Source organism: Candidatus Binatia bacterium (assembly GCA_026415395.1).
GTDB lineage: Bacteria > Desulfobacterota > Binatia > HRBIN30 > HRBIN30 > HRBIN30.
Genome location: JAOAHD010000007.1, coordinates 1 through 230,686, shown reverse-complemented (window position 1 = coordinate 230,686; position 230,686 = coordinate 1). Strand labels below are relative to the sequence as shown.

The 230,686-nt window shown below is 62.5% G+C and carries 214 protein-coding genes and 4 pseudogenes; 138 read left to right on the top strand and 80 right to left on the bottom strand.

Annotated features, from left to right (window positions below):
• Positions 1-127 precede the first annotated feature (127 nt).
• Together N3C12_05650 and N3C12_05645 are read right to left on the bottom strand one after the other, a co-directional pair.
• Entirely contained in the window at positions 128-1,555 is a 1,428-nt protein-coding gene (locus tag N3C12_05650) for a hypothetical protein (protein ID MCX8071918.1), read from the bottom strand.
• A gap of 429 nt (positions 1,556-1,984) precedes the next feature.
• Positions 1,985-2,572 carry a hypothetical protein gene (locus tag N3C12_05645; protein ID MCX8071917.1) on the bottom strand — a complete coding sequence of 196 codons (588 nt, stop codon included), beginning with the start codon at positions 2,570-2,572 and terminating at the stop codon, positions 1,985-1,987.
• 267 nt (positions 2,573-2,839) lie between these two features.
• Here N3C12_05645 and N3C12_05640 point away from each other — a divergent pair, with 267 nt between their 5' ends.
• Complete coding sequence (locus tag N3C12_05640) at positions 2,840-4,123, top strand: HD domain-containing protein (protein MCX8071916.1); 1,284 nt, start codon at positions 2,840-2,842, stop codon at positions 4,121-4,123.
• Positions 4,124-4,141: 18 nt separating this feature from the next.
• Here N3C12_05640 and N3C12_05635 read toward each other — a convergent pair whose 3' ends face one another.
• The 17 genes and pseudogenes from N3C12_05635 to N3C12_05555 form a co-directional block, all read right to left on the bottom strand.
• On the bottom strand, positions 4,142-4,966 hold the full coding sequence (locus N3C12_05635) for a chlorite dismutase family protein (GenBank protein MCX8071915.1): 825 nt from the start codon (positions 4,964-4,966) through the stop codon (positions 4,142-4,144).
• A gap of 239 nt (positions 4,967-5,205) precedes the next feature.
• Positions 5,206-5,373 (bottom strand): hypothetical protein, encoded by a 168-nt coding sequence (locus N3C12_05630; protein MCX8071914.1) that lies wholly within the window; start codon positions 5,371-5,373, stop codon positions 5,206-5,208.
• Positions 5,370-5,723, bottom strand: a complete 354-nt coding sequence (locus N3C12_05625) for a DUF4143 domain-containing protein (protein ID MCX8071913.1) — start codon at positions 5,721-5,723, stop codon at positions 5,370-5,372. Before N3C12_05625 ends, N3C12_05630 begins: the two co-directional genes overlap by 4 nt.
• Positions 5,724-5,754: 31 nt before the next feature.
• Positions 5,755-6,105, bottom strand: a pseudogene (locus tag N3C12_05620) (hypothetical protein).
• Complete coding sequence (locus N3C12_05615) at positions 6,029-6,307, bottom strand: hypothetical protein (GenBank protein MCX8071912.1); 279 nt, start codon at positions 6,305-6,307, stop codon at positions 6,029-6,031. Before N3C12_05615 ends, N3C12_05620 begins: the two are co-directional and overlap by 77 nt.
• A gap of 288 nt (positions 6,308-6,595) precedes the next feature.
• Complete coding sequence (locus N3C12_05610; GenBank protein ID MCX8071911.1) at positions 6,596-6,739, bottom strand: hypothetical protein; 144 nt, start codon at positions 6,737-6,739, stop codon at positions 6,596-6,598.
• Between the two features lie 849 nt (positions 6,740-7,588).
• Entirely contained in the window at positions 7,589-7,948 is a 360-nt protein-coding gene (locus tag N3C12_05605; GenBank protein ID MCX8071910.1) for a hypothetical protein, read from the bottom strand.
• 205 nt (positions 7,949-8,153) lie between these two features.
• A pseudogene (cmr4, locus tag N3C12_05600) lies at positions 8,154-8,990 on the bottom strand (type III-B CRISPR module RAMP protein Cmr4).
• Between the two features lie 197 nt (positions 8,991-9,187).
• On the bottom strand, positions 9,188-10,486 hold the full coding sequence (locus N3C12_05595; GenBank protein MCX8071909.1) for a hypothetical protein: 1,299 nt from the start codon (positions 10,484-10,486) through the stop codon (positions 9,188-9,190).
• 66 nt (positions 10,487-10,552) lie between these two features.
• On the bottom strand, positions 10,553-11,263 hold the full coding sequence (locus tag N3C12_05590) for a hypothetical protein (protein MCX8071908.1): 711 nt from the start codon (positions 11,261-11,263) through the stop codon (positions 10,553-10,555).
• Between the two features lie 12 nt (positions 11,264-11,275).
• On the bottom strand, positions 11,276-11,725 hold the full coding sequence (locus N3C12_05585) for a hypothetical protein (GenBank protein ID MCX8071907.1): 450 nt from the start codon (positions 11,723-11,725) through the stop codon (positions 11,276-11,278).
• Between the two features lie 136 nt (positions 11,726-11,861).
• On the bottom strand, positions 11,862-12,038 hold the full coding sequence (locus N3C12_05580; protein MCX8071906.1) for a hypothetical protein: 177 nt from the start codon (positions 12,036-12,038) through the stop codon (positions 11,862-11,864).
• Between the two features lie 74 nt (positions 12,039-12,112).
• Complete coding sequence (locus N3C12_05575; protein ID MCX8071905.1) at positions 12,113-12,340, bottom strand: hypothetical protein; 228 nt, start codon at positions 12,338-12,340, stop codon at positions 12,113-12,115.
• Complete coding sequence (locus tag N3C12_05570; protein MCX8071904.1) at positions 12,321-12,965, bottom strand: RAMP superfamily CRISPR-associated protein; 645 nt, start codon at positions 12,963-12,965, stop codon at positions 12,321-12,323. The genes N3C12_05575 and N3C12_05570 overlap by 20 nt, the downstream gene beginning before the upstream one ends.
• Positions 12,966-13,316: 351 nt before the next feature.
• Positions 13,317-13,910 (bottom strand): type III-B CRISPR module RAMP protein Cmr1, encoded by a 594-nt coding sequence (gene cmr1 / locus N3C12_05565; GenBank protein ID MCX8071903.1) that lies wholly within the window; start codon positions 13,908-13,910, stop codon positions 13,317-13,319.
• 115 nt (positions 13,911-14,025) lie between these two features.
• Positions 14,026-14,577: pseudogene (locus N3C12_05560) on the bottom strand (transposase).
• A gap of 77 nt (positions 14,578-14,654) precedes the next feature.
• A complete protein-coding gene (locus N3C12_05555; protein MCX8071902.1) occupies positions 14,655-15,998 on the bottom strand; it encodes an NnrS family protein in 1,344 nt (447 codons plus the stop codon).
• 126 nt (positions 15,999-16,124) lie between these two features.
• On the opposite strand from N3C12_05555, the gene N3C12_05550 reads away from it, so the two are divergent.
• Positions 16,125-16,766: a type I 3-dehydroquinate dehydratase gene (locus N3C12_05550; GenBank protein MCX8071901.1), complete on the top strand. Its 642-nt coding sequence runs from the start codon at positions 16,125-16,127 to the stop codon at positions 16,764-16,766.
• 24 nt (positions 16,767-16,790) lie between these two features.
• On the top strand, positions 16,791-17,093 hold the full coding sequence (locus tag N3C12_05545; protein MCX8071900.1) for a hypothetical protein: 303 nt from the start codon (positions 16,791-16,793) through the stop codon (positions 17,091-17,093).
• 312 nt (positions 17,094-17,405) lie between these two features.
• On the opposite strand, the gene pdxA is transcribed toward N3C12_05545, so the two are convergent.
• The 3 genes from pdxA to mfd are packed head-to-tail and all read right to left on the bottom strand — an operon-like array spanning position 17,406 to position 22,980.
• Entirely contained in the window at positions 17,406-18,425 is a 1,020-nt protein-coding gene (gene pdxA / locus N3C12_05540; GenBank protein MCX8071899.1) for a 4-hydroxythreonine-4-phosphate dehydrogenase PdxA, read from the bottom strand.
• A gap of 6 nt (positions 18,426-18,431) precedes the next feature.
• Positions 18,432-19,430, bottom strand: a complete 999-nt coding sequence (locus N3C12_05535; GenBank protein MCX8071898.1) for a peptidylprolyl isomerase — start codon at positions 19,428-19,430, stop codon at positions 18,432-18,434.
• Entirely contained in the window at positions 19,423-22,980 is a 3,558-nt protein-coding gene (gene mfd / locus N3C12_05530) for a transcription-repair coupling factor (GenBank protein MCX8071897.1), read from the bottom strand. Before mfd ends, N3C12_05535 begins: the two co-directional genes overlap by 8 nt.
• 220 nt (positions 22,981-23,200) lie before the next feature.
• Between mfd and N3C12_05525 the strand changes: the two genes are divergently transcribed.
• From N3C12_05525 to N3C12_05510, 4 genes are all read left to right on the top strand, one after another.
• On the top strand, positions 23,201-23,539 hold the full coding sequence (locus N3C12_05525) for a tetratricopeptide repeat protein (GenBank protein ID MCX8071896.1): 339 nt from the start codon (positions 23,201-23,203) through the stop codon (positions 23,537-23,539).
• Positions 23,532-24,479 carry a cation diffusion facilitator family transporter gene (locus N3C12_05520; protein ID MCX8071895.1) on the top strand — a complete coding sequence of 316 codons (948 nt, stop codon included), beginning with the start codon at positions 23,532-23,534 and terminating at the stop codon, positions 24,477-24,479. Before N3C12_05525 ends, N3C12_05520 begins: the two co-directional genes overlap by 8 nt.
• A gap of 317 nt (positions 24,480-24,796) precedes the next feature.
• Positions 24,797-25,651 (top strand): methyltransferase domain-containing protein, encoded by an 855-nt coding sequence (locus N3C12_05515; GenBank protein MCX8071894.1) that lies wholly within the window; start codon positions 24,797-24,799, stop codon positions 25,649-25,651.
• A gap of 76 nt (positions 25,652-25,727) precedes the next feature.
• Positions 25,728-26,291 (top strand): DUF99 family protein, encoded by a 564-nt coding sequence (locus N3C12_05510; protein ID MCX8071893.1) that lies wholly within the window; start codon positions 25,728-25,730, stop codon positions 26,289-26,291.
• Positions 26,292-26,670: 379 nt separating this feature from the next.
• Here the strand turns inward: N3C12_05510 and N3C12_05505 are convergent, their stop codons facing one another.
• On the bottom strand, positions 26,671-29,241 hold the full coding sequence (locus N3C12_05505; protein ID MCX8071892.1) for a M1 family metallopeptidase: 2,571 nt from the start codon (positions 29,239-29,241) through the stop codon (positions 26,671-26,673).
• A 97-nt stretch (positions 29,242-29,338) separates the two neighbouring features.
• Here N3C12_05505 and N3C12_05500 point away from each other — a divergent pair, with 97 nt between their 5' ends.
• Entirely contained in the window at positions 29,339-29,752 is a 414-nt protein-coding gene (locus N3C12_05500) for a DoxX family protein (protein MCX8071891.1), read from the top strand.
• A 69-nt stretch (positions 29,753-29,821) separates the two neighbouring features.
• On the opposite strand, the gene N3C12_05495 is transcribed toward N3C12_05500, so the two are convergent.
• On the bottom strand, positions 29,822-30,286 hold the full coding sequence (locus N3C12_05495; protein ID MCX8071890.1) for a hypothetical protein: 465 nt from the start codon (positions 30,284-30,286) through the stop codon (positions 29,822-29,824).
• 106 nt (positions 30,287-30,392) lie between these two features.
• On the opposite strand from N3C12_05495, the gene N3C12_05490 reads away from it, so the two are divergent.
• Positions 30,393-31,244 (top strand): DUF4326 domain-containing protein, encoded by an 852-nt coding sequence (locus N3C12_05490; GenBank protein ID MCX8071889.1) that lies wholly within the window; start codon positions 30,393-30,395, stop codon positions 31,242-31,244.
• 49 nt (positions 31,245-31,293) lie between these two features.
• Here the strand turns inward: N3C12_05490 and N3C12_05485 are convergent, their stop codons facing one another.
• From N3C12_05485 to N3C12_05475, 3 genes are all read right to left on the bottom strand, one after another.
• A complete protein-coding gene (locus N3C12_05485) occupies positions 31,294-34,317 on the bottom strand; it encodes a VWA domain-containing protein (protein MCX8071888.1) in 3,024 nt (1,007 codons plus the stop codon).
• A 132-nt stretch (positions 34,318-34,449) separates the two neighbouring features.
• The gene (locus N3C12_05480) at positions 34,450-35,250 is read right to left on the bottom strand and encodes a CbbQ/NirQ/NorQ/GpvN family protein (protein ID MCX8071887.1); all 801 of its coding nucleotides are present in this window, start codon (positions 35,248-35,250) and stop codon (positions 34,450-34,452) included.
• A gap of 483 nt (positions 35,251-35,733) precedes the next feature.
• Positions 35,734-35,961, bottom strand: a complete 228-nt coding sequence (locus tag N3C12_05475; protein MCX8071886.1) for a hypothetical protein — start codon at positions 35,959-35,961, stop codon at positions 35,734-35,736.
• A gap of 393 nt (positions 35,962-36,354) precedes the next feature.
• On the opposite strand from N3C12_05475, the gene N3C12_05470 reads away from it, so the two are divergent.
• From N3C12_05470 to N3C12_05455, 4 genes are read left to right on the top strand one after another with little or no spacing between them, the layout of a single operon-like run.
• The gene (locus tag N3C12_05470; protein MCX8071885.1) at positions 36,355-36,678 is read left to right on the top strand and encodes an HPF/RaiA family ribosome-associated protein; all 324 of its coding nucleotides are present in this window, start codon (positions 36,355-36,357) and stop codon (positions 36,676-36,678) included.
• Positions 36,679-36,694: 16 nt separating this feature from the next.
• Positions 36,695-37,762: an AIR synthase family protein gene (locus N3C12_05465; protein MCX8071884.1), complete on the top strand. Its 1,068-nt coding sequence runs from the start codon at positions 36,695-36,697 to the stop codon at positions 37,760-37,762.
• A gap of 15 nt (positions 37,763-37,777) precedes the next feature.
• Positions 37,778-37,933 carry a hypothetical protein gene (locus N3C12_05460; GenBank protein ID MCX8071883.1) on the top strand — a complete coding sequence of 52 codons (156 nt, stop codon included), beginning with the start codon at positions 37,778-37,780 and terminating at the stop codon, positions 37,931-37,933.
• A 14-nt stretch (positions 37,934-37,947) separates the two neighbouring features.
• Entirely contained in the window at positions 37,948-38,853 is a 906-nt protein-coding gene (locus N3C12_05455; GenBank protein ID MCX8071882.1) for an LLM class flavin-dependent oxidoreductase, read from the top strand.
• Between the two features lie 15 nt (positions 38,854-38,868).
• Here the strand turns inward: N3C12_05455 and N3C12_05450 are convergent, their stop codons facing one another.
• Positions 38,869-40,485 carry a fumarate hydratase gene (locus tag N3C12_05450; protein MCX8071881.1) on the bottom strand — a complete coding sequence of 539 codons (1,617 nt, stop codon included), beginning with the start codon at positions 40,483-40,485 and terminating at the stop codon, positions 38,869-38,871.
• A gap of 146 nt (positions 40,486-40,631) precedes the next feature.
• On the opposite strand from N3C12_05450, the gene N3C12_05445 reads away from it, so the two are divergent.
• The 10 genes from N3C12_05445 (at position 40,632) to N3C12_05400 (ending at position 48,522) form a co-directional block, all read left to right on the top strand.
• A complete protein-coding gene (locus N3C12_05445; GenBank protein ID MCX8071880.1) occupies positions 40,632-41,627 on the top strand; it encodes a LamG domain-containing protein in 996 nt (331 codons plus the stop codon).
• Between the two features lie 91 nt (positions 41,628-41,718).
• Positions 41,719-42,933: a hypothetical protein gene (locus N3C12_05440; GenBank protein MCX8071879.1), complete on the top strand. Its 1,215-nt coding sequence runs from the start codon at positions 41,719-41,721 to the stop codon at positions 42,931-42,933.
• Between the two features lie 3 nt (positions 42,934-42,936).
• A complete protein-coding gene (locus N3C12_05435; protein MCX8071878.1) occupies positions 42,937-43,476 on the top strand; it encodes a hypothetical protein in 540 nt (179 codons plus the stop codon).
• 12 nt (positions 43,477-43,488) lie between these two features.
• Complete coding sequence (mauD, locus tag N3C12_05430) at positions 43,489-44,091, top strand: methylamine dehydrogenase accessory protein MauD (protein MCX8071877.1); 603 nt, start codon at positions 43,489-43,491, stop codon at positions 44,089-44,091.
• Positions 44,092-44,104: 13 nt separating this feature from the next.
• Positions 44,105-44,659 carry a methylamine dehydrogenase (amicyanin) light chain gene (locus tag N3C12_05425; GenBank protein MCX8071876.1) on the top strand — a complete coding sequence of 185 codons (555 nt, stop codon included), beginning with the start codon at positions 44,105-44,107 and terminating at the stop codon, positions 44,657-44,659.
• Positions 44,656-45,063: a cytochrome c gene (locus tag N3C12_05420; GenBank protein MCX8071875.1), complete on the top strand. Its 408-nt coding sequence runs from the start codon at positions 44,656-44,658 to the stop codon at positions 45,061-45,063. The genes N3C12_05425 and N3C12_05420 overlap by 4 nt, the downstream gene beginning before the upstream one ends.
• A 69-nt stretch (positions 45,064-45,132) precedes the next feature.
• Positions 45,133-46,773 (top strand): apolipoprotein N-acyltransferase, encoded by a 1,641-nt coding sequence (gene lnt / locus N3C12_05415; GenBank protein MCX8071874.1) that lies wholly within the window; start codon positions 45,133-45,135, stop codon positions 46,771-46,773.
• A gap of 11 nt (positions 46,774-46,784) precedes the next feature.
• A complete protein-coding gene (locus tag N3C12_05410) occupies positions 46,785-47,270 on the top strand; it encodes an archaeosortase/exosortase family protein (GenBank protein ID MCX8071873.1) in 486 nt (161 codons plus the stop codon).
• Complete coding sequence (locus N3C12_05405; GenBank protein MCX8071872.1) at positions 47,267-47,815, top strand: hypothetical protein; 549 nt, start codon at positions 47,267-47,269, stop codon at positions 47,813-47,815. The genes N3C12_05410 and N3C12_05405 overlap by 4 nt, the downstream gene beginning before the upstream one ends.
• Positions 47,812-48,522: an HAD family hydrolase gene (locus N3C12_05400; GenBank protein MCX8071871.1), complete on the top strand. Its 711-nt coding sequence runs from the start codon at positions 47,812-47,814 to the stop codon at positions 48,520-48,522. The genes N3C12_05405 and N3C12_05400 overlap by 4 nt, the downstream gene beginning before the upstream one ends.
• Here the strand turns inward: N3C12_05400 and N3C12_05395 are convergent, their stop codons facing one another.
• Complete coding sequence (locus N3C12_05395) at positions 48,523-49,722, bottom strand: MFS transporter (GenBank protein ID MCX8071870.1); 1,200 nt, start codon at positions 49,720-49,722, stop codon at positions 48,523-48,525.
• Positions 49,723-49,812: 90 nt separating this feature from the next.
• Positions 49,813-51,852, bottom strand: a complete 2,040-nt coding sequence (locus N3C12_05390) for a sialate O-acetylesterase (protein MCX8071869.1) — start codon at positions 51,850-51,852, stop codon at positions 49,813-49,815.
• 428 nt (positions 51,853-52,280) lie between these two features.
• Between N3C12_05390 and N3C12_05385 the strand changes: the two genes are divergently transcribed.
• Positions 52,281-53,795 (top strand): hypothetical protein, encoded by a 1,515-nt coding sequence (locus N3C12_05385; GenBank protein ID MCX8071868.1) that lies wholly within the window; start codon positions 52,281-52,283, stop codon positions 53,793-53,795.
• A 124-nt stretch (positions 53,796-53,919) separates the two neighbouring features.
• Here N3C12_05385 and N3C12_05380 read toward each other — a convergent pair whose 3' ends face one another.
• The 3 genes from N3C12_05380 to N3C12_05370 form a co-directional block, all read right to left on the bottom strand.
• Positions 53,920-54,330: a heavy metal-responsive transcriptional regulator gene (locus N3C12_05380; protein ID MCX8071867.1), complete on the bottom strand. Its 411-nt coding sequence runs from the start codon at positions 54,328-54,330 to the stop codon at positions 53,920-53,922.
• A gap of 109 nt (positions 54,331-54,439) precedes the next feature.
• Positions 54,440-55,462, bottom strand: coding sequence for a 23S rRNA (adenine(2503)-C(2))-methyltransferase RlmN (locus N3C12_05375; GenBank protein MCX8071866.1), 1,023 nt, complete (start codon positions 55,460-55,462; stop codon positions 54,440-54,442).
• Positions 55,463-55,529: 67 nt separating this feature from the next.
• Positions 55,530-56,693, bottom strand: a complete 1,164-nt coding sequence (locus N3C12_05370) for a steroid 3-ketoacyl-CoA thiolase (GenBank protein MCX8071865.1) — start codon at positions 56,691-56,693, stop codon at positions 55,530-55,532.
• Between the two features lie 338 nt (positions 56,694-57,031).
• On the opposite strand from N3C12_05370, the gene N3C12_05365 reads away from it, so the two are divergent.
• From N3C12_05365 to lptE, 15 genes are all read left to right on the top strand, one after another.
• Positions 57,032-57,853 (top strand): SDR family NAD(P)-dependent oxidoreductase, encoded by an 822-nt coding sequence (locus N3C12_05365; GenBank protein ID MCX8071864.1) that lies wholly within the window; start codon positions 57,032-57,034, stop codon positions 57,851-57,853.
• 13 nt (positions 57,854-57,866) lie between these two features.
• A complete protein-coding gene (locus N3C12_05360) occupies positions 57,867-58,634 on the top strand; it encodes an SDR family oxidoreductase (GenBank protein ID MCX8071863.1) in 768 nt (255 codons plus the stop codon).
• Between the two features lie 27 nt (positions 58,635-58,661).
• Positions 58,662-59,174: a dUTP diphosphatase gene (gene dut, locus N3C12_05355; GenBank protein MCX8071862.1), complete on the top strand. Its 513-nt coding sequence runs from the start codon at positions 58,662-58,664 to the stop codon at positions 59,172-59,174.
• A gap of 129 nt (positions 59,175-59,303) precedes the next feature.
• The gene (locus N3C12_05350) at positions 59,304-60,011 is read left to right on the top strand and encodes a phosphoribosylaminoimidazolesuccinocarboxamide synthase (protein MCX8071861.1); all 708 of its coding nucleotides are present in this window, start codon (positions 59,304-59,306) and stop codon (positions 60,009-60,011) included.
• 11 nt (positions 60,012-60,022) lie between these two features.
• On the top strand, positions 60,023-60,265 hold the full coding sequence (purS, locus tag N3C12_05345) for a phosphoribosylformylglycinamidine synthase subunit PurS (protein ID MCX8071860.1): 243 nt from the start codon (positions 60,023-60,025) through the stop codon (positions 60,263-60,265).
• Positions 60,266-60,276: 11 nt separating this feature from the next.
• Positions 60,277-61,008, top strand: coding sequence for a phosphoribosylformylglycinamidine synthase subunit PurQ (gene purQ, locus N3C12_05340; protein ID MCX8071859.1), 732 nt, complete (start codon positions 60,277-60,279; stop codon positions 61,006-61,008).
• Entirely contained in the window at positions 61,008-63,266 is a 2,259-nt protein-coding gene (purL, locus tag N3C12_05335; GenBank protein ID MCX8071858.1) for a phosphoribosylformylglycinamidine synthase subunit PurL, read from the top strand. Before purQ ends, purL begins: the two co-directional genes overlap by 1 nt.
• Entirely contained in the window at positions 63,263-64,714 is a 1,452-nt protein-coding gene (gene purF, locus N3C12_05330; GenBank protein ID MCX8071857.1) for an amidophosphoribosyltransferase, read from the top strand. Before purL ends, purF begins: the two co-directional genes overlap by 4 nt.
• 79 nt (positions 64,715-64,793) lie before the next feature.
• Positions 64,794-65,273 carry a transcriptional regulator NrdR gene (nrdR, locus tag N3C12_05325; protein ID MCX8071856.1) on the top strand — a complete coding sequence of 160 codons (480 nt, stop codon included), beginning with the start codon at positions 64,794-64,796 and terminating at the stop codon, positions 65,271-65,273.
• A 1-nt stretch (position 65,274) separates the two neighbouring features.
• Complete coding sequence (gene ribD, locus N3C12_05320) at positions 65,275-66,381, top strand: bifunctional diaminohydroxyphosphoribosylaminopyrimidine deaminase/5-amino-6-(5-phosphoribosylamino)uracil reductase RibD (protein ID MCX8071855.1); 1,107 nt, start codon at positions 65,275-65,277, stop codon at positions 66,379-66,381.
• A complete protein-coding gene (gene ribA / locus N3C12_05315; GenBank protein MCX8071854.1) occupies positions 66,378-67,592 on the top strand; it encodes a GTP cyclohydrolase II in 1,215 nt (404 codons plus the stop codon). Before ribD ends, ribA begins: the two co-directional genes overlap by 4 nt.
• 4 nt (positions 67,593-67,596) lie before the next feature.
• The gene (gene ribH, locus N3C12_05310; GenBank protein MCX8071853.1) at positions 67,597-68,064 is read left to right on the top strand and encodes a 6,7-dimethyl-8-ribityllumazine synthase; all 468 of its coding nucleotides are present in this window, start codon (positions 67,597-67,599) and stop codon (positions 68,062-68,064) included.
• A 12-nt stretch (positions 68,065-68,076) separates the two neighbouring features.
• A complete protein-coding gene (nusB, locus tag N3C12_05305) occupies positions 68,077-68,523 on the top strand; it encodes a transcription antitermination factor NusB (protein ID MCX8071852.1) in 447 nt (148 codons plus the stop codon).
• Positions 68,516-70,927: a leucine--tRNA ligase gene (gene leuS / locus N3C12_05300; GenBank protein ID MCX8071851.1), complete on the top strand. Its 2,412-nt coding sequence runs from the start codon at positions 68,516-68,518 to the stop codon at positions 70,925-70,927. The genes nusB and leuS overlap by 8 nt, the downstream gene beginning before the upstream one ends.
• Positions 70,924-71,562: an LPS assembly lipoprotein LptE gene (gene lptE, locus N3C12_05295; protein MCX8071850.1), complete on the top strand. Its 639-nt coding sequence runs from the start codon at positions 70,924-70,926 to the stop codon at positions 71,560-71,562. The genes leuS and lptE overlap by 4 nt, the downstream gene beginning before the upstream one ends.
• Before the next feature lie 42 nt (positions 71,563-71,604).
• On the opposite strand, the gene rpsT is transcribed toward lptE, so the two are convergent.
• On the bottom strand, positions 71,605-71,886 hold the full coding sequence (rpsT, locus tag N3C12_05290) for a 30S ribosomal protein S20 (GenBank protein ID MCX8071849.1): 282 nt from the start codon (positions 71,884-71,886) through the stop codon (positions 71,605-71,607).
• Between the two features lie 113 nt (positions 71,887-71,999).
• Here rpsT and murJ point away from each other — a divergent pair, with 113 nt between their 5' ends.
• Positions 72,000-73,646: a murein biosynthesis integral membrane protein MurJ gene (gene murJ / locus N3C12_05285; protein ID MCX8071848.1), complete on the top strand. Its 1,647-nt coding sequence runs from the start codon at positions 72,000-72,002 to the stop codon at positions 73,644-73,646.
• A gap of 99 nt (positions 73,647-73,745) precedes the next feature.
• On the opposite strand, the gene mazG is transcribed toward murJ, so the two are convergent.
• A complete protein-coding gene (mazG, locus tag N3C12_05280; protein ID MCX8071847.1) occupies positions 73,746-74,543 on the bottom strand; it encodes a nucleoside triphosphate pyrophosphohydrolase in 798 nt (265 codons plus the stop codon).
• Positions 74,544-74,630: 87 nt separating this feature from the next.
• Between mazG and grxC the strand changes: the two genes are divergently transcribed.
• The 6 genes from grxC (at position 74,631) to rmuC (ending at position 82,392) form a co-directional block, all read left to right on the top strand.
• A complete protein-coding gene (grxC, locus tag N3C12_05275) occupies positions 74,631-74,867 on the top strand; it encodes a glutaredoxin 3 (GenBank protein MCX8071846.1) in 237 nt (78 codons plus the stop codon).
• 184 nt (positions 74,868-75,051) lie between these two features.
• Complete coding sequence (locus tag N3C12_05270) at positions 75,052-76,146, top strand: zinc-binding dehydrogenase (protein ID MCX8071845.1); 1,095 nt, start codon at positions 75,052-75,054, stop codon at positions 76,144-76,146.
• 9 nt (positions 76,147-76,155) lie between these two features.
• Positions 76,156-77,646 carry an NAD(P)/FAD-dependent oxidoreductase gene (locus N3C12_05265; protein ID MCX8071844.1) on the top strand — a complete coding sequence of 497 codons (1,491 nt, stop codon included), beginning with the start codon at positions 76,156-76,158 and terminating at the stop codon, positions 77,644-77,646.
• A gap of 103 nt (positions 77,647-77,749) precedes the next feature.
• Positions 77,750-77,962 (top strand): hypothetical protein, encoded by a 213-nt coding sequence (locus N3C12_05260; GenBank protein MCX8071843.1) that lies wholly within the window; start codon positions 77,750-77,752, stop codon positions 77,960-77,962.
• A gap of 330 nt (positions 77,963-78,292) precedes the next feature.
• Entirely contained in the window at positions 78,293-80,077 is a 1,785-nt protein-coding gene (locus N3C12_05255; GenBank protein MCX8071842.1) for a DUF5060 domain-containing protein, read from the top strand.
• A gap of 359 nt (positions 80,078-80,436) precedes the next feature.
• Complete coding sequence (rmuC, locus tag N3C12_05250; protein ID MCX8071841.1) at positions 80,437-82,392, top strand: DNA recombination protein RmuC; 1,956 nt, start codon at positions 80,437-80,439, stop codon at positions 82,390-82,392.
• Positions 82,393-82,547: 155 nt separating this feature from the next.
• On the opposite strand, the gene N3C12_05245 is transcribed toward rmuC, so the two are convergent.
• From N3C12_05245 to N3C12_05235, 3 genes are all read right to left on the bottom strand, one after another.
• Positions 82,548-82,937 carry a hypothetical protein gene (locus N3C12_05245; protein MCX8071840.1) on the bottom strand — a complete coding sequence of 130 codons (390 nt, stop codon included), beginning with the start codon at positions 82,935-82,937 and terminating at the stop codon, positions 82,548-82,550.
• A 104-nt stretch (positions 82,938-83,041) separates the two neighbouring features.
• Complete coding sequence (locus N3C12_05240) at positions 83,042-83,926, bottom strand: aminotransferase class IV (GenBank protein ID MCX8071839.1); 885 nt, start codon at positions 83,924-83,926, stop codon at positions 83,042-83,044.
• Positions 83,923-85,176, bottom strand: coding sequence for an anthranilate synthase component I family protein (locus N3C12_05235; GenBank protein MCX8071838.1), 1,254 nt, complete (start codon positions 85,174-85,176; stop codon positions 83,923-83,925). The genes N3C12_05240 and N3C12_05235 overlap by 4 nt, the downstream gene beginning before the upstream one ends.
• Before the next feature lie 110 nt (positions 85,177-85,286).
• Between N3C12_05235 and N3C12_05230 the strand changes: the two genes are divergently transcribed.
• From N3C12_05230 to tadA, 10 genes are all read left to right on the top strand, one after another.
• Positions 85,287-86,189 (top strand): S1C family serine protease, encoded by a 903-nt coding sequence (locus N3C12_05230; GenBank protein ID MCX8071837.1) that lies wholly within the window; start codon positions 85,287-85,289, stop codon positions 86,187-86,189.
• Positions 86,190-86,272: 83 nt separating this feature from the next.
• The gene (locus tag N3C12_05225; GenBank protein ID MCX8071836.1) at positions 86,273-87,307 is read left to right on the top strand and encodes a hypothetical protein; all 1,035 of its coding nucleotides are present in this window, start codon (positions 86,273-86,275) and stop codon (positions 87,305-87,307) included.
• Between the two features lie 207 nt (positions 87,308-87,514).
• Positions 87,515-88,150, top strand: a complete 636-nt coding sequence (locus N3C12_05220) for a site-2 protease family protein (protein ID MCX8071835.1) — start codon at positions 87,515-87,517, stop codon at positions 88,148-88,150.
• Positions 88,147-89,175 (top strand): tryptophan--tRNA ligase, encoded by a 1,029-nt coding sequence (gene trpS, locus N3C12_05215; protein MCX8071834.1) that lies wholly within the window; start codon positions 88,147-88,149, stop codon positions 89,173-89,175. The genes N3C12_05220 and trpS overlap by 4 nt, the downstream gene beginning before the upstream one ends.
• Positions 89,172-89,999: a segregation/condensation protein A gene (locus N3C12_05210; GenBank protein MCX8071833.1), complete on the top strand. Its 828-nt coding sequence runs from the start codon at positions 89,172-89,174 to the stop codon at positions 89,997-89,999. Before trpS ends, N3C12_05210 begins: the two co-directional genes overlap by 4 nt.
• 4 nt (positions 90,000-90,003) lie before the next feature.
• A complete protein-coding gene (scpB, locus tag N3C12_05205; protein MCX8071832.1) occupies positions 90,004-90,873 on the top strand; it encodes an SMC-Scp complex subunit ScpB in 870 nt (289 codons plus the stop codon).
• On the top strand, positions 90,755-91,471 hold the full coding sequence (locus tag N3C12_05200; GenBank protein MCX8071831.1) for an rRNA pseudouridine synthase: 717 nt from the start codon (positions 90,755-90,757) through the stop codon (positions 91,469-91,471). Before scpB ends, N3C12_05200 begins: the two co-directional genes overlap by 119 nt.
• Positions 91,472-91,576: 105 nt before the next feature.
• Complete coding sequence (locus tag N3C12_05195) at positions 91,577-93,124, top strand: NAD(P)/FAD-dependent oxidoreductase (GenBank protein ID MCX8071830.1); 1,548 nt, start codon at positions 91,577-91,579, stop codon at positions 93,122-93,124.
• A 36-nt stretch (positions 93,125-93,160) separates the two neighbouring features.
• Complete coding sequence (locus tag N3C12_05190; GenBank protein MCX8071829.1) at positions 93,161-94,816, top strand: hypothetical protein; 1,656 nt, start codon at positions 93,161-93,163, stop codon at positions 94,814-94,816.
• A 32-nt stretch (positions 94,817-94,848) separates the two neighbouring features.
• Positions 94,849-95,346, top strand: coding sequence for a tRNA adenosine(34) deaminase TadA (gene tadA / locus N3C12_05185; protein MCX8071828.1), 498 nt, complete (start codon positions 94,849-94,851; stop codon positions 95,344-95,346).
• A 183-nt stretch (positions 95,347-95,529) separates the two neighbouring features.
• On the opposite strand, the gene N3C12_05180 is transcribed toward tadA, so the two are convergent.
• Positions 95,530-96,207, bottom strand: a complete 678-nt coding sequence (locus N3C12_05180) for an NnrU family protein (GenBank protein ID MCX8071827.1) — start codon at positions 96,205-96,207, stop codon at positions 95,530-95,532.
• A 153-nt stretch (positions 96,208-96,360) separates the two neighbouring features.
• On the opposite strand from N3C12_05180, the gene N3C12_05175 reads away from it, so the two are divergent.
• The 3 genes from N3C12_05175 to N3C12_05165 all read left to right on the top strand — a co-directional run bounded on the left by N3C12_05175 (position 96,361) and on the right by N3C12_05165 (position 100,165).
• Complete coding sequence (locus N3C12_05175) at positions 96,361-97,935, top strand: hypothetical protein (GenBank protein ID MCX8071826.1); 1,575 nt, start codon at positions 96,361-96,363, stop codon at positions 97,933-97,935.
• A gap of 840 nt (positions 97,936-98,775) precedes the next feature.
• On the top strand, positions 98,776-99,312 hold the full coding sequence (locus N3C12_05170) for a delta-60 repeat domain-containing protein (GenBank protein ID MCX8071825.1): 537 nt from the start codon (positions 98,776-98,778) through the stop codon (positions 99,310-99,312).
• Positions 99,251-100,165, top strand: coding sequence for a hypothetical protein (locus tag N3C12_05165; protein ID MCX8071824.1), 915 nt, complete (start codon positions 99,251-99,253; stop codon positions 100,163-100,165). Before N3C12_05170 ends, N3C12_05165 begins: the two co-directional genes overlap by 62 nt.
• A 36-nt stretch (positions 100,166-100,201) precedes the next feature.
• On the opposite strand, the gene N3C12_05160 is transcribed toward N3C12_05165, so the two are convergent.
• Entirely contained in the window at positions 100,202-100,474 is a 273-nt protein-coding gene (locus tag N3C12_05160) for a hypothetical protein (GenBank protein ID MCX8071823.1), read from the bottom strand.
• Between the two features lie 35 nt (positions 100,475-100,509).
• Complete coding sequence (locus N3C12_05155) at positions 100,510-100,938, bottom strand: DUF1330 domain-containing protein (protein MCX8071822.1); 429 nt, start codon at positions 100,936-100,938, stop codon at positions 100,510-100,512.
• A 386-nt stretch (positions 100,939-101,324) separates the two neighbouring features.
• On the opposite strand from N3C12_05155, the gene N3C12_05150 reads away from it, so the two are divergent.
• The 10 genes from N3C12_05150 (at position 101,325) to N3C12_05105 (ending at position 112,331) form a co-directional block, all read left to right on the top strand.
• Positions 101,325-101,828, top strand: a complete 504-nt coding sequence (locus N3C12_05150) for a flavin reductase family protein (protein MCX8071821.1) — start codon at positions 101,325-101,327, stop codon at positions 101,826-101,828.
• A gap of 103 nt (positions 101,829-101,931) precedes the next feature.
• Positions 101,932-102,939 carry a hypothetical protein gene (locus N3C12_05145; GenBank protein MCX8071820.1) on the top strand — a complete coding sequence of 336 codons (1,008 nt, stop codon included), beginning with the start codon at positions 101,932-101,934 and terminating at the stop codon, positions 102,937-102,939.
• Positions 102,940-103,133: 194 nt separating this feature from the next.
• Entirely contained in the window at positions 103,134-103,541 is a 408-nt protein-coding gene (locus N3C12_05140; GenBank protein ID MCX8071819.1) for an RNA-binding protein, read from the top strand.
• A gap of 215 nt (positions 103,542-103,756) precedes the next feature.
• The gene (locus N3C12_05135) at positions 103,757-104,446 is read left to right on the top strand and encodes a glutathione S-transferase N-terminal domain-containing protein (protein ID MCX8071818.1); all 690 of its coding nucleotides are present in this window, start codon (positions 103,757-103,759) and stop codon (positions 104,444-104,446) included.
• 382 nt (positions 104,447-104,828) lie between these two features.
• Positions 104,829-107,324 (top strand): magnesium-translocating P-type ATPase, encoded by a 2,496-nt coding sequence (mgtA, locus tag N3C12_05130; protein MCX8071817.1) that lies wholly within the window; start codon positions 104,829-104,831, stop codon positions 107,322-107,324.
• A gap of 154 nt (positions 107,325-107,478) precedes the next feature.
• A complete protein-coding gene (locus tag N3C12_05125; GenBank protein ID MCX8071816.1) occupies positions 107,479-108,852 on the top strand; it encodes a glutamate--cysteine ligase in 1,374 nt (457 codons plus the stop codon).
• 12 nt (positions 108,853-108,864) lie between these two features.
• Entirely contained in the window at positions 108,865-109,677 is an 813-nt protein-coding gene (locus N3C12_05120; GenBank protein MCX8071815.1) for an SAM-dependent chlorinase/fluorinase, read from the top strand.
• The gene (locus tag N3C12_05115; protein ID MCX8071814.1) at positions 109,631-110,671 is read left to right on the top strand and encodes a site-2 protease family protein; all 1,041 of its coding nucleotides are present in this window, start codon (positions 109,631-109,633) and stop codon (positions 110,669-110,671) included. The genes N3C12_05120 and N3C12_05115 overlap by 47 nt, the downstream gene beginning before the upstream one ends.
• A 2-nt stretch (positions 110,672-110,673) precedes the next feature.
• Entirely contained in the window at positions 110,674-111,135 is a 462-nt protein-coding gene (locus N3C12_05110) for a dCMP deaminase family protein (protein ID MCX8071813.1), read from the top strand.
• Positions 111,136-111,329: 194 nt separating this feature from the next.
• Positions 111,330-112,331: a zinc-dependent alcohol dehydrogenase family protein gene (locus N3C12_05105; protein ID MCX8071812.1), complete on the top strand. Its 1,002-nt coding sequence runs from the start codon at positions 111,330-111,332 to the stop codon at positions 112,329-112,331.
• Positions 112,332-112,483: 152 nt separating this feature from the next.
• Here the strand turns inward: N3C12_05105 and argC are convergent, their stop codons facing one another.
• The 4 genes from argC to N3C12_05085 all read right to left on the bottom strand — a co-directional run bounded on the left by argC (position 112,484) and on the right by N3C12_05085 (position 118,020).
• On the bottom strand, positions 112,484-113,434 hold the full coding sequence (gene argC / locus N3C12_05100; protein MCX8071811.1) for an N-acetyl-gamma-glutamyl-phosphate reductase: 951 nt from the start codon (positions 113,432-113,434) through the stop codon (positions 112,484-112,486).
• 33 nt (positions 113,435-113,467) lie between these two features.
• Positions 113,468-114,844 (bottom strand): aspartate aminotransferase family protein, encoded by a 1,377-nt coding sequence (locus tag N3C12_05095; protein MCX8071810.1) that lies wholly within the window; start codon positions 114,842-114,844, stop codon positions 113,468-113,470.
• A gap of 295 nt (positions 114,845-115,139) precedes the next feature.
• Complete coding sequence (locus N3C12_05090; GenBank protein ID MCX8071809.1) at positions 115,140-116,216, bottom strand: diacylglycerol kinase; 1,077 nt, start codon at positions 116,214-116,216, stop codon at positions 115,140-115,142.
• Between the two features lie 652 nt (positions 116,217-116,868).
• Positions 116,869-118,020: an A/G-specific adenine glycosylase gene (locus N3C12_05085; GenBank protein ID MCX8071808.1), complete on the bottom strand. Its 1,152-nt coding sequence runs from the start codon at positions 118,018-118,020 to the stop codon at positions 116,869-116,871.
• 232 nt (positions 118,021-118,252) lie between these two features.
• Between N3C12_05085 and N3C12_05080 the strand changes: the two genes are divergently transcribed.
• From N3C12_05080 to N3C12_05060, 5 genes are all read left to right on the top strand, one after another.
• Positions 118,253-119,602: a hypothetical protein gene (locus tag N3C12_05080; GenBank protein MCX8071807.1), complete on the top strand. Its 1,350-nt coding sequence runs from the start codon at positions 118,253-118,255 to the stop codon at positions 119,600-119,602.
• A complete protein-coding gene (locus tag N3C12_05075; GenBank protein MCX8071806.1) occupies positions 119,599-120,630 on the top strand; it encodes a MoxR family ATPase in 1,032 nt (343 codons plus the stop codon). The genes N3C12_05080 and N3C12_05075 overlap by 4 nt, the downstream gene beginning before the upstream one ends.
• Positions 120,631-120,700: 70 nt before the next feature.
• On the top strand, positions 120,701-121,591 hold the full coding sequence (locus N3C12_05070; protein MCX8071805.1) for a DUF58 domain-containing protein: 891 nt from the start codon (positions 120,701-120,703) through the stop codon (positions 121,589-121,591).
• 22 nt (positions 121,592-121,613) lie between these two features.
• Positions 121,614-123,422, top strand: a complete 1,809-nt coding sequence (locus N3C12_05065) for a VWA domain-containing protein (GenBank protein MCX8071804.1) — start codon at positions 121,614-121,616, stop codon at positions 123,420-123,422.
• Complete coding sequence (locus tag N3C12_05060) at positions 123,419-126,052, top strand: VWA domain-containing protein (protein ID MCX8071803.1); 2,634 nt, start codon at positions 123,419-123,421, stop codon at positions 126,050-126,052. The genes N3C12_05065 and N3C12_05060 overlap by 4 nt, the downstream gene beginning before the upstream one ends.
• Positions 126,053-126,337: 285 nt before the next feature.
• Here the strand turns inward: N3C12_05060 and N3C12_05055 are convergent.
• Positions 126,338-126,466: pseudogene (locus N3C12_05055) on the bottom strand (DUF3494 domain-containing protein).
• Between the two features lie 646 nt (positions 126,467-127,112).
• Between N3C12_05055 and ispG the strand changes: the two are divergent.
• The 6 genes from ispG to N3C12_05025 all read left to right on the top strand — a co-directional run bounded on the left by ispG (position 127,113) and on the right by N3C12_05025 (position 133,973).
• Entirely contained in the window at positions 127,113-128,282 is a 1,170-nt protein-coding gene (gene ispG / locus N3C12_05050; GenBank protein ID MCX8071802.1) for a (E)-4-hydroxy-3-methylbut-2-enyl-diphosphate synthase, read from the top strand.
• Positions 128,283-128,354: 72 nt separating this feature from the next.
• Positions 128,355-128,660: a hypothetical protein gene (locus tag N3C12_05045; GenBank protein ID MCX8071801.1), complete on the top strand. Its 306-nt coding sequence runs from the start codon at positions 128,355-128,357 to the stop codon at positions 128,658-128,660.
• Positions 128,661-128,667: 7 nt separating this feature from the next.
• A complete protein-coding gene (locus N3C12_05040) occupies positions 128,668-131,004 on the top strand; it encodes an endonuclease MutS2 (protein ID MCX8071800.1) in 2,337 nt (778 codons plus the stop codon).
• Between the two features lie 73 nt (positions 131,005-131,077).
• Positions 131,078-132,109 carry a zinc-binding dehydrogenase gene (locus N3C12_05035; protein MCX8071799.1) on the top strand — a complete coding sequence of 344 codons (1,032 nt, stop codon included), beginning with the start codon at positions 131,078-131,080 and terminating at the stop codon, positions 132,107-132,109.
• A gap of 631 nt (positions 132,110-132,740) precedes the next feature.
• Positions 132,741-133,661: an alpha/beta hydrolase gene (locus N3C12_05030; GenBank protein MCX8071798.1), complete on the top strand. Its 921-nt coding sequence runs from the start codon at positions 132,741-132,743 to the stop codon at positions 133,659-133,661.
• Between the two features lie 33 nt (positions 133,662-133,694).
• Positions 133,695-133,973 carry a TMEM165/GDT1 family protein gene (locus N3C12_05025; protein MCX8071797.1) on the top strand — a complete coding sequence of 93 codons (279 nt, stop codon included), beginning with the start codon at positions 133,695-133,697 and terminating at the stop codon, positions 133,971-133,973.
• 125 nt (positions 133,974-134,098) lie between these two features.
• Here N3C12_05025 and N3C12_05020 read toward each other — a convergent pair whose 3' ends face one another.
• Positions 134,099-134,425, bottom strand: a complete 327-nt coding sequence (locus N3C12_05020; protein ID MCX8071796.1) for a cupin domain-containing protein — start codon at positions 134,423-134,425, stop codon at positions 134,099-134,101.
• A 26-nt stretch (positions 134,426-134,451) separates the two neighbouring features.
• Entirely contained in the window at positions 134,452-135,630 is a 1,179-nt protein-coding gene (locus tag N3C12_05015) for an acetate/propionate family kinase (GenBank protein ID MCX8071795.1), read from the bottom strand.
• 122 nt (positions 135,631-135,752) lie between these two features.
• Between N3C12_05015 and N3C12_05010 the strand changes: the two genes are divergently transcribed.
• Positions 135,753-136,955 carry a 2-oxo acid dehydrogenase subunit E2 gene (locus tag N3C12_05010; GenBank protein ID MCX8071794.1) on the top strand — a complete coding sequence of 401 codons (1,203 nt, stop codon included), beginning with the start codon at positions 135,753-135,755 and terminating at the stop codon, positions 136,953-136,955.
• A 115-nt stretch (positions 136,956-137,070) separates the two neighbouring features.
• On the opposite strand, the gene N3C12_05005 is transcribed toward N3C12_05010, so the two are convergent.
• The 7 genes from N3C12_05005 to def all read right to left on the bottom strand — a co-directional run bounded on the left by N3C12_05005 (position 137,071) and on the right by def (position 142,534).
• Positions 137,071-138,438 carry a hypothetical protein gene (locus N3C12_05005; GenBank protein ID MCX8071793.1) on the bottom strand — a complete coding sequence of 456 codons (1,368 nt, stop codon included), beginning with the start codon at positions 138,436-138,438 and terminating at the stop codon, positions 137,071-137,073.
• Between the two features lie 291 nt (positions 138,439-138,729).
• Entirely contained in the window at positions 138,730-139,014 is a 285-nt protein-coding gene (locus N3C12_05000) for a hypothetical protein (protein MCX8071792.1), read from the bottom strand.
• Positions 139,014-140,177, bottom strand: a complete 1,164-nt coding sequence (locus N3C12_04995; GenBank protein ID MCX8071791.1) for a hypothetical protein — start codon at positions 140,175-140,177, stop codon at positions 139,014-139,016. The genes N3C12_05000 and N3C12_04995 overlap by 1 nt, the downstream gene beginning before the upstream one ends.
• Positions 140,174-140,836, bottom strand: a complete 663-nt coding sequence (locus N3C12_04990) for a hypothetical protein (protein ID MCX8071790.1) — start codon at positions 140,834-140,836, stop codon at positions 140,174-140,176. The genes N3C12_04995 and N3C12_04990 overlap by 4 nt, the downstream gene beginning before the upstream one ends.
• A complete protein-coding gene (locus tag N3C12_04985) occupies positions 140,812-141,231 on the bottom strand; it encodes a type II secretion system GspH family protein (GenBank protein MCX8071789.1) in 420 nt (139 codons plus the stop codon). The genes N3C12_04990 and N3C12_04985 overlap by 25 nt, the downstream gene beginning before the upstream one ends.
• Entirely contained in the window at positions 141,228-141,734 is a 507-nt protein-coding gene (locus N3C12_04980; protein MCX8071788.1) for a prepilin-type N-terminal cleavage/methylation domain-containing protein, read from the bottom strand. Before N3C12_04980 ends, N3C12_04985 begins: the two co-directional genes overlap by 4 nt.
• A 251-nt stretch (positions 141,735-141,985) precedes the next feature.
• The gene (gene def / locus N3C12_04975) at positions 141,986-142,534 is read right to left on the bottom strand and encodes a peptide deformylase (protein ID MCX8071787.1); all 549 of its coding nucleotides are present in this window, start codon (positions 142,532-142,534) and stop codon (positions 141,986-141,988) included.
• Between the two features lie 198 nt (positions 142,535-142,732).
• Between def and N3C12_04970 the strand changes: the two genes are divergently transcribed.
• The gene (locus N3C12_04970; protein ID MCX8071786.1) at positions 142,733-144,511 is read left to right on the top strand and encodes a long-chain-acyl-CoA synthetase; all 1,779 of its coding nucleotides are present in this window, start codon (positions 142,733-142,735) and stop codon (positions 144,509-144,511) included.
• A 392-nt stretch (positions 144,512-144,903) separates the two neighbouring features.
• Here N3C12_04970 and N3C12_04965 read toward each other — a convergent pair whose 3' ends face one another.
• The 9 genes from N3C12_04965 to N3C12_04925 all read right to left on the bottom strand — a co-directional run bounded on the left by N3C12_04965 (position 144,904) and on the right by N3C12_04925 (position 154,885).
• On the bottom strand, positions 144,904-145,206 hold the full coding sequence (locus N3C12_04965) for a hypothetical protein (protein MCX8071785.1): 303 nt from the start codon (positions 145,204-145,206) through the stop codon (positions 144,904-144,906).
• A 738-nt stretch (positions 145,207-145,944) separates the two neighbouring features.
• Complete coding sequence (locus N3C12_04960; protein MCX8071784.1) at positions 145,945-146,586, bottom strand: TetR/AcrR family transcriptional regulator; 642 nt, start codon at positions 146,584-146,586, stop codon at positions 145,945-145,947.
• A gap of 250 nt (positions 146,587-146,836) precedes the next feature.
• Positions 146,837-147,853, bottom strand: a complete 1,017-nt coding sequence (locus N3C12_04955) for a hypothetical protein (protein MCX8071783.1) — start codon at positions 147,851-147,853, stop codon at positions 146,837-146,839.
• Between the two features lie 23 nt (positions 147,854-147,876).
• Positions 147,877-148,878 carry a flippase-like domain-containing protein gene (locus N3C12_04950; protein MCX8071782.1) on the bottom strand — a complete coding sequence of 334 codons (1,002 nt, stop codon included), beginning with the start codon at positions 148,876-148,878 and terminating at the stop codon, positions 147,877-147,879.
• 2 nt (positions 148,879-148,880) lie between these two features.
• The gene (ggt, locus tag N3C12_04945) at positions 148,881-150,569 is read right to left on the bottom strand and encodes a gamma-glutamyltransferase (GenBank protein ID MCX8071781.1); all 1,689 of its coding nucleotides are present in this window, start codon (positions 150,567-150,569) and stop codon (positions 148,881-148,883) included.
• 203 nt (positions 150,570-150,772) lie between these two features.
• Positions 150,773-151,015 (bottom strand): hypothetical protein, encoded by a 243-nt coding sequence (locus N3C12_04940; GenBank protein MCX8071780.1) that lies wholly within the window; start codon positions 151,013-151,015, stop codon positions 150,773-150,775.
• A 112-nt stretch (positions 151,016-151,127) separates the two neighbouring features.
• A complete protein-coding gene (locus N3C12_04935) occupies positions 151,128-152,387 on the bottom strand; it encodes a class I SAM-dependent RNA methyltransferase (protein ID MCX8071779.1) in 1,260 nt (419 codons plus the stop codon).
• Positions 152,388-152,816: 429 nt separating this feature from the next.
• A complete protein-coding gene (locus tag N3C12_04930; GenBank protein ID MCX8071778.1) occupies positions 152,817-153,245 on the bottom strand; it encodes an arsenate reductase ArsC in 429 nt (142 codons plus the stop codon).
• A gap of 725 nt (positions 153,246-153,970) precedes the next feature.
• A complete protein-coding gene (locus N3C12_04925) occupies positions 153,971-154,885 on the bottom strand; it encodes a DNA-processing protein DprA (protein ID MCX8071777.1) in 915 nt (304 codons plus the stop codon).
• Between the two features lie 29 nt (positions 154,886-154,914).
• On the opposite strand from N3C12_04925, the gene N3C12_04920 reads away from it, so the two are divergent.
• Positions 154,915-155,757 (top strand): alpha/beta hydrolase, encoded by an 843-nt coding sequence (locus N3C12_04920; protein ID MCX8071776.1) that lies wholly within the window; start codon positions 154,915-154,917, stop codon positions 155,755-155,757.
• Positions 155,758-155,810: 53 nt separating this feature from the next.
• Here N3C12_04920 and radC read toward each other — a convergent pair whose 3' ends face one another.
• Both radC and N3C12_04910 read right to left on the bottom strand, forming a co-directional pair.
• Complete coding sequence (radC, locus tag N3C12_04915; protein MCX8071775.1) at positions 155,811-156,491, bottom strand: DNA repair protein RadC; 681 nt, start codon at positions 156,489-156,491, stop codon at positions 155,811-155,813.
• 979 nt (positions 156,492-157,470) lie between these two features.
• Complete coding sequence (locus N3C12_04910; protein ID MCX8071774.1) at positions 157,471-158,601, bottom strand: hypothetical protein; 1,131 nt, start codon at positions 158,599-158,601, stop codon at positions 157,471-157,473.
• Between the two features lie 82 nt (positions 158,602-158,683).
• On the opposite strand from N3C12_04910, the gene N3C12_04905 reads away from it, so the two are divergent.
• The 5 genes from N3C12_04905 (at position 158,684) to N3C12_04885 (ending at position 163,978) form a co-directional block, all read left to right on the top strand.
• Positions 158,684-159,382: a helix-turn-helix domain-containing protein gene (locus N3C12_04905; protein MCX8071773.1), complete on the top strand. Its 699-nt coding sequence runs from the start codon at positions 158,684-158,686 to the stop codon at positions 159,380-159,382.
• A 140-nt stretch (positions 159,383-159,522) separates the two neighbouring features.
• Entirely contained in the window at positions 159,523-161,400 is a 1,878-nt protein-coding gene (mnmG, locus tag N3C12_04900) for a tRNA uridine-5-carboxymethylaminomethyl(34) synthesis enzyme MnmG (protein MCX8071772.1), read from the top strand.
• Positions 161,393-162,106, top strand: coding sequence for a 16S rRNA (guanine(527)-N(7))-methyltransferase RsmG (gene rsmG / locus N3C12_04895; protein MCX8071771.1), 714 nt, complete (start codon positions 161,393-161,395; stop codon positions 162,104-162,106). Before mnmG ends, rsmG begins: the two co-directional genes overlap by 8 nt.
• A 201-nt stretch (positions 162,107-162,307) precedes the next feature.
• A complete protein-coding gene (locus N3C12_04890; protein MCX8071770.1) occupies positions 162,308-163,114 on the top strand; it encodes a ParA family protein in 807 nt (268 codons plus the stop codon).
• Positions 163,115-163,117: 3 nt separating this feature from the next.
• Positions 163,118-163,978 (top strand): ParB/RepB/Spo0J family partition protein, encoded by an 861-nt coding sequence (locus N3C12_04885; GenBank protein ID MCX8071769.1) that lies wholly within the window; start codon positions 163,118-163,120, stop codon positions 163,976-163,978.
• A 61-nt stretch (positions 163,979-164,039) separates the two neighbouring features.
• Here the strand turns inward: N3C12_04885 and N3C12_04880 are convergent, their stop codons facing one another.
• Positions 164,040-165,611: a tetratricopeptide repeat protein gene (locus N3C12_04880; GenBank protein ID MCX8071768.1), complete on the bottom strand. Its 1,572-nt coding sequence runs from the start codon at positions 165,609-165,611 to the stop codon at positions 164,040-164,042.
• A 792-nt stretch (positions 165,612-166,403) separates the two neighbouring features.
• Between N3C12_04880 and cmr1 (N3C12_04875) the strand changes: the two genes are divergently transcribed.
• The 13 genes from cmr1 (N3C12_04875) to N3C12_04815 all read left to right on the top strand — a co-directional run bounded on the left by cmr1 (N3C12_04875) (position 166,404) and on the right by N3C12_04815 (position 179,362).
• The gene (gene cmr1, locus N3C12_04875) at positions 166,404-166,931 is read left to right on the top strand and encodes a type III-B CRISPR module RAMP protein Cmr1 (GenBank protein ID MCX8071767.1); all 528 of its coding nucleotides are present in this window, start codon (positions 166,404-166,406) and stop codon (positions 166,929-166,931) included.
• Between the two features lie 234 nt (positions 166,932-167,165).
• A complete protein-coding gene (locus N3C12_04870) occupies positions 167,166-167,354 on the top strand; it encodes a hypothetical protein (GenBank protein ID MCX8071766.1) in 189 nt (62 codons plus the stop codon).
• A gap of 302 nt (positions 167,355-167,656) precedes the next feature.
• On the top strand, positions 167,657-168,019 hold the full coding sequence (locus tag N3C12_04865; protein ID MCX8071765.1) for an RAMP superfamily CRISPR-associated protein: 363 nt from the start codon (positions 167,657-167,659) through the stop codon (positions 168,017-168,019).
• 268 nt (positions 168,020-168,287) lie between these two features.
• Positions 168,288-168,512 carry a hypothetical protein gene (locus tag N3C12_04860; GenBank protein MCX8071764.1) on the top strand — a complete coding sequence of 75 codons (225 nt, stop codon included), beginning with the start codon at positions 168,288-168,290 and terminating at the stop codon, positions 168,510-168,512.
• 105 nt (positions 168,513-168,617) lie between these two features.
• Entirely contained in the window at positions 168,618-169,193 is a 576-nt protein-coding gene (locus N3C12_04855) for a hypothetical protein (protein MCX8071763.1), read from the top strand.
• Between the two features lie 439 nt (positions 169,194-169,632).
• A complete protein-coding gene (locus tag N3C12_04850; protein MCX8071762.1) occupies positions 169,633-170,193 on the top strand; it encodes a hypothetical protein in 561 nt (186 codons plus the stop codon).
• A gap of 712 nt (positions 170,194-170,905) precedes the next feature.
• On the top strand, positions 170,906-171,283 hold the full coding sequence (locus N3C12_04845; GenBank protein ID MCX8071761.1) for a hypothetical protein: 378 nt from the start codon (positions 170,906-170,908) through the stop codon (positions 171,281-171,283).
• A gap of 35 nt (positions 171,284-171,318) precedes the next feature.
• A complete protein-coding gene (locus tag N3C12_04840; protein ID MCX8071760.1) occupies positions 171,319-171,513 on the top strand; it encodes a hypothetical protein in 195 nt (64 codons plus the stop codon).
• Positions 171,514-171,642: 129 nt separating this feature from the next.
• Positions 171,643-172,065 carry a hypothetical protein gene (locus tag N3C12_04835; protein MCX8071759.1) on the top strand — a complete coding sequence of 141 codons (423 nt, stop codon included), beginning with the start codon at positions 171,643-171,645 and terminating at the stop codon, positions 172,063-172,065.
• A gap of 319 nt (positions 172,066-172,384) precedes the next feature.
• A complete protein-coding gene (locus tag N3C12_04830) occupies positions 172,385-172,588 on the top strand; it encodes a hypothetical protein (protein ID MCX8071758.1) in 204 nt (67 codons plus the stop codon).
• A gap of 1,923 nt (positions 172,589-174,511) precedes the next feature.
• A complete protein-coding gene (locus N3C12_04825) occupies positions 174,512-177,019 on the top strand; it encodes a DNA internalization-related competence protein ComEC/Rec2 (GenBank protein MCX8071757.1) in 2,508 nt (835 codons plus the stop codon).
• Between the two features lie 18 nt (positions 177,020-177,037).
• Positions 177,038-178,231 (top strand): Coenzyme F420 hydrogenase/dehydrogenase, beta subunit C-terminal domain, encoded by a 1,194-nt coding sequence (locus N3C12_04820; GenBank protein ID MCX8071756.1) that lies wholly within the window; start codon positions 177,038-177,040, stop codon positions 178,229-178,231.
• Between the two features lie 15 nt (positions 178,232-178,246).
• Entirely contained in the window at positions 178,247-179,362 is a 1,116-nt protein-coding gene (locus tag N3C12_04815; protein MCX8071755.1) for a response regulator, read from the top strand.
• Here N3C12_04815 and N3C12_04810 read toward each other — a convergent pair.
• Positions 179,268-179,786 carry a hypothetical protein gene (locus tag N3C12_04810; GenBank protein MCX8071754.1) on the bottom strand — a complete coding sequence of 173 codons (519 nt, stop codon included), beginning with the start codon at positions 179,784-179,786 and terminating at the stop codon, positions 179,268-179,270. The genes N3C12_04815 and N3C12_04810 overlap by 95 nt on opposite strands.
• Before the next feature lie 34 nt (positions 179,787-179,820).
• Between N3C12_04810 and N3C12_04805 the strand changes: the two genes are divergently transcribed.
• The 4 genes from N3C12_04805 (at position 179,821) to N3C12_04790 (ending at position 182,256) form a co-directional block, all read left to right on the top strand.
• Positions 179,821-180,348, top strand: coding sequence for a VanZ family protein (locus N3C12_04805; GenBank protein MCX8071753.1), 528 nt, complete (start codon positions 179,821-179,823; stop codon positions 180,346-180,348).
• A 12-nt stretch (positions 180,349-180,360) separates the two neighbouring features.
• Positions 180,361-181,008 (top strand): ribonuclease HII, encoded by a 648-nt coding sequence (locus tag N3C12_04800; protein ID MCX8071752.1) that lies wholly within the window; start codon positions 180,361-180,363, stop codon positions 181,006-181,008.
• A gap of 111 nt (positions 181,009-181,119) precedes the next feature.
• Complete coding sequence (locus N3C12_04795) at positions 181,120-181,740, top strand: HAD family phosphatase (protein MCX8071751.1); 621 nt, start codon at positions 181,120-181,122, stop codon at positions 181,738-181,740.
• Positions 181,741-181,800: 60 nt separating this feature from the next.
• A complete protein-coding gene (locus N3C12_04790; protein MCX8071750.1) occupies positions 181,801-182,256 on the top strand; it encodes a hypothetical protein in 456 nt (151 codons plus the stop codon).
• A gap of 234 nt (positions 182,257-182,490) precedes the next feature.
• Here the strand turns inward: N3C12_04790 and N3C12_04785 are convergent, their stop codons facing one another.
• Together N3C12_04785 and N3C12_04780 are read right to left on the bottom strand one after the other, a co-directional pair.
• The gene (locus N3C12_04785; protein MCX8071749.1) at positions 182,491-183,051 is read right to left on the bottom strand and encodes a DUF429 domain-containing protein; all 561 of its coding nucleotides are present in this window, start codon (positions 183,049-183,051) and stop codon (positions 182,491-182,493) included.
• A gap of 10 nt (positions 183,052-183,061) precedes the next feature.
• Positions 183,062-184,039, bottom strand: coding sequence for a lytic murein transglycosylase (locus tag N3C12_04780; GenBank protein MCX8071748.1), 978 nt, complete (start codon positions 184,037-184,039; stop codon positions 183,062-183,064).
• Positions 184,040-184,154: 115 nt separating this feature from the next.
• Between N3C12_04780 and N3C12_04775 the strand changes: the two genes are divergently transcribed.
• From N3C12_04775 to N3C12_04750, 6 genes are all read left to right on the top strand, one after another.
• A complete protein-coding gene (locus N3C12_04775; GenBank protein ID MCX8071747.1) occupies positions 184,155-185,513 on the top strand; it encodes a trypsin-like serine protease in 1,359 nt (452 codons plus the stop codon).
• Positions 185,514-186,016: 503 nt separating this feature from the next.
• Positions 186,017-186,691 (top strand): DedA family protein, encoded by a 675-nt coding sequence (locus N3C12_04770; protein ID MCX8071746.1) that lies wholly within the window; start codon positions 186,017-186,019, stop codon positions 186,689-186,691.
• Between the two features lie 33 nt (positions 186,692-186,724).
• Entirely contained in the window at positions 186,725-188,140 is a 1,416-nt protein-coding gene (locus N3C12_04765; GenBank protein ID MCX8071745.1) for an amidase, read from the top strand.
• Between the two features lie 32 nt (positions 188,141-188,172).
• Positions 188,173-189,348 carry an NADH:flavin oxidoreductase gene (locus N3C12_04760; GenBank protein ID MCX8071744.1) on the top strand — a complete coding sequence of 392 codons (1,176 nt, stop codon included), beginning with the start codon at positions 188,173-188,175 and terminating at the stop codon, positions 189,346-189,348.
• A gap of 12 nt (positions 189,349-189,360) precedes the next feature.
• A complete protein-coding gene (locus N3C12_04755) occupies positions 189,361-190,023 on the top strand; it encodes an HAD hydrolase-like protein (GenBank protein MCX8071743.1) in 663 nt (220 codons plus the stop codon).
• A gap of 267 nt (positions 190,024-190,290) precedes the next feature.
• The gene (locus N3C12_04750) at positions 190,291-191,073 is read left to right on the top strand and encodes an MBL fold metallo-hydrolase (GenBank protein ID MCX8071742.1); all 783 of its coding nucleotides are present in this window, start codon (positions 190,291-190,293) and stop codon (positions 191,071-191,073) included.
• A 16-nt stretch (positions 191,074-191,089) separates the two neighbouring features.
• Here N3C12_04750 and N3C12_04745 read toward each other — a convergent pair whose 3' ends face one another.
• Positions 191,090-192,196 (bottom strand): FAD-binding oxidoreductase, encoded by a 1,107-nt coding sequence (locus N3C12_04745; GenBank protein ID MCX8071741.1) that lies wholly within the window; start codon positions 192,194-192,196, stop codon positions 191,090-191,092.
• 473 nt (positions 192,197-192,669) lie between these two features.
• Between N3C12_04745 and N3C12_04740 the strand changes: the two genes are divergently transcribed.
• On the top strand, positions 192,670-193,092 hold the full coding sequence (locus N3C12_04740; protein ID MCX8071740.1) for an FKBP-type peptidyl-prolyl cis-trans isomerase: 423 nt from the start codon (positions 192,670-192,672) through the stop codon (positions 193,090-193,092).
• Between the two features lie 249 nt (positions 193,093-193,341).
• On the opposite strand, the gene N3C12_04735 is transcribed toward N3C12_04740, so the two are convergent.
• Complete coding sequence (locus N3C12_04735; protein ID MCX8071739.1) at positions 193,342-193,827, bottom strand: PaaI family thioesterase; 486 nt, start codon at positions 193,825-193,827, stop codon at positions 193,342-193,344.
• Positions 193,828-193,970: 143 nt separating this feature from the next.
• Between N3C12_04735 and N3C12_04730 the strand changes: the two genes are divergently transcribed.
• From N3C12_04730 to N3C12_04720, 3 genes are all read left to right on the top strand, one after another.
• The gene (locus N3C12_04730; GenBank protein MCX8071738.1) at positions 193,971-194,243 is read left to right on the top strand and encodes a hypothetical protein; all 273 of its coding nucleotides are present in this window, start codon (positions 193,971-193,973) and stop codon (positions 194,241-194,243) included.
• A gap of 161 nt (positions 194,244-194,404) precedes the next feature.
• Positions 194,405-195,682 carry a replication-associated recombination protein A gene (locus N3C12_04725; protein ID MCX8071737.1) on the top strand — a complete coding sequence of 426 codons (1,278 nt, stop codon included), beginning with the start codon at positions 194,405-194,407 and terminating at the stop codon, positions 195,680-195,682.
• Entirely contained in the window at positions 195,672-196,583 is a 912-nt protein-coding gene (locus N3C12_04720) for a DUF2333 family protein (protein ID MCX8071736.1), read from the top strand. The genes N3C12_04725 and N3C12_04720 overlap by 11 nt, the downstream gene beginning before the upstream one ends.
• Before the next feature lie 586 nt (positions 196,584-197,169).
• Here N3C12_04720 and N3C12_04715 read toward each other — a convergent pair.
• From N3C12_04715 to N3C12_04685, 7 genes are all read right to left on the bottom strand, one after another.
• Positions 197,170-198,543, bottom strand: a complete 1,374-nt coding sequence (locus N3C12_04715) for an AarF/ABC1/UbiB kinase family protein (protein ID MCX8071735.1) — start codon at positions 198,541-198,543, stop codon at positions 197,170-197,172.
• Positions 198,544-198,669: 126 nt separating this feature from the next.
• Entirely contained in the window at positions 198,670-199,353 is a 684-nt protein-coding gene (locus N3C12_04710) for a DUF1614 domain-containing protein (GenBank protein MCX8071734.1), read from the bottom strand.
• 7 nt (positions 199,354-199,360) lie between these two features.
• Positions 199,361-199,966, bottom strand: coding sequence for a glutathione S-transferase family protein (locus N3C12_04705; GenBank protein ID MCX8071733.1), 606 nt, complete (start codon positions 199,964-199,966; stop codon positions 199,361-199,363).
• 166 nt (positions 199,967-200,132) lie between these two features.
• Positions 200,133-200,702, bottom strand: coding sequence for a hypothetical protein (locus tag N3C12_04700; GenBank protein ID MCX8071732.1), 570 nt, complete (start codon positions 200,700-200,702; stop codon positions 200,133-200,135).
• A 2-nt stretch (positions 200,703-200,704) separates the two neighbouring features.
• The gene (locus tag N3C12_04695) at positions 200,705-201,376 is read right to left on the bottom strand and encodes a hypothetical protein (GenBank protein MCX8071731.1); all 672 of its coding nucleotides are present in this window, start codon (positions 201,374-201,376) and stop codon (positions 200,705-200,707) included.
• 48 nt (positions 201,377-201,424) lie between these two features.
• On the bottom strand, positions 201,425-202,405 hold the full coding sequence (locus N3C12_04690) for a hypothetical protein (protein ID MCX8071730.1): 981 nt from the start codon (positions 202,403-202,405) through the stop codon (positions 201,425-201,427).
• A 14-nt stretch (positions 202,406-202,419) separates the two neighbouring features.
• Positions 202,420-205,248, bottom strand: coding sequence for a TonB-dependent receptor (locus tag N3C12_04685; GenBank protein ID MCX8071729.1), 2,829 nt, complete (start codon positions 205,246-205,248; stop codon positions 202,420-202,422).
• A 329-nt stretch (positions 205,249-205,577) separates the two neighbouring features.
• On the opposite strand from N3C12_04685, the gene N3C12_04680 reads away from it, so the two are divergent.
• The 16 genes from N3C12_04680 (at position 205,578) to N3C12_04605 (ending at position 222,607) form a co-directional block, all read left to right on the top strand.
• A complete protein-coding gene (locus N3C12_04680) occupies positions 205,578-206,987 on the top strand; it encodes a hypothetical protein (GenBank protein MCX8071728.1) in 1,410 nt (469 codons plus the stop codon).
• A 2-nt stretch (positions 206,988-206,989) separates the two neighbouring features.
• Positions 206,990-208,777 carry a hypothetical protein gene (locus tag N3C12_04675; GenBank protein MCX8071727.1) on the top strand — a complete coding sequence of 596 codons (1,788 nt, stop codon included), beginning with the start codon at positions 206,990-206,992 and terminating at the stop codon, positions 208,775-208,777.
• Positions 208,778-208,861: 84 nt separating this feature from the next.
• Positions 208,862-209,431, top strand: a complete 570-nt coding sequence (locus N3C12_04670; protein ID MCX8071726.1) for a hypothetical protein — start codon at positions 208,862-208,864, stop codon at positions 209,429-209,431.
• 135 nt (positions 209,432-209,566) lie between these two features.
• Positions 209,567-210,316, top strand: a complete 750-nt coding sequence (locus N3C12_04665; GenBank protein MCX8071725.1) for a TonB family protein — start codon at positions 209,567-209,569, stop codon at positions 210,314-210,316.
• 13 nt (positions 210,317-210,329) lie between these two features.
• Positions 210,330-211,109: a MotA/TolQ/ExbB proton channel family protein gene (locus tag N3C12_04660; protein MCX8071724.1), complete on the top strand. Its 780-nt coding sequence runs from the start codon at positions 210,330-210,332 to the stop codon at positions 211,107-211,109.
• On the top strand, positions 211,106-211,552 hold the full coding sequence (locus N3C12_04655) for a biopolymer transporter ExbD (GenBank protein MCX8071723.1): 447 nt from the start codon (positions 211,106-211,108) through the stop codon (positions 211,550-211,552). The genes N3C12_04660 and N3C12_04655 overlap by 4 nt, the downstream gene beginning before the upstream one ends.
• Before the next feature lie 6 nt (positions 211,553-211,558).
• Complete coding sequence (locus N3C12_04650; GenBank protein ID MCX8071722.1) at positions 211,559-211,993, top strand: biopolymer transporter ExbD; 435 nt, start codon at positions 211,559-211,561, stop codon at positions 211,991-211,993.
• A 37-nt stretch (positions 211,994-212,030) separates the two neighbouring features.
• Positions 212,031-212,402 carry a winged helix-turn-helix domain-containing protein gene (locus N3C12_04645; protein MCX8071721.1) on the top strand — a complete coding sequence of 124 codons (372 nt, stop codon included), beginning with the start codon at positions 212,031-212,033 and terminating at the stop codon, positions 212,400-212,402.
• 116 nt (positions 212,403-212,518) lie between these two features.
• Complete coding sequence (locus N3C12_04640; protein ID MCX8071720.1) at positions 212,519-213,964, top strand: OprO/OprP family phosphate-selective porin; 1,446 nt, start codon at positions 212,519-212,521, stop codon at positions 213,962-213,964.
• Between the two features lie 28 nt (positions 213,965-213,992).
• Positions 213,993-214,958 (top strand): phosphate ABC transporter substrate-binding protein, encoded by a 966-nt coding sequence (locus N3C12_04635; protein ID MCX8071719.1) that lies wholly within the window; start codon positions 213,993-213,995, stop codon positions 214,956-214,958.
• Between the two features lie 34 nt (positions 214,959-214,992).
• On the top strand, positions 214,993-217,221 hold the full coding sequence (locus N3C12_04630) for an ABC transporter permease subunit (protein ID MCX8071718.1): 2,229 nt from the start codon (positions 214,993-214,995) through the stop codon (positions 217,219-217,221).
• A 3-nt stretch (positions 217,222-217,224) separates the two neighbouring features.
• Positions 217,225-218,850, top strand: a complete 1,626-nt coding sequence (pstA, locus tag N3C12_04625) for a phosphate ABC transporter permease PstA (GenBank protein MCX8071717.1) — start codon at positions 217,225-217,227, stop codon at positions 218,848-218,850.
• Positions 218,851-218,859: 9 nt separating this feature from the next.
• The gene (pstB, locus tag N3C12_04620) at positions 218,860-219,732 is read left to right on the top strand and encodes a phosphate ABC transporter ATP-binding protein PstB (GenBank protein ID MCX8071716.1); all 873 of its coding nucleotides are present in this window, start codon (positions 218,860-218,862) and stop codon (positions 219,730-219,732) included.
• A 19-nt stretch (positions 219,733-219,751) separates the two neighbouring features.
• A complete protein-coding gene (phoU, locus tag N3C12_04615; GenBank protein MCX8071715.1) occupies positions 219,752-220,441 on the top strand; it encodes a phosphate signaling complex protein PhoU in 690 nt (229 codons plus the stop codon).
• Between the two features lie 38 nt (positions 220,442-220,479).
• Positions 220,480-221,214 (top strand): response regulator transcription factor, encoded by a 735-nt coding sequence (locus N3C12_04610; protein ID MCX8071714.1) that lies wholly within the window; start codon positions 220,480-220,482, stop codon positions 221,212-221,214.
• 55 nt (positions 221,215-221,269) lie between these two features.
• On the top strand, positions 221,270-222,607 hold the full coding sequence (locus N3C12_04605; GenBank protein ID MCX8071713.1) for an ATP-binding protein: 1,338 nt from the start codon (positions 221,270-221,272) through the stop codon (positions 222,605-222,607).
• Here the strand turns inward: N3C12_04605 and N3C12_04600 are convergent.
• On the bottom strand, positions 222,599-225,877 hold the full coding sequence (locus N3C12_04600; GenBank protein ID MCX8071712.1) for a hypothetical protein: 3,279 nt from the start codon (positions 225,875-225,877) through the stop codon (positions 222,599-222,601). The genes N3C12_04605 and N3C12_04600 overlap by 9 nt on opposite strands.
• Positions 225,878-226,108: 231 nt before the next feature.
• On the opposite strand from N3C12_04600, the gene N3C12_04595 reads away from it, so the two are divergent.
• From N3C12_04595 to N3C12_04565, 7 genes are all read left to right on the top strand, one after another.
• Entirely contained in the window at positions 226,109-226,564 is a 456-nt protein-coding gene (locus tag N3C12_04595) for an Hsp20/alpha crystallin family protein (GenBank protein ID MCX8071711.1), read from the top strand.
• A gap of 34 nt (positions 226,565-226,598) precedes the next feature.
• Positions 226,599-227,000 (top strand): Hsp20/alpha crystallin family protein, encoded by a 402-nt coding sequence (locus tag N3C12_04590; protein MCX8071710.1) that lies wholly within the window; start codon positions 226,599-226,601, stop codon positions 226,998-227,000.
• Positions 227,001-227,078: 78 nt separating this feature from the next.
• Positions 227,079-227,549, top strand: a complete 471-nt coding sequence (locus N3C12_04585) for an Hsp20/alpha crystallin family protein (protein ID MCX8071709.1) — start codon at positions 227,079-227,081, stop codon at positions 227,547-227,549.
• 117 nt (positions 227,550-227,666) lie between these two features.
• Positions 227,667-228,509, top strand: coding sequence for an ATP-dependent Clp protease proteolytic subunit (locus N3C12_04580; GenBank protein MCX8071708.1), 843 nt, complete (start codon positions 227,667-227,669; stop codon positions 228,507-228,509).
• Positions 228,510-228,551: 42 nt separating this feature from the next.
• Positions 228,552-229,184: a MarC family protein gene (locus tag N3C12_04575; protein MCX8071707.1), complete on the top strand. Its 633-nt coding sequence runs from the start codon at positions 228,552-228,554 to the stop codon at positions 229,182-229,184.
• Positions 229,185-229,223: 39 nt separating this feature from the next.
• Positions 229,224-230,303, top strand: coding sequence for an HPF/RaiA family ribosome-associated protein (locus N3C12_04570; protein MCX8071706.1), 1,080 nt, complete (start codon positions 229,224-229,226; stop codon positions 230,301-230,303).
• 145 nt (positions 230,304-230,448) lie between these two features.
• The coding region (locus tag N3C12_04565; protein ID MCX8071705.1) for a phosphate-starvation-inducible PsiE family protein at positions 230,449-230,686 on the top strand (238 nt) is incomplete at its 3' end.

Here is a 230,686-nt window from a genome sequence, read left to right as displayed (position 1 = left end):
CCCCTACGATGCCGGTGGCGCGCGACCGCACGATACAAAGCACACGTTCCCCATTCGCGATTCGCGAATTCCCACCACTCGCTACTCGCCGCTCCCCACTCGCTGCTCGCGTCCCCCTCACCTGCGGCTAACGCCGCACCCTCTCCCCAGAAGCGCGGGAAACAGGGTGAGCTACTGCGCCACCAAACGACCCCGTCACTTCAAAATCCCATATGGCCTCCTGATCCAGAACCGGAAAGCCAGTTACCAGGGTTAGTCCTGGAAGCGCACCGTGAGCCAGGTTGGCGCAGGCAACGGCCATCCCGGTCTCGCAATGTGCTTGGGCCGGGGCAGCAGGATCGTCGTTTTTATTTAATACCACCCCACAGGCTTGGCCTGTGGTCCACCAAAAGGCCAGGGGTGTGCCCCGTTCGCTCGGCGGGTCGCTCGGCGAGCAAAAGCTCCCATCGCACGCACCGATTCTGGTGCCGATGGCCACAGCGTAACCCATGAGCCAACTTCCCGGACCTCCGAGGCCGCTCAAAAACAGCCGCAACCGGCCGCCGGAAAAGCCTTCCAAACTATCTTGTGCCGCAACCAACTGCACACCGCCCAAGCCGTTGCAACCGACGTCCCCAGCAGCAGCATTCCCTGGCCCAAAAACATCGGCGCACGGTCGCGCAGGAGGGCACGCGGCTGGCGGCGCACGGAACCCGGCCGTGCAACTTTCCACCAGATGTCCCGAGGGATAAAAGAGCGCTCCTCCACAAGTTCGGTAGGCCACACCCCGCGCGCACGCACAAGCCAGCGTGGAAATTGGGATGGGGTCGTACTGGACGCTGTCGGCGCGAATAACCACAGGAATTTGCCCGCTTCGCTCTTTGCCGAGACCAAGTCGATGACTTCCCTCCAAGGGCAGTGCAAACTCGACAGGGTCACCCCACAACGCAAACCCGCTGCTTCCTGGCGCGACTAGTCGATCGGTGAACGACGTTGCTACCCCGGGAACCAACTGGAAAGTGATCGGCGAAGCAAACTCAGATGTGCAATCGGCCCCGCATCCATCGCCACCGATCGTGCGGCAAGCCACACAGCGCCCCGGCGCACAGTCACTGTCAAGCTGGCACAGGGTGCCCAGCTTTGGGCCGCCTACGCATACGCCACGGAACTCATCTACGCTGGTCAAGCAGTCCGCGTCGGCTTGACATGCCTGCCCAGCGCGGGCAGTGCCGATACAGACTTCCCCGTCATCGCAGTCCTCTCCTGCATCCACCGTTCCGTTGCCACAGTTCGTAGGTTGCGGATCGAACAGGTGGGGGGAATTGGGGTCAGGAGTGGGTGTACGCCACGGGGTTGGCGTGTACACGACACCCGGCGTGGCCGTGGGCACTGCGCTCGGTGTCGCCGTCGGAGGCTGTTCGATTCTGCAACCGCGATCGCAACCGTCGCCATCGATGCGGTTGCCGTCATCACAGCCCTCATGGTCCCACTCCACCCTGCCATTCCCACAGGTGCTCGGACGGCATTCGATCTTGACGCTGTCGTGGTCAATGTGACCGGAGGAACTCAGTGCCATACTGCGAAACGTTTTCGCCGTGCGCCGCCACTGCCCTGGGGCGGATCGCCGTAGCGAAATGCGCAGCAACGTGGTGTCGCTGCAGTGATTGCGCAGTCTGCGGCTGGCCGGCAAACACTAGTGTGCCAAAGCTGGTGACCCGCACACCTAAACCCCCGGGACAGCCAGTACCAACAGCGCTTCTAAGTTCTGCCGATCCTTAGCGGCGAGTTGCGCGGACGCGCCCGAGTGCAATTCCACCTACCGCACATCCGTGGGTTGACAATGCGGCAGGCGTCCATCCGTCACGTTGGCACACAACCCCACTGGCACAAGGCACACCCCATCGCTCAGGTTGGGATCGACATCGCACCCCGGATCGCCCTCGTAGCACACGAACCTGTGGACCCTGCGACGCCTCACTTCCCGTTGCCCTAGCTCGGCGAAGCGCTATTCCAACAAGCAGTTGGCGCGTGCCGACCCACCTTCCGGCAGACAACGGTAACCCTGGGCGTCCACGTCGCGGGGCGACTCCGGAACCACCGTGGGCATGGGTCCTCCGCCCACAGCGGGAAAGATCGTAAACGCTGCAGCCAGCGTTGGCCCCATGCGGTTGGAGTCACCAATCAAAACGGACAACACGATTACCCGCGCACCCGCGCCCCACGTGTTGCGGATGTCGCGCAAGGCGATACTGACCGACGAGCCGGGCGGGAGCACCAGCGGCGAAAGAAACGCGAGGCGGTCATGCTCACGCGCGATCCAAGCGCTGACGGGCACGCCATTCACCCACCCCTGCGTGGTCGCGGAGACCTCTGTACCGAGCGGCAAAACGACGGCGATTTCGGTGGACGTCGAGAGGCGACAACCAGCAAAGCCAGGTAAACGCGCACTGATCGAATATTGGGCAAGGTTGCCCACGTATGGGAAATCTACAAAGACGCGGACCTCGCTAAACGGCCGCCCAGCGCAGGAGTAAGCCAGCGCCGCCGCAGGCAACAACCCTGCGAAAACAATGGCGACAACGAGCGCGTGCATCCGACCGGGATTGCGGCTTCTGCCTTCGCACGGACAAGACCGCGTGGTTTCACCTCTTCACAAACGCTGACCGCTACGATGCGAGAATCGAGACGAAACGACGCCGACGCTACGCCGGCCAGCAGTAGGTGTCGAGCAATAGACCCAGGCGATAGGCCCTGGCGCTGTATTTTTGCTCGCTCGGCTTCAACAGCGTCGAGGATGGAAACTCCCTCGAGGAAGGGCTGAGCATTGCTCTTCCAGCACCGGTCACGGTACCCTGCGGTTATGGTGGTGCGCGATGCAGTTCACGGCGACGTGGAGCTCGACAAGCTGCAAGCAGCCGTTCTCGATTTCCCGGAAGTGCAGCGCCTGCGAGGCATCAAGCAACTGGGAACGGCGTCTTTCGTGTACCCGGGAGCCGTGCATACCCGCTTCGACCACTCCCTCGGCACCTGCGCAACGGCGCAACGCTTGCTGGCAGCGCTGCAAACGCGCCACGCCCGCGAAGTCTCCCCCGCGCTGGCCAGTTTGATCGGTGCCGCCGCGCTGCTGCACGACGTAACCCATGTGCCCTTCGGGCACACGTTCGAGGACGAGCGCCGGCTCTTTCCTCGGCACGACAAGGGCCAGCGCCTGGCTCTGTTGTTCAGCGGGCATTTGGGCGAGGAGCTCCACCGCCTCGGGATTGCCGAGCCCATGGAGGAGTTGCTCGGGCTGCGCGAGTATCGCCACGTGCCGCCGTGGGCGCGGCAGATCGTGGCCAGCACGATCGACGCCGATCTCCTCGACTACCTCAGGCGCGACGCGTATTTCACCGGCCTCGCCCAGCGATACGACGAGCGCGTATTTCGCTCGTTCGAGATTGCCGGCAATCAACTCGCACTCGCCCTGACACGCCACGGAATGGTACGACCCGACACGTTTTCCGAAACCGTGCAGTTGTTGCGCCTGCGTTACTTCCTCACCGAGCGCGTGTATTACCACCACACGAAAGTGGCCGCGGGCGCGATGATCTCCAAGGCAGTGGAGCTCGCACAGCAGCACGGGCACCTCAGCGAGGCGGAGCTACTGCAACTCCACGATGCCTCCCTGTTCGAACGACTCAAGGAAATTCCCTCGCGCCAGCAACCCGATCCAAACATTGTCCGCCTCGTCCAGCGATTGGAGCGGCGCCAGCTTTTAAAGCGCGGCTACGTGCTCTCGGCTGCGCGCCTCACCCGTGCCCAGCGCTCCGCACTGGTGCGCCGCTACCACGAATCCGCCGAAGAGCGTCGCATTGCCGAGGGCCACATTGCCAGCGAACTCCGTTGCAACCCGGGCGAAGTCATCGTCTACTGCCCGGCGTTGACTTCCATGAAAGAAGCGAGCGCCTTGGCAATTACACCCACAGGGGTCGAGCCGCTCGATCGTTATGACCAAAGTGGCGAGATCCATGCGTTACAGCGGCGCTACGAGGAGCTCTGGCGGTTCTACGTGTTCGTACCCGCAGAATTCCAAGCGGTCGCCGCCGAGGTTGCCGCAGAGTACTTCGGCTATCCGAGCGAGCACCAGCCACGGCGCGGAAACTAAAGCCTGCGGTGCCCCCTGTTACAAAAGGTGCAGCACCCCGGCGAGACGCTCGGGGGCAAAGCGAATGCCCACAAAGAACGAACCGAACAGGCCGTACACCGCGCTCGCTTCGTCGTAGCGGAGCTCGTACACAATGTCGCGGATGGCCTTGAGGTCGCGCGAGAACAACGTCACCCCCCATTCCCAGTCGTCGATTCCCGTGCACGTGGTGATGAGCTGGGTGACGCGATCGGCAAAGCGGCGTCCTGCCTCGCCGTGCTGGAGCATGAGTTTCTTCCGCTCCTCGAAGCTCAAGCGGTACCAGTTGTCTTGATCGCGCCGCGCCTTGCTCATCGGGTAAAAGCACACGATCGGGTAGTCTTCTGGCAGCTTCGGATGAATGCGCGACTCGGCGTAAATCGCCGTGCGTTTGCGCAGCGCCGCGAAGCGCTGGGCGAACTCAGGCGAGGTCGGATCGAGCTTTTGCTCTTCGAGGAGCAGCCGGGCCCAGTCGAGTTCGCTGGTGATGTACTCGCTCGCCTCGGTGAGCGACAAAAACTGATACACTGGCAGCAAGCAGGCACCGAAGCCGGTGCTGGCAATTTGCTGCCCGAGCTGTTGGATGCGCCACAAGTCCGGGTGAATGGCCATGATGCCGAAGTCGAACTTCGTCACCCCCGCTTGCGGAACGAGTTGCAACTCCGGCTCGCGTTGCACCTCCACAAGCCAGTTCTGGAACTCCTCGACTGCCGCCTCACGCGCCTCCGCACTTTGGCCGCGCCAACGGGGCCGATCCACGCGGTAAAATAAGTGCACCACTGGCCACCCGGCTGAGGGACGAAGACCCTGCAACTGCTCCGACATCGGCATGTTCTCCTCGCCCGTTTGCTACCGAACCTGCCCCTTAGCCGCAACGCGGCGAGCGGCCTGTGGGGGCAGGCCTTGTGCCTGCCCGACGGACGGTCCGCGCGGTTCCGCGCCTTCTGCCCTCTTAATCCCAGCTTGCGCAGCGCGCACCCAACGCCGGGCCGCCCGCTATCTCGTGGTCGTCCCCCGCAGCAGCAGCACAGCGGTGTCAAGCCCTCACAGTCTGACTTTCTGCCTCAGCCCGCAGTGATCCGCAAAACCAGTTGCTCGGGCCAGAGGTGTTGCTCTTCCTCGATCGCCCGATCCACGAACCCCCGCGCCCGCTCGTCGGGGATCGTGAAGAACGAGCGCACGAAATCGCGGTAGTCCGTGATCACGAAGGAGTGCAGATCGAAGATGTTCATGACTTTTTCCTCAAGGCGGTGAGTTCCCGGGCGAGTTCCGGCAGCGGCACCGCCTCCACCCGCTCGGCAAGGGGAAAGCGCTCCGCGCCCTGGTAGACGACAAAGCTGCGCCGGGGCCGCACGTCGGCCCGAGCCTGGTGAAAGCCCCGCGTCGCCGCCGGCGCCGTGCTGCGCTTGATTTCCACAGCCCAGCGCTCCCCGCGCGGCAGCTCGAGCAGCAGAACAGTTTCGGCGCCACCGCTCGTGCGGCAATAGTAGGCACTCGTTCCCTCGGGCGCGGCGGCGATGAGATTCTCGATCGCGAAGCCCTCCCAGCTCGCCCCCAGCCACCGGGTGCGCGAGCAGGGCATCGAGCATCTCGATACCGAGCAGCGCATGCGCGATGCCGCTGGAACGCACGTACAGCCGGGGCGACTTCACGAGCCGCTTGCCCACGTTGGCATGCCACGACTGCAGCCGCCGCAGGAGAAAAAGGTCAACCAACAGCCCACACAGCGGTTGACGGTGCGCGTATCGAGTCCGAGGCTGCGCGCCAGTTCCGCGGCGTTGTGAGGGCTCCCGTGCCGGTGAGCGAGCATCACCCAGAGCCGACGCAGGGTCTCGGCGGAAAGCCGCGGCCCGAACTGCGGAATATCGCGCTCCAGGTACGTGCGGATCAAATCCTCGCGCCAGCGCAGGCTGCGCTCGTCGTTTGGGGCGAGCACGCTCTCGGGGAATCCGCCGCGCAGCCAAAGCCGATCGAGCGGAATCGAGCGCGCCTCCAGCGCGTCGAAGGCGCAAGCTCCAGGAATCGCACCCGACCGGCGAGCGACTCCCCCGCCTGGCGCAACAATGAAAGGGCCGCCGAACCGAGCAGCAGATAGCGCCCGGTGCGCAAGCCCCGCCGCCGCGCCCCGTCGATGAGACCGCGCAGCGGCGCGAACAGTCCGGGCACGCGGTGCACCTCGTCGAGAATGACGAGCTTGTCGAGGTGCTGCTCGAGGTAGCGTTCCGGTCCCCCAGCCGGGCGAGGTCGCGTGGCGATTCGAGGTCGAGATAAAGCGCATCGCCCTGCGGGCGACCGCGTGCGCGAGCGTCGCCTTGCCGACCTGCCGCGCCCCGGGCAGGCAGACCGCTGGCGCCTCCTCCAGCGCGGCGAGGGCCTCGGGCAGCAGGCGCCCTATCATCTTTGCAAATCATGCTACGTAATGCGTGTTTTGCAAGGATCTATCCAGCGCGGCTATCACATCGAACACCCGTGCTCGCTCGCGATCAGGATGAACGAGCGGACAAAGTCGCGGTAGTCGGCGAGGGCGTTGCGGCGTAGTTCGAAAATATCCATGCGCTGCCCGCCGGATTCCAAAAGCCGCTCGGCTCCAGTGTCCACCACAGCTCCTCGACGGAGCTCGAGCCAGGGGCGAAAAGCGGTCCGGTGTCCTGGGGAACCAGGTTCCGGTCGTCCCAACCTGCCACCAGTTCCAATTGTCCGAAGACCCTTCTTCTCCCGTCCTGAGGCGGTCTCGCATGAGCCAGGACCCGGTCTGCCTTGATTCGAGGGTCTGGCCCCGAAGCATCGGCCGATGCGCCGAGCACGGAAGTCGCTTCCTCCCATCGTCCCGGGGTACGCCCACCGCAGCCTGCCCAGCCCGTATCGCGTGTCTCCGCCGACGAACAGCCTGTCGAGCACTTCCGGCTCGCTGGCGGTGGCAGGGTTCGCCGCCGCACCATTCGCGGCGCATATGAACAGGTAGCCGACCAGCGCCACCGGTGATCCCACACCGCCGTCTGGTTCTCGCCAGTACTGGTTGACGCACTCCGTCTCGCGAAGCGAACCGTCGTCAGCCGTGTCCGACCAAGGCTCGATTGCAGTCGCTGGCCTAGTAGAGAGAAGACGCATCCGGAATTCGCGGTCCAAAAGGTGATTGCTGGGGGCACCTTGTCGCTGCCACACCAATCCCTTCCCGGAGACATAGCGGGGGAGCCACGCACGCCAATCACCATCAACTTTTTCGGCCGGAAAGAGGTAGGTAAAGCGCACAAATTTCTGAATTTCTTTTCCACGTCGTCGTACTTGGGAAACGCGTCGGAGCCTCCGCTCGCGCGATCTCCGCCGTGACCGCACCCCAAATCCTGCGCGCTGGGACGTAGATGCGGCAGCGGTTGAGGCTGCCCCCCGGCGGCATGCCGATGTAGACGGGGGATTCGAGAAGCCAGGTCCAACGGTAGAGCGACCAGGTCATGCCTTCTCTCCAGCGCTTCCCCGCGCCTTGGCGTGGTAGCGGGCGTACACGAATGCTTGTCGGAGCAGGTCACGTGTGAAGAGGAGACGGTCGAGGTCGGACGCCAGGCCCTGAACGAACTCGAGCGGATTCGTGGCTTTTGTGTTGTCGTCGACATTCTCCTTCAAGAACTTCGTCCCCCGCGTGGTGATTGCCTGCCCCGCCTTGCCCTCACCGGCCTCGAGGTACAAAAAGCAGGCGTAAGGCCCTTGTTCCTCCTCCAGGACCCCGAGCGCCGTGGTGAAGACTTTTTCGTCGCGTACGGACTCCGCCAGCTCGCGACCCAGTTTTGCGCATTCAAGGTCGAGATTCTTCATTGCGAACCTCCTTCGGCACTCGTCTGCTGCGCATCTGCCTGTCCGGCGCTAGTTTTCTCGGCGCCAGGGTTAAGTACCCGAATCCGTCCCATGCCTCGCGTTCCCATGCCCCCGATGCCGAGGTGCTCGAGGTAGGGATGTGTGGTCTTTCCGAGCTCGAAGACCCTGGCGGCCGCGTCGATGGTTTCGCCATTGACTTGTGCCCTTACATCCTAGCCGCCGACCTGGGGGAGTGTTGCGGGGTCTTGCAAACGACGTCCCAGACGAGCACCATTGCGCGCGGGAGCGCCTCGTAACTGAAGAGCGCGCCTTCTTCGGCCGCCCCGGTTTCCGGATCGATCGACACCGAGGTACGCACCTCGAGGTTGCCGTTGACGATGTGCGCGAAGAGCTTGTCGGACACGATCACGACGCGCTGCTCGATGTAATGGGGAATGCCCCCGTTCAGTGTCGGCCAGCCATTTCCAACGGGAAGCGTATTTTTGCGTTCCAGCAGAAGCCGGCCCAGGTTCAGCGGCTGCTTATCGTTCGACGGCCGCCGATCGTGCCCCGGCGGGGTTCCACCGTGTTGTGGTCGTTCATAGACAGCATCGGCCAAGTCTCCTTTGATCTCGACACCGACCCGCCGCAATGCGTCCGGGCACGCGACCCACTTCGGCCCCTCCCTCGTGGCGACAGGGAACAGGCGCACATGCGCGTCGCTGAAGGCGACCAGGCCTGCAAAGCCGCCGCCGCCGGCACCGCGGGCGCAGCCGAAGACGGTGCAAATCGGGCAATCAGGCTAGCGGCAATGACCGCCTTGCCCGGCACTGTCGGGCTAGCCCTGCCCGGCGCAATCGGGGTAGTAGGGCTTCCGCTGGCCATTGATTTGGCGGGCCGGATTCGCCTCTTGCTGACCCATGGCTGCGTACGATCGGTATACCCCAACCAGACTCGAGCCGGGAATCTTGGGCACGCTGGTCACAGGATCGCGCACGATCGTCAGGTCCACCCGACCGAGCCGCGCTGCGCCGCTTCCCACGTGGACAGGATCGATCGCCATTCCGACGACAGTGAACTTTTCGTGGCTCTTGCTCATGATCCTGCTCCTTCCAGCCCTTCTTGAAGCCAAGCGAGATGCCATTCGAGCGCCCATCCGAGTGTTCCTCGCTTCCCCGCCTCCACGAGGCTCTCGAGAGCCGCACCCGTGATCCCGAGGCGGTCGCGGACAATCGCCCGCGTCAGATCCAGCCACTGAGCCTACGCGCCAGGAAACCAACGCCCCTCGGGATCGCGCCAACTTCGGGAACGCTCCTCGATTTCGTTCCAGGCCCCACGCAGCGCGCTGACGCTCGGTGCATACCGCACCAAAAGCTCCCGCGTTGTCCGCATCCGTCCGAAATCCTCGAGCGGCCGAACCTCGGGCTTTTCGAACCGACGCGCTGTCGAGTCCAAGAATACACTCGCGATGCCGCTGGGGTGGACGGCCACGCTGTCCCCGGGTCGCAGGTCCGCCATGTGGCGGTAGATTTGCCCCTTGGGATACTGGAAATCCCGGGCCCGCGCTGCTCCCGATCTTCCACCTGCACATGAGGGTAGAACACATCGTCGCGGCCGTCCGGAAGCCGCGTGGGTATTAGGACCACCTCCTGGCCCCGGTGATGGTCCAGCAACAAGACCGTAATGCCGGCGCGAGCGGCATTCGGGTAGGCGCCACAGCTCTGAATCCTGCCGGCCCATCGCATCTTCCAGGTTCCGCGCCGCCTCGATGACCGCCTGAAACGGCGTCAGCCGAGGAAAAGCCACCACACCGATCCGCAGGGGCATCCGCTCCCACACCCGCGCAAATTCGTCGCGCCGCTTAGCGATGGCCGCCTCGATGCAAGCAGCGGCACGGTCGAGCGGCACAAGCACCCGGAAGCGCCGCGGGCTGCGGTCCAAGACGATGAGCGGCGAGTAAACCCCAAGACACTCCGGGGCCTCGACAGCTCTTATGCGCAGCATGCAAACCTCGCCATCGTCCCCTTTCAGCTCGATCGGGCACGCTTGGCTCTCGTTTCTAATCGCGTCGTCGGGCTCCTCGGGCTCCAAGCACCGGCCGAGATTCGCGATCGTGACGAAGGCCTTACGATCTTCCAAATAAACCAGCTCGAACGGAGCGTCCCGGAACCGGCCCAGATACGTTTCCCGGTCCTCCCAACCCGAGCGAGTGCCGTCCGCCGGTTCCAGAAGCACGCGACGGGTGCGCCATCGGTTCGGGTGCGCGCTCACGATTTCACGGAACTGGTCCAGGAGCTCGTCGAAGAACGTCTCGCACGCACGCCAGAAGCGGTAAACGCGCCCGGGAGAGGGGAGCTTGCGGAAGAGCTGGTGCGTGAGCCAATGCGCACGCTCCTTATCTTTCAGCGTACTCCACTCCGGCGCTTCGGCGCGGTCTTCGACGATCTTCGAGAAAAAGCTCTGCCAGTCATTTTCGTACCGGTAGCCTTCTTCGAGGCTGCAGAGTACAGGGTCGCTCTTGACAAACGAGCTGAGTTTGCCCCCGATGTACTCGCGCACGGAATCGAACGGTCTTGCCGGGTCTATCGGGTTGTCCTGATTGCCCACCACAGGATTGAAGCGACGTCACTCGGCAATGCTTTGGGCGCGGAGCGAGTCCACGTGCTCGCCATTCAGCCAGGGCTCCAGGTCGAAGCCGAAAGTGAGCAGAGCCACCCGGTCATTCTCGTCGGCGACCTCGGAAATCCAGATAATGTCGCTCTCCCCGGCCAGCCAAGCATCGGGGCGACCGCGGCGGCGCTCCCGGCAGACGGCGCACGGGCACCTTTTCCGCGCGTTGTCGGTTTTCGCACTCGGCGGCGGCTTGTTGAAGCGCACCGAACATACCGGACAGACGTGGCGTCCCCCCGAAGATGGCGCCGTGCCAGCGCCCTCGATGGCCCATTCGCGGTGGACCGGCACGGCCAACGTTTCTCGGCCCCGGTGCAGCGCGGCGACCATCCGCACGAAGGAGCGAGTCGAATCTGACAGGGCAACGTGGGGCGGCGTCTCGAGTTGCGCCACGCCGGCGAGCTCATCAACCGCTAGCGCGATTTCATCTTCGAGCACGTTCGCGCACGAATCATCGAGGCCGCTGCTCCCGTCGGCCCGTTGGCCAGGAAAGGTGAACGCCGGGGTCTCGTCGCAGTAAACGAGCGACCCGACCGCCAAACCTACCTCGATCAGCCTGCGCACTTCCTCAAAGAACCGCTCGATCTCGCGCTGTGCACCTACCCAGTCGCCGATCTTGACCGCCCGCGCCTCGTAGTGACGCGTGCCGACACCGACCGTGAGCACGCGCCAGCGGGTCTAATATTTGAGCTGCTCGCCCCACTTGAAAGATGTTCCGGCGAGAACGGCACCGGCCACGGCCGATTTGAAGAGGGCCGCCGCGACGTAGGACTGGTCCCATAGCGTCACGTCGTTGTTGGGCCGGCGCGTCTCGGCGAGGGTGGACAGGAACGCCTGCCTCAGCCAGCCTTGCGACCCGACCACACCTTCCCGCCAATTCCACCAGCCATCGAGATCGTTGGCGGTATGAGGTGAAGGCGGATTGCCGAGCGCCTGTAGATCCTCGAGAAGGTTTTCGATGCGGTCGAGCAAATCCCGCCAGCTTCCCGGGTGCAGAAGGGGTGGCGGATCGTTGAGGAGGTTGCGCACAGGGTGGCCGAAGGGAGAGGCGAGCCACATGTGCGTTATATCCTGGTTCAAGTACTTCGATGTGGACGCAGGAATATTCTTCTCGATTCCCGAAGCCATGCCGTGGGCAGCTTGCAGCAGGCCGAGGAGACCTCTCCCCGACTTCCGGTGCTCGGTCAAAAACTCCGTCAGCGAGGAAGGCCACTTGTCCGGCGGAATGCTGCTCCATGGACGGTCCTTGAGCCACCTCAGTTTGTCACCCCACGGAAACGGCGGGTTCTCTTTCTTGTGCCAGCGCAGATCGTTCGTACTCAATTCCGACGCCGCCATGCGCTCGCAAGAAGTCCGGGTGCGCCTTGCCCGTCATGTGGAGCCAGCCGATGGCCTCGCAGGCCAAAAGCAGCGGCCGGTGGTCGCGGAGGGTCTGGATCATCTGTCCGCCCTCGCTCACGACGCACCTCCGGGATTCGGAAGGAGCTGTTCGAGAAGCTTGCACTTATCGTCCGCCTAGATCGGCTGGTCGTTCGGCGTTTCCTGTCGAAAGCCTCGCCACTTTTTGATTTCTGCCGTGCCCCAGCCGACGGTGCGTTTGGCCGAAATGCCATAGCTGGCCAGCAGCGTCTCGATGGATTCCAGCAGGTAGGGCAAGACATCTTTCGATTCCGTTGCCGCTTTTTTCCCCGGCCAGGGCTCGTAGAGCAGCCGGAGTTTCCCCTTAGTACCCGGCGGCACCACTTCGTAGACAATCAGCTACGTGCCGGCGCCGACGGCTGCGGTCATGCGGATTGATCACCTCCAAGCCGATCTTGTCGAACCAGGTCGGATAGAAAACCAGCACGCCCTGCCGAAACTGCTCGTCAGCTCCCTTCTCGTTGCCGAACAGGTGGAGGATCCAGTCCGGATCTTTCCACTCCTCGAATCGCTTTCCTTCCTCCAGATGTTGGCGTAACCCCGCCTGCATGCGACAGGCCCAGCGTAACATCCCCTTCCAGCTCGCGGCCGCCATGAACGGCACGCCGAAGACGCGATCCTTGTGCACTGGCTTGTCGAGCACGTGGAAGATCCGGTCGTCTTTGGAGTACCAGGGCGCGCGCAGTTCGAGCTCGACCTCGAGAGCGAGCCAATCTCGGTGCAGCAATTGTGGTGGCCAGGAATCGAGCGGGAGTCCAGCCGGCACGGCAATCGAGCCCTGGGCTGCCCGTTTCATGTAGCGGTTGCCGGCCTCGTTCTTCCGATTGCCACCTTTGGTGCTCCAAACCGTGCAGCCGTTCACAAAGCCAAAAGCCAGACCGCAGGGGAGCGGTCCGTCCCTTGGACACGCCTGCAGCGACGCGAGACGACCGCAGAAGTCGAAGGTCATGGCGAGCTCCTCCCTCCTCCACCCCTGAGCAGCTCCTGAAGGATGGCAAGCCCTCTCGCGAATTCGCCATCGTTGAGATTCGCCCACACGCCTTTCAATCGCTGACGCATCTCGTCCAGCGTCAGCAGGTCAGGCTTTACAAAGCCGAAGATGCGCGCGGGGTTCTTGAACTTGAAGCTGAAGACCTTCTTGCTCTCCGCAGGCTGCGGGTTAAGGTCCCCGCATGCGCGCCGTCCAGCGAGCCACGAGTCCCCCCGCGATGACTGTGGACTTCGGCTCGGGCCTGCCGATGACCCGATCGAGCGTGCTCGCATTGGCGTCCTGTCTGGCGAGGTAGCGTCCGTTGACGCATCAGAGGTTCTGCAGCGATGCCCAATCGAAGTCGTCGTGAGCTGGCTTGCGCGGTTGCTGCACATAATCCCCCAGTTGCTTGCGGTCGAGGGACTTCAGGTCGTCCGGATGTTTCAGGATTTGAATCAGCCCGTAGTCCCGGTGATGAGCGGCGTTGGCACGGTTTGCCTCGTCGCTCGGCTTGAGCACTGTCTTCCCCCCGACCGCGCCGTACTCAGCGATGAGACACAACGTCAGGTCCAACAGGGCCCACTCCACTGGTTGAATGGGGCGCAGTTCGAGGAAGCGCAGCGTGAAAGTCTGGTTCTGCTTGATCTGCGTGGCTTTGACCTTCCCGGTTCCGTCGAGGAGCTCAAAGCGGAATTTCCTCGCCCAGCCCGTGCAGCCGAACAGCTCGCAGAGGACGGAATGCCGCGCACCCTCGCATTGGTGCTTCGTCGGGTCGCACGCCTTCCCGCCCAATCCGCGCACGAGCACCTCGAACCGCCAGCGGATGGAGCCGAGCAGACCGGTCGTGGTCGCGCGGTCTCCGCTCCGGTTGGGGTCGCCGGTCCAGATGTCGGTGAGTGCTTTGAGCGTATAAACCTTAGTCATCGCTGTTCTCCGTGGGGGCGTACGTCCCTGAATCATCACGGCCATGGGCCCCAGCATCCACGGGTCCGAGCGATGCATCCCACGCGTCGTCCTTTCCGGTGCAGTCTGGATTTTCTCAATTCAGATGCCAGCGCAAGGGATTGGTCAGGATGTATTCACGGATGCGCATCAGCGATTTTTATTTCCGGATCATGTTTTCCTATAATAGTTGCGCTGCCAGACGGTCGCGCCGGGCGTGCCGCGGCGTTCATTGATGCGTTTCGTAGTGGCGGATTTGGACGACCGCACAATGGTCGGGATGGAACCGGCAATGGGGTTGCCGAATTGTTCGCTTCGCGATTGCCGCAAGGTCTTCGGTAGGGGCACGGCATGCCGTGCCCCTACGGTGCATGCCTCTGCAATGCAAATGATGCCATGCACATGGTTCGGCATAATGACGAATTCATCCAATGCCGCCAGCGGGAAATGGTCCGGAATCGCCACCCAACAGTCCCGGACGATTGCGCCGCATTCGTTCAGCCGCATCACCCCACCCTGGATTTCGCCAAACACAGGCGCTCGGTCCCGTGTGCAAATCGTGGGTGAAATAGGCCCCTGCCTGGCTGTAGTCGGACCCTTTCAGGCGGATGGAACGGCGGTGCTGTTGTTGTCGTTCGACATGGACCATGGTTGGTCCTTCCAGGATTACGTAGGGGCGACCCATGCGTCGCCCGTGGCGGTGGGTGGGGGGCTCTCCCAGGCGAGTTAGCGAGAGGTGGCAGGCCCCGGGCGGTGTTGACGGACGCTCATCACGAGGTTGACAGCGAAGAGAACGAAGGCGGCCCAACTGATCGGTCCTGAAATTGCCGACCACCGATACCACGCGGTGCTCGCACCCCAGGCGGTGATCACTTCACCAGCGCGGAGCACGATGCCGAGGTTCAGGAGCCAGTACGTGCCGTCGCGCAGGCGCGGGCTCCAAATGGGAATGCCGGCTGCCGCCGGCAGCACACGCATGGACACGCCGAAAATCATTTGCGTGAGAAACCCCAACGTGAACGCGTGGCGGGCAAAGTCGGCTACGGGTCCGACATAGGCGGTGCCCGTAACCGCCGCCCGCAACGGTCCGAGCAGGAGGGCGAGGAAGAGGTAGGCATAGGCGCTCCACAAGTATTTTTCCGTCCCCGGCATGCGGTGTGCCGGTGTTGCCCGCCCGCGGAAGAAGCCGAGCCGGCAGACGAAGCCAGCACCCGCCACTGCGAGCAACAGCCCACCGGCGCGCCCTGCAGTTGTTACCGCCACGGGCAGCCAGCCGCTCATCCCTACTAGCCCCAGGCACCACAGCAGCGTTCCCACTTGGTGCGCGGCGCAAATGAGCCGGTCGACCCCGCTCTCGCGGTACACTAAACCCAACGAGGCGGGCAGGATGCGCAAGCTCATCCCATAGATCCAGTTGCCCGCAAACCCCCACAACGCGGCCTCCCACAATGCGGAACGGTCCGAAGCGAGCACCGTCGGCGAGAGCAGCGGGAGGGCGCTTGCCGCTACCAACCACCATGAGCCCAATTGAACGTACACCGGCAGCAGCGGCGGGGTCACTGCCGCGCCCCGCAGTTGCCCTCCCACCGCACGCGCAAAAGCCAAACTGCCGAAAACCAACGCCGCGTGGGCAAGAAAAAGCAACGCACGCTCTTCTCCCCACAACGCTGCTCCGGCGGCGAGCCCAGCCCCGCTAGCGAGGCCGAGGAGCGTCAGGCGCTGCCACGGTCCCCCTTGCCATGCGCGTCCGCTGAAGCGCGGAAGAACATGGTACGCCACGCCGCACACGAACAATACGGCAAAGCCAAAGATCTGAGCGTAGGCGTGCGCATGGCGTGCGGACAGAGGAGAGAGCCCGCCGAGCAGGTCGACTTGCAAAGTCAGCCCGAGCCACAGGAGAGCGCCCAAGGTGGCACCGATGCTCAAAGCAAACACGATGCTCCATACGAAAAACCACGCCGCGCGTCGGGCCGTGATGCGCATGAGCTCCTCCACCTCGGGGGTCAGCGCACCGCGCCCTCCGGCCTCCCGCACCGTCGCTTGTCGCTCGTGTTCCTGTGCTCCTTGCATGGGTATGCTTCAGCGTTTTACGTGCTAGTTCCCTTTTCTCATATGGGAAGCGCGCGAAAACAAAAAGCGGCGCCGGGCGCGGCATTGTTCGGCCTACCCGGTGAGCGACCGAAGGTGGTGTTGGCCGTGCACGACGATGTGGCCGCCGTGCGCCGCGCTGTACGGCCGGGGGTGGACATTCTCGAGCTCCGCATCGATCAGTTCGCTGCGCACGACCCTGCGCACGTTGCCGGCATCGCTGCCACGTTGCGCCGCTTGCGGCGCCCCCTGCTGGCCACCGTGCGCCGAGCCGAGGAAGGCGGTGCGCAGCGCCTGGCGGACGAAACCCGCTGCGAGCTATGGCGCGCAGTGCTGCCGCATGTGGCAGCCATCGACGTGGAACTCCAGAGCGCACGGGAGTTCGCCCCCTTGCTCGATGAGGCGCGCGCGCAGGGCTGCCGGGTGCTGCTGTCGTATCACGACTTCGAACGCACACCAACGGCACAAACGCTCGCCACGCTCTTTCGGCGTGCCCGCGCTCTCGGGGCGGACGCCGTGAAACTCGCCTTGCAAGCACAACAGCCGGATGATGTGTGGCGCCTGGCCGCCTTCACTTGGGAGCACCGCGAGTTTCCTGTGATCACGATGTGCATGGGGCCGCTCGGTCCTTTGTCGCGCCTGTCCCTTCCGCTGTGCGGCTCGCGCTGGGTGTACACCAGTTTACAGCCGAAGTACGGGCAGATTCCCTTGCGGCGCTTGCTCGCCGATTTGCGTTTCTATTTCCCCTGACGCCCGCGGCCGTAGGGACGACGCATGCGTCGCCCCTGGTGCATCATGGGTCAGCGGCACGGCTACGCGGGCCGAGACGCCAATCGGTGGCATCCATTGATTGTTGGTTCGTTCGAATCGCTCGTCAGCAAGCGTATCAACCACTGGCGCGGCAGCCCACGTGCCGCCGTGTGGCAGCGCAATTATTACGAACACGTGATCCGCAACGAACACGAGTGGGAGCGCATTCGCCCATACATTGCGGATAACCCCCTGCAGTGGGCTTCGGACACGGAAAATCCGGAGGTGGTAGCTGCCCAGCATGCGCCCGTGCGCCCCTGGACGTGAATGGCGGGATGAATGATGGGCTCGTAGGGGCGACGCATGCGTCGCCTCCACGAGCGTGTTGGTGCCGCGTGCCAAGATGGCGACGCGTGGGCCACCGGCGGCGACACCGTCACCAGTCGACGTGTTCCCCATTCGCGATTCGCTGCTCGCCACTCGCCATCCATTCGCCACTCGCCGCTAACACCCCATCCCACACCCCAGCCAACGCGTGCGTCGCCCCTACGAAACGCCACCAGGCCCATTCGCCGCTGGCGGCCCCACCCCACACCACGGGCGAGGCATGCGTCGCCGCTACCGGAGGTGGCGCGCGCCTTACGGCTGGTTGTGGCAAGCGAGCTCTGCTGCGAGCAGCAAGGCGGCGGCCATGCTGCGCGGGTCGGCGCGGTTTTGCCCGGCGATATCGAATGCCGTGCCATGATCCGGCGAGGTGCGGATGAACGGCAACCCGAGGGTGACATTCACGCCGTCGTGAAAGTGCACCAACTTAAAGGGGGCGAGTGCTTGATCGTGATAGGGGCACAGCACTGCGTCGTAAGCGCCATGGTAGGCTTGAAAGAAGACCGTATCCGCCGGCAGCGGCCCCGCGATCTTGATGCCGCGCCGTTGGGCCCGCGCCACCGCGGGGCGCAAAATCTCCTCGTCTTCCCGGCCGAACAAGCCACCTTCGCCGGCATGGGGATTGAGTCCCGCGAGTGCCAGGCGCGGGGAGGGCAAGCCGAACTGTTGCTGCAGCGCGCGGTGGGTGATGCGAATCGTCGCCTCGACGATGTCGCGGTCGAGCCGGCGCGGCACTTCGGCAAGTGGCACGTGGGTGGTCATCAGCACCACGCGCAAGCGCGCTCCCGCCATCATCATGCGCACCGGCACGTTGCCGGCCAACTGCGCAAGCAACTCCGTGTGGCCCGGCACGTCGTAGCCTGCGGCTGCCCAATGGGCCTTGGCAATGGGTGCGGTCACGAGCGCTGCAGCCTCGTTCCTGCGGACCAACTCCACCGCCGCCGCCACCGCCCGGTACGAAGTGTCGCCGCACTGGCGCCGCTCCGCCGCACGGAGTCGCGCTCCCGGGAGAGGCAGCGGACCGCTGGTGGAAATTTCCTTAACGAGCAGCGAGCCCTTCCGCGTGCGGCCTGCGCGCGGGTAAGGTTCCAGGTGCAACGGCCAGCCGTAGCGGCGCGCACACTCCACAAACACTGTGGGCACGCCGACAAGGAGCGGCTCGAGGGAGCGGCGCACACGCGGCTGACGGAGTGCTTTCAGGATCACCTCGGGACCGACCCCCGCGGGGTCTCCCATGGTGATGGCAATCACCGGGCGCTCGTCTCGCGCGGGCATGGGCCGCTAGTCTGCGAAGATCTCCACGTGGTGGAGTTTGTACAAGTCTTCGCTGAGCCAACGCTGAAAGCGCTCCTCGAGCGCCTGTGAGTAGAGTTTTTGCCGCACTTCTTCTTCCAACACGCTGCGATCCACGCTGCCCTCCTGTTCGCGGGCGAGAACCCGAATCAGGTGGATCCCCAAACGGGTGCGCACGGGCGGGCTCACCTCGCCAACTTTAAGCTGCTCTTGCGCGCGTTCGAGTTCGTCGACGAGCTCGCCGGGCTTGAACCAGCCGAGGTCGCCACCTTCCCGGCCGGTTTTATCTTGCGAGTACCGCTGCGCGGCCACGGCAAAATCCAATCCGTCGGCAATTTGCCGGCGCACCTCTTCGGCCCGTGCCAAGGTGGCAGCCACTTGGTCGCCCCCAGCATCCGGCGGGAGCGGGAAGAAGATATGGGCGATGCGCACGCGCGCCGGGCCGATGTATTCTTCTTTGTGCTCGTCGAGGTAGCGTTGCACATCTTCGGGGGTCACCGTCACCTTGCCGCGAATCTCCCGCGCCAAAAGCTGCTGCCGGGCCAGGTCTTCCCGCACTTGCTTCCGGTAAGTTGCCATGTCGAGCCCTTGTGCCTTGAGGGCCTCTTCCAACTGGCGGTCATCGATCCGGTTGCGCTCTTTGACCGAGCGGATGTATGCGTCCACATCCTCATCGCGCACGATGATACCTTTTTGCTGCACTTCGCGCTCGACGATCTTGTCCGTAATCACTGCGCGCAGGAGTTCGGCCTCGGAAAGCCCGGTGGATTGGCGCAAGCGCAAACTGGTTTTGGCAAAGCGCTTGACCTCGTAAAGTGTCACCGGCTCGCCGTCCACCGTGGCGAGCACCGCGTTGATGCGCTCGCCGAACGCCGCGCGCGGGCTCGTCCAGGCGAGGCACCCGAAGATGCCGAAGGTGTAGAGCCACGCGACCACACACGTTCCCCCGATGAGCATCCGGTGCTGGTGGCGTTTGCAGTTACGCATACGTTCCCTCCAGTTTCTCGCGCAGGCTTCCGGTCACTTGCTCGACCACCTCTTCAATTTCCGCCAATAGCCCATCGCTATCGCGATTGCGGGCTTGGAAACTCAACTGAAAATCGGCCGGAATGCTGAAGCGGCCTTTGCCGGTACGTACGAGGGCGATCAAACGGTCGACATCGACATCCGCTTGCGGGTGGAACTGCAGCAACACGTGCTCGCCGGCAACTTTCACGCGTTGCACTTTGTGCACTTTCAAAACCCGGCGCAAATCCATCACCCCCAGCAACGAATCCACCTCGGGGGGCAAAGGCCCGTAGCGGTCTTGCAACTCGGCGGCGAGCGCGTCGAGTTCCTTGCGGCTGTGCGCTTGGGCGAGCCGGCGATAAAACACCAAGCGCTGGTTTTCATCGGCAATGTACCACCCGGGAATGAAGGCACTGATTCCCAGTTGGAGTTCGGGCTCGATGTCCTGCTCCACGGTTTCGCCGCGCAGTTCGTGCACCGCTTCTGCAAGCATTTGCTGGTAAAGTTCGAACCCCACAGCAGCGATTTGCCCGGACTGCTGTTTCCCCAGCAAGTTGCCAGCACCACGGATTTCCAAATCCGTTGTGGCTAATCGGAAGCCGCCTCCGAGGTCGTCGAGTTCTTGCAGCGCGCGCAGCCGCATTTGTGCCTCGCGCGTAATGAGCTGCTCGCCCGGGACGAGAAGATAGGCGAAGGCGCGCTCGTGCGAGCGGCCCACCCGCCCCCGGAGCTGGTAGAGCTGGGCGAGGCCGAAATGGTCCGCTCGGTCGATAATGATCGTGTTGGCGGTGGGAATGTCCAAGCCCGATTCGATGATCGCCGAGCACACAAGCACATCGAAGCGGCGCTCGACAAAGTCGGTCATCACCCGCTCGAGTTCATGCTCGTTCATCTGCCCGTGCGCGACCACGAAGGAACACTCCGGCACCAGTTGGCGGAGCTGGCGCGCGCGAATCTCGATCGACTCTACGCGGTTATGCACGAAAAACGCTTGCCCGCCGCGCGCCTTTTCGCGCAGCAGTGCTTCGCGAATGACTTGCTCGTCGTACCGGGTGACGTAGGTGCGCACCGCGAGACGGTCGACCGGCGGAGTTTCTATTACCGAGAGATCGCGGATTCCGAGAAAAGCCATCTGCAAGGTACGCGGAATTGGGGTGGCGGTGAGTGTGAGGCAGTCGACGAGTTTGCGCATTTGCTTGATCTTTTCCTTGTGTCGCACCCCAAAGCGGTGCTCCTCGTCGATGATGAGCAAGCCGAGTTGGCGAAAGCCCACGTCGTTTTGCAAGAGCCGGTGCGTGCCCACCACGATGTCCACGCTGCCGTCTTTCAAGCCGGCAATCACTGCGGCATTTTCCTTCGCCGAATGAAAGCGCGAGAGCATCTCGATCCGCACCGGATAACCCTCGAAGCGTTTGCGGAAGGTGTTCAAGTGCTGTTGCGCGAGAACGGTGGTGGGCACGAGCACGGCCACTTGGCGGCCATCCATCACGGCGAGGAAGGCGGCCCGCATGGCCACTTCGGTTTTGCCAAAGCCGACGTCGCCGCAGACTAAGCGGTCCATCGGTTTCGGCTTTTGCATATCGGCCAGCACATCCTCGATGGCGCGCAGTTGGTCTTCGGTTTCCTCGAAGGGAAACGCGGCTTCGAACTGGCGGTAGTAGGCATCCGGCGGCGGGTAGGGCTTGCGCTGCATCGCTTCACGGTGGGCGTAAATGTCGATGAGATCCTTGGCCATCGCCAGGATCGCTTCCTTGGTCTTCTGTTTGACCCGCGCCCAACGGGTGCTGCCGAGCTTGTCCAGCGGCGGCGGCGAGGCGTCGGCCCCGATGTACTTTTGCAGCAACCCGATTTGCTCGACGGGGAGGTAGAGCCGGTCGTTCCCGGCATATTCGAGGTGCAAGTAATCGTTCTCGATGCCGTTGATCTTAAGGTGGACCAGGCCGCAGTAGCGGCCCACGCCGTAGTCAAGGTGCACCACATGGTCGCCCGGCTTGAGCTCGCTCAAGTTGCGCAGCAGTTGGCCGACGTCGATGCGCTGGCTGCGCCGCCGCTGGCGATCGCCACCCAGCATTTCCCCTTCGCTGAGGAAAACCAGTTTCAAGTCGGGCAAGCGAAAGCCCGTGCTCAAATGGCCGAAGACGAACACCACTGCGTGTTGACGCGGTGCTGACAATGCCTCCTCGAGCGACGGCGCCTGCACCACGGTGATGCCGTGATTCTCGAGCAAATTGCGCAAGCGCGTGGCCTGCAAGCTTTGGTGCACCACGGCAACGACCTGGTAGCCCTCGCGCAACCAATCGCGGATGCGCGCCGCCGCTGGAGCAAACGTGACTTCGCGGCGACCCGCAACTCGCTCCACGCGCGCTTCCCGCACACCGTGAGAGGCAACGGTGAGCAACGGCGCGCCCTCGGCGGCAACCAACATCTCCAGCGCTTCAAGCTCCACCCGCGGCTGCGAGCCAAAGAGTTCGCGCCACTGTTTGGCATCGAGGTACAAGAGCTCGGGATCCAAGAGAAACTGGTTGGCTTCCACCTTGGCGGCGGCGCGTTTGCGAATGTCTTCCGCCGCGGCTTCGACGGCAAGCTCGATCGCGGCCGGGCCGTCAAAGCACAGCAGCACGTCTGGCGGCAAATATGCCGACACGGGTTCGAGCGGGGTATCGTAAGCGAGTGGCAGCAAGCGCTCCATACCTGGGAACGCAATGCCGCTCTCCAAGCCGGCCACCAACCGCAGCCGTTCCTCGCGGCTCACTTCGGCAGCAAAGGCACGTTCTTCGACGGCGCGGAGCACCGCGGGATGAAACATGCGCTCAGTATCGAACTCCCGCATAGGGAGCAGCAGGAGGTCCGCACAGGGTTTCAGCGAGCGCTGCGAGGCGGGGTCGAAGTGGTGGAGTTCGGTGATCTCGTCGCCGTCCAACTGGATGCGCACCGGCAGCGCATAGGCAACGGGAAAGATGTCGACGATGCCCCCGCGCACGGCAAAATCGCCCCGATCTTCAACCAGTTCCACACGCCGGTAGCCCCAGCGCACGAGCTCCCGCGCCAGTGTATCGCGATCGAGTTCGTCGCCCGGAACGAGATAGCGCCAGCGGGCACGGGCCGCCTCGCGTGGCGGCACCTTGCGCAACAGCGCTTCCACAGGGGCCACCACCAGCGGCGCCCTGCCGTGCAAGAGCTGGTACAGCGCGTGTACCCGCTGCGCCACCACCTCGGGCGTGGGCGAGAGTTCCTCGAGGGGCGGAGCATCGTACGCCGGGAGGAGATGCACGCGGCGATCGGTTGGACTCAGTGTTTCCGTTTCCCCGAGCCACCAGGAAAGCTCGTCGAACAGTGCCTCCGCGGCCGTCGGGTTTTCCGTCACGACCAACAGCGGGCGGCTTGACGCCCGCGCTACTGCGCGCAGGAAAAAACTCCGCGCCCCACCGCGCATCCCCTGCACGCGGACGACGGACGCATCGCCACCGCCATGGCCGAGCGCTGCCACCCGTTTGTATGCCTGCTCAAAATCGACGTGATCCGTAGCCATCAAAGGACAACGCGCTCTGCTTCCGAAAAGCAGAGCGCTTGCGGTTCGCTAGCACTCCGCCCAGATAGCGACAATGCACCGAGGGCGGGGGAGCCGCTACGCAGCCACAGGCAGCAACCGTCGCTGTCATCGCGGGCGCCTGTGTGCGGCTCCCTGCAGTTGAGCCGCACGGGTTGCTCGGGTAGCATGTTCGCACCTCGAACCGCGAGAGGTGTGGATCATGCCGAGCGCCGAAGAACTTTATGATCAGGCCGTAGACTGCGTTGCTGCAGGCGACCTGGACGCCGCGATCGACCACTACCGCGCTGCGATCGCGTTGGATCCCAACTTCGCTGACGCTTGGGAAGGGCTATCCATGGCCCTGGCAGATCAGGGCCTGTGGGACGAGGCCATTGCGGCTGCGGAAAAGGCTGTCGAGCTCGCTCCGGAAGAGCAGCTTGCGTACACAAACCTGTCGCGCATTTGCCAGCGCGCGGGGAAAATTGCCGAGGCTGAAGCCTGGGCCGCAAAAGCCCGCGTGTTGGATTGGAAGCGACAGTTGCGCGAAGGCGGTGAGTAGCAACGGCCACCTTGGCGGCGCAGCCGTCGACAAGAACTGGACCGTGGCACCCCATCCCACCAAGCCTAGCTCAGCGGCGCTCAGCCGGGCGCTGGTGCTGACTGCGAGCTTTTGCGCCGTCGAGGCTGCCGCCGGGTGGTGGGTGAACAGTTTGGCCTTGCTTTCCGATGCCGGCCACATGCTGTCCGACGTGGCTGCGCTGGCGATCGCATTGTTGGCCTCGTGGGTTGCCAGGCGCCCACCAACCGAGAGCAAAACCTTCGGGTACCATCGCATCGAAATCGTCGCCGCGTTCGTCAACGGGTTGGCCATGTGGCTCGTGGTGGGCTTGATTTGGCACGAAGCCTACCGCCGCTTGTGGTCGCCTCCGGCCGTGCTCGCCGCCGGGATGATTCCGGTTGCCGCACTCGGCTTGGCGGTCAACGCAGCCGTGTTGTGGATGCTCCACCGCGGACCGGTGGGCAACTTGAACGTGCGCGCAGCCATCGTCCACGTGTTCGGCGACGCCTTGGGCTCGCTCAGCGCACTTGCGGCGGGCCTGGCGATGTGGGCCTTTGGTTGGCAGTGGGCCGACGCTGTGGCGGGCCTCTGCATCGGCGCGCTGATCTTGTACAGCTCGTGGGAGATCGTGCGAGAGTCGTTGGACATCCTCATGATGGGCACGCCGCGCGAGCTCTCCCTCGGCGAAATCGAGCGGACGTTATTGGACTTCCCCGGCGTGCTGGAAGTGCACGATTTACATGTGTGGACGATGACGTCCGGCATGTACGAGCTCACCGCGCACCTAGTAGTTCGTAACGACGTGACGCATCGGGCATTGATCGAACACGTGCAAACCGTGCTCCGCGATCGCTTCGGGATTACCCACATGACCTTGCAACTCGACCCGGAAGACGCCTGCGCCGAAGAATTCCGCCGCCACGCCCGCACCGCCGGCTGAATGTTCGGCTCCCCACATCTCCGGCTCGCTCCGTCCAACCGGGAGACGTCCGCGATCGAGGGTCGGTACTCGCCGCAACGAACAACCACGAGTTCTCGGAGCATCGGTGGCGGAAATGGTCTTCGTGCTCGAGAGCGCTCCCGACGCGCAGCGCTGCTCCGCCTGTTGCAACACGCTCTGGTGGGCTAGGATGGCGGCGTTGGCGGCATCACGAGTGCTGCGGCTCGGAGCGTGAAGGGGAGGGGAACAGGGCAAACTCCCAGTTCGTTGGACTCGACCCGGCTGCTCTGAGCCGCGCGGCAAACGGAGGACAGAGCATGCACATCGTAAACACCGATCAAGCGGAGTACTGGAACAGCGAAGCGGGCGAGAAGTGGGTGCGGTACCAGCGGCTCTTGGATGCCCAAATCGGCCCACTCGGACGCGAGGCCATGGACCTTGCGCGGGTCAGCCCGGGAGAACGCGTGGTCGACGTTGGCTGTGGTTGTGGCCACACCTCGATCGAGCTGGCGCAGCGCGTGAGCCCGGGCGGACATGTACTCGGCATCGATCTCTCCACGCCCATGCTGGACCGCGCCCGCGAGCGGGCCGATGCCGAAGGGGTAGAGAATGTCACCTTCGTGCGCGGCGACGCGCAAAGCTATCCCTTCCCGCCGCGCAAGTTCGATCTCGTGTTCTCACGCTTCGGGGTGATGTTCTTTGCCGACGCTGTAGCTGCCTTTCGCAACTTGCTTGCAGCCTCGCGGCCCGGCGCACGTTTGGCGTTTGTGTGTTGGCAGGCGGTGACGGAAAACCCGTGGATGGCCGTTCCCCTGATGGCCGCGCTGCAGCATTTGCCCAACGCGGAGCTGCCTAACCCCGATGCGCCCGGGCCGTTTGCCTTTGCCGATGCTGACAAGGTGCGCCGCATCCTGAGCGCAGCCGGCTATGAAAACCTCGAGTTCCACACCGTGCGGCGCGAGCTCCTCATCGGTGCCGGGGAACCCTTGGAGGGGGCGGTTGAATTCTTATTGCAAATGGGGCCGACCGGAAAACTCCTCAAAGAAGCCGATGGCGAACTTCGCCGGCGTGTAGCGGAGAGCGTGCGCGAGGCCCTAAAACCGTACGAAACCGAGGACGGCGTGCGGATGTTAGGCACGGCATGGATCGTCACCGCCATCGCCCCTCGTTGAAGCAGCACGGCGGGGTGTCCTCGCAAGCTTCCGGTGAAGCTCGACAGAGCCGCGAAGCAGGCAAGAACAACGCAAAGTGCGGCGGCTTTCCAACACGGTGGGCTTCGACGACGCCCCCTTCCATCGGCGGCAGGCCGGACGGGTGCCCGTGGTCGGTGCGGTGTTCGCGTCGACCCGACTCGACGGGGTCTTGTTGGGTTCCGTGGAGCGGGACGGCGACGATGCCACCGACGTGTTCGGGCGGCTGGTGCGCGAGTCGCGCTTTTACGAGCACATCCAGGTGGTCCTCCTGCAGGGGGTGACGTTTGCGGGTTTCAACGTCGTGGACGTGCCCACCCTGAGCAGCGAGCTGCACCGCCCTGTGTTGGTGGTGGCCCGGCGGCAGCCCAACTGGGACAAACTGCGCCGCGCCTTGTGGGAGAAAGTGCCTCAGGGGCGCGGCAAATGGCAATGCCTGGAACGCTTGGGGCCGATGGAACCGCTCGCTGGAGTTTACGTGCAGCGCTGGAACTTATCGCTCGACGAGGCTCAGCAGTTGTTGGCACGCACGACTCTCTGGGGCCGCCTGCCTGAGCCTTTGCGCGTGGCGCATCTGATTGCGGGAGCGCTCGGCCGGGGCGAGAGCCGCGGCGGCGCGTGATAGCCGGTGTGGGGGGAGGGCGAGCGCTGGTTGTAGGGGCGACGCATGCGTCGCCCGTGGTGCGTGCGGGGGCGAGCAGCGAGTAGCGAGTGGTGAGTGGTGGGTTAGCGAATAGCGAATGGCGAATGGCGAATGGCGAATAACGAATGGGGAACGCGCGCACTGCGGGCGGTGTTGCGACCGGCGCCACGCGCGTTGCCCATCCTTGCACCCGCCGCCCGCGCCATCGTAGGGGCAGCCCTAGTGGCTGCCCTCGTTGCCGGCCACCACACGGCGACGGGATCTCTTCAACGAGACGCAACCCGTAGGGGCGCCGCATGCGTCGCCCCTACGACCCAGTGCAACCGTGTGGCCGGCGGAACCGCGGCTGACTGCTCCGTTACTGCGTTGTCGCGCCCAGTGCCTTCGGGAGTTCAGCACGCAAGCGGGCCACGATGGCGGCATCGAGGCGAAGCTGTTCGCACACCTGTGCGGTCGTTTCGCGGGTTTCGTCGCGCACATGGTCTTGGAGGAAGGAACACACCTCCGTCGCTGCCGGCTCGTACGTCACTTGCCCGAGTGCACGGATGAGGTTCTGCAGCAGCATTGGGTCGAGGAGTTCCGTCAGCGTCTGCCACCGCGCGCGCACGAATTTCCAAGCGGCCGGTCGTGCCTTACGGCGGCCGAGCAGGGCACCGAGCAAGAACGGGCGATCTTGTGCGCGCACTTCGTCACTGAGCGCGAGTTCCAGCGTGCGTTGGACGAGAGCCGGATGTTCGAACGACGCCAGAGCCATCAGGAAGCGGTACTCTTCCTCGGGTTCGTGGGCAAATTGGTGCTTGCGCTCGAGATACCGCTCGTAGAGCGTGCGGTCGCCCTCAATGGCGGCGACGTTGACCACCGCCGTCACCAGATTCGGGTCGAGCGACTGCCGGTCCTGCCAGTACCGCTCCAGCCGTGCGCGCGCTTCTTGCCGGATGGAGGCGACCCGAGCGATGGAGCCGAGGGCGGCAAGCAACGCCGCGCGCCGCAAACGGTCGTCCTCGCTTTCCGTGGGTCGCAGCTCCCAGCCCAAACTCTCCCATTGTGGCCGCAAGAGTTGCTCCACGAAGCTGGCAAAGGTGGGTTCGAATTCGTCGTCGATCACGTGCAGCCAGAGCCAACTGAGCTGATCGATCATCAAGCTCACCACCGCGCGATCGGTTTCCGCGCGGAAGCCGTCGAGCAAGCGGAAGTAGGCCGCGACGCTGACTCGTGCCGCGCGCAAGAGGGCAAACTGGTTATCGAGCAAGTTCAGGCGCTCGTGCGGTGCCAATCCCTGTTGAATTGCTGGGACGAGGGCGTGCAAGGCAGCATCGTCGAGCAAGAAGCGGTAAAATCCTGCGGCACTGCCATTGGGGTAGAACCAGCGTGCACCGGGGAGGTGGACCGACGCCGTCGCTCCCCGCCACACCTCGCGGTGCTCGCGGATTCCACGATCAGTGCCGTACTTCCACACAACCGGAATCACCCACTCCGTGGTGTGGCCGGTTTCTGCTTGAGCGGGGTCAGCAAAGAAGCGCTGCTGTTTCCCGCTCACTTGAATTCCATCGGTTTGAACGGTGGTGCGGAGTTCGAGGATCGGGTGCCCGGGCGCGCGGATCCACGACCGGGCCAATTCCGCAACCGGCTGACCCGACGCCGTGCTGAGCTCGCGCCAAAAGTCCTCGGCGGTGGCATTCGCCTCGCGGTGCCGTTGCAGGTACGCGCGCACCCCCTTTTGGAAGTTCTCGGCACCGAGAAAGTTCTCGATCATGCGCACCACTGCGGCGCCTTTCCAGTAGGTGATAACATCGAACCGCTCTGTCGCTTGCTTCGCATTCGCTACCGGGAAGGAGATCGGGTGGGTGGTCACGAGGGAGTCGAGTTGGAAGGGGCGCTGCAAGGCAGCAACAAAGTCCCGCCAGAAGTTCCACTGGGGGTTCAAGTCGGCGGTAACCTTCGAGCCCACGAAGGTGGCGAACGACTCGTTGAGCCAGAGGTCATCCCACCAAGCCATGGTCACCAAGTCTCCCCACCACATGTGCGTGAGCTCGTGAGCCGCGGTGGAAAAAATCGCCTTGCGCGTGGGCAGCGAGGCGCGCTCGGGGTCGGCGGCAATCACCGTGAGCCGGTAAGTGATCGCCCCCGGGTTTTCCATGGCACCGGCCTCAAAATCCGGCACGCCAATGGCGTCGACTTTGGCGTAGGGGTACGGAATGCCGGTGTAGTCCTCGAGGTACGCGAGCGACTGCGCGTGCGCGGCCAGCGCGTATGCGCCCTTTTCCGCCATTCCCCGCGGCAACCACACGCGCACCGGCACACCGGTGGGGGTGAACTCCAACGGTGTCGCTTCGAAGGGGCCGATACACCAAGCCACGAGGTAAGACGAAATCGGCGGCGTCTCTGCGAAGCGAAACTCCAACCGCCCGTCCGCACGCTGGCGGCGAGAGATTTCCGGTCCGTTACTGATTGCCACCGTGCCCGCGGGCACGACCAGCGTGACGGCAAAACGCGCCTTGAACTCCGGCTCATCGAAGCACGGGAACGCACGGCGTGCGTCGGCCGCTTCGAACTGCGTGGCAGCGTAGCGCAGGCCATCTTTCTCCGAACGGTAGAAGCCGCGCAAGCGAGCCAGGATCTCTCCGCGAAAGGCGAGATCCAGCCGGGGCGATCCCACCGGCAACGGCTCCACAAAGTCGATGGCGATCACCTCGGCATCGGCATCGGCTTCCACGCGGCTCGCCGAGTGCCAAGTGCCGCCCCAAAAGGCCTGCACGGCTTCGATCTGCAAATCGACGGCGTGGAGATACACGCGGGTACAGGGTTCGGAGACCTGCACGTCAATTTGCACGTTACCTTGAAACTGCCAGCGTTGCAGATCCGCCACGATCGAGAGCCCGTACCGCCGGGGCCAGACGTTCCGGGGTAGGCGAAAGTTTTTGTCTCCCATGAACAGGGCTTTCTACAGAAGCCCATTCGGGCGGGAAAGACCTTGCCCGTGGAGAGCGTTTGACTTCAGGGTGCACCCGTGGTCCAAACCACGCCCCATGAGCCCCATCAAGCGCGCCCTGCTGTGGGTCATGGGCGTCTTTTACATCGTGGCAGGCACGATGCACTTCGTGTCGCCGGACACGTACATGCCCATGATGCCGCCGTACTTGCCTTGGCACCGCGAGCTGATTTTCCTCTCCGGAGTTGCCGAGGTGTTGTGCGGCGTGGGCGTGCTGTGGCCGCCGACCCGACGACTGGCCGCGTGGGCGACGATCTTGCTGCTGATCGCGGTATTCCCCGCCAACATCCACATTGCGTGGAACAACGTGCCGCTGTTCGGCCGCAGCGAAGGAGCTGGAGTTTGGAATTGGGTGCGGCTGCCGTTTCAAGCCGTGCTGATCTTATGGGCGTACTGGTACACGCGTCCGGACGACACCCCCGAGGCCTCTGCTGCCGCGCATTCTCCGTGACCCGACGCGTGCCGCGTGCGCGTCAGGGAAGCGGCGGCTCCACGACTCCGCTCAGCAACGTCGCTCGCGTCACTCCGCCGCACTCGCCGGCGTGGTTTCCGGAGGTTTGGGCACAGTGCGTGGCGCTGCCGGGCACGGCCCGTGAGGCAAGTCCCACACCAGCCACTGCGCGGCGTAAAAAGGGGCGCCCATCAGCAGGTACGCTGCGCCTCCCACGGCGGCAAACGGCTTCACGCATGCCGCGCGCGAGTAATGGAGGAAGCGATCCTCCGGGTGGCGAATCTCGTGGGCCACATCGGCCGGCAGCAGGACAACACCACAAAGGCCAGCCGCGGGAAGCCCGATGAGTGTGCCGAAGCCGCTCGCAACTACGTCGGCAAAACGTCCGTGGCAGCTTTTGTAAACCCAGTTCCAGGCTTCGTAGTCGGCGGCTCCTGCGCGGCTGGGGCGTAACTCCAGCGCCAGCAGAAGCAGGAAACCAACCAGTACGAGCCGCAAACGCGTCGCCTGTCGCCCACATGGATTCGAGTCCATCGCCCCGCGCACCTCGCTCGGATTACTGGGTTCTCCTTATCACAAAAAGTGGTGGACAGCGCAGCGTAGGGGCGAGTGGTGGGCAACGGCAAATGGTGAATGGCAAATGGTGAATGGCGAATGGATGGTAAGTGCGGCGCGGGTGTGGCAACTCTTGACTGACATCTTGCCAACGGAGTATGGAACGCGCCCGGGGTTTTGGGCCATGCTGGCGGTGACGAATGTTGTCTTCGACGCGGATACTTCGGCGCAGCTAGCGCGCCGCATCCGCGCGCAGCATCGGCGCTGTTGGCGCAACGCCGCGCTGGCGGTGAGCCATCTCGGGCGCGGCGCGCATTACGTCGAGGGTTGGGTGGTGACGGCTGGTCCGGTCCCGTACGTCATCGAGCACGGTTGGTGCGAGTTCGACGGGCGTGTGATCGATCCCACCTATGCTCCGCACGTCACACCCGAGCCCCCGCCAGTGGCCTACTATGCCGGCGGGTCGTTCACGCCCGCGCAGGCGGAAAAGGCGCTGTTGCACAAGCTGCCGATCGTGCTGGAACACGAGCGCTCTTCCCACTGGCGGGCTTTCGAGTGGGCGTGGCGCGATGCCACGCGGCGCGCGCGGCTGGAAAGTCGGCCGCCAGCCCGCGTCGTCCACTGCCGGCGTGAACCCTTCGATGTGTTTATCGGCCGGCCGACGCAATGGGCGAATCCGTTTCACATCGGTGTTCATGGCACGCGGGAGCAGGTGATCGCGCAGTTCTGTCGGCGCGTTGTGCGCCACCCGGGGCTGTTGCGCGCAGTGTGGAATTTGCGCGGCTATCGCTTGGGCTGCCGCTGCTGGCCGCGGCCCTGCCACGGCGACGTGCTTGCAGAGTTGGCCAACGTGGAGCATGTAGGCGAGGGGCAACTTTTGGTCAGGTGGCTCGAAGGGTTTCGGCTGCCGATACCCGACGTTGCCAGGCACGAATAAGCCGCGAGCCTCGAGCAGAGGTTTCACCGCGGTCCGCACGGGCGATTTCTCAACTGCCCACCACGCGCTGGTAAATCTTCGGCAGTTCCCGCGGGAGGGCAGCAATGTCGTCGATCACGAGGTAGCGCGATTGCGGGCACATCTCCCGCAGGTAGTCGTGACCCGCACGATCCACGGTGATGCAAAACGGCACGATCCCGCGCGCCTCGCACTCCTGCAGTGCGGCGGTGGTGTCGCGCAGCCCGTAGGTGTTGCTACGGCGATCTTGCCCATAGTCGAAGTCTTGGGGGAAGCCATCGCTCAGCAGTAAGATGTGGCGCGAGCGCGCCGAAGTTTCCCCCATTTTCGTGATTGCATGCCGAAGCGCTGCCCCCATGCGCGTGCTGCGCTTGGGCTCGAGCGCTCCGATGCGACCACGCACGGTCGGACTCAAAGCCTCGCGGAATGACTTCACTCGATAAAACTCCACTTGCCGCCGCCCGTGGCCAGAGAAGCCGTAAATGGCGTATGCATCGCCGAGTTCCTCGAGGGCCTCGGCCATGATCACGAGTGCCTCCTTGGTGATATCGATAATCCGCCGCTGTGGTCCGGGCCGATTACGGCTGAAGCCGGCGCTTCGTACCGCGGGATCCACCGGCTCATCCGTGCTCGCGCTCATGTCGATGAGGAACAGCACGGCAACGTCGCGCTCTTCGCGCCGCCGGGCAATATAAAGCTTGGGCGAGGGCGTGCGCCGAGCCCGCTGATCGCCGCGCGCATCCACGACGGCGTTGAGGTCAAAGTCCTCCCCCGCTTCCAAGCCGCGCACGATCTTATACGAATCTGGCCGAATTTTCTGGAACTCGCGCCGAACGATCGGCAGCAACGCTGCGTAGTCCGCCAAGGTGCAGGCAAAGAACTCGCCTCCGTCGCTGTCCACGGGTAGCTCCACTAACCGGCACCAGCTTGGGCGATAGTCGTTGAGCAAGTAATCCCATTCGTCGTAGTAGAACGCCTCCCCTTGGACTTCGGTGGCAAACCACTTCCGCACCCGTGTGGAGGTGGCGGCACCTTCGTCGAGCAAGCTGCGCAACTCCTGGAGCTGTTCTTGCGGCAGTTTGCCCAAGAGATCGCTGATGTAAAACCCGAGCCCCTCGACGTCGCTAGCCACACCTTGTTTCAACTCCAAGGCAGTTCCGGTTTTCAGCAAAGCCTCCAGCAGTTCAGCGGACAGCGGCGCACCGGCCGATGGGCGTTCCTCGGCTTCGACAATTTCCGCACGCAACGACGGCAGGGGTTTGTCCTGATCGCGCTGCGGCGACGCATTCGCCAGCGAATCCGTGGGAGTAGCGTCGCCGTCGTACAAATCCACGGGCAAAAGGTAGGCGGGCACCTCTTCTTGCGGTGCGGTTTCAGTGACGAAGCCAGCACCCGCACCCACTCGCGCAAAGGCTTCGTCGAGGATTTTCGCAATGCTCCAGGCGTCGTTTACCGTGGCCGAGGGGCGATGGAGCGGCGCCAGCAACGGCCGCACGACCACAGCCGCAACCCGCAGCGGTTCCGGCAAAACCTCCTCGCCGGCTTGAGAGAGCTCCCATGCCAACAACCAATCGAACGGACTCGGTTGGCGCGCCGGGGCCAGAGTTGGGGCACGCAGGCAAAAGCGCTCACACAAAACACGCTGCTCTTTTGCCCAGCCGGGAAACGCGGCGGCAACTCGAGCGCCCACACGCACACCTTCGGTGAGCAAAAACCAATCGTGCAAGTGTGGCCGGTAGGCTGCTGTTTCCTCCAGTTCCTGTTTCCAATCAGGCCAAGCTGCTGGCGCTTGCGGCGCCGTGCCGTACAAAAAACGCCCGGCAATTTGCATCACCAGCAAGCGATAGAGTGCGACGTTGTCTTCGTGGGTAGGGAAGAAATCGATGCGGTCCGGAAGCTCAGCCACTCGTTCGTCGAACATTCCTTCCAGCGCTGGGCGCAGGGTCCACTGGCTCTGCGCGCGCAAGGTTAGGGGCATGGCAGAAAGCATGTGGGCAAGCTTGCGCAACCAGTGTTGCCCCTCGTGAAAAACTGCGGCGGTGGGCGACGCTCCGAGAATGTCCACGCTCGTTCTGGTATCGAGGCCAAAGTACGCTTGCGCCCGCTGGGGGTCGCTGCCGTACAGTTCGAGCCCGCAGCGCACCCACTTTGCCACTTGTTCCTCGTTGGCGCGCTCGTAAATCTGCGGCAAGCGCCGGAGCAGCTCGGGAGCTGCGGCAGGCACGAGGGCAGACACCTCATCGAGCGCAGCCAAGGCGGAACGCCGTTGGCGCGGAGACAGCGGCGCGAACAGCGCCCCCACCACTGGGGCAAGTTCCTTCCAGCGCTCCGCTCCTGCCCCCGCGCTACGCGCGAACACTTGTAATACGGCACGACGCAGTTGCGGAGTGAGGCTGCCCAAGGCCCGCGGAATCTCGCTGTACAAGACCCAAACCCGTTCCTCTTCTGCGGCAACGTCGAGCAAAGCTCGGAAAAACCCCTCTTGCTCCGCAGCGCTCCACTGCAGCACCGCAGGCGGCAACGCGGCAAAAAACGAGCGCCCCTTTTCCGGGCGGTGCACTTGTGCGCCCAAAGCGCACCACGACCCCAAAGCGGCAGGGTCAAGCTTACCGAGCACGCGCGGCAAGGATTCGAGGAAGGCACGGGCGACAAACTCTCCTCGCCAGTTTCCGCTTTCCACCAGAGCCGCGGCAAGGCGGTGCGCGCATAGTACGTGGGCGAAGGGAACGCGGTCCAACACCGGCGCTGTGTGGGCCAGGAAGTCCGCCGCCAGGTGCGGCGAGAGCTGACCGAGGGCACGCGCCGCCTGAGCCCATGCGGATAATGCCTGCCGGTCTTTCGTGCGCTCGCTTGCTGCAAGGAAAGCCTCGAGGCCGCGGCGCGGTAGTGCCGGCCGCTCCAGCAACGAAGCAAACGCCCGCTGCCACGAAAGCACGACCTCGGCCCCGCCCTGCTCGAACGCCGCGGCGGCTGCTCGCTGGATCTCCTCCGCCAATGTGGGTGCCACCTTCGCGTAGGTGCTGGCGATCTCCGCCAGCCATTCACGTACACGCACAGGAAGGTTGGCCGAAGCGGGCGTTGCTTTTGGTCGGTGGGAACGTGGCACGTTTCGCTTTCCTGCGGGGCAACTGCTGCGGTCGGGTAGCCCCCTAAGCTCCAGACGTGGTAGCCGATCGGACCATTTCGCTCATGGGAACAGGGCCGCTGCGAGCTCGTCGATCGCGCGCTGCGCTTCGACATCGTCGGTGAGGGCAGTACTCACCGCCACGCGGCAAGCTCGGCGCGGGGGTATGCCGCGCCCCATGAGTTGGGCCGCATAAATGAGCAGGCGCGTGCTCACACCCTCCTCGAGACCGGAGGCCTTGAGGTGGCGGACCTTCTCTCCCAGCGTGGCCAGAGTCAGGGCGGTTTCCATGTCGATGCCCGACTCGTGAGCAATCACTTGGGCTTCCTTCTCCCGCGGCGGGTAGTCGAAATCGATGGTCACAAAGCGCTGCCGTGTCGAGTGCTTCAAGTCCTTGAGCACGCTCTGATAACCAGGGTTGTAGGAGATGACGAGCAAAAAGTCCTGATGGGCCTCGAGGATTTCACCTCGCTTATCGATGGGGAGAATACGGCGGTGATCGGTGAGAGGGTGAATCAACACAATCGTGTCTTTCCGAGCCTCGACGATCTCATCCAGATAACAAATGGAACCGTGGCGCACTGCTTGGGTGAGCGGGCCATCGACCCACACCGTCTCGTCACCCTTGATGAGGTAGCGGCCGACCAAGTCGCTGCCGGTGAGGTCCTCATGACATGCCACGGTAATCAACGGAGGCACCGCGCCGTTGTTTCCTTGCCGGAGCAGCGCCGCCATGTACTCGACGAAGCGAGTTTTGCCGCAACCGGTCGGACCCTTGAGGAGCACGGGCAAGCGGCAGGCGTAGGCAGCACGGAAAATTTCGATCTCGTCGCCAACGGGAAGGTAGTACGGAAGTTCGCTCACCCGCCTCCCCTTAGCAAAGAAGAACGCAGCGGCGCACGTTGCCGCCAAAGGCACCGCGAGTGGTTTGCAAAAGCTGGTTGAGCCGTTGAACTGATACGAGGGTCCACGACCGCCAGGGCGCACCGGTCGAGGCAAATCCGCACGGGCTCACATGCTGTGCGCGCTCGCATTGTAAGTGCAAGGGCATTTCGAGGATTCCTTTCGCCATGCCTTGCACCCGATGTCGCCCGTGGCCGCGCCGCCCAGCCGGATGATCGCCTCACACGAGGCACCTGAATACAGCGGCGACGTGCGGTTCCACAGGGATCGAGGACAAAAAAACTGGCGACCCAGTCGGCCTCGGGCTGGGAGGGGGTGGGGGAAAACGCCGGACCCAAACCGAAGCCGCCGGGCCGCCAGCTCCACTTGGCGGCAGCCGGCAAACCAAAGCGGGAGGAGCGTCGCCTCAGAGCCAGGCGCTGCCGCCAATTCTATTGGAGCTGCTCACGCCTGCCCCTCCGGGCTGGCGTTGAGGTTGACTAAAGCAAAATACAATTCGTCGAGCGAAAAATATCGGCACCCAGCTGGAACGGCGGGAGCAAAGTCGCCCGGATCAACGGCAAATCCGCACTCCTCGTCCCCATACACGGCGAAGACTTCCGTGCCTACGCGGAGCAGATGCGCTTTCAGCACCAGCCCCCCTTGAACGGTGATGCTTGCGCTCGTTTTCATCGCTGACCTCCTCAAACGACACTTGTCGTCTCCAGCAGACACTGTGCCAGGCAAAGCTGGATGCCCGTGCGTTTACCGCGTCATGCACAAGTCATATTTCGGTGCCGCTTTTACGCATCAGTGTTGCAACCTTGCAGGTCCCACTGTGAGGCCACACCGGATCTCGCTCACAGTACGGTTGAGGGCGGCACTGCAACGTTCGGGACACGACCGACCCCAGGCAGAACGCTCCGGCCTTTCGCGGGCTGGAGAAAAGTGCTCGCGGCGGCGGTGCAATCGCTGCGCGCCACTTCAAACAGTGCAAGCAGTTGGCAGCGCCAACGAGTTTGGTAGACTGCGGGCCGCATCTTGGCGCAAGCGCCGGAAGGCCGGGGTAGAAAGGAACGAAGGGCGATGCATCTCGAAATCCAAGCACAGCACACGGAGGTTCACCCCCGCTGGCGCGTGTTGATCGATCGCGGGGTGGCAAAGTTGCAGGAGCTGTATCGCGACTTGCTCCGCCTACACGTCACCCTGATTCACAACCCGCACCATTTGCGAGGGGCCGAGGAAGTGCGGCTGTTACTGCACATTCCCGGGGAAACGCTCACGGCGCATAAAAATGCTGCCGACATGGGAGACGCCATTCACGCTGCCTTCGATGCCCTTACCGAAGAGCTCAAGAGCTTCGTGGAACGGCGGCGCGATGGGCACCGCCGGCCCAAGCACCCGCTGTGAACAGTAGGAATGGGACGTGGCACGGCGGGCTCACCGATTGCTCCCCGGCAAACTGCCCAAGCGGGCTCTCGAAGGGCTGCTCCGCTACCGTGGCGCTGCCGATCACCGCGTGGTGCAAGGGCCTGCCTTCGGCCGCGATGCCGCGGTGGTCGACCTCGGTGAGCGGCTGTTGGTGCTGAAAAGCGACCCCGTCACGTTCGTCGGTGAAGAGGCTGGCTGGTACGCTGTGCACGTGAATGCCAACGACGTGGCTGTGGTCGGCTGCCAGCCGGCGTGGTTTCAGGTCACCGTCCTGCTCCCACCGGTCGCCGGGCTCGATACTGCGCGGCGCATCATGCGCGACGTCGACGATGCTGCGCGAGCACTCGGCATCGCCATTACGGGCGGCCACACGGAGGTCACACCGGCGGTCACCCAGCCCGTGGTCGCAGGCGACATGCAAGGAGTTGCACGCAAGGACGAATTGGTCACCCCGCAGGGCGCGCGCCTTGGCGATCTTTTAGTCTGCACGAAAGCAGCAGCCTTGGAAGGCACAGCAATTTTAGCGCGCTCCTTTCCCCGCGAGGCCACTCGCTTGCTTGGTGCGGCGAAGGCACGGCGTGCGACTCGCTTTCATCGCAGCCCGGGAATTTCCATTGTTCCCGAGGCGTTGCTCGCTGCTCGCAGCGGAGCAACGGCCATGCACGACCCGACCGAAGGGGGCGTCCGCGCTGGCCTAACTGAGCTTGCGTTGGCTTCGGGACGCGGGCTCGAAGTTGACCTGGACGCCATCCCGGTCTTGGCGGAAACACGGATCCTTTGTGACCATTTTGGTGTCGACCCGCTCGGCCTCATTAGCTCGGGGATGTTGTTGGCCACGGTGCCTCCCGATCATTGGCCCGTTCTGTCCGCGGCCTGGCAACGGCGAGGCATTGCCGGACAAGTGATCGGCCGGGTGGTGCCAGGGCGCGGGGTACGCGCGCGGCAAGGCGGCAAGCGGGTGCGCTGGCATTGGTCGGAACGCGACGAACTGGCGCGCTTGCTGGCGAGCACCAGCACCCGGACGCGGCCAAGCCGGACCTCACAGCCGGCAGCACGTCGATAAGAAAGGAGAGCAGCGATGACGGAAACGGTTACTTGTGAACATTGCGGTCTACCTGTGCTCAAGGAGCGGGCTCAGGTAGTGGTCGTGGAAAGCTGGCCACACTTTTTCTGCTCGGAGAAGTGCAAGATCGAGTGGGGCGAGCTGGACGAAATCGAAGACGAAGAATTCTAAGGGAGAGCGAGCCGGTGGGGACAAAGCCAGCAGTGAGTTTGGCGGCGATGCGCGGTAAGCGCCGCGCCACGTTGGAGATGGCCCGTACATTGGAGCGCGCGGGGTTTGCCGGGATTTACTGTCCGAGCTTTGGCGACGGCTTAGGCTTGTGCGAAGCGATCGCGTTGGTGACCAACGAAATTCCGTTCGGTACCGCCATCGCCAACATTTACACGCGCCACCCACACGACTACGCGCTCACCGCCACCCTGATTCACGAACTCGCCCCTGGGCGCTTCCGCTTCGGCATCGGAGTGAGCCACGGACCTGTGCTGGAGCGTCTCGGCGTCCGCGCCGGCAAACCCACCCAGGACATGGAGGAGTTTGTCTCCAAGCTCCGAGAAGGCGCCGACCGCTGGGGGCCGCTGCCGCCAATCACGCTCGCCACGTTGCGCCCGCCCATGATTCGGCTCGCCGCTCGGATTGCCGAGGGAGCCGTGTGGGCCAATGCTTGCCGCTCGCACATGCCCGCGTCACTCGCTCACCTTGGAGCCCGAGCAAACGAGTCGGACTTCTTTGTCGGCAACATGATTCCCACTTGCATCGACTCTGATCGCGCTGCTGCCGCTGCCGTGCTGAGGAAAACGCTTACCGGTTACGTCATGCTGCCTAACTATCAGCGGTACTGGATCGAAGCTGGGTACGAAGAGGAAATGCGTGCCATTCAAACAGCCATTGCGGCGCGGGAATACGACCGCTTGCCTGCGCTGATGTCCGATCGCTGGCTACGGGATTGCACCTTGTTCGGCAGCGCCAGCGAAGTGCGCGAGGGAGTGGAAGCGTGGTACGCAGCAGGGGTGAAGACGCCGATCTTGGTCCCTTCCTCGACCCGTGGTGGGCAACTCGATGCCCTCGCTGAGGTGATCGACGCGTTTGCGTAAACGGCGAGGAACGACTCAGAGCTGGGCGAAGAAGTCATTCCCCTTGTCATCGATGACAATAAAGGCTGGGAAGTTTTCTACCTCGATGCGATAGATGGCTTCCATTCCCAGCTCGGGATACTCGACCAACTCCACCTTCTTGATGTTCTCTTGCGCCAACACAGCAGCCGGACCGCCGATACTTCCCAAATAAAAGCCGCCGTATTTCTTGCACGCCTCGGTAACCACCGGCGAGCGATTGCCCTTGGCCACGGTCACGTAACTCCCCCCGTGCTGCATAAACAGCGGCAAGTAGGCATCCATGCGCCCGGCAGTTGTCGGGCCAAAGGAGCCCGACACGTAGCCCGCCGGCGTTTTTGCCGGGCCCGCGTAATAGATGGGATGATCCTTGAAATACTGGGGCAAACCCTCGCCGCGGTCGATCCGCTCTTTGAGTTTGGCGTGGGCGATGTCGCGCGCGACGATCATGGGCCCGGTGAGCGCCAGCCGGGTTTTGATCGGGTACTTGGACAGTTCGCGGCGAATTTCGTCCATCGGCCGGCGTAAATCGATCGGCACCACCTCGCGACTGAGCTGCTTCTCATCGATGTCCGGGAGAAAGCGCTCGGGATGGGTTTCCAACTGTTCGAGAAAGATTCCCTCGGCAGTGATTTTTGCCTTCGCTTGGCGGTCAGCAGAGCAAGACACACCAATGCCGATGGGGCAACTGGCGCCGTGGCGCGGCAAGCGAATCACGCGTACATCGAGGCAAAAGTACTTGCCGCCGAACTGAGCCCCGATGTGCGTTTCTTGCGCCATTTTCAGCAACTCGGCCTCGAGTTCGGGGTCGCGAAGGGCGTGGCCACGCTCGTTTCCGCGAGTGGGCAAATGGTCGAGGTAGCGGCACGACGCGAGCTTCACGGTCTTGAGGGTCAACTCTGCCGACAAGCCGCCCACGACTACCGCAAGGTGGTACGGTGGACACGCCGCGGTGCCGAGCAGCCGCAGCTTGTCGCGCAGGAAATTTTTCAGTGCGGTGGGGTTTAAGACGGCTTTCGTTTCTTGAAACAAAAACGTCTTGTTGGCGGAGCCCCCGCCCTTGGCCACGAACAGGAACTCGTACCGATCGCCCGGAACACTGAGGATTTCGACCTGCGCTGGCAGGTTCGACTTGGTGTTCACCTCCTCGTACATGGTCAAGGGGGCAAGCTGGGAGTAACGGAGATTGTCGCTGGTGTAGGTGTCGAAAATCCCGTGGGCCAATGCCCGTTCGTCATCGTCGCCCACAGTCCACACTTGCTGCCCCTTCTTGCCGAACACGATGGCCGTGCCCGTGTCCTGACACGAGGGCAACACCATTCCGGCGGCCACGCACGCATTGCGCAGCATGTTCCAAGCGACAAAGCGATCGTTGGCAGAAGCCTCCGGGTCATCCAAAATCGCCCGCAACTGCGCGAGGTGGCCGGCCCGGAACAAGTGATTGATGTCACGCATCGCTTCCGCAGCGAGCCGCCGCAGGCCCTCCGCCTGCACCACGAGTACGTCGTGGCCGCGGAAGCGATCGCGCTCAACCCAATGGCCATCGAGGCGCCGGTAAGGGGTATCATCTTCCCCCAGCGGGAAAAGTTCCTGGAATGGGAAGTCGTTTGCCATGAGCTGTTCATACCAAGGCACCTTGGCGCTTTCACGCCGCCGCAATGCTCGCCATCCCCCGCGGCGCAGCGGTCTCTGCCGCCTCGCTGGAAGCACCACGACAAGCATTGACAACCGGGGGCTCGGCCTTCACCATACGCGCTCGTATGAACCGGAACCTGGTCGTCGGGTTGGTCGTTGCTGGAATTGTCGTCGTGGGCGGCACTCTATATCTGGTGCAATCGCGACGCGGAGAGCGCAACGGCGAGGAAGGGCGGAAGGCCGCGGCAGGCGTGCTCGCCTCTCGGGAGGAGCGCGGTGGTAGCAGCGGTGCTGCTGCGGCCGCTGGCGCCCGTGGAGCCGCTACCGGACACGCTACGGGCACCAGCTCGGGCGAGTCGGGAACTGCAGGGGCGGGCGCAGCCGTTGGCCTAGCTGGTCTCAAGCCCCGCGGCGGGAGCTTTGGGGAGGCGGTCGGAAGTGCAGCCGAAGCCCCTGCAGGTGAGGTGGAGGCGGTGGCCCCGCCAGCGGCAGACAAACTTGCCACACTAAAGCCGCAACGCGGCAGTGCCGAACAAACAACCACTGTGGTAGGCCAGATGCCGGCAGAAGGGGAGCCGCCTCCTGAAGTGGTATTCGAGGGCGGCAAAGATCAGCGTTTCGTCACGGAAACCCAGGTGCAATTGGAGAATGCTGGCAAGATTGCCGGGGATGCAGGCACGATGGCCTTTTGGCTGAAACCCGACTGGGAACCGAGCGACCAAAACGATGCCGTTTTCGTGCAAATTGGCGAGGGACAGCAAGCCATCCGTGTGGCCAAAAACGTCAACTTCCTGCGCTTTGAGTACTTCGACTCCAATGGCCGCGAGCTCGGCGTGGGTGTACCCATCGATGAGTGGAAACCGGGCGAGTGGCATCAGGTGTCCGCCACCTGGGTGCAAGGCCGCTTACAACTTTTCGTTGACGGCAAACCGGTCTCGCAAAACACCTTCGACATTCCTCCTTCCCTTGGCGAAGAGCCAAAGGCGTACGTGGGCTCGAAGCTGCCCTCGGGAACGCCGGCGGCGGGGGAGATGGTCGATGTGCGCATTTTGAACCGCCCCTTACAACCCAACGAAATCCAAGATCTCGCCCGCGCTGAAAATCGCCCGAGCGCAAACTAACGACTCGGTTCCTGCCAGCACGATTGGGTTGCCTGAGCGAGAGCGCACGTGGTAGCAATTTTCCGTGCGGCTCGCGTGCAGGTGGTTCTGGGTGCTTGCGTTACTCCTCCCTGGCATTGTTGGGGCGGAGGTGGCGCCCGAACAAACCGGCCAAGTGGAAACGCTACCGCCACCACACGCCCGCTGGGTTTTTGCAACCGACTTGGTGTTGGAACGCACGAGTGTGGTCGATGTCGACCAAAGCCGCTTTTTAGGTAGCGTCCCCGCTGGCTACGGAACGTTTTTGCCGCTCTTTGCCCAGAGGCGCCCGGAAATTTACGTCCCGTCGACTTACTACTCGCGCCGGACGCGTGGGGAGCGCACCGACGTGGTCGAAATCTACGACACCAAACACCTCGCCTTTGTGGCGGAAATTCCCATCCCTCCGAAACGTGCCCTCAACCGCATCGCCCTAAACCATGGCGCCCTCTCCGACGATGATCGCTTCGTGGCCGTATTTAACTGGACGACCGGCACCTCGCTGAGCATTGTCGACGTCGAGCGCCGGCGCTTCGTGACCGAGATCGACACTCCCGGTTGCAGTTTGGCGTTTGCCGCAGGGCCGCGCCGGTTCTTTGCGCTTTGCCCGGATGGCAGTATGTTCGTCATCGAACTCGACGACGAAGGAAACGAGCGTCGGCGCAGCCGTTCGGCCCCATTTTTTGATCCGCGTCGAGATCCAGTGACGGAGAAGGGGGTTCGGGCTGGCTCTATCTGGTACTTCGTTTCCTTCGAAGGCGTGGTGCACCCCGTGGACGTCAGTGGCGACGACATCCGGCCACTGCCGACTTGGTCGATCGTCGACGAGAACGACCGCCGGCAATCGTGGCGCACCGGAGGCTCCCAGCACTTGGCGGCCCATGCGCAGCTCGGGTGGCTGTTCGTGCTCATGCATCAGGGAGGTCCGGATACCCACAAGGAACCGGGAACCGAGGTATGGGTGTTCGACACCCGCGAGAAGAAACGCCTCCAGCGTATCCCCCTCCGATTTCCGGGAGCCACGCTGTACGGGTTTGCGATCGAGCCTGACGCCTCGTGGCGCTGGCCGTTGCCGTGGCTTTGGGAGCGGGCGCTGGATCGCTGGATTCCGCCCTTGGTCAAGTCGATTGCCGTCACCCAAGATGAGAACCCGCTGCTGATTACTGCGTGCGAGTTTGCCGGCGCGCTTGCCGTGTACGACGCACGCTCGGGGGCGTTCGTGCGGCGGGTGCAACCCATTGGCTGGATGACCGATTTGCTTTTCGCTCCCTACGGAGGCAGCCGCTGAGCAATGGATGTCGCGTATCAAATGCTCGTGCGCGTGCTCGGTGTTTTACTTTGGTCCAGCGCCGCCTGGCACAAACTCCGCGCACCTAAGGAGTTTCGGAACATCTTGGCACTCTACCGTATTCCGGCAGCGCCGCTGCACGGACTCCTGGCTCTCGGCCTGATTGTCACCGAACTTTCCCTTGCGCTGGCATTTTGTTTTGCCGGAGCCTTCACGCTGGCGTGCGCCGGCAGTGCTGCGCTCTTGCTCCTCTACGCCGGGGTGCTGGTGCGCGAGATTGTTGCGGGCCGCACCGATCACCCCTGTGGGTGCGCGGGCCCGCGCGGAGCAGCGAACATTAGCTGGGCACTGGTGTGGCGGAATCTCGTGCTTGCTGCGTTGTTCCTCGTGGCCACGGGGAGCGCGCCGGCTCGCCCCTGGACCTGGCTCGATACCTTCACCGTCGCCGCTGCCGCTTTAGCGCTGGTTGTCCTGTACTTAGCTTTGGAGATGCTCGCACAAACTCCAGCCGACAAACTGGCTGACAAGACGGACCGCACTTGACGAGCAACGCCAATGTCGACTGCGCTGATCGTTTCCCAAGTGTTGCTTTGGCTGGTAGTGGTCGGGTTGGCGGTGGTCGTGCTCGCGCTCGTGCGGCAAGTTGGGCTGTTGCAAGCACGCATTGCCCCAGTGGGCGCCTTGGTGCCACAAACCGCGCCGCAAGTGGGGAGTGTGGCGCCTGCGTTCGAGTTGCGCGACTTGCGCGGGCAGACCGTGCACATTGGCGGCACGCGCAGCGACCAACGCTGTACCCTGCTCGTGTGGGTGGCGCCCCAGTGCCCGGCGTGCAAAGCGCTCTTGCCGGTGCTCGACTCCGTTCGCCGCAGCGAGGAACGATGGCTGGACATTGTGCTCGCGAGTGAAGGGCCCATCGACGAGCACGAGGAAATGTTGGCTCGCCTGGGTTCCCGCTTTCCTTACGTACTTTCGACGGAGCTGGGCCTAGCGTATCAGGTGCCGAAGCTGCCGTTCGCTGTGCTGCTCGACCCCAAGGGCGTGCTGCGCGCCAAAGGAATCGTGAACACGCGGGAGCACATCGAAAGTTTGTTCGAGGCCTACCGCCATGGTGTGGGTTCAATTCAGGAGTACTTGCAACGGCAACGCGTCGCGGGTTAGGCGGAGGTCATCGATGCTGGAGCCCCTGTTTGCCACAATCGACACGTTGTGTGCTCGCTGGGCGCGGCGGTTGGCGGACCGCACCTCGCGCCGCAGCTTCTTGGCGCGGGTTGGGACGGCTCTCGTCGGCATGGCAACCTACCCGCTGTTGCCAGTCGCACGGGCCAGCACGGCGCGGAAAGAGGCCGTGCAGGGCGAGCCGGGGATTGACCACCCAGCGGGCGACCCATCGCGCTGCGAGTATTGGCGGCATTGTGCCATCGATGGGTTCCTCTGCAGTTGCTGCGGTGGCACACAGCGTTCCTGCCCGCCTGGCACCATCCAGTCGCCGGTGACGTGGATCGGCACTTGCCGCAACCCTGCTGATGGGAAGCTGTACATCATTTCCTACAACGACTGCTGCGCGAAGCACGTGTGCGGGCTTTGCTACTGCCACCGCAACGAAGGCGACAAGCCGGTCTACTACCCGCAGCGCAGCAACGACATCAACTGGTGCCACGGGATCAACAACGTGGTGTACCACTGCTCGACGGCAATCGTGCTCGGTGAGGCCAAGGGGGATGTGTGAAACACAGGGCGGCGTTCTCCGTGCTCATTTGGCTGCTGGGCAGCTTTTGCGTGGCCTCAGCTCAGGCCGATCCGCAAGCGGACTACGTGTTACACTGTCAAGGCTGCCACGGCCCCCGCGGCGAGGGCTCGCGTGATGGCGCCCCGCCCTTTGCCGGCAACCTGCGGCGCTTAGCGCGCACGGCTGATGGGCGTGCGTACCTACTGCGCGTGCCTGGGGTAGCGCACGCGGAACTCAGCGACGAACGCTTAGCTGCGCTTCTTAACTGGATGTTGGAGCGTTTCGATCGCGGAGAGGCTAGGGTGGAGCCGTTCACGAGCAGCGAAGTTCACGACGCCCGCCAGCAGCCGCTTCTTTCTGTTCCAGTGGCCCGCCGGCAAGCGCTGGCAGCTTCCCCACCATGACGCAGGTGATTCCCATGATCATCGGGTCGGTGCTTCGCCGTACGCGAAGAATCGGCTAAGGAACGGCACGTGTCGAATTGGCCGCTTCTGCCGATCGCCGGAGGGCAACGATCTACGCTAAACCCAGCAGCCCGCGGAGTGGGGATTCCTCTGCAGGGCTGTCTTATCGGCACTGTGGCCGCGGCTGTGTCGGGGTTGGCCGTGGCTGCGAGCTTCATTTGGTTCGAGTTGTACCCGTTGGCTTGGGTCGCGCTCGTGCCGTTGCTCATCGCGGTGTGGCAAGCGCCCACGGGGCGGCACGCCGCCGGTCTCGGCTGGATTGCTGGCTGGGCAACCAATCTCCCGGCATTTTACTGGCTCGTGTACACGATCCGCGTGTTCGGCGGCTTTCCGCTCCCCGTTGCTCTCGTATTCTACCTGCTACTGACTGCGTTCACTGCCGTCCAGTTTGCCGCCTTCGGATGGGTTGTCCACCGCTTGCGCCGTGGCCCGATGTGGCCCCTGGCGGTGGCCGCCGCTTGGGTTGTGCTCGAGTATTGGTATCCGAACTTGTTTCCGTGGCGCCTGGCCAACAGCCAAATGCAGGCTCTGCATTTGGTGCAGAGCGGTGACTTGGCAGGGCCGTACTTACTGAGTTTCGTCATGGTGTGGTTTGCCGCGGCCGCTGCCCACTGGTGCACCATCCGGCAAGCCGTGGCGCTCGTTGCTTCCATCGTGACCGCAGCCCTGCTTTGGGTTTACGGTTGGTACCGCTTGCCGCAGGTGGACGAGGCGATGCGGCAAGCGCCAGCCATTCGTGTGGCGCTGGTGCAAGGCAACGTGGGCATCGCGGAAAAGGGGGATCTGCGGTACTTCGAGGTGAACCTGGAAAAATACCGGCAGCTCAGCCGCGCGGTGCAGGAACAAGTTGATCTGCTCGTGTGGCCGGAGACGGTTCACCAAGAATGGATCCCAGCCGACCTGGGGCAGTTGCGCGGCAAGGAAAACCCGTTTCCTGATCTACGCTCTCACCTGATCTTCGGTGGTCTCGCCTACCGGTTTGTCGGTGCGGATAAGGTGGAACAGTTCAACAGCGCCTTTTGGATTGAGCCCGGGGGCATCGTTCGCGGCCGCTACGACAAGCGCATCCTCATGCCATTCGGCGAATACATCCCCGGCGGGGAACTCGTTCCCGCGGTGTACGCACTCAGCCCAGCCAGTGGGCGTTTAACCGCCGGGCGCAGCGAGCGGGTGTTTGTGCTCGACAATGGCGCGCGGGTGGGTCAACTGATTTGCTTCGAGGACATCGTCGGCGATATGCCACGGAAAACCACCTTGGCAGGAGCGAATGTGCTGGTCACCATTCTCAACGATGCCTGGTACGGCGACAGCCCGGCGCCGTACCAGCACCAAGCCCTGGCCCTCTGGCGCGCCATCGAAAACCGGCGATTCTTACTGCGCGGATCGAACACCGGGGTCACCAGCATCATCGATGCTGCTGGGCGGGTCCGCGCTCAGGGCGGTTTGTTCACGGAAGAAGTGGTCACGGGCGAAGCGCGGCTGTTGAACCTGCCGACCGTATACGCACGGCTCGGCGATGCCTTGCCGTGGATGGCGGCAATCTTCCTCGGTACGGTGCTCCTGCTGCAGCAACGGCGGCACACTTCCGCGGGAAAACTGCGAGAGGCGAGGTGTAACGGCGGAGCACTATCCACAGCTCAGTTGTTGTGAGTGGGAGGGCGATGCGTAGACCAATTATCAGGTTCGTGTCGATCTTTTTCGGCTGTTTGTGGGCGTTTAGCGCCTTCGCGGCAGTTAGCGGCTTGCAAAACCGGCTAGCGCCCATTGAGCGCGCGATTGCGAGTGTAGCAGCATCGCTCGCCCAGCTCGCTGGCTCAAAGGCCAACGTTGTCAGCGGCAACATCATCGTGACGGAGAGCGCGAGCCTAGAGGTCAATCACGAGTGCACGGGGTTGTTCGTCTTTGTCGTGCTCTTCAGCTTCATCCTCGCTTACCCGGCACCGTGGCAGCAAAAGGTCGCCGGCATGATTCTCGGGGTGGCGCTTCTATCCGCGGTGAATGTTGCCCGCATTGCCATGTTGGTGCGCTTGGTGGAGTTCTATCCCAGCCTCTTCGATTATTTTCACGAATACGTTTGGCAGGGAGTGTTTTTGATGTTGGTGACCCTGTACGCCATGGCCTGGGTGGAGCGGGCACGCCCAACATGAAGATTAAGTTTGCATTGCGCTTCATCGCCGCCTTCACTTTGCTTTTGGCAACCTGGGCAAGCGCGGGCTTCGGCACCGCGTATCGGACTGCTGCGTTGGAATTAGCCAGGTTGGTCAGTCCGGCTTTGACCGGATGGTGGCTCGAGTTCGGGGCAACCGATCGCTCGAACCCAGTGTTCACCAAGGGCGGCGTGGAAATTCCATTGCAAATCGATGTTTCCCTACTCTCGATGGCACAAGTACCTTTGCAGGCACTGATCTGCGCCACGCCCGGTTTAGGGTTGGTGGGCACCGTGGGGCGCTGTGTGATTGGCATGGTGGCGTTTTTTCTCGTGCACGTGCTCGTGCTGCTCATATACCCGGTTGTGCTGGCGCATCCGAGTTGGTGGACGGACACGCTCGGGGTCTTCAGTGGTCTCCTCAGCTTCGTGCTGGCCCCTCAGCTCCTTTGGTTCATCCTGACGTATCCTCGCTTAAAAGAGCTCTGGCACTTAGGATCGGTGTCGGCTCCTGCCGCTACAGGTACAAAGGGGCTAGCCTCATGAGAATTCGCAAAGGCTCCTCGCACGAGCTTCCCCCCGTGGGGCTGCGAGCCGTTGTGCTCGATTGCGACGGTGTGCTGTTCGATTCGTGGTCAGCAAATTTGGCGTACTACAACGCCATTTTGCGGGATTTGGGTTATCCGCCCATGACTCCGGAATTGGCCGAGCTTGCCCACCGTGGCTCGTCGGCACAATTCTTCGCCCACGTGTTCCAAGGCGACGAAGAAAAAATTGCACGGGCGAAGGAAGTGGCGGCGGCGACAGACTACGAGCCGTTCTATCGCCTCATGCGGCCGGTGCCGTCGCTTCATCGCGTGCTGCAAACCCTGCGCGCCCGCTACCGTTTGGCGATGGCGACCAATCGCGGCTACACCGCGCAGGAAATCGTGCGGCGGTTTGGCCTGACCGAATACCTCGAGACTACCGTTGGAGTGCGCGACGTCGAGCGGCCAAAACCGTATCCGGACATGTTGCTGCTATGCTTGCAGCGGCTCGGCGTGGAGGCGCACGAAGCAGTGTACGTAGGAGACGCCGAGTCCGATTGGCAGGCAGCGCAAGCCGCAGGGATGCACTTTGTCGCTCTTGGCGGAATTGCCGTGCCGGCGCCCCGCATCCAGACCTTAGAGGAGTTGCCAGCCGTGGTCGAAGAACTCGCTCGCCATGCTGGCCGCCAAAGGTTACGCAACGACGAGGCGGTTCGAGCTCGTTGATCAGCCCCTACGGTGCCGATGCACCTGCTCGGCCCGCCAAAACAAGGGGAGCGCCGCCAGTTGCATGGCCGTGGCAAAGAAGACCAGCGCGGGCAGCGAGTGAGTGTACAGAAAGCCAAGCACCCCGCTGCCAGCAAACCAGGCTAGTCCGAAAACCATGTTAAACACGCCGAATGCACTACCACGGCGCGCATGCGGGGTGAGGTGCGCCACTACAGCCCGCAACACGGACTCCTGCGCCCCAATTCCGATCCCCCACAGGATCACGCCTGCGGCCGCGGCGGCAAAGGTTTGGGAAAACAGCCACACCGGAGCCAGGGCCGAGAGACCAACCGCCACCAGTAAAGCGCGCATCCCAGCTCGGTCGAACCACCACCCGAACAGCAAGGCAGAAACGCCGTCGACAGCCATGGCCAGCGCATACAGGGTGGCAATCCACGCGGCGCTCACATGGCCGCTCTGCTGGAAGTGGTAGGCAACGAGCGGGTAGTCTGCGTACCCGGCTGCCACACACGCAGCACCGACCACGTACACCCAAAACGCGGGTGGCAAGCCGGTGGTCACCACGGCTTCCGGCGCCACGTGCAGTTCGCGCGGGCGCGGAAACAGGATGCGAGCCAGTGTCAAGAAAGCGAGGGCCGCGAAAGCCGGGAGCAACAGCCAGGCAAATGCCTCACGATAGTTCGACTGTGCGGCAACGATCCCTGCTACGACCAGAGGGCCCAAGGTAGCCCCGAACTGGTCCAGCACTTCGTGGAGACCGAACCCCCAACCGTGGCCCGTGCGGGCGGTTGCGAACGACAACATCGCATCTCGCGCTGGCGTGCGCAGGGCCTTGCCCGTGCGCTCGAGCAAGACCAGGCCAGCCGCAGGGACCCAGTGTCCGGTAAGCGCCAGCGCGGGGACAGACAGTACGTTCACGGTATAACCGGCGATGGTAAGCAGCCAGTATGCTTGGGTGCGGTCGGCGAGTACCCCGGACCACAGCCGCAAAACATAGCCCAGCAACTCTCCGCCGCCGGCCACCACCGCCACCGTGAGGGCACTGGCACCGAGCGAACCGAGGTACGGGCCGATAATGCTACGGGCACCTTCGTACGTGACATCCGCGCACAGGCTCACCAACCCCAACAACACGATGAACAAGACGGCGCGACCGGCCGGTTGCGATCGACAGCCGCCCGCCGGAGAAACCTTCATCGGCACGTTTTCCTGCAGCCCCTGTAAACGGTAAATTCGCTGCCCGAGCCGATGCCGCTAGCGGCGGTGCTTGTGCGTGAGCCTCGGTGCTTACCGGCAAAGCACCGTATTGCCCAGTACGGAGAACGTGCAGGTGGTCGTACCATCGGTTCCGAAATCAATCGTCCCGCAGCGCCCCTGGGCACCGGCACTTTGATCTCCGAACACCACAGCCAGTCGCAAGGGCAATTGGTGCTGTTGAATTTGGAAATTCGACTCCTTGCCAGAGACGCTGAACTGGACGCGGGTGCCGTCGCGGCTGATCAATTTCGCCTTCGTGATTCCCTGGGCGAGCGTACCACTCGGGTCGCGATACAAGAACAAGAAACCTCCCAGCGTCTGACGCACGGTCCAGTTCGGGCCACCTGGGAGCTGGCGGCTAAAGACGAGGTTGCCGTTGCGATCGGCCACTTGCAGCAGCATCCCTTCAGTGGCGACATCCAGGACGATTCCCGGGAAGAAGCTTCCTGCATTTCCTTGCACCAAGAGCACCTCGTCCCCTGCCGGCTCGGCATTACGCAATACCCGCAAAATGGCGCCCTGAATCGGTGCTCCGTGGGAGCATGCCAACGGAATCGTCGGTGTCGGAGTGGGGGTCCAAGTCGGAGTGGGGGTCCAAGTCGGGGTTGATGTTCGAGTGGGCGTCTGGGTAATCGTGGGTGTCCGCGTGCGCGTCAGGGTTGGTGACGGAGGCATGGTGTTCGTCGGTGTTCCAGTGCGCGTCGGTGAAACTGAGGGCAATGGCGGGCCTGTCGGTGTGGGGGTTGCGGACGGCGTCGGCGTGCTCGTCGGAGTCACTGTGGGTGCCGGGGTCTCTCCCGGGCCCGGTTCTACGTCCGATGAAAACGGCGCGGCCGCCCAGCCGTCGCCGTTGAAAAGATTGGCCCAGCGCGGAAACACATCGTACGCATACCGCACCATCGTGGGATTCGGGACGGCTTCGTGCCACACCACGACTTCCGAACCTTGGATCGTGGCGTGTGCCCACACCCAGGTCACCCCATCGTTGGAGATTGCAAACCCTTGCAGCGAGCTCGACCCACCAGCTTGCAGTCCAATTGCAGTCCGCGGCCGGAAGAAAATCCTCAGTCGATTTCCCTCCTGCTGAATGTGCGAAAACACCGGGCCGGAGTAGTTACCGCTAATCGTTCCGTATACCGTCCCCAAGGCAACCAACCCCATCCGCCGCCCATACAGCTCCTTTTCCCGCGGATGCGTGCCACCGGGAAGATCGATGGTGATCACCATTCCTGTTTGCGGCAAGGCAAGGGCTTTGAGGTACGCGTCGCGCATCCGCGGAGCGACAAGCTGAATGGGTTGAACAATCGGAAGCGGTGCCGGGAATTCACCGAACTTGAGACCACCACCAGTCGGCAACTGGACAAAGATGAATGGCAGGTTTGGACGACCAAAATCCTCGCGCCACGATTTGATAAGCGCGGGAAGCGCAACGGCGTACTGGCTGGGCCGTGCGTCGTCCGCCTCACCTTGCCACCAACACACCCCGCGAAAAGCCAATGGGAACAGTGGCTCGATCTTACGTTCGTAGAGTCGGCCCTTTTCACGCAGCCGATCCTCTAAGCCGTCTCCAGCCGGGCCAACGATGGAAGCACCGAACCAAAAGCGGATATTGGAGCCACCCACAGCCTCGTTGAGAATTCCGATGGGAACTCCGAGCTGCTCATGGAGCTCAACGCCGAACCAAAATGCTGCCCCAGCAGGACGCTCGCCCCAACGCTTCGTCTTGAACGTGCGAACCAATGGATAACTGTCGAGCTCGGTCTTGGTCGGCGGGCTGATCACCATGTTGGACTGCCCACTGCACAGCCACACCTCGCCCACGAGTACGTCGTCTAAAGTGATCTCGTTATCGCGTCCGGTCACGGTCAGGGGACGCCCCGAACTCGAAGCCGGCAGCGGATCGAGAGTCACTTCCCACCGCCCAGTAAACGGAGCAGCGGCCGTGGTCTTCGTCTGGCCAGCGAACCGAACCGTTACTTGCTCGCCCGGATCCGCCTCGCCCCAAACCGGGTTCGGCATCCCTGCTTGCAATACCATCCCGTCGGAGAAGCGGGCGTGAGAGAACCTCACGCGAGCCCAACTAGGCGTGCTCGTTACCGCCAGACTGGCGGCGACGAGCACAATTCTCATGAACCAGACCAACGGCACTCCCCGACGCACCGACACAGGAGCTATCGCCTACCCGATTGGCACGCTCAAGGCAAGCTGTCTTTAGAGACACGGGGCGACGCATGCGTCGCCCCTACGAATCGCGTTGGTGCAGGGTGGCAAGATACAAGGCACGGGTTCCGGGTTCCCCATTCGCCGATCCACACCATTCGCCCGCTGTTGGCGCGCGGTGGCGCCGTGACCCGCCGGCAACGCGGGCGAAGCATGCGTCGCCCCTGCGATCACTGCCCGCCGCTCGCTGCTGGAACGAGATGGTCCGTTGCTTGTCGGGCGCGAGGCCGGTAAAGGCTACGGGCGTGCATGATCGAGCGCGGGAACCGCGCCCCAGCATGCGGCTCCGGCTTCACCCTTGGCTCCGATATGCGGCGTTAGTCGCCATGGTCGCCGCTTTCTGGGGGTCGCGCGCCGCGCTTCTCGTCTCTTCGAGCTCTGCCAATCAAAATTGGGAGGAGCCAGTTTTTTTGTTCAGCAGCCTCGAGCTGCAACGTGCGGGGCTGGCACGCGTTTGGGATTACCAAGACGACCTCGACCATGGCGGCTCCGTGCCACTCATCGTCCTCGGAAGCCTTTGGCTCCAGTGGCAGGAGCCGTCGGTTGTTTCCTTGAAGTGGCTCGTGCTCCTGTGGTGGACGGCCACTGTTTGCGCCTACCTGTGGGTCCTCGCCTCCCTGTTTTCTTGGCGGGCCGCCTTGGTGGGCGGGGCAATGTGGTTAGGCTTGAGCCCCAACTTAGCGCGCCTGCAAATCACCATAGTGGGCTCTCATCCGGAAGGCGTGCTCCCGGCGTTGTGCGCCACAGCCTTGCTCGTTTGTGCAAGCCGAGCTTGTGCGACTAGCTGGTTCCTTTCGTTCTCCACGGCGTTGCTCGCCGCGGCTGCCGCCTGGATGTCGTACCTGCTTGTGCCTTGGGCGCTCCCTGTGGTGGGAGCTTTGATTGCACTCTCGCCCCGTTGGCCGAGCGTGAGCGCGGTGACCTCCGGGGTGGCCCTCGGCGCACTGCCGTGGATTTATCAAAACGTCTGCCGCCACCCATACCGGTGGTGGCAATGGATCGAACGGGCGTTTCCTTCGGACGCTGCGACGCACCCTACACCGCACCTGCCCGCACTGGGAATGCTGAATCACCTTTCGGAAGCTTGGGGTGGCGCTGCGCTAGGCAGCGCGACGCTTGCCGCTTTGATCCTGCTGGCGCTCCTGCTCGCCGTCGCACTCCTCTCGCGACTGCCGAGGAGAGCGGTAGTGCGTTCACCGCTTGCCGTCGGAGTGTTGTTCGCTGCCGCCGTCCTGTCCACCGCAGCGCTGGTCGTCGGCCGCATCAGCCCTCTGCCGAACGAAGGCTACTACTTCGCACGTTTTTTCGTGCCGCTCGCGGTTCTTTTGCTTGTGCTCGCCGCCGGCGGGATCGACGTGGCTGCGCAAGCTTGGGGTGCGCGGATTCACGGACTGGCAGTCGCGCTCGCACTTGCTGTCAGCGCATATCAGCTCGCGCCACTTTATGGCCAAGGAGCAGCTCGCAGCGATTTTCGTGAGGAGTGGCTGCGGGGTTGCTTGGTCTTTGGCGTGGCGGAGTATCCGCGTGCAGGCAGCGCTGAAGGTGCGTGCGCGCGGTTGCGGAAACTCGACGATCCCACCTGCCGCGAGCGGGCGTTCAACGGAATCGGGTGGAGCGTGGCGGACGAATACCTCCGACGAGGTACGCTCGAGCCGGCTTACCGAGCTGTAGCTTGCGCCGGCGAGCCTCCGCTTCGCCGGGCGGTATGCGGCGGAATGCGCTTTGTCTTCGCCCGCTCTCCTCAGGGAGCACGCGAGTTCCCGCCCGAGCTCGCAGCCACCTGCCAGCCGTGAAGGCCGAAGCGGGGTTCGCAGTCCCACGCACCGACCCGGGGGCGCCACTCGCATCCCCAGAGAGGCTCTCCGTCCACGCGGGGGATTCAAGCTGCGCGGAGTTGTGGTGAGGGCACGTCCGTCATCAATCGTTGTCACCCAGATCGAGCGCCTCGAGAATCAGGCATTCGCTCACGGGGGCGTTTCCCGCGCATTCATCGATGAGCTTGACGAGTGCCCGGCGCATCGACTGCAACGTGCGCAGCTTCTCGTCGATGTCCTGCACCTTGCGCTGCGCACGCCGGCGCACATCCGCGCACCGCGTCCGGGGCGCGGCGCGCAGCGACAGGAGCTCCTGGAGTTCCTTCAGGGTGAACCCCAGTTGTTGAGCTCGCTCGATGAAGCGCACCCGCAGCACGGTGTCCTCAGGGTACGCCCGGTAATTTGCCGCGGTGCGCGGCGGCTTGGTAAGCAAGCCACGGCGTTCATAGTACCGGATGGTTTGCAGGTTCACTCCTGCCCGCTTGGCGACCTCGCCGACTTTGAGTCCAATCATGGCCCGACTCCAGTAATGTGTTTACGGCCTCCACCTACGTCCAAGGTCAAGCCCTGGGGCAAACTTCCCTCCGCTGCTCAGCCAAAAAGACACTGAACGGCTGCAGCCGTTACGAAGAGAGGGCGCCTAACCGAGTGTAGCGGCCCATCTTTGCCGTATTGGTCGCTAACTGACCGCAAGCGGCGGCCAGCTGTTGCCCTTGGGTGCGCCGCCGCTTGGCAAAGATGCCGTGCTGACGGAGCGTTTGTAAGAACACCAGCACGGTCTCTTCACGCGGGGACTCATATCGTGGGAGGCGCTGCGGGTTGTAGGGGATGAGATTGACAACGCAAGGCAGGTCGCGACACCAAGCGGCCAACTGCCGCGCGTGCTCCGGCGAGTCGTTCACCCCGCGCAACAACACGTACTGAATCAAGAACAGCCCACGGGGCGTAAGCGGGTAGGCGAGCAAGAGCTGTTTCAGTTCCGCCAGGGGCACGGCGCGATTGATGGGCACGAGGAGGCTCCGCAATTCATCGTCAGCGGCGTGCAAGGAAATCGCCAAGCGGAGTTTCTGCCGTTGTGGATCCTGCCGAACCCATTGGGCGAGCTTCTCTAAGCCGCTGCGCACGCCGACGGTGGACACGGTCATGTGCGACAACGGGAAGCCAAGGCCGCCTGGGTCGGACAAGATTTCGATCGCCCGAGCAAGCTGCTCGAAATTGTCCAACGGCTCGCCCATCCCCATAAACACGAGATTGCGGATGCCATCGCCATCGTAGCGATACGGGCTCCCCTCGTACTCGCCACGCTCGGCCAGCAGCCCGCGCGCTAGCAAGCGCTGCGCAATGATTTCCGAAGCCGTGAGATTGCGGAGCAAGCCCATGCGGCCAGTTTCGCAAAACGTGCAGCCCATGCGGCAGCCCACTTGAGTCGAAAGGCAGAGAGTTCGCCAACGGGCACCGCGGTAGCTTTCCATAGGAATGATCACGCTTTCGACCTCGGCACCGTCGGCCGCACGCATGGCAAATTTCAGCAAATCACCGTCGGCACACTGACGCACCAACGCAGGCAAGCCGTCCGCGCGCACCGCCCGAACACTATCGGCATAGCGGCGGCGAGCCGTCGTCGGGTCGCCGCCGGCAATGCCCACGAACTCCGCCGTAGTGAAGTGCCAAGCAGGGGGCGAAGCCGCGCTTTGACCGCCCTGCAGCCGCGGCTCAGAGACGCTCGATGATGGTTCCCGTGCCGAGTCCACCACCACAGCACATGGAAATGAGGGCATAACGCCCACCGGTCCGCTCGAGTTCATGAAGTGCGGTGGTAATGAGCCGCGCTCCCGTACAACCCGTAGGATGGCCGAGGGCAATCGCGCCGCCGTTGGGGTTCACGCGCTCTGGATTCGGCTCGCACGCTTTCATCCACGCGAGCACGACCGAGGCAAACGCCTCGTTGACCTCGAAAACATCGATCTCGTCCATGCGAAGCCCGGTCAGTTGCAAGAGCTTGCGCGTGGCCGGGATGGGTCCCTTGAGCATTGTTACTGGGTCCACTCCCACCAACGTCGTCGCCACAATTCGCGCGCGCGGCTTCAGGCCGAGGCGCTTTACGCCCTCTGGAGATGCCAACAGCACGGCAGCCGCGCCATCGGACACTTGCGAAGAGGTACCAGCAGTGTGAATGCCCCCTGGCTCTACGGGTTGCAAAGCCGCCAGTTTTTCCAGCGACGTTTCCCGCAGCCCTTCGTCGCGCTCCACGCGGCGCGTCTCACCAGTGGGGTTGCCGTTTTCGTCGACCACCGGTGCCTCCACGGGAACCACCTCACGTGTGAAGCGGCCCTCGCGCCAGGCTTGGTTGGCAAGCACTTGGCTGCGCAGGCCGAAGCGGTCCGTATCTTCGCGGGTGATGCCGAACTCTTTGGCAATCATCTCCGCACCTTGGAACTGCGTGGCAAAGGCGTAGTGTTCGGCGTACGAAGGGGGAAATGGCGACCCGCCACGCATGTTCGAACCCAACGGCACGCGCGTCATCATTTCCACCCCACAGGCCAGCACCACATCTTCGATGCCGGCCCCAATGAGCCCGGCAGCTAAGGACGTTGCCTGCTGGCTCGACCCGCACTGGCTGTCCACCGTCGTCGCCGGCACTTCCATGGGAAGGCCTTCCCCCAGCCAGGCGGTACGGGCGATGTTGAAGGATTGCTCACCCACTTGCGACACACAGCCGCCAACCACTTGACCCACTTGCCGCGGCTCTACCCCAGCGCGCTCCAGTACCGCTCGCTGGATCTTCCCGAGCAAGGCGGCGGGATGCAAACCTGCCAAGCCACCCTTTCGCCGGCCAATGGGACTGCGCGCCGCCTCGATAATGAAAACCTCTTGCATAGTGTAACCTCCGAACTTGCGAGATACGGCGTAAAAAGCAAAGGTGTTTGCTTCTCGCCAGAGCAGCGCGGGCGACGCATGCGTCGCCCCTACGATGGCGTCGGCGCAGGGTGGCAAGATGCATGGCGCGCGTTCCCTTTTCGCTATTCGCCATTCGCCATTCCCTATTCCTCATTCCCCACGACTCGCCACTCCCTGCTCGCCACTCGCCGCTCGCTACTTGCCACTCGGTACTCGACACTCGCCGATGTAGCGCCAAGGGCGCTGCTGGTGTCGCCCCTGCGGTCACCACTCGCCCATTGTTGGCGCTGACAGGGCAACGTGCTAGGCGGGCGCGCATGACCAGCGATAAGTTTGCCGGCCGCGTGGCGGTCATTACTGGCGGGGCGGGTGGCATCGGCCGTGCCATGGCGGAGGAGTTTTTGCGCCGCGGTGCGCGGGTGGTGCTGGCCGACCTCGATCGCGCGGCACTCGATCGCACCGTGGCCGAACTTAGCGGCAACGGCGGGCAAGTCGCCGGGGTGGTGACGGATGTCACCTCGCTCGCCAGCGTGCGCGCGCTTGCGGACGAGGTTCGCCGGCAGTTCGGCGCCGTGCACCTGCTATGCAATAACGCCGGCGTGGCGGTGTTCGGTCCGCTGCGCGAGGCCAGCCATGAAGACTGGGAGTTCACCATGAGTGTGAACTTTTGGGGCGTAGTGCACGGCATCGAAGTGTTCCTCCCTTGGCTAGTGGAGCAAGGAACCGGTGGTCACATTTTGAACACCGCCAGCATGGCAGGACTGGTGGGGATGGAATGGCTGGGCATTTACTGTGCCTCGAAATTTGCGGTGGTTGGGTTGAGCGAAGCCCTCTATCGGGAACTCAAGCCCTTGGGAATTGGCGTCAGTGTGTTGTGCCCGATGATTGTCGACACACGGATCAACGAAAACTCGGCGCGGCTCCGCCCCGCGCACTTGCGCACGCCCGGGGTGGAGCCGTTGGTGCCGCCGGCCGAAGCCATGAAGGGTGGTGTGATTTCTCCGGCCGAAGTGGCGCGACGCGTGGTGCGCGGCATCGAGCGGGGTGACCTTTACATTCTGACCCATCCGGAACAGCGCGAGATTTTGCGGCGACGCGCCGAACGTTTGGACCGCATGTTCGAACCCGACTTATGGTGAGGAGGCTAGGGCAATGAAGAACCTCTTCGACGTCTCCGGCAAGGTGGCGCTCGTCACCGGCGGCTCGCGCGGCATTGGCGCCATGATTGCCCGCGGCTTCGTGGAGAATGGGGTGAAGGTGTACATTTCCTCCCGCAAGGCCGATGCCTGCGCCCGCACAGCCGAAGAGTTGTCGCGCTACGGCACCTGTCTCGCGCTGCCGGCGGATCTCTCCACAGAAGCAGAATGCCGCCGCTTAGCGGAGGAAATTGCGGCACGAGAGGCTCAGCTCCACATCCTGGTCAACAACGCGGGCGCCAACTGGGGGGCACCGCTGCAGGAATATCCTGACAGCGCTTGGGACAAAGTGCTGGCGCTCAACGTCAAGGCCGTCTTCCACCTCACCCGTGCGCTTCTGCCGCAACTGGAGGCGGCGGCCCGGCCTGGCGACCCAGCGCGCGTGATCAATATTGGCTCCATCGACGGTCTCCGCGTGCCGCTACTGGAAACCTACGCATACTCCGCCAGCAAAGCTGCGGTGCATCACCTTACCCGCGTGCTCGCCATGCAACTGGCGGCGCGGAACATTACCGTGAACGCGGTCGCTCCAGGCCCGTTCGAAAGCAAAATGATGGCCGCCACACTCGAGCGCTTTCGCGACGCAATCATTGCTGCCTGCCCGCTCGGACGCATCGGCGAACCGGAAGACATGGCTGGCATCGCGATCTACTTAGCGTCGCGTGCTGGAGCGTATGTCACTGGTGCAGTCATTCCGGTCGACGGCGGCTTGAGTGTGCGGTGAGTGAAGGATTTCATCCAACCTCGACCGATGAAATCGGCCTCGGTCACGCCCGAAGCAAAGCAGCGGCAAGAAGACGCGAAGGCAGCAGTAGCCTCGCTACGGGTGCCGATTCAGCGGGTGCGAGCGGAAGCCGAAGCGCTGCCGCTCCCGTCATACGCCACCGCGGGTGCGGCGGGGCTCGACTTGTATGCTGCGCTCTCCTCGCCGCTCACCCTCGCGCCGGGCGCGCGCTGCCTCGTACCCACCGGGATCGCCATCGCGTTGCCCCTGGGATACGAAGGGCAGGTGCGACCCCGCTCGGGATGGGCATGGCGTACCGGCGTGACTTTGCTGAACACGCCGGGAACGATCGATGCCGACTATCGCGGAGAAATTCAGGTGATTCTCGTCAACCTTGGGCAAGAAGCCGTCACCATCCAGCCGGGTGACCGCATTGCCCAACTTGTGGTTGCACCCGTAAGCCGAGTGGAATGGGAGGAAGTTGCCACCCTCGAACCCACAACCCGGGGCGCGGGCGGCTTCGGCCATACCGGCAAGTGATGACGCGGCGGGGGTGAAGTTCAGGGTAGAGTACGCTACGGAGGGAAACACGGTCCAGGGTGCAGAGCCAGGCGCTCGCCAACCTGACGGGGCAGCGAGCCCCAGAGCCGAGACGGCTCGAGGACGAACATGGAAAAGCGCGAACTATTGTACGAAGGGAAAGCCAAGAAGGTTTACGCCACTGCGAATCCGGACTTGGTGATTCAGTATTTCAAAGACGACGCCACTGCCTTTAACGCCCAAAAGCGCGGCACGATCGCTTCCAAGGGAGTGCGAAACAACGCCATCAGTGCCGCGCTGTTCGCGTATCTCGAACAGCACGGAGTGCCCACGCACTTCGTGCGCACGTTGAGTGAGCGCGAGATGCTCGTGCGGCGATTGGAAATTGTACCTGTGGAGGTGGTGGTGCGGAATATCATCGCGGGTAGCTTGGCCAAGCGGCTAGGACTCGAAGAAGGCCGCGATCTCCCTGGCCCGATCTTGGAACACTACTACAAGAACGATGCACTCGGCGACCCGCTGATTAACCCCTGGCATATCACCGTGCTGGGATTTGCCAGCGAGACCGAGCTCGAGGAAATCAACCGCCAAGCGCTGAGGGTCAACGAGTTGCTGCGCGAATTTTTGCAGCCGCGGGGGTTGCTGCTTGTGGATTTCAAACTCGAATTCGGCCGCCATCACGGACGGTTGCTGCTCGGCGACGAGATCAGCCCGGATACCTGCCGTTTTTGGGATGCCACCACCCGCGAAAAACTGGACAAGGACCGTTTCCGTTTCGACTTAGGCAACGTCGAGGGCGCTTACGCGGAGGTGCATCGCCGCATTTGTGAAACATGAGGAGGTTTGTCGTGCGCGCCCGAGTGTTTGTGATGCCCAAAAAGGAAGTGCTCGACCCGCAAGGCAAAGCGGTTGCGCGATCGCTCCACGCTCTCGGGTTTACCGAGGTCGGAGAGGTGCGGGTCGGCAAACTCATCGAGCTCGAACTCCAAGCCAGCGATCGCCAGCAAGCGCAAGAGCGCACCGAAGCGATGTGCCGCAAGCTCCTCGCCAACGGGGTGATCGAAGACTTTTCTTTCGAAATTCAGGACTGAACGAGGCAACCATGCGCTGGGGCGTTGTTGTGTTTCCAGGTTCGAACGACGACCAAGATACCTTGTGGGCCATCGAGCAAGTGCTGTGCGAGCCTGCGGTGCGCTTGTGGCACAAGGACACCGATTTAAAAGGAGTGGATGTGGTCGTGCTGCCTGGAGGCTTCTCGTACGGTGACTACTTGCGCTGCGGGGCCATGGCCCGTTTTTCTCCCGTGATGGAGAAAGTCATCGAATTTGCCGAACGGGGTGGCTTAGTTTGGGGGATTTGCAACGGGTTTCAAGTGCTGTGCGAGGCCGGGCTCTTGCCTGGTGCGCTGGTGCGCAATCGCGACCGCCGTTTTGTCTGCGCCATGAGCCATGTGCGGGTGGAGGAAAACGACACCCCGTTCACACAGTTGTGTCGGCGCGGCGAGGTGTTGCAAATTCCGATCAAGCACGGCGAAGGCTGTTACGTGGCCGATGCCTCCACCCTCGAACGGCTCGAACGAAATCGGCAAATTGTGCTCCGTTATGTGGACGCCAACGGCCGCGTGACGCCGGAGGCCAACCCCAACGGCTCGCTGGCGAATATCGCCGGCATCGTCAACGAAGGCCGCAACGTGTTCGGGTTGATGCCTCACCCGGAACACGCCGTGGAAAAATGGATGGGCAGCGACGATGGACTCAAGCTCTTTCAATCCGTTTTGGCCGCGCAACGCGGCGCACGCGTTGCTGACCACACTGCCGTGGCGCCTGGGCACTGATGAACTTAGAGCAGCTTCTCCGTCCGGTTGACGAATACCACGCGATCGAGCACGGGCTGACGCCTGAAGAATTCGAGCGTTTGTGCCGAGCGCTCGGACGAGCGCCGAATTTGGTCGAGCTCGGTGTGGTGTCGGTGATGTGGTCGGAACACTGCAGCTACAAGAGCTCGCGATTGCACCTGCGCAAGCTCCCGTCGACGGGGCCGCGCGTATTGCAAGGCCCAGGGGAGAACGCCGGCGTGATCGATATTGGCGACGGGCTCGCTGTGGCCTTCAAGATCGAAAGCCACAACCATCCTTCCTACGTCGAGCCGTACCAAGGTGCGGCTACCGGGGTGGGCGGAATTTTGCGCGACGTGTTCACGATGGGGGCGCGGCCCATTGCGATTCTCGACTCGCTACGCTTTGGTAGCTTCGATCATCCCCGCACCCGCTACTTGGTCGAGGGCGTGGTTGCCGGCATCGGCGGCTATGGCAACTGCGTGGGCGTGCCCACGGTCGGTGGCGAAACGTATTTCGATGCCGGCTACAACGCCAACATTCTCGTGAATGCATTCACGCTCGGGGTACTGCCCGCCAATCGAATCTTCCGTGCACGCGCTGCAGGCATCGGCAATCCGGTGATCTACGTGGGTTCCAAAACCGGGCGCGACGGCATCCACGGTGCCAGTCTCCTCGCTTCGGCGGAGTTCCGCGGAGAAGCGGAAGAAAAGCGCCCCACCGTGCAAGTAGGGGATCCGTTCACGGAAAAGCTCTTGCTCGAAGCTTGTTTGGAGCTGATGGAGCAAGATGCCATCGTGGCGATTCAAGACATGGGGGCTGCCGGGCTCACGAGTTCCAGCGTGGAAATGGCTGCGCGCGGTCACACGGGCATCCGGCTCGATCTCGACCGCGTGCCGACGCGTGCCCAAGGCATGACTCCCTACGAAATCCTGCTCTCGGAATCGCAAGAGCGCATGCTGCTGGTGGCGCGCGCCGGGTGCGAAGAGAAGGTGCGGGAAATCTTCGCCAAGTGGGATTTGGAAGCTGTCGTGGTCGGCGAAGTCACGGATGATGGCTTGTTCCGAGCAAATTTCTCCGGCCGGGAGGTGGTGCGTTTGCCGGTGGCGATCCTCACCGAACAAGCGCCCGTGTACGATCGCCCCGCACGGCCGCCCAAAGATCTCGACGCTCGCCAGCAACTTCGCCTCGACGAAATCCCCCAGCCGAGCGATTGGAACGCAACCCTGCTGCAACTGCTCGATTCCCCGAACTTAGGGAGCAAAGCTTGGGTCTACCGGCAGTACGATTTTTTGGTCCGCGGCAACACGGTAGTCGGTCCGGGCAGCGATGCCGCCGTGCTCCGCATCAAAGGGACCGACAAAGGCTTGGCCCTCAGCGTCGACTGCAACAGCCGCTACTGTTTGCAAGACCCGTACGTCGGCGCCGTAATTGCCGTGGCCGAGGCAGCGCGCAACATCGTGTGTGCAGGCGGCGAGCCAATCGGCGTTACCGACTGCTTGAACTTCGGCAACCCGGAAAAGCCGGAGGTCATGTGGCAGTTTGTCGAGGCCATTCAAGGCATTCGCGACGCGTGTCTGGCCTTCCGCGTACCGGTCGTGAGCGGTAATGTGAGTTTTTATAACGAAACCGAAGGCCACTCGATCCCGCCCACGCCGACGATTGCCATGGTCGGTCTCGTCGAGCCGGTGCGTGCGTTTACCACCCAATGGTTCAAGAACGAAGGCGACGCCATCGTACTGCTCGGGCAAACCCGCGAGGAGCTCGGCGCGAGCGAGTATCTTGCCGTGGTGCACGGCAAAGTGGCCGGAGTGCCACCGTGGATCGATTTGGCGGTCGAACGCAAAGTCCAAGAGGTGTGCTTGCGCGCCATCCGGGACGGGCTCGTGCAGTCGGCACACGACGTGAGCGAAGGCGGCCTTGCGGTGGCGCTTGCCGAGTGCTGCATCAGCCATCCGTCAGCACCGCTCGGTGCGGTGATCGAACTTCCGGCCACAATCCGAACCGACGCGTTGCTTTTCGGCGAGAGTCAATCGCGCATCGTGCTTTCCCTCAAACGGCGCGACCTGGCGGCGCTGCGCGAGCTTGCACAACAAGCCAGCGTGCCGTGCACGGTGATTGGCGAAGTGCGCGGCCGGAGGTTGGTCATCGCCCCGTGGATCGACATCGAGTGTGCTACACTGCGCGAGGTGTGGGCGAACGCTTTGCCCCGGCGAATGGAATTGACGCTGCCCGAGGGCAGGACGCCACGGCAATGAGCGAGCTAGAAGCGCAAGGCGGGCAGATGTCGGACGATCGGCGAGACGGTTTCGGGGAAAAGTGTGCCGTCGTCGGGGTGTTCGGTCACCCCGAGGCCGCCAACCTCGTCTACTTGAGCCTGTACGCCATGCAGCATCGTGGGCAAGAGGGCTCGGGAATCGTCTCCGCCCACGAAGGGATGCTGCTTTCGCATCGTGGCCTCGGTTTGGTCGCGGATGTGTTCCCCGAGCAGATCATCCGCCAACTAAAAGGTTCGGCTGCGATTGGCCACAATCGGTACTCCACCTCCGGGCAAACTCTGCTGAAAAACACCCAGCCGTTCGTGGTCGAATATGGCCGTGGCGGTTTGGCGGTGGCTCACAATGGCAATCTCGTCAATGCCCTCGAACTGCGCGAGCAGCTCGAAGCTCGCGGCTCGATTTTTCAATCGAATGTCGACACCGAGGTCATCATCCACCTCATGGCCAACGCCAAAGGCGAACGCACGATCGATCGCGTTTGTGCGGCACTTGCGCGCGTGCGCGGCGCCTATTCCCTGGTGTTCTTGACCCCGCGCGAACTTCTCGCCGCCCGCGATCCGCATGGCTTTCGTCCGTTGGTGCTCGGGCGCATTAAAGACGCCTGGATCGTCGCCTCGGAGACCTGCGCCCTCGATCTCATCGGCGCCACCTACGAGCGCGAGGTGGAGCCGGGAGAAGTGTTGTGCATTTCTGCGGCTGGGGTGGAAAGTTTGCATCCCTTTCCACGCCAGCCGCGCGCTGCCTGTGTTTTCGAGTACGTGTATTTTGCCCGCCCCGACAGCAAAGTCTTTGGCCGCAATGTGTACGAGGTGCGCAAGGAACTCGGCCGCCAACTGGCGCGCGAGCAACCAGCCGATGCCGACATCGTGATTCCTGTGCCTGATTCCGGGGTGCCCGCAGCGCTGGGATATGCCGAAGAGTCTGGTCTGCCCTTCGAAATGGGACTGATTCGCAACCACTACGTCGGGCGCACGTTCATCGAGCCGCGCGACTCCATTCGGCATTTCGGCGTCAAGGTCAAGCTCAACGCCCAGGCTGACGTGCTGCGTGGCAAGCGCGTGGTAATTGTCGACGACTCGATTGTCCGCGGAACGACCAGCAAGAAAATCGTCCAAATGGTCCGTCAAGCAGGGGCCACCGCCGTGCACCTGCGCATCAGCTCTCCACCCACCATTGCCTCTTGCTTTTACGGCGTGGATACGCCGACCACCGAAGAACTGGTCGCTTCTCGCCTGCCGGTGGAGGAGATTTGCCGCTTCATCACCGCCGACTCCCTCGGGTACCTGAGCGAAGAGGGGCTTTACGCATTTTTGCACGGCCAGCGCGGCGGTTTTTGCGATGCCTGTTTTACCGGCCGCTACCCCGTTCCGGTCACGGACATCGGCCGCAAGAACCAACTGTGGTTGTTCGAGGTGGCGGAGCTGTGAGCGAAAAGCGCACGGCAGCCTCGCGTCCGAGCGTTCCGTGGCCCAGCGGTCAGCGCGACCCGCGGGCAGCAACCTGGCGATGAAGTGTCCTTTTTGCCACGACTTGCAAAACCACGTCATCGATTCGCGCTTGAGCAAGGACGGCCACACCATCCGCCGCCGCCGTGCCTGTGAACACTGCGGGCGCCGCTTTACCACCTACGAGCGCGTCGAAGAGGTATTGCCGGTCGTGGTGAAAAAAGACGGCCGCCGCGAACCTTATGATCGCCAAAAAGTGCTCGCCGGGCTTAAGAAGGCCTGCGAGAAGCGGCCCGTGAGCACTGCCGCCATCGAGCAAGCCGTCGAACGCATCGAGCAAGTGTTGCAAGAGCGTGGGGAAAAGGAAGTTCCGAGTTCGCTGATCGGTGAAGCGGCGATGCGCGAGCTCCACCGGCTCGACCAAGTGGCGTATGTGCGCTTCGCTTCGGTGTACCGGGAATTCAAGGACGTCGACGAGTTCATGCGCGAGCTCCAGCGCTTGATGAAAGGCCGGCGCAAGTCGCCCGCGAAGAGGCGTTGACGTGGCCAGGCGGCAGTCGCCAGACGAACGCTTCATGCGCCTTGCCGTGCGTTGGGGGCGGCGCGGCGTCGGACAAACCCGACCGAACCCTCCCGTCGGCGCTGCGGTGGTCAAGGATGGGCAAGTCCTCGGTGCCGGATACCATCGCCGCGCTGGCTTGCCACATGCCGAGATCGAAGCCCTGAGCGCCGCTGGCGCAGCGGCTAAAGGGGCAACCCTCTACGTCACCCTCGAGCCTTGTGCCCACCACGGGCGGACCCCGCCCTGCACCGAGGCGATTCTCCGCGCCGGCATCCGCCGGGTGGTGTACGGCGTCCCGGATCCCAACCCCAATGTCGAGGGCGGAGGAGCCGAGAAACTGCGCGCGGCGGGAGTCGAAGTCACCCAAGGGGTTGCTGCGGATGCCTGCACGGAGTTGATCGCCCCGTTTCGTAAGTTCATACGCACGGGCAAACCCTGGGTCACGTTGAAGCTTGCCGCTTCCCTCGACGGGCGGGTCGCAACCGCAACCGGCTCGTCGCGCTGGATTACCGGCGAGAAGAGCCGTGCTTATGTACATCGTTTGCGTGCGGAGCACGATGCGGTTCTGGTGGGCGCCGGCACCGTGGTGCGCGACGACCCGGAGCTTACGTGCCGAACCCGCCGGCGAGCGCCGCAACCCTTGCGCGTGGTGCTCGACGGCCAACTGAGCACGCCCCTCAGCGCTCGGGTTTACGATGTGAGCCGCGCACCGACCCTGGTGCTCACCACCGAGCGCGCACCGCGCGATAAAGTGCAGGCTCTACGGGAGCGGGGCGTCACCGTGGTCGAGGTTGTCACCGGCGGGGCAGGAATCCCGTGGGAGGTTGTGCTCACCGAGCTTGGCCGGCGCGAGCTTTTGGCTGTTTTGGTGGAGGGTGGTCCGCATGTAGCTGCCCAAGCCTTGCGCGCTCGTGGGGTCGATCGCTTCCTCCTTTTTCTCGCCCCCAAGCTCATCGGTGGCGATGGCCGCCCGGTCATCGAGTCTCTCGGGGTTCGAGACATTGCCGAAGCCCTCTCCCTGCCGCCGCTGCGCGTGCGTCGCTTTGCAGGGGATTGGCTCGTTGCTACAGAGTGGAGCTGCCCATGACCACGGACAGTTTGGACAGGGCAGTTACTGCGCTGCGCCAGGGACAAATGGTAATCCTCGCCCAAGGTGGGGAGGGCGAAGCCGTGGTGTGCCTGGCCGCAGAATGCGTCACCCCAGAGGCAGTGAACTTCATGGCGACGCATGCGCGGGGCTTGGTCGAGCTAGTGTTGCCGCGCGAACACTTACAACGGTTAGGCATTCCCCTGCTCGGCAACCCAGGCAGTCCTCAGCGCAAGGCATACGGCGCCTCCTTCGAAGCCCGCCGCGGGGTGACCACGGGAATCTCCGCCGCCGACCGGGCGACGACCATCCTTACTGCGGTGGCCGACGACGCAACGCCAGACGACCTTGTGATGCCCGGCCATATGTTTCCGGTGATGGCGCGCAGCGGCGGCGTGCTGGCGTGGCGCGCGTTGCCCGAGGCTGCTGTGGACCTGGTTCGTCTCGCTGGGCTGAAACCTGCGGCGGTCACGTGCACGATTCTGGACGATGCCGGCAACGTGGCAACGGAGCCCGACGTCAACGCATTGGCCGATCTGTTCGAGCTACCGGTGGTGACGATCGAGGACATCGTTGCTTACCGGCTGCGGGCAGATTCTCTCGTGCACCGCGTGGCGGACGTGCCGATGGTCACTGCCTTCGGCGCCAAGTTCCGCATGGTGGTGTATCGTAACGACGTCGATGCCCACGAGCACATCGCTGTCATCAAGGGCCGCTGGAAGGCGGATGAAGCCGTGCTCGTGCGCGTTCATTCCGAGTGCCTCACCGGCGACGTGTTCGGCTCGCAACGCTGTGATTGTGGCGACCAACTGCGCCGCGCGCTCGAGCAAATCGATCGTGCAGGCAAGGGTGTGCTCGTGTACATGCAACAAGAAGGGCGAGGGATCGGCCTCGCCAACAAAGTGCGCGCCTATGCCCTCCAGGACCGCGGCCGCGATACGGTCGAAGCCAACCGCGAGCTTGGCTTTGCGGATGACGGGCGCGACTACGGAATGACGGCACAGATCCTGCGCGACTTGGGCCTTCGGCGTATCCGCTTGCTCACGAACAATCCGCGCAAGATCGAGGGGCTCCAGCATTACGGGATCGAAGTCGTGGAGCGGGTGCCGCTGGAAGTTCCACCCCATCGCGGCAACTTGCAGTACCTCCGCACCAAGCGGCAGAAAATGGGCCACTTGTTGTCCAACGTTGATCTGCCGCATCAGGAATAGCGCGATGCCAACGACGATTCGCGGAGATGTGCTGGGGGCTGGATTGCGCATTGGCATTGTAACGGCTCGGTTCAACGAAATTGTGACCGAGCGCCTGTTGCGTGGCGCACTCAAAGCGCTGCGCGAAGCCCAGGTGCGCGACGACGACATCGAAGTAGTGCAGGTGCCCGGGACCTTCGAGGTTCCCCTAGCCGCGGATTCCCTGGCCGGCGCCGGCCGTTTCGATGCCCTGGTGTGCCTCGGGGCCATCGTGCGCGGCGAAACCCAGCACCATCACTATATTGCTGAGGCTGTGTTTCGCGCCTTGCAGCAAGTGCAATTGGCTCGTCACGTGCCCATAGCCCTCGGCATTTTGACCACGGAGAACATGGAGCAAGCGCTCGCACGCGCCGGCGACGATCCCGGGAACAAGGGCTACGAAGCCGCTCGCGTCGCCGTCGAGTGCGCACGCTTACACCGGCAACTGGGATGAGCGTGGTCGGCCATGGGTGCACGGAGAAAGGGGCGCGAACTGGCCGTTCAGGCCTTGTATCAGATAGAGCTTACTGGCGAGTACCAGCCCGACCGCATTGCTTACCTGTGGGAAGACTCTGGCGCCTCGCTCGAGGCGCGGCAATTTGCAGGGGCACTCGTGCAAGGGACGCTTGAGCGCCGCAAGGAGATCGACCGCTTAATTGCCGAGGCCGCCGAGCACTGGCGGTTGGACCGCATCGCCCCGGTGGATTTGGCCATTTTGCGGGTGGCCACGTACGAACTCCTATCGGGCGACCGGCCGCCGGCAGCCGTTGTGATCAACGAGGCAATCGAGATCAGTAAGCGATATTCCAGCGAGCGGGCTCAAGAGTTCGTCAATGGCGTGCTCGACCGCATCGCCGAGCGCTTGGGAGTGAAGGAAACGCTGGAGGCGGAACGGAGCGACAAACATGGATGACCGCTACAACCCGTCCGTTGTCGAGGAAAAGTGGCAACGCCTTTGGGAAGAGCGCGGCACGAACCGTGTGGACCTCTTCCGCGCGCAGCGGCCCTATTACAATTTAATGATGTTTCCCTACCCCTCGGCTGAGGGGCTTCACGTCGGGCACGCCTTTGCCTTTCCCGGGGCGGACATTCACGGGCGCTTCCGCCGCCTTCAAGGCTATGACGTGTTCGAACCCATCGGGTTCGACGCTTTCGGCATTCACTCTGAGAACTACGCGCTGAAGATTGGTGTTCACCCGGCCGAACTGATCCCGCGCACCATTGCCAACTTCCGTCGCCAACTCCGTCGCCTGGGTTTGATGCTCGACTGGGACCACGTCGTCGACACCACCGACCCGAGTTATTACCGCTGGACACAGTGGATTTTCCTCAAGCTCTATCACTTCGGCCTTGCCGAACGAAAAAAAGCGCCGGTGAATTGGTGCCCGGCGTGCCACACGGTGCTCGCCAACGAGCAAGTGATCGACGGCTACTGCGAGCGCCACCCCGACGTGGCCGTCGAGCAACGGTTTACCGAGCAGTGGTTTTTCAAAATCACGAAATACGCCGAACGGCTGCTGAAAAACCTCGACTGGATCGATTGGTCAGAAACCACGAAAACGGCGCAGCGGAATTGGATTGGCCGGTCGGAAGGGGCGGCGATTGACTTTCCCCTGGCGCACGAACCGAGTCGAAAAATCCGCGTGTTCACCACGCGGCCGGACACCGTGTTCGGTGCCGCCTACGTGGTGCTTGCACCAGAGCACCCGTTGGTCGAGGAAATCACCACCCCGGAGCAACGCGCTGCTGTGCACGCTTACGTGGAGCGCACGCTCAAAATGGATCTCGTGCGGCGCCGCTCGGTTAGAGAGAAAACCGGTGTGTTTACCGGCGCCTATGCGATCAACCCGGCAACCGACCAAACGATTCCCATCTGGATTGCCGATTACGTGCTAGCCGAGTACGGCACTGGCGCCATTATGGCGGTGCCAGCGCACGACCAGCGTGACTACGAGTTCGCCCGCAAGTTCGCGCTGCCGATTGTGCGAGTGATCGAGCCCATCGACAGTGAGGCGGCGGAGCATGCTGCTTACGAAGGGCCCGGACGCTTGATCAACAGCGGCCAGTTCACCGGGCTCGACTCCGACCGCGCCAAGCGCGCAATTACCCAATGGCTGGCGGAGCGCGGCTTGGGAGAGGCGCGCGTAGAGTACCGGCTGCACGACTGGTGCATCTCCCGCCAGCGCTACTGGGGGCCGCCGATTCCCGTTATCTATTGTGACGGCTGTGGGATTGTGCCCGTACCAGAACAAGACTTGCCGGTACTTCTCCCCTACGTAGAAAACTTCCGCCCCGACGAAAGCGGCATTGCTCCCCTAGCCCGCGTGAAAGAGTTTTACGAAGTACCTTGTCCGCGCTGTGGCCACCGGGCCCGACGGGAAACGGATGTGTCCGACACCTTCCTCGACTCGGCTTGGTACTTCCTGCGCTATCCCTCCACTCACCGCTCCGACGTGCCCTTCGATCCCGAGCTCACCAAGAAGTGGCTCCCGGTCGACATGTACATTGGCGGCAACGAGCATGCGGTGCTCCACCTCATGTACACCCGCTTCATCACCATGGCGCTGCACGACATGGGCCTGTTGCCGTTCGAAGAGCCGTTCAAGAAGTTCCGCGCCCATGGCCTGATTACCAAGGACGGGGCCAAGATGTCCAAATCGCGCGGCAACGTCGTCAACCCCGATCAATACATAGAACGCTACGGTGCCGACGTCTTCCGCACGTACATGATGTTCCTCGGGCCCTACACCGAAGGTGGTGACTTCCGCGACGAGGGGATTGCCGGTGTACAGCGCTTCTTCGAAGGCGTGTGGCGGTTGGTCGCGCAGTTCGATCCGCACGCGCAAAGCTCGCCAGAGCTGCGCCGCAGCGTGCACCGCACGATCGCCAAGGTGCAACAAGATTTAGAAGAGCTTCGCTACAACACCGCCATTGCCGCACTGATGAGCTTGCTCAATGACATCCGCCGCCACGGCCCGGCCGATCGTTGGGTGCTCGAGTCGCTCCTCCTCATGGTTGCGCCCTTCGCACCGCACTTGGCGGAAGAACTATGGGAGGCACTCGGTCACCGGGAAAGCATCTTCGACGCCCGTTGGCCAGAGTACGATCCCGCGCAACTCGTCGAAGAGCAGGTGGAACTCGCCGTGCAAGTGAATGGCAAAGTACGCGGACGGATTACCGTGCCGCGTACCGCAGACGAAGCCGAGATCCTCCGCTTGGCGCTGGCCCTGCCCGCAGTGCAAGCGCAGCTCCAAGGCAGGAGCGTGCGCAAACAAGTGGTCGTTCCCGGGCGCTTGGTGAGCATTGTGGTGGGATGAACCTCGCCAAGGTGAACCTTCGGCGGACTCTCCTTGCTTTTGCGCTTGGGCTGAGCGGCGCCTGCGGCTACCAATTAGCCGGCACGGCTTTACGGTTGCCTCCCGACATTCGCAGCATTTCCGTCGCCACCGTGGACAACGCTACCACAGAACATGGCTGGGAGAAGATTCTCGTCTTCGCTCTAGAGCGGGAAATTGCCCAGCGGCAACAACTGCGCTGGGAGCCAGATCCTTCGCAAGCCGATGCCCTGATTACTGGCAAGGTGCGCAGCATCTCGGTGCGGCCCGTGGCGTTCAACAGCCGCGACCAGGCGATGCAGTATGAGCTCGCGGTGGTTGTCGACTTGAAACTCTCCCGCCGTGCGGATGGTACGGTGCTGTGGCATACCGAGAGCTTGCGCGTGGTGGGTGAGTACGCCACGAGCGCTAATGTGATCGTCACGAGCGCTGCCGCGTTCCAACTCCAACCGCTCGACGCCAAGAATTTGCGCGACCCCCAGTGGAATCCGCAAAGTGCCGTAGATCGCGAGGCGATCAACGTGCAACTTGCCGAGAGCGAAAAACGCCAGTTGCTCGAGCGGCTCGCCCGACAAGTGGCGCGCGATGCTTACAACGCGATGGTCGAGGACTTTTGACTCACCCGCACCGGATGGACGATGCCCAAGCGCACGCAGAGCTCAAGCCGCAGCCGAACCTTTGAGCCGAGCCACTTGCTGGCTCAAACGCGAGATACGCCGCGAGGCGTTGTTCCGGTGCAACACTCCCTTGGACACCGCCTTGGTCAACGTCTTCATGGCCAAACGCAACTGCTCTTCGGCAGCGCTCACTTCCCCTTTGGCAATCGTTTCGCGCAGTTGCCGCAGCACGTGCCGCACACGGGTGCGGATTGCCTTGTTGCGCTGGTAGCGCTTCAACGACTGCCGGTGACGCTTGATCGCTGACTTGTGACGTAAGGCCACGAAATGTTCCTCCCAATTGCAGGTCGCACTTCGCTAGCGGTTTGTTGCCCACCCGTCAACCAGCCAGTCCCATACCCGGGCTACTTACGGCGGCAGCGAAGGCAGAGGGGTGGATGAGCGAGAACCGAGCGATTGCACGGGCCGCTGGCCTGGTGGCCGTGTTCACCTTTCTGAGCCGCCTCGCTGGGCTCGTGCGCGATGCCAGTGTCGGTTATTTCTTCGGCACCGGACTTGCCGCCGACGCCTTCTTCGTAGCGTTCCGCATCCCCAATCTGTTGCGACGCTTCGTGGCCGAAGGCGCCATGAGCACGGCATTCATCCCGATCTTCACCGAGTACTGGACGACACGCCCACGCCAAGAAGCCGTGCGAGCGGCGCGCGTGTTGGCGACGATGTTCGCTCTTGTCGTCGGCGGCATTGCCCTCGCCGGCATCTTGCTGGCCGAACCGCTCACCGCGCTGTTTGCCCCGGGGTTTACCGCTGATGCGGAAAAGTTCGCGCTGACGGTGACCCTCACGCGCTGGACCTTCCCATACATTGCCTTGGTGAGTCTCGTGGCGCTGTGCTCAGGCATTCTTAACTCTCTCCGCCATTTCGCGGCTCCGGCAATGTCGCCGATTTTCCTAAACCTCGCCATGATTGGCGGAGCAGCGGCAAGCCCGTGGGTGAGTCCACCAGTCCAAGCTTTGGCCTACGGCGTGTTAGTCGGCGGCGTCGTCCAACTGGCTTTGCAGGTGGGCTCCCTTGCGCGGCTCGGCATCGTTCTCGCGCCGGAGTGGGAACCGCGCCACGAAGCGGTTCTCCGCTCGGCGCGGTTGCTGTTACCCACCGTGTTCGGGGCCGCGGTGTACCAAATCAACCTACTCGTCGATACCGTGCTCGCCTCCGCGTTGCCGGCGGGCAGCGTCTCGTACTTGTGGTATGCCGACCGCGTGTTCGAATTCCCACTCGGCTTGTTTGCGGTGGCCTTGGGGACCGCGGCGCTGCCGAGTTTTTCCGCGCAAGCGGCGCGGCGCGAGTGGGAGGAGATGCGTGCGAGTTTGCGCTTCGCCATTCGCTCGACGAGCTTCATTGTCACCCCGGCTACACTCGGTCTGGCAGCGCTAGCGTTTCCGATCGTCGCAGTGTTGTTTGAACGAGGAGCTTTTACCGCCGCGGAAGCGCGGCAAACCGCGTACGCCCTAACTGCGTTTGCCGTGGGGCTGTGGCCCGTCGCGGTGCTGCGCGTCGTCGTGCCCGCGTTCTACGCATTACAAGATACCCGCACGCCGGTGTGGACTGCCGCGGCAGCGTTCGTGGCCAACGTTTTGTTTAGCTTGAGCTTGATGGGACCGGTGGAAAGCGGACCCTCGCCGGTCCTGCGTGCGCTAGCGTGGCTTACCGTGCAGCTCCACCTCGCCGACTTCCGCCACGCGGGGCTCGCGCTCTCGACTTCGTTGGCCGCCACCGTCAATTTGTTGCTGCTCCTCACCATCTTGCGGCGGAAACTCGGCCCGCTTGGGTTGCGTGCGTTACTCCCCAGCTTTGTGCGCGACGCGGCCGCTGCGCTCGCCATGCTGCCACTGTTGTGGCGGCTCCAAGCCCACCTCACCTGGGCATCCAGCGAGCCGCTGTGGTGGCGGACTACTTGGCTCCTGGTGTGCGTTGCTGCGGGCGTACTTGTTTTCGCTCTCGTGCACACTCTTCTCGGCGGTCGAGAACTGCCTCGCCTTTGGGAAGCGACCCGCCGGCGTTACTCCAAAACGGTGAACGCGACATAATCGCCCCCCTGGAAGACCCGTTCGCCTGCCGGTAACTCCTGGCCGGCGCGCGACCGAACGTTGCGATTCCTGGCCGTTGGAGCCGATGGCAGCGCCGCGTCAACTGGAAGCCTCCGCAGCCTTAGCTTGTTTCCAAAGTTCGTCCCACAAGTCCGGGGTGGCCGCCTGCGGGTCGAGGCCGCGTGCCGCTAAGGCTTCTTCCACTCGGCGGAAGCGGGCAATGAAGCGGTCGCTCGCCTGCTGCAACACGTCTTCCGCGTGCAGGCGCAAGTGCCTGCCGAGCGAGGCAAGGGCGAAGAGCAGGTCACCGAGTTCGTGGGCAGCCTGCTCCGCCGATTCCTTGTGCAAAGCGGCTTCGAGCTCCGCCAGTTCCTCGTGCACCTTGGAGAGCACGGCGCGTGCATCGCTCCAATCGAAGCCCACGTGTGCCGCTTTTTCCCCCAAGCGGTGGGCGCGTTGCAGCGCGGGCAGTGCACGTGGCACACCGGACAGCACCGAGCGGTCTTTCTCTTCGGCCTTGCGCTCCTCCGCTTTGATCCGCGCCCAGTTACGCAGCACTTCCTCCGGCGTTTCCGCAGTCGCAGCGCCGAACACATGCGGGTGGCGACGAATCATTTTTTCGTTAATGTGCGCGAGCACATCCTCGACGGTAAATCGCCCCGCCTCGCGGGCCATTTGCGCGTGAAACACCACTTGCAACAGCACATCGCCCAGTTCCTTGCGCAACTCCTCGTAGTCTTCTTCCTCGATGGCTTCGGCCACCTCGTAAGCCTCTTCGATGAGGTAAGCCTTGATCGACTGGTGCGTTTGCGCGCGATCCCACGGGCAACCGCCAGGTCCACGCAATCGCTCCATGATACGCACCAGTTCTCCAAATAATTCTTCGGCTCGATTCATGGTCGTTGCCGCTAGCACGCAGGGCGAAGGCGGGCCACGCACATCCGCATTGTTCCATGAAAACCCCTCCGGTACATTGTGTCCGGTATGCGACGAGTCGTCATTTACACCACGACCTACTGCCCGTACTGCGTAGCGGCCAAGCGGCTGTTGGAAGAGCGTTCCATTGCCTACGAAGAGATCGATGTCACCGGCAACGACGAGCTGCGCCTGTGGCTTGTAGAGCGCACCGGCCGGCGCACCGTGCCGCAAATCTTCATCGACGACGAACCGATCGGCGGCTACGATGAACTCTCTGCGCTCGATCGCGCTGGCGCTCTGTAATCCCGCACGCAAGCCCGCAATGCCCCTTGCCGGGCGCCACCTCGTCCTGCACGGCGACTTGCCGCAAGCCGGTTCCCATGTTCGTTCCCGTTAGGAAACAGGGGTGCGGATTGACAACAGCTCGGCCATCCGGCATGGCTGGGGACAAGTCCGGCCGACCACCGGCCTGAGAGGGTGAGGCGAGATGAAAGCGCGTGCAGTGGTTCAAACCGCACCCCGCACGTTGGAGTTGCGCGAGTTTCCCTTACCCGAAATCGACGATGACAGTGCGCTGTTGCGCGTGGAAGCGTGCGGCATTTGTGGCAGCGACGCGGAGCAGTACGCCGGAGTGCTGCCCGTCCCAATGCCGGTCATCCCCGGCCATGAACCGCTGGGAATTATCGAGAAAATTGGCGATCGCGCCGCGCGGCGCTGGGGAGTGAACGTTGGCGACCGCGTTGCCGTAGAGCCACTCATCCCCTGCGGGCATTGCCACGCCTGCCGCAGTGGCAACTACCAAGTGTGCCGCGGCCGAGGGGGCATGTTCGCCCATGGCTACATCCCGACCTCTCGTCCACCAGCATTGTGGGGCGCCTACGCGGATTACATGTATCTCGACCCGTTCTCCATCGTGCACCCAGTGCGCAAGGATGTGCCGGCCAACATTGCCGTGATGTTCAACCCCTTAGGCGCGGGTTTTCGCTGGGCGGTGGAGGTGCCGCACACAGGCCCGGGGGACACGGTGCTGATTCTCGGACCTGGCCAGCGCGGCTTGGCGAGCGTGATTGCTGCGCGAGCGGCAGGCGCGGATCGAATCATCGTCACCGGCCTCGCCCGCGACCAGGCCAAACTCGCGTTAGCCAAAGAGTTCGGCGCGGACTATACGATCAACATCGAAGAGGAAGACGTGCGCCGGCGGGTTCAGGAGCTAACCGACGGGCGCGGCGCCGATGTGGTGGTGGAGGTATCGGCGAATTCACCCGAGCCAGTGGCGGAGGCCCTCTACTATGTGGCCACTCGCGGCCGGATCGTGCTCGCTGGCGTCAAGGGCTTCAAAACCGTGCCGAACTTCATCAGCGACCTGGCTGTCGTGAAAGAGGTCACGATCTTCGGCGCCTTTGGCGTCACCAGTCGTGCCTACGCCTCCGCCATCCGCTTGATCGAATCGGGGCGCGTCCCGCTGGCACAGATGCACACCCACGACTTCCCGCTCGAGCAAGCAGAGCAAGCCATCCGGCTTTTGGCTGGTGAAATTCCCGGAGAGTCGAGCATCCACTCCTGTTTGCTGCCGGCTGCATGAGGTCGAGCCATGGATTCTAACACCGCACGTTCGTACCGCTCCGCAGAACAACGGCCCCTGAAATTTGCCGTCTTTGGTGCGGGCATGGCGGGAATTCTCTGCGGCATCAAACTCAAGGAAGCTGGCCTGTCGCACTTCACGATTTACGAAAAGGCCGACCGCGTGGGCGGAACTTGGCGGGAGAACACCTATCCGGGAATTGCCTGCGACGTGCCGGCACACTTGTACACCTACTCGTTCGCGCCCAACCCCGATTGGAGCCATCGATTTGCACCTGGTGCAGAGATTCAGGCTTATTTTGAACGGGTGGCTGCTGACTACGGCATCTATCCCTTCATCCGCTTTGGCGATGAAGTGCGCCTCTGCCGCTACGACCACGGCCGTTGGTGGCTGGAAACCGCGCGGGGCTACCAAGATCGGGTAGACGTCATTTTCGCCGCCACCGGTGTGCTCCATCACCCAAAGCTTCCTGACATCGAAGGGCTCGACACCTTTGCCGGCGCTTGTTTCCACAGCGCTCGTTGGGATCACTCCGTGCCGCTCGAAGGGAAGCGTGTGGGGGTGGTGGGCACGGGATCTTCCGCGGTGCAGATCGTGTCTGCCATTGTGTCGCGGGTACAAAAGCTCGTTCTCTTCCAACGCACCGCGCAGTGGATTTTTCCGCAAGACAATCCCCCCTACAGCGAGGCAGAAAAGGAGGAATTTCGCCGCAACCCGGCGCGCATTGCTGAATTGCGCGAGCAACTCACACGCGCCTTTGTGGACAATTTCTCCAACGTCGTGGTAGACGCCGACTCTCCGCAAATTCAATTCATCGAGGATGTGTGCCGTGCCCACCTCGAGCAAAGTGTGACCGACCCGGTGCTGCGGGAAAAGCTGCGCCCGAATTATCGTGCGGCCTGCAAGCGCCTGGTGGTCTCGCCCGATTTTTACCAAGCCATCCAGCGGCCGAACGCGGAGTTGGTCACTGAAGGCATCGCCCGGGTAGAGCCGCGCGGAGTGCGCACCCAGGATGGCCGCTTGCACGAACTCGATGTGCTCGTGCTGGCGACTGGCTTTCAGGTCGATCGGTTCTTGAGGCCCATCGAAGTCATCGGCCGCTATGGCAAACGGCTCGACGATGTGTGGCGGGAGCGGCCGTACGCCTATCTGTCCATCTCCATCCCTGACTTCCCGAATTTGTTCTTGCTCAACGGACCAAACGGTCCGGTCGGCAACTTTTCCTTGATCGACGTCGCCGAGCTGCAGTTCGCGTACATCATGCAGCTCGTGGAGTTGTTGCGGGCCGGGCAGTGCCGGGAGATCAGCGCCAGCGAGGAGGCAACCAACCGCTTCGAGCACGCGCGGGTGGAGGCAGCGAAGAAAACCGTGTGGGTAACGGGATGCCGCAGTTGGTACCTAGACGACCGCGGCATCCCCATGGCTTGGCCGTGGACCTTCGAGCACTTCCGCGCGGTGATGGCGCGGCCGGATTTCACGGCCTTCGAGCTCGTTGCCTAGGTGTGGGAGTGGTGCTCCGCCGACATTGAGCGGCGTCGCCTCGCAATTACTAATGGAGAGCCCTCAGCCGCGCCGCTCGACCACAGGGAGGGAGGTGCGGAAGATGGAGGAAGGGGGACCATCTTCCGCACCGGGATGCCCGACCTCGACACGAGGTCTCGTCGATCGAGTGCCGGGACAAGAAAATCCGCAAGCAAACCATAGCGATGCCATGGCCACGACCATTCCGGGGCGCCAGCGGCGCACGTGCGCACTGGCTGCTGAGGGGAGGCAAAGGGAGTTTGAGATCGTGTTCCATGGCATCGTTGCCCTGTGACACCGCAACAATGGTGCCAACCCTGAACCCAGAAGAGCTGCTTAGCGTCCATGCGAAAACCAGGCTCGGTGTGTTGGGAATGAGACACTTTGCAGGCCATCACTGTGCTTTTTGGGAGACATCCACCGCCAAGCCGCCGCGCCGTCCGGAGGAAAGGACTAGGCGCAACCCGACCTGCACCGCAGGGAGCAGGCGAGAAACGGCTCGAAGCGCAGGCTGTGGGAACCCATTCCCGCGAGCAAGAGGAACGATCCCGATGGAGAGGCCGCTGCGGTTTCCTCTGGCTCTCAACTTGTGTGGCACAGTGCTGTTGCCGTATACGCGGGCGTGATGGGCTGCCGGTTGCTTCTTGCCTCGCTTTTCCTCATTGCCGTTGCTGGCGGCTGCGGAGGCTCGGGGGATGCCGAGCCTGCTGTGGACCACGCCACGCAAGGGGAGCCATTCGAGGTTACGCTCGACCGTGCGGTTGTGGAGCCTAACCCCTTCGATCCGCGCCAGGTGCAAATCGATGGCGAGTTTCTCTCACCGCGCGGGCAGCGGTTCACGATCCCGGCATTCGTATGGCAGGCGTTCGAACGCGCCCTTGTCGGTGGCTTCGAACGGCTCACGCCGGCAAGCGAGCTGCAGTGGAAGGTGCGCTTCACCCCCACCGAGTCCGGCACCTGGCGATGGCGTTGGCGGCTGCACAGCCTGCAAGGGAGCAACAGCAGCGAGTGGCGCGACCTCGAGGTCGCTCCCGCGCCGGTGTTTCATGGTTTTGTCAGGCCGAGCCCGCGCGACACGCGCTACCTCGAGTTCGACGATGGCAACGCGTTTGTCCCCATTGGCGAGAACATGTGCTGGTACGATGGTCGGGGTACCTTTGCCTACGAGGAATGGATCTCTCGCCTGGCTGCGCACGGTGGCAACTTCATCCGCATTTGGATGCCGAGTTGGGCTTTCGGGTTGGAATGGATCGAGCGCGGCGCCGACGGCGCCGTCGTCCACTCTTCGCTCGGCAATTACACCCGCCGACTCGATCGCGCCTGGCAGCTCGATTCCGTCGTCGAGTTAGCGCGCCGACATGGAATCCAGATCATGCTGTCCATACAAAACCACGGGCCGTTTTCGCTGACGAACAACTCCGAGTGGGCTGACTGCCCGTACAACGCTGCCAATGGCGGACCACTGACGCACCCGTCGGAGTTGTTTACCAAGCCCGAGGCGATTCGCCTCTTCAAACAACGGCTGCGCTACATCGTGGGGCGGTGGGGTTACGCAACGAACATCATGACTTGGGAACTGTGGAACGAGGTCGATCTCGTCGACCAACCTGGCAGCGATGCCCTAGTCTCCTGGCACCGCGAGATGGCCGCCGAACTGCGGAGCCTCGATCCCTACGCGCGGATGATTTCCACGAGCACGAGCCTCAGCGACGTGCTAGCGCCGAGCGCAACCTTCTCTGCACTCTGGGCTCTGGACACCATCGACTACACCCAGGCCCATTACTATTCGTTTGGGGTCCCGACGGATTTTACCCGTGTTTTCCCTGCGATTTTCCGACGGCTCGCCCGCTACCAGAAGCCGGTGTTCATCTCTGAAGCTGGCGTGGATTTCCGTGGACCAGCGGAAACCATCGAACAAGACCCGAACGCCGACGGTTTTCACGACTTGCTCTGGGCCGCACTGTTTTCTGGCACGCTCGGCATCGGCATGACTTGGTGGTGGGACAACGTCGTCCATCCTCTCGATCTCTATTTCCACTTCCGCCCTCTCGCTACGCTGGTCAGGGGTGTCGATTTCCCGGGCGAGGGGTTTAGGATCCGCAGCGAATCTGCCGTGGCCCCTGATGGCCGGCCACTGCAGGCGTTCCTCCTCGTGGGCAGATCGACGGTGTTGGCGTGGGTTCGAAATGCGCGCCACCACTACGCCGCACCCGACCCAGCAGAAATTCGCGATGCCAGGCTGCGGCTTGCCGACCCCGCAAACGGTCGCTGGTCTGCACAATGGATCGACACACGTACCGCTACGATCGTTCGAGAAGACGCCCTCGAGGCCACGAGCAACGGCGTCGAGTTCACCGTGCCTTCGTTCGCGCGCGACATCGCCTTGCGTATGCGCTTGGCCGAACCCTGAACGGTCGGGCGGGATTGCGCCGCTCGCGCACAGCGTAAGGCGTTTCTCCGGTTGACTTGCGGAGAGTTTCACGATCCTGCCGCGGGCAAGTCTCTTACTCGCTCCACCGGTGGCTTCGTTTCGAGTACCCGCTCGCCGGGCTGATGGCGAACGGCCAAAGCGGTCCTGTCTCGTGCCGGCAGCAGCGCGCGGCCGGATGCGCTGGCCAGCGTGCGCCCCTTGTTCAGGGTGGGACTTCCGCACTGCGGTGACCACTCCCAAGCTGAGGGAACGGCTACGACCCGAAGGCAGCGGTAGACGGGGCGCAAAAAAAGGACTAGTGGGTGTGACGCGCTTTCGGGGCAAAGGGGAGAACGAACATGCTTTGGGCGATTTTGGCTCTCGCAGTCGCAAACCTCGGGTTGATCGTATTCATTCTCGTGCGGCTCAACGCCGCGAAGACCGGTGCCGCCGATCAAATCGTGCGCGAGGAACTGCGCGCCGGCCGGGAAGAACAGCGCGCCGCCGCCAGCGAGTTGCGCAAGGAGCTGCAGGCCGGGCTCAACTCTTCTCTCGGTGTGCTGCGCGAAAGCATCGCTGCAGTCAACCAAGCGCAAGCGGCGCAATTCGAGACCCTGACCAACTCCTTCCGCCAGAACGCCGAGGTCAACCAGACTTCGATCGAGCAAATGCGCAACACCATCGATGCCCGCATCAAAGAACTGCGCGAAGGCAACGAACAAAAGATCAGCGAGATGCGTTCCGAGGTTTCCGAAGGATTGCGCAGCATCAGCGAGCGCATCGCAAAAACCTTGGAGGAGTTGGGTGCCACACAAAAAGCGCAACTCGAGACCATCGGGAAACAACTCAAGGAGCTAACAGAGTCGAACCAAACCACGCTCGAACGCATCCGCACGACTTTCGATGAGCGCATGCGAGAATTTCAAGAGGGCAACGAAAAACGCGTGGCCGCCATGCGGCAGGAAGTTTCCGATGGCCTCAAGGCGGTCAGCGACAACTTGGCGAAGACCCTTGCGGATCTCGGCAACACCCAGCGCACACAGTTGGAGAGCATGACAAAACAACTGAAGGACCTGGGCGATTCGAACCAAGCCACCCTCGAGCGAGTCCGCGCCACGCTGGATGAACGGATCAAAGAGCTGCAACTCGGAAATGAAAAGCAAGTGTCCGCGATGCGGCAGGAGGTGTCCGAGGGCGTCAAAACCGTGAGCGAGAGCGTCACGAAGACGCTGTCCGACTTGGGCACGACGCAGCGCCTCCAGCTCGAAGCCATGACCAAGCAGCTCAAGGAGCTGGGCGAATCCAACCAGGCCGCACTCGATCGGATACGGGGGACCTTCGACCAGCGCATCAAAGAGATGCAAGAGGGCAACGAGCGCAAGCTCGAGGAAATGCGCAAAACCGTCGATGAAAAGCTGCACGACACCTTGGAGAAGCGCTTGGGAGAGTCGTTCAAGCTCGTCAGCGAGCGACTGGAAGTGGTTCACCGCGGCCTCGGGGAGATGCAGAACTTGGCCAACGGCGTCGGCGAACTCAAACGGGTGCTCTCCAACGTCAAGGTGCGGGGCACTTGGGCGGAAGTGCAGTTAGGCGCAATTTTGGAGCAAATTCTCGATCGCCGGCAGTTCGAAAAGAACGTGCGCATCAAAGGCGACTCGGCGGAGGCAGTGGAATACGCAATCCGGCTGCCGGGCCCGAAGGAGGAGCCGAACTCGGTTGTTTGGCTGCCCATCGATTCGAAGTTCCCTCAAGAAGACTATTTGCGACTGCAGGAGGCGGCCGAACGGGGCGACGCGGATGCCGTACAACAGGCGAGCGAGGCCTTGGCGCGCACGGTTCGCCTGGCCGCCAAAGACATTCGCGACAAGTACGTGGACCCGCCGCACACCACCGACTTCGCCATTATGTTCCTCGCCACCGAAGGGTTGTACGCCGAAGTGCTGCGCCACCCCGCTTTGGTCGAGCAGCTTTTACAAGAGTATCGCATCGTCGTGGCCGGCCCGACGACCCTGGCGGCCATCCTCAGCAGCTTACGCATGGGCTTCCGTACTTTGGCCATCGAACAACGCGCTGCTGAGGTATGGAAGGTGTTGGGAGCGGTGAAAACAGAGTTCGGCAAGTTCGGGCAGGTGCTCGATAAGGTGAAGCGCCAACTGAACACCGCCACACGCACGATCGAGGAAACGGGGGTGCGCACGCGCGCCATGGAGCGGCGCCTGCGGGCCGTGGAGGAGCTCCCGGAAGAAGAAGCACACAAACTCCTCGAAATCCCCGCCTCGTTCGCCGCGCAAGATGTCGAGGACGAATTGGCCTGAGTCGCGTTCACGAGGTTGGGGGATTTCGCCGCTGATGCCACACAGCACCGCGCGTTGCGGGGTCGCCCGTGGCGGCGCGCACCGCAAGCAAACGGGGTTGACTGGATCGCAGCTTGACCTCGCCCTTCAAAAACAGCGGCGGAGCGGATTTGCCCTCAGGCGGCCCGGAGGGCGGCAGGACGAAAACGCTGACGCCGTTGCGCTGGCCGATGACGGCCCTCTCGCCAGCGGAGGAGTGCCCGCCGGACTCCCGCAGGGTCGAAACCAAACACCGCACACAAGTTCACGAAGGAAAACGGCCAGTTCCAGTCGTTTTGAAAGATCCAACTCTCCGCCTCCAAAAACGCAACTTGCCCCGCGGTTGTGGTTGCAAACGCATAGCGCCGGTAACACTCGATCCCATCCGCAAACACCGCCCACATCAGCGCACGCTCGCCGGAGCTTTGGATCGATCCCCGCGGGCTGAAAAACTGCTCCGGCAAAACGGCATCAGCCTCCAACATGTCTCGCAGGGTCCTCATGGCTGTTAGGTCTCGCGTGTCCATCTCTCTACCTCCCTCCGGAGCCGGCAGGAGAGAGGAGCAAGACCTTTGCCAACCGCGCGCACTTGCAAACTAAACTCGCAAAGCGGCTCTGCCGACAAGTTCCGTCACTTTCGTTTTCGTGCGCCGCACAATTGGTTAACCCGTTGTCGGTATGCTTGTTGGAGCTGGCGGGTGATCGGGCCAGGCACGCCAGTGCCAATCGTGAGTTCGTCCACACGAGTGACCGGCAGAACTTCAAGCACCGCGGAGGTCAGAAAGAGCTCATCGGCCCGGTGGAGCTCCTCTATTCTAATTGCGCGCTCAATCGTCTGGATGCCTGCGCTTTGGGCGAGGGAGAGCACGAATTCGCGGGTGATCCCAGGTAGGAGTTCGTTCAGCGGCGGCGTCACCAGGGTATTCCCGAATACCGCGAAAACGTTCGCCGTGGTTGCCTCGCACACCATTCCATCGTGTACGTACAGCGCCTCTCTTGCTTTGCGTTTTGCTGCAGCGGCGCGAGCCAGGATGGCGGGCACGTAGTCGAGAAGCTTATGGGCAGCGAGCGGGCCGCAGCGGTAGAGGGGCACGGTAATAACCCGCACTCCCAGCCGCTGCTCGCGAGTTAGCGTTCGCGGCAGGGGCAGGGCAAAGGCCATGACCGTGGGCCGCGGTGATCTCGGGGGAACGAGGCCTGGCGGCGCCGCCCCACGTGTGACGGTGATGCGCACGGACGCGTCGGCCTCGAGCAAGTGATTAGCGGCCAAGAGCTTCCGCACGGCACTGAGCCAGTCTACCTCCGGCAAGGGCAACGCGAGAAACTCTGCTGAGCGGGCCATGCGGCCGATATGCCCGTCGAGGAGGAAGGGCACTCCGCGGTAACACCGCACGGTTTCAAAAAGCCCGTCACCGTAAAGGAACCCGCGGTCCAAGGCACTCACCCGCGCCCGCGCCGCTGGCACCACCCGCCCGTTCAGCCACACAGATCCCGAGAGCTCTTGAGCCTCGCTCATCCCAACTCCTCCAACGCCGCGACAAAGGCGCGCGCCTTGACCCGCGTTTCCTCGTACTCGCGTTCGGCAGTCGAGTCTGCCACAAGCCCGCCACCAGTCCAGTATTCCACTCCCTCGCGATCCACCACGGCAGTGCGAATGAGAAGCGCAAAGTCTGCATCATCAACGGAGCGCAACCAACCGAGAGCCCCGGTGTAAAACCCGCGCGCACCCGCCTCGAGCTCGTGAAGGATTTGCATCGCGCGCCGCTTGGGGGCGCCGGTGACGGAGCCTCCCGGAAACATCGCTGCGAGGATTTCTCCCCACCCGAGACCGCGTCGCAGCCGACCACGCACCTCGGAGTACATGTGGTGCAACGTCGCGTACGTTGCCACTCGTTCGTGGGCCACCACTTCCACGGAGCCGGTCTCGCAAATGCGCCCCAAATCGTTGCGCTCGAGGTCGACGATCATCGTGAGCTCGGCTCGTTCTTTCCCGTCGGCGCAAAGCTCGGCGATGAGACGTCGATCTTCCTCTCCTGTGCGCCCGCGCGGGCGTGTGCCTTTAATCGGTCGGGTTGTGAGCCACACCCCACGGCGCGACAAAAACAGCTCGGGGGAGTTGCTCACCAGTTCAAAATCCCCACCGTGCAGGTATGCCCCAAAAGCCACCGGATTCCGCTGCTGGAGGAGCTCGAACAAGCGAATGCCCGAGACCACCCGGGCAGCGCGGAGCGGGTAGGCCAGGTTCACTTGGTATGCATCGCCTGCAGCGATGTAGTCCAGCGCCCGTGCAAAGGCGCTCGCGTAACGCGGGTACTCCCACGCCGCTTGCAGGGGAATGCCGTGGGGTGAACGAGCACCGCTTGCCAGAACCGCCGCTCCTGTAGCGGGGCCGGCACAAGGTTCTACCTGCGGGCTTTCGTACGCCAGGGCCAACAGTAACGGCTGGCGCTTTCTCCTTGGCAACGCGATGCCATGCAACGGCAGGCCAGCATCGTACTGGATGGCAACCACCACATGAATGGGGCACAGGCGAGCCGCACCCAAAAAGCGCTCACAAAATCGCTCGAACAGTTCGAAGGGAGTGCCCTGCCACGCTTCGCTCGTACCGTGTGTATACAGGCACCCACTCGAAAAGTCGCCCACCCGCAACACGGCCACTGGGTCAGCGGCGCGGAGCGTCAAGCCACAGCCCCAAGATTCCGGCCCCCAACCTTCCAGCCGCACAGAAAACGCTGGCAATTCGCACCCACCGCTGGTGCCGCGCACGGTTGACCCCTCTGTGCGTGGAAAAAGAGATTCTTGCGTGCACATGGAATTCCTGCTTTGCGGTGGCGTAACGAGCACACCGGACGGGTGCAACGTGCTGCGACAAGTTTATGAATGCCGTTGTTTCGTTGCTCGAGCGAACCGTAGCTGCAAGCGTGGCTTTGGACGTCGCTGTCCCTGAGTCGCACCCATCGAGCGCCCTGTTGGGCACACGTCGACACGGGAGCGGGTTTATTTTCAATCCGCTCGGTTTAGTGGTCACCGCCAACTACGTCACCTTGGGTGCCCGGCGCATTCAACTCCGCTCGGTCGACAACCAAACCTGGTCGGGCCGCCCCCTCGTGCAGGATTTCGTGCGCGGGTTTGCGGTGGTGGCGATCGAAGAGACCGGTCGGTTCCCCACGCTTCCACTTGGTTCTGTCGACGAACTCAAGGTGGGGGATCCGGTGTTTCTGTTGGGGAGCGGGCCCGAGAACGCTCGCCGAGTCCACGACGGCATCGTGTCGGCGATCGAACCCTTCGATGCCTATTGGGAATACCATGTCGATCGCGCCGTGTTCACCACCACGCCCAACCCTGGGTTTGGCGGCGCGGCCTTACTGGACCGGCAAGGAGTGGCCCGCGCTCTCGTGCTGCTCGAAGTTGCCGAAATTGGCCGCTTTACTCTTGCCGTGCCGTTGGACTACCTGGCGCAGCATCACGAGGAAGTGGTGCGCCAACCCCACAGTGCGCGTTTACCCGCGCGCGGGTGGCTGGGGCTTTTTTGCTACTCCGTGAGCAACCACGTGGTCGTCGGTGGTGTGATCCCCGGAAGCCCTGCGGAAACCGGTGGGCTCAAATCCGGCGACGTTGTCCTCATGGTAGGCGACGAGCGAATTTACGACCGGGGTTCGCTGTACAACCTCATTTGGCGTCACAAGCCGGGGGACCGCATACAAATGCGCGTCTACCGGAACAACGCCATCGTCTCCCTCGACTTCGAGCTTGGCAACGCGGAAGAATTTTTCGCGTAGCCTCGCCTCCCCTTCGGGATTCGTACGCCACTGGTACGCTTCGCCGGCCCGCCCTGCTAGAAGACAAAGCTCGTTTTTGTGCCATGAAAGTTGCCACCGTCCATAGCCGTCTGTTCGCTCCGTGGGTGGAGCCAATTGTTCAGGATCTCGTTTCCGCCGCGAAAAGTATCGGGCGGGAGATCGAGTCCCTCGTCTTGGAGGACCTCGTTCCTGTCTATCGCGCGCGCGACGACATCGAACGCCTTTACGTGCTGCCCTGCGTCGCCCCCGCAGGGAGAAAAGTTCCCGAACTTGTCCGTCTCCGCTTGCCCAACGCTCGTCCGTTCATCTCCTTCGAAGTTCAGGATCTTTGTTGGAACAAGATTGCCACCCAGAGGCGCTTGCTGGAGCGGGGCGTGGCCACTCCCGACACGCTGTTGACCGACCACGGGCAGGAGGTGGCGGCATTCGTCAAGCGGCACACCTACGCCATCTTGAAAGAACCCGAAGGTTGCGCTGGAGGCGGACACTGGGTGCTTTGGTACGAAGACGACACCCTCATGGCTGACAATGGCTACGCCGCTTATCGCTTAGTGCTCGACGTGCCCCCGCCAGCGCGCGTTGCCGAACAAGAGCTCCTCTGCCCGCCCCCGTACTATGTCCAGCGCCTGGTGGGAACGTTTACCCGGTATGGGTTTGAAATCGGGCAAGTGCTGCGCGCGTATGTGGTGGAAGAGGAAATTCCCTTTTGGTCCGAGCGGTACCGCGAGCACTATCGGCGGCCAGGCGACTGGATCCTCAACGTTGCCCGCGGGGCAAGATACCGCTTCGTTTTGTCGGTCAGCGAAGAAACCAAAACTGCGGCGTTGCGAGCGGCACGGGCGGTCGGAGCCCGGATCGCAGCAGTGGACCTGGTGCGGACGTCAGCCGACGGCCCCCTGGCGCTAGAAGTCAACACCGATGGCTATCACATGTGCATCGATCGCTCGTTCAAGCACCTTCCCGAATACCGCGAGTATTTCGACTTCGATCGTTACGTTGCCCGGGCGTTAGTCGCCGAGGAAGCGGCTGGTGGGGTGCGTAGCTTACGCCCCAGAACGGCGCCGAGACCGGCGGCACGAGGGAAGCGCCCTCGCTGAGACCGGCTCCGACCCCTGATTACCGCGCACTCGCACCGCAACGACCACAGCACAGGCAAGCTGCCGAACGCATCCTGCCGGCGGTTCCTCGCCCTGCATGCACCCGTGTTGAAACGCTCAAGCACCGTTTGCCCGCGGCGCGCGGCACACACGCGGACCCGCCGAACACGTTGGCCAGCTTGGTGGGTTTGTGCTAGCGAGCGCGCTGTGTCCCTCTCCTTGTTCCAGGAAGTGATCGTGTGGGCGGTGCCCGTGTTCGTGGCAGTGATTTTCCACGAGGTAGCGCACGGGTACGTGGCCTACCAACTCGGGGATCCCACCGCAAAGCAGGCTGGTCGGATTACGTTAAACCCGATCCCCCACATCGATCCATTTGGAACACTGGCCTTGCCTCTGTTGCTCATTGTCATGAACTCGCCATTTCTGTTCGGTTATGCGCGACCGGTGCCGGTGAATGTTGCCCGCCTACGACACCCGCGGCGCGACATGATCCTCGTAGCGGCTGCAGGGCCAGTAACGAACTTGCTGCTGGCACTTGCGTTCGCCGCCTTGTTGCCGCTCGCGTGGGTACCGCAACTTGCCCAGGCGGCACAGCCGCTGCTCGCGCAAATTGCGTTGCGCGGCGTGATCATCAACGTGGCACTCGCGGTGTTCAACCTGTTGCCCGTGCCGCCACTCGATGGCGGGCGGGTGCTCGCCGGGCTCGTGCCCCGGCCGCTGGCGGTGCTGCTCGCCCGCATCGAGCCGTATGGCATGCTGATTGTCGTAGCGTTGGTGGCCACCAATGTGGCAGGCGTAGTCATGCGCCCGTTGATTCGTGGTCTTTTGGGGTGGCTGTTGTGAGTGGAAGCGAGGGAAAGAAGATCGTCGTCAGCGGGATGCGTCCGACCGGGCGGCTTCATCTCGGCCACCTGCACGGCGCATTGCGTAACTGGGTGCGGCTGCAACACGAGGCTAATCGGTGCTTTTTCTTTGTCGCCGACTGGCACGTGCTCACCACCAAACCGGAAGGCACGGAGTCCATCGAGCAAAACACGCTGGAGATGGTCACCGACTGGCTTGCCGTCGGTCTCGACCCCGAGAAGGTGGTGATTTTCCGCCAGTCGCAAGTGAAACAGCATGCCGAGCTGCACTTGTTGCTTTCGATGGTAACGCCGACTCCCTGGCTCATCCGCAATCCAACGGTGAAAGAGCAAGCGCGCGATTTAGGGATGATCAGCGGTGAGTCAGAACAAGAAGTTTTGAGCCTGAGTTACGGCCTTCTCGGCTACCCCGTGCTGCAAAGTGCTGACGTGCTTGTCTACAAAGCCACCGCCGTACCGGTCGGCGAGGATCAGGCGCCGCACATCGAACTGACCCGCGAGATCGCGCGCCGCTTCAACCACTTTTACGGTCCGGTGTTTCCCGAGCCACGCACCTTGGTGACAGAAGCGCCACGCGTTCCTGGCTTAGACGGCCGCAAGATGAGCAAAAGCTTCAACAATGCGGTTTGGCTGCGCGATCCGCCCGAAGAGGTGGACCGCAAACTCTCCCGCATGATGACCGATCCCCGGCGCGTGCGCCGCACCGACCCTGGAGAGCCGGAGGATTGCCCCGCCTTTCGCCTTCACCGGATTTACTGTACGCCCGACGAAATCGATTACGTCACTCGTGGGTGCCGCACTGCCAGCATCGGCTGCCTCGAGTGCAAAAAGATTATGATCCGCCATGTGATCGAAGATCTCGCGCCGATCGCCGCACGACGGCAGCAACTCGAAGCGCAGCCACAACGAGTGGCGGAAGTCCTCGCGCACGGGCACGAGCAAGCGCAAGGCGTGGCGGAAGCCACCATGAAGGAAGTACGAACGGCCATAGGCTTGCCCACATGACGCCGACGGACAGCGCCACTGCCGAACAGTTGCCGCTGCCATTTTACCGCGTGCGGCTCGAGTCGTTCGAGGGTCCGCTCGACTTGCTCTTGCATCTCATCAAGAAGAACGAAGTCGAAATCACCGACATCCCGATTTCTGCCATTACCGAGCAGTACCTGCAGTACCTCGACCTGATGAGAGAGCTGCGCCTGGACGTGGCGGGCGAATTCTTGGTGATGGCAGCAACGTTAATGCTGATCAAATCGCGGATGTTGCTGCCGCCCGACGAGGAAGACGAAGAAGAAGAGGACGATCCGCGCCACGAGCTCGTGCAACAGCTACTGGAATACCAGCGATACAAGGAAGCCGCGTTGGCTTTGGCCGAGCGCCCGCTGCTGCATCGCGATGTGTTCGTGCGACGGCCCGACAAAGAACTGCAGCCGCCGCCAGGCACCGTCCGCGTGGGTCTCTGGGACTTAGTCGAAGCGCTGCGGCAACTGCTCGCACGACGTCAACCCGAGCCCGTGCACCGGGTTGTGCTCGAGCCTGTGTCGTTGCGTGCCTGTGCGGAGCGGATGCTCTCCCGCCTGGCAAAGCACCGGCGGCTGCAATTCGACGAACTGTTCGAGGCGGGCGCCTCCCGCTTGGAGATTGTCGCCACCTTCCTGGCTTTGCTCGAACTTGTCCGCCTCGGGGCAGTCGCGGCGGTCCAGGCACACTGGCAGGCACCGATTGAAATCGAACTGCTGAAAGACGACGTCGGGTGGGACTGGCTGGCAGAATGGGAAAAAACCGAGGCACACACTGCCTCGCCTGCCAGCGCAACCCTGCAGGAGGAATAAAATCGTGGAGGATCACCAATCCCCTTCGCCTCCGGCAGCGCCGGAAGTACCGGCAACGGATGGGCCCGACGCCTCGTCGGACGAACACGAGCTGACCTTCAACCCGGCCCAACTTGCCTGCATTATCGAGAGCTTGCTGTTCGCGGCTGGTTCTCCGGTGCCGTTGCGGCGCTTGGTGGAAGTGCTAGCGGGACCTTCCACTGCAGAAGTGCGGGAAGCCGTGGAGCTGCTGCGCGAGCAGTACGCCCCGGGAAAACGCGGTATCCAGTTGGTGGAAGTCGCGGGCGGTTATCAGTTCCGCACAGCACGCGAGTATGCGGTTTGGGTGCAGGCATTGCTGCAAGAGAAGCCCCAACGACTGGGACGGGCAGCGCTCGAGACCCTGGCGATCGTTGCTTACAAGCAGCCGGTGACCAAGGCAGAGATCGAAGCGATTCGCGGCGTCGACTGCGACGGTCCACTCAACACCCTCCTTTCCCGCCGCCTAATTAAAATTGCGGGCCGCAAAGAAACCGTCGGAAGGCCCCTTCTCTATGCCACCACCCCCGAGTTCCTGGAGACGTTCGGACTCAGGGACTTGCACGACCTCCCTGCTCTGCAAGAACTGTCGAGCGCGCTCGAAAGCCTGAGTGCGCCAGAAAGCACCGACGAAGATGTCACCGCCCAGCAAACAACCCTCCCGCTCGCCGATAGCGAGCAAACCACAACCGCAGATCAGCAAAGCGCAGCCGAAGCTGACCGACCGCCGGCAACGTCTGCAAAAGATCCTCGCCCAGGCGGGCCTGGCCTCGCGACGACAAGCGGAGCAGTGGATCCGCGAGGGGCGGGTGCGGGTGAACGGCCAGGTGGTAACGGAGCTGGGCGCGAAGGCTGATCCCTTTACCGATCGCATTACCGTCGACCGACGCCGGGTCGTTCCCGTTCCGGAACTCGTTTACCTCGCAATGCACAAGCCTGTTGGGGTGGTGACAACAATGTCCGACCCGGAAGGGCGCCCCACCGTGCGCAACTTGCTGCCGAAATTGCCGGCCCGGGTGTATCCAGTCGGCCGGCTAGATTACCACTCGTCTGGGCTGCTCTTGTTCACCAACGATGGCGAGGTGGCGCTGCGCCTGACGCATCCCCGCTACGGGGTGGTCAAGGTGTATCAGGTCAAAGTGAAAGGTGTACCGAGCGAAGCCACGTTGGCAAAGCTCCGCCGTGGCGTGCGCCTAGAGGACGGCGTGGCGCAGGTGGAGTCGGCGCGGGTGCTGCGCTCGAGCGGGACGAAAACGTGGCTCGAAATCGCGATCCGCGAAGGGAGAAGGCGCGAAATCCGCCGGCTTTGTCATGCGGTTGGTCATGATGTGGAGAAACTCAAACGAGTGGCAATCGGACCGATTTCTCTCGGCCGCCTCGAGCCGGGCGAGAGCCGCTTGCTCAACGAACGAGAGGTGCGCGCCCTACGCCGCGCTGTTGGCCTCGACACCTGAGGTTAGCAAACTCTGGAAATCGCGGACGGCGATTCCCACCAGCGCGACGAAGGCCCTTCACCCCATCATCCCTTGCATGAACACCGACAACGGAGCACATATTGCATGATGAAAGGAGCTCTCATGGCGGGCCCGCGGCACGTGCGTACAGCGATCATCGGTAGCGGCTTTGGCGGCATCGGCCTGGGAATTCGTTTGCGCCAAGCCGGCTTCGAGGACTTCACCATCCTCGAAAAAGAAACTTCGCTCGGCGGCACTTGGCGGGACAACACTTATCCTGGCTGCGCCTGCGACGTGCCGTCGATGTCCTACTGTTTTTCCTTCGCGCAAAAGACCGATTGGACCCGCAAGTGGGCCCCGCAACCGGAAATTCAGGCGTACATGGAAGATATCGCCCACTCCCACGGGATTGTCCCGCACATCCGCTTTGGGGTGCGGTTTACGGGCGCGCGTTTCCACGCCAGCAGCGGCAAGTGGGAAGTGTTCACGGACAACCGCGACACGATGTGGGCCGATGCGTTAGTCATCGGCATCGGGCAACTGCACTATCCGTACATCCCTGCCATCGAGGGCCGCGAAAAGTTCCGCGGGGTGCAGTTCCACTCGGCCCGTTGGAACCATGAATTCGACTTCCGCGGCAAGCGCGTCGCCGTCATTGGCAACGCGGCCAGCGCCATCCAGTTCATCCCGCAAATTGCGCCGCTCACCGAGCGGCTGTACATCTTTCAGCGGAGCGCCAACTGGATGCTCCCACGCGGCGATCGCCCTTATCGCAAATGGGAACATTGGGCATTTGCCCACGTTCCCGGGTTAGCGAAGTTTTACCGTGCCCGCTTGTGGGCTGCACTCGAACTGTTCTTCTTGCCGGTGATCCAACAAAAGCCGTGGGCGATGCGTTTTTACCGTCGCCAAGCGTTACGGTACTTGGAGGAAACGGTTCGCGACCCCCAACTCCGCCGCCTCTTGGTGCCGGACTACCCAATTGGCGCCAAGCGGATTCTTATCTCTGACGACTATTACCAAAGCCTCAACTTGCCCCAAGTGCGCTTGGTCACCGACGGCGTGGCAGCCTTGGCGGAAGATGCGGTGGTGACCAAAACCGGCGAGCGCCTCGCGGTAGATGCGGTGATCTTTGCCACTGGTTTTCGCACCAATCCGTTCCTCGCTGGGCTGCGCATCGAAGGGCTCGGAGGCCGCCTGTTGGAAAACGACTGGGCGCAAGGTGCGCGCGCTTACTATGGGATCACAGTGCCTGGCTATCCGAACTTCTTCCTCCTGTACGGCCCGAACACCAACCTCGGGCACAACTCGATCTTGTTTATGCTCGAGTGCCAATTCCAGTACATCCTCGAAGCCCTGCGGCTGTTGCAACAGGGGGCAGCATACCTCGACGTTCGCAAAGACGTGTTCGAAGCGTTCAACCGCGACATCCAAGCCGCGCTGCAGCACACCGCCTGGGCACACGTGGACCACAGTTGGTACAAGGACGAAGCCGGTCGCATCACGAACAACTGGCCCTACTCCACCTTCTGGTACTGGTGGAAAACGCGTCATTTGAACGCGGCCGACTACCGCATCGTATCGCTGGCCGAGGCAGCAGCCGCGGCGCAGGCCGAAAGCTTGCCCTTCGCAGCCACTGCGGGCGCTCGTTAACGCCGCGACAATCATTGCCGAGCAACCGCGGCACCCATGCAGACACCGGCAGCCACCACGACGGCGGCGCGTGGCAGCTTCACTTCCCAGCAGTTGTGCCGCCACGTCCAACGCAACGTCTGCCACCGGAAACGCCCGCATCGGCCATCGCGCTGGGTCTGGCCGCGGATTGTGCTTGCGCTCTTCGTCCTTGCCAGTTGCGGTAGCGATGGCGAGTCGCCGAGCGCAGTTTCCGATGCCAGTCTCCAATCGTCCGAAGACGTGTGCCGCACGCCGGCAGTTCGCGGCTACGGCTTCGATCGTTTTGGTGGCTGGAAGGGAATCCGGTCGGCGCCGACTGGACGCTTTCGCGTGGAGCGAGTCGATGGCGTGTGGTGGTTCGTTACCCCCGATGGGCACGTGTTGTTTTCCGCCGGAGTGACCGGTGTTGACCCGGTGGGCGACTATGTTCGCGGTACGGATACGTCGCCGTATCTCGACCAGGTGCTTCGCCGCCACGGCTCCCTCGAGGCTTGGGCGGATAGCACCACCCAACGCTTGTGCGCCCTTGGCTTCCGTGTCTTAGGGGGCTGGATGGGTGCGGCCGACCTGGATCTCTTTGCCGAGCGCTTCCCCTACACCGTCAACGTCGATTTCTATGAAGCCATGCCTGCCGTTCGTGGCGGCTCTCCTTCTCTGCGGCCACGGCGTGACGTGTTTGTGCCCGACGCATTGGAGCGGGCCCGCGCTCTCGCGGCAGAGCACAGCCTCGTGCAGCGCTGCGCACGTGACCCCTGGTGCGTTGGAGTTTACGTCGAAAACGAAGTGCCCTACTTGCCCTCCTTGCTGGCTGGGGGCGGCCACCTCGACGTCTACCTGGCGCAAGCCCAAGGAAGCCCGGGGAAAATGGCGCTCGAGCAGTTCTTCCGCGAGCGGTACGCGGGCGACGTGGGCGCCTTCAATCGTGTGTGGGGCACACAACTGGCAGACTTTTCCGACCTGCAACAAGCAAGCTCGTTGGGCAACTGTCCGGCCGTGCTCGGCGTGGCCGACGACCTTTGCTACTTGCGCGAGCCGGAGCCGCGCCGCCGCGATCGCGTAGCGTTCGAGGCTCGAGTAGCCGAGCGCGTGGCCGAAACTGCCAACCAGGTGTTACGGGAAGCAAGCGCAAGTGTTCTCAACCTTGGGCCCCGCATCGTGACGGGCCCGTTTGCTGAGGAAGTCGTCCGGGCGCTGGCTCGGCCGGTGGATGTGTTTTCCACCAACAATTACGACATCACCGCTTTTGCGCGTTCGCTGTTACCGACAGAGGTGATCGATCGCTTGCCCTCGTTGGGCTTTACCGCCATCGATCCCTTCCAACGCTTACGTGATTTCTGGAAGCTTACCGGAAAGCCAGTGCTGGTCACCGAGTGGTTTTATCGCCGCGCGCGACCGGACGGCTCCTTTCCGCCGTTTTTGCCGGAGGTACCCGACGGCCCTGCGCAAGCCGCCGCCGCGCGCGCCTATATGGAGGAAATCCTGCAAATGCCGTTCGTTGTCGGGGCACACTGGTTTCAATGGGTCGATCAACCCAAAGAGGGCCGGCGCGATGGAGAAAACCAACTCATCGGCATCGTCGATATCGAAGACAATTTGAACGAACCGCTGGCGAGCACCCTCTCCGAGGTGAACCACAGCATCCTCTTGCGCCGGCTTTCCCTGGCGCAGTAGTGCGAAGCGAAGAAACCTGCCGAGCACCACCGATGCCCAAGCGTACAGTCAGCACGCCGGAGACTGACGAGCACTTTATGCGGCGCGCGTTGGTGTACGCGCGCAAGGCCGAGGCCCTAGGTGAAGTGCCCGTGGGGGCCGTGGTCGTTCATGAAGGACGCATTGTCGGTCGTGGATACAATCAGCCGATTGCGAAACACGATCCGACGGCTCATGCCGAAATCGCAGCCCTGCGTGAAGCCGGGCGCCGCTTAGGCAATTATCGCCTGCCGGACTGCACCCTCTATGTGACCATCGAGCCCTGCCCGATGTGTGCCGGTGCGGTGGCGTATGCGCGCATTGCCCGGCTCGTGTTCGGCGCACCCGACGTCAAGGTTGGCGCCTGTGGCAGCGTGATCGATCTGATGGCCGACCGCAGAATCAACCATCACACCCGAGTGCAAGGTGGCGTGCTGGCAGACGAGTGCGCCGCCCTCTTGCGCGAATTTTTCCGCCGGCGGCGACAACGCGCCAAGAAAAACCTTGGTTGAGCGTTATCAGCCGAAGGTTCCTAGCTTCAGCACGCACTGGAGCTGCCGCGTCCCGCGCGGCAACCGCCGCAACTAAATATTCTTCGCAGGTCCTTTTTTTCCCGCCTTGCGGGTAAGGCTGGCCAACTCCGAGAGCGACGAGGATGAACCGCCCTCACCGAATGTGCAACCGATGCACTCCCCTCACCCAAAAATTCTGTGATGGCTGAAGAACAAAACCCCGTACAACACGAGCGCAAACACCACAGCACCCCAGCGGATTTCGTTCGCGGCAAAACGAGTGCGGCCTTGCCACAGTGCGACCAGCGGAATGAATGACGTTTCCTGGTAAAATCTCGCCAACTCCGGAGTGGTCTTGCGGCGCCTCCAATCCTGATGCGCCGCGCCAAGCACGGAGTACGCACAAAGCCCGCCGAAGAAGGCAAGATCGATTGGGCTTCGGAGCACGAGCAAATGACCGAAGTCAAGCAGCGCAAAGCCCATGAAGGCCGGATGCCGCGTGACCCGTAAAACACCGTGAGGCTGGGCCGCGCTTTGGCGGCTCAGGGTAGACACCGGATTTGGCAGAGAGAATCCCAAAACAATGAGGAAAAGAGCCGCCAGGTTCACGCCCATGGTCAGCCACCAGATCCCGGGCACCATCGCAAGCGCCGGCAACCACACACCGCGAGAGGTGCGGTGCAGGAAAAACGTGGTCACTAAAGGAATAAACGTGGCCAGTGCCACGAGCGAGTAGACGCCGCGAAATCCCTGCTCTCCGAACCGCGCAACTAAGCGTGCACGGATTGGCGGATGGCTCAACGCGGTGTGTGTGCCTGCAAACGCAAGCCACCAACCGACGATTTGCAAGGGTGGACTCATATGCGGCGGAAGGTTTTTCCCGATTCGTCCTGTACCGTGGCCCGCCTTACCACCTGAGGCCGACGCTTGTAAAGCAAGCGAGCGAAAAGATGTCCTTGGCTTCTTGCAAACCTTGTCGGTGTGGATGGAAAAGATTCGTCCCGGCGTCCGGTGGTGAAGCGGCTAACGCGGAACGGTTGGAGCGAGGCAGCGTTGTCGAAGCGCCTGCGAAGAGCTGCTGACGAGTGGCTCGCAGGAGTGGCCGCCGCTTGCTTTGCCTTGTTGGTGCATGGCTGCGGGCATGACGGCGATCCTGCGGCCGAGCCGGTGGAGATTCGTTTCCTCGAACGTCCCGCTCAGGTCTTGGGGTGGGGGGCACCCCGGTTTACTCCCGATGGGCGAGCGCTGTCCTTTGGGTTCGCGCATCGAGATCGCCCAGACCGGCGTGACGTTGGGATGATTTCACTCGAAACCGGCGAGTTTCGTTGCCTCACTTGCGCACTACCACGCTCGGCAGCATCGCACCTGTGGTTCCCCGATGGCGAGCGGCTCTTAGTGTACTACTTCGGAATCTTCACGGAAAATTTTTTCGTCTTCGAACCGCAAACCCCGGATCGGCTCTTTTCGATCCAGGGGGTCAAAACCGCCGAAATCACGCACGATCGTTTTCCCGTGCTCTCTCCCGATGGCAAGCGGTTGGTTTGGACCAAGGTGCGGCTCGACGGCTTCCACATCGTCAGCGGCGAGCTCGTGCGTGACTCCGCCGGGTACCGCGTGGAAAACGTACGCCACCTGTATCCGCCCGCAATCGCGGGCGAGGGCGATCTTGCCGCCTGGTCGCGCGCGCACGCTTGGTACGAAGCGAAGTCGTTTACCGATGATGGCAAAACGCTGGTGTTTTCCGCCACCCGCGACGAAGCCGCTAACGTCGACATTTATCTGCTCGATCTGGCCACGGGGGAAGTCACCCGCGTGACCCGTCACCCGGAGTGGGACGAAACGGCGGAATTTTCCCCCGACGGCCGCTGGCTGGCCTTCGAGTCGACGCGAGCACACGTGGTCCTGCGGCTGTTGTCGCTGCTACGCATGCCGCCGCTCGTCGACTTCGCGGCGGTGTTGCCCATTACCAACATCACCTTGACTGGCCCGTTGTTCGCCACGCACGAGCCTTATTTGCTGGATCGATTAGGCGACCGCGGCGCTTATACAGGTCAGCGCTTGAGCCGCGAAGGTGACGAGGGTTGGGCCACGCGCGACGGTGTGCGCTGGCACCCAGACGGGACTTTGCTTGCCTGGGGTGCGGTGTTGGGTCCGACGATACGAGACACCCACATTGGTCTCGCCCGCCTTCTCTCTCGTCCGCCCCTCAGGTCGCGGCCGTCACCCGTGTCGGTTGATCCGGCTTGGGCTCCGCTGCTCCGCGATGTGCCGCTGAGGGCAAGCAAAATCGATCGGGTTTTGTCCGGGCCGTACGGTGGAGCAGCGCGGCTCGTGGTCGACGGCAGTTTGGTTACCGGAACTTTTGCCATGGAGTTAAATGGCCTTTCCCTGTTCCCACGAGAACGCCTCGACGGTCGGTTAGCGGTAGAGTTGGCCACTTCCGATACCGCTCGCATCGAGGGTGACGTTCGCCTTTCTGGCGGCACGGCTGGTTTCCTGGATGTTCAATTAAAAATTACCGGTACCGAGGCCCACGGCCACGTGCGTGTGCAACGCGGGGCCGAATCCTACGCTACCGAGCTGCCGTAACCGTGTGGCAGCGATGCCACGTTCTCGCGCCGGTTTGGAGCATAGGTCTAGAACCGTGGCCCGGCATTCACCACGGCGATTACCCAGCTACCCGAGCCTCTTCTCCATCAGCGGGAACCGTCACCCATGCATCCAGCGACGACCGAGAGCGGAGGGGGAGACTTGCGCGGGTGGTCAAGGTAGAGTCATCCGCGGGCCGGCAACGAAGGTGAAGGTCGCACCGCTCCGCTCGAGCTAAGAAAGTGCATCTCGTTCTTGCCAAATTTTGTCCGCCGGGTGCAGACTCGCCTGGTCATGACTGCACAGCCCAGCACCCCAACGGGCTCGAGGAAGCGCGGTATCGGCCCGTGCCCATGAACTTATGTTTCCTTGCACTCTCCGTCGTGCCCCTCAACGTCAGCCGATCGTGGGCCGCTCCGGGCGACCGAGATCTGAGCTTCGGCGTGAACGGGGTGGCCTCTGTCGACCTGACCGCGCTGGTTGGCTTTGCACCTGCCATTGTTTTCGCCAACGGGTTAGCTCGCCAGAGGGACGGCAAACTGGTCGTCGCAGCCGACTTGAATACGACCGCCTTCGACTATGTCTCTCGGTGTGCAGTGCTCCGCTTCACGAGCAGCGGAACGCTCGATCCGAGCTTTGGCGCCAACGGTGCTGTCCTGGTAACGGGCCTCACTTGCCAAGGCTTCCCGCAAGGGTTCGGGTGCCGCGCGGCGGCCATCAAAGCGATGGCAAGATTGTACTGGGGGGCAGACCGGGTCTTCGCCTTGTGCAAGCAATTTCGGCGCGCTTGTACGGCTCAACGACGACGGCAGCCTCGATGCGACATTCGGCGACGGCGGAGTGGCCCTGACCGGGTTCCAGGCCGAGATCAAATCGCTGGTGATCCAGCCGGACGGCCAAATTCTAGCAGCAGGACGGTTTATCAGGTTCGGGGGAGACGATATTCTGGTTCTGCGCGCTAACGCTGCGGACGGTTCGCTCGACCCATCCTTCGGCGGCGGGGACGACTACCCCCTCACGCATTTGTTTGCAATCGATGGAGCACTCGACATCGCCCTGCAGCCGGATGGAAGGATCGTCGTGTCAGGCTTCCAAGACCGAGACAGTGCCCTTAACGACTGGGCCATCGTCCGATACGAGTCCAACGGTTCTCTCGATCCCTCTTTTGACAGCGACGGTATCGTCATCACCGACATGGGGGCCTACGGCACTGCCGGCGACCTGGCAAACAGCCTCGCCTTGCAAGCCGACGGCAAAATCGTTGTTGCTGGAAGGGGGTCCCCCCCCTGCTCGGGTGGCGCGCTACCAGTCGAATGTGCAACTCGACCCGAGCTTCGGCTCCGGCGGCAAGTTGACCCCCAGTGGTGTCTCCGATGATGTGGTCGATGTCGATATCCAAACCAATGGCAAGATTGTGGTCACGGCACGGACCCAGTTTGTCGGCCGGCTGCTACCGGGCGATGGCAGCATGGACCAAAGTTTTGGAACGAGCGGCCACGTATCCCAGCCAGGACCGGGAACTGTTCAGGCAACGGTGATCGAGCCGTTCTGGCGCATCGTCGTGGCCTCCTCGTCAGCGACGGTTGCGCTCACCGCGTTCGAAGGCGACGCAACAGGCGCCTGCCCGGAGATCCTTCCGGACATTGACTGTGACGGGGTCGACGACGTCATCGAAGAGAGTTGCCTGCCTGGAGCGAAGACACAGGCCAACCTCACTGCCTCGCCCACGGCCACCGGGCGCGGCTGTGTGATCTTGCAAACCAACTGTGCGCAAAACAACAACGTTGCTGCGTTTGCAGAAAACCAGCTCGGTTCCGACGCGCAGTTCTCCTACCCTTATGGGCTCGTTGGCTTCACCTTGACGGGCTGCCCTAACGGCCACGCTCTCGTACAACTCACGGTCGAAGGTGCTGACTCGCTCGCCGGCATAACGTTTCGCAAGCACGGACCGACGACGCCCGGCGGCACGCCGCCGGTGTTTTATACGCTGGCCGATGTGAACCCCGCAGCCATGGTCCTAGTATCCGGCAACACCATCAGCTTCGAACTCACCGATGGCGAGCCCGGTGACGACACCGCAGTCGACGGCATGATCGTGGACCAAGGCGGGCCCGCCACCCCGGCCTCGGTCGCCGCCTCTGTGCCCGCGGTGGCCCTCCCGGCTGCTACCTTCGTATTCGCGCTGCTTCTGCTGCTCGGTTTTTCTGCGCTCGCACGGGGCAATCGCTGAGCACTCTAGCTCCACCGCTCAAAGCCGCCGATCTTTTCAGGCTCCATGCGCCACACACATCCCCGTTTGGCGCACTTGCAGAATGCCCGCACCGAGGGTCAGGAAGAACGCCGCGAAATCACCAGAGTGGGTGCTGCAGCCGAGGCCGTCGAGCTCTCGCGCCCCGCGCTCATCGTTTCCGCGCAAGCGGCCGCCGGCCTGGGGATGGGCTCGGGCACGAACGGCCAATGCACTCAGAAGAAATAGAAACGACGCTGCCAGCGGCAAACCGCAGCACGTGACGTTCATCGATGGTGGCAGGAATGGCATCCGCGCCTACGAATGCGAATCCGCGGTCACGCTGTTCACCTGCCGAACTCGCGCATGAGCGGTACGGTTTCGATGTTGAGCTGCCCCTCGAGACCAGCTTCACGATGTACTTCAATTGCCCGCCACTCCGGCGACATGGCCATGCGCAGAAACGCAGCGCGGCTGGGATATTCGACAAGCACAACCTCGTCCCATAACTCCTCGGCAGCGCCGATGGTGAGAAAGGTGACGTTCCCGGCAAACAGGATCCGGCCTCCGCTCGCCTCCACCAGCTTCGCCACTTCCATTCCGTAGCGCATGTAAGCCTCCCGGCCGGAGAGGTGCGCATCGCGCCCGTCCGGATATTGCGCTTTCTCCCGAAACTTGAGCAAATTCACCATCACGATTGGGCCATCGGGAGAAGCTTCGTCTTGCAAATGCGCGATCTGGCCGGCATCCGGATACAAACGGTTTTCGACAATCATCTCGGCCTCCTTATCAGCGGCTTGCGAACGTTGGGCGGCGATCGAACACCCGGCCCACGCTCCACCGTCAGCAGCAGGGAACGCCGTACCACCACGAATCTGTAGACGAAAGAGGACAACCGGCGCCTGCCGCGGAGCCCTTCCGGACGTCGTCCGTGACCGACTGCCGGGCCGCAGCTCGCCCCAACGCCAATCTTCCTGCTGAACCAACCGCGACAAGCTTCTCCAAGTTCCAAACGTCATGTCCGCCGGTCCCTGCACGGCGGGATACGCCACTGTTGACTTCACCGGGTGCACTCGCCAGCTTGGTGCCTTGCTCGCACGCTCGGTGCGGGACTACGCTTGAGGTCCTCTCACTGCAACAAGTCTAGAGAAAGGAGTTCGAGATGGATGCAGCCGCAAAGAAAACTGCCTTACGCATGATTCCGTACGGCCTGTATATCCTGACCGCGGAGAACGAACGCGGTGATGTCGCTGCCGCCACAGTGAACTGGGTAACGCAGGCAGCGTTCGAACCGCCACTCGTGGTTGTCGGCGTCAAGGCCGACTCCAATGCCCATGCGCTCATCAAAGAAACAGGCTCATTTGCTCTGAACATGCTGGGCAAGGGGCAGCAATCGTTAGCGTTCACTTTTTTCAAACCTGCAGCCAAGGAAGGAAACACGATCTCAGGCGAACCATTCGAGCGCGGAGTCACCGGCGCCCCACTGCTCGTGCGTTGCCCGGCGTACGTGGAGTCGCGCGTGGTCGAGTTTCTCGAACGAGGTGATCACTCCGTGGTTGTCGGAGAGGTGGTCGCTGCCGGTGTGCGGCAAGCTATCGAGGCTCGGCCGGACGATGCCATTTTGTGGCTCAAGGAGCTGGGCGAAAAGGTTTTTTATGGTGGCTAGTTAGCGTTCCGCCCGCAGCGCGGCTGCAGGCCGCGGTGGCTGCGCGCTAACGATCAGAGCCAGCCACGGGCCCCTCGTGCGCACCGACCGCAGCCGAATTTCCATGCGTACCCTGCCCAGTCGATTCCTTCTGTTGCTCGTGCTGATTGGGGTGGTTGCCGGTGCGGTGATGTGGCAACGCATCCGCGAACAGAACGCTTCTTCCTCCCCATCGGTGCGCGAGGCCGTGCGCACGGTAGCAGTGTTTCCTCTCGTTCCGGCGGACGACGAGAGCCGTGCTGTGGCTTCGGGCACGGCTCTTTTGCTTGCTCATCGGTTGAGCGGGAACGGTCCCTGGCGGCGCATTCCTGGGCAGTGTCTGCTCCCTGCGACCGGAGCACCCGTGGTCTGGGACGCCCACACGGCGCGCCAGCGCGCCCTAGAACTGGGAGCCGCCGCCTTCGTGCTCGGTCGCGTGCGGGTTGCCCAAGGTCAGGTCGAAGCTGAAGTCCAGTGGTACGACGTTACGGATCCGGTTCCGCGCGCCGCTGCGCGGGCCAGCGGAGCATTGCGTCGGCTCGCCGGAGTGGTCGACCGCTTGGCCGAAGAACTCGAAGCCGGGCGTGTTGCTACCGAGCAAATCCGCATCGCACGTGTGGCGGCCGTGACTTCCGATTCCTTCCCCGCGCTGCTTGCCTACTTCCGCGCCGAAGAACACTTGCAAGAGGGCAACTTGCCCGCGGCTGAAGAACAACTCGACAGCGCCGTGGCCGAAGACCCGCAATTTGCGCTCGCGTACTATCGCTTAGCTGAAGTGGCCAGACGGCTTGGACACAGCGAGCGTGCTGCGCAGGCACGCCAGAACGCCTTACTGTTGAGCAATCGCTTGCCCGTGCAGGAACGCACCTTGTCGGATTTGCTCGTGCTTCGGCTCCGCCAGCAAACCGCTGAAGCGGAGCAAGGTTACCGCGAGTTAGTGCAGCAACAGCCAAGTGAGTGGGAGGCTTGGTGCGCCCTCGCAGAGTTGGCAAAACGCCGGGGCGAAGTTGCCCGATCGGAGGAAGCACTCCGTCGAGTGCGCCAGCTTCTCCCCTCGCAGAGCGATGCCTGCGGCGCGGGGACGCAAGACTAACCTTGAGGAACAACCAGATCCGCTGCGGCACTGGCGGCGGAGGAAAAACCACGAGGTAGGCTAGACAGAGCTGGCAATCAGGTGCTAATCGAACCCCATCGTTGTTTCTTGTTTTCGTGACGCCGGCGTCGGGCTGGCTTGTTTACGGAAGAAGAAGGAACGGTAAGTCAGCTCGAACGAGAAGGAGTCACGCCATTTCAACGAAGGTCTTTGTCGGCAATCTCAATTTCCGCACCACGCAACAACAATTGTCGGAAGCGTTTTCCGAAGTCGGCCAGGTGCTCAGCATCTACATGCCTTCCGACCGTGAAACCGGGCGTCCACGAGGCTTTGCCTTCGTCGAGTTCGCCACCAGCGACGAGGCGCAGCAAGCGATTGGCCGGTTCGACGGGCAAGAGCTCGACGGGCGCAAGCTGCGCGTCAATCTTGCCGAGGAGCGGCCCCAGCGTTCGTTTGGTTCACCGCGCCCGCGCTCGAACACGCCCACGGTGGGCTGGGCAGCTTCTGCCGGGGCACCACCTTATCGCGACGAGCCGCGCAACTTCAAAACCAAAGGAAGTCGGCGCAATTTGCGCGCGCGTAAGCGCAGCCTGAACTACTGAGCCTGCGGCAGCGCACCGGCTACTCGGTCGAGTGCCTGCCTCGCGGGAGAGCCAACGGCGCCTTTGAGACGGAGGCCTACCGTTGACGTTTGCCTGCGGGTGCTCCCTTTGCCCGAAATCGTGGAAGCCACGCCCCGCGGGTGGGGCTTGACCAAAGCGAGGCGACGCGTCAGTGCACTGCAGTTAGGAGACTGACCAGGAGAGGAGCCCCGCGCATGATCGAGTTGTATACGGCCCCAACGCCGAACGGTTGGAAGATTTCCATCGCGCTTGAAGAACTCGGTCTTCCCTACGAAGTGCGGGTCGTCAATCTTCTCGCTGGGGAGCAAAAGCGCCCCGAGTATTTGCGGCTCAACCCCAATGGGAGGATCCCCACCATCGTCGACCACGACAACGACGACTTTGTGGTTTTCGAATCGGGCGCCATTCTCGTTTACCTGGCCGAGAAAACTGGTCGCTTAATGCCGCAAGATCCGAAGGGGCGCTCGTTGGTTCTCCAGTGGCTCATGTTCCAGATGGCGGGCATTGGTCCCATGATGGGCCAGGCCAACGTGTTCTACCGGTACTTTCCGGAAAAGATTCCGGCGGTCATCGCACGCTACCAAAACGAGTGTCGGCGACTCTTCGAAGTGCTGAACACGCGCTTCGCGGAGCACGAATACTTGGCGGGTGACTATTCGATTGCGGACATTGCCAATTGGGCTTGGGTGCGAACGTACAAGTGGTCGGGAGTGTCCATCGATGGCCTCGACCATTTGCGGCGCTGGATGGATCAAATGGCAGCCCGTCCGGCCTGCCAGCGCGGGGTCCAAATTCCAGCACCGGTGCCGAACCTCACGGAGCCGGAAAACGAAGAGGCTGCGAAGGCCTTTGCAGAAGCGGCCCAAAAGCTTCTCCAACGGTAGTGCAACCCTCGCTACAAATCTGAACCTTTGCTGCCTTGTGGTCCGCGGCGTCGAAGCTCGCAGTACGAGCGGCTGGCTGCTGTCGAGCTCGACGCACATCGCTCGCGCTCAGGCTCATGCCGCGCGACAGAAAAACGGGAGCACCGCACGGCTCACGGGCGCGCCGCCCGCGCTCCTTTCGCACGGACTCTTCGAACAAGCATCGCGCCCACACATAACCGCTACGACGCCCGTGCGCTCGGAGCGCCGGCCCGTGAGGTCCGCTTCCCCGGCTGCGGCACTCGTGTTCCGCGAGCTTCCGCTCTGACGCCGCACCGGATCCCTCGGGGCGCCATGATTCCGGTCGAAATCCGCCGCACCGTCGTGATAAGCAACACCTGCCGTGCCGGACGCGCGTTTGGGCTTATCGAGCCATGAAGCGGAACAACGCCTCGAACACTATGGGCCCAACGAACTCGGTGCTGTTCATCGTGGCGGGCCGCTACGCCAGTTTCTCTCCCGCTTCAGCAACCCACTCGTGTTGGTGTTGCTGTTTGCCAGCACCCTCTCGGCTGCGGTGGGGGACGTTACCGGCGCTGGCATTATTGCAGTGATTGTGTTGCTGAGTGTCACCCTGGACTTCGTCCAGGAGTACCGCGCCGAGCGCGCGGCTGAAGCCTTGGCAGCGCGCGTGGCGCTCACCGCGCATGTGCTGCGCGATGGCGTGGTACGTGAGCTCCCCTTCTCCGCCATCGTCCCCGGCGACGTCGTGCTGCTCGCCGCCGGCGACCTGGTGCCGGCCGACGGTGAGCTCATCGAGGCCCGGGATGTGTTCGTGCACCAAGCGCGGCTCACTGGGGAGCCGTATCCAGTGGAAAAACAAGCGAGTGCGGCTCTGCCCGCAGCCGCCACAGAAGAGCTCACGCCGGACTCGGCTTCCGCCGTGTTCCTGGGCAGTTCCGTCATTAGCGGCACGGCCCGGTTGCTGGTGTTGCGCACTGGCCCGCGCACGTTGCTCGGTCGCATTGCCGGCACGCTGCAACGCCCCGCTCCGCCGACCGCGTTCGAAATGGGCACGCGCCAGTTCGGGCTGTTGATCATGCGCTTCACGGCCGGCTTGGTGCTGTTCGTGCTGCTGGTGAATCTCCTCTTTGAACGGCCGCTGCTCGAATCGTTTCTGTTCGCTGTGGCGTTATCCGTCGGCCTCACTCCCGAGCTCTTGCCGATGATCGTGTCGGTCACCCTCGCCCGCGGCGCGCTGCGCATGGCACGAGAAAAAGTAATTGTGAAGCGACTCTCGGCGATCCAGGATCTCGGCGCCGTCGACGTGTTGTGCACCGACAAAACGGGCACGCTCACCGAGGCGAAGATTCGCTTGGAGCGGCACGTGGATATCGACGGCAATGAAAGCGAACGGGTATTGGAGCTTGCTTACCTCAACAGCTTCTTCGAAACCGGGCTCAAAAGCCCGCTCGACGAAGCCATCCTCGAGCATCGGGAGATTAATGCCTCCTCGTGGCGTAAGATTGACGAAGTGCCGTTCGACTTCGACCGGCGCCGGGTGTCGGTGTTGCTCGAGCGCGACCACCAGCGCGTGCTTGTGGTCAAGGGCGCGCCGGAAGAAATTCTCCGCTTGTGCGCGGCGTACGAGGCAACCTCCGGCGACACGCTGCCGCTCGACGATGCCCATCGGGAACGTGCGGCAGCGCTCTTCGAGCAACTGAGCAGCGAGGGCTTCCGCGTGCTCGGGATCGCGTGGCGTGCAACCGAGCCCACCCGCGACCACGCCGGTGTGAGCGACGAAAGCGAGTTGGTCTTCGCTGGCTTTGCCGCGTTTCTCGATCCGCCCAAGGCCTCGGCCGCGGGCGCGATTCGGGCTCTGGGCGAGAGCGGCGTCGCGGTCAAAGTCCTTACCGGCGACAACGAAGCCGTCACCCGCCACGTGTGCGCCCAACTCGGGCTGCCGGTCACTGGGGTCCTGACCGGCGCCGACATTGCCCACCTCAGCGAAGAAGCCCTCCAGGCTCGGGCGGAAGAGTGCAACCTGTTTTGCCGCCTCGATCCGATGCAAAAAAATCGCGTCTTGTCGGCACTCAAAGCGCGCGGGCACGTCGTCGCCTACCTCGGCGACGGCATCAATGACGCTCCGTCGCTGCACACTGCGGATGTCGGGATCTCCGTCGACACGGCTGTCGACGTGGCCAAACACGCCGCCACACTCGTGCTCTTACAGCAAGACCTCGGCGTCCTCTACGCGGGCATTCGTGAAGGGCGCCGCACCTTCGGCAACGTGATGAAGTACATCATGATGGCTACCAGCTCCAACTTCGGAAACATGTTCAGCATGGCGGGCGCCACGTTGTTCCTGCCCTTTTTGCCCATGCTGCCGATGCAAATCTTGCTCAACAACCTGCTGTACGACTTCTCGGAAATTCCCTTGCCGCTCGACGAAGTGGACGAGGAAGACCTGCGCCAGCCACGCCGCTGGGATATGCGCTTCGTGCGCGACTTCATGGTGCGCATCGGCCCCATCAGCTCGATCTTCGATTTCCTCACCTTCTACCTGTTGCTCGCTTGGTTTGCCGCCAATGAAACCCTATTCCACACCGGCTGGTTTGTGGAATCGATGGCCACGCAAGTCCTGGTGATTTTCGTAATCCGCACGCGCCGCAACCCGTTCCGCAGCCGCCCACATCCGACGCTGGCCGCAGCCGCCATGGCTGTGGTTGCCACTGCCGCACTACTGCCGTTTTCTCCCTTGGCCCCGTACCTCGGCTTTGCTCCGCTTCCGCCGCTGTTCTTCGTTGCCTTGGCCGCAATCCTGTTCAGCTACTTGCTCCTCGTCGAAATCGCGAAGCAGCGCTTTTTCCATCACCAGGGATTGTCCGCGGTGCACTGAGGTTGCGGAGAAGCACCGCATCCCGCACAGGCCGCAGCCTTGAAACGAGCGCCGTCGGCCCCGCGGCGCGCAAGGGGGCCCCAGCCGCCTCTGGCTTGCGCCAACGCAAACAACACGGGTAATTTGGAGCCGTTTCACGCTGGGCGGAACCGCGATGTCTCAATATGTGGCCAATGTGTCTGAAGAGGTGCCCGTCGAGTCGTACGACGACTTGGTGCGCTACTTCGAGGCGGCCTGCAAGCCGCGCGAGCAGTGGCGCATCGGTACCGAGTACGAGAAGGTAGGCGTGCGCGTTGCTGATGGCACCGCAGCTCCGTTTACCGGCGGAATCGAAGAAATTCTCCGCCGCATGGCCGACCGCTTCGGCTGGACCCCTGTGGTCGAAGACGGCCGGGTGATTGCCCTCGCTGGCGAGCGCGCCTCGATCACGTTGGAGCCTGGTGGCCAGTTGGAACTCAGTGGAGAACAGTGGCGAAACGTACACGAAGCAGGGAGAGAGTTTCGCGAACACGTGCGCCAGATCGTGACCGTCGCGCGCGAGTTGGACATCGCCTTCATCGGACTCGGCATGCAGCCCCTCAGTCGTGTCGAGGAAATCGAATGGGTCCCGAAGCGCCGCTACCGCATCATGGCCCCCTACATGGAAAGGGTGGGCACACTCGGACACCGGATGATGAAACAAACCGCCACGGTGCAAGTGAACATCGATTTTGCCAGCGAGTCAGACGCCATGGCGAAGCTGCGCCTCGGCAATGCCCTGGCGCCCATCCTGAACGCCATGTTCGCGAACTCGCCGCTCAGTGACGGCGATTTAAATGGCTTTTTGAGCTATCGCGGCCACATCTGGACCGATACCGACCCGGCTCGCTGTGGTCTCTTGCCCTTCGTATTTTCGGCGGCGGCGGGGTTCGCGGACTACGTCGAATACGCACTCGACGTGCCTATGTATTTCATCGTTCGTGGCGACCGATGGGTCGACATGACTCATCTGACCTTCCGCGAGTTTTGGCAACACGGTTACCAGGGGGAACGTGCCACATTGGCCGATTGGAACTCGCATCTCACGACGTTGTTCCCCGAGGCACGGATGAAGCGGTACATCGAAATTCGCTCGGTTGACAGCCAGCCACCGGAGTTCATGCTGGCCGTGCCGGCACTGGTGAAAGGCGTGTTTTACGATAGCGATGCACTGCTGGCCGCGTGGGACTTGGTGAAACATTGGCGTTGGGAAGAGCGGCTCGAGGTGTACCACCACGCTCACCGGCAAGGACTGCACGCGCGCTTTCGCCGCGTGGAGTTACGCGAACTTGCCCGCGAGCTAGTGGCGATTGCCGAGTACGGCCTCGATCGGCAACGGCCGCCCGGCGAAGAAAGCGAAGCGATGTACCTCGAACCGGTGCGCGACTGGACGCGCAAAGGCAGCTGCCCTGCGGAGCGGGTGATCGAGAAATGGATCGGGGCTTGGAATCGCGAACCGCACCGCTTGGTGGAAGGGCTCGCATACCGAGCGGATGCTGCTGAAGGTTAACGGTCGGCGTCTATGCCGCGCGCGGGGATCGTAACGTTACTGACGGATTTCGGCTCGGCTGACCCCTACGTCGGCATCATGAAAGGTGTGATCCTAGCGCGGGCGCGCGACGCTGCCATTGTCGACTTGACCCACGAAATCCCCCCGCAGCAAGTGCTGCTCGGTGCCCTAGCGTTGCGGAGCGCGGTGCGTTTTTTTCCCGCCGGCACAATTCACGTGGCAGTGGTCGATCCAGGGGTGGGCTCAGAACGGAGAGCGCTCGCCATTGCCAGCGGCGGGCAAGTGTTTCTCGGTCCGGACAATGGGCTCCTCACCTTGGCGGCTGCCCGCAATCAGCGCGAGCAAGTGCGCGTGCTGGCAAACCGGTCGCTGTTCTTGCATCCCGTGTCGAACACCTTCCACGGTCGAGACATCTTTGCCGCGGTGGCTGGCCACTTGCTCGCTGGGGTGGACTTCAGTGAGCTTGGTCCGGAAGTACAAGACCCGATCGAACTGGACCTCCCGAGACCGGCGCCTGCGGGCAGTGCGCTGGTTGGCCGCGTTTTGTATGTCGACCGCTTCGGCAATTTGATTACCAACTTCGATGCAGCCAGCCTGGCGCACTTTGCTCCCGAGCGGCTTTGGTTTAGGATCCGCAACTCATGGATTCACGGACTCGTGCCCACGTACGCCAGCTTGCCCGCCGGGGGCTTGGGGGCGCTATTTGGCAGTTGGGAGCTCGTGGAGATCGCCCAGCGAAACGGCAACGCGCAACGCTTGCTGCAAGCAGGTGTCGGCGATGAGGTGGTGGCAACAGAACGGGATGCCCACGCCACCGGCAACTAGGGAAGGCGTGGAACCGATCACGCCCCGTGTCGATGATCGGTACCGCGTCTTGACCCCGCCGGCACCGCCGGCGCGACGACCGCGACTCTGGCTGCACTTAGTTCTGTTTCTCGTCACCTTCGGCACCGTGACCATCAATGGTGCTCTGCTCGAAGGTGTGGATTTATTGCAAAATCCGAGCGGCATTTGGGCAGGACTGCCCTTTGCAATTGCGCTCATGTCGATCCTTACCATTCACGAACTCGGTCACTATTTCACCGCCCGCTATCACCGCGTGCCGGCTAGCTTGCCGTATTTCTTGCCCGCACCGCCATTTTTTATCGGGACGTTCGGCGCCTTCATTCGCATGGAGGCAATTCCGTATAGTCGCGCTGCGCTGTTCGACGTCGGAGCCGCCGGGCCATGGGCTGGGTTTGTTGCCGCCGTGGTGGCCTTTGTCATTGGCTTGCAGCAATCCCGCATCGAACCGCTTCCTGCAGATGGCTTGGGGATCGAGCTGGGCGATTCCTTGCTCACCAAAGCGCTCGTGCAGTGGGTGCACGGCACGGTGCCCGACGGCTACGCGCTCTACTTTAGTCCCGTCGCCTTTGCCGGCTGGGTGGGCTTCTTCGTCACCGTGTTGAATTTGCTTCCCATGGGGCAGCTCGACGGCGGGCACGTAACTTACGCCTTTTTCGGTCGCCGGCATGCCCTGTGGGCACGCATCGCGTGGGTGGCGGTGGTGGCCTGCGCCTTGTTCTTCTGGCCTGGTTGGTACTTCTGGGCGCTATTTCCCTTGTTACTCGGTTTCGACCATCCGCCGACCCGCACCGACTGGATCCCGCTGCGCGGCTGGCGGCGGCTTGGGTTTCTCCTGACTTGCTTATTGTTCGTGGTGCTGTTCGTGCCGAAGCCAATCGCTCCCATGCAATCTCCACAATCGATGCAGCGCGAGGGTGTGCCGATGGAGCGAGAACGGGAAAATCTGCGAGAACTTGGTTTGCAGGAAGCGTAACCATGGCCAATCTCGTGCGTCCGAGCTGGGACCAGTATTTTCTCACCATCACGCGCACCGTTGCTGAGCGTTCCACCTGTTTACGGGCAAAGGTGGGGGCAGTAATCGTGCGCGACAAAAACATCCTCGCCACCGGCTACAATGGCGCGCCGTCTGGCCTGCCGCACTGCCTGGACGTTGGCTGCCTCATCTACCGTTCAACCACCCCCACTGGAGAGGTGGAAGAGAACTGCTTCCGCACGATCCATGCAGAAATCAACGCCATTGCGCAGGCGGCGAAAAACGGCACCTCGATCCGCGATGCAACGATTTACATCACCCACACCCCGTGCATCCACTGCTTCAAGGTTCTCGTGAACACCGGCATCGTGCGCATCTGCTACGAAAAGGAATACAAGCTGCACACGCTCGCCCCCTTTCTCGAGTACGCACCGCACGTGCGCCTGCACAAAGTCGAGCTCTAAACCCGCATCACGGGTTCTTGCGGCTTGCCGGGCATGGCGCTGCGAGCTCCGAAACACCTCGAATCAATCGAGCGGATAGTGTCGCGGCTTTCTCCAACACCCTCCCAGAGGCCCTTGGATCAGCGAGAGCAGCAAGTGGGCTGGGGCTTGCCAGCGCTCTTCTTCTAGCGAACAAGCATGTTGGAGAGTGCGACATGAAGGCAATGGTCCTGCGACAACCAAAGCCCATCGAAGAGCTGCCGCTCGAGCTCGCTGAGCTGCCCGAGCCTCAGCCTGGAGAGGGAGAACTCCTCGTGCGGGTCGAAGCTTGTGGCGTTTGCCGCACTGACTTGCATGTAGTGGAAGGCGACTTGCCGCCGGTTCGCGACTCCGTTGTGCCGGGCCACCAAGTGGTAGGCACAGTGGCGCAATTGGGTCTGGGAGCCAGGCGTTTTCGTGTCGGCGATCGTGTGGGGATTGCTTGGCTTCGGTGGACCTGCGGAACTTGCCGGTACTGCAGCACCGGACAGGAGAACTTATGCCCGAACGCGCGCTTTACCGGTTACCACGCGGACGGCGGCTACGCCGAGTACACCGTCGTACCAGAAGAATTTGCCCACCCGATCCCGCCTGAACTTGGTGCTGCCGAGGCCACACCGCTGCTTTGCGCTGGCATCATTGGCTACCGCGCACTGCGCCGCGCCGAAACGCGTCCGGGTTGCCGTTTAGGAATGTACGGCTTCGGTTCCTCGGCCCACATTGCCATCCAAGTAGCGCGTCACTGGGGGTGCGAAGTGTACGTCATGACGCGCGAGTCAAAGCACCGCGAGCTCGCACTCGCCTTGGGTGCGGTGTGGGTAGGGGACTCCCAGGACAAGCCGCCCGTGCCACTCGACTCGGCCATTTTGTTCGCTCCCGTGGGCCACCTCGTACACCCCGCTCTGGAAGCGCTCGATCGCGGCGGCACGCTAGCGATTGCCGGAATTTACCTGACCGACATTCCTCCGCTCAATTACGAGCGCCATGTGTTTTATGAAAAAAACCTGCGCAGCGTCACTGCCAACACCCGCGCTGATGCGGAAGAGCTGCTCGCCCTCGCCGCAGCCATTCCGATCCGGGCACGCGTCCGGGTGTTTCCGCTGCACGAGGCCAACGAGGTCCTCCGGCGGCTCAAGTTCGACGGGCTCGAGGGCACGGGCGTGTTGGTAATGGCATAGCCGCGCCCTTGCAGCGCGCGGAGGAACCGCCCCTCGACACACAAAGGCGCCCAGCGCTAGCGGCGCGTCCACCCCGACTACGAGCCCGCTGAGCTCACTTGTCAGCTAGCTCCGGCGCTCTCAAAGAAGGGCCCGCCCAGCCGTGCGCGACTTCACGCAGGCAACCCAGTGTGCGCCGGCAAACCCAACATGAGGTTCAGATTTTGAATCGCGCTGCCGGCGGCACCCTTGCCCAAGTTATCCAGCACGGCAACGAGGAGCACGTGCCCCGAAGGATGAGGGATCGCGTGCAACTCCATGCGGTTGGTGTCGTTGCAAGCAAGCGGGCTCAGCGCGTCTTCGGCCAGCTCGCCGTTTTCGCTGTAACGATGGAGACGCACGAAAGCCTGCCCGTCGTACCGCTCCGCCAGGGTATCCCACACTTGCCGCGGCGTGCCGCGCAGGTGTCGCGCGTGCAGGGGAATTTGCACCCGCATCCCGCAGCGAAACGGCCCCACTGCGGGTTCGAAGTACGGTTCCGTAACGAGCCCCGTGTAGCGCATCATCTCCGGGATATGCTTATGAACACGCTGCAGGGCGTAGGGTGCCTCGTAGGGCAGTTGGGCAAGCCCCGCTTCGGGGTCTTCCCAGCGCTCGATCAGTGCCCGACCGCCACCCGAGTAGCCGGAGAGAGCATGGCAAACCAGCGGAGCCTCGGGCTCCACGAGACCAGCATCGATTAACGGACGAACCAAAAGGATAAACGCGGATGCATAGCAGCCAGGATTCGCGACCCGCGTGGCGCCACGAATCGCAGCTTCCTGTTCTGGGCTGAGTTCCGGGAGGCCATACACCCAGTCCGGATGTACGCGGTGGGCTGTGCTGGCGTCGATTAGGCGCGTGCCTGCCTTTGCCGCCCACTGCGCCGCTTCGCGCGCAGCCTCGTCGGGTAGGCAGAGAATCACCACGTCCGCGGCGGCCATGGCTTCGTAGCGGGCTTCCGGATCTTTCCTTTGGGCGTGCGGCAGCACAATGAGGTCGAGATCGCCGCGCCACGACAGCCAGTCCCGGATTCTCAGACCGGTGGTACCCTCCTGGCCATCCACGTAAATTTTCGGTCGCATGGGGCTTACGTGTAGGGGCTCGCTGCCGAGGGCTCAACCGTTTGCCCGACTGGCGCGCGTCCCCGCGGTCGCCTGCTCCGAACTCACCGCTGCAATTGCCTGGTCCAGCGTGTCGACGATCTGGCGAAGTTCGGCCGTCTTCACCACGAGCGGCGGGCACAGGGCGACCACATTTCCACTCGCACGCACGATCAGGCCGCGTTCCAAGCACGCTTGCCGGACCCGCACCGCAAAGGGCCACTGCCCACCTCCCGGCGCGACTCCTTCGTGGAACTCAACCGCAGCCATCAGGCCAATCACGCGGGTTTCGCGCACGGTCGGATGGCGTCGCACCGGTTCCAACAATTTTGCGAAGTAAACCTCCAGGCGGCGTGCTCGCGACATCAACCGGCGGCGGCGCATGAGATTCAAGTTGGCCAAGGCCGCCGCACACACCGCTGGGTGTCCCGAATAAGTAAAGCCGTGGTGGAGAGAAAAATCCGGGCCGGCCTCCACCAAGGTGCGATAAATCTCTTCGCTCAGCAAAACACCACCCAGCGGCAGGTACCCACTGGTGACACCTTTCGCGAACGAGATTAAGTCCGGTGTCACCCGCCAACGCTGGATTCCGAACGGGTAACCCAGCCGACCAAAGCCCGTGATCACCTCGTCGCAGGCAAACAAGATGTTGTGTCGCGTACAAATCTCGCGCAGGCGCTGGTGGTACCCGTCTGGCGGCACGATAACTCCGCCCACGCCTTGAACAGGTTCCACCAAAATGGCACCGATGGTGTGCGCCCCCTCGCGCTCGATCGTTTCCTCCAGTTGGTTGGCGCAAGCCAGGCCACAGGCTGGGTGCTCGAGTTCGAGCTCGCAGGCGCTGCAGTGCGGGCGCGGCAACCGCAACACGCCCTCCATCAGCGGCTCGTAGTATTGGTGGAAATACGGCAGGCCGGTCAGACTCGCAGCGCCCGTCGATGAGCCGTGGTAGCCGCGGTTCAGGGTGACAATCCGGTATTTTTCTGGATGCCCTTTGAGCCGCCAATAAAGGCGCACGAGGCGGATGATCGACTCATTGGCTTCCGACCCGCCGGAGGTAAACAGCACGCGGGTGAGGCCGCGCGGGGCAAGCCGCACGATGCGGCGGGCAAGCTCTTCAGCCGGTTGCGAGGAAAATCCCAGAAGGGTGGGCGCATAGGCAATGAGATCCATTTGCCGCGCGACCGCGCGGGCGATGCTCGACTGCCCGTGGCCGACCGCCACGTTCCAGAGCGAGGCAAGCCCATCGATGTAGCGGCGCCCATGTTGGTCCCAAACGTAAATTCCCCGCCCCTTCACCAGCCTCAGCGTGCCCTGCTGCATCAGATGGTATGGTGATGCGAAGCCACACACCAAGTGGCGAGGGGCAAAACGATGCACGGTGTCTGTCATTGCGTCTCTCCTCGAGCAATTGCACAGGAGAAGACCGCCCTCGCACCGCTCCGCCACACAACTCCTGTGTGCGATTCGACAAGCCGCGGACGCTGCTCATCTCCGCGTCCACGGCGGAAAACGTGTGTTGTGGGCTGTTGCGACACGGCGCCCCTTATACCGAACTCCGCCGTAAGAAACGAGGGCTCCGCGCAGAACCGGGCCTGCGCATTGCGCGCGAAAAACTCAGGGCATGTGGGTCGAAAGCTAAAGCGGCGTGCACGCCGACCATCGCTTCGCCCTCGCTCCGCTGAGTTCAGTTGCCGCGCACCCGCAAGGCATGACGGCCCGGGGTCAACGGCAAGTCAAGATAGGTTTTCACGCCCGGGCTTGCTTGGCACAATGCAGGAATGGCGTTCACCAGACGCATGGCCGTCGCCACGCAACCGTCGATGTTGTGGTCGACGCTGTGGAAGCCCACCTGCAAATCGCACCGTAGCGAAGGCATGCCTTCGATGGTCACCCGATAGGTCCCTGGCCCGACACCTTGTGGCCAGTGCGGTGCCAAATCGTCGCGCAGGCGGGTGACGTGTTCCACCACAATGCGTGGCTCCCCACCGACCATCCCCATGACTTCGAAGCGGAGTGCCGCCACCGTACCCTTGCGAATCGTTCCGCAGGAAATCGCGAAGTCCTCGGGCGCAACTTCGAGTTCATGGCGCTGCTCGATTCCGTCCAGCTCGACCCCCAAAGCATCCGCCACCATGCGCACCGACGCACCCCACGCCATCGATAAAGCACCCGGCATGAGCAAGGGCACCGGTGTTCCCGGTGGCTTACCGAAGCCCATCACCTCGAAAAGCGTTTGCGGCTGATCGTAGGTGGCGTAATTGAAAATCTCCTGTGCGCGGATGGAATCGATACGCTCGCACAAACTCGAGAGCGTGATCGGCAGCGCATCGGGGGAAAAGCCTGGATCGATGCCCGAGCAGTAAAAACTCGTCTGCCCGCGACGGCAGGCCTCTTCCAGTTGCTCGGCAAACGCGGGGACGACCTGCCAAGGGTAAATCAACGGCACGAAGGAACTCGTGACGACGTTCTTTCCCGCGGCCAATAGCCGGCACATATCTTCAATGGCCTCGGCCGGCCGGTAGTCCGTCGCACCGGTGTAACAGACACAGTCGGCCGGTGTGGCAATGAGCGCCTCTGCATCGTTGGTGGCCTTGATGCCGATTGGGGGAATGCCACAGAGCTCGCCCGCGTCGCGCCCAACTTTCTCTCGGCTGGAGACCCAAACCCCCACGAGCTCCAGCTCGGGATGCTGGGCAATGGCACGCAAAGCATGCTTGCCGACATGCCCAGTGGCCCATTGAATGACTCGGTATTTCCGCATGTGCACCTCGCGCTGCTCGGCGTTACTGCATCGTCGCGCGGAACTCAACACGGTGGCACCATCCCGGAGCGCGTCTACTCCTTCCGCGGTGCTGAGAGTGAGGTGCGAGTGGCGAGCGGAGCATGGAGAGTGGTTTGGATCCACTTGGATCCACAGTAGTGCTGCGACCGATGCCACGCGCCTGGCCATCGCGGCACCCGCCTTCGACATGGTCGTAAGGGCGACGCATGCGTCGCCCCTACGGTGCTACAGCGCGGCACCGTGCCCATTCGAGCACTGGCGCCCCTTCACCCTGTTTCCCTCCCCCCCTCACGGGGGAAAGGGATGATCTCTTGCTGGGCTCTGCACGTTTGCCGCACGTGTACTCACCCCGCGATATGACCCTACACCCTCGCGCCCCAGCGGGAGAGAGTACGGCGTTAGCCGCGGGTGATGGGGCGACCGGGGAGCAGTGAGCACCGAGTGGCGACCGGTGGGAAATAGCGAATGGTGAATGGCGGGCCGGGAAGACGCGGATTCCCCATGGTGTGGCGACCGGTGCAACGCGCGTTGCCATCCGGGGACCCGGGACCAACGCGATCGTCGGGGCGAAGCATGCGTCGCCCCTACAACGCGAGCGCCGCCACGCTCCTCCTTTCGGCTGCGTGTCACCCTAGGCAAGCGTGGTACGCAGTAACACCTCGCCGGAGGATCGCTCCCAAAGCTGCCATGCCTTGAGAAGCAACGATGAGCGGCCGAGGCGTTGCAACTCGCCCGCAGTCACGAGGCGGCGCTCGCTCCCCGGAGGCGCAGCACGGAGCCAGCGCTCGATTTTCTTCGGCGATTCGCTCCGCGCCCGCACCTCTGCGCGAAAGCGGCGCTTCACAATGGCGTGGTGGAAGGAACCGAGAACCAACGCCTGGCCGACATCCTGCTCACGATTGTCTCGACCACGCTCACGCACGATGGGCATCCACAGGTGCCGGAGATAAGGGAACGCCCCGCGCTCAACGAGCAACTGACCGGTCGGCGCAAATACCAGATCGACCACAAGTTCGATCACCGGCTCGGAGCGGCGCACACCAACTGGCGGTGCCCCTGCCAAAATTTGCGCAGCGCTTCCTGCGCTCGGACAACGAGCCTTCCACGGGCATCGCTCGCACTGGGCGGTGCGCGGGGTGCAAATGCGCTGCCCGAGTTCCATCAGCGCTTGGTTCCAATTCCCGGGCGCACGTCGAGCAAGAAGCCGCGCTGCCGCGCGTTGAATGATTGCGGTGCCGGTTGCGCTTTCGCGGCCCAGCAGCCTGCGCAGCACCCGCCGCACGTTGGCGTCGAGCGCGGGGATCGGTTTCCCATAGGCAATCGACAGCACTGCGGCTGCAGTGTACGAGCCCACTCCGGGCAGTTTCTGCGCAACCGCCGGATCGCGCGGAAACTCGCGATAGCCGTGCTGCACTAACCAACGCGCTGCGCGGTGGAGGTTCCGCGCCCGCGCGTAATACCCGAGGCCGGACCAGGCGGCGACAACCTCTTCGGTATCGGCTGCAGCCAACCCTTCCAGTGAAGGGAACCGGGCAACAAACCGCGGAAATGCCGTGGCTACAACCTCCACACGAGTTTGCTGCAACATGACCTCCGCAATCCACACCTGGTACGGGTTGGACGACGCTCGCCACGGCCACGGCCGCGCCTGCTGCCGGTACCAGCGGAGCAAACGGCGGCGAAGCCAAACGACAAAATCCTCACTCAGCGGATCGAGAAGCTCCTCACCACCAACCCTCACCCGAGCAACCGCTGTGGGGCGTGAGCCCATCCGACGCAGCATGAGCCGCGGAGCTCTCCTGGGAGTGTTTCTACCTCGCTCAGCCACAACACGACCACCCGAGTCGACGGTTACCAGGGCTACCACGCGCGCGTTGCTGAGAGCAACGTCTCTTCCGGCGAACGTAGGCCAACCAGGGCGACGCCCAATTCACCGTGGCGCCAACCGCGGATCGGCTGGCGGTGCGTTGACCCCTCCAAAAGGCGTCGACTATGTTCGGTGCGTGAGTTGAACCATGGCCGCCATTTCTCTGAGCGCGCGCGACATCGAAGAGCGCCTGCAGGCAATTGTCATTCGCCTGCAAATGCGGGTGCGATTGCACGCCCTGGGCTACGCGCTCGGAACCACACTTGCGGGCTTCGGCGCGGCGGTGTGGTACTTCGACCACAGCGCCTTCGCCCACCACTGGGTGTGGTTCGCGGTGCTCTTTTGCGCTCTTACAATACTGCTCGCCGCCATCATCAGCGCGTTAGGTGAGCGCGAGCTCGATCCCAAGGCCATCGCCGCCTGGGTGGACCGCCAAGCGCAACTCGATTTGCGCTTAGCGACTTTTGTGGCGATGGCCGAGTTGTCCCAACGCTCGCCTCTATTTTCCGTGCTCTTGCTGCAACTGCTCCGGCTGGCGCCACGTTACGAGCCCACCAAACTTGTTCCTTGGCGTCCGAAAAAACCCTTGCTGGTATTGGCGGGCGGACTTCTTTTGTTCACCTGGGCGTGGACTCACAGCAACCCAATCCACGCCGAGCGCGAAAAACTTGCAAGCGCTCCAGCCCCTGCCATTCGGGCACAGGCTGATTCCAATCATGCTGCAGAGGCCGCAGGGTCGCAGCCGGTAGCCCCTAGCGAGTTCGACACGGGCGTTGGTTCCGCGGACTCCGGGGAACAAAGCTCTCAGGCGAGCAGCGATACAACCACCGTAAATCACGCCGCCGAAAGCAGCACTGCGCGTTCCGCCAGCAACGCACGCCGAGCACCGGGCATTGCCAAAGCTCATCGCTCTCGCGGCCACGGCCAGGATCAAAGCGAGAGCCACGAACGGCTGTTCGAGAGCAACCCCAGGCAAGGGCAGAGCCCGCAACAAAAGCTTGCTGGAGCGCGCGAGCCGGGTGCGGGCCGCGAGCCAGTTCGGGATCAGGCAGCGGGAGAGCAAGAGCAGCGGCAATCTCCTAGCGCGCTTGCATCCGCCGGGCGCGAGCGTGCGCGGGAACAAGGTGAACGGGAATCGCAACCGAACCCTCTCGAGCCTCGACAGCGGCCCGAATCGCCGGCCCCGCGCTCGGGTGCACAGGGCTCGGCGGGCAGCGGCACCGATGGCGCAAGCTTGTATGCGGCAAGCGCTGATCCAGCAGCTTCGTTCAGTGGCCGTCGCGGAGAGCCGCTCGTCGTTCAGCTCCCGGTGGCAAACTCGCTTTCCCTTGGCAGCCAAAAGCAGGGCCAGCGAAACCCTGCCGGAGCGGCAGGATTCAGCGACACAGCAGCCGAAGGCGATGCCCGGTCAGCCGCGGCGTTCGTACAAAAACCGCTTCTGCCGCCTGAATATGAGGCACTGGCTAAGCAGTTGTTCTCCAGGTCGCAGCGTCCATGAACCCACCGCAACGCAGCATTCAGGTTTTCGTGGATACCTTCAACCGCATGCGCTCAGAGCTCGGGCGCGTCATCGTGGGGCACGAGGAGCACCTCGAGCTAATTCTCATTGCCTTCTTTGCTGGCGGGCATGTGCTGATCGAGGGACTGCCGGGAACCGGCAAAACCCTTATTGTTCGTAGCCTCGGAGAGCTCTTGAACCTGAGCTTTGCTCGAGTGCAGTTCACCATCGACTTAATGCCCGCCGACATCACGGGCACGCGCATTTTGATCGACGAAGGCGGCCAGCGCACGTTCCGCTTTCAGCCCGGGCCATTGTTCACGCACGTGCTGCTGGCCGACGAGATCAACCGCGCCACTCCGAAAACCCAGTCGGCCTTACTCGAGGCCATGGCTGAGCTTCAAGTCACCGTGGCGGGGCAATCCTATCCGCTGCCGCGACCGTTCTTCGTTCTCGCAACGTTAAACCCCATCGAAATGGAGGGCACCTATCCGCTGCCAGAGGCTCAGCTCGACCGCTTTTTCTTCAAAGTGGTCTTACGTTATCCGACGCACGATGAGCTCCGGCGCATTCTCGCCCGCACCACCGGAGAGAGCGAGGTGCATCTCGCTCCGTTGTTCGAGGCGGCAGTTGCGGCGCAGGAAATCGAACGGCTGCGGGCGCTGGTGCGGCAAGTCATGGCAGCGCCCCGCATCGAGTCGTATGCGGCCGCACTGGTGCAGGCCACCATGCCGTCGACTTCGAAGTTCGTGCCCGCCGGCGACGCCCCTTTGGGTCCGGATGAAAAAATCGATCGGTACGTAAGTTTCGGGGCAAGCCCGCGCGGAGGGCAAGCGCTGTTGCTCGGGGCTAAGGTGCGCGCCCTACTCGATGGTCGCGTGCACGTCACCTACGACGACATCGACGCCGTGGCGGTGCCCGCACTGAGCCATCGCATGGTCGTCAACTTTGCCGCGCTGGCGGAAGGCATCGAAGCGGGATCGCTGGTGGAGGGAATTTTGGAACGGGCCCGGCGCTTGCGAGCTTGAGGCAGGTATGTTGCGCGTTGGTCGAAGCCGTGCTCAGCCCCCACTACGGTCGGCGACGGAGCGACCTGTTTTGCTCGACCGGGAGTTTGTCCACAAGCTCGACCGCTTGCAGTTGATCGTTCCGCGCCCGACCTCGCTGCGCGAAGGGCAGGTCCGAGCCCGCAGCTCCCCGGCCCCACAAGGCTTCGAGGTGCACGGATTTCGTCCGTACGCTTGGGGTGAAGACCTGCGCCACCTCGACTGGAACGCTTACGCGCGCACGGGCGAGCTGCTGGTTCGCGTCTTCCGTGCCGAGCGCGAAAGTGCTGCCTATCTTCTGCTCGACACTTCCGCCTCGATGGCTGTTGCGCACGCGGACAACAGCGTCCATAACTTTGCCTGCCGACTTGCAGCCGCGCTCGCTTACGTTTGCTTGCGGCGAAACGAGCCGGTGGCGCTGGCTGCACTGGCGGCATCGCCACCCCACTGCCGAATTTCTCCCCGGTGGCGCCAGCGCGAGCGCGCCTTAGAGGCGTGTCGCTTCCTCGAGGCGCTAAGTCCCAGGGGCCGCCTGGACCTAACCGCAGCAGTGGCCAGTTTTCTCTCCCATCCACTCCTTCCCGGTACGGTCCTTATACTCTCCGACTTCTATTACCCACCCGAGGAGTCGCTGCGGGCCCTGGCGTGGTTAGCCGCCCGACGGCTCACGGTGGTGGCTCTCCACCTGTTGCCGAGCAGCCACCTCTCGCCGCCGGTGCCAAACGGCGTGCTTACCGTGCGCGACGCGGAAACCGGGGAAGAGCGCACGTTGCAGTGGGATGCCGCAAGCCGCACTGCGTATCAGCAAGCGTTGGAGCGCCATCTCGCCGCGTTGCGCGCTGGGTGTCACGAGCGAGGGTTCTATTACGCACGCCTCGATCCGGAGGCCGGCTTAGAGACGTGCGTCCTCGGTTCGTTGGTGCAGGCCGGCGTGCTCGGGTAACGATCCCGGAGAGACAAGTGCCGTGAGGTTTTCCGAACCCATTGCTTGGACCTTCGCCAGTTTGGCACTCGTGCTCCTTTACCTATATTTCCGCCCGCGCCCGCGCAGAGCGATCGTCGTTCCAGCAGTGTTTTTGTGGCCCGACTCGCCGCCCCGACAGCAACGACGGTGGGATCCTTTGCTGCTCTTGCAGCTTCTCGCGCTCGGTTCTCTGGTCGCGGCCTTAGCCGGCCCTTATCGGGAGCACGTTTCCCCCACGGCCCCAAAGTCGCACGTGCTGGTGCTCGATCGCAGTGCGAGCATGCAGGCAACCGACGCACAGGGCACGCGCTTTGCGGCTGCCAAAGTCCAAGCTCTGGACTACCTAAACGCGCTGCGGCCCGGAGACCGTGTGGCCGTGGTGGCCGTCAGCGAGCAGCCGGAAATCATTGTACCGTTTTCCACGGACCATGATCGCGTGGCAGCGCAATTAACCGCCCTCGAGCCGTACGACAGTGCGGGCAGTCTCGCGCAGGCGTTAGCGCTCGCGCAAACATTGGCCAATGCATCCGAGCCGCAGGGGCGCATTGCCGTGTTCAGCGACTTTGCCGATGCCGACGTGCCGCCGAGCTTGCTTGCCGGCGCCGCTTCGTTTCCCATTGGCAGGAGCGATCGAAACGTCGGCATCACGGAGTTGACCCTGGCGCAGCGGCCCTGGCAAACCATTCGCGACAGCGAACTTACCATCCGCGTGCGCAATTACGGGAGCCATTTGGAGCATGGTTTGTTGGCTGTGGAGTGGCAAGGCCGCCCTCTCCTTCGGCAAGGAATCACACTGCCGCCACGCGAGAGTGACACGGTGATTGTCGAGCGTTTGCCCGGCGCGGGAATGCTGTCGATCAAGCTTACGGCGGATGATCTACTGGCGACGGACAATGAAGCAGCGATTTGGGTACCCGAGCCTCAGCCGTTACGATTGTGCGTTACCTCGGCGCAGCCCTGGCCGGAGTTACAAACGCTCGCGCAGGCAGTGCCCGGCTTACGATTGGGACGCAAGGACTGCGCGACGGGCACCTCGCCCGCCGACATTTACTTGTTTCACCGCGCACGGCCTCCGGAGGAATTTCGCTATCCGGCGCTGGTCATCGATCCACCGCCGCAACAACATGGAGCTGGACAGCGCTCGGTTCGAGAGTTGGCCCTCGTTGCCTGGGATGTGCAACACCCGATTTTTTCTCACTGGACACCCGCGTTTCCCTCTCCAGTCAAGGCCGTGGGCGAACTCGCCCCTCCTACAGGGGCGGTGCCAATTTTGTGGGGCCGAGACCGGCAAGAGTTGGTGCCCGTAGCTTGGGCGGCCGAGCGTCCCGCCCGCCAAGTTTGGCTTGGCTTCGATCTGGCGCACGAGCCCGCCCTCTCCGTGGAGGGTTTTCCCCTTGCCGTTTTCCTGCTGGAGAGTCTCTCGTGGCTTCGGCCGGTCCCGGCAGCACAAGAGTTCTGGAGTGTCGGCAAGCCGTATCCATTAAACGTGGGCACACCGGCTGTCGTGCGTCTGCCGAACGGCAGCGAACACACGCTGCTGGCCGAGGGAAGTTTCACGCCCCATTGGCGCGGCCACTATGAGGTTCGCGGCCCCGGGGGCGAAGCGTCGTTTGTCGCTGTCGCCATGGATGCCCGCGAAAGTGACATTGCTCCCAAGCTAGCACTCCCGGCCGCGCACACGCGCAGCCTGCCCGAGCAACCAACACGTACGCGGATTCCCTGGGGAAGCGCAGTGCTCACCACCGCCCTCGTGCTGTTGTTGCTGGAAGCCTGGGCGTCGGGCCGACTGGCCGCGGAGGGGCGCAGATGACTTGGAGTTACGTCTGGTCGCGCGCCGCGGACGTTCGGCTCGGGATCGAAGAGCCGTTGTGGCTACTGGCTGTGCTCGCGCTGGGCTGGTTTTTGTACTGGGGACGGCACCGCGCGCGATGGCCAGCGTTGGCGGCCGTACTTCGCTCCGTGGCGTGGATTGCGGCTGTTGCTGGCTTGGCTGGGCTACACCTGCGCGTGCCGCTTCCCGAGTCGCCGGCAACCATTGTGGCGCTCGTGGATCGCTCGGCGAGTATCGACGAGGTGGGGCGCCGCTGGCAGGACCAGTTCCTTGCGGAGCTCGATCGCCGGCGCAGCCCCACGGATGAAATTGGCGTAGTTGTCTTTGCTGGCGAAGCCCGTGTGGTGCGCTGGCCCCACGCCGCGCCGCTCAGCACTCCGCTCGTGCCCGCGCCAAATGCGTGGGAGACAAACTTAGCGGCGGCTTTGGATGCGGCGCGCGGGCTGTTGCCAGCCGGCCGGGAGGCGAAGCTCGTGTTGCTGACCGATGGCAATGAAACGCGCGGCGATGCGCGCAGCTTGCTCCCGGCGTTGCGTGCAATGGGCACAGTGATTCACGCCGCCATTCCGCCGCGCGCGGAGGAAGCGCCAACGCAGGTCACGCAGCTTTTCGTCCCACAAGTGGCGCCGGCCTGGACGATCCTCCCCGTGCGCGGCGTGGTTATGCATCGCGGAGCCGCAGAAACGGCTGCCGTACGGTTGTGGGTCGACGATGCTTTGGTCGAAGCGAGCACCATGAAACTAGAACCAGGAACCACACCCCTCAACCTTCTTTGGCATGCCAGCGATCCTGGCACGCATCTGGTGCGCTTGGAAGTGCAACCGCACAGCAGCGGCTACTCGTCGACCGGAGCGAGCAGAGACACCCAAGTGTCTCTGACCTCCCCACTGCGGCTCCTGCTGGTGTCGGCGCGCACGAACTCCCCGCTCGCTGCCGTGGCGCGGGCGCAGCAACTCGAATTGCGGCGCGTCACGCCCGAGGGGCTGCGTGCAGGTGCGATCGAGTGGGAGGCTTACCATCTCGTGATCTTGGAAGAGCCCACGGGAAAGTTCCCGCCGCGGATCTGGTCCGAGCTGAGCCAATATGTCGCCAGCGGTGGGGGCCTGGTTGTCGTGGGTGGTGAATCGACCTTTGGCGACGCGCGGTTAAAGGCCAGCGGGCTCGCAGAACTGCTGCCGGTAACTTTCGAGGTCCGACGCCCGCCTCGCCCGGAGCGGGAGCCTCTGTCGCTCTTTCTCCTCATCGATCGTTCCAACAGCATGGGATACCACATCTACGACCGCATGCGCCGCAGCGATGACGAATCGAAGCTTGCGTACGCGCGCCGCGCGGCCCTGGCCCTGATCGAGCAACTGCGGGACACGGATCGTGTCGGGGTTCTCGCCTTCGACTCGCAAATGTACGAGGTGGCACCCCTCGCCCCGCTTGCCGAAAACCGCGGGCTGCTCGAGCACAACATCGCGCGGCTCCAGCCCGGCGGCGGAACCGATTTTTACGAAGCCTTGCAACGGGCCAGCGCGGAACTCAGCCGCCAACACGCGCGTGGGGGCCACATTATCCTGCTGACGGATGGCGACACCAACCGCTCCGCCATCGAACACGAACCCGTACTGCGAAGGCTGGAAGAGTCGGGCGTGAGTGTCACCACGATCCGCATCGGCGACGATACCGTAAACCTCGAATTCTTGCAGTCGATCTCGAACCGCACCGGCGGGAAGTTTTACCACGTGCGCGATGCCAGCGAACTCCCGCAACTGCTGCTGCAGGATACAAGCCGCACCATTACCCAAAAACCGCGTGGCGGCAGTACCTTTGCCGTGCGCGCGGGCCGGCCCAGTCAGGTGACGCAGGCCATCGCATGGGATAGCGCTCCACCGTTAAGCGGGTATGCATACACGCAACTCAAGCCGAATGCTGAGCTCTGGCTTCGCATCGACCAAGCGGATCGCTCCGACCCGTTGCTTGCAGCTTGGAACTACGGTGCGGGCCGTGTGGTCGTGTTTACCGCGGCGTGGAGCGAAGGCGCAGAGCCGTGGCTGGCGTGGCCGGAAAATTCCCAATTTTGGGCGCAACTCCTGCGCTGGACCGCACGCGAGATTTCTCCACGCGACTTCGCCGTGGGCTTGGAGGCTGAGGGAGCTGGCGCCTGGCAACTGTGGATTGAAAGCTTTGCAGAACGCGGCCCCGCAGAAGTCCTCGGTCGCCTTGTGCTCGGGGAACAGGTGCAGGAACCACGTTTTTCGCTAGCCGGGAAGCGGAAACTCATCGGCCGGGTACAAGCTGTGCCCGGATCTAAGGGAGAGCTGACTCTGTTAGTCCGTTGGCAAGGACGCTCGCTCGAAGAGCGGCGTTACTCGCTTTACTTCCCCAGCGCAGCAGGCCGCGCTCGTGGCGAGGAGGTGCGCGAACCCAATCGGCCGCTATTGGAAGTGCTCACGCAAGCAACCGGCGGCCGGCTGGATGCGAAAGCCAGCGACGTCGTAACCCGATCGCAGACGGGCGGGCAAACGGCAGCGAAGTCCCTCGACTGGGTGCTATTACCCTTGGCGATGTTTGCCTTTGTGGGCGATGTCGCCGCTCGCAAGCTTTTGCGGACTCGTTCCCGCTAGCTCCGCTGCTCGACAACTCGATCGGACTCGACGGCAGGCGTGCGTCCACAAACACCCGCGCAGCGTTGGTTTGCGTACGCTTTATGGCGCCGCTGGGCAGCCAGACAAAGCTACGTTCACAGCTCGCAGCAGTTCGTCAATGGTCACTTGCCCATCGCCACTCGAGTCCATGGCCGCGCAGCGGTCGACCGGGGCCAATTCCAAGGCGATGCTCACCCCGGTTACGAGCTCGTCCACTGTGACCTCACGGTCGTCATTGCAGTCACCCGGACAAAGGGTGGCTTCCGGGGTCATTGTGGCCGTTGGGGATGGCGTGGGAGAGGCAGTTGGTGAGGGCGGAATCGGCTCGGGCGTCACCGTGGCTGTGGGTGAGGGAGCCAAGGTGGACGTCGGCGAGGGTGTCGAGGTGGCTGTCGTTGCTTCAGCGACAACCTGAACCACCCGAGTGGTTGCTGCGGCCAAATCGCCTTGGTTTGTGCCGTTACGGTTCACGCTGTTCCCGGCTGCAAATAAAGTGTAAGAGCCGGGTTGCGAAGGCGCCTGCCATTGAAACTCGAAGGCCGCCTGCCCACTGCTGTCGTTGGCCTTCGGCATCGTGTGGGTGATCTCGCCAGCCATGAGGCGCGTACCTTGTCCCGGCAGGGACATGAGCGTCCCGGCTGATGCCGCCACGTTCAGGCCGGCGGCAATTTGCTGCGGGCTATTTGACTGAATGACGAAACGAAACGTGGCAATCGCACCAGGGGCGAGTTCCCTCGGACCTTCGAGGCTCACTGTCGGCGCCACCCCGCCACCATGGCAGAAAGGTTGGTTGCAGATAGGCCCTTGCCTGCCCGACACTCCTGTGATCCCGGTGGAATACGCTGATGCCTGGGTCGCAAAGACCACGCTGGAAAGGAGCCAGACCCATCGGAACCACCGCCAGGTTTGGTGTGTGTCCATCGTCCTCGCCATGCAAGCCCGTGATGCTGAGCAGGTGTAGCCGCTGTGTCAAGCCGCCACGTTCGCTGCACGCGCTGTTTGGTTGAGCAGCGAAATGCCTTGGGCTAGCCTCGCGCCCATGGCGCACCAGAACCAGGAACGACAGCGGAGGACGCGGGCGGTGCCGGTGGGGGGCATCGTCATCGGCGGTGGTGCGCCCGTGGTTGTGCAAAGCATGTGCGCCACAAAAACCCGCGATGTGGACGCAACCGTTGCGCAAGTGCAGCAACTTCATGCGGCTGGCGCCGGTGTGGTCCGCATTGCCGTCGACAACGATTTAGAGGTCGAAGCGTTAAAAGAAATCCGCCGGCAAACGCCGGGGATCGTGCTTTCCGTCGACCTCCAGGAAAACTACCGCCTGGCGGCGCGCGTGGCGCCGTATGTGGATAAGGTGCGCTACAACCCTGGCCATCTCCACCACCTGGAGCGACACAAAAGCATCAAAGACAAAGTTGCTTGGCTCGTTGCCGTCGCCCGCGAGCACGGCATCGCTTTGCGCATTGGCGTGAATTGTGGCTCCCTCGCTCCTGAATTCACCGAGAAATATCCGCAGGACCAGCTCGAGGCCTCCGTGCAGTCGGCCGTGTATCATGCCGACTTGATGGAAGAGCTCGGCTTCGAGCGCTTCGTGGTTTCGCTCAAGGACTCGGATCCGCGTAAAGTGGTGGTGTCGAACAAGCGCTTTGCGGCGCTGCGACCACAGGTTCCCCTGCATCTGGGCGTGACCGAGGCAGGGATGCCGCCCGAAGGCGTGATCAAAACTCGCTTGGCGTTCGAGCCCTTGCTGGCCAAAGGGATCGGGGAAACGATTCGGGTGTCGTTGACTCTGCCCAACGCGCGCAAGCACGAAGAGGTGATTGCCGGCAAGCAAATTTTGGCGGACGTCGCTGCAAATCGTTTCATCTCGGCGCCCGACTTCGATCGCGGCTTAAACATCATTTCATGCCCGAGCTGCTCGCGGGTGGAAAACGAGCGCTTTGTGGAGCTGGCGGAGCAAGTGCGGGAACTCACCCGCTATGCGGCCAATTACCGGATCACGATTGCGGTGATGGGCTGTCGGGTAAACGGCCCGGGTGAAACCGATGACGCCGACCTCGGCTTGTGGTGTGGTCCGACCACCGTGAACCTCAAGCGCGGCCACCGGAAGCTTGGCACTTTTTCTTACGCGGAGGTGCTCCCGCGGCTTAAGGCGGAAGTCGACCGCCTCATTGCAGAGCGTGGCCAGGGAGAGCAGCCGGTCGAGGCGTAAAACGGGTGGAGAGTGAGCGTCGAGTCTGACTGGGAGCAGGTTGCTGTGGCAGAGCGAAACGGAGGTAAGATCATGCTCGGCTTTGTGGTGCGGCGCTGCGCGCACGCGATCGGGCATGATCCGTCGCCGGAAGAATTTGCCGCCTGGGCCAACACCTATCGGGAAGAACCGTTCGACCGGCCGACGCATCTCTTCGGCCGGCCCATTACCGTCGCGGAGGCCGAGGTGATTTTGCGGAACCCGGGGCGACTCGTGCGCACCCGCCTTGGGCCTCCCAGCCCGGGTGATCAGCCTGAACTGCCGCAGGCCAATGTGGCGGGCGCGCGTGTGATCGTGCTTCAGCCGCGCGATCGCCTGCGCAACGCCGGGCAGAAGTAAGAGAGCTGTGCGCGACCGCGACCTCGAGGCATTGGAGTTCCCGCGCGTTCTCGAGCAGCTTGCTGCCTTTGCGCGCTCGCCCGCGGGAAAAAAGGCCTGCCTGGAGTTGCGGCCACACGTGCAGCTCCGCGAGGCCGACGCTGCCCTTACGGTCACGAAGGAGCTTGCTGAACTGAGCGCCGCGCATGGCGACTTGCCGATCGGCGAGTTCCCTGACATTCGTGCGGTGCTTCTCCTGGCGGCGCGGCCGGGAGCGACGCTGGACGGAGCAAGCCTGCTTACCGTGCGCCAGGTTCTCGACGTCGCGGAGGACACGCGTCGCTTTTTGCGCCAGCACGGCCGGCCGTACCCTGCGTTACACCCTTGGCTCGAGCGCATCGCCCCTTTGCTCGAGCTCCGCGCTACACTCCATCGCGCGCTCGACGAACACGGGCAAGTGAGCGACGACGCCAGCGACGAGCTTGCTCAGGTGCGGCGCGAAATTCGCCACCTCAGATCCCGCCTCGAGCGCCGCTTGCAAGCGCTGCTTTACGAGCCGCATATGCAAGAGGTCCTGGCCGACCACTTCGTCACCATACGCCACAACCGTTACGTGATCCCGGTGCGCAGCAGCTACGCCGCCCGCTTCGAGGGTGTCGTGCAGGACCGCTCTGCTTCCGGGGAAACTGCCTTCATCGAGCCGCTCTTTGCCGTCGAGGCCAACAACCGCCTAATGATGGCCGCCAAGGAAGAGGAACGGCTCGTCCAGCGAATTTTGGCTGACCTGACCGAGATGGTGCACAGTGAGCAGCCGGCCTTAGTCGCCACGTTCGAAGCCCTGACCGAGCTCGACCGCTTGTCAGCCCTGGTGCGCTACGGCCGTTCTTATCAAGGCACGGTGCCCAAGCTGGGGGCTGAGGAAATTCGTTTGCCTGGTGCGCGTCACCCGCTCCTCCTAGCGCAACAGCGAACGGTCGTACCGGTGGACCTCATGCTCCCACAGGGCAAGAGCATTTTGGTCATTACCGGCCCGAACACCGGAGGAAAAACAGTTGCGTTGAAGACCCTGGGACTCCTCGCCCTCATGGCCCAGTCCGGCTTCCTGCTGCCCGCAGCAGAAGGCAGCCAGCTCCCGCTGTTCTCGGGCGTGTTTGCGGACATTGGGGATGAGCAAAGTTTGGCGCGGAACTTATCGACCTTCTCTGCCCACATCGCCAACCTGACAGAAATCTTCCGTTCGGTCACGCCGCCCGCGCTTGTCTTGCTGGATGAACCCGGCGTAGGCACCGATCCAGAAGAAGGGGCAGCCTTGGCGATCGGCTTGCTCCGCACCCTGAATCGACCCGGAATTCGCCTGGTCGCTACTTCCCACTACTCGCCCGTGAAATTGTTCGCGCTGGCCGAGGAGGCATGTTTGGCTGCCGCCGTGGACTTCGATGTGGAGTCGCTCGAGCCCAGGTATCACCTGGTGTACCACAGCATCGGCGAAAGTCTGGCCTTTCCCATCGCCGCCCGTTTAGGGCTGCCCTCCGAGGTCCTCGAGGCGGCAGCCCAAGCTCGCTCGCGACAAGGAAGGGAGCTAGCCGAAGCGCTCGCCCGCTTGGAATCCGCGCGTCGCGCCTACGAGGAAAAGTTCGCGGCCACTGAGGAGGCGCGCGCGCGGGCTGAAGAGGCTCGTCGCGAAGCGGAGCGGCTCACCGCCGACTTGCGCGAGAAAAAGCGGCGCCAATGGGCTACCGAGTTGCAAGAAGCCCGAGAATTTTTACGCGGCTTACGCGAGCGCGGCGAGGAGCTGTTGGAGCAGGTGCGGCGCGGCGAAGCCGACCGTGCGGCGCTGCGGCGTTTCTTGCGAGAAGAACACGAGGCGGTGGAGCTCGCCGGACGGCAATGGCCGCCACCGGCGATTGCGCGGGAGGCGGCCGTGGGGGATTGGGTGGAGGTGGTTGGCCAGGGCGTGCGTGGCCGGCTCGCCAAAATATCGGGCGAGCGGGCTTGGATCGAGCGCGGCAGTATGCGCTTCGAGGTGCCGCGCGATCGGTTGCGGGCCGTGGCCGGCGGCGAAACCCAGCCGCGCACGCGCGAGCCGGAAACTACCCCCGCGGCGCCGGTAGAGGAGTTGCGGGAAATCAGCTTGCTCGGCTTCCGTACCCGCGAGGCGATCGAGCGCTTAGACCAATTCCTCGATGCCGCCACGCGGGCTGGGGTGGTGCGGGTCCGCGTGATCCACGGCATTGGCAGCGGTGCCCTCAAGCGCGCCGTGAGCGAGTACTTGGAGCAATCACCCTATTGCGTGAAGTTTCGTGCAGGCGAGAGTGGCGAGGGCGGTGCCGGCGTTACCATCGTCGACCTAGAAGAAACGACTTAGATCCCCTACACGGCCGGCAGCCCCCTTTGCCCGAGTTGGGGATGAGCAAAACGAACAGGCGAAGAGGTACGTGATGCGAGCAGTGGTGATGCGAAAGCAACGGTTGGTGGTCGACGAGGTTCCAGATCCCGAACCGCAGGAAGGCGAAGTGCTCGTGCGCACGCTCGCGTGCGGAATTTGCGGGTCCGACCTGCACGCTCTCCAGCATGCTGACAAGCTCGTGGAGGCGGCACGAGAAACGGGCACGCCGTTTTCCCTCGACCTGGAACGTGACGTGGTGATGGGCCACGAGTTTTGCTGCGAAGTGCTCGACTACGGGCCGCGCACGGCAGTGACGTTTCCACGAGGCCAACGCGTTGTATCGATGCCGCTCGTGTTTCGCGGCGGGGGCATCCTCGGAGTTGGCTATTCGAACGAGGTTCCAGGCGGCTACGGGGAACTCATGATACTATCGGCCGCGTTGCTGCTGGCAGTGCCGAATGGGCTCGCCGCGGAACACGCTGCCCTGACCGAGCCCATGGCTGTGGGTGTTCACGCTGTGGCGAAGGCACACATGCAGTCCTGGGATTGCCCAATTGTCATTGGTTGCGGTCCGGTGGGGCTTGCTGTCATTGCGGCGTTAAAGTTGCGCGGAGCGGAACCCATCGTTGCCGCGGACTTCTCGCCGACACGCCGCGCCTTAGCGGAACGGATGGGGGCCCACGTGGTGGTCGACCCGCGAGAGCAGTCGCCCTTTGCCGCCTATCGGCAGGCCGCCGCCGGACGGCCGGCCGTGGTTTTCGAGTGCGTCGGTGTGCCGGGAATCTTGCAAGACATCTTTCGTCAGGCCCCGCACGGCGCGCGTGTGATTGTGGCTGGCGTGTGCATGGAGCCGGATCGTATCTCACCCATTTATGGCATCAACAAGGAACTTGCGGTGCAATTTGTGCTCGGGTACACGCCGGAAGAGTTCGCTCAAACATTGCGCCATATCGCCGAGGGCGAGATTGAGGTTGCCCCGCTAGTCACTGGCCAAGTGGGTCTTGCCGAAGTTCCCGCAGCTTTTCACGAACTCTCTCAGCCCGACCGCCACGCGAAAATTATCGTCCGACCGGACCGCAGCTGAGCCTCCCGCGGCTGAGAGCTTGCGGACTCGTTCGTTTTTGCTCCGTTCCCACCAGTTCGAGCTGCGATGCGAATCGCGCTGCCGGCTGATGAAGCTGGGCGAGTTTGCGCGGCTGCCGCGAGCGCGTGGTCGTACCAGCGGTAGAGGAACCTCGCCCACCCCCTAGTGAGCGCGACCGGAACCCCAGCAATGGGCGCGTGTGCGCCTAGCAGTCACAGAGCGTACGGCCACTCCCTACTCACCACTCGCCACTCGCCACTCGCTACTCGCCGATCCATTCGCCATTCCCTATGCATGTCGCTCGCCGGCGCCAAGGGCGACGCATGAGTCGCCCCTACGATGGTGCTGGTGCCACGTGCCGAGGCGGCAACGCGCGTAGCACAGCTGGCACCACCATCGGGAATCGACATGTTCCCCCATTCGCCGTTCGTCAATTCCACCCACTCGCCACTCGCTACTCGCTGCTCACTACTCGCCACTCGCCAATGATCCACGCCGACGGGAGCCCCTCGGTGGGACCGTGCACAAAGGCCACATTGTGGCTACGGTTACGGCACGGTTCACGAGACGGCCAGGGAAAAGAGCGCCGTCACTTACAACGACCGGCTGCGCCCATGCGAGGAGGAACGCCATGCCAGAGTACTCAGAACGATTTTTTCGCAGCGGCACCCTGCGCATTCACTTTCGCGACTGGGGACGCCCACATTTTCCCCCGCTCGTGATTGTGCACGGCTTGCGCGATCACTCCCATTCCTTCGATGATTTGGCGCGAAGCCTCATCGATCGTTTTCGGGTATTAGCGATCGACCTGCGCGGACACGGCGACAGTGAAACCACACCCTACTACGCGTTCGGGCATTTTGTCCTGGACCTACACAACCTCGTTCGGGCGTTGCGGCTACGAAAGCCCGTGCTGGTGGGGCATTCGATGGGGGGCGAGGTAGTGGCAAATTACAGCGGATGTTTTCCCGACGTGCCTTCGAAGATCGTCATCATCGAAGGTCTCGGCCCTCCGCCCATCGATATGGATCAAGCGGTACGCCGCACATTGGAGGGATTTGCGCGCGTCGATCGTGCGTTTGCAGGTCACCCTGGGCTGCCGGACTTAGAAGCGGCGTACAAGCGCCTGCGCGAGCGCAACCCGCGGCTGCCCGAGGCCAAGGCACGCGAACTCGCACTGCTCGGCACCAGGGCACGGGAGGATGGCACCCTGGAGTGGAAGTTCGATCCCATGCTTGCCACCATGGCCATCACCGGCCCCTACCACCTCGAGTACAATATGGCGCTCTGGCGGCGCATTACCGCGCCGACGTTGATCATTCACGGTGCAGAATCCGGCGAATTTTGGCGGGACCAGCCCGGGGCCGTTTATCTGGAGCCGTGGGATCTCGAGCGGCGTTTAGCCTGTTTTCGCAATCATCGCTTTGTGGAAATTCCCGGCGCTGGGCACATGGTACACTTCGATCGCCCGCGCGAGTTGGTACTCGCTATTCGCGAGTTCCTACTCGAAGAATCGCAAGGGGAACGAGTTGCGCAAAGAGCACAGGCATAACGTTTGTTGGCTCGGCCTAAGGAGATAGCGAGCATGGACTGGAAGTTATTCCTCTCAACCTTTGTCGCCATCTTCCTCGCGGAAATCGGCGACAAGACTCAGTTGGCCACGTTGTCCCTGGCAGTCGGCGGGCAAAGCCGGTGGGCGGTGTTTCTCGGTGCTGCGTTAGCCTTGGTCGCCACCTCGGCAGTGGCCGTGCTAGCGGGCGAGGCGGTGACGCGCTGGGTGTCGCCGAGTTTGCTCCGGCGTCTGGCAGGCGTGTCTTTCTTGCTCCTCGGTCTGTGGTTTCTGCTCGGGCGACCCGAATCCTGAGGCAACGCAGTTCAGGGCGAGCGGTACAGCGCAACCAGCTACCGACGTTCCCGCATGCCACGGTAGGGGCCGAGAACCCATCGGCCGAGCAAATCCATCCGGAAACTTGTTCTCCGCCACCCGGCTCATGCTTGCCGGTGCTGCCCTCCGGGAGGTCGCTGGCCGATCAAGTACACCGCGCCGGAATTGCCCACATGGGCGGTGTGCAGTGTACCTGCGGGAAGCATGAGCCGGTCCCCGGGTCGCAAACGGAAGGTCTGCCCACTAGCCTGAAAGGTGATTTCTCCTGCCACAACCCAAATGCTCTCGTCGTGCGCGTGGGCGTGCGGCTCGTAGGTGGTGCCCGCCGGATCTTGCCAGCGGAACGGGTCGAAGCCCTCTTCGACCAGTTGAGCACGCAAAGTTTCCTCGTCGACCGGGCCTCCGGGCCAAGGATGCAACTCTAAACGCATGCCCTACCTCCTGCTTCCAAAGGTTGTTACCCTCCGAGCGCCCGCAGTTGGGCATAGGTCTCGCGGGCAATTTCGCCATTTTCGTCGCTCGGAATAACCCACACAGCCACGCCACTGTCGGCACGGGAGATCAACGCTTTGCCGGTCCGATTCGCCGCGGCATCGAGCCTCACCCCGAGCCACTCCAGTCCGGATGCAATCCGCTCCCGGATCACGGGTGAATGCTCGCCAATTCCCCCCGTGAACACGAGTACGTCGAGGCCCTGGAGAGCCCCAGCCAAGGATGCGACTTCGCGTTGCACGCGGTAAGCAAACAATTCGACTGCTTCCTGCGCTTCGCGGGCATCGCTGGCAAGGAGCTCGCGCATGTCACCGGAGAGCATCGAGAGTCCCTTGAGGCCAGACTCGTAGTACAGCATGTGCTCTACCTCGTCCAAGTCCAGCTCCGCATGACGGAGAAGGTAAACGAGCACGCCCGGATCGATGCTCCCGCAGCGAGTCGACATCGGCACGCCGTCGAGTGGAGTGAGCCCCATCGTCGTCGCGACCGAGCGCCCATCCGCGATGGCGCACAGGCTCACGCCGCTCCCGAGATGTGCCACCACCCACTTGCGCTCGCGCAATTCTGGCTGGCGCTCAGCGAGTTGCCGCACGATAGAGGCGAACGAAAGCCCATGAAAGCCGTAGCGGATCAGGCCCGCTTCGGCCCACCGCCGCGGCAAAGCGAATAAGCGCGCGACGCGCGGCTGCGCCGCGTGGAAGGCGGTGTCGAAGCAAGCCACCTGGATGGCTTGCGGCCAAAGCTCGCGGGCAAGATCCAAGGCCTCGACACAGCGTGGTTGGTGCAGCGGCGCAAAACAAGAGAACTCCGCGATGACGTCGCGCACTGCAGGCGTCACCACGGCCGCAGCGAAAAAGCGATGACCTCCGTGCACCACGCGATGGCCGACGGCAACAGGCGCAACGCCCGCGTATTGTTCTGCATACCAGTTGGCCACCCAACGAATCGCCGCCTCGCTCCCGAGGCAGCCGAGCGCCACAGTGTGGCGTGACCGTGCGGCTGCGGCGTAAATTTCCACTTCGGTCTGCCCATCGAGACCGGACACCGCGCCCGTGTACTCGAGCGCGACCTCGTCGTTGCAACGATAAACCCCGAACTTCACACTCGAGGAACCGGTGTTGAAAACCAACACTCGCCAAGACATAGGTCTACTGCTTCTCACGGAGGAGCTCAGGCGCTCCCGAGATTATCCGATTTGGAAGTGAGTGAGAATCTCTCCTAGAAGGCAAATGGTTGGAGTGGCGCGGCTGTGAAGGAGCTGGAACGATGGCGATTGAAATCCGCATGCCCAAGCTGAGCGATACCATGGAGGAGGGCACCATTTTGCGCTGGTACAAGCGAGTGGGGGAAATGGTCCAGCGCGGTGAGGTCATTGCCGAAGTGGAAACCGACAAGGCCGATATGGAGGTCGAGGCCGAGGCCAGCGGGATTGTGCGGGAAATCCGCGTGCCCGAAGGGGAAAGCGCACCGGTCGGCGCCGTGTTGGCCATTCTTGAAGAAGTGCAGGCTGGCGTACAGACGGCAGCCCCGACGCGCGAATCGGCTCCGCCGCCAGTGCGCGAGCCGACCGCAGCGCCACGCGGGGAAGCTGCCGCAGTAGGGAAAACGGCCGCCAAACCGGCGGCAAAACCGGCGGGACCGGCCGCCGAGCCAGCGCCGGAGCGACGCACCGGGGCGGCGCAGCCGCGAACCGAGGCGGCCGAGTCACCCGCGCCAGCTCCGGCACCACCACTGCCGCCGTCGTCCCTTCGCTGGAAGCCCCGGCTCGCGCCGACAAGCGGTCTCCATCCTGGGCGGCACCCGGAGAGCCGGTTGCGCCAAACGGTGGCCAAACAAATGGCGCAATCCAAGCGGGAAATTCCGCATTTTTACGTGACCTCGGAAATCGACATGACCGAAGCGGCGCGCCTCCGCGAGCAGCTTCTGGCCGCCAATGTGTTCCCAGAGCGCATCACCTACACACACTTGCTAATTCGTGCCCTCGCGCTCGTGCTGCCACGCCATCCTCGAGCAAACGCCTCTTGGATAGATGGCACGGTGGAAGTCCATGAGGATATCAACATCGGGATCGCGGTGGCGGTGGAGGACGGGCTCGTGGCTCCGGTGATCCACCGCTGCCAACACCTGGGTCTCCGCGAAATCGCGCAGGCGACCCAAGGTTTGGTGGAAAAAGCACAAGCGGGAAAATTCACTGGAGCAGAGCTCGTGGGTGCCACGTTTACGATCTCCAACATGGGGATGTTGGATATCGACTCTTTCGCTGCGGTGATCACTCCGCCCCAATCGGCAATCTTGGCGGTGGGGAGTATCCGGGAGCGCCCGGTTGTGCGCGCTGGCCAACTCGCGGTGGCCAAGACCATGAGGGTCACGCTATCCGCCGATCACCGTGTGCTGAACGGTGTTGAAGCGGGCCGCTTTTTAGAAGACTTGAAGCACACCCTCGAACAGCCGATCGTGCTCGTGTTGTGAATCGTTTTGTTGCTGTTTGAGCCAGAGGCTTGCTACTTCCGGCAACTGCCCCTCGGGGTCGTACCGGCACGTCCCTGCCGCAGGAGCTTCGTGCGTTCCGTACCGCGGGCGCCCGCTAAAGGTCGCCAGCGAATTCCTCGAAGTTGCTCCCGAAGCTGCTGGCAAAAGCGTTGCGCCAAGGTTGTTCGCCGGTCGCTTGCACGAAGCTGAGAACACGATGGATGCCGTATCGCTCGACAAGCGAGAGGACCGCGAGGTAGCTCAACGCATAGGCCACCTCGGCCTGAGCCTGCTCCAACGTGGCAAGCGATTGGGGCAAGCGCTCGAGCGACACCCCGTGAGCCTGCGAGACTAGGGTTTCTGCCCAGGATCGGCGCTCATCTGGTCGATTGCGCTCGCCCCACATCGCTAGCCCTTCTTGCAGCCAGCCTGGCGCCTGCCCGCGACTCCATTCAGAGACCAGCGCATGCACCAGCTCGTGGCGCGCCACACGTTCGAGTTGGTCGCGGTCGGTTTCGACCAGGCCGCCCACCGGCAATTGGATGCGGCCGCTATAAGCGCCACCTGCCCAATCAGGCGAACGCGTTACCGCATAAAAGTCCGCTGACGGATAGAGGACGACGCGCACTGGAGCAGTAGGTCCGACACCGAAGGTTGCCAGCAGGTGGTCGTATGCTGCTTCGAAACTGGCTACGACTAGGTCCAAAACCTCGCGACGATCGAAGGCGGGATGGCGGAAGTCGAAGCGAGCGCTGCGGCTGATCGTGTATTCCCACTCGGCGTCAACTTCGCGCCCGAGGCGTTCGATCTTCTCGTCCAGGCCGGGCACGTTGAGCCCCGCCTTGCGGGCGCGCAGGAAGTAATCCAAAGCTTGCACCCGATCGTCGCGCTGCTCGGCGGCTTCTCCTAAGCCGAAGAGCAAATAAGGGTGCTCAGGAAACTGCTCAAGGGCTTGCTGCCAAATTCTTTCCGCCTCCAAGCGGTTTCCTTGCTGCAACCTACACTTGCCGAGCCAATAGTCGACATCGGCATCACGACGCAGTTGGGATGCTTCGGCGAGGAGCCCCTCTGCCGCCGATCGCTTTCCCGCGCGCAGTTGTTCCACGCCCCACGCAAGCAAGACTTGCTGCAAATTGCGCCGGATTGCCTCACTTTGCGGATCGAGCCCCAAAGCCTCCCGCAACTGTTCGGCTGCTCTCGCCCAATCGCGCTCGCGAGCCGCGGCCACACCCGCATTGTTGTGCTGCACGGCAGCGACCGCCGGACCGGACACAGCGTCAGCCAGGTCATTCTGTGCGGCCGCGACGACATCGAACGCCGGGGTTGCCAGTGCCAACAACTCGGGGTGCGAAGCTGCAGGCGGCAGGCGCCACGGAGCCCGAGGCAGCACGATGCCAAGCAGCCAAAGAATGGCAGCGCCAGCCGCGAAACCAAGAAGTACGGCTCGTGCAATCGGGGCCCGCGGCAAACCGGCCTTCCGCATCGACACTCCTGAACGCACCTGCTTCTAGCAGGAGCGCGGGGTCGTGGGAGCCACCCGGCCCACGCAAACGCCTGTGGCCACCAACCAGAGCGTGAAGGACCGCAGGGCCTCTAACAGCCGGCTCGAGCTGTGTGCACCTCGAGTGGCGCAAGTTTGCCGCAAGCAGAGTCAGAATCGTGGCATTTGCCAACCATTCGTGCAGCCTGCTTCCAGAGTCTCCATTTGGCGATTCAAGGATGCACGAGAACGCGGCGCGCTCCTGGACCAGAACTCGGCGGGAACGCAAGAAAATCAGCGTGGGTTTTCGATCGCCCGCACGGTCTTGCTGCGCTGTTTTTGCACCGCCTCGAACTCTTCTTGTGCTTTCTTGATCTCCTCGGGGTTACCGCGCATGCGGGCCGCAAACAGTGCTCGTTGCTTCTGCAACACCACGTCGTCCAACTCTCGCAGCTTGGCTTGCGGGTCCTCCGGTTGTTCGAAGGCCGGTGGATCTCCCTCGGCCACTGCGCCGGGGATGAACCCAGCCGAAACAAAAAGCCCAAGTACCATCGGCACGGCAAACAAGCTTCTTCGCATTACAGTACCTCTTGCCAGGAAGTGATCATCATCGCCTTGGGCATGTAGCCCCCGCCGCTTGGTGGAACGATCATATTTAAGCAGGACTCACAAAAATTCACAATCGCACTGCCGCCGACACGAATGGTCATATGGGCGGTCCAAAGCGATCCCATCACCGTGGCGTTGCCCAGAACCGTCGTTTCGTCGTCAGAATTCGGGCCGCTGATTACCGTGCTTCCCCGGACGATAATCCAGCCAACGAAGTTCAAGTTCCCATTGATCGTGAGAGAGCCGTCGACAACTAAGATTCCCGCACCCGACGCATTGCCGTTGGCGTGAATGGTCACCTGCGAGGCCGTCAAATAAGTAATTTGCGGCGCAGCGAGGGTGCCGAAGGTTACGTTGCCGTTGATCCGGCTGCTGTTGTTCCTCACCACTCGTGGATCCTGCAACACCTGGTTGACGATACGGTTTAGATCTTGCCAATCGGGACCGCCGGTGGTGACCACGCTTGGGTTCAGTGGGCTCAAGGAAAATTCTGAGCCCCGCACGTTATCCTTCTGTTGCGTGTTCAGGGCTGACTTTACCGCGTTCGTCACGGTATCATTCCGCGTTGCAATCCCGGGCGCCACCGTGCCGGCCAGCAAGTTACCGTACGGATCGTGGTTATTGCCGTCGATGTCGAATGCGTTGCCGGAAAAGCTCGGGCTCACACTGTCGGCAGCAAGGTATATGGCACCGCTGCCACGTCCGATCGGCCCGCGTTTGACGCCAATGCGCACGCTGCGGCGGGCATTGTACGGTGCCCAGCCTGTAGCCGTAATCCAGCCGCGGTCGGCTGGGTTTGCGGGGTCTGCTTGCACGCTGGCCGAGAAGGTAAACTGCGAGTAGCCGGCGATCGATTGCACGCTCGGGTTAAACAGCGTGTGCCAGCGAGCCACAATGTCATTGCCGAAGTGGGTCACCCCTGTTTGGTTCATCACGTTCACCGCGCGCAGCGCCCCGGCTTCGGCAGAGAGCAAAGCCTGATTGCCAGATTGAAAGTGGTTGAGGGCACGGAATTCCAGGCCCGCGTACAAAGCCGCTGCCCCTCCCATGGTCATCAGCAACAGGAGCAGCATGAGAGTGCTCGGCAAAGCAAAACCAGACTCAGCCTGTTTGCAGCACGATCGCGGATTCATGTGCAGCCAACCTTGTTGACGAAGAACCGATTGCGCAAATCCGCGCTCGACGCTGCAGTTGCCGCGAGCGCAAGCGGGCTAGTCGGATCCACGGCAGCACGTTGCACGGTGATCGTCACACGAATGCGCTGCACCTGAGCACGCTGGGTTGCCGTCAAGCCGCTGGTTCCCGGATTCAGCTCGGTGCCGTTCGCATCATAGTAACGAAATTGCAAATCCGTCACCTTTACCGTGCTATCGGATAGCGGTTCCATGTTGCCGCCCGCGGTGCGAGACAGCACGCCAGAGGCCAGGCTGTACGTTACGTCCTCGCCGGCTGCGTCGATTGCGCCGGAGCCGTCGAGGTCGCTCACGATGCGCAGTCGATCCCGCTTTGCTTCGGGTAGCCCCTCGAAGGTTTTGACACACCGCGGGTCACCACCAGCACGCCGGATCTCGCTAACCACCAGTTGTACAATGTTCCTCGCCGTGGTTTGCACATCGAGCTGAGCTGTTTGGCCACGTAGGCCGTACAACTGCACGCGGTAGAGGCCAAGAACCGCAGCCATCGTCGTAAGACCCAAAACAGTCCCCACCAGGGCATCGGCCAAGGAGTATCCGCGCTGGTTGTGGCGAATCCTCGCTGTTCTGGTCTTCAACTGCACGTGGCCGTGGTACATAGATACGTTACCCCTAGAGCGGTGAAATTTGCCGGGCCAGAAAACACCACGCGCACTTCCACCCGTGCGAGGCCCAAGCCCGGAGTGTCGGGCGTTACCGTCCAAGAGCGCATAAACTTACCACCGCTCACTCCCCCAGCGGTGATCGGGTTGTTTGGGTCATTGTAGGTGCCCGCCTGGAGCTGCCACGGCTTTGTAGCGGGATCTAAGGCGCGCAGTTGCTCCATCAGGTCTTCGACCAGGGCATTTGCTGCAGTGGCAATCTTGCTTCGCGCTGTTTGATTCGTGACGTTGATCGTGGTTGCGGCAAGACCAGCAGCGGTGATGGCAAACAGCGCGAGCGCCACCACCACCTCGAGGGTACTGATCCCGGCTGCGGACCGTAGCTTGTTCATTGTACCCACACCTTGCCGATGGAGTTCATGGTGATCACCTGCCACTGGTAAGCTTGGTTGTATGCCCACACCGTTACCGGGCCACCAGCCATACCTTGCCGGTTAAAGGTGACCGTCTGCGGGGAGGCGTAAAACGAAACACCCGAAGGTATCGACGTGGGGGGGCCAACGTTCGTAAACGTTACCCCATCATTGCTCGTGCTCAGTTGATAGGTCGAGCCGTATCCAAGGGTGCCAATGTTTTGCGCGCCAAACTGGACACGAACGTACAGGTTCTCGCCGATGGCCTTCATGCGCGCACGCGCGAGGTCGACTGCTAGCTGGTTGGCTGCACTGCTCAGCCGGTACCGGACCGCATACGCGCTAAGCTGCGGGACACTGACGGCCGCAACGACAGATACGACACCTAGCGCGGTCAGCAGCTCGATCAACGAGTAACCGCTGGCTTCCCGGAAGCACCGTGCTGCCCACTTCGTAGAGCTCCAACGCCTGGCGCACTTCATGACAGCATCAGCCCATGCAGAAAACGGGCTACGCCTTCTGAAATCACGGTTTCAGAAAGCTCGCGTACCGCTCGAGGGGTCTTCGTGTCACGTTCGTGACCATTACTGAGCTTCCTGACGCACTCGAGGCAGGGCCGTCTCCGCTGCAACCAAAATCAGCGCTGTCATTTCCGGCACGCAGTGCTTTGACCACTGGGTGTTATACTGCACAGCAGAGCGCAAGGCACTGCGGAAGGCCTGCGCTGCTGGCTTCACTCGCTCGTGGAACCGCGCCCCGCATGGTAGCGAAAAAACTCGCGGAGAAAGGACAGCGACTCGAATGAGCGCATGCGATCCAGGTACACCCGGCCGAGCAAATGATCCATTTCGTGTTGGAGCACCCGCGCATGAAAGCCTTCGGCCGTATACTCGATTCGCTTCCCGTGGCGGTCAAACGCCTCCACGCGCAGCCGGGCAAAACGCGGCACTCTGCCCCGCAGCTCGGGAATGCTGAGGCATCCTTCCCAATCCTCCTCTTGCTCCTCACCCAGCGGCGTGACGCGCGGATTGATGAGCACCGTTAATGGGATCGAGGGCGCGTGCGGGTAGCGCGGATTCGATTCCACGGCATAAACCGCGATTTGTTTACTGACGTGCACTTGCGGTGCTGCGAGCCCGACCCCGTCGTACTCAATCATGGTCTCCACCATGTCGTCGATCAGTCGTTGGGTTTCTGGCCGGGCAATCTCTGCACTGGTTACAGCGGCGGCGACTTGCCGCAACACTGGGTGCCCTAAGCGCGCAACTTTGAGAATGGCCATGACTTGGCCATACCGCAGGCGGCAACCGTGTGCCAGCACACTGACGCTGTAGAGCTCGGGAGCGCGGCCTTGAGCACACGCCCGGAACACAATGTGCCGAAACGGCAGACCAGGGCCGGCTCGAGGGGAGCGGACTGGCGTCCTCTCGTCGTTGGCTCCGGCTTGCGGTTGCCATCTGCCCTAGGTAAGCGCGCGCACATGAACTGGCGCCTGCTGTGGGAGGATCTGCGCGAGCTCCCAGTGCTCTTCCGCCTTGGGCGGGCGTTGCGACGCTGCGGGCCTGAAGGACGGGAAACCCTCGGTGTGTTGGCGCGCGAGCAGGCGGAGCAGCACGGGGAGCGGGTGTTTCTCCGCTTTGAACGCGAGCTCGTCTCGTTTGCGGAATACAACGAGCAGGTAAATCGCTGGACTTGGGTCCTGCGAGAGGCAGGCGTGTCGGTGGGGGAACCGGTGTGCATTTTGATGGAAAACAGCCCGGCGTTTTTGTTTGCCGAAGGAGCAGTGGCCAAGCGCGGCGCCATTGGTGCGTTGCTGAACACACACTTGCGTGGAGAGCCGCTTGCGCATGTGCTGCGCGTGTCCGGTGCGCGGCACGTGCTTGTCGACGAGGCCTGTTTGCCAGCTCTGGTGGATCTCCCCGAGGCCGCACAGTACACAATCTGGGCACTAGGAAGAGCACCTGCGCTGCCGCCCCATGTCGAGCCTTTGGAAAAGGCACTGCAGGCCGCAGACACGCACGAACCCCAACTGGCCAACGTCCGCGGAAAGGACGTTTTCCTCTACATCTACACATCGGGGACGACAGGATTTCCCAAGGCTGCGGTGGTCCGACATTCCCGCTTTATGATGGGCGGTCTCGGACTGTCGGCACTCCTCGCCATCGGCTCCGACGATGTGATCTATGCGCCGCTGCCGCTTTATCACGGCGAGAGCAACTTTGTGGGTTTTTCTGTCGCACTTCGTGCTGGAGCCGGCTTCGCTTCCCGCCGTCGCTTTAGCGCGAGCGCTTTCCTCGACGATGTGATCCGCCACGACGCCACAGCGTTCGTGTACGTCGGCGAGCTCTGTCGCTACCTGCTGCGGCAACCAGAACGGCCGGAAGACCGGCAACACCGCCTGCGACTTGCGGTCGGAGCAGGATTGCGCCCGGACATTTGGGAGGCCTTCCAGCAGCGCTTTGGAATTCCTCGCATCGTGGAGATGTACGGCGCAACCGAGGGCAACATTGCCCTCATCAACCTACGCGGCCGGGTCGGCTCGGTGGGGCGCGCCCATCCCTTTCAGCATCATCGCTACAAGCTTGCACGCTACGACGTAGAGCGCGGGGAACTCGTGCGTGGTCCGGATGGCTTCCTCGTCGAGTGCAGCCCCCACGAACCCGGCGAGCTCCTCGGCCGCATCGCTCGCGGCGGGCCCATGCCGTACGACGGCTACACCGACCGCGAGGCCAGCGAACGCAAAATCGTGCGCGATGCCTTCGAGGCCGGGGATGCCTACTTCCGCAGTGGGGATCTGCTGCGCCGCGACGAGGACTACTACTATTACTTTGTCGACCGCATCGGAGACACCTTCCGCTGGAAGGGAGAAAACGTTGCCACGCAAGAGGTCGCCCTCATCCTCAACCGTGCTCCCGGAGTGAGCGAAACCAACGTGTACGGCGTGGCGGTCCCTGGCCGCGAAGGCCGAGCCGGAATGGCAGCAGTGGTCTTGTTTCCCGGTGAGTCGTTCGATGGCCGCGCCTTTTATGCCACCGCGGAAGTGTTGCCTCCGTACGCGCGCCCGCTCTTCGTACGGCTGGTGGCGGAAATGGACGTGACCGGCACCCTCAAACAACGCAAACTCGAACTGCAACGCCAAGGCTTCAATCCGCGCGAGGTCACTGATCCCTTGTTCGTGCGTGACGACGATGCGCGCGCGTATGTGCCCCTCACGGCAGACATCTACGAAGCGATCCTCCGTGGCGAACGGAAATTGTGACGCCTCCGCGATCTCGACATCCCCACGAGCGTGATCGAAAGGTCGGAGCCTACGCAGCGCAGATGCCCCTCTAATGTCCGGCAGCAGCCACGGCCGGACCAGCAAAGTTCTGCCATCGTAGGAAGCACTAGAAGAGTTGTGGCCACGGCTGGGGGCGGGCAACTTGCCGCGCCCCCTTTGCTGAACGGCCCCCGCGAATGGTCGTCTCGGAGCACCCGGGCACGAAGGGTGCCGTTGGCGAGGAGAGAAACCTCTTTAAAAGCCCCCGCAAAATATATGGGTATCCAGCAACTTTTGGCAAACGTCAGGATGCAAGTTGAGAGGCTACACCTTGCGTCCGCCCCAAGACCTGCGTTGCTAGAACGCCCTGGGCGCGGCCCGAAAACGTCGCTTCATAGATTGAGCAATCGGCCTTTCCCAATGTGCGCGGCCAAACTCTCAGTAATAATCACCCGCGAGGCTCGCTGCATTGTGCCCATCCGAGTAATTTTTGCGCGCCACCACAAGTCATCAGCTTCGACCGAGTACAGGTGCATGCGCACCGTGTACACTGGAATCTCCACAATGATCATCTGTCCAGTGGCAAGTGTCTGAGGTTGCCGCTGAACGCCAATGTGATACGAGCCGATCAGAACCGTGTCGATTCCATGCTTGCTTTGACGCTCCCTAAGGAATTGTTTCGTCGGGGCAGTCAAGATGGGTCCAAATGCTGTGGTCTGCCTGAAGCTGTTTGTACGCTTGGCCGTGGCCTCCAAAATTAATCAAAGTAAGGACATCGCGGCGCGTGTGAACCCTCCAGGCGCTCCCTTGGCGGCTTTGCACGGCGCTGGCAAAGCCCCTGTTAATCAAATCTGCAAATTGATCATTTTCACTACTTTTCGTGAAGAACGGAAATGTACAAACAGCGGCGATTTCCGAGAAATTCATTTTGGGTGAAGCGAATGCCCCGTCAGGTTCTTCTGCTCTGGGTTTGAACCGGCCCCCCCTGGCTCAACTGGAATAGTTCCGCACAGCCCATCATCGCCACGCTTGGGCCAAAGCCGTATCCCAAACAAAAGAGCGAGCGCTCACACTTAGCCAGATCCCGTTTTTCAATAACCACCCCCTTCCGAAACCTATTCAATCCACAAATCGGGTGGCCTCGGAACCATCCGCGGGAACTCTCCACAACGAAACGCCGGGGCTGCGGTTGGCTCGCTCATGTTCATGGCCAGGATGCGCCGGCGGCGCTCTTTCCTCGCCTAGGACTGCGACCTCTCGGGAGCGAAAACCGTGTTCACGACACACGCTCACGCCTGGAGGGAAAGACGAAGCCCAACGGCTCCGGCGAAAACCATCGCGCCTTCAAGGGTTCTTCTCTCAGCGCTACAGGTCAAGCTGTCCTTGACGGCTCCCGTTTCCAGATTTTGGCCGCAGCCTGCATTCTTTTCGGATCAGTACCCGCTGCGCGTTGTCCAACCGAGGAAGCGGGGCGCGAGAGAGCGGGAAATCTCCTTCAGCAGTTGCAGCGTGGCTTCGGTGCGTTGGTTGTGGCCGAGAATTTCGTTGTCCAGCGCGAGCCCTTGGAAAAATGCGACCACAAACGCGGGGACCGCCGAATAGAGTGTCTCGGGGGCGTGGCGCGGTGGAAAGAGCTGTAGAAACGTGGCCTCGATCGTTTCCGCAAACCGGCGCGACAAGTCACCGACCACTGGGCGAAGCTCTGCATCCGTGCGAGCAGCCACCGCGAGCTCGAGCCACGCAAAGAACTCGGGCCCCTGGAAGAGCTGCCAAATGACGTCGATCGCGGCATCGAGGGGGTCTGCCCCGGCGGGCAAGGCTTGAATGGCAGCCACTAGATCGTCACGCCGGCGGTGAATGAGGTGCTCGACAGCCGTGGTGACCAGAGAGATTTTCGTCGGGAAGTGATGGAGCCGCCCCCCGTGGGAGAGACCAGCCCGGCGGGCAATCTCGGTCGTACTCGTGCGGCGATAGCCGAGTTCGTACAGACACTCGATGGTTGCCTGCAACAAGCGCTCGCGGGCTTCGGCCCGCCGTTGTGCCTGGGTGCGGCGCTGCCGGCGGTGACTGACCATGCGGCGCTTATAAAATGCGCCAGGCCGTGCGTAAAGCCAACGGTACCGGCGCGCCCTGGCACGGCAGTCCAGCGTACCCCTAAACTGGCTGTGCAATCCCTCACCGAACCTCGATGCAGGCGCGCTTTCCCCGACGCCAGCGCAACCTGAGCTGCCCCACGGGAACGACCTCCCCATCGCTCCGGCGACGGAGGATTGTATCCCCGCGAATTCTCATCAGCGAATCTCGGGGCGAGCGCGCCCGCTCGGATCACACGCGAACGCGCAAGCCGTGGTCGCGCCGGTCGGTGAGGATTTCGAAGGCGGCGCGGTGCTGCGTGTGCAACACCCGACGCGCCCCGGTAGCACGTTCGGTGAGCGTGAGTTCGCAGCGGGCGAGCTTGCTATTGAGACAGTGCTTCTCGCCGCCTGGCGGATTATAGTATCGCAGAGCGACAAACAACAACGGTGGGGCTTCGATGGTGCCCTCAATCGCCACTGCATCGTCGCCCGTGGTGAAGCTCCAATGAAAGAAGCCCCACTCACCCCGTGCCTTGACGGTTTGCCAGGCGCCGCTGAACGCGTACTCCTTGCCTTCGTGGCGCAGCACCAGTGGTGTGAATGCCGGTGTCCACAATCCCCCGATCTTTAGGCGTGCGGTTGCCACCTCGAGGAAAGATTCCGGCGCGTTGTCGAAACCCGCGACTTGGCCCCACGCATAGCTGTCGGTGTGTCGGGAACCCCAATTGTGGTTTTGGCTTCCGACCCAGTCGGCAATCGCGTAACGAGTGTTGTTGACCTCGATCCACCCGTCGAAGTGAGCCAGGGGAACCCCGACCAGGCTTTTCGCCCGTGGGAGCCGCGCCCGGTACGCAGCCGCGGGGAGCAGCAAAAGGGGCGGCTGCCCGTCGGAATAGGAAAGCTGCCAGCGCAACTGGCCATCCGCACTCTCTGCCTCGCCCCAAAGTGCGCCGGTGCGACAGCCTGCCTCGCCGATGCGGACTTCGAAGTCGTCGCGAGCAAAGTGGCACTCGGTAATGGGAAGCTCGCGCTTCACGGCGACATGCTGGCCGCGCTCCCCGTCGAACCAAATCCCCCACAGCTCGCCAATGGCCCGTTCAGGCGCACCGTCGGGACTAAACAGCGTGTAGCGGATCCAGAATGCCAACGGGCGCTCCGCGTGGTTCGCTCGAAAGAAGAAGCTCTCGTAGTGTCCCTGTCGCTGGCCAGGCCGGTATTGCGCAACCAGGTACCGTTCAATGCCGCGATTTCCGCCGTCGCTCGCCAAGATGGTGCTCCCGTGTTCCTCTCCTATCCCACGGCGGAGCCACCGCGCCGTGTGGGTACTGCCTCGGCATTTTCCACGGTTTCCGCGGCTGGTCGCTGCGGGCCCGACCAAAACAAATAGACCAAACCGCCGACTAGGCCGGACGCGAGCACAATCGCGCTTGCCAGCAATCCGAGCGCCATGGCGGCGTGCTGGTCCACCCGCATGCGATGCAAAAAGAAAATGTATCCCGCTTCGCGAATCCCGATCCCACTGAAGGTTACGGGCGCCATGCCAGCAATGTTCACCACCGGAACGAAGATAAAGTAGTACGACCAAGGGAGCTTGAGCCCGAGCCCCAAGCCGAGAAACACCTGCGAGACGATCTGGAGAGTGTGAAACACTGCCGCGACCAAGCTCGTGACCAGCAACAACTTGGCATCGTTCCAATAGGGCACGAGATCCACCTCAACCATCCGACGCCAGCGGTTTCCGGGCGGTAGCACGCGCACAGCGAGCTGCGGGCCAAACAGCCAGCCGAGCAACGTAATCGGCGGCACCAGCCACGCCGACCAGTAAAGAGGAAGCGGCATCTTGTACTGTGGCTGAAAGATAATGGCCCCCGCTCCGATCCAAACCAGCACGACAAATCCGAGCCCGCGATCGGCAAGCACCGTAGTCAGCGCCAGCGCACGCCGTCCGGGTCCGCCGGCAAGGAACAGCGCACGGCCAATGTCACCAGCTACAGTGCTGACGCCAAAGAGGTTCATGTACATGCCTGTGAAGTACGAGCCGAAGAAGTGTGAATATGGTTGGTTGAAGCCGAGCGGGCGGGCCAGCATGGTCCAGCGCACGCAGCTTACCACCATGCTGAGCAGGTAAGTGCCGAGCGCCGCCCCAAGCCACACTCCGTCGATTTCTTTTAGGGCAGCACCGAGTTCGCGGGTGTCGACCTTGTAAAACAACAAGGCCAGAACGGCGGCGCTAATCCCAGCTTTAAACCACCAGCGCGACCACAATGGTGGTGTTTGCAGCCCGTTTGCCATGCTCACCAACCGCTAGCCGCACCACCCTTGCGCGGATCCGCCGCGCCTTCCAAGCCCCGGGTGGTACGGCGCACAAGTTGAATAGCTCCCATTGTCGGCACTTCTTTCACGCTGTGACCCTTTTGTGCAAGCACCTTGCGCGTGCTTGCGCGAATTTGCGGCTCCACCAGCAGCACGGGCGGCTGCCACTGATGGTGAATCCGCGCTGCGGCCACCGCAGCATCGGCGCTGTAACCAAACGCGAATACATTGAGCAACACTTGCAGCGCTCCGCTGGTGATCATCGGTCCGCCCGACCCCCCGAGCGCCGCTACCGCACGATCTCCTTCCAACACAATGGTCGGCGTCATGCTGCTAAGAGGCCTCTTGCCTCCTGCCAACGCGTTCGCTGCCGTACCCACCAATCCGTAGGCATTGGGCGCATTCGGGGCCACGGCAAAGTCGTCAATCTCGTTGTTGAGCAGAATCCCAGTCGATCCAGCGACGAGCATCGCTCCGAATGCGGTATTGATCGTCGTCGTGCAAGCCACCGCGTTGCCCTCAGCATCGATCACCGAGAGATGCGCCGTGCCCGAGTCGCTCGCTGGCGAGGCTGCTTGGCCCAAGTGGCTTCCATATTCCTCGAGCGGCAAGACGTGAGTAGCTGCGATCCGCCGCCGCAAGCTCGTCGTGAGGTTGGGATCCAGCAGTTGCGACAGTGGCACCGCAACGAAGTCCGGGTCCCCGTAATACCGCGCGCGATCGGCAAACACGTGTTTCATAGTTTCCGCAAGCAGGTGCAAATACTCTGGGGAGTTGTGCCCGAGCTTGCGCAAGTTGTCGCTCCGGAGGATACCCAACGCTGCCAGCAGCACGCCCCCGCCCGAGCTGGGCGGCGGCATGGTCACGATGCGGAGACCTCGATAACTGCCCACCAGCGGCTCACGCCACCTCGGCGCATACGAGGCGAGGTCTTCTTCCGTCATCGCTCCGCCACTCGCTTGTACGGCCCGGACGATCTCAGCGGCAATCGGGCCACGATAAAAGGCGTCGGGCCCGTGCTCAGCAATCTGCACGAGGGTTGCCGCAAGTTCCGGAAAGCGGATCGTCTCGCCCCGCTGGCGCGGGCTTCCGTCGGGTTTAAGGAACCAGCCCCTAAGGCGGGAGTCCGCGGCAAGCTCGTCTCGATTCTTGGCAATCTCCTTGGCGAGATGATCACCCACCGGAAAGCCATCGCGCGCCAAACGGATGGCTGGATCGAGCACGGCACGCAGCGGCAACCTGCCAAAGCGCGCGTGCGCCAAGGTCAAGCCCGCAACCTCACCGGGAACCCCTACGGCTAAACCGCCGCGCTGACTGCGTCTTGGATCCGGCTTGCCGTCAACCAGAAACGCATCGGGACGGAGTTTCGCCGGCGCGGTTTCACGGAAATCGAGAGCGAACGCCTGCCCGTCACTCGCTCGGTAATACACGAGAAAGCCTCCGCCGCCGATGCCGCACGAGGAGGGGTTGACCACGCACACTGCAAACGCTGTCGCCACCGCCGCATCGACCACGTTGCCCCCTTCTCGCAACACTTCGCTGCCGGCGCGCGCGGCAAGCGGATGCTCCGCCGCCACCATGGCGCGCCTCGCCCACTCCGCCGACACCTCGCGCATCCAAAAGGCCAACGCGAGGAGCACAACCACGAAGACGTGTGCAAGACGCTGCATGTCCGCTGATGCTGAACTAACACCCGCTCACCTAAACGAGGGACTAGCTAGGCGGCTACAAGCGAATGCTGCGTTCAGGGCGCCTAGCAGGTACAGCACGTTTCCCTCTTCAGGTACGGCAAGCGGGAGCGTGCACCGACCGGTGAATAGGAGTTGCGCGACAGCCAACGGTGCACGCTGATGAAGGCTCGCGACGAGGGCCCCTACTCGTAATCCTCGCCGAAGTGGGCCCGCACGATCCGCTGTTTCAAGTATTCAAGGGAACCCAGATCTTCGAGGATATCCCCTCCGGTATCGTAAAACAGAATGTCCCCACTTTTCGTCCGCCCAATGGCGACCAGCCATTCGAGCTGATCGCGGTCCTCAAGCAGGTAGTTCAAGGTTTGCGACACCCCTTTGGCAGGGATGATGGTGACCTTCGGCTTCGCTGGTTTGTGTTGTTTCATTCTATTTTCTCCCACGCGGACATGCGCGCACCGGGAGCTGGCTCGGTGTCCCGTTGGGGCGTTCGTGATCGGTTGTCGTCCGCCACGGAAAAAAACTCTTAAGGGCAGCGCCTCAGCAAGTCAATACGAGTAACGCCACAGTCTCCGTGTGGTACGTCTGCGGAAAGAGGTCGACGATCTGCACTTGCTCGAGGCGATAGGTGCCGGAAAGCACTGCCAAGTCCCGCGCCAGCGTGGCTGAGTTGCAGGACACGTACACGATCCGCTCGGGCCGCAAGTGCAAGAGGTAGGGCAACACAGCACGAGCACCGGAGCGCGGGGGATCGAGAACCACGCGCGCCACGAGGATCCCTCGCTCCGCGATGCTCTTTAAGGCGCGCTCCGCCGTGTCGTGCACGAGCTCGACATTTTCGGCGTGCAAGCGCTCGGCATTGGCCCGAAAATCTCGCACCGCACGAGGGTCGGCCTCAATCGCCACGACCGTCCCACTTTGTTGCGCAAGGGGAAAAGAAAAATTTCCCGCGCCCGCATAGGCGTCTACGGTCACTCCCCGATGATCCGGGGCGAGCAGCCGTGAAACCATCTCTACGAGAATCTGGTTGGCCATGGCGTTCACTTGGGAAAATGCACCCGCTGTTACCTCGAGGCTCACGCCCGGGGCGGGTACGATGGTGACCCGCGGGTTTCCGTGTGTCCGCTGCCAGCGCTTGCCTCGCAAGGCGACGCCACGCACACTCGAGGTCCTGCCGAACCACTCGAGCAACTGCCGATCGTCCGCCGCTCGCCAGTGGCCTTCTACTGCCAACGCTAGCGCGCCGCTCGGTTCGAACGCGTCGGCAATCACCTCCACGCGGCGCACGCGGCTGTGGAGCCGGCCCACGAGTGAGGCAACCTCCGGAAGTAGGGAGTTCACCGCCTCGTTGCCGAGTAAGCAGCGCTCGATGGGCACGAGTTCGTGTGAACCGCCAGCGTAAAAGCCAATTTGCCCTTGCTCCACGCGCAAGGATAAGCGGTTGCGATAAGAAAATTCCGCAGGAGAGGGAATAGGAGCAGAAAGCGGAGGGGCGGCGATTTTGCCCAAGCGTTGCAAGTGATCGCGAACGTTCGCTTGCTTGGCCGCGAGCTGGACATCGTACTGCAAATGTTGCCACGGACAACCACCGCAGCGGGGTAGGTAAGGGCAAGGTGGGATGCGCCGGTGTGGCGATGGTTCCAACACTTCCTCTACATGTGCATAGGCGTAACTACCGTGTTCTTCGTCGATCGCAACGCGCACCACGTCACCAGGTGCCGCGCCGCGCACAAAAATTGTGCGCCCATCGAGGTGGGCAACCCCATGCGGCCCGTACGCCATCCGTTCAACAGTTACCACCGGACGCACAGCCCGACCGTACCCGCCTGGTTGCCAGAGAACAACCGAACAACTCCGCCGCACCACCCGCTGGAGGACGCGCTACTCCGCGTTTGCAAAGGCTGGTTCCCCCAGGGTCCGGGCACACCGCCGCATTGCGCGATGCCGTGAAACCGGGCGCGCTTTTGAACTCCCAGCGCCGCATATGTGCTCGAGGGCACAACCCCCTGCAGGCATGGAGCCAAAACCTACGACCCGTCGTCAAGCTTCAGGAGCAACTGCGTCACCGCACCGGAAGGGGACGGCCGCCCGCGTAACGCCCTTCACACCAGAGCGCGGGCCACACACTTCCCAGCAACGAGAAGCTGATCTTCCTTGTGCGGCATAGGGCGCCCCGCGGCGTTTGCGCGTTGGGCCACTCTTGAGACTCCAGGTCCGACCAAGCAAACCTCAGCGAGCGCCGGCGAGCGTATCCGCCAGTTCCTCGAGCCGGCGAGCAATTTCATCCCGCGCCTGACGGAACTGTTCGAGAGCTTCTTCTTCGCTCAACAAGGCGAGATCTTGGGCAGGATCTGCAATCGGCCAATGCAAGCGGCGGCGGGCCCGCAAGTGTACAGGGCAAACTTCCTCAGCGCACAAGGTTACCACCAAGTCGAACTCCTGATCGGCAAATGCGTCGACATGCTTGGACTCGTGCTTGGAAATATCGATGCCCAGCTCGCTCATGGCCCGCACCGCCAGCGGGTGCACGGATCTGGGCACTGAGCCCGCACTGGCAACCACGGCACGTTCGCCGAAACGCGCCCGTGCCAGCCCTTCGGCCATTTGGCTGCGGGCCGAGTTGGCAACGCACAGAAACAAGATCCGCACAGGGTCCATGTTTTTCTGCCTAACACAGGCAGACGGTGGTCACGAGCGGCCATGTTACTGCGGAGGCTCTGGACTCACGGCACTCCACCACTTGCTGGGAACAATGCTTTCGAAGAACCATTGAGCGCTCGCATCGCTTGACGCAAGCTCAGCCTACGCTCGCAAGCCCACCGAGTTCAGCCGCTCGCAAAGTGCGCGCGCCGGGGCAACGAGGCTGTGGGTAGAGACGAAGGCTCTGTGGACACCGGCTAACGAAGGTCGTAACGCACACAAAAATCTTTTCCGCGCGGAATGGAGCGTCAAGAGGAGCAGCCGGTTGTGACAAGTGGAAGGCCTTACGAACTCGCGATTCGGGTGCTCTGGCGAATACCAACGGCCTAACTCCCGCAAACTGGCGAACGAGGTCTCGGAACGGACGCCGCGCTCACTGGCGAGCTGCGGTGAGATTGCGCTTGCGCCCCTCGAGGCCTCTCTCACGATCCGCTGCATGGCCAGGCCGTGCAACCACTCGAGCCGTACCTATAGCCCGCGCGATCGTTAGAAAAGCGCCCCGCAGTGGGCCGCCCACGACCAGGCGAGCACCGGCGTTCGCGACGTCCAAGGCTACGACAATTCGTTCCAACAGATGCCCCTACTCGCATCCTTTGGGCCAATTTTTGCGGCTCTCGGTGACCCTCAGCCCTTGAGTTCCGGTGCTTTTTCCACCCAGCCGCTCGAACCATGTGGGACGACGGCTAACGGGAGATCGGCACGAAACGGTGGAGATGACGTAGGTCGTCCCCCGAGATGGGGATGGCGCCAGCACTCAGCAAAGCAGGATTCTCCCCGTGCCACGAGAGCACCGGTTGGCCTTGCTCCAAAGCCGCGAGGCAAAGCCGCTCGATCTCGCCGCCCGGGCGAGCGTGCAGCGCGAAGATGACGTCCGCGAGTGCCGCAACCAGTGCATCCCGCCGCCGCCCGCTGCGGGGTAGGGCGTGGTCCAACAAGCGAAAGGGCGAGCAGACCAACTGTCCGTGCTCCGTTGGCGCGCAAGGGTGCGCCGCGCCCCTGTACGCAAAGGGATCGGCACGGAGCTCTACTCCGAGGGCGGAAAACAAACCGCGGTCGAGCACAACGAGGCGCGGCACGGAAAGCGCACGAGCCGTGACGCCGACCAGGCGATAGGCTGCTTTACCCGTGCTGGTGACCACCGCAAACCCTGCTCTGGCCGCCGCTTCGACCACTGCACGGATGCACCCCACGGTACCCTCGGTCGGTGTCCGCGAGTGCAACGGTGCGATTGTAGGCTGAGCAGCACATGTAGGGTCCCCGAAGAAAAAGAGCACGGGCGGAGCATCCGCCCGGTGACGAAGCCGGCGCGGGTAGTCGGGGTCCAGCAGCGTACACGCCCAACCGCCGCTCTCGTGCAAGTTAGCGGACAGCCACTCGCAACGGCGGCGATGGGCCTCGGCATGGTGCTCCAGACAGCGCAATGCCGCTAATGGCAACGAATAGTCGCGCCGAAGCACCGCAGCAGGTAAGCGGAAGAACGAGGCGAGCCCGTGCCCGCGCTCGGCACTGCGAGCAAGAATTGCGCTTGCAATCCGCTCCCCCACTTGCGGCAACTCCGAGAGCATCACTGCATACAGCAACGATTCCTTGTTTTGCATGTCTCGCCGTGTTACGCGGAGCTTTCGCTGTGACCGAAGCACAAGTGCGGGACGCAAGCGTCCACGCCCGCGGGCTCAAATTTCATTACCTCGAATGGGGTGCTCGCCACCAACCCGCGGTGGTTTGCTTGCACGGCATCACCCAGACGGCCCATAGTTGGGACGAGGTTGCAAGCGAACTGGCCCGCGAGTATCGGCTCCTGTGCATCGATCAACGGGGCCACGGTGACTCTGACTGGGCTCCGGATGGTGACTATTCCCGGCACACCCAAGCGGAAGACCTGGAGGCAATCCGTTCGGCCCTTGGCCTCGAGCAATTCGTGCTCGCCGGGATGTCCATGGGCGGGATCAACGCAATCACTTACACCGCTCGCCACCCGGAGCGCGTGCGGGCGCTGATTATCGTCGACGTCAGCCCGGAGATTGAAGCCCGCGGCGTGGAAAACATTCGGCAGTTTATTCAGCAAGAGGACATCTTGCCGAGTTTCGAGGATTTCGTCGCGCGAGCACATGCATTTAACCCGCGGCGTTCGCTCGAAAACATTCGCAGCCGGCTGCGTTACAACTTGAAGCAACTTCCCGACGGCCGCTGGACTTGGAAGTACGACCCACACCTGCGTTCCCCGGCACGCGGTTTTGCGGCGAGCGCTTTGCTCGGCCTGTGGGAGGACGTCAAAGCGATTCGTTGCCCGACCTTGATCGTGAAAGGCGAAGAGAGCGACATCCTTTCCCCCGCGGCCGCCGCACGGCTGCAAACGGCCATTCCGGGCAGCAAGCTTGCGGTGATTTCCGGAGCGGGCCATTCCGTTATGGGGGACAATCCAGCAGCGTTCGTGCAAGCGACACGCGATTTTCTTACCGGCTTGACTTGAGCCCACCGGGCGCGGCTCACCCGAGTTCATTCGACAGAGCTCTCTAAGGCGCCTTACCAGTACCCGTCCCGCGCAAAGCTGACATACCGCCCGTGGCCGATCACAATGTGATCGAGCACACGCACTCCCATCAGCTCTCCCACCTCGCGCAAGCGGCGGGTAATTGCCACGTCTTCTGGGCTGGGCGTCGGGTCCCCACTCGGGTGGTTGTGGACAAAGACCACCGCGGCAGCCGCCTCGCGCACCACCGGTTCGAACACATCGCGTGGGCACACAATCGTGGTCGTCAGTGAGCCTTGGGACACCCGCACATCGCGAATTTTGCGGTGCCGATTGTCCAATAAAACAGCATAGAAGAACTCGCGCTTCTCTGCCGCCAGCCGCTCCCGAAAATGGGCGTATACCATGGCTGGGTCGTGAAACGGTTCGCCCGTATGCCAGCGCTGCTCGCCGAAGCGCTTGCACAGCTCCACCAGTGCCATCAATTGCGCCGCCTTCGCTGGACCCAGCCCAGGGACCTGCTGGAACTCCCCGACAGCCGCACTCGCCAAAGCGCGCAAGTGACCAAAGCGGCGTAACACCTCTCGGCCTAAGTCCACCGCGCTGTGCCCCCGCCCTCCGTGACGCAGCACCACCGCCAAAAGTTCCGCATCGGAAAGTGCTTGAGGGCCCTGCCGCAGCAACTTTTCCCGTGGTCGGTCGTCCTCCGGCCACGCTTTAATTGTTCCTGACATACGCATATCGCATACACTAATCAAACAGTTTTGTTAAGACTCGTACTGCCTGACTGCATATGAGCAGGCGCCCGCACCCGCGTGTCAGACGAGCCCCTCTGGTCGCGCGGCAAGGCCTCGGCGAGACGCGGCAGCCGTCATCGCCCGTGGCTTAGCACTTCGCTTGCAACAGCTTGCGCCCGACAAGCGCGCCTCCCCCTTTGTTCCTGTTCGTGCGCAGGGAGGAAAAACGCCTGCTGGCTGGTGATCGCAGCTTACTACGTATGGGCTCGCTTCACGATGTGCATCCGCCCTCGCCACGCAGGGAGCAAGGTGCGGCGTTCACCCCCGGTGAGGCCGAGCGCCGACGGCTCGCAACTAGAAAGTCGTTGAGCGGAGGGAGACCTGCTCGTCGCCCTGCGTTACCAGCGAGGCACAGTGCCCCTCACGACCCGAGGATCGCACGGACAACAACAAGCCGCGTCTAGAGTGCGAGTGGCGCGTTACGAGTGGCGGCTGGCGAAGCGTTAGGAGCGACCGGCTGATTGCCTCCGGCGTGGAGGAGGGACCAGGGGCGATTCGGCACGAACGTCAGGGGCGGTTTCAGATGCCCCCCTGCCGCTTTCGCTACAAACGACCTCCAAACCAAAGGCTCACCCGGCCGCGTTGCCGATTACCCCGCCTGACCCGGGCAATCGGTCAGTCGTGCGAACGGGACACGTAGCATTCGGGGAACGGGCAGGATCTCGTCCGCGTTTGCGCTCGCGCCCCCAAGGCATTCTCCCATGGCCGCATCATCCGGGCGGAACGCGGCGGCGGGCGTCTCCGCGGGTGATAGTCAACGGGGGTTTGGAACGGGAACTACGCCACGACGGTTCGATAAGAACTACCGGCGAGAGGGCGCGGGAGTTCCCGCGCCCTCTGCCGGCGCCCCGCGTCACGGCGTCCCGAGGATGGGACGCCGTGGCCCCCTCACCGCCCAGCAGCAACCGCTCGTCAATTAGGAGCGGGGCCACGGGCGGCCGACTCGAGATCTTTGTTGTTCGAAGAGAGAGAGGTGGATGACGCGGTCGAGCGCGACCAGGGCAGAACCGGCAACGGCCGTGCCCTGGATGCGCACTTGCTCACCGAGCCCGATGGCCGGCGCGGCGATGGACTCGGCCTCGAGAGCATTCTGGACGAATCTGCGTGCGACTTGGTCGGTAAACGGTGCGGCTGTTTCGCTCTCGCATTTTGCGTTCGTTTCGGCGGGGGGATGGGCAGGTTCATCGTCCGCTGTGAGTGCGTCGAGTGCGTAACCGCGCAGCAGGCGCGAGTAGAGAGACGCTAGCGTATCGGGATGGTCGAACAGCTCGGCGCCGACGATCCGATTGGCGATGGCAGCAACGAAGCCGACCTGCCCGGGTTCGGAGCGCAAGTTGCGCAGGTATTCATCGAGCTCTCGCTCGGCCTTGCGGTAAGCGCTGGTCACGTCGCTCGTCGGTGAGTGCGAGCGGAGCCGGTGGAGCTTGGCCGCAACCTCCTCCCAGATCCCACCTTGGTCGGTGTTCAAGGTTCCCCACTCGCGGACCGAAGCATTGATCGCCATCACCGACCGTGCCTTCGCGCGCGCGAACAGAAAATCGGTGGTTTTCCAATCCTGCTTTGGGTCCGCCGACTCACCCCACGGTGGCTGTGGTGCAGTTTCGCGCCGCCGGCGACGGCCGGTGTGCGGCTGAGCCCACTCCTCAGGACGCTCCGTTTGGTGCATCCGAGGATGCCACCTGCCGGCTTCCACGCACGCGACCGGAATCTCTACTGTATCCCCAGGGCCGATTAACACTGTCACCGTGGCCACTCGGTTTTGCAGCCCGCCGACAAGCAGCTGCCCCTCGACCACGAGAAGGGGTTCCGCAAGTGAATTTGTGATCCGTAGGCGCGGAACCGAACCTGTTTCCTCGATGCGAACACCCCGCGAAAGTTCAGCCAGAACTTGGTACCCCCGCGGTGGAACCGCCGCGACATTCGCCAAGCTCACAGGAACTACTGCGAACTTGCCAAACTCCTGCGGCCGGTGATAGTGTAACCTTTGTCCCTCGAGCAGGGACTGAAGGAACCCATGGGCCCTCGAAGAAACCCTTCTTGTTGCCATCCGTTGTACCTCCTTGGCCGTTGCTCACTATCCCGACAACTACCCGTTGCGCGCGATAGCGTGCACTCTTTAGCGTAACGCCATGGGCGAAAGCAAGGGGCCGCCAGGCCATTTCTTCAGCGGCGAACTTCCCGATCAGCGGCGGGCGATCGAGGATCATTTAGATTACGCGACCGCGATTAAGCGCTTGCGAGAAGAGCGTGGGATGACGCGCCAGGACTTGGCCCTGAAGTCCGGCGTTTCTTACTCGTACCTGAGCGAGGTCGAGCGCGGCGCCAAGAGGCCGTCCGGCGACGTCTTGGCGAAGCTGGCAGCCGCAATGGGGATGTTGCCGAGCGACTTGCTGCGGCGAGTGGAGGAGTTACCGCGGCGGCAGGTCGGAGGCGTCCGGGAAGGCAAGCCGTATACGGTCCGGCGTACACCCGAGGAGTGGCCTTTGGAGCGCTACGGCAAGCCGATGTACCTTCCAGGGCGCAGCCCCCTGGGAAAGCCAGATACTGGGGGCGAAGCTTTGAAACCCGGCACATTCTTCTATTGGCATGAGCCCCCCCAGGATGCGGCTTTTTCGCGTCGTCCATGGAAGCCCTTGAGTTACGACGACATTCTGATGCTCTGGAAGCGCTTGCGCGGAAGCCTGCGCTCCGAGGAACGCGCATATCGTGCCCTGGAGCTCTTGTTACACGCCGTCGCCGAGCTGGATGCGGAGGATTTAGAAATCCTGCTGCGGCTAGCGGAGCGCCTCATTCGGCGGAAACATGAACAGAGGAGACAGGGCAAATAGCGGGGCACACTCCGTTCCTGCTTGCATTTCATCCACGCCACAACGCGACTGCACGGTTTCATCGCTTCTTTCCTCGCCTTGGTTCCTACGCTAATTGCGGCCGGCACTGTTTCACGTGAAACAAGCGCAGGAGTTCAATGATGGGTCCGTTTGACCGTACCTTTGATGTCATCGTCGTCGGCGCAGGCCACGCTGGCATCGAAGCTGCGCTCGCAGCGGTGCGTTTGGGGGCGGATGTGCTTTTGCTGACGCTCAATCTCGACCACATCGGCCAGATGTCCTGCAACCCAGCCATCGGCGGCATTGGCAAAGGCCATTTAGTGAAAGAGATCGACGCCCTCGGTGGGGAGATGGCTAAGGCGATCGACGAGACCGGAATTCAATTCCGCCAGCTCAACACCAAAAAGGGCCCAGCGGTCCGCGCCTCACGGGCACAGGCTGACAAGGCCTCGTACCGGCAACGCATGAAAGCCCGCCTGGAAAATACTCCTGGGCTCACGCTGTACCAGGCCAGCGTGGAGCGGTTGTTGTTGCACGGAAGCAGCGTGGTCGGTGTGCAAACGCAAATGGGTGAGCAAATCGAGGGCCGAACCGTAGTGCTTACCACGGGAACATTCCTCAATGGCCTTATTCACGTGGGAGAGCGGCAGATGTCCGCAGGCCGGGCGGGGGACTTTGCGGCTCATGGCTTAAGCGAGCAGCTCGCTTCGTTGGGCTTCACTGTAGGACGTCTAAAGACCGGCACTTGCCCCCGGCTCGATCGCCGCACGATTGATTTTTCCCGCCTCGAACCGCAGTACGGGGACGATCCCCCCAAGCCTTTTTCCTTCTCCACGACAGCCATCACCCAGCCACAGGTGCCTTGTTTCATCACCTACACGACTGCGCGCACGCATGAAATCATTCGTGGGGCGCTCCACCGTTCACCCCTGTTTTCAGGCCAAATCCGTGGACGAGGGCCCCGGTATTGTCCTTCGATTGAGGACAAGGTTGTGCGTTTTGCCGACAAGGAGCGGCATCAAATTTTTCTCGAGCCTGAGGGGCGAGACACGGTGGAAATCTACCCGAACGGACTCTCCACGAGTCTCCCGCTCGACGTACAATTAGCCATGGTGCGTTCGATCCCCGGCCTCGAGGAGGCCAGAATCATGCGCCCAGGGTATGCCATTGAATACGATTTCGTCGATCCAACTCAGCTCTTCCCGTGGTTGGAGACGAAACTGATTCAGGGCCTGTTTCATGCCGGACAAATCAACGGGACGACGGGCTACGAGGAAGCAGCCGCCCAAGGACTCTTGGCCGGGATCAACGCCGCATTGAAAGTGCAGGGTCGGGAACCGTTCGTGTTGCGCCGGAACCAGGCTTATATGGGCGTTCTCGTCGATGACCTTGTAACGAAAGGCGTTGGCGGCGAGCCCTACCGGATGTTTACCTCGCGGGCCGAGTACCGTTTGCTTCTGCGCGAGGACAATGCCGACACGCGACTCGCGCCTCTCGGCCGGGACATTGGCGTGGTGGGCGACGAGGAGTGGCGGCGCGTGGAAGCGAAGCGCTGTGCCGTGGAGCGCGAGATCGAGCGACTGGAACAAACGATCCTTTACCCCACACGGGAGACCAATGAGCGATTGCGGGCTTTGGGAACGGCGGAAATCGTCAATCCGACAACCCTTGCCCAACTGCTCCGGCGCCCAGAGTTGTCCTACGAATCCGTGTGCCAACTCGCGCCGCCCCTTGCGGAACTTCCACCGGACGCGGTCGCTCAAGTAGAGGTTGACATCAAGTACGCCGGGTACGTGCGTCGCCAAGAGGAACAAATCGAGCGACTGCGTAAAATGGAGGAAACACCCATCCCGGCGGACCTGGATTTCACCACGATCCCCGGTCTTTCCCGCGAGGTTCAAGAAAAACTCTCGCGCGTGCGCCCGCGCTCGTTGGGCCAAGCGGCGCGGGTACCCGGCCTCACACCGGCCGCATTAGCACTGCTGTCCGTACACCTACGAAGGGCTGGCGTTGCGTGAACAGGGCGAGATTCAAACCGCGATAGCGGAACTCCTCCAGCATTGCGCAACCGAGGGGCTACGCTTACCGCCCGAGGCTGCCGCCCAATTCGAAAAGTATGTCGCACTCCTGCTGTTGTGGAACGAGCGGATCTCCCTCACGGGAGCAAAGACGGCTGAAGAAATTTCCTTGCACCATATATTCGACTCGTTGCACGTCCTCCCTTTGCTGGCCGAGGGGCAGCGCGTCACGGACGTCGGCAGCGGCGCCGGGTTTCCTGGCATTCCTCTCGCGATCGCTCGCCCCGATTGTGGGTTCGCTCTGATCGAACCCCGCCGCAAGCGCGCAAACTTCCTCCGCCATTGCACACGCGAACTCGGACTGGTCTGGGTGCACGTTGAAGAAGCGCGTGTCGAGGACCTGCAGGCGCGACTCGAGTCCGCATTCGACGTGGTTCTGTCGCGGGCTTTAGCTGACCTCGCCACCTTTGTCCGCTTGGCGGCCCCGCTAGTCGCACCCACTGGGAAGCTCGTGGCGATGAAAGGACCGCATCCAGAGCCCGAGCTTCGCGACATCCCGGAAGGATTCAAGGTTCTGGAAGTGCGCCGCTACCAGTTGCCGCGACAATGGGGCGAACGGACCTTGGTGGTCCTCGAACGAGCCCCTGAAGGATCGATCGAGCGCCAGCACGAAGCCCGCAGTCGAGGACCCAAAGTCCACAGTTGATCAATCAGCACGTACAGTGCGCAGACTGCCTACTCCGCCGCCTTGGTCCACAGCAAGGGGGGCCGACCAAGGTCGAGGCGCCCTCCATGCTTGGCGCCAAGACGAGTTCTGGATCGGGTCCAGTGTTTCACGTGAAACACTTTCCAGGGAATGTCTTGCGTGGTAAGAGCGGAGTACCTTTTGCAGGGCGGTAGCTTAGGCTTGGGCCGGATTGTTTGCATTGCCAACCAAAAAGGCGGAGTGGGCAAAACCACGACTGCGGTCAATCTGGCAGCATGCTTGGCCACACGCGGTTTGCGCACCCTGGTGGTCGACCTCGACCCCCAAGCGAGCGCAACCAGCGCTTTGGGGGTCACTGCCCAAGTAGGCCAGGCGTCGAGTTACGAAGTCTTGTTGCAGGAACAGCCTATCGCTGGTGCGGCTGTTTCGGTTCCGGGAGCAGATCTCTTGCAGGTCGTGCCGGCTTCCCGCGACTTGGTTGGAGCGGAAATCGAGCTTGTGCCGTTGCTCGCCCGAGAGCATCGCCTCAGCGAGGCGCTGCGTCCGATTCGCGACCAGTTTGCGTTCATCCTCGTCGACTGCCCACCATCCCTGGGCTTGCTCACATTGAACGGCCTCACCGCGGCAGATTCGGTATTGATCCCCGTTCAGTGTGAGTACTTTGCTTTGGAGGGACTGAGTAGCTTGCAACACACAATCGCGCTGGTCCGGCGCCGCCTCAACCCTGGCCTGAAAATTGAGGGCCTGCTTCTCACCATGTTCGACACCCGAAACACGCTTTCACACCAAGTGGCCGAGGAAGTACGCCAGCATTTCCCCGGGCAGGTCTATGCGACGGTGATTCCGCGCAATGTCCGCCTCAGCGAAGCGCCGAGTCATGGTCAGCCAATTATCGTGTACGATCCGAGCTCGAAGGGGGCGGTTGCCTACCAACAGTTCTGTGAGGAGTTCCTCGGAGGGCAGGGTGCAGAGGAGCTCCCAGCCGGTGGAACGGAGAGGAGGGAGTGAGCGATGGATGGCTCGATCAAACGGCGGGCATTGGGGCGGGGACTGGACGCGCTGATTCCAGCTGCCGCTGGGTCAGCGCGGGGCACCGAATTGGGGGCTGCAGGTTCGCTGCTGCGCATCCCGATCGACCAGATTCGTCCGAACCCGTTTCAACCCCGGCAGAACTTTTCGGCGGAAGAACTCGAGGCTTTGGCTGAGTCAATCCGCGAGCAGGGCCTGCTGCAGCCTGTGGTCGTGCGCCCGGCCGGCAGCGGTTACGAGCTGGTGGCAGGCGAGCGCCGCTTGCGAGCTGCGCAGCGCGCTGGGCTCACTGAAATCCCAGCCACGGTTCGCGAGGTGGACGATCGTACAGCGCTCGAACTAGCGCTGATCGAAAACCTGCAGCGCGCGGACCTCGACCCGATCGAGGAAGCGCAGGCGTACGAGCGCCTGCGCACGCAGTTTGGTTTGACTCAGGACGAAATTGCCAGTCGGGTGGGGAAGCATCGCTCGACAGTAGCCAACGCCTTGCGCTTGTTGCGCCTGCCCGAGGACATTCAGCGCGAGATCTCCGCTGGCCGACTCACGGCCGGTCACGCTCGGGCGTTGCTCGCCGTCCGTTCTCCAGAGGAGCAGCGCCGCCTAGCGCGCGAGTTCCTGCAGCAGGGCGTGAGCGTGCGCGACGCGGAACGGCGCTCACAACCCACGGCGCGAACAGGGTTGGACGCAGATTGGCAGGCGGTGGAAGACCAGCTTCGCCGGCTCCTCGGCACGAAGGTCCGGCTGCTGCCGCGCCGCACCGGCGGAGGCAAACTTGAAATCGAGTACTACTCCCTCGAACAGCTTCACGCCTTACTGTTTCGTCTAGGACTGCGCGTCGAGTGACCAACGCCTAGGGGCTGCGTACTGGCCCTGAGTCTTCCCCAGGAAAAAGCATCAGTCAGCGTCACGGGCCAGTCGCGGAGCCGCTGCGCGCGCGGAGGTCCAGGAGTCGTTGCTGCGCCTCGGCAGCGACCGAACTCCCCAGGGGGGCCAGGCGGCGCGCGCGCTCGTAATCGCTGAGCGCCTGTTCCTTCTCTCCGCTTCGCTCCTGGGAGATCCCGCGCTCGAGATAGCCAGGGGCGAAGTTCGGGGCCCTTCCCAGCCAGGCCGTGGCCATTTCGATCACTGCCTGCTCACCCCGCGCCAAGCGCAGCGCCTCGGCGTAACGCCGAAACGGAAAGTCCGCCTCGGGCCGTGCCTCAGCCGCCAGCCGAAAGTAGCGAGCAGCGTCCTCCCAACGGCCTTCGCGGCGGAAGTGCAACCCCAAGTTGAAATTGGCAAGAAACCCGCGCGGATCCCGCTCGCGCACGTGCAGCCAAAAGGAGAGATTGTCGCGCCAATGCCATGCCTCGTGCCACGATAGAATCGCCAGCCCTACCGCGAGACCGAGAGCAACCACGCGAACCCCTGTTCGGTACCATGTCCTTGCGGCTTGCAGGGCGACCGCAAGAGCCACCCCGGCGCCGAGCATGGACAAATAGAGGAAGTGGTCGGCAACGAACGCGTACGTAAAGAAGTTGAAAGGAACGATGCCGAGCACAGGTAGGAGGCCAAGGCAAAAGTGAACGAGGCCCCACCACATCCACGGTGGCACGCGGTTCCGCCACAACCACAAGGCCGCCAACGCCAGCGACAAGCCTACCGGAGCTAACCACCAGCCGAGATTGTCGGTCGATAATTCCCATTTCGGATAAATCGGCGATAAATCCGCGGGCCACAGGATGGTGCGTAGATAAGACAGCAAGGCGTTGGTCGCGATCAGGAATCGCTCTGCCCCTGTGTACGGCAACGGTGGCCAGCGGTCATGCTCGAAGTGGACGGTAATCAGCGCCATGACAGCACTCGCGGCAAAGAACGGCAACAGGTACAGCACGCCATCGCGCCAGAAAGACCACGCAACGCGCCGGCCGCGGCAACGAGCCGCAGCCCACTCGGCAATAAGAAACGACAGGGGCAGCGCGACTCCCTGCGTCTTGCTCAGGAGGCTTGCCACAAAACTCGCAAAGCTCGCCACATACCATCCTGGCCGACGCCGTTCCGCCCGCCAGTAGCTCGTGAACGCCAGCAGCAAGAAAAATCCGCTGAGAACATTTTTCCGCTCGGAAATCCAGGCCACGGAAGCAACTTGTACCGGGTGCAGGGCAAACACGGCTGCGGCAGAAAATGCGGTGACAGTAGCGAAACCCCACTGCCGGACGAGGCAAAATGCCAGCGCCGTGTTGGCAGCATGTAGCGCCGCGTTTACCGCATGGTAGCCGCGCGCATCGAGCCCCCAGAGGCGGTACTCGAGCCAGTAGCTGGAAAACACCAAGGGATAGAATTGTGGTGTCCGCCGCTCCGTCGGGTTCCAAAACGCCTTCCAACCGGAGGGCTCGCGAAGGAGTTCGTTCTCAAACACGTAAAACTGGTCGTCCCAACGGACGAAATCGCCGCCGAGCGCCGGCCAGTAGGCCACGAGCACCAAAGCCAAAAGCACAAATAGCCACGGCCAAGCTCGGCTTCGCTCCGAAGCTGAAGGCTGACCGGCAGGCGTTAACGGAGTAGGCTCCTGAGCATGCGAGGTTTCGCGGACTGCCTGGCGGTTTTTGCGCGAATGAGGCTTTTGCCTCCGTGGCGTTGCCAAGTGCGGACTCCTGTCCCGGCAAGAGATTGATTTCCGAGCGATTGCATAAGGGCATCTCCGAATGCAACCGAGACTCACAGTCCACGAGCTGGAGGCCGTTAGTCAACTTACCTCTTCCCCTACCGCTCGCTGCCCTCTTGCCTAACCCGCACTGCCCACCCGAGCATCCCTCAACCGCAGCTAATGCCACACCCATCCTCAGCGGTGGCAACCGCATTAAATATCGCTCTACGAGTTGTAATTTTTGACCGCGTCCGCCCAGGAGACACGACGCTCTCTTGTCTGGCGGGGTAAAGGGCAACAGCAGGTAAGGTTGCCGCTCCGCCGAGCACACTCCTGCACCGTGGTACCGCCGGCGGCGCGCAACGGAACCGGCATGTCGGCAGGAATCTCCCGCCATGATTTGACAGCATGAGAATTTTGAGCACTGCTTGCAGATCAAACGGTTATCCACACAAGACCGTAAGGGAATTCTGTTGGTCCCACAGCACGGACATTTACTTCCGCACAGCGAAAAGGCACGGGGCAGCGGTGGTGGCCGGGATGCATTGCCAGCACCGGTGCGTTCAATGCACGAACGTCGTAGGAGCCAGAGGAACTACCGTTGTGGAACCCTTGGAGGGAACGATGACCGAGTAGACAAGTATGAGCGACTACATCCTCGAAGCCCGCACCGACGTTTGGACCGGTGACGCCGACCGACGCGGAGATCGCACAATTACGACCGGCCTGCTCGGATCCATCCGGTGGTGGTTCGAAGTGCTGGTACGCGGATTAGGCGGAACGGCGTGCGACCCCACAGGCCGCCAGTCTCAGCGTAACTCGCATTGCGTCGTCTGCGAGCTGTTCGGCTGCACCGGCTGGGCGCGGAAGTTTCGCTTGGAGGTTCTCAACGAAAGCAGGCGGGTCAAAGCCGCGCGGATCAAGCAAGGCGACACGTTCACCCTACGTTTCACCGAGCTCCGCCCGATGGCTCGCGAGGAGTGGGCCCTGCTCGACCTGACGTTGCGTTTCGTCGCCGAGTACGGTGCACTCGGCGGGAAGACGGTGCTCAAACCGAGCAATGAAGTGAGCCGCACCAACGCTGCTCATCACCGCGATTACGGGCTGATAAACATCTCGGACTTTCCGGAAGACCTGTGGTCCTGCCACCGGGAGCTACTGCAGGGTTAAGTCCGCCAACAACGCTGGCACAGTCCAGCTCTCGACGGCTTTGCCTGGGCATCGCTGGGGGACTTTTGGTGCGTCAGAGGGCGTTATCTTGCGCGTCAGGATGCGAAAACGAGCATCTTTAACCGCATCATCGCCAGGCCAGAGAAAAAGCAAAATTCACACCACGGGGATTCGTGGCTAGCCGGACGGCACGCACGCAGAGGGGCCGACCCGGAGCCTTCGGAGGGCAACAAGGTGTTCAGCTTCAAGGAGCCCGAAACCGCCCGCCGCGCGTTCGGCTTTGTATACCCTGACTCACTCACGCTGGAAGAGATGCGTCAGCGATTGAAGGATGTTTGGCCAAATCTGAAGGATGAGGAGTTTCTTACGGGCGCTGCCATCCGGGAGCGTATTCTCGCGGGCGGGGGAGGGGACAAACCATGACGTTCGACTTCTACGCCGACCTCGCGTCTATTTAGGCCTGCCCCACGGACGGACCGCTTCACTCCGGTCTCGCTTGGGGCTTCGTGGACGGCTGCGCGGTCTGGAGCACTAAAGGCAACAGCCAGAAGAACTAGGCCCGCAACTCTTACGTCAAACCAGCGGCTCAAAAAACGCTCTGCCTCCCAGCCGATCTCCAACTCGACCGGTGGCCACCGCAGGTCCTCCATAGCACGTGGCTCGCTCTCGAGGCCGAGTTCGAGCTGCTCACACACTGGTACTCGAAGGACGACCGAATCTTCCACGTGCTCGACAATCCCGTGCGCAAGGATCGCGTGTTCGGCTTGCCGTACATGTCCGCAGCAAGCTGGAAGGGGATGCTATGCTGGGCTTGCCGCATGCAGGCACGACTGCGGGAACACTTGGCACAAGGCAAGCGCTTCGACGACTGGACCGACCCTGCCTGGATCCTGCACCTCTTCGGCAGCGAGTACGGTGACAGGAACGACTTCAAACATGGCGCCCTAGTCTTTCACCCGACGTGGTTCGACAAGATCGACTTCGAGGTGATCAACCCGCACGACCGCAGCCATCGGACGGGTAGGCAGCCGATTTATTACGAGGTTGTGCCCGGCCGTCGGCCCCGGCCTGCGGGCCAAGATGGATAGGAGGAGGGCGCAAAAGGCGCGCTTCGTTTGCTGTACGCCCCCTGGCCAGGAATGAAAGCCGCACCGGAACCCAAGGAACTGTTGCCCCCCACTGCTGAAAGCTATTGAGGAGATGCTGACTGCTTACGGCGTCTCAGCCAAGCGCACCGTGGGGTGGGGGCACGGCGGAAATTAAGAGCTGGCAGGCCTTGCGGAGAGATCATCCCATCCAGGCGACCGATCGACAGAGCTTGCGCGACCAGCTCTTTCCAGCCGCTGGAGGCTCGCCATGAACGACAGCGCCCAAATGCTCCAGATTCTCCACAGCCACCGGCCGCTGCTCCTGGCCTGCGAGGCCATCGGCTGGTTTCACATGACGGGCAAGGCGTACCCGGACTTTTTAAAAGCGCACGGAGGCACCGGAGTTCAGTACGAGGATCTTCGTTGGCACGAGCGCGAGCACCCGCCCTTTCCTTGGAGCGACAAATTGAAGAAGCTGACGGACCGTTCCTGAGGCCTCATCCTGCAGGACAAGTGGCCTTCTTCGCTGACGGCGTTTTTGACCGAGCACAGCAAGTACGGAGGCGGTCCTCTCGGCCTGCTCCAAGCCGCCCACCGCATGGCGCCGGGAATCGAGAAAAATATCCCCGCGTCCACGTTGAAGTACTTCAACCAAGCCGCGCCCCATATGTGGCTCACGTCCCCGTTCGGCCATCCGGCGCGCAACCTGATCAGCGATCCACCGGCACTTCTGCAGGCCGGAGGTCGGCGCGGGTTGCTCGACCGAATCGAAAAGCTTCTCGTCGATCTGCAAGCGCCCGGCAATCCGACCCCACCTGATACTGCCGACGACCTGGATGGCTGGTGGCAATGGCCCGAAGACGCGTTTGGTCCGAAGGGCTGGCTGCGACAGGCGTTCCTGTCCACACTCGCCGAGACGCGCGTCCCGAACGATCACGTGACCCTGTGGGACCAGTCCTACTTGGCTGCGGCACTCTTCAAGTCAGCCGTAGCCGGCGCGGTGGTCGCAGGAACGTCTTTCAGCTGGGATGACAAACTCAAACAGCAGAGCTGCTGGCGTGTGCTCACGGTCCGCGCCGGCACCGCCATTACGAGGCGCGGGCGGTCAAGATCGGCGACTGGACCGGTGCGCGACGCGAGATCGAGAGGTTCTTCGAGCAGGTGCGCAGGCTGATCGAGGTGGACCTCGCAGTCGGCTCGCTCGTCTACCGCGACGACGAAACGTTGGCCTTCACCTTCCCTGGCCAGCGTGCCGACGGAAGCGGCGGCCTCGATTGTGCGTGCGCAGCCAAGCTCAAAGATGCCATCGCACAGGAAGTCGATCGTCTCGCTCGCGACAAGGAGCTCGAAACGCCACCTTGCGTTGCCCTGTCCGATTCAACCCGGTCGTTCGTGCCGATGGTCGCCGAGCTGCGAAGCAGCCGACAACTACTGGTCCTGCCGGTCCATCGCAAATGGGTCGTCGGCAACGCCGCCACCGCGCCATCATCGGGCGGACGCCACGTCTGTCCGGTATGCCTGGTTCGCTTTAGCGAGCCGCCGCCAAGTGCAAGAACCGATAACGCCCGCAAAAGCTACCCGTGCGCGTCCGCCGCGATCGGCGCCGGGGCAGGTTGGATGCCTGGCTCGAGGGCGAGGAAGACACAATCTGGATCTCCGAAGTCGCCGCCGACAACGACCGGGTCGCGCTGCTCACGCTGAGCTTCGATCTCGATCCATGGCTCGAAGGGAACCACGTGGACTCTCTTCGAGCGCAGAGCATCGCCGACTGGCGTCGGTTCACTCCGGTGGCGGGCGGTCGGGACAACCCGGTAGCAAATGTTCGGCCTTTCGAATCACTACGCCAGTACGCTCTAGGGAAACTGGACTCCTTCGACAGTAACGACCCGGTACTCGGCAGCCTGCAGGACGGCTATCGCCACGAAAAAGATTGGCCGAATTTCTTCTCGAAGGTCGTCGAGGGTCGCGCCGATGCACCCAAGTGGAATAAGCTGACCGATCGGGAGCGTGCCGACTGGCTCACACACCAGCTCTTCCGCAAGCTTCCCTTTCCCGGGCGAGTTCACCGCTTCTGGCGCACGTGCGAAACGTTCTTCGACGAGCTGCTTGGGCAGTTTCGCGAGATCGCGAGCGCGCACCCGAACCGTTGGCGCATCCGTCGCCTGCTGCTGTGAAACCGGAGGACGGCGACGCCTCGGTTTGGGAGGATCGGGAAACGTACCTGGGCCGGTTCCGCGACGCACCTTTCGAGGTGGTGTAGCTCGAAGATCGCAAGGCCTTCGTCACGATCGCCAACCTCGCCCACTGCTTGAGACCCGAGGAACGGGAAGAGGCGATCGAAAAAGAAAGCCAAGCGCGGCCGCTCGAGCTAAAAGGAGACGATGGGCAGATCCGCCGGCTTCGCGTCAAAGCCGTATCGACCCCGGAGCGTCTCGGGGCTTACTACGCCGCTCATCGTCTTGGACCGCAGCCCAGAGCGATTCCGGGTGCTGGTGCCGCTCAACCGAGCCACGGGCTGCAGCGAGGCCGCGATCGCGAACTGGCGCGAGGCGTTCGCGCAGGTGTGGGACCGGATGCCGCTCCGGATCGGGATCGCTGCGTTTCCCCGACTGACGCCGTTCCAGGTGGTCGTCGAGGCGGCGCGCAACCTCGAAGCGGCCCTGCGCCGCGAAGAGGCAGGCGCCTGGAGGCTGCTCGAATGCCGCACGCGCGACAGCATCACAGCCCCGTCGCTGGGACACGACCGGGGCCCGGAGCTCGTCCCTGGTTCACGCGCGACTTCCGGACAGCCGCGACGATGTCTTCTACCCCTTTGTCCAGGTGGAGGACCGACAGCTACGCGGGCCCCGGGATTTCGTCCAGCCAAACGGACGGGTGTACCGCGACATGGCCGACCTCCGGCCGGGCGACGGAGTGGTCGTCCAACCGAGCGGTGTGGCAGCGGTGTTCCTGGACTCGACAGCTCGCCGCTTCGAACAATTGGACGTTCGACCGCTGGGCGATTTCGAACGGATGCGAGCGGTCTGGCAATTGCTTGCGCGACACGCTTCGAGTCTGGCCGCGTTGCGCGGCGCGTGGTCCGAAGTCGAGGAGCGGTCACTGAATTGGCGCGACTTTGACGGGCGTTGGCTCCCCGGGGCGGACGTCCAGTGGCTCGAACTCGCGTGGACAATCCTTCGCGATCGCCTCGGCATCTCCGGCGCAGCGCTCGAGCTCCTCGTCGAGGCAGCGCAGCGCGGAACCTTGACGCGGGCGCTCGAGTGACACCTCAGCTGGCCCAAAGAAGACTTGGAAGGGGTATGAAGATGAGCAAGAGCTACGAAAAGTTCACCGTGGTCGGGATGGCGATCGACCCCATCCAGGTGGGCACCGGGGGAGCCCGACTGGGCAGGGTAGATCTCACCATCGTCCGCGCTCCGGTGACGTGCGTGCCCAAGATCCCCGGCTGGAGTCTCGCGGGTGTTTGCCGAGCATACGCGGCCATGGCGCAGTAAGAGGCGAACCCGAGTAGTCAAATCAATGGCCAGCCCAAACCCTCCTATCCTGATTGCGCCGGGCAGGGCCAGCCGGACAAGGGCGGGAAAGGCGGGCACTGCGACCAGGCGGACTGCCCGGTCTGCACCGTGTTCGGATTCGCCCGCGGCTCGGGCGGCGGGTTTGCGGGCCTCGCTGCTTTCAGCGACGCGCACGTGCTACTGTTCCCGGTCGCCATCAGGGAGGGACCGGTGTGGGTCACCTACCCCGATGCGCTGCGCAGGATCGGCCAAGAGATCAAAGGGGAGCTGGACAACGCTGTGTATCAACAGAACCCTGCGGCGCAGCCACTTGACCCGGGCTGGCTCCTGCTCGAACGCAAAACCAAACTGCCAAACAACACACAGTGGCCGACTCTGAACAACGGCATCCCCGCCTACATCGCGCAGCGGTTCGTTATCGTGTCTGACAAGCTCTTTTCGCACATCCTCAACAGCAATCTGGAGGTGCGCACGTCCGTGTCGATCGATCCGGAGACCGGAGCCGCCGAAGAAGGTGCCCGGTTTAGCTAAGAAGCACTGCCGCGCTCTACGGTGCTCGTCTGGGACGTCTCGTGTGCAAGAACCCGCAACACTTCTAGGTTGGAGGACAGGCAACGAGCGCACAAATCGGCGGCGAACCGCTGGACGCACCGCAGAAGGTCTTCGTCGTTGTCAAGACCGCACATCCTTATCTGGAGCACCCCGGCATCGGCGGCATGGGAACGCGAGGCATGGGACGCCTACGGCTGCTCCCCGCTGCGGTTCAATGCAGTGGGACCTCCTCTGCTCAGGCCCAGGGGAGTAAGTCCCAAGAGGATAAATCGGAGCAACCCTCCGTAGGAGGTTCGTGATGCAGAATCTCGATCTGGAAAGCGCGAAACTGGGTCACAAGCTGGCCGGCACCAAAGTGAACGGCAAGCCCGCAGGGGAGAAGCTCTTCACCAACGCGCTCGGCGTGCTGGAGGAACAGGCGCGTTACGCCTGTTTCTTATGTCTTCAGGCGCGCGAGGGCCATGCGGACGCGCTATTACCCAGCAAGCAAAGGAGTTCCTAGGAAAGTTTTTCGATGAGAACAAAAACGCCGAGAAACCGCTCGAGTTTCTTCAGGCGCTAGCTTCGGATCTCGACCGGCTTCTCTTCGCCCGGGACCTCCTCCCGCAAGCGTTCGTGTACGCCCGCTACCACGCCAAGGAGCGGGCAAGTGCAGGAGGGGGGAAATGACTTGGTCGCTTTTCCGCCGGACGTGGCTGCTCGAGGCGCCGCTCTGCGTGGGAATACCGCCGGCTGGCAGCCTCAACCGGTGCCGCCCCTATGTGCCGGCGCGCGCGGTCTGGGGCGCGGTGACCGCGGAAATCGCCGGGCTACAGCTGCTGCCAGTTCCTTTCCTTCCTGCGAGCAGGTCGTGCAGCACCTGCAACGACACGTGCGGTTCACCTATCTCTTCCTTCCCGGCCGAGCGGGCCCATAACGTCTAGCGTGCCTGGCTCCCTCCGTACAAGCCAGGGGAGGGATTGACCTGGGAACGCGACGGCCTGCCAGTAAAGGCCTCTCGGACCGCGAATTCCGGAACAGCTTGCTTTCCTCACGCCCATCCGCTGCAATCGATCCAACCTCCGACACCGCCGCCGAGGGATCGTTCGAGAGACGGAATGCATCAACACTCGCTGGCGGGAGCACGGAGACCTTCAGTCCGGTCCCGTAGGTCTCGTGGGCTATGTGCTCGTCCATGAGAGCCTGCCGAAGCTGATCTGGGATAGGGCTTGCACAGCTGGACTCTCTCACAGTGGGTGGGGACACTCGCTACGGCCTGGGCTCGCTGCGCCGGCTGAAGAGGCTGAAAGAAGCAACAGAGGTATTCGGTGGCAAGCAGTCTCTGGACATAGGCGATCCGGAGGTCGAGACAAAACGCCTCCTTGCCCACGCCCACCTCAATCGCGGAGAAGCGGAGGTGCCGTGGGGGCCCTAGAAGTTCTGCGTGGCTGGCATCACGACACGCGCGATTGCCAAATCTCTGAAGAACCGATGTGGGTGCCTGGTCCGGACTGCCGGTCGGCGGCGCGTTGGCATATCGAACAATCGGGATATTGGTCACTCGTAAAGTAATCGCTGGGCCCCAACCCGAGGGAGCGCGGAGGCACAAGGCCGGCCCCAGTGTGCAACGGCGGACAAGCCATTGGTCCCCGGCGGGGTTCCCGCAAGAGGTTCACCAGGCGCGATCACCAAAAGACCAGTGCGCGGGTGTGGCCTTCTCAACCCCAAGCTCAACGGTGCGGGGCCTCCCGACGATCTCGCTGAGAACCTCTATGGTTCGCGACCCCTGCCCCCTCACGTGCAGTTTGGCGCGCTGACAACGACAGCGGCGCCAGCGGCCAGCGCGGGATCATGTGATAAGACGAGCGGCCACGTCCGGTGTGGCACCGCACTCCACGCGGCCCGCATTTCGATCGAAAGCCTCCTTCGGGGCGTGGCGGCATGGTACGACGACACTAGCGTCGGCGGAAAGCGCCGCCAGCCCTACGGATGGCCCTTTCCATTCCCCATTCGCGATTCGCCACTCTCCTTCCATCGCAGCCGCCGTGCACGCGAACCGGCACCACGGGCGACGCATGCGTCGCCCCTACGACCGCATTGGTGCAGGGTACCAAAGTGGCAACGCACGTTGCACCGGTCGCAACGCCATGCCCAAGCAAGCTGATGCGCATTCCGCATTCGCCTGTCGCGGTTTCCCAGCACTCGCTACTCCCCGATGCATTCGCCATTCACCGCGCTAGGCTATTCGCCACTCACCAATGGCCGGCACATGGTCGCGTTGCCCCACGGCGACAGCGTGGGCCACCGCTGCTGTCGCTCCCGAGCGCTTTCGCTCGGAGAACCTCCGTGTTCTCTGTGTGAAAGGGGACAGCGCATATGCGCGTTCGCTGAAACCTCGACTGCCTCGACTGATGGTTGGGCGAGGGAATTGCTGCGCAACGCCTTCATGTCGTTCGCCGGCGTTACCCCTGCAATGGTGCTCGCTGCGGGATTGTTAGCGGGGGACGGAATTGCCGCGTTGTCGCCTTGCACCTTGCCGCCCTGGGCAGTGAGCACCTATGCGGCTAGCGCCTTTCTTCTTTCGCGCGCGCCGCCACCGATCTCGCTCTTCGCCTATGCGGCGGCTGCGTTCCTCGTCGGGTTTATGCGGGCAAACGCCGTGTACAACCCAGGCAGCTTTCCCGCGGGGCATGTGGCCTCATGGGCGCTCCCCAGTGCGTACGAAGTGGAGGCGCGTGTGCGCTCCGGCAATCTTGTCGCCGGCGGGAAAACCGCGCTGGTTATCGACGTTCTTCGGGTGCGGCACGGAGGCACATGGCGAACGGCGAGCGGCCGTGTGCGTGTGAGTGTCTACCGGAGCACGCGGGTATGGGCTGAGGGGCAGGTGTTCCGGGCGTTTCTCAAGTTGCGGCGCCCGCGAAACTTCGGCAATCCGGGTGAATTCTCCTATGTCTCGTACCTGGCGCGTCAAGGAATTTACGTGACTGCTGCCGCAGAGAGCGACCAGTCCTGGCAGTTGGTGGGCCAGGAGCGGCCCTGGAGGGGCGCGCTGGCACGTTGGCGTCGCCGGGTGGCCGCACTGTTCGAGCGGGAAGCTCCCCCCAGAAGCGCGGCGGTGTTGCGTGCACTGATTGTCGGAGATCAAAGCGGAATTTCGCCCGACCTGCGGGACGCATTTAGCCGCGTTGGCGTCGGCCATGTACTCTCCATCTCCGGTTTGCATGTCGCTCTCGTAGCCGGAGCAGGCTACGCTGCTGCCCGCTTTGCTCTATCGGGCAGCGAGGCAGTGTTACTCCGCTTAAACGTACCTAAGGTTGCGGGTGCGCTGTCGCTGGTACCGGTGGGCTTTTACGCAGCGATTGCTGGCGAAAGCGTGGCCACGCAGCGTGCCATCCTCATGTTGGCGGTGGTCCTCGGTGGGTTGCTCAGTAATCGCGAGGCGTACTTCCTCAACGTGCTTGCCGTTGCCGCTGTTGGGGTGGTTTTCGCTGACCCGGGGGTAACGGCGGATGTCTCGTTCCAACTGAGCTTTGTGGCGGTGTGGGCGTTAGTAATTGCCGCCGGAGTATTCCGCACCCGCTGGCCTACACGAATCGACGAGGCAAATAGCAACAGTGCTTGGCGGCGCTATTTGCTGAGTGGAGCGCGGTATCTCGCGGCTTCGTTGTGGCTTTCGTTCGCTGCCGGCGCCGCAACGGCCCCGTTTACCGCCTGGCACTTTTTCCAAGTTCCTCTGATTGGCCCGCTAGCGAACCTTGTGCTCGTACCGCTTCTCGGGTCGCTGGCGGTGCTGCTCGGGCTGTGTGCGGCGTTTGCGGAACCCTGGTGTTCGGCGGTTGCCGCCGTTTTTGCCCGCGCGGGCGGTCTCGCGGTGGAGGCTGGTTGTGCGCTGTTGCAACAGTTCGATCGCTTCCCCTACGCGGCCTTGCGGGGCATTGCCTTGAACGGCCTCGAGGTGGCCGCAGTCCTTGCGTTCCTCGCCCTCATCGCCCACGGGCGTGGCAAACTCCGTGTCGTGGGAGTGGGGCTCGCCGTCTGCCTCGTGGCTCTGGGCACCGCCTCGCGGGTCGGTAGCGCGCTCGGGGAGGGCAAGCTGCGCTTGGTGGTAATCAGCGTCGGGCAAGCCAACGCAATGTTGGTGCAATTTCCCGACAATGTCCGTTGGTTGATCGACGGTGGGGGCATTGGCACCGGCAGCTTCGATGTCGGGGCCCGCGTGATCGGTCCGCTGCTGTGGAAGCAAGGCATCCGCGAGCTGGACGCGGTCCTGCTCAGCCATCCGCAGTTCGATCACTTCGGGGCGCTGGCGTCGATCCTTCCCCTGTTCCGCCCATCGCTGTTCTTCCACAACGGGCAAGCTGGCAACGGCCTTGCGTATCGAAAGTTGGAGCAGGCGCTGAAAACAAACGGCGCAACGCCAGTGGCCTTGTATCGCGGCTTCGAGCGTTGTCTTGCCGGCGTGCACGTTGCGGTTTGGCACCCTGCGAGCCAAGCTGTGCTCCACAATCCCAACCATGGCTCGATGGTTTTATCCTTACACTTTGCCGGGCGTACGGTTTTGTTGCCGGGCGACATCGAAGCACCTCAAGAGCGAGAGCTGCTGACGCTGCAGGATTGGGGGCCCGTGGATCTTCTCCTGGTTCCCCACCACGGCAGCCGCACGTCGAGCACGTGGGAGTTCGTCAGCACCCTGCGCCCCCGCTTGGCGATCGTATCCGCAGGTTGGCACAACCGCTTCCGTTTTCCCCACCGCGAGGTGCAGCGCCGGTATGCCCAGGTGGGCACTACCTTGTTGCGTACCGATTGGGACGGCGCCATCGAGGTCACCATCGACCCCCTTGGCACGATGCGCTGGCGCACCACCCTTCCGCCGTGGAACCAATGGCGGGAAGAACCACTTGTGGGCCCGCTGCGAACGATGAAATTCGTTGACTCGACATGCGGCCAGGGGTAAGCGAAGCTCCGCTTTGCGATGCACGCCACATTTAAGCAAATGATGAACGAAGTCGTCGCTTATGGGAGCTGCTGCGAGTGCGGCAGTTGCGTGCTGGTCTGCCCCCATAATGTCATCGACTACGTGGACGGGAAACCGAAGCAAGTGGCCAAAGCCACGCTGCCATTCGACTACTGCGGAATCAGCGAGGGCATCGGGTGCGACTGCTGCGCCCAAGTCTGCCCGCGCTTGGGCGAGCGCGAACACCATCTCGTTTCCAAGGCCTTCCCTGATGACGGCGAGGTCCACCGCGACGTGTTCGGGCCGTACCGCCACATCGTAGCCGCGCGGAGCACGCTGCCGGAGGTGCTCGAGCGCTGCGAGGACGGTGGCGTGGTCACGACCTTGTTGGTGTGGGGCTTACGGAGCGGCCGCTTCGATGGCGCCGTTGTATCGGCAACCGATGCGACCAAGCCCTGCGCCCCGTATCCCAAGGCAATCACCACGCCCGAAGAAGCGGTAGCAGCGGCAAGCTCCTGGTACACGTACTGTCCGAACAACCTCGCCTTAGCCGATGCCGAGAAGCTCGGGCTGCAACGGGTGGCGTTTGTCGGTGTGCCTTGTCAAATCACTCCGGTGCGCAAAATGCAGCTTGTCGACCCAAGCTTCCTCGACAATGGGCGCAAAAAGGACAAGATCATCGAAAAGCAGCGACACTTCCTCAAAGGATTCGGTGAGCGGGTGGCGTTGAACATTGGGCTCCTGTGCAGCGAAGTGTTCGATTTTCGCGAGCTCATGCTGGAGACCATCGAAGGCAAGTTGGGGATTCCCCTATCGGAGGTTCGCCAATTCAATGTGAAGGGCAAGATCCAGATCTTCAAAAAGAACGGCGAACTCGTCGAATATCCGCTGCGTGCCGCGCAAGAATCCGCCCGCCCCGAGTGCCACCACTGTGCCGACTTCTCTGCAGAACTTGCTGACATTTCGTGTGGCGGTGTGGGGGCCACGGGGTGGACGATCACGATTGTGCGCACCCCGTTGGGCGAAGAGGTGTTCTCTACCCTCGAGCGCGAAGGCTTGGTTACGACTCGCTCCATGAACGAATTCGAGAACTCCATGAAGGTGCTGCGCCGCTTGGCCAAGAAGCAGCGGCAGCGCGTCCCAGTGCCGCCCGGTCGCAGCGAGAGCTGGATTCGCCCCCCGGAGTTTGCGGCGCCCAAGCCGCAATCCTAAGGTTACTCTGTCTCAATGGCCGACACAGCGCGCCCCCCGAAGTTCCCTCCTCACTACCTCGAGCAGTTGATCGAAAGCTCGCCCGACATCGTGATTGCCGTGGATCGCAGCGGCACCATCGTTTTTTACAACGATGGTGCCGAAAAGGTGCTCGGCTATACCGCGGCGGAAATTCTCGGTGAGAAGGTCACCAAGGTCTACCCGTCGATGGCCGAAGCACGGCGGGTCATGGCCGCCATGCGGAGCGACGAATACGGCGGCCCTGGCAAGCTGAAGAACTTCGAAACCACCTTTGTCGATCGCTGGGGAGAACAAATCCCAGTGGCGATCTCCGGGGCGATCCTGTGCGACGAAGCCGGGTTCGAGATCGGCTCCATTGGCTTTGCCAAAGACCTGCGGGACATCCGCCGGAAGGACCGCCTTGCCACCCTCGGTGAAGTCGCCGTGGCCGTGTGCCATGAGATCAACAACCCACTCGAAGCGATCGTGAATCAAGTCGAGTTGCTCGGGCAGTTTGTGCGGGAAGCAGCCTCGGACGAACGTGCCGTGGTCGAAGAAGAACGCATCGAGGCCGTGCGGCGGGAGATTGCCAAGATCCAAAACGCCGTCAATCGCTTGGTGGAGCTCGCCCAGGGGGAGGCTTACCAAACGCGCGAGTATCATGGCGGCGTGCAAATGACCGACCTCGAGTGGACAACAAAAGCGCGCAAGTCGATCGCCTCACCCCTCAAGGGTCTGCGCGTGCTGGTAGTGGATGACGATGTCGGCGTGTGCCATTCGCTGCGCGATTTACTGCGGCAAGAAGGCTGCGAAGTGATCGAGGCACATGACGGGCTCGACGCGTTGCGCGTGCTCGACGTGACCCCGGTGGACATCGTCATTAGCGACGTCGTCATGCCAGACTTGGATGGATACGACCTCTACATGGAGGTCCGTCGCCGCGGCTCTACCCCGGTGATTTTGATGACCGGTTACTACTACGATCGCGATCACGTGATCAAACGCAGCCGCCTCCAGGGATTACAGGGCGTGTTGTTCAAGAAGCCGGTCGATCCAGAGCGGTTGAAGCGCCTGATCTTGGAGTTGACACGGCCCCGGCAGGAGAACGAGCGCGCGGCGCCCGCGGCGTAGCCGTAGGCTTGGGCATCGTTGGGGTGCGCGTGGGGGTTGCCGCGGGTGCCACCCACAAGGTGACCTCGCCCTGAGACGTGTTGAACACCGCATGTTCGCCGCCGACGCGAACCACTAATCCAAGACCTGGAATTTCCTCACCTTGGCGGAACAACCCGTGGCGCCCGTCGGGTAGTTCGACCACAGCGTAAAGCTGCCCAGCGTTTTCCGCCACCCCGGCGAGGCGATATCCCCGCGGCATCTCGGGCGTGATGCCCGTCACGATCCTCGTGGGCGATGCTGTCGCCGTCGGGACGACAACGGCGGGTGTCGCCAGGGGATGGGAAGCGGGGCTTGCCCGGAACCAGCCGGCAAGCCACAGTAGCGCGGCTACAATGAGCGCCGTGAGCATGCCGGCCAAGAAGGCCCAAACCCGCTGATCCATTCTCTTCCCCTATCGCCTTATGAATGTACCTGCCATGCAGCCGCCGCCAGAGTCCACGCCGAGCATGGTTTACCACTGGCTCCACTGGTTACGATACTGGGCGGTCGTGGGCCTATGGATGGCCTGCATCTCAGCGCTTTCTACTGACCCCTTCTCGGCACAGAACACCCATCGATACATCGATCCGGTGTTGCGCTGGCTGTTTCCTGACCTTAGCCCGCGTGGATTTGTGTTGGCTCACACAGTGATCCGAAAGACAGCCCATTTCGTTGAGTTTTTCATCTTGGGCTTATTGGTGTACTGGGCCACCCGGCGCGGCCGCGCGCCGCGTTGGCGCTTAAGCTGGAGCTTGCAGGCGGTCACCTTCTCCGGAGTGTGGGCGTTGCTCGATGAGTTGCACCAAGCCTTCGTGATCACGCGCACGGCCTCTCTTTGGGACAGCGCCATCGACACCCTCGGCGCTGCGGCGGGCCAAGCCGCCATTTATTTCCGGAGTCGGTACGGACGGAAGGGGCGCCGCAATCACGGTGCTCGCTTGGCTTCCCCTCCCCCATGTGATTAAACCCGCGCCGCTGTGGGCGCGGAGCGACGAAGGCGGCGGATGCGCGAGCTCTTGCAAGTTGAGCGCTCCCTGTGGGCGCAAGGGGTGCAGCTTGTGGGCGGGTGCGACGAGGTGGGCGTGGGCCCGCTTGCCGGTCCGGTCGTGGCTGCCGTCGTGGTGATCCCCCCTGAGATCGAACTCGAAGGAGTGAACGACTCAAAGCTCTTGACCCCCCTGCAACGCGAGCGCTTGGCGGATTCGCTCGAACGGCTCGCCCTGGCGGTGGGCATTGGTATCGTGGAAGCGGAGGAAGTCGATCGCATGAACGTGTTGCGGGCGAGCTTGGAGGCCATGCGCCGAGCCGTGCGAGCGACAAGGGTAAAGCCAGAACACTTGCTGGTCGACGCCCGCACGGTGCCCGACATCGACATTCCCCAAACTGCAATTGTTGACGGCGACGCCATTAGCTATGCCGTGGCAGCCGCGAGCATCGTGGCTAAGGTGAAGCGCGACGCGATTATGCGGCAGTGGCACGAAACCTACCCCCAGTACGGCTTCGCACGCAACATGGGCTACGGCACCCCGGAACATTTGCGTGCTCTCGCACAGTACGGCCCCTGCCCGCTCCACCGGCGCTCCTTCGCTCCCGTACGGCAGCTTGGTTTGTTCCAAAGCAAGTGAGCGGCAGGCAAGAAGATCGCCGAGGGCTGCGGGTGTAACACCGATTGCTCGGCTCTGGCGCAGGGTGTCGCCGTGGCGCAGCGGCCGGCTCCTCGCTAGCTAGCTCCGCGCATGGAATTTCGCGCAGTGATTTTTGACATCGGTGGAGTGGTCGTGGGCTCACCACTACAGGCTATTGCCGCATTCGAACGGAGCCACGGCATTCCGCCGGGCTGGATCAACTTCCACATTGCCGGCAGCGGGGAACACGGGGCTTGGGCACGCTTGGAGCGCGGTGAGGTGAGTTTGCAAGAATTTATTCCCCTCTTCGAGCAAGAGTGCCGTGCGGCGGGGCAAACTCTGGACGCGACGGCATTGATGCTCGCAGTGCAAGCCGCCACCGTGCCACGCCCGGAAATGATTCGCGCCATCGAGGTGATTCGTGCGAACGGTTTGCGCACCGGAGCAATCACCAACAACTGGCGGGACGAAGCGGAAACTCAACGGCCGCTGGTCGCGCTGTTCGATGCTTTTATCGAGTCAGCACGGTTGGGCTTGCGCAAGCCAGACCCACGCATTTTCACCTACGCCTGCGAGCAACTCCAGGTGGCCCCGCCCCAGGCGGTGTTTTTGGACGACATCGGCCGTAACCTGAAAACCGCTCGGGCACTGGGGATGGCCACGATCAAAGTCGAAGAACCCACCGCCGCATTGAGCGAGCTCGAGCGCTTGTTAGGCTTCGCCTTGCGATAAGCGGGGACGTTGAGTTTTTTCTTCAGACGGCGCATAAGGCTCTGCCGGGAGGTAATGCGTATGGCCGTCACGGTAAAACAAGTCACCTTGTGGCGTAAAGAAGCGCAGCACGCTCCTGGGGTACTGGCCGAAGTTCTGGAGCCGCTCGCCGCCAGCGGTGCGAATTTGCGCGTAGTAATGGGCTATGCCCTTGGGGATACTGGCCGCGCAGCAATCGAGGTGTTCCCTGTGAGCGGCAAGAAAAGCACGACCGCGGCATCGCAAGCCGGGCTCGCTCCCGCACAGGTGAGCGCCCTGTTTGTCGAGGGGGATGACCGTCCTGGCCTCGGTGCCGCGATGGCGCGAGCGATTGCCAACGCGGGCGTAAACATCGAGTTCCTGGTGGCGCAAACGGTAGGGAAAAAGTTTTCCGCTGTATTCGGCTTCCGTAGCCCCGAGGATGCTCGAAGCGCGGCCAAGGCAATCAAAGCCGCAGCAAAGCCTGCTCGGCCGACGAAAGCACGTGCAAAACGTTGAGCGGCCCTAGCAGCGCGCGATCGGCGGTGCAGTCTGCCCACTAGCACATGCCTTACATTTCTTCGGGCTCGTTGCGGCGCTGCGAGTCTTCGCTCCGGGTCCGCAGGGGGCAGGACCCGAGCCTCAACCACTGGGCTGTTTCCGTTTCATCCCGAGCGCAGAGGTGCCTTCGTGGCGGGCGCCAGCAGTCGGCACTTGAAGCCAAACGAGCACACAGCCCAGCGCAGGAGGTCGTCAGACCCAAATCAGCCCTTCGCTGGGCTCTCCAAACGCGCGCGCTTCTCCTCGAAGATGCCGCCAACCGCTCCACCACGCCAGGGCAGCATCGACTTCGTGCCACGATGTCACCGGTTCGGCAGCCGTGCATGGGAGGACCCGCGCACAGCGCGCCAGATACTCGGGCGGAGAGGCGCTGCGGTAGCCGGCGATGCCCTGCTCTTCGAGTAGCCGCGCGGCGGCGTGCGGGTACACTTCGTACACCGGCAACGTGATCCGCCGACAGAGGCGCATGGCCCGCGCCGTAAGCCCACCGAGGAACATGGGGGACATGGCCGACAGGTCACGGTCACAGCACCGGTAGAGGAAATCGGTCCCTCGTTCGAAGTAGGCCGCGGGCAGGCTCAGCGGGGCGTCGATATAGACGGCCTGGGGTTGGCTCTTACGCAGGAACGCTTCCAGGAATTCGTCGGCATCCTGTTTCTGCGGGACGCGCAAGAACCGCAGTTGCGAGCCGACATCGAAGCAAATCACCGTGGTACCCGCCCACCGAGCTCCGAAGTCGACACCTGCAATCATCGCTAGGGCTTTAACGCGGCCGGGCGCGGTGCGCCCGCGGTGACTTTGCTTGCTTCCGTTTGCTCGACGCTCGCGAGGTTGCCGCGAGAGTTTGCGACGGTTGCGGTCGTGCCTCGGGCTGCAGGCGACGGTGGAGGGCCAGCAACGTGTCCCCGTAGCTGCGCGAGCGATTGTAGTGCCACAGGGCTTGTCGCTGCTCGTCTGAGGTTGCTCCCATCGTCCAGCCGTGGGCTCGCAAATATTCCGCCGCCGAGAGTGCTGCATCCGCCGGGTCGAACAAATCCACGCGACCGTCGCTATTCCCGTCGCGCCCAAACCGGAGCACGCTGCTCGGGAGGAACTGCGGCCAACCAAGGGCGCCTGCCGTCGAGCCGCGCAGCTCCAAAGGGTCCACCCGCCAGCGTCGCGCCAACTCCAAGGTGGCGCGGACTTCAGGGTAAAAGGTGTCTTCGAGATACCGGGCTCTGGACGCGAGCTTTGCGGCAAGATCGTCTGCTGCCCGTCGCGGTCCGTCCAGCCAGAGCGCAAGGTTCCAGCGCAGGTTGTTCGGCTCACCGGCCATCGCCAAGCGCGCCAAACGGAATAGGATCCGATGTCCGCCGGTGTTCTGGCCACAGCGACTCTCTACATGGAGGAGCGATACCAGCAGCGTTCCTGGCACGCCGGTCCGGCGTTCAGCCGCCTCAATTTCTGCTCGATACGTGTACCAACACTGGCGCAATTGGGCGACGCTTTGTGGGCGCAAAAACCCACGGTACAATCCCGCGGGTTCTGGCCGGCGCTCCGGGGCAAATTCCAGCTTCTGGAAGGGCGGCATGCGGGGATCGGTGAAAATCGCTTCGATCTCGCTGCGCGGTTCCCCGTCACGAATCAGGCGCTCGAGCAGATAGTCCCAACCACCCCGCGCACGCGCGGGGCACGGTGTGGTGAAGATCTGCAGCCCTGCGAGCACGCAAACAAACAGCCGAAGCGTTGGCGTGTTCCCCATGCTACCAACCAAATCGTTTCCAGTGTGGCATACTGTGTCTGAGCAAATCAGTACCCGCAAGCTAGCAAAAAGGATCTCGACTTTGCCTGTACATTCCCGCACCGTAACTCGATCGATGCGAATTCGGTTTTTTGCGTTCTTCTTGGTTGCTCTCGTGGCCAGCCGCGGCGATGGGCTGCCAAAGCCCCGGGTTGTGAACGGCTCCGCCACTTTTGCCCAGCCTGCGGTTGCGATGCTAGCGTTTTACGCCGATGCCGGGCACAGCGACTTAACGAGCTTGTGCTCCGGCACTTTGGTTGGTTGCCACTCCGTGGTCACGGCTGCGCACTGCTTATGCCCGGAAAACAGCGACAATTTCGCGGAGTGCCAAAGCCAGGGGATCGCCGACCCGCGGACGATTCTGGTGTTCCTGCCGAACGTCGGTGTGCTTACCGTCGAGGCCGTGGCGGTACACCCGAACTACGAGTTCGGCGCTGGTTACGACGTCGGTCTGTTACGATTGGCGGAGCCGGCGGACGGCGTGCCGCCTTTGAGCTTGGCGAGAGCGAAGCCTGCACCCGATTCGGCAGGCACCGTTGTGGGTTATGGAACCACCCGCGCCGGTTTTCGCAGCGTCGATGATACCGGAATCAAACGCGAGGGCCCGGTGGTCTTTGGCGCGTGTCCGGCGGACGTTCCCGCCGATCTGCACGTGTGCTGGTCTTTTACCGGCACGGGCTCCAACACCTGCTCCGGCGACTCCGGAGGTGCCGTGATGGCAAAAGAGGACGGCAGCGAGGTGCTCGTGGGAGTGGTGTCTGGCGGCTCAACGGTCGACTGCCTCGCACCGGATCAGTCTTTCGCCACCGATGTGACAACCGTACGCAACTGGATCGAGGGGACAGCCGGAGAGGATGTGGGTGTTACGTGCAACACCGTTGGGCACGTTGACGACGGACGAACGCTAGTGCGCACGTTCTCAGCGAGTTTAAGCGTTGCTAACCCACGGGTTCAGGAGCAGATCGAAATCGACACGCAAGCGGCTGAGTTGCGAGTGTCTTTCAATGGGCAAACTGGAAGTAATTCGGGTTTTCTAAACCAAGACAACGACTTCGACTTACTAGTCGGCCACACCGAGGGCAACAACATTACCTGGGTGTGCCGCGATGAACGGCCGGAAAATTGGGGCGCGTGCCGCATCGAGCGTCCTCAGCCTGGTCTTTGGACCATCGAACTCCGCCGCATTGCGGGAACCGGCCCGGCGCAAGTTACGGCCACGGTGTTTCGGGCTACCTCTCCATGCGCGGGTGATTGCAACGGTGATGCGACGGTAGAGATCAGCGAAATCGTCACTGCTGTGAATATTGCCTTGGGTGCCGAAGGTGGAGATCTTTGTCCGGCGGCGGACGACGACGGCGACGGAGCGGTAACGGTGGACGAGATCATCCTAGCGGTGAACGGCGCGCTGAACGGGTGCAGCACCAGCATCCCGTGAATGAAACTGCTCCCTCACCCGATCTCCCACTCCACTGGCGGGCGAGCGGGAGATTTTTGTTCGCACGAGCATCTGATTACCTCGACTGCGGTCGCTCCGCGATATGTAGCCCCCGGCGGCGTGAGTAGCGAGTTGCGAGTGGTTGGGGGCGCATGGTGAATAGAAGGCGAGTAGCGAGTGCTGCCGGGGAATTGGCAAAAAGGGGATTGTACGGGCGACCGGCAGTCGCCCTTGGGTAGGGAACATTTGCAACCAGCGGCAAGCTGGGAAAGCGGGCTGCTGGCCAAACGCGAATGTCAGTAGGTTGCCTTCCTCTCGGCAAACCGCATCTCCCACGGCTGACCGCCCGCCCCGCGGAACTGGAGCTCACCCGCGACACTTGAGGCTACGATCCACCAGGCACTCGTCGCCGTCACGTTGCCACCGGTGTTTCCCGTGTGTTACAGGCCCACAACTGGTGCCGGGCGGCGCCGTTAGGTGTTTGGGAGAAGGAGCATTAGCGTATGACCGAGTACCTCCAGCAAGGCATCGACATATTTTTACACCTGGATGCCCACTTGAACTCCCTAGCTGCGCAGCTCGGGCCTGCGCTGTATGCTTTGCTCTTTCTCATTATCTTCTGTGAAACGGGTTTGGTGGTGACTCCTTTCTTGCCGGGGGACTCGCTTCTCTTCGCCGTGGGTGCGCTCGCCGCCGTGCAAGGGGCGGTCATTGACGTGCATACGGTGGCCGTGCTGCTCATCATTGCCGGCGTGTTGGGGGACGCAGCAAACTACAGTATCGGTGCCTATGTCGGCCCGGCGGTTTTCAAGAGCGAAACCTCACGCTGGCTGAACAAGCAGCACTTGCAACGCACACACGATTTTTATGAGCGCCACGGTGGCAAGACCATCATTTTGGCACGCTTCATTCCCATCATCCGCACTTTTGCGCCGTTTGTCGCTGGCATCGGCCGCATGGGGTATCCGCGCTTTGCGGCTTACAACATCATCGGTGCGATCTTGTGGGTGTGCAGCTTTGTGTACGCCGGCTACCTGTTCGGCAACGTGCCCGTAGTTAAACGGAATTTTCACTTCGTCATTGTCGCGATCATTGTGATTTCCCTCATGCCACCAGCGATCGAATATTTGCGCAGCCGGCGTGAAGCGCGCCTGGCCGCGCGGCCAGTGGTGGACTGAGGTCGCACACTCCGAGCCGTGGAGGAGAGCGGGATGACGCTGGAGCCCCTCAAATGGTCCCTTGTCGAATTATGCGCCGCGCTGCGGCGCGGAGAGTTTTCGCCGCGCGACTTGTTGCGCTGGACGTGGGACCGTATCGATGCCACGCACGAGAAACTCAATGCGGTCGTGGCGCGATTCGATTTCGACCGTTTGGATGAACAAGCGCGCCACGCAGAGGAGCGCCTACGCAGAGGAGAAGCAAGGCCTCTGGAAGGGATTCCGTTAGGGGTGAAGGATTTGGAGGACGTTGCCGGCTTACCGACAACTTATGGCTCCCTCCCCTTTCGCGGCAATGTTGCGCAGCGCGACTCGGTGCAAGTGGAGCGGTTGAAACGCGCAGGCGCGATCGTGGTGGGGAAAACCAACGCTCCGGAGTTCGGTTACACGGCCATCACGAAAAATTTGGTTTACGGCGTCACCCGCTCGCCTTGGAACCTGGAGCGCACGCCGGGTGGTTCCAGCGGTGGATCCGCAGCCGCACTGGCGGGATGTGTGCTCCCGCTGGTCACTGCCAGCGACGGGGGTGGGTCCATCCGCATCCCCGCAAGTTTTACCGGCTGCTTCGGCCTCAAGGTTTCGTTTGGCCGCGTGCCGCGTGGCCCCTCGGAGTATTGGGAGTACCAAGACACGGCGGTGTACGGCCCACTGACAAAAACGGTAGAAGACGCCGCTTTGTTTCTCGATCAAGTAGTCGGTCCCTCCCCGTGGGACCCCAATAGTTTGCCCCACCCTGGGATTTCTTATTTCGAGTGCGTGCGCGGCGAGCTCCCGCGCGGGCTGCGCATCGCCTTTTCTCCCGATCTCGGTTACGCGGTGGTGCAATCCGACATCGCCGCCGCGGTGGAGGACGGCGTGCGGGTATTCGAGCAGCTCGGCCACCGGGTGGAACGCATCCATGGCGGGCCCCCGCAGCTCGGGCGCGAGTGGGCCGTGCTTGGCGCCTTCGAACTCGCCGCTCATCTTCATCACTTGATTGCGGACAAGGAGAAGGACTTTGGCCGCACATTTTTGAGCGGCGTCAAACTCGGTTGGGAAATGCGGCCGGAAACGTGGGGCGAGGCAGCCAAGCTGCGCCAGCAGCTCAATGCGTGGTGCGCCGAGTTGTTTTCGGAGTTCGATGCCTTGGTCACCCCCACCGTTCCCTACGACCCGCCGCCCGCTGGCGGACCATTCCCTCAAGAAACCGAGGGGCGCCCGCAAATTATCGCGGGCGTGGCCTCGTTCACGATTCCGTTCAACCTTTCGTGGCATCCGGCGGCCACCGTGCGGATCGGCCTTTCACGCGCCGGGCTGCCGATGGGGATGCAAATTGTCGGGCCGCGCCATCGTGACGACTTGGTGTTGCAGCTCGCCCGTGCGTTCGAGCGCGAGCGCCCGTGGCATCCGACTTGGCCCGATCGGTTCTGACGGTGAGCGTGGTTAGTCCTACAACATCCACGATCGATCCGTTTGCACCCGGTCAGCTCGGTCCCCTCACGTTGAAAAATCGCTTCATCAAGGCGGCGACATTCGAAGGGCGCGCCCGTGGCGGGGTGGTGACCGATGCCCTGGTGAGCTTCCATCGCGCGTTTGCCGAAGGCGGCGTGGCGATGACCACATTGGCTTACTGCGCGGTGAGCGACGATGGCCGTGGAGCACCGAACGAAATCGTCGTGCACCGCCAAAGCCTGTCTGGCCTCCGCCACTTTGTGGAGGAGATGCACCGTGCAGGCGCCGCCGTGTCCATTCAACTTGGGCACGCGGGTCCGGTGGGCGTCACCGTGGGACAAGGTCTGGCACCGTCGCGCCGTTGGGTGGGGCGCGCCTTACGCTTTTTGCGACAAGCCAGCGAGGAGGACTTGCGTCGCATCATCGGCGACTTTGGCGAAGCCGCAACCGTGGCACGCGAGGCGGGCTTCGATGCGATCGAATTGCACTTCGGTCACGGCTACCTGGTCAGCGCATTCTTGAGCCCGCGTTTGAATCAGCGGCGCGACGCCTGGGGTGGGGGCTTGGAAAAACGGGCACGACTGGCGCGAGAAATTGCTGCGGCAGTGCGCACGCGTGTGGGCAGCACCGTCGCCGTTACTGCGAAACTCAACATGACCGATGGCGTGCGGGGCGGCCTGACGGTCGAGGACAGCATTGCTGTGGCCCGTCTCCTAGAAGCGGACGGCCACCTCGATGGTTTGGAACTCACCGGTGGCAGTTCGTTCGAAAATCCTATGTTTCTTTTCCGTGGCGACGTACCGCTTGCGGAAATGGCGGCGGCGTTTCCACCGTGGCTGCGTTTGCCATTTCGCTTGCTCGGGCGCCGCTTTCTGCGTACTTATCCATTCGAGGAGTTGTTCTTCCTGCCTCTCGCACGACGCTTTCGGGCAGAGCTCAAAATGCCGTTGATTCTCCTCGGCGGCATCAATCGTTTGGCGAGTGCCCGCAGCGCGCTGCAGGAAGGTTTCGAGTTCGTCGCGCTCGGGCGCGCGCTGCTCCGCGAACCGAACTTGATCGCGCGTTGGGCTCGTGGCGACAAACGCGACGGAGCTTGCATTCACTGCAACAAGTGCATGGCCACGATTTACCGTGGCACGCACTGCGTGCTCGTTGATCCGAGCGAGCGGCCCGGCTTTCCTCTCTGACGGTGCTGCAGAATGGCCGGGCACGCCCGCTGGAACCACGTTATCTTCGACCTCGACGGCACCCTGGTCGACACGGTCGGAGACATCGCCGCTGCTCTGAACTACGCTCTTGGTTGCTTTGGTTTCCCCCAGTACACGATCAAGGAAGTGCGCCAAATGGTTGGCGAAGGAGCGCGGCGGCTGGTGGAGCAGGCGCTTGCTGGCAGGGGTGGCGATGAACCTGAGGTCGAACGTGTTCTAGCCGTGTTTCTCGCGGAGTACCGGGCTCACCCGGTCGACCGTAGCCGCGCCTATCCTGGCGTAGAGGAACTCCTGCGCGGACTGCGCGAGGCGGGTGTGGTGGCTACGGTGCTCACCAATAAACCCGCGGGTCTCAGCGAGGAGATTTTGAGCCGTTTGGGTTTGCGGCCGTTCATTGCTGCCTTATGCGGGGGAGACACGCTGCCGCAACGAAAGCCTGATCCGAGCGGTGTGTTTTTCCTGTGCACTACAGTGGGCGTGCCGCCCCCGCGCACGTTGCTCGTGGGCGACGCGGGGATCGACCGCGCCACCGCCGCCACCGCTGGTGTGGCGTTCTGCGGGGCGCTGTGGGGCTATCGGAGCCACGAAGTTGCCAGCGCTGAGCTCACCGTCGCACGGTCCCTCGAGGTGTTGCCGCTCGTGCTCGCGAGCTGACTGCTGCACGCTAAACTGCCGAGTGTGGTGCACGGTTCTCTTGTGCGGCGTCTCTCCAGGCTGGCTGGGATTGGGTTTGGGGTTGTGCTTACAGTGACGGCCGTGGCTCAAGCTGGCGCCCCTCGTTGCGGTAAAGAATTCTGCAACAGCACGGGCCCGCGTCCGTTCCCAGGCGTGGGGGAAATGCTCAGCTTCTTTGCCCGCAAGGCCTGGACTTCGCTTAACCCCCGCAGGGGCGGGGCGCCCTGGGTGCCGTACGATCGCAACATGATTGCACACAACCCGAGTGTGACTTGGATCGGCCATTCAACGTTTCTCGTGCGTATGGAGGGAGTGACTTTTCTCACCGATCCCATTTTCTCCTCGCGGGCAAGCCCGGTGTCCTTTGCCGGACCACGCCGCCTGCAACCTCCAGGGATTCCGCTCAAGGAGCTACCGCCGGTCGACTTCGTCACCATCTCCCACGACCACTACGACCACGCCGACCTGCCCACGTGGAAGGAGCTGGCACGGCGCAACGTGTTGTTCCTCGTGCCGCTGAACATGGGGGAGTTGGTCCATAGCCTGGGAGGGCGGTTCGTGGCCCTGGATTGGTGGCAATCCGTCGAGGTCAAGAACGTGCGCGTGCACTGCGTGCCCGCACAGCATTTTTCCGGGCGCGGCCTCACCGATCAACACCGCCGGTTGTGGGCAGGCTGGGTAGTGGAGGGGAAGCACCGGAAGTTTTATCACGCCGGGGATACGGGTTACTTTCCGGGGTTCAAGGAGATCGGAGAGCGACTCGGTCCCATCGATCTGGCGGCCGTCCCCATCGGCGCCTACGATCCTCCGTCGATCATGCGCTTTGTGCACATGAACCCAGAGGAAGCGGTGCAAGCGGCGCGCGACCTGGATGCACGGCGCGTTCTCGCGATGCACTGGGGCACGTTCGATTTGACCGACGAGCCATTGGAGGAGCCACCCCAGCGTTTTCGTGCAGCTGCAGTCCGCCTCGGTTACCGTGCGGAAGACGCATGGGTACTGGCGGTGGGCGAAACGCGCCGCTGGTAACCTCGGGCAATGGGTTTCACCGGAGCAAGCGCTCTGGCCGAAACCAGGAGAGTTCGTCCGCTGCTTCACCGAGCACAGCGCTTGCCGCAAGCCGTCCCACTGCCGCGCTCGTGGTCATACCGTGTCCGCCGAGGCCCGCAACCCAAACAAAGCCGCCGATCGCCGGGTCGGGTCCGATGACGAAGCGCTCGTCCGCAGCGAACGTGCGCAAGCAGGCCCATGCGGAAACCAGGGCCAATTCAGCCAAGCGTGGAAAAGCACGGGTGAGTTTTTCCGCGAGAAGCACCTTCGCAGAATCGTCGATCGCTGGTTCTGCTGCTGGGTGCGGAGTGGCATCGCACGGGCTCAGCAAAAGCCCCGCACCTTCGGGCCGGAAGTAGGTATCGACGTCGGCATGCCAAACGAAAGGCCATTGCGAATTGATGGGCGTAGATGTCTGCCCGAGAAACAAATGCCGTCGCCGCGGTTCCAGTGTGGGCATCGGCGAGCCTGCCAGCCTGGCGACTTCACTAGCCCACGCGCCTGCAGCATCCACAAGAACACCGCATCCCCACGAACCCGCCCGGGTGTGCACGGCCACAACGCGGTTGTGGCGGACCTCGATCCGTTCGACCGGTGCGTTGTAGACGATCTCCGCTCCAAAACTGCGAGCTTCACGCAAGTAGACCTGCAGCAAAGCGTGGATGTCGACCACGCCATCATCCGCACTCCACAACGCCCCGCAGATCTCCGCGCCCTCGAGTACCGGAACAGCGGCAACCGCAGCGTTCCGATCCCACCACGCGAACCCCATGCCCTTCGTTCGAGCCATGGCTTGCAGGCGCGCGGCTGTGGAGGATTCCCCTGCGACCAACAGCGAGCCACAAGGGCGGAAAATGCTCCGACCGGCCAGCGCGCTGGCCTCTTCGCGAATGAAGGCGAGTCCGGCTCGCGCCAGCGCAGCCGCCTCCGGCTCATCGATGGACGTAAAGCCGAGAGCCGCGTTGCGTCCTGAGGCGTGGTAGCCCGGGATGGCTTCACGTTCCAACACGACCACGCGCCGCACACCGCGACGAGTTAAGTGAAATGCAGTGGCAGCGCCGGCAAAACCGGCGCCGACAATCACAACGTCTACAGAGTGCATCGCTCCAGCAATCCTGTTGCTTCGCGCCAGAGGGCAAAAGATCGAAGGTGAGGGTCCATGCGCTTACGGAGTTTCTTGGCGTCAACTTGTTTACCCTTGGTCGCGGTGGATTGCACGCACACGGAAGCCAAGGTGGCGGTGGGAGCGGTTCGCGAGAGAACCACAGGACGGTGATGAAGACGGTGCTCCAACAAAGCGCCCGAGCCGTCCGGAAAGCAGCGCGCCGCCTTTGGCGGCGCAGTGGCGGCCAAGAGCATTGCTGAATGGAACCAGCAGTATTGCAGTGGTTCTGGTTACCTGCGCTCTCGCTTATTGACACCAGCTACCCGTTCTGATTGGGTGGGGGCCCCAGGAAAAATTTCCGGGGCAAGCCAGTTGGTTCCTCAGGGGTGGCCGTCGCCCCTTAGGACGAAGCAGCATAACGGCCGTGGGCGCGACACGCAGTTCGCGCGGAAGTCAGCAAGGAGGAACCAATGGGTATCCACGCAGGAAATCGCGTTGCGATTGAGTACACGTTGCGGCTCGAAGATGGGAGCATCATCGAGAGCAACGTGGGTGAAGAGGCATTCGAGTACACGCAGGGGAACGAAGAAATCATTCCTGGACTGGAGCAGGGTCTCGAGGGGCTCGAGGAAGGCGACGTCAAAGAAATCCGCATCCCGCCGGAACTCGCATACGGCGAGGTGCTGCCCGAAGCGTTCTACGAGGTGGACAAGAATCTCGTGCCGCCGGCGGCGCGAGTGGTTGGTACCGAACTCGTGGCACGCGATGCGAACGGCCGGGAGCGCCACGTGCGCGTACACGAGGTGCACGACGAAACCATCGTGATCGATGCCAACCATCCCTTGGCAGGAAAAACCCTGATTTTCGACGTTCGCGTGCTGTCCGTGCGTTAGGCTGCGTACCCGGCGCGCTATGCCCCTGACAACAGCGAGGGGTGCAACGGCCGGTTGTTTGCGCTCCCCTGTTGCTTACGGTCGCAGGAGAGCCGAGCAGCAACCGCACGCAGTGCTGCTTCTAGTCGCAGCACTTGGCCGGTGTTGTCGTTCGGCGGAGTTGGTGCCGCGCCTACTGATCGGCCTCGAGTGCGAGGTGCAGCGCGGCTTGCTCCGTGAGTTGTTTGCCAATCTCACCACACGGCAATTTCAGCCGTCGCCGAGCGGGCGATCCAGGGGCATCTCGCGAATGAGGGTGAAGGCGAAGACAGCGAGCGTGTCTTCGGGATCGTAAAAGCGGGTCTCCACCGCGCGGGTGCGCCCGCGCGCTTTGACGAGCTTGCTTTCGACCAAAAACTGCGGGCCAACGATGGGTTCGAAGTAATCGAGTCGCATACTCGTGGTGGCCAGCCAAGTTTTCCAGCCGTCGCGCGGTTGCCCAGCACGCACGGTGAGGAGGGCGATCAGATCGACGTAAGTTGGGGTGAAGCCGCCAAAGAGTTGCCCGCGCGGATTTTTCACGTGCGCAGGCAAGTGAGCACGCACGCGCAGCAGCCCAGGGGCTTCTTCTAGCAGTTCCCAGCGGTATGCCTCGAGAAAGTCTCCTGCCGGATGCCCGCGGCCAATGAGGCGGCCTGGCTCCCTCTGGAGCCAAGGACGCGGAAACGGTGGCGTGCTGGAATTTGCTTCTCCCATGGACTGCTTTTGCTATATGCAGGGCTCACGGGTACTGCAACTCGATTGCCATCTCGAGGCGGCTAGGGCAGGAACGGTGGCGGCTGTCGAGGCCAACGCAGTGCGCCGGTCAGTAACAGAATGAAGGGAGGAGTTCGAAAGCCATGGCAGACGACTTTGAACTACCACGATTAGAACCGAAGCCGGAAGACGAGAAGTTGGCCTTGCAGCTCAAGCACCTCGCTGAAGATGCCATCTTGCGCGGCAAGCCGAACGGCGAGGAACGCTGCCGCAATTGTTATTACTACCTGAACCCTGACGAGGACATTTCCTACTGTTGGCACCCGAAGCTTCGCATCCTGGTGGGGGAGAATTGGTGGTGCCAATGGTGGGAGCCGCTCGAGGAGGCGGAGCAAGCGTCGGCCGCCGGTAAGTAAACCACGTCCGCAGTTTGACCAGATGGCGGGTTGCGGCGCGCTGGCGGAGCTGTGCTAGGCTCCCGGCCATGCCGAAACGAAAGCCGGCCGGTGCCGAGGCCGATCTCTTTGCGCGTCAGGGCAGTGTGGCTCGCCAAGAACATGCCCCACTGGCCGAGCGCATGCGGCCGCGCTCTTTGCAGGAGTTCGTGGGCCAGCAGCACTTGCTCGGCAGCGGGCGGTTTCTTGCCGAGCTTGTGCAAAGTGGCCAGCTCCCGTCGTTGATTTTGTGGGGCCCGCCCGGTTGCGGGAAGACGACCCTCGCGCTGCTCCTGTCGCAGCACGTACGAGCCGACTTTGTGCAATTCTCCGCAGTGCTGTCGGGGGTGAAGGAGTTGCGGGCAATCATCGACCGGGCACGCGAAAACCAGCGCTTGTACGGTCGGCAAACGGTGCTGTTTGTGGACGAGATCCACCGCTTTAACAAAGCCCAACAAGATGCATTCTTGCCCTACGTTGAAGACGGCACCATCACCCTCATTGGCGCGACGACCGAAAACCCGTCGTTCGAAATCATCGCCCCCTTGCTATCGCGCTGCCGCGTGCTCGTGCTCGAGCCTTTGAGTGGCGCAGATATCAAAATTTTGTTGCGCCGTGCCCTGGGGGACAGAGCGCGCGGCCTCGGCGACCGTGGCCTCTCGCTCGCGCCCGAAGCCCTCGATTTCATCGCGGAGCAAGCGCACGGTGACGCACGTGTTGCGTACAACGTCTTGGAATCCGCGGCCGAACTGGCCAAGGTGCGCGGCCTAAAGACGATCGACCTCGCACTCGCTGAGGAAGCTGCCCAGCATCGCGCCCTCCTGTACGACAAAGCGGGCGAGGAGCACTACAACGTCATTTCCGCATTCATCAAAAGCTTGCGGGGGAGCGATCCGGATGCGGCTGTGTACTGGATGATGCGCATGCTGGAGGCTGGGGAAGATCCGTTGTTCATTGCCCGCCGCATGGTGATTTTTGCGGCTGAGGATATTGGCAACGCCGATCCACGCGCGTTGCTGCTCGCGGTTGCAGCGAAAGAAGCGGTGCACTTTGTCGGGCTGCCAGAGGGGCGCATTCCCCTGGCGCAAGCGGCTACATTTTTGGCCACCGCACCGAAGTCGAACGCCGCCTACCGGGCCATGCTGGCCGCCAGCGCAGATGTGCGAGAGCACGGGCCCCTGCCGGTGCCGCTGCACTTGCGCAATGCCCCCACGCAGTTGATGCGCGACTTGGGTTACGGTCGAGGTTACGAGTACGCCCACGACCTTCCCGAACATTTTACCGATCAGCCGCATCTTCCTGACTTGCTGCGCGATCGCACGTACTACCTTCCCAGCGACCAAGGCGAAGAGAAACTCATTGCCGAGCGTTTGGCAGGCTGGCGGGAGCGACGGAGAAAGAGGGCAAAGAATGGCGAGTAAACGGGGTCAGGTGGCAGTTCCGATCCTCATTGGCGTGGCGGCCATCCTACTCGTGGTCGTCCTGCCGTTGTTGCTGCACTTCGGGCAGAAGCGGCATAACCGTTTGTCGTTCAACGTCGAGCAACAATTTCCTGCCGATCGCAGCATCGTCAGCGGCGAAGTATTCGCGACAACCGTGGCGGCGTTGGTGCGGCACGAACTCGAGGGTTGGACCGGTTGGCGTCCGAACGATTTTGTCCTGTGGGGGCCAGCCCTGTGGGCCGACAACAATGCGAATCGCCAACTTGGGATCTTGCAGGCCGTACGCGAGAGCATGCGCGTGTTCAAGGATCACCTCACCAAGGTGTCGAGCGATCAGTTCGATCCCAATCTCGTGCGGGCGGACACTGCCTTCCGTAACGAACTCACCAAGTTCTGGTTCCCCTCGGCAGAGTCCAAGTTGCGCGAAGGCGTACGCGCTCTGGAAGCGTATGTGGACGGGCTCCACGCGACACCACCGCGCTCCCGCCCGATTAACTTGCGCAACGTCGAGCTAATTCGCCTATTCCAGGCGTGGACCGATTTGCTTGGCGACGCGCACGCCCGTTTGTACCGGGCCGACGTCGGGCTTTTCCACACCGACGACGAGTTTTACTTCGCCCAAGGCGTCGCTCACTCGCTGCACTACTTGGTCTTGGCCGTAGGGCGCGAGTACCGTGAAGCCTTTGCCGGTCGGACGGTGCTCGTCACCTTGCTCAACGAAGTCGCCGAGCCTCTCGGACGAGCGGCCACACTCAAACCTTTGCTGGTGCTCGATGGGGCACCTGATGGGCTGTGCGCCAATCACCGGCGCAATCTCGATGCGTTCATCACCGAAGCCCGGCAGAAAATGTACTCCATCCGCGAGGAGCTGGAAAAATAAAGCCAGGCTGCGCCCCGGCCAGTCCGTTGTGCAACCGGCTACTCTGACCTTCTCCTTTTCTCGCCGTCTGGCTTCGTTGCTCCCTGCGTGTCGGCGCGCCCTGCTTTCCAACCCAGCGCGCAACCACAGCGCCGCAACGGAAAGGCGAGTGGTTGCAACTTGGGGACGACGCCTGCGTCGCCCGCGCTGCCGCTCCGCTTGCAAGGGGGCTGCAATGGAAGGCGAGTGGCGACTGGTCGGGGCGACCAGTCGGTTGCCGGTGTTGCCGTCGTGATACGGCTCTAGCGCCACGGGTCGCGATTGAGACCCAACGCCAGGGCGAGAACGTCGGCAACCCTGCACCGCCCGCTCGGCCCCACCGCGGTTGGCCACCTCATGGCGCCGCCCTGGTGCAGCGGCGCAAACCCTGGCCGAGGCGCTTTGCCGAACCCGGTCATCTCGTCGTCGTTTGCGCACGCACCCCACGTGCGTTTCGTCTACGCGGCAAGATATCGGAAGGACGCGAAACGCGGCTTCGCCCGTCGCACCACCGCCGGCGTCGCGACGTTGGGGCAACTGCCCAGTTCCGCCTCGCCGACCCCGGCGCTCACACCTGCAGGCCGCTCGTGAGGTGCGGCATCATGACTTGCAGTAAATCAATTTCCGCATTGAGCTGTTTGCCGATGCCGCTCAGCAAGCCCATCACTCGCAGCACAAGGAGAATATCGGAGGGCGCTTCCACGATCGGGTTCTCGCGCAGTACGCGCACGAGATTTTCGCGAATCGCTTCGACGAGCTCACGCTCGGCGTAGGCTTTACCGCTGCGCGCCACCTGGCCGAGGAACGCGTCGCCCAAGGCGAGCAAGGTGCCGGGATCGTCGTTTTTCGTGCGGAACCCGAGCATTCGAAACGCATCCACGGCGGCCGTGCGATTTTGCATGAGGATGGCGGCGGCAAGCTGCACTAGGCCGACCTGGAAGTTCGCTGGCAGGGTTTTCGCCAGGCCGAAGTCCAGCAGGACAATGCGAGGGCCTGGTTGAACCAGGATGTTTCCCGGGTGCGGGTCGGCGTGAAAAAAGCCGTCGCGCAAAATTTGTTGGCAAAACACATCGCTGAGCAGCCGGGCCACAGCGTTGCGGTCGATACCCGCGCGGTCGAGCTCCTGCACCTGCGTGACTTTGATGCCTTCGACATACTCGAGCACGAGCACGCGCCGAGTGCTGTATTCCCAAACCACCCGGGGCACGATGACGTCGCTGCGGTGGGCTAGATTTCTGCCGATGCGCTCGGCATTCCGCGCTTCGTTCTGGAAATCCAACTCGAGCGGTACATGGTGCTGAATTTCGCGCAGGATGATGCGGAGGTCGAAGTTCCGTTCGAGCCGCGCCAGCACGCCGAACAGGAAACGGAGATTGGCGAGATCGGCTTCGACGAGGTGCGCAATTTCTGGATATTGGATCTTGAGGACGACGTCCCGACCGTCGCGCAAGCGGGCGCGATGCACTTGCGCGAGGGAGGCCGCAGCGAGTGGCTTCGGGTCCCAATCGGCAAAGACTTCACCCAGCGGCCGTTTGAGTTCCCGCTCCACCAGGGGAGCGAGAACGTCGGCAAAGGAGCGCGGTGGGACACGATCTTGCAATTGCGAGAGAGTCTCGATGTATTCATGCGGAAGGATATCGGCACGCGTGCCCAGGAATTGGCAGGCTTTAATGAGTAAGCCCTCGAGCCGCACGGCGGTGTGGTAGATCGACTGAGCGGCGGTGGCATGCTGCCGCCGATAGAGCCACCGCACGCGCTCCGAGCCGAGCAACTTCTCGACTACCTGGATCGTTTTGTAACCCGCGTAAATTTGCCCGACGGTGCCCGCAACCACAGCAAAACGCCGGCTGCGTCGCTGCGGGGCCCGTCGCAGGCCAGTAGGAGGCGAATCGTTTGCAGGGACTCGGGGTTTGGACCCCACGGCTTCTGTAAGCTCGAGCATCACCGCTGCTCCTTACCGCATGCAGCTGCCAAGGCAACACTGGACACCCCAAGGCATCCGATTGGCCGTTGGCCTCAAGATTGGACGAGAACGAGGCAGCCGTCAGCGCTCCGCCGTAGCGACCCCTTATGCCAGCAACACGGCCAAGATTCCGGTGAGAAAGATGCCGTCAAACGTTCCCGCGCCTCCGATGGAAGCGATGGGAGCGCCCAGGCCGGCCACTTTGCGCAGGTTGAGCAAGTCCGCCCCGATCAGCGTTCCGAGCGTGCCGGAGATGTACGCAATTGCTGGCTCGTGTTCACGTGACAGGAGAATCCCCACCACCGCGGCAAGCACTGGCGGCACGAGCATGGGCATCGCGATCCCCAACCCAGGAATCGGTCGCGCGAGGCGATGGACCACCGCGCTCACCACGGCCGTGCCAACGGCGGCAGCCAGCAGCTCACCGGTTTGCGCGAGTAAGTACAGCGACAAGAGTACAGGCACGACGGCGCCACCGACGTTTACAGCGATCACCGTCTGCGGCACGATGGCTCGTGGCACGACGTACGTGACGCCGAAACGCCGAATGGTGACGGCCTCGATCATGCGCTCTCCTGCCGGAACTCGCGCCACGGGAATATTCAAGTAACTGCCCAGCAGCGAGAGCAGAAGCAGGGAGAACAGGTGCTCTGGCGGAACACCGAGCTTCTCGTAAGCGATCGAGATGAGCCCGATTTGCAGCAGCGCCAGCAGGAGAAAGACGATGAGGAAAAATGCCAGGACGAAGGGCAAGGCGAGAGGGAAAAATAAGAGACTGCTGCGCTGCATCGGTTGTTCAGTCCGCTTGGGCTTTTTGGCAAGCCGGCCGCTCGAGCAGTCGCTGTACGTATGCTGCCAGCGTGGGCTGGTCGCCGAGCAAGCCCATCAACTGAGCCCACACGAGGGTGGAGCCGATCATAATATCGGCCGCAGAAAACTTGTTGCCCACAAGGAACTGTTTCCCCTCCAGGGCATCGCTGAGTACGCGGGCGACTTCCCGGAACTTCTCCTGTCCTTCCTGCAGTGCCTTGGGGGAGCGCTCGCTTTCAGGCAGGTTCATCGTGTGTTGAAAGATCTGGATGAGCGGCGGCTCCAACGTGGCGACGGCATAGACCATCCACTGGTAATACAGTCCCCGCTCTTGCGTTCCCGGAGCAGGCGCCAGGCCTTTATCCGCAAATTTGTCCGCCAAGTACATGCAAATTGCGCTCGACTCCATGAGTGCGAGATTACCGTCGACGAGTGCCGGCACCGTGCCGTGGGGGTGGATGGCGAGGTACTCGGGGCGTTTATGTTCCTTTTGACCGAGGTCGAGCCGCACGAGTTCATAGGGCACGCCCAATTCCTCGAGAAGCCAGCGAGGCCGAACCGATCGCGTTCGCGGTGCATGGTAAAGTTTGATCATCGCGTCCCTCCGCAACGAATTTGCAGATGATTGTGCCTGAAGGTGTGCGCAACGTCGATAGGGCCCAAGAAGGAAGCGACGCCGCATGCAACGCACGAACGGATCCCAAAGTTCGGGCCAAGCGTCCTGTGAGGGTGGCCTGCCAGCCACCCTCACAGGATGCCTAACTAGGCGTGCGCGTCGCTCGGGGAGTGCGCGTGGGAGTCGGCGTGGGCGGCAACGGCGTGTGCGTTGCGGTCGGCGCCGGCCCACAGGAGGCGAGCGCGAATGTGCACGCTGGAGAGCATCCCAGTGGCCCACCGCTCAGTCCAAACGCCGCACAACTAGGTTGCTGGCAGGGGTTGACGAACACCGGGCCTGAGGGAGCGCGCGGGCAATCATTGTTGTCGCGGCACGGGTGCAGTTCCGGCAAACGATCGAGACAAAAACTGCCGAGGTTGATGCCGTCGCAAGTCTCCGGCTGTTGTGCAGCGAAGCTCGCTACAAAGCCGTCACCACAGCGCGCCACAACGCAGGTGCTCAAGCAGTCATCGTCGTCCGCGAGATTGCCGTCGTCACATTGTTCGCCAGGATCCAGCACCCCGTTGCCACACAGCGCAAAGCCCCGGGTACCATCGCCATTGCCACACCCAGAGCCGAGCGAGGTCACGGCCAGCGCCGCCACAAGGAACGCGAGGCACAGGAAGGCTTTACCGAACCGTGGGCCGTGGGGAGAGGGCTCGTGCAGACGCATGGTCACTCCAAGTCCAAAACCACCTGGCAGGAGACTCCCTCGACGTCGAACCCTCCGCCGTCCGAGGCTTGACGGACAACGCAGGTAAATTCGTCCTCGGTTGGCGCGGCAACACCCACGCAGTCAAACATGACCTCCAAGAGCGGCCCGGCGGCAATTTGCCCCACTGTAAGATAGGACGCCCGCAAGGTACTCGCGGGCCCGCCATCGGACTCAATGACCTGCACATCGAAGAAGCCGCCCGCATCGCTGACATCGATCACGCGCTCGTCGATTTCGCCGGTCGGCAGATCAGCACGATCGCTGGGGTAGCTCAATTCGAGAGTCAGACCCGCAAGGCTTGGGACTTCGTTTGCGTCAAAGTTCACAACAATGGTCGCAATCGCGTTCGTGCAATACGCTTGCTGAGGGCAGCCGGTGAGGGCGTGGTTCACTCCGGCGATGATTTCCTCGATGGTGATCTCGCCGTCGCCGTTGCCGTCACCGGCTGTACAGGTACTCAGGGGCTGTGCGCCTAGGGCGATGTTCACCATTGTGACCAACTCATCGATCGTCACTTCTTGGTCCCGGTTGCAGTCTCCTACACAGGCAAATGTGGCACCGGCTGTTAGGGAAGCGAAGATGCTTGCTGCAACCATTGGAAGCGCAACTCGGCGTAAGCTTTCTCGTTTCATTGGTTTCCTCCTTGCTATTCTGCCTCACCTCGTTGGTGTCGTGCGTGGTCACGGTAAGGCGACGGAGCAGGTCACTCCGGCCACCGGCTGGAAGCTGACGTCGTTCGCCTCGAGAACCCGACACCGGTAAGCAGAGGCGGGCGGCGCTGTGGCATCACGACAACGGTCAAACTGAATGCGGAACAGTTGCGTGCCGCTAATCGCCCGTGTGCCTGCCAGGCCCACGCGTAACGCGTAATCGAAGTCAAAAACCGTTGTCAGGAATCCGCTGGGGCGACTGAGCACGCGGGCTCCAACGCTGCTGTCGTCTCCGGTGCCTGGAATTTGCACGGTCCCGTCCGGGTACTCGACGAGGACAGCAACTGAGGCAAGGCCGCGCGGGCTTGCGAACTGGACAGACACTTCGACCCGCTCGCCGGAGGGAGAACAAGTCACGATTGTGCAATCGGCTGGGCAAGTGTCGTTAGGAGGAGACGTGATCGCGTTGCCGTCGTCACAAGTCTCAGGCGGCTCGACGACCCCGTTCCCGCATACAGCCGGGGCTACCGTGAAGGTCGGTGTTGCCGTTGGTGTGGTCGACGGGGTTGCCGTTGCTTCGGGCGAGGTGGGCGAGGGCGTCTGCGTGCTCGTCGGTTGGACAGTGGGAGTTGGCGTGGCCTCCGAGGTGTAAGTGGGCAGCGGCGTGAATGTGGAAGAAGCGGTCGGCGTGGGTGTTTGCGTCACCGCAGCGGTGGGCGTCGGAGGGCAGCCGTTGGCGAAGGTGAGGATGGCGTCGATGGCGATGAGCAGGTCACCGACTTCGAGCCGTGTGTTCCCGTTAAGATCGCCGGCAGCGCACGCCCGCGGAACAGCGGTACAGCCCATGGGCTCTCCATCACAACGCAAAATCAGCGCGACCAAGCGGGTGAGGTCCGCGGCAGTGAGCGCTCCATCCGCATTGCAGTCTCCCGGGCACGCGGCGAAGAGCGGCGCGCGCCAGGTCAGGAAAGCGACCAACAGCAAGAGTGGGATTCGCATTTCGCCGAGCATGTGGCCTCCGAAGCTCAAAATGCGTAGGTCATGCTGAACGAGACCTTGACTCCGGTGGTGAACCGTTTCTGGACAAGGTCTGCTTGAGTGAAGACGTACTGATCGTTGAGGAGGTTTTCCGCGGTAACTTTCAGTTGCAGCGGCACCGTGAACACGTGCACCTTGCTCAGGTACGCTGCATCGAGCTGGTCGCGCCGCTCCTCGTAAACCTCCGGAATCAGCGGGCGACTGGTGCCGGGTGCCACATCCGGTGGGGCTGCCGCTTCCACCCGGCGGCCCGCCGTATTGTAAAGCAGGCGTACTTCCCCCCAGCGAGTGTGCCGATAACTCAGCCCGGTGTTCACGATGAACGGCGCTTGCCCTTGAAGGGCGCGGGAGCGGAGCAGCCCGGACTCTTGCAGAATCTTGGCTTCTGAATCGACCCAAGTCAGGTTGCCTAAGAACGATAACCCATCGAGCCGACTCCAAGCCCGGCGTAAGGCAAGGCGCGCCTCAAATTCGGCACCCAGCACCTTCGCACTTAAAGCATTGCGCGGTTTGAAGACGCGGTTTGCTCCCTCGTAAAAAATCACCTGTTCAATTGGATCGGTAAATTCCTTGTAAAACGCGCTGGCGGAGAGGAGCTCTTCATCGCTGGGAAACCACTCGCAACGAACGTCGTAGTTGCGGATCGCAGCCGTCTTCAGTGTTGGATCGCCAGCCTTGGTCTCCAAGGAGCCCTGCTCGGGGTACTGTGTCGGGGACAGTTCGCGCAAATCTGGCCGCGTGCGTGTTTCGCTCCATGAAAGCCGCAAGTTGAAATTCTCGAAGGGCCGGTAACGCAACCCCAGAGCTGGGAGCGGATCGACCTCCGTTTTGCTCAGCGGCACACGTTTGCCGTTGGCACCAAAAAACCTCTCGTTGAGGTGCCAGTACTCCGCCCGCGCACCGCCGTACAGCACGACTTCGTGCCTTTGAGGCGCGGATTGGAACACCGGTAACTCGAGCGCCCCATAACCTGCGAGCAGTTCCTCGCTAGCCCTAAATGAGTCACGGGGTTTACTTTCCTCGCGAAAGCCCACCCCGCGGTTGAACGGGTTAGGGCCGAGGTTTTGTGCCGCAAAAATTTGCTCCGCAGGCAGAGATTGAAGTTCAGGAACATCCTTCACATCGAAGATAAATTGCCTTAGCCCTTGCTCACGCTCGCGGAACGTGTAGGCGGGTCCGAAGCGAACAATCGGTTCACCAGGGGAAAGGCTGCGCGGTTGGGGCAAGCGGAGCTCGAAGTCGACGGCGGAGTCCGTAAGCCGTTCTTCGAGGAAGCCAAACAGCCTCCGCCCCCCAAAATTGTTGTTAATGAAAATGTTTCCTTCAGTGAGGTCGCGGGTTTGCAGCCGTCCGTCAGGCTGGTCTTGAGTGGTGTAACCGTAAGCGGTGCGCCAGTTGCTCTTTAGCGTGCCTATCCGGTGTTCACCGCCGAGCTGGCCAAAGGCGAGTGTGTCTACCGTGTAGCGAAAGCGCGTAAAGGCCAAGGTATGCCCCGTAGAGTCTTCGACACCGATCGACCGTCGGGTTTCATCGGAGGCATTACGATTGACCAGTGCGCGAAAGAAAATGTTGTGCTCCTCGTTAAAGCGGTAGGCTGAGTTCAGCAACCCGCCGAGGCGCACGTCGAAGGCGCTCACCCGGTTATCGAACCGGTCAGCAAATTCTGGCTTGTCGCCAGCGAACAGTACGTTGGACGTGAGCAAGTTTTGCCGCTTGTATTCGGTCCGATACAATCCGGCGAGGCTGATCCCGACAGGGCCGAACGTGCCCCCACCGGAGAAATTGAAGCCTAGATTGGGTGGAGCGGAAATGCGCGATGGCTCCCAAATGTTGTCGAACGCTCGAGCAAACGCTTGGGCGCGCGCCGGCGTGCGGTTCACTTCCGCAGCAGTGTCGGGGATGAGATCGGGCAGGCGGCGGAAATGCTCGCCGAGTCCGAAATAATCGGCTGGACCCGCGGCCCTGTAGGTATCGAAGGTCCGGAACGTCGAATTCGTGTTTGCCCCGGTTTGTACGCCAAAGTTGAACGAGGGTCGTTCAGGGAACGATTTCAGGAAGATGTCGGCAAGAGCACCGGAGAAATCGCCTGGAAGATCAGGCTGAAAGGTTTTCACCAGCGAGATCGCTTCAATGAACTCTGCAGGAAACAAGTCGAGCGGGACCACGCGACGCTCCGGGTCCGTACTCGGTAGCCGGCTGCCTTGCAGGCGAGCGGTGGAGTAACGCTCGTTGAGTCCGCGAACATTCATATATTTGTCGTCTTTGACCACCACTGCAGGCAAGCGCTGCACAATCTCGCCCGCATCGCTGTCGGGACTGGTGCGAATTTCCTGTGCGCTGATGTTCTCCGTGACGGAAGCCGCTTCCTTTCGGAGTGCGAGTTGTACCCGCGCGCTGCCACGGTCAGCCCGAGCAACCACTTCCACCGTTTCTGTTGCAGCGGCGGTCTCCGGGGGGAGTTCGACGGTCGTTTCGGTCTTTTGCCCGGCGGTCACGACTAAGTTCTGAATGCGTACGCTGCGGTAAAAAGGCGCGAACACCCGAACTTCGTACCGCCCTTCGGGTAGAGTGAAGGAGAAGCGGCCGTCGAGGTCCGTGCGCGTTTGCTTGCCCGCGCCTACGATTTCGACGCCAGCGTCGATAATCGCCTCTTTAGTTTTCTGATCGCGAACGACGCCAGAAAGTTGCCCGCTTGCACCTTGCGCCCGCGCTTGCACGCCCCACACCGAGGCGCAGAGCGCGATGGGCAAGAGAAACCATGCTGGGTGCGGAGGGCCAGCGAGATTTTCTGAAGGAATCTGGTTCGACCTGATCACGGGGAGCGATCGAAGCACCGCTGTGTTGGTTGGTCGTTACAGGCACGTGAAGGGTTCGTGAAACTTGCGGGCGGGTTTTCTCGAAAACTTCGCGGTTTCGTGACCGAGCCTTCACGTTCTCCCGATAGACTTGCGCTCGACGTAACAAGTTGTGGGCCCGCAGAGGACGACGCAACGTGACCAGCATGCGCAAGCAAGGAGGGAGAAACGATGAAGGGATTAGCGGTTTGTGCGCGGGACCGGCCGCGCAACCCCTAAGATCAGGACCATTGGCTGAGAAGAGAACGCATCCGCGGGAGAGAACGAAAGAACGACAGGAGGAATCATTCATGAGGAGAAGGTTACGCAGACAGAAAACAGTTGGTTGGAAACAACCGTGGTTCGTGCTTGCCCCGGTGGTGTGCTCGCTCGTCTGGCATCCCGTTGGGGGCCAGGCGCAAGACGCGCCCAAGTGCTACGCGGCGATGGGCGCAGAGACGCGCACGCTTGGGAAGACTGCCGCGTTGGGACAGGAAAAATGTCATGCTCTGGCGCAAAAGTTCGATGTTCCGGGGGGCTTGTGTAACAACGTCGAGGGGTTCCCATTCACCATCATCGACGGGGGCAAGTACGCCCAGGCGGAACAAAAGTTCCTCGCCAAGTTGCACGGGAGCTCAGGCAAGTGCCCGCAGCCGGCAGCCGCAGCGGCCACGGATTTGCTGCCGGGCGACAATGCGGAAAACAAGTTGCCGTCCTTACGTGCCTTGGTGAACGAGCGTGCCAGCAAGTTGCTCGGCAATGCGTCGTTGGGGAAGGATCCCGCGAAAATCAAGTGCTTCAAGGTGATTTCCTCAGCGCGGCGGGCGATCGCCGACAAGATGATGAACACGGCAATTCAGTGTCAAAAGGTGCAAGCCCCCGGCACGCCCCTGAACTCTGCGTGTCTGAATGATGCGCCTCTGCAGAGTTTCGTCAACGGCCGCAAGACAGCAATCCAGGCTGCCTGCAGCGCTTTCACGGGTGCGCAGGTTGGCAGCTGTGATCCCTTGCCAGACTGCGTTGTGGAGGCGGCGCTAGCGGAGGGTAAGAATTTAGCGAGCCTCGCGTACCCCGGGGAGAATTGCACCAAAGGTTCGCTCACTGCCAACGCCCGCACGGTGAACGTCAATTTGCAGACGCCGATTCCACTCGGAGGCGTGACTGTTTTGGTGCGGTATCCCCGCTTCGATGCAGGCATCGATGAGAACGGCGCGAACATCGACCCTGCCCGCATCACTTCCAGTGCTGCGTTTGTGGCTGCCTTCGACCTCGATGATGCCTTGCGATTGTCCGTCCTCGATGGTGGTGGCATTTCTTCCGGCCTGCTAGCGAGCGTCAAGTTCGACGTGTGTCGGCCCGCGCTGCCGCTTGGTTTGTGCAGCGTGACTACCAGTCAAGCGTGTTCGTCATCCAATCATTGCCGCGCTCCGTTGTGCGCCGGGTGTGCGCCGGCAAACAAGTGCACGGGCGACGGAACGACCACCTGCACCTCCGATGCCCAGTGTGTGGGCAATGGAACGTGCGGCGAGAAGTGTGTTGCCCAAGGGCGCTCGTGCAGCGTGAGTCAGTGGCTGAATTGCGTTACCGACGCTGACTGCCCGGCAACCGAAAGCTGCTTATCCCAATTTGCTCTGACGACTTGCGAGGTGGAGTCGGCAGCCGATCCGTTCGGCAACCCAGTCGAAGGCGTGAGCTGCTCCGTCACGATCACGGAGCCGTAACCATGACGAACGAAACCGGAGACCAAGACCAAAAGGAGCATCAAAAGATGAAGACGCGGAAATTCTTCTCAAAAGTGAGTGCCACGATCGGTTTAGCCGCGGCTTTGGCGGCACCCATGAATTCGGCCTCCGCGGCCTGCACAGGCGACCCCAACGGCGGCGGCATTAGCTTGGCCGACGTGTCGTTGATGCTGACTTGCATCAACAACCCCGCGGCCCCGGCCTGCGCCTCCGCTTGTGGCGGCCAAGGAATTCTCGATTGTGCCGACGTGAACTTGGACGGAACGTTGAACATCAACGACGCGGTCATTGTGCTCAACCAAACCAGCCCCGGATGCAACCGCAACGTCGTTCCCATGTGTTCGAGTCCTGGGCCAGTGCTCCCCTGCGGGACCACGATTTCTCAGGACATTACCAGCAACGTCGTATTAGGAAGCTGCGAGTACTTTCTTGACGGCACTGTGTTTGTGCAGCCGGGAAGTGTTGTCACGATCCGCCCCGGAGCGGTGATCAAAGGACGGAAGGTGTCGTCGGACGGCAGCCCTTCTGCGTTGGTGTTCCTGCAAGGAAACTGTAGCACGGGGAATCCGTTCTCTGCGCGCATCAACGCCGCGGGAACTCCTAGCTCCCCCATCGTGTTCACCTCAGACCAGCCCGTGGGCTCCCGGCAAGCTGGCGACTGGGGTGGGGTTTCGTTCCAAGGCTGTTCCGTGGTCAACCTGCCCGGTGGCAGCGGAACGCCTGAGGGCTTGGTAGGGGTGGTCTTCGGTGGCGGCGCCACGCCCATCTTGAACGAGAGCAGCGGGCTTGCACGTTATGTGCGGGCGGAATTCGCGGGCCGCGAGCTGTCACCGGACAACGAACTCAACGTCTGGACCATGAACGCACTCGGAAGTTGTACGCAATTTGACTGGATCCAGGCCCATATGGGCAAGGATGATGGCCTCGAGTGGTTCGGCGGGACGGTCAATCACAAGTACTTAGTCGCGACCGCGAACGCCGATGACCAGTTGGACTGGCAATTGGGCACGTTGTCGAAGGTCCAGTTCGCTCTTGGAGCGCAGTACGCGGGAAACCTCGACACCGTGGGGAGTCATGGCTTCGAGTCCGACAACAATGAGAACAACTTCTCAGCCACCCCCATTTCCGACCCGCGTTTCTGCAACGTCACCCTCATCGGTGCAGACAAGCAAAGCGGCCATCCCGCGGGCGACTTCTTCGCCCTCTTCCACCGCCGGGGCACAGGTGGGCAACTGGCCAATGTGCTGGTCACGGCATTCCAAGACGCTGCCTTGCAGCTTCGCGATGCAGAGACCGGCGCCCACGCTTGCGGTGGGACTTGCTTGGTCGCCGGAAATCCTCGCACCAACGGCGTAGCCACCTGTGACGGCTCGCCCTTCAGCCTTACGGGCGCAGCAGCACCGATCCTCCGCCACCACAAGCTCTTGCTGTTTGACAACGGCACAGGCGGCACCGAGCTTTGCCGCAACAAAACTGGCTCGGGAAACACCGGCGCGCGTTGTAACTCCTGCGAGTACATGAGCTTGCTGCAGGCGGCAGGCGAGGTTTCCACAGCTAACCCGGGCTTGATAACGGCCGGTGCCTTCCCCTCACCGGCAGTCGTCGATCCGCGCCCAGGCAACCCAGCGGCGGTTGCCGGAGGCGTGGACTGCGGGGCTCTGTTTAGTGACCCATTCTTCGATTCGGCCACGTACATTGGGGCCTTTGACCCGTCGGGCACAAACTGGCTGGTGACACCGGGAGGGTGGATCAGCCTCGTCACTCAGTGATCTCTTCCCAAGCGGAACGCCCACCTGTTGGGGGCGGCCGCAGCGGCCGCCCCCAACACGTTTTTCTCAATCATGGAGGAGAAAATGGAGGAATGTTCTCGCACTACGCAACAACTGGTGGGGGCACTCTTGTTTGGACTCGTGTCAGCAATTGTCGCGTCGGGCTGTAGTCGTTCCGATGCCGGCACCGCCGCTCAGCCAGTTGCTTCGACTCCACTCGGCCAGCGCTTCGACTTAGCTGCCCGAGCACTGTTGGAGAAAGTCGCGCACGCCATGTGCCGCCAAGACCGCTCTGCCCTCGAGCAACTCTTGGTCTCCGATGAAGAGTACCAAGAAGTGATTTTGCCGGGCTCAGGCTCTCCCGGAGAACCTGCAGCCCGCATGCCCGGAAACAAGGCTCAATTTTTCACGCGCATGCACAAGACAAAAAACCAGTACGCGCTACAAACTTTATTGGCCGCTTGTTCTCTCGGGAACTTACGCTTGCAGGCGGTGGAGCTCCCAAGTGTGCCAGAGCAGCGGGCCGGTTACACGTTGTACCGGGAGCCGAAACTTCGCTTTCTCGATGCTGAGGGCAACGCGGTGGAGTTGCGCCCGGGTAGTGTTGTGGAGTTTGGGGGACGGGTGAAAATGCTGTCGTATTTTGTCGACTGAGCGGCGGTCGGCCCGCCTGTGACCGGAGCGATCCGGAACCTGGCCTTGATCTTTTCAAGCTTGGGTAACGCGCTCTTCACCATCTCGTAATCCTTTTTTGCCACACTGGTGCACGTGAATACAGGGAGATTGCTGGTGGCTAGGACGGCTTCGCTACCCTCGTGGGGCTACAACTTTGAGGCCGGCCCGCGCAAACAATGGTGGCCGGCAGTAGGGCTCGCGCTGCTCGTGTACGCCTCACTGTTGTGGCTTGCAGTGCGTCTGCCCTCCTCCCCAGCGCCGAGACGGGAGGCCGAACAGCCCCAGGAAGTCACGTTTCGAGAGTTCGTGGAGGTGAAGCCGCCACCCACCGTCCCGGCCGTCGCCGAACCGCCCGTGGCTGCGCCAGCTCCTGTAATTCCGCAGCGCTTGAAAGTGCGAAAGGTGGACTCAGCTCCGCCACCAAAGCCCTTAGTTGCACCGCGAGAGATGCCAAAAGACGCCCCGCGGGAGGCGGACCCCGCTGAGGATCGCGGCGTTGCTGTGGTCGGGGATCCACAGTTGGGCGGCGACCCTGCGGGCCGCGAAGGCGGAGTGGCGGGGGCCCGCCACGAAGAGCCCATTGCGCTGCCAGAGACGGCGGATCCCCCTGCTCCGCTGCCGAGCAACCGCCCGCCTACGTACCCGGAAGAAGCGCGGAGCGAGGGTCGGACGGGCATGGTGGTATTGAAAGTGGTCATTGCGGTCGACGGATCGGTCAGCAGCGTGGAGGTGCTGCGTGGGGAAGAGCCATTTGTCTCGGCAGCCGTGGCGGCCGTAAGGCAGTGGCGATACCGCCCTGCGATGTACGAAGGCCGGCCCATCACGGTGTACCGGATTATTCAAATTCCATTCAAATTGGCGTGAACGAGGAGGTGTCATGCAGTTTACTTGGCAAGAGCTTTGGCAACACATGGGAGTGCCCGCGCTCCTTGTTGCGGGCACGCTATTGGTCATGGGCTTTGCATCGCTCGCTGTTTTCTTCGAGCGGGTGTTGATGCTCGCTTGGTCGCGAGCGGCAACGCGGCGTTTTCTGCTTGGGATCAGCCGCCTGCGGTCAAGCGGGGACTTGGCGGGCATCGCGCAGAAAAGCAAGGGCTTCCCGCGCTCGTTTCTCGCGCGGGTGATCGGCGTAGGGGTGGAAACGTATCTGCACGCCATCGAGCATCATGCTGGGGGACTGGCACCATTAGAGAAAACCCAGCGCCACATGGAGCGCTACTTGGAGCAGATCGGGGCTGAGTTGCGGCGCGGCTTCACAGTGCTGGCTGCGGTGGGCTCTATTGCTCCGTTCGTCGGTCTGCTCGGAACGGTTGTCGGCATCATTTCTGCGTTTCAAGGCATCGCGGACACAGGCAGTGGAGGTCTGTCGGCTGTGGCGGGCGGCATTTCTGAGGCGTTGGTGGAGACCGCACTGGGCCTGACCGTGGCCATTCCCGCGGTGTTGGCCTACCAGTTCCTGTCCGCCAAGGCCAACGCTGAGGAAATGGCTTTGAAGAACGCTGTTGGCGAGCTGTTGGACCAGATTGAGGATTGGGAAGAGTCGGGCAAACTAGCACCGATTGTAGAAGGAAAGCCGACAGCAGCGCACGCGAATGAGGTTGGCCCAGCAAACGGCACCCCCAAGCTGGTGATTGGCATGGCTGGAGGCGCTGCATGAGAGGTAAGCCCGTCCGAGGCCACTACGCTGCTGTGGAGCCGGAGATCAACGTCACGCCGCTCGTCGATGTGGTCCTCGTACTCCTGATCATTTTCATGGTCGTCGTTCCCCAAATGCAACAACAGCGGCCCGTGGAGCCCCCCCAAGTTGTCAATGCGGATCCAGAGCAAAAACAAGCTCTAGAACCGTGGTCGGTCACAGTAGTGCGTTCAGGAGAAGTGTTTGTCGACGACGCTCCAGTGGACGCGGAAAGCTTGAAGGATGTCTTGTCGAACTTACGGCAGAGCGACCCGAATCGGCGCCTGGTCATTCGAGCCGATTCTGCTCTAGCGTGGGCCGAAGTTCGAGCAGTGTTGGCTGGTGTGCAACAGGCGGGCTACCCAGGAGCGTCATTGCTGGTCCACCAGCGCAAAGCCGTGGACCACGACGGTAGCAGGGGGTGATAAACCATGGCGGTACAATTGGGCGGAACCAGCGGCCGGCGGCCGGCACCGACAATCAATGTGACGCCGTTGGTCGACGTGGTCCTGGTCCTGTTGATCATCTTCATGGTCGTAACGCCGCTGTTAGACCGCAAGTTTTGGGTCCACACCCCAAAACAAGAAAAGACCGCGGTGCAGCAACTGGAGCAATCGGATACTCCCCTCGTGTTACGAATCGGCGCGGACGGCAGCCTGGAGATTAACGGTACGGTCCTTCGCCGCGACGAGTTGGGCGAGCGGTTGCCGAGAATGTTTGCCGCGCGAGATGACCATGTGCTGTTTATTGCTGCCGCTGACAGTGTGCCGTACGGCACTGTGGTGGAAACGATGGACGCTGCCCGAGAGGCTGGTGCGGTGACGATTGCACCGCTCACCCAGCCGTTCGGCGGTGACGGTTCGTGAGAGCACTATGCGGCGCGGACCAGTTGAAGGTTGGAGCGTGCACGCGACCGGGAGGCCATCTCGGGGTGTGCTGCAGTGCGGCGACATCCGCCTGGACCTGGATGCGTACGAGGTGTCCGTTGCCGGGGAGCCGGTCCAGCTCTACTTGCGCGAACTGGAAATCCTGGAATTGTTGCTGCGGAACCCGAACCGCGTGCTCCGTCGTGAGGAAATCATTGCGGCTGTTTGGGGAAGTCCAAACGCCGTGGAGGAACGAACGATCGATGTGCACATCCGCCGACTGCGCCAGCACCTCGGGGGCAAGCGAGGCGCCGGGGAAGCGATCGTGACTGTACGCGGTGTGGGCTACAAGCTCGACGCCCGCCGATGCCCGGCGGCAGGGCGAACGCCGCACCGGGTGGATTCATGAAGCTATCTGCGGTGCCCGGTTTTTTCTTCGATTTGTAACATATTCGTTACCGGCCCTTCACGTTCTCGCAGTAGTTTTGCCGACATGTTGTCTTACATGTCGGAAAGGAAAATGTGATGGGCCGTTCGAGAATGTGGATTGTAGGCGCAATTGGCTTGTTGCTGGGCGCACAGGGTGCTCGTGCGGGAACACTTTGTGACGTGTTGGAGGCAAGGGGCGTGCTGAACCCTGAGGAGGCAGCGAAATGCCGCGAAGAACTGTCCTCCCGCCCCGGCGCGGAAGCGACGACAACTGCTGCCTCAGTGAAGACTGCACCGCCAAGCGGCGTGGCGTACAAAGTCGGCTCGGGTTTTGTCTGGAACAGTGCGGAGAAAGGGCCAGCGGGTTTCGGCGACGCTACGGAAAAGCCACGCTTTTCTGTAACCCTGGGGAATCGGCTGCAGGTCCGATACACGTACTTGGATCAGGATGTGGCTGGCTCGAGCGCTAGCTCCCTCTTCCGCATTCGGCGCTTCAAGTTCTTTCTCAATGGCAATGCCTTCTATCCCTGGCTGAAGTACAAGTTGCAGGCAGATTGGGTCGGTGGGCATGACAGTGCGGCAAATACGCAGCGCCCGGAGTTGGACGACGCCTATGTGGACGTTGCGTACTTTCCCTTTGCTGCACTGCAGGTCGGCCAGTTCAAGGTGCCGTTTAACCGCTCAGAGCTCACTTCCTCCGGGTCGCTGCAGTTCGTCGACCGTGCGATTACCAACACTCGTTTTTCACTTGTTCGCGACCAAGGAGTGAGTTTGCATGGTGTCCTCGGCGAGGTGGAAAAGCCTTGGCTCGAGTATGCGGCGGGAGTCTTTAACGGCAACGGGCGCAATCGTGCGGACAAAGACAATTCGGATCACATGGGAGCAGCACGAATTTATTGGACCCCGCTTGGCACGCTGAAGTACAGTGAGTCTGACCTCGACAACTCACCGCGGCCGCTGTTGGGAATTGGTGCCGCCTACGTCTTCAACGTGGTGCAGAGCCGAAACACCAGCACGACCGCACTCACCCGGACGTTCCCGGACCCGACGAATCCCGAGCAGTTGCTGACGACGCAAATCGGGCAACGAACCACCGTGGTCAATAGTAGCGCGGACTATCATCGGGCCACCGCTGACATCCACGCCAAGTGGCGTGGGGCGTCGCTACTGGCCGATTACTTTTTCGAAACCCGGGACGACAAAACCCCGCGGGTGACCACCACCGATACATTGTTCGGTCAGCCACCGACTATCATGTCTTCGCTGGGGGTGCCCAAAGGCACTACGCATACCCACGGCCTTAACGTGCAAGCCGGTTACTTCGTGATCCCGTCGACCTTGGAACTCGCCATCCGCTACGCTCAAGTGAACCCGGATGGGCCGGCAAATCGACAAGAAGAATACCGTGTCGGGGTGGGCTGGTTCATTTGGCAGCACGCCCTCAAGCTACAAGCAGACGTTGGATCGCTGGTGTACGAGCAAGCCAAAGGGCCGAAGCGCGAAGACTTAGAACTTCGCACTCAGCTACAGGTGATTTTCTAATATGAATGAGTTCGGGAAGGAGTGAGTCATGCAAAGCATTCTGTGGTTGTGCCTGCTGTCGCTTTGCTCTGCGGTGGTGCGCGCCGAAGAAGCGGTGAAAGTCGACCCGGCCTTGCCGGTGTATGAGCGGGTCAGCGGCGTTTCTGGCACGTTGAACAGCGTCGGCAGCGACACAATGAACAATCTCATGACCCTCTGGGCAGAGGGGTTCGCCAAAATTTACCCAAACGTGAAGGTGCAGGTGGAAGGCAAGGGCTCGAGCACAGCGCCAGCAGCATTGATTGCACGTACAGCGCAGCTCGGCCCAATGTCTCGGCCTATGAAGGATACTGAACGAGATCAGTTCGAAGCCAAGTTCGGTTACAAGCCGACCGAGATCCGCACGGCAGTCGATGCGGTCGCGGTTTACGTTCACAAAGACAATCCGCTCGCGGCGCTCACTCTCCCTCAGGTGGACGCCATCTTTTCTAAAACCCGACGTCTGGGTTACCCGCATTCGATCGACTCGTGGGGGCAACTAGGTCTGAAGGGAGCCTGGGAAAATCGGCGCATCAGTATGTATGGCCGCAATTCCGCTTCGGGCACCTACGGGTTCTTTAAGGAACACGCTTTGGGCGGCGGCGATTTCAAAGATGAGGTGAAGGAACAACCGGGTTCCGCTTCGGTTGTCCAGGGGGTGAGCGAAGATGCGGCAGGCGTCGGCTACAGCGGCATCGGATACCGAACTTCAGGGGTCAAAGCTCTCGCGCTCTCGCCGAAGGAGGGCGCACCGGCAGTGGAGCCGGTTGCCGGAAACGTGTACAACGGCACCTACCCACTGGCTCGCTTCCTGTTCGTGTATATCAACAAAGAGCCGGGCAAGCCTTTAGATCCCTTAGTGCGGGAATTCCTCAAGTTCGTTCTCTCGAAGGAGGGGCAGGAAATCGTGGTGAAAGATGGGTATTTGCCGCTCCCTGCAAAGGTTGTGAAGGAGGAGCGCGCCAAGCTCGAGTGAGCAACCAGCACACGCCGACACCAGGGACTTAGCCATGCATCCCGGCAGGACACCGGCAGCCTTGTGGGCAGCCCGGGCTGCGCGCCGCCGATGGAGCGACGCGGCGGCCAAGTACGTGGTGGCCTCCGGTGGTATGGCCACCGTGCTGAGCATCGTCGCCATGCTAGCATTTTTGTCAGCGGAGACATGGCCGTTGCTTCGCGGAGCAAGAATCGTCGGCGTAGATCGGACGCGGGTGCCAGAGGGCGCACGAGTTACCGCTCTGGCGCTTGACGAATACCGCCAATTCGCGCAGCTTCTCCGCGCGGACGGAACCCTGATCTTGCTACGCCCGACTGACGGGGAAGTTGCGCAACAACTCCAACTGGAAGGTACCGGGGGGCGCCTGATTCGCTCTGCACAGAGGGTCGACCCCGACCAAGTGTTCGCCTGGCTCGATGACGGTCGATTGCTCGCAGCCCGTGCGCGTGTGGAACCAGTGTATGAGCCTACCGGACGCCGCTTGGTTGGCACAGTGACTGGCTTAGGCCATTGGCAGGTGGTCCCACCCAACGAGGTTCCCTCCCGCTTTGCCGCATCGCGCTTTCGCGATGGGACCCTCACTCTGGCATGGATTGCCGGTGCGGATCGCATCGCCTTGTGGTCGCGCCAGGTACGAACGAGCTTATTTGGAGACGAAGAGGCAACGGAGACCCGAGGAGCCGTGCCCACTCACGAGCCCACGGTGCTCGCGCTTGACCGGCGCGGGAGCCACCTTTTGGTCGGCCGGCGCGATGGAACACTTCAGCTCTGGGATGTCGGGAACCCCGCGCAACCTGCGCTGCTCGAAGAACGAGTAGCCGCGACGCCAACTGCCCCAATTTCCGCGCTCGCGTATCTCCTTGGAGACCAAGCCTTCGTGGTTGGTGACGAGCGCGGGCGGGTTTCCGTGTGGCAGCCCATTCGTAACGCAGGGGACTCTAACTGGCGGCTGGTGCAAATGCACTCTTTCGGAAGCCACGCGGCTGCCGTGATCGCGGTGGTTGCCTCGCAGCGCGATAAGGGCTTCGTCACCCTCGATGCCCAAGGGGGCTTAGCCTTACGTCACTCCACCTCGGGGCAGACGTTGCTCGAACTCGCCATGACTGAACCGACTTCAGCCGGGCTCGTGGCGCTCGCCCCGAAGGGAGACGGAGTGGTGGCACTGAGCGATCGAGGGGCGCTGACGAGTTGGGCAGTGGACAACCCCCACCCGGAAATCACCTTGCGGACGTTGTTTGGCAAGGTGTGGTACGAGGGTTACGCAGCGCCCGCGTTTGTCTGGCAGTCTACCGGCGGAACCGACGACTTCGAGCCCAAGTTCAGTTTGGTGCCGCTGCTGTTCGGCACGGCAAAAGGCACTTTCTACGCCTTACTCTTTGCTGTTCCCCTGGCCGTTCTGGCAGCTCTGTACACTGCACTTTTTAGCCCCCCAAGGCTGCGCAATCTGGTGAAACCCACAGTGGAGGTCATGGCTGCGCTCCCTAGCGTGGTGCTCGGCTTCGTTGCCGGCTTGGTTTTGGCTCCTGCACTGGAGCGCCACATGCCTGGTTTTCTTGTGGCTTTGCTTGCTGCACCTCTCACGGTCGCGAGCTTGGGCGTACTGTGGTTCTTCTGGCCCTGGAAGGGGCTAGTGCCGCGCGGGGTTGAAGTGCTGATGACTCTTGTCGTCCTGTGCCTCGTAGGCTGGTTTTTTTGGTCGGCCAGTGGATGGCTGGAACGGACGCTGTTTGGCGGCGATTTCCGCCACTGGCTCAGCGCCGCACTGGATGTGCGGTTCGATCAGCGGAACTGCGTGGTGGTGGGTTTAGCGATGGGCTTCGCTGTCATTCCTTTGATCTTTTCGATCACCGAGGAAGCGCTATCGAACGTGCCGCAGCGCTTGATCTCCGCCTCGCTCGCGCTGGGAGCAACTCCGTGGCAAACAGCCGTGCGGGTCGTACTGCCAGCCGCGAGCCCCGGAATTTTCTCCGCCGTGATGATTGGCTTCGGCCGTGCCGTGGGCGAGACCATGATCGTACTGATGGCCACAGGCAACACACCAGTGATGGAGTGGAATATCTTTACCGGGATGCGGACCCTATCTGCGAACATCGCAGTAGAAATTCCCGAGGCTCCGTACGCCAGCACGCTGTACCGGGTGCTGTTCGTTGCTGCACTGCTCCTTTTCGTCGTCACGTTTATGGCCAACACGGCGGCGGAAATTGTCCGCCAGCGGTTGCGGGAGCGTTACCAGCAAATGTGAACCATGAGCCCGATCGTTCGCCGTTTGTGGAAAACTGGAGATCCATTTGTCTGGCTAACCGCCGGGGCTCTGGCGACAGCCATCTTGATGATTGGCGGCCTGATTTTCTTGATTTGCACTCAGGCTCTAGGGGTGTTTTGGCCGCGGGCGGTGGCCAAAATCGAGCTTGCCGATGGCCGCGTGGTGGTGGGGCCGATCCGAGATGAAGAGATCATCCCTGACGCCGAAGGAGGTTTCGGAACTCGGAAGCGGCTCCTGGTGCAAGTCGGCAACCGCGATCTGTTCGGTGCCGATTTCCGTTGGCTCGATGGGGAGCAGGTGCGGAACATCGGGTACCCGGCCGAGCTCGTCACCCTGGAGCGCGAAGAATGGGGAAATTTCTATGGCTGGCTGGACGCGTTGCAGGTCGGAGGGGAAACCGTCGCGCAGGGAAGCGAGGCCACCTGGCATGCCTTGGTCGAGCGACTCCCAGCAGCGCGGAAACTGGCTGCGAGAATCCTTCGGCTCGAACGTAAAGAGATGGGCGACATTAACCAGTCGATCGAAGAGGAGCGGCTGCAACTGCGCCGCTTGGAGTACCGCGGCGCGCCTCCCTCTGCGATCGCGGCCGTGCATCGGCGGCTCGCCGAATTGCAGCAAGGTTATGAGCAGTTGCACAAGGAGCTCGAGGAGTTGCGGGCCGCTGTCGAGCGCGAGCGCGTGGTGCTGCGCGCGGCCGATGGCAAAACCAAGGAGTTACCGCTGGCGGTCATTGTCCGTGCCTACCGGGCAAACACGCCGTCGTTGGCAGGAAAGGTGAGGATCTACTTGAGCAAGCTGTGGGAATTTGTCAGCGGCGATCCGCGGGAATCGAACACTGAAGGTGGGGTGTTTCCGGCAATCTTTGGCACCGTACTCATGGTGCTCATCATGAGTGTGGCGGTAGTTCCGTTCGGCGTCCTCGCCGCTTTGTACCTCCGCGAGTACGCTCGCCCGGGCTCTTGGTTACGCCTCGTGCGCATTGCCGTGAACAATCTTGCTGGCGTGCCATCGATCGTGTTTGGAGTGTTCGGCTTGGGATTTTTCGTTTACTTCGTCGGCGGAACCATTGACTCCCTGTTTTACCCCGAACGATTGCCAGCGCCGACGTTTGGCACCGGAGGCATCCTGTGGGCGTCTCTGACGCTGGCGCTCCTCACCGTGCCGGTGGTCATCGTAGCAACCGAGGAGGGGCTAGCTGCGGTTCCGCGCGAGCTGCGCGAGGGTTCCTACGCGCTCGGGGCAACGAAATTTGAGACGATCAAGAACGTCGTCCTTCCAGCAGCCTTACCAGGGATACTCACCGGCCTAATCTTGGCGATGGCCCGCGGAGCGGGCGAAGTGGCACCCCTGATGATCACCGGAGTGGTCAAGCTCGCACCCACGCTACCGCTCGATACTCACTGGCCGTTTTTGCACTTGGAACGGAAGTTCATGCACCTTGGCTTCCACATTTACGATGTCGGTTTTCAGTCGCCCAACGTGGAAGCGGCGAAGCCTATGGTGTATGCAACCACGCTGTTACTGGTGGGAATCGTGATGATGCTGAATCTCACGGCCATCTTACTGCGCGCCCGGGTGCGCCGGCGGCTCTCCGGGGGCGTATTTTGAGGAAGCAAAATGACGCGGCCAGTTCCTAGCGCTCCGTTGACGTTGCCTTTCAGTTCGGCGTTGCGTGCGAGCAAGTCTGACATCGATGCGCTGGCCGAGCAACGCGTCGAAGAGCCCACTGCTCGCGATGCCGTATTGAGCATTCGCGATTTGGCTTTGAGTTACGATGGGCACCACTGGGTGCTGCAAGACATCAGCTTGGAGATTGCCCGACACCAAGTGACGGCATTTATCGGCCCCTCAGGGTGCGGGAAGTCCACGCTGCTCCGCTGCTTCAATCGCTTGAACGACTTAATCGACGGGGTGACCATCCGCGGCACGATCAAGCTCGACGGGGTGGATATTTACGATCCGCGGTTGGACGTAACCGCCCTGCGCAAGCGAGTGGGCATGGTGTTCCAAAAATCCAACCCATTTCCCAAGTCGATCTACGAAAACGTCGCCTACGGGCCACGGATTGCTGGGACGCGGAATCGCCGGCAACTGGACGAAATTGTCGAGCGGAGCTTGCAACAGGCCGCCTTGTGGGACGAGGTGAAGGACCGCTTGCATGAAAGCGCCCTAGGCCTCTCCGGTGGTCAACAGCAGCGCTTGTGCATCGCCCGCGCGTTGGCAGTAGAGCCGGAGGTGTTGTTGATGGACGAACCTTGTTCAGCCCTCGATCCGATCGCCACTGCAAAAATCGAGGCCCTGATCCACGAACTCAGGGGGCGCTATACGGTGGTCATCGTCACCCACAACATGCAACAGGCCGCCCGCGTTTCGGATTTCACCGCGTTTTTGTACATGGGCCGACTGGTAGAATACGGGCCCACGGCGCAGATTTTTACCAACCCCGAGCAAAAGGAGACTGAGGATTACATTACCGGCCGCTTCGGCTGAGCAGCGAAAGGGCGCAGAATTGGAACGGCGGACGCACACGGATCGTCACTTTGATGAGGAACTGCGGCAGCTTCACCACAAGTTGCTCGAGATGGGCGGGCTTGTGGAGAAACAAATTGCTAGCGCCACCGAGGCGCTGGTCCAGCGGGACGACGCGCTGGCCCGTGCTACGATCGAGCGCGATCACACAGTCAATCGGCTGGATGTCGAGATTGACGAACTATGCCTCCGCCTGCTCGCACTCCACCAGCCAGCCGCCCGCGATTTGCGCCTGATTACGACCGCGTTGAAAATCACCACCGACATGGAAAGGATCGGCGACATGGCGGTAAATATTTGCGAGCGCGCCTTGGAGCTGAATCAAGAGCCACCACTGAAGCCGTTTATCGACATTCCTCGAATGGTCGACATCGCTTTGGGAATGCTGCGCGAGTGCCTGAACGCGTTCGTGAACGAAGATGTCGACCTTGCGCTCAAGGTCTGCCGCGACGACGACCAAATCGACTCCATCACCCACCAAGTGTTTCGCGAGTTGTTGTCGTACATGGTCGAGGACCCGCATACGATCACCCGCGGGATTCGCCTGATGTTCGTGGCCAAATACATCGAGCGCATTGCCGACCACGCGACGAACATTGCAGAAATGGTGGTCTTCATGGTGCGCGGGAAAAGCATCCGCCATCTCGACATCGTGCCCCCTTCCGTATGATGAACGCAGCCTTGGGTTCTCTCCACACCACAGCGCTCATGGCCCCGACACCGCAAGGGCGGCGTGTCCTCGTCGTGGAAGATGACCCCGATATCTTGGAGCTCCTGCGGTTCAACTTGCAGCAGGAGGGATATGCGGTAACCACGGCCACCGACGGTGCGGCTGCGTTAGAGAAAGCCCGTAGGCAGACGCCGGATCTCGTCGTGCTCGACCTGGCTCTCCCCACTCTTCCCGGCCTGGAAGTTTGTCGCCGGTTGCGGGAAGACCCGGTGTTGCGGCGGGTGCCGGTGATTATGGTCACTGCCAAAGCGGATGAGGCTGACCGCATCGTTGGCTTGGAGCTCGGTGCCGACGATTACGTCACGAAGCCATTTAGCGTGCGCGAGCTGTTAGCCCGGGTACGCGCCGTGCTGCGGCGGAGCGGCGGCGCTGAGCCAGCACAGCGACCCGGTGAGGTGTATGAACGCGGGCGCTTGCGGGTCGATTTCGACCGTTACGAGGTGTTCGTGGAGGGGCGGCGGGTCGAACTGTCACGCAAGGAGTTCGAGCTTTTGCGCTTCTTCGTGCTTAATCCCAATCGTGTTTGGGATCGGCTGCAAATTCTCGACCTGGTGTGGGGCGAAGATACTCATGTGGAACCGCGCACCGTCGATGTCCATATTCGCCGCTTGCGCAAGCAAATCGAAATTGATGACAGCGACCCAAAGCTCATCGTGACTGTGCGAGGCGTTGGCTACAAATTCGATGAGCGGGCGTTGGATGAAAAGGCGTGAGCAAGACGGAATGGCGGCAAGCAGTTGACTTACGGCTGGCCGCCACGGAGCACTCATGTGGGGCACGCTCTGCGTCGTGCTGGTAAGCACGTGCATCCTTGCTGGTACTGTTGGCCTCTGGGTTGTTCGCCAACGCTTGCGCGAGCTTCGGGATACGATTGATGGCTTGTCCGAAGCTGGAGCAAAAACCGCTACCGGGATCATTCCAACCACGAGTGCGCTGTTCGGCGATGTCGAGCGTGCCGTGTTCGCGCTCGCCAACCGCTATCACCGTCGGTTCGCTCAAGCCGAAGAAGAACGCGCCCTTCTCGCCGCCACATTGAGCAGCATGCACGAAGGCGTGCTGGTCCTCGATGCTGAAGGTGAAGTGCGGCTCTGCAACGAAGAGGCTCAGCGTTGCTTCGGTGCGGGGGCGCCTTTGGTTGGAAAGCCGTTGGTCGCTGTTGCACGCCAACCCGAGCTGGTTGCCCTCGTGCGGCAGGCGAGTGCAACGCACAGCGCAGCCGAAGCGGAAATTCCCTTACCCAACGAGCGGGTGTTGCAAGTGCGGGTGGCACCGGTGGTACGGCCCACTGCCTCCGAAATGCTGCTGCTCGTGGTGGCCCGTGACGTTACGGAAACCAAACGGCTCGAGATGGCGCGGCGCGACTTTATTGCCAACGTCTCCCACGAACTTCGTACTCCGCTCACCTCGATCCGCGGGTATGCAGAAACGTTACTTGCAGGCGCATTGCAGAATCGCGAGCAAACCCGAGCGTTCCTGACTGTGATCGAGCGACATGCCGAGCGCTTGAGCCGCCTGGTCGACGACCTCTTGGTCTTGTCGAACCTTGAATTGGGCAAGGCGCCGTTGCAGATGGCTGCGGTAAATGCGGTCGACCTGGTGTCGCGGCTGCTGGAGGAGCTCGCCCCGCTGGCGCGTGCGAAGAACATCGAACTCCGCGCAGAACTTCCGTCGTACTTGCCGGCACTGATCGGCGACGCGGACAGGGTGGAGCAAGTGTTGGTGAACTTGGTCGACAACGCCATCAAGTACACCCCGGAAGGGGGGAGCGTCAGCGTACGCGCAACCCCCACAAACTTGGCTTGCGGCACGCATTTGCGCCCTCCGAATCCCGAGGGGAGTTGGATCGAACTTTGTGTGGCCGATACGGGCATCGGGATTCCAAGTCGCGATCTCCCACGGCTAACGGAGCGGTTTTATCGCGTCGATCGCGCCCGTTCGCGAGAATTGGGTGGCACCGGCCTCGGGCTCGCGATCGTCAAGCATATCTTGCAAGCACACGGCGGTGCGTTGCGCATTGAGAGCACCCTCGGGCAAGGGACGCGCGTGTATGCCTACTTCCCGGCCGAGCCCGTGCCCGTCAGCCCACAGGCAGCAGACTCACCATGAAAGGGCGTCCCCGCGTTCGAGCGCTTCCAAGTCATGTCGCGCTCGGGTGTAGCTGGGGTCGAACAGCAACACGTTCCGTAGTAGCGCAAGTGCTCCCGTCTGGTCGCCAGCGAGCGCTGTTCTCCGCGCTTGCATGTGCAAACTAAGAATCGTGTTGCGTTTCGCTTGTTCGGCGTTGCTGCGGGCGCGCGCCGCCGCCTGCGGCTGCCCGGATGCGTTGTACTGCGCGGCCAGGAAGCTCCACTGCTCCGGTGAGTCGGGATGGTAGTCGAGATAAATTTCCGTAAGCCGGATGGCTTCGTTCACCTGCCCGCTCGCTGCTGCAGCTTGTGCGGCGTCCCAATAAAGTTCGATGTCTCGCTCCTTCAGCGGCGAGGGCAGCAGCTCTTGCGCCTCTTTCCAGGCTTCGTTTGCCCACCCGAGTGCCAGGAGGATTCGCAGACGCAGCCGCCGCAACCGTAAGTCTTCTGGGCGGCGTTGGAGTCCCTTGTCTACTTGCGACAACGCGCGCGTGTGGTTTTGCGAGTCGTACTCTGCTTGCGCCAGCAGGTAACGCATGGCGTACGAATCCGGGAACGCGGACACAACCTGCCTGAGCTCCGTCACCAGGCGGTCGAGGGCTGCTGCACTTGCCTCCTGTTGCTCGAAATCCAGTTGGGCACGCACAGCACGGGCCAGTTCCTTGCCTCTGCCCTGCTGCTCTCTCTGGACCAGCGCCTCAGCCTGCGCGGCCGCTTCCCGTCGCAAGTAAGCCAATGCCAGCTCCGCCATGGCGGAACTATCCGCCTCAGGGAGCGAGCGGAGCCAAAACTCGGCAAGCTCTGAAGCGTGCGCATCGATCGCTTCCCAGTTCTCCGGCCCGGTGGGATCCGCGTACAAAGCGCGGGGGGCGGTGAGTTCGACGAACATATTGTCGTCGCTGTTGACTTTCGGAGCGCGCGCCGCCAGCGCGCGAATCGCGCCGGGCGTGAGGTAAAGAAGCGCCCGCACGTCTGCCTCATCGAATACACCAGCTCGTACCAAGTCCCGCCGCGCACCAGTGGGCAAGCTTTCCCAGGAGGGAAAAGCCGTGGGCTCAATCGGCTGCCGGCTCGCGACCAACAGGAGGTCAGTCTCTCCGTGCCCCGGAGCAAACCCGTAAACATGCGGGAACGTTTCCAGCAACGCTTGGAGCACAGCCGCCACCGCCTCTGGCGGCATGGCATACAGTTGTAGCCACTGCACCAATAGACCGTGCGGCCGCAGTGCACGCCCGGCCTGATGGAAGAATTCACGGGTGAACAAATTGGCCGGACCAGCCATCCACGGGTTCGACGGTTCGGAAAGAATCAAGTCGTAGGCTTCACGTTTCCCCGCAAGAAAGGCACGCGCGTCGTCGACAATCAAACGAACTGCGGGGTGCTCGAGCGGCCGGAGGTTGACGTGGTCGAACCAACGTGAGGCCGCAACCATGGCCGGCTCGATTTCGATGACGTCAATGCGCCGGGCACCGTACAACGTCGCGCTGCCTGCGGTGATGCCCGAGGCTAGGCCAACGATCGCGACATTCTGCGCGGCAGGGCGGAAGAAGTATCCGAGGTGGCCGAGCAACACTTGGGTAGGCAAGTCGCCGCGCGTACTCGCATCAGCCTTACCGTTTACCCGCAAACTCAACTCTCCGAGGATGCGATGGACGGACACGGTGGCATTCCAGCCGTCGTGGTAAAACAAGAGTTCCCCTTCTAACGGCCCGCGCAGCGCCACAGGGGCAACTCCGACGTCGATTTCCGCCAGCGGAAATCGGTAAACGCCACGGGTAAGCTCTTCAGGTTTCACGCGCGGGCCGGCCAGCCAAATACCCGCTACGAGTAGCGCAGCTGCGACGATGACCGCTGCGCGACGCCTTCCAACGTGGTCGCGCTGCCACACGGCGAGCACGCCCGCGAAGGCAGCAGTGAGGGACGAAAGAAGGCTGAGTGCGTTCTGCAGGCCCACCGCAGGCAACAATAAAAATCCGCCTGCAAAGGCTCCGAGGGCCGACCCGACCGTGTTCCACACATATGCTTGGCTCACCGACCAGCCGGCACTTTGTCCGGTACGCGCGATCAATGCCACCAGCAAGGGGAACAAGCTCCCGAGGATCGTCGTCGGTGGCAACATGGCCACGAGCGCGAGGAAGACAGTGCTCGTCATTGCCGCCTCGTACGTGCCTCCCAGGTAGACGAACGCCCAGGGAAACCAAGCCGGAAGCCAGAACAAGATCTTGAAGGTCGCAAGCGACGCCACACTGAGGGCCACGACGAGCACCGCGGCGACATAACCGGGACTTCGCAACGTGTCCGCCCGACGGCGCATCGCCCAACTGCCGAGCGCGATGCCGAGCAAAAAAGTTCCCAGCATCGTGCCGAAGGCGTAGCTGGACGACCCGAACACTGCCGCCAACGCCCGAGTCCAACACACCTCGTGCGCGAGGGCGACAAAGCCGATCCCGGCGTACACGGCGAGCAGCGGCCACAGGCGCGCCGGTAATTGTGCCGGTGCTGCCTTGGCCGCGAATTGCACACCAGGGTCAGAAGTAACGGGCGCTGCCGCTGGGCGCGTCGCACGTTCCCAGAGCAGCACGGCCACACCGAGCAGAAGATCCGTAAGCGCAGCCACGGTGTTGGCGCCAACGAGCCCGAAACGGGGCAGGAGGTAGAATGTCGCGGCGAACACGCCGGCAACAGCCCCAGCTGTGTTTGCCGCGTACAACAGGGCCGTCGTGCGGCCCACCCCGCCGGGGCCCCCGGCGGCGCTCACCGCCACGGGCAGCGTCGCTCCCATGGCCACCGTGGGAACGAGAAAGATGAGCTGGCTTGCGGCAAACCGTGTGGCTGCCGCAAGCCAGAAGTTCGTGTCTACAAGCCAACCGCCCATGGTTGCTGCGCCCTGCCGGCTCAGCCAAGGCACCGCCAAAGCGTACAACCCGACGATGATCTCGAGAGCAGCGTAAACCTGCAGCGCCCGTGAGGATCGGTTCGCGATGTTCCCGCCGAGCCACGCACCCGTCCCGAGGCCGAGCATGTAGGCCACGAGCACGGTACTGCTCGCGAGAGTCGTGGAGCCAAACGCCAAGCGGAGCTCGCGCATCCATACGACCTCGAGCGCAAGGCTCGCCGCGCCCGAAAAGGCGAGGCACAGGGCGAGCAACAGCGACACACGCGATTCCGCGATGGTCACCCGACGCGAGCGGCTGGCATTAGGAGCGGGGGAAAGACGCTTCGAGGAGGCGCTGCCTTTCATTTCGGGCATACGCCGCGTGCGGTTAACAGAGCCCGCAAGCGTGGGCCACGAGGCACCGCTCGGCATGGTTCAACCAACGCCCACGGGAGAAAATCCAGCCGCGGCACGTTTTCTTGAGTGTGAAGTCACGAGAGCGCCAGCATGGAACACGCCGGGCGCGCTTGACGTGGTCCAATTGGTGCTTACCTGCACTGCCGCTCGTTGCGAGCGAAATCAATCGAAGAGAAGGAGGGAACGGACATGGCACGTTGGGACCCATTCCAAGAAATCGAAGCATTACGGCGCGAGATCGATCGTGCCTTTGAAAGTGCGGGCTTGCGCTTCCCGTCGCTTTTGCGCACAGGCTTGTGGCCGGCGCGGGGAGAGCGCGGGTATCCGCCAGTAAACGTATACGAGGATAAGGATGCGTTTTACGTCGAGGTGCTCGTCCCGGGGGTCGACCCGAACTCGGTGACGATCACTGCTTTGCGCAACAGCGTGACGATAAGCGGCGAGAAACCGCGCACTGCCACCGGCAAGTCGGAAGCGATTCACCGCGAGGAGCGATCGTCGGGGAAGTTTTCCCGTCGGATCGAACTACCGGTCGAGGTCGACGAGGCCAAGGCCAAAGCGGAATATAAAAACGGTGTACTCCTAATCACCTTGCCGAAGGCCGAACAGGCCAAGCCCAAGGCGATTGCCGTACAGGTCGGGTGATGCCAGCGCGCAATTCAACAAGGAGGTGAAAACCATGGCAGAAAAGACCGTTGCAGCAACCACAGGGAGCGTGCAGCCAACGCCGAGCCGCGAAGCCACACGCGCTGAAGACCGTTACGTGGCTCCCGCTGTAGATATTTACGAAACGCCAGAAGAGCTCGTACTAGTGGCGGATCTACCGGGCGTGGGGAAGGACGACTTGGAGGTCCGTGTGGAAGAGGACGTCCTGACCATCCGCGGAACGCCGAGGCACGCAGCGCCGGGAGAGCCCGTGTGGCGCGAATTCGAATTGCCGAATTTCTTCCGGCAGTTCGAGTTGAGCGAAGTGATCGACCAAGAGAAAATCTCCGCTGACTTCAAGCACGGAGTGTTGACCTTGCATCTGCCCAAAGCGGAGAAGGCAAAACCGCGGAAGATCGAGGTGAAGGTCAGCTAAGGAACAGGCAGTGGGCAGCGCAGACTCCGCTGCCCACTGCGCTGGGCCCCGGACCCATGAACGGAGGAGGAGGGCATCATGGCAAACTGGCTGCCGGAAAAATGGCGCGAGACGCTCGGGCGCTTGTACGACGACGTGCAGCGAGCAATAACACGCTGGCGGCGCCGTCTTACTGGCGAGCTCGCTGTGGGTGGCGAAACCGTTGCGCTCCCCTCATGGGAGGGGTGGGGCCTTCCGGCTATTGAAGTGGCAGAATCCGCCGATGCCGTGGAAGTGACGGTCGAGCTTCCCGGGCTCAGCAAGGACGACTTTAGCCTGGAGGTCGTGGGCGACTACCTGGTCTTGCGCGGCGAGAAGAAGCGCGAGCGAGAGGAGAAACGCGAGGGCTATTGGTATTCCGAGTGCGCGTACGGCGCATTTACGCGGTGGATTCCCTTGCCAGTTCCGGTCGCTGCTGAGAAAGCCGAAGCCAAGTTTCGTCACGGCCGGTTGCACGTGAGACTGCCCAAGCGTGTCCCTGCGAAGAAGGTGCCGGTCGAATTCAAATAAACGACGGACAGGGCACGTACCGCAGTCGCAATTGGGGTGGCTAGTCGCGAGCGGCTCGTGTTAAGTAGCGCTGCCGCCGAGTGGCGGCACGGCAACGACAACACGAGCGGAGGCAACATGAGTTTTGGGGATCTATTTTGGTTGTTCTTCATTTTTTCGGCGCTACAGCCCGTACTGCGGCAGCGTTTGCTCGAAAACGCCCGGCAGCGCTTGATTGCGCGGATCGAGAAGCGGCGCGGTTCCCGCGTGATCCTGTTGGTTCACCGGCAAGAGACCATGAGCCTGCTGGGGTTTCCCGTGGTTCGTTACATCGACATCGAGGACGCTGAGGCAGTCATGCGGGCCTGTGAGCTCACCGACCCCGAGGTGCCCCTGGATATTGTTTTGCATACGCCCGGCGGGCTGGTGCTCGCCTCTCTGCAAATTGCCCGCGCGGTGCGGGAGCACAAAGGGAACGTGACCGTTTTTGTCCCCCACTACGCCATGTCCGGCGGCACTTTGATTGCGTTAGCGGCGGACGAAATCGTAATGTCGCCCCATGCGGTGCTGGGCCCGGTAGACCCTCAATTGGGACAGTATCCTGCGGCCTCGCTCCTGAAGGTGGTTCGGCAAAAGCCGGTAGCGGAAGTCGACGACCAAACGTTGATCCTCGCCGACGTTGCCGAAAAGGCCATTCATCAAGTGCGCGACGCCGTGGCCGAGCTCCTGACGCGCAGCCAAACCCCAGAAAATGCGCAACGCCTCGCGGAGCTGCTTTCCACTGGGACATGGACGCATGACTTCCCTATCACCGTGCAAAAGGCGCGCGAGCTGGGCCTCCCGGTGCGCAGCGATATCCCCACCGAGGTGTTAGAGCTGATGGAGTTATATCCACAACCGGTGCGTCGGGTGCCCTCGGTGGAATACCTCCCCGGCCCGCGTCGCGCTGTGGAACGCGGTGGCGGCGGCCGGGCGCATTAGCCGGAGTACGATCCGCGTGTTCTTTGACGATGGCCAGCGGCGATGGGTTGGCTTGAATACACGGTACTCGCGTTTACCACGCTCTTTGTCATCGTCGACCCTATTGCCGTTGTGCCAGCGTTTCTGGCGATGACCCCGGAGCAGACTCCGGAGGCCAGACTGCGCACGGCTCGCATCGCTTGCAGCGTGGCGGCAGCCGTTCTGGTGGTATTCACCCTCCTGGGCGAGAGCATTTTTCGCTATCTGCACGTGAGCCCTGGCGCATTTCAAATTGCTGGAAGCATTTTACTGCTGCGCATTGCGTTAGATATGTTGCATGGCCAGCGCTCGGCAGCACAGGAGACGAACGAAGAAGTTCTCGCTGGTGCTGCAAAAGAGGACATTGCGGTGAGCCCACTGGCGGTTCCGATGCTCGCCGGCCCAGGAGCAATTTCCACGTCCTTGATTTTGTTCCACCAGGCCGAGTCCGTGTGGCAGCGCGTGACCCTTTTTCTGGTCATCGGTCTAGTGGCGATTGCCAGCTACGGCATCTTTACCTTAGCAATCTACGGAATCCATCGGGTCAGCCCATTAGCTCTGAAGCTCATCAACCGGTTAATGGGGCTGCTGCTGGCCGCCGTTGCGGTTCAATTCGCACTCGACGGAGTGGCCCAAGTCGGCTGGTGTCGGACCTAAACTGGCGCGAGCATTCATTCGGAGGAGGTAGAGAACGTCATGAACGAACCGCAGGGAGCACAGGCGCAAGTTGTGCCGTTTACGTGGAATTTGGTGACCCGCGAGATGCACGGCCACCCGCTGCTGCGCAAGCAGTTGACCCGGCGCTTACAATCGTTGGAAAAACATTTGCGGGACTATCCGCCAGACGGGGTGCACCTGCACATCCTGTTGGAAAAAAACCCACACCGCACGTTGTACAATACCGCCCTCACGTTGCGCTTACCCAAGCACATCCTCCACACCGAAAAGAGCGCACGCGAGCCGATCTTGTCTCTCGATAAGGCATTCGACGCGTTAGTCCGCGAGGTCGAGCGGGTGAAAGGGCACCAGCGGAAGGAAGAAGAGTGGAAGCGGAAACTCCGCCGCCAGCGTCTACCGCTCCTTCGGGCCGGCAAATTTGCGCCAGAACCGTTGCCCGAGGGGGAAGGCCCACAAGAGCCACAGGCAGTGGTGGTCGATTTTCTCAAGCGGCACTACCGCCGCATGGTCGACCACGTGCGGCGCCACGTGCGGCACGACGAGTTCAGTGGGGAGTTGCCACCACACGCAGTAGACCCTCGTGGTGTCGTGGACACGGTGGTGCAAAAGGTGCTGGCTAAGTGGCGGGACAAGCCAGCATCAGTTGGTTGGCTTATTTGGGTGTACCGCTTGCTGCACGAGGAGTTGCGTCGCCGGCGGCGGTTTTTCCAACGCGCGGCTGCGGAGCGGGTGCCAGTGGATCAGGAGACCAAGCGGCCCGATGAAGAGGATCTTGCTGCCGGCTACGACGCGGAGCAGCCCTTGGACATTATCGTGCGCGAGTACGAGCCGGTGATTACCGAGCTCCGCGAGCTGGTGCCCGATCCGTTTGCTCCCAATCCCGAGGTGAGCGCGGAGCGCCGCGAGCTTTTGGAGGCTGTGCAGCATCTCGTGCAAACGTGGTCTCGCCCCGAGAAGGATGTTTTCGAACTCTACTTTGTCGAGGGCTTTAGCATTCCGGAGATCTCCATGGTCACCGGAATGGAGCCTCAGCGCGTGAAGGAACTTGTGGCCACGTTGCAAGAGCGACTGCGAGGTGCCTTGGCCGGGGTGCTGTAGGGTGCTTTCGCGAACGCTGGCTTGTCGCAAGGTTTTGCGGCAAACCAGCCAACTGTGACCCCGCCCCGCAGTCATCGCGGAACCGACGGCCCCGACCGTGCCAGCAGACGGGCGTCAGCACAGAGAGCCACGGAGGGTCCAGGCGATGGAATGGTGGCAGGATTTACGGGCGAGTTGGCAAGTCCAAAGCCTTTACCAGAGGTTCGAAACCGTGGTGGCCCTCGTGCTCACCGTGTTGGTGGCGTTGGTCATTGTCGTGGCCTTGTTTCGCCTCACGGTTGCGGTGGTCGGAAGCCTCTTGTTGCAAGCTTGGAATCCGCTCGATCATCGCGTGTTCCAAGCGGTGTTTGGCGATATCCTCACCCTGTCTCTTATACACATCT

Coding starts and splice junctions, on each gene's coding strand:
- N3C12_05650 (MCX8071918.1), bottom strand. CDS start 1,555: ATGGCACTGAGTTCCTCCGGTCACATTGACCACGACAGCGTCAAGATC.
- N3C12_05645 (MCX8071917.1), bottom strand. CDS start 2,572: ATGCACGCGCTCGTTGTCGCCATTGTTTTCGCAGGGTTGTTGCCTGCG.
- N3C12_05640 (MCX8071916.1), top strand. CDS start 2,840: ATGGTGGTGCGCGATGCAGTTCACGGCGACGTGGAGCTCGACAAGCTG.
- N3C12_05635 (MCX8071915.1), bottom strand. CDS start 4,966: ATGTCGGAGCAGTTGCAGGGTCTTCGTCCCTCAGCCGGGTGGCCAGTG.
- N3C12_05630 (MCX8071914.1), bottom strand. CDS start 5,373: ATGAACATCTTCGATCTGCACTCCTTCGTGATCACGGACTACCGCGAT.
- N3C12_05625 (MCX8071913.1), bottom strand. CDS start 5,723: ATGCCCTGCTCGCGCACCCGGTGGCTGGGGGCGAGCTGGGAGGGCTTC.
- N3C12_05605 (MCX8071910.1), bottom strand. CDS start 7,948: ATGAAGAATCTCGACCTTGAATGCGCAAAACTGGGTCGCGAGCTGGCG.
- N3C12_05585 (MCX8071907.1), bottom strand. CDS start 11,725: ATGGCTTCGGGAATCGAGAAGAATATTCCTGCGTCCACATCGAAGTAC.
- N3C12_05580 (MCX8071906.1), bottom strand. CDS start 12,038: ATGATCCAGACCCTCCGCGACCACCGGCCGCTGCTTTTGGCCTGCGAG.
- N3C12_05570 (MCX8071904.1), bottom strand. CDS start 12,965: ATGACCTTCGACTTCTGCGGTCGTCTCGCGTCGCTGCAGGCGTGTCCA.
- cmr1 (MCX8071903.1), bottom strand. CDS start 13,910: ATGACTAAGGTTTATACGCTCAAAGCACTCACCGACATCTGGACCGGC.
- N3C12_05555 (MCX8071902.1), bottom strand. CDS start 15,998: ATGCAAGGAGCACAGGAACACGAGCGACAAGCGACGGTGCGGGAGGCC.
- N3C12_05545 (MCX8071900.1), top strand. CDS start 16,791: ATGCGTCGCCCCTGGTGCATCATGGGTCAGCGGCACGGCTACGCGGGC.
- pdxA (MCX8071899.1), bottom strand. CDS start 18,425: ATGCCCGCGCGAGACGAGCGCCCGGTGATTGCCATCACCATGGGAGAC.
- N3C12_05535 (MCX8071898.1), bottom strand. CDS start 19,430: ATGCGTAACTGCAAACGCCACCAGCACCGGATGCTCATCGGGGGAACG.
- mfd (MCX8071897.1), bottom strand. CDS start 22,980: ATGGCTACGGATCACGTCGATTTTGAGCAGGCATACAAACGGGTGGCA.
- N3C12_05525 (MCX8071896.1), top strand. CDS start 23,201: ATGCCGAGCGCCGAAGAACTTTATGATCAGGCCGTAGACTGCGTTGCT.
- N3C12_05515 (MCX8071894.1), top strand. CDS start 24,797: ATGCACATCGTAAACACCGATCAAGCGGAGTACTGGAACAGCGAAGCG.
- N3C12_05505 (MCX8071892.1), bottom strand. CDS start 29,241: ATGGGAGACAAAAACTTTCGCCTACCCCGGAACGTCTGGCCCCGGCGG.
- N3C12_05500 (MCX8071891.1), top strand. CDS start 29,339: ATGAGCCCCATCAAGCGCGCCCTGCTGTGGGTCATGGGCGTCTTTTAC.
- N3C12_05495 (MCX8071890.1), bottom strand. CDS start 30,286: ATGGACTCGAATCCATGTGGGCGACAGGCGACGCGTTTGCGGCTCGTA.
- N3C12_05490 (MCX8071889.1), top strand. CDS start 30,393: ATGGTGAATGGCGAATGGATGGTAAGTGCGGCGCGGGTGTGGCAACTC.
- N3C12_05475 (MCX8071886.1), bottom strand. CDS start 35,961: ATGAAAACGAGCGCAAGCATCACCGTTCAAGGGGGGCTGGTGCTGAAA.
- N3C12_05470 (MCX8071885.1), top strand. CDS start 36,355: ATGCATCTCGAAATCCAAGCACAGCACACGGAGGTTCACCCCCGCTGG.
- N3C12_05460 (MCX8071883.1), top strand. CDS start 37,778: ATGACGGAAACGGTTACTTGTGAACATTGCGGTCTACCTGTGCTCAAG.
- N3C12_05450 (MCX8071881.1), bottom strand. CDS start 40,485: ATGGCAAACGACTTCCCATTCCAGGAACTTTTCCCGCTGGGGGAAGAT.
- N3C12_05445 (MCX8071880.1), top strand. CDS start 40,632: ATGAACCGGAACCTGGTCGTCGGGTTGGTCGTTGCTGGAATTGTCGTC.
- N3C12_05435 (MCX8071878.1), top strand. CDS start 42,937: ATGGATGTCGCGTATCAAATGCTCGTGCGCGTGCTCGGTGTTTTACTT.
- mauD (MCX8071877.1), top strand. CDS start 43,489: ATGTCGACTGCGCTGATCGTTTCCCAAGTGTTGCTTTGGCTGGTAGTG.
- N3C12_05425 (MCX8071876.1), top strand. CDS start 44,105: ATGCTGGAGCCCCTGTTTGCCACAATCGACACGTTGTGTGCTCGCTGG.
- N3C12_05410 (MCX8071873.1), top strand. CDS start 46,785: ATGCGTAGACCAATTATCAGGTTCGTGTCGATCTTTTTCGGCTGTTTG.
- N3C12_05405 (MCX8071872.1), top strand. CDS start 47,267: ATGAAGATTAAGTTTGCATTGCGCTTCATCGCCGCCTTCACTTTGCTT.
- N3C12_05400 (MCX8071871.1), top strand. CDS start 47,812: ATGAGAATTCGCAAAGGCTCCTCGCACGAGCTTCCCCCCGTGGGGCTG.
- N3C12_05395 (MCX8071870.1), bottom strand. CDS start 49,722: ATGAAGGTTTCTCCGGCGGGCGGCTGTCGATCGCAACCGGCCGGTCGC.
- N3C12_05385 (MCX8071868.1), top strand. CDS start 52,281: ATGCGGCTCCGGCTTCACCCTTGGCTCCGATATGCGGCGTTAGTCGCC.
- N3C12_05380 (MCX8071867.1), bottom strand. CDS start 54,330: ATGATTGGACTCAAAGTCGGCGAGGTCGCCAAGCGGGCAGGAGTGAAC.
- N3C12_05370 (MCX8071865.1), bottom strand. CDS start 56,693: ATGCAAGAGGTTTTCATTATCGAGGCGGCGCGCAGTCCCATTGGCCGG.
- N3C12_05365 (MCX8071864.1), top strand. CDS start 57,032: ATGACCAGCGATAAGTTTGCCGGCCGCGTGGCGGTCATTACTGGCGGG.
- N3C12_05360 (MCX8071863.1), top strand. CDS start 57,867: ATGAAGAACCTCTTCGACGTCTCCGGCAAGGTGGCGCTCGTCACCGGC.
- dut (MCX8071862.1), top strand. CDS start 58,662: ATGAAATCGGCCTCGGTCACGCCCGAAGCAAAGCAGCGGCAAGAAGAC.
- N3C12_05350 (MCX8071861.1), top strand. CDS start 59,304: ATGGAAAAGCGCGAACTATTGTACGAAGGGAAAGCCAAGAAGGTTTAC.
- purQ (MCX8071859.1), top strand. CDS start 60,277: ATGCGCTGGGGCGTTGTTGTGTTTCCAGGTTCGAACGACGACCAAGAT.
- purL (MCX8071858.1), top strand. CDS start 61,008: ATGAACTTAGAGCAGCTTCTCCGTCCGGTTGACGAATACCACGCGATC.
- purF (MCX8071857.1), top strand. CDS start 63,263: ATGAGCGAGCTAGAAGCGCAAGGCGGGCAGATGTCGGACGATCGGCGA.
- nrdR (MCX8071856.1), top strand. CDS start 64,794: ATGAAGTGTCCTTTTTGCCACGACTTGCAAAACCACGTCATCGATTCG.
- ribA (MCX8071854.1), top strand. CDS start 66,378: ATGACCACGGACAGTTTGGACAGGGCAGTTACTGCGCTGCGCCAGGGA.
- ribH (MCX8071853.1), top strand. CDS start 67,597: ATGCCAACGACGATTCGCGGAGATGTGCTGGGGGCTGGATTGCGCATT.
- nusB (MCX8071852.1), top strand. CDS start 68,077: ATGGGTGCACGGAGAAAGGGGCGCGAACTGGCCGTTCAGGCCTTGTAT.
- leuS (MCX8071851.1), top strand. CDS start 68,516: ATGGATGACCGCTACAACCCGTCCGTTGTCGAGGAAAAGTGGCAACGC.
- lptE (MCX8071850.1), top strand. CDS start 70,924: ATGAACCTCGCCAAGGTGAACCTTCGGCGGACTCTCCTTGCTTTTGCG.
- murJ (MCX8071848.1), top strand. CDS start 72,000: ATGAGCGAGAACCGAGCGATTGCACGGGCCGCTGGCCTGGTGGCCGTG.
- mazG (MCX8071847.1), bottom strand. CDS start 74,543: ATGAATCGAGCCGAAGAATTATTTGGAGAACTGGTGCGTATCATGGAG.
- grxC (MCX8071846.1), top strand. CDS start 74,631: ATGCGACGAGTCGTCATTTACACCACGACCTACTGCCCGTACTGCGTA.
- N3C12_05270 (MCX8071845.1), top strand. CDS start 75,052: ATGAAAGCGCGTGCAGTGGTTCAAACCGCACCCCGCACGTTGGAGTTG.
- N3C12_05265 (MCX8071844.1), top strand. CDS start 76,156: ATGGATTCTAACACCGCACGTTCGTACCGCTCCGCAGAACAACGGCCC.
- N3C12_05260 (MCX8071843.1), top strand. CDS start 77,750: ATGGAGGAAGGGGGACCATCTTCCGCACCGGGATGCCCGACCTCGACA.
- N3C12_05255 (MCX8071842.1), top strand. CDS start 78,293: ATGGGCTGCCGGTTGCTTCTTGCCTCGCTTTTCCTCATTGCCGTTGCT.
- rmuC (MCX8071841.1), top strand. CDS start 80,437: ATGCTTTGGGCGATTTTGGCTCTCGCAGTCGCAAACCTCGGGTTGATC.
- N3C12_05245 (MCX8071840.1), bottom strand. CDS start 82,937: ATGGACACGCGAGACCTAACAGCCATGAGGACCCTGCGAGACATGTTG.
- N3C12_05240 (MCX8071839.1), bottom strand. CDS start 83,926: ATGAGCGAGGCTCAAGAGCTCTCGGGATCTGTGTGGCTGAACGGGCGG.
- N3C12_05230 (MCX8071837.1), top strand. CDS start 85,287: ATGAATGCCGTTGTTTCGTTGCTCGAGCGAACCGTAGCTGCAAGCGTG.
- N3C12_05225 (MCX8071836.1), top strand. CDS start 86,273: ATGAAAGTTGCCACCGTCCATAGCCGTCTGTTCGCTCCGTGGGTGGAG.
- N3C12_05210 (MCX8071833.1), top strand. CDS start 89,172: ATGACGCCGACGGACAGCGCCACTGCCGAACAGTTGCCGCTGCCATTT.
- N3C12_05195 (MCX8071830.1), top strand. CDS start 91,577: ATGATGAAAGGAGCTCTCATGGCGGGCCCGCGGCACGTGCGTACAGCG.
- N3C12_05190 (MCX8071829.1), top strand. CDS start 93,161: ATGCAGACACCGGCAGCCACCACGACGGCGGCGCGTGGCAGCTTCACT.
- tadA (MCX8071828.1), top strand. CDS start 94,849: ATGCCCAAGCGTACAGTCAGCACGCCGGAGACTGACGAGCACTTTATG.
- N3C12_05180 (MCX8071827.1), bottom strand. CDS start 96,207: ATGAGTCCACCCTTGCAAATCGTCGGTTGGTGGCTTGCGTTTGCAGGC.
- N3C12_05160 (MCX8071823.1), bottom strand. CDS start 100,474: ATGCCATTCCTGCCACCATCGATGAACGTCACGTGCTGCGGTTTGCCG.
- N3C12_05155 (MCX8071822.1), bottom strand. CDS start 100,938: ATGATTGTCGAAAACCGTTTGTATCCGGATGCCGGCCAGATCGCGCAT.
- N3C12_05150 (MCX8071821.1), top strand. CDS start 101,325: ATGGATGCAGCCGCAAAGAAAACTGCCTTACGCATGATTCCGTACGGC.
- N3C12_05145 (MCX8071820.1), top strand. CDS start 101,932: ATGCGTACCCTGCCCAGTCGATTCCTTCTGTTGCTCGTGCTGATTGGG.
- N3C12_05135 (MCX8071818.1), top strand. CDS start 103,757: ATGATCGAGTTGTATACGGCCCCAACGCCGAACGGTTGGAAGATTTCC.
- N3C12_05125 (MCX8071816.1), top strand. CDS start 107,479: ATGTCTCAATATGTGGCCAATGTGTCTGAAGAGGTGCCCGTCGAGTCG.
- N3C12_05120 (MCX8071815.1), top strand. CDS start 108,865: ATGCCGCGCGCGGGGATCGTAACGTTACTGACGGATTTCGGCTCGGCT.
- N3C12_05115 (MCX8071814.1), top strand. CDS start 109,631: ATGAGGTGGTGGCAACAGAACGGGATGCCCACGCCACCGGCAACTAGG.
- N3C12_05110 (MCX8071813.1), top strand. CDS start 110,674: ATGGCCAATCTCGTGCGTCCGAGCTGGGACCAGTATTTTCTCACCATC.
- N3C12_05105 (MCX8071812.1), top strand. CDS start 111,330: ATGAAGGCAATGGTCCTGCGACAACCAAAGCCCATCGAAGAGCTGCCG.
- argC (MCX8071811.1), bottom strand. CDS start 113,434: ATGCGACCGAAAATTTACGTGGATGGCCAGGAGGGTACCACCGGTCTG.
- N3C12_05095 (MCX8071810.1), bottom strand. CDS start 114,844: ATGACAGACACCGTGCATCGTTTTGCCCCTCGCCACTTGGTGTGTGGC.
- N3C12_05090 (MCX8071809.1), bottom strand. CDS start 116,216: ATGCGGAAATACCGAGTCATTCAATGGGCCACTGGGCATGTCGGCAAG.
- N3C12_05085 (MCX8071808.1), bottom strand. CDS start 118,020: ATGCTGCGTCGGATGGGCTCACGCCCCACAGCGGTTGCTCGGGTGAGG.
- N3C12_05080 (MCX8071807.1), top strand. CDS start 118,253: ATGGCCGCCATTTCTCTGAGCGCGCGCGACATCGAAGAGCGCCTGCAG.
- N3C12_05075 (MCX8071806.1), top strand. CDS start 119,599: ATGAACCCACCGCAACGCAGCATTCAGGTTTTCGTGGATACCTTCAAC.
- N3C12_05060 (MCX8071803.1), top strand. CDS start 123,419: ATGACTTGGAGTTACGTCTGGTCGCGCGCCGCGGACGTTCGGCTCGGG.
- ispG (MCX8071802.1), top strand. CDS start 127,113: ATGGCGCACCAGAACCAGGAACGACAGCGGAGGACGCGGGCGGTGCCG.
- N3C12_05045 (MCX8071801.1), top strand. CDS start 128,355: ATGCTCGGCTTTGTGGTGCGGCGCTGCGCGCACGCGATCGGGCATGAT.
- N3C12_05035 (MCX8071799.1), top strand. CDS start 131,078: ATGCGAGCAGTGGTGATGCGAAAGCAACGGTTGGTGGTCGACGAGGTT.
- N3C12_05030 (MCX8071798.1), top strand. CDS start 132,741: ATGCCAGAGTACTCAGAACGATTTTTTCGCAGCGGCACCCTGCGCATT.
- N3C12_05025 (MCX8071797.1), top strand. CDS start 133,695: ATGGACTGGAAGTTATTCCTCTCAACCTTTGTCGCCATCTTCCTCGCG.
- N3C12_05020 (MCX8071796.1), bottom strand. CDS start 134,425: ATGCGTTTAGAGTTGCATCCTTGGCCCGGAGGCCCGGTCGACGAGGAA.
- N3C12_05015 (MCX8071795.1), bottom strand. CDS start 135,630: ATGTCTTGGCGAGTGTTGGTTTTCAACACCGGTTCCTCGAGTGTGAAG.
- N3C12_05010 (MCX8071794.1), top strand. CDS start 135,753: ATGGCGATTGAAATCCGCATGCCCAAGCTGAGCGATACCATGGAGGAG.
- N3C12_05005 (MCX8071793.1), bottom strand. CDS start 138,438: ATGCGGAAGGCCGGTTTGCCGCGGGCCCCGATTGCACGAGCCGTACTT.
- N3C12_05000 (MCX8071792.1), bottom strand. CDS start 139,014: ATGCGAAGAAGCTTGTTTGCCGTGCCGATGGTACTTGGGCTTTTTGTT.
- N3C12_04995 (MCX8071791.1), bottom strand. CDS start 140,177: ATGAATCCGCGATCGTGCTGCAAACAGGCTGAGTCTGGTTTTGCTTTG.
- N3C12_04990 (MCX8071790.1), bottom strand. CDS start 140,836: ATGTACCACGGCCACGTGCAGTTGAAGACCAGAACAGCGAGGATTCGC.
- N3C12_04985 (MCX8071789.1), bottom strand. CDS start 141,231: ATGAACAAGCTACGGTCCGCAGCCGGGATCAGTACCCTCGAGGTGGTG.
- N3C12_04980 (MCX8071788.1), bottom strand. CDS start 141,734: ATGAAGTGCGCCAGGCGTTGGAGCTCTACGAAGTGGGCAGCACGGTGC.
- def (MCX8071787.1), bottom strand. CDS start 142,534: ATGGCCATTCTCAAAGTTGCGCGCTTAGGGCACCCAGTGTTGCGGCAA.
- N3C12_04970 (MCX8071786.1), top strand. CDS start 142,733: ATGAACTGGCGCCTGCTGTGGGAGGATCTGCGCGAGCTCCCAGTGCTC.
- N3C12_04960 (MCX8071784.1), bottom strand. CDS start 146,586: ATGGTCAGTCACCGCCGGCAGCGCCGCACCCAGGCACAACGGCGGGCC.
- N3C12_04950 (MCX8071782.1), bottom strand. CDS start 148,878: ATGGCAAACGGGCTGCAAACACCACCATTGTGGTCGCGCTGGTGGTTT.
- ggt (MCX8071781.1), bottom strand. CDS start 150,569: ATGCAGCGTCTTGCACACGTCTTCGTGGTTGTGCTCCTCGCGTTGGCC.
- N3C12_04940 (MCX8071780.1), bottom strand. CDS start 151,015: ATGAAACAACACAAACCAGCGAAGCCGAAGGTCACCATCATCCCTGCC.
- N3C12_04930 (MCX8071778.1), bottom strand. CDS start 153,245: ATGGACCCTGTGCGGATCTTGTTTCTGTGCGTTGCCAACTCGGCCCGC.
- N3C12_04925 (MCX8071777.1), bottom strand. CDS start 154,885: ATGCAAAACAAGGAATCGTTGCTGTATGCAGTGATGCTCTCGGAGTTG.
- radC (MCX8071775.1), bottom strand. CDS start 156,491: ATGTCAGGAACAATTAAAGCGTGGCCGGAGGACGACCGACCACGGGAA.
- N3C12_04910 (MCX8071774.1), bottom strand. CDS start 158,601: ATGGCAACAAGAAGGGTTTCTTCGAGGGCCCATGGGTTCCTTCAGTCC.
- N3C12_04905 (MCX8071773.1), top strand. CDS start 158,684: ATGGGCGAAAGCAAGGGGCCGCCAGGCCATTTCTTCAGCGGCGAACTT.
- mnmG (MCX8071772.1), top strand. CDS start 159,523: ATGGGTCCGTTTGACCGTACCTTTGATGTCATCGTCGTCGGCGCAGGC.
- N3C12_04885 (MCX8071769.1), top strand. CDS start 163,118: ATGGATGGCTCGATCAAACGGCGGGCATTGGGGCGGGGACTGGACGCG.
- cmr1 (MCX8071767.1), top strand. CDS start 166,404: ATGAGCGACTACATCCTCGAAGCCCGCACCGACGTTTGGACCGGTGAC.
- N3C12_04860 (MCX8071764.1), top strand. CDS start 168,288: ATGAACGACAGCGCCCAAATGCTCCAGATTCTCCACAGCCACCGGCCG.
- N3C12_04855 (MCX8071763.1), top strand. CDS start 168,618: ATGGCGCCGGGAATCGAGAAAAATATCCCCGCGTCCACGTTGAAGTAC.
- N3C12_04845 (MCX8071761.1), top strand. CDS start 170,906: ATGGCCGACCTCCGGCCGGGCGACGGAGTGGTCGTCCAACCGAGCGGT.
- N3C12_04840 (MCX8071760.1), top strand. CDS start 171,319: ATGAAGATGAGCAAGAGCTACGAAAAGTTCACCGTGGTCGGGATGGCG.
- N3C12_04830 (MCX8071758.1), top strand. CDS start 172,385: ATGCAGAATCTCGATCTGGAAAGCGCGAAACTGGGTCACAAGCTGGCC.
- N3C12_04825 (MCX8071757.1), top strand. CDS start 174,512: ATGTCGTTCGCCGGCGTTACCCCTGCAATGGTGCTCGCTGCGGGATTG.
- N3C12_04820 (MCX8071756.1), top strand. CDS start 177,038: ATGCACGCCACATTTAAGCAAATGATGAACGAAGTCGTCGCTTATGGG.
- N3C12_04815 (MCX8071755.1), top strand. CDS start 178,247: ATGGCCGACACAGCGCGCCCCCCGAAGTTCCCTCCTCACTACCTCGAG.
- N3C12_04810 (MCX8071754.1), bottom strand. CDS start 179,786: ATGGATCAGCGGGTTTGGGCCTTCTTGGCCGGCATGCTCACGGCGCTC.
- N3C12_04805 (MCX8071753.1), top strand. CDS start 179,821: ATGCAGCCGCCGCCAGAGTCCACGCCGAGCATGGTTTACCACTGGCTC.
- N3C12_04795 (MCX8071751.1), top strand. CDS start 181,120: ATGGAATTTCGCGCAGTGATTTTTGACATCGGTGGAGTGGTCGTGGGC.
- N3C12_04790 (MCX8071750.1), top strand. CDS start 181,801: ATGGCCGTCACGGTAAAACAAGTCACCTTGTGGCGTAAAGAAGCGCAG.
- N3C12_04785 (MCX8071749.1), bottom strand. CDS start 183,051: ATGATTGCAGGTGTCGACTTCGGAGCTCGGTGGGCGGGTACCACGGTG.
- N3C12_04780 (MCX8071748.1), bottom strand. CDS start 184,039: ATGGGGAACACGCCAACGCTTCGGCTGTTTGTTTGCGTGCTCGCAGGG.
- N3C12_04775 (MCX8071747.1), top strand. CDS start 184,155: ATGCGAATTCGGTTTTTTGCGTTCTTCTTGGTTGCTCTCGTGGCCAGC.
- N3C12_04770 (MCX8071746.1), top strand. CDS start 186,017: ATGACCGAGTACCTCCAGCAAGGCATCGACATATTTTTACACCTGGAT.
- N3C12_04765 (MCX8071745.1), top strand. CDS start 186,725: ATGACGCTGGAGCCCCTCAAATGGTCCCTTGTCGAATTATGCGCCGCG.
- N3C12_04755 (MCX8071743.1), top strand. CDS start 189,361: ATGGCCGGGCACGCCCGCTGGAACCACGTTATCTTCGACCTCGACGGC.
- N3C12_04750 (MCX8071742.1), top strand. CDS start 190,291: ATGATTGCACACAACCCGAGTGTGACTTGGATCGGCCATTCAACGTTT.
- N3C12_04745 (MCX8071741.1), bottom strand. CDS start 192,196: ATGCACTCTGTAGACGTTGTGATTGTCGGCGCCGGTTTTGCCGGCGCT.
- N3C12_04740 (MCX8071740.1), top strand. CDS start 192,670: ATGGGTATCCACGCAGGAAATCGCGTTGCGATTGAGTACACGTTGCGG.
- N3C12_04735 (MCX8071739.1), bottom strand. CDS start 193,827: ATGGGAGAAGCAAATTCCAGCACGCCACCGTTTCCGCGTCCTTGGCTC.
- N3C12_04730 (MCX8071738.1), top strand. CDS start 193,971: ATGGCAGACGACTTTGAACTACCACGATTAGAACCGAAGCCGGAAGAC.
- N3C12_04725 (MCX8071737.1), top strand. CDS start 194,405: ATGCGGCCGCGCTCTTTGCAGGAGTTCGTGGGCCAGCAGCACTTGCTC.
- N3C12_04720 (MCX8071736.1), top strand. CDS start 195,672: ATGGCGAGTAAACGGGGTCAGGTGGCAGTTCCGATCCTCATTGGCGTG.
- N3C12_04715 (MCX8071735.1), bottom strand. CDS start 198,543: ATGCTCGAGCTTACAGAAGCCGTGGGGTCCAAACCCCGAGTCCCTGCA.
- N3C12_04710 (MCX8071734.1), bottom strand. CDS start 199,353: ATGCAGCGCAGCAGTCTCTTATTTTTCCCTCTCGCCTTGCCCTTCGTC.
- N3C12_04700 (MCX8071732.1), bottom strand. CDS start 200,702: ATGCGTCTGCACGAGCCCTCTCCCCACGGCCCACGGTTCGGTAAAGCC.
- N3C12_04695 (MCX8071731.1), bottom strand. CDS start 201,376: ATGAAACGAGAAAGCTTACGCCGAGTTGCGCTTCCAATGGTTGCAGCA.
- N3C12_04690 (MCX8071730.1), bottom strand. CDS start 202,405: ATGCTCGGCGAAATGCGAATCCCACTCTTGCTGTTGGTCGCTTTCCTG.
- N3C12_04680 (MCX8071728.1), top strand. CDS start 205,578: ATGAGGAGAAGGTTACGCAGACAGAAAACAGTTGGTTGGAAACAACCG.
- N3C12_04675 (MCX8071727.1), top strand. CDS start 206,990: ATGACGAACGAAACCGGAGACCAAGACCAAAAGGAGCATCAAAAGATG.
- N3C12_04670 (MCX8071726.1), top strand. CDS start 208,862: ATGGAGGAATGTTCTCGCACTACGCAACAACTGGTGGGGGCACTCTTG.
- N3C12_04660 (MCX8071724.1), top strand. CDS start 210,330: ATGCAGTTTACTTGGCAAGAGCTTTGGCAACACATGGGAGTGCCCGCG.
- N3C12_04655 (MCX8071723.1), top strand. CDS start 211,106: ATGAGAGGTAAGCCCGTCCGAGGCCACTACGCTGCTGTGGAGCCGGAG.
- N3C12_04650 (MCX8071722.1), top strand. CDS start 211,559: ATGGCGGTACAATTGGGCGGAACCAGCGGCCGGCGGCCGGCACCGACA.
- N3C12_04640 (MCX8071720.1), top strand. CDS start 212,519: ATGGGCCGTTCGAGAATGTGGATTGTAGGCGCAATTGGCTTGTTGCTG.
- N3C12_04635 (MCX8071719.1), top strand. CDS start 213,993: ATGCAAAGCATTCTGTGGTTGTGCCTGCTGTCGCTTTGCTCTGCGGTG.
- N3C12_04630 (MCX8071718.1), top strand. CDS start 214,993: ATGCATCCCGGCAGGACACCGGCAGCCTTGTGGGCAGCCCGGGCTGCG.
- pstA (MCX8071717.1), top strand. CDS start 217,225: ATGAGCCCGATCGTTCGCCGTTTGTGGAAAACTGGAGATCCATTTGTC.
- pstB (MCX8071716.1), top strand. CDS start 218,860: ATGACGCGGCCAGTTCCTAGCGCTCCGTTGACGTTGCCTTTCAGTTCG.
- N3C12_04610 (MCX8071714.1), top strand. CDS start 220,480: ATGGCCCCGACACCGCAAGGGCGGCGTGTCCTCGTCGTGGAAGATGAC.
- N3C12_04605 (MCX8071713.1), top strand. CDS start 221,270: ATGTGGGGCACGCTCTGCGTCGTGCTGGTAAGCACGTGCATCCTTGCT.
- N3C12_04600 (MCX8071712.1), bottom strand. CDS start 225,877: ATGCCCGAAATGAAAGGCAGCGCCTCCTCGAAGCGTCTTTCCCCCGCT.
- N3C12_04595 (MCX8071711.1), top strand. CDS start 226,109: ATGGCACGTTGGGACCCATTCCAAGAAATCGAAGCATTACGGCGCGAG.
- N3C12_04590 (MCX8071710.1), top strand. CDS start 226,599: ATGGCAGAAAAGACCGTTGCAGCAACCACAGGGAGCGTGCAGCCAACG.
- N3C12_04585 (MCX8071709.1), top strand. CDS start 227,079: ATGGCAAACTGGCTGCCGGAAAAATGGCGCGAGACGCTCGGGCGCTTG.
- N3C12_04580 (MCX8071708.1), top strand. CDS start 227,667: ATGAGTTTTGGGGATCTATTTTGGTTGTTCTTCATTTTTTCGGCGCTA.
- N3C12_04575 (MCX8071707.1), top strand. CDS start 228,552: ATGGGTTGGCTTGAATACACGGTACTCGCGTTTACCACGCTCTTTGTC.
- N3C12_04570 (MCX8071706.1), top strand. CDS start 229,224: ATGAACGAACCGCAGGGAGCACAGGCGCAAGTTGTGCCGTTTACGTGG.